The sequence below is a fragment of the Pseudomonas neustonica genome, assembly GCF_003797945.1.
GTDB lineage: Bacteria > Pseudomonadota > Gammaproteobacteria > Pseudomonadales > Pseudomonadaceae > Halopseudomonas > Halopseudomonas neustonica.
In genome coordinates, this window is record NZ_RKKU01000002.1 from 57,672 (window position 1) to 284,275 (window position 226,604).

Here is a 226,604-nt window from a genome sequence, read left to right on the forward strand (position 1 = left end):
CATCAAGGTCAAGGGGGTTGGCGGTTTCCTTGGCGAACTGACCTTGCACCCTTTCTCTTCCAGCAACATCTTCCTCAAGGTGCTGCTGATTCCGGTCAACCTGCTGCTGGAAGGCGTTAGCCTGCTGGCCAAGCCGGTCTCTCTCGCCCTGCGTCTGTTCGGTAACCTGTACGCCGGTGAGCTGATCTTCATCCTGATCGCCCTCTTGCCCTTCTGGGCGCAGTGGGCACTGTCAGTGCCATGGGCTATTTTCCACATTCTGATTATCACGTTGCAGGCGTTCATCTTCATGATGCTGACCATCGTGTATCTGAGTATGGCGCACGAAGACAGCCACTGAGTTGGCCAAACGATTTAGTTTTAACCGAAAACCCACAACTTGAAATTAACTGAAACTGGGAGCTTTAAATGGAAACTGTAGTTGGAATGACCGCGATCGCTGTAGCACTGCTGATTGGCCTGGGCGCACTGGGTACTGCAATTGGCTTTGGTATCCTCGGTGGTAAATTCCTGGAAGGCGCCGCGCGTCAGCCAGAAATGATCCCCATGCTGCAGGTCAAAATGTTTATCGTCGCTGGTCTGCTTGATGCCGTAACCATGATCGGTGTTGGTATCGCTCTGTTCTTCACCTTTGCCAACCCCTTCCTTGCCCAAGTTGCTTAAGGTGGTCGCCGGCAACGGCGACTCCGACTTGATGGTATTGAATACGATAGGCAAGAGGTGAAGACGTGAACATTAATTTGACGATACTGGGTCAAGCTATCGCGTTCTTCATCTTCGTGGTGTTCTGTATGAAGTATGTATGGCCTCCGGTCATCACTGCTTTGCAGGAACGCCAGAAGAAGATCGCGGATGGTCTTGCAGCCTCTGATCGGGCGGCCAAGGATCTGGAGCTGACGCAAGAAAAGTCGGCCCAGGAATTGCGTCAGGCCAAAGAGCAGGCAGCAGCACTGATTGAGCAGGCCAACAAGCGTGCCAACCAGATTGTTGAAGCCTCCAAAGAGGATGCTCGCAAGGAAGGTCAGAAGATTCTGGATCAGGCTCAGGCGGAAATCGAGCAACAGCGGGTCAAGGCCAGAGATGCTCTGCGCACCGAGATCGCTGCTATCGCCATCGCTGGTGCCGAGAAAATTCTGGAAACTTCTGTCGATGCTGAGAAGCACGGCGACATGCTGAACAAGCTGGTAGCCGAACTCTAAGCGAGGTCATCATGGCAGAACTGATTACGCTGGCCCGTCCCTACGCCAAAGCGGCATTTGAGCGGGCTAAAGCCCAACAAGCGCTGGCAGAGTGGGCTGAGTTGCTGACCGCCGCCGGTCAAGTGGTGGCTGATGCGGCAACTCGACAGCTGCTGACCAATCCGGGTATGGCCGAACAGAAGAAAGCGGAGTTTATCCTTGAGTGCACCGGTAAAACGGCAAGCGAGGAACAACACAACTTTCTGATGATTCTGGCGGAAAACCACAGGCTTGCCCTGTTTCCCGAGATTGCAACGCTTTTCAACAGCTTCCGAGCTGATCTTGAGCGCACCATCGACATCAATGTGAGCTCGCCGTTCGAGCTGACTGACGCACAGCAGCAGAAGCTCGCCCAGGCCCTGTCAAAGAAACTCGATCGCAATGTACAGATCGAGACGACACTGGACACATCATTGATTGGTGGATTGGTTGTTCGCACCGGCGACTTGGTTATCGACGCCTCTGTACGCGGAAAGCTGACCAAACTGGCCGAGTCATTGGGCTCCTGATTTCAGCATAAGGTTTTGAGGATAAAGGCATGCAACAACTGAATCCATCAGAGATCAGTGACATCATCAAGAAGCGTATCGAGCAGCTCGATATCTCTTCTCAGGCACGTAACGAAGGTACGATTCTTTCCGTATCTGACGGTATTGTGCGGATTCACGGTCTCGCCGATGTTATGTACGGGGAAATGCTTGAATTCCCTGAAGGCGTTTACGGTATGGCACTTAACCTGGAGCAAGACTCCGTAGGTGCCGTGATTTTGGGTGATTACCTGAATCTGGCCGAAGGTATGACCGTCAAGTGTACCGGTCGCATCCTGGAAGTTCCGGTAGGTCCGGAGCTGCTGGGCCGTGTGGTTAACACACTGGGCGCACCAATTGACGGTAAGGGCGAAATCAACGCCCAGGAAACTGACGCAGTTGAAAAGGTTGCACCTGGTGTGATCTGGCGTAAGTCAGTTGATCAGCCGATCCAGACTGGTTACAAGGCGGTTGACGCCATGGTGCCGGTTGGTCGTGGTCAGCGTGAGCTGATCATCGGTGACCGTCAGACGGGTAAAACCGCGATGGCCGTCGACGCGATCATCAACCAGAAAGGCTCTGGCGTTAAGTGTGTTTATGTTGCCGTTGGTCAGAAGCAGTCGACTATCGCCAACGTAGTACGCAAGCTGGAAGAGCACGATGCCATGGCTCACACCATCATCGTTGCCGCTTCTGCCTCCGATCCGGCTTCCCTGCAGTTCCTGGCGCCTTACGCCGGCTGCACCATGGGTGAGTATTTCCGTGATCGCGGCGAAGACGCTCTGATCATTTATGACGATCTGTCCAAGCAGGCTGTTGCCTACCGCCAGATCTCCCTGCTGCTGCGTCGTCCACCAGGCCGTGAAGCCTATCCTGGTGACGTGTTCTATCTCCACAGCCGTCTGCTGGAGCGCGCATCACGCGTTTCCGAAGAGTGGGTCGAGAAGTTCACTAACGGTGCAGTAACTGGCAAGACCGGTTCCCTGACGGCGCTGCCGATCATCGAAACGCAGGCCGGTGACGTGTCTGCATTCGTACCGACCAACGTGATCTCGATCACCGACGGTCAGATCTTCCTGGAATCCAACCTGTTCAACTCCGGCGTTCGTCCGGCGGTTAACGCGGGTGTATCGGTATCCCGGGTAGGTGGTGCAGCACAGACCAAGATCATCAAGAAGCTGTCTGGCGGTATTCGTACTGCGCTGGCTCAGTTCCGCGAGCTGGCTGCTTTCGCCCAGTTTGCCTCCGATCTGGATGAAGCGACCCGCAAACAGCTCGAGCACGGTCAACGTGTTACCGAACTGATGAAGCAGGACCAGTACGCGCCTATGTCTGTCGCAGAAATGGGCATCAGCCTGTTCGCTGCCGAGAAAGGCTTCCTGGCCGATGTAGAGCAGGCCAAGATCGGTGCTTTCGAGAAAGCCATGATCGCCTACTTCAAGTCTGAGCACGCCGAGCTGTTGGCGAAAATCAACGAGAAGGGCGATTACAACGACGATATCGAAGCCAGCATCAAGTCTGGCATCGAGAAGTTCAAGGCAACCCAAAGCTGGTAAGCCGAAGGCGGGATGTAGCGATGCTGCATCCCGCATCGTGCGATCCGGCCAAGGGCAAACCTGGAAAGGTGTGACATGGCAGGCGCAAAAGAGATTCGCGGTAAAATCGCGAGCATTAAAAGTACGCAGAAGATTACCAGCGCCATGGAAAAGGTGGCTGTCAGCAAAATGCGCAGAGCACAACAGCGCATGGCTGAAAGCCGTCCCTACGCTGAGCGTATCCAGCAGGTGATTGGTCATCTGGCCAACGCCAACCCGGAGTATCGCCATCCGTTCATGCAAGAGCGTGAAGTCAAGCGGGTGGGTTACATCGTGGTGAGCACGGATCGTGGTCTCTGCGGTGGTCTGAACACTAACCTGTTCAAGGCCCTGGTCAACAGCATGAAAGAGTGGCGTGACCGCAACGTTGAAACCGAGCTCTGTGTGATCGGTAGCAAAGGCGCTTCGTTCTTTCGCAGCTACGGCGGAAACGTTGTCGCGGCCATCAGCAACCTTGGCGAGAAGCCTGCGTTGAATGATCTGATTGGTAGCGTCAAGGTGATGCTGGATGGCTATAACGAAGGTCGCATCGACCGTCTGTACCTGGTCTCAAACGGCTTCGTCAACACGATGGTTCAGCAACCCAAGGTGGAACAAATGATTCCGCTGGTGGCCTCCGATGACGAGGGTGCACAAAAGGGGACCTGGGACTATCTTTACGAGCCCGATGCCCGGGAACTGCTGGATGGCCTGCTGGTTCGTTATATCGAATCCCAGACCTACCAGGCAGTGGTCGAAAACAACGCCTGTGAGCAAGCCGCGCGTATGATCGCAATGAAGAACGCGACCGACAACGCCGGTGAGATCATCGACAGTCTGCAGCTTATTTATAACAAAGCTCGTCAGTCAGCGATCACTCAGGAAATTTCGGAAATCGTCGGCGGCGCCGCCGCGGTTTGACGCGACCCGGTAAAACGGGAACGGTTTCAACCATTTAGAGGAACCAACAAATGAGTAGCGGACGTATCGTTCAAATCATCGGCGCCGTCATCGACGTGGAATTCCCACGCGAAGACGTGCCGAAGGTGTATGACGCGCTGCACGTGACTGACAAGGGCCTGACCCTGGAAGTCCAGCAGCAACTGGGTGATGGCATCGTACGTACCATCGCCATGGGTACTACCGAAGGTGTTAAGCGCGGTCTGACCGTCTCTAACACCGGTGCCAACATTTCCGTGCCGGTTGGGGTCAAGACCCTGGGCCGTATCATGGACGTGCTGGGTAACCCGATCGACGAAGCTGGCCCGATTGGCGAAGAAGAGCGCTGGGGTATCCACCGCCCGGCTCCTAGCTACGACGAGCAAGCTGGCTCTAACGAACTGCTGGAAACCGGTATTAAGGTTATCGACCTTATCTGCCCGTTTGCCAAAGGCGGTAAAGTAGGTCTGTTCGGCGGTGCGGGTGTTGGTAAGACCGTTAACATGATGGAGCTGATCCGTAACATCGCCATCGAGCACAGCGGTTATTCCGTATTTGCCGGTGTGGGTGAGCGTACTCGTGAAGGTAACGACTTCTATCACGAGATGAAGGACTCCAACGTACTGGACAAGGTAGCCCTGGTTTACGGTCAGATGAACGAGCCGCCGGGTAACCGTCTGCGCGTTGCATTGACTGGTCTGACCATGGCCGAGAAGTTCCGTGACGAAGGTCGTGACGTACTGTTGTTCATCGACAACATCTACCGTTACACCCTGGCCGGTACCGAAGTATCCGCACTGCTGGGCCGTATGCCTTCTGCAGTAGGTTACCAGCCTACCCTGGCTGAAGAGATGGGCGTTCTGCAGGAGCGTATTACCTCTACCAAGACTGGCTCGATCACCTCGATCCAGGCGGTATACGTACCTGCCGATGACTTGACTGACCCGTCTCCGGCTACCACCTTCGCTCACCTTGACGCGACCGTGGTACTGTCCCGTGATATCGCTTCTCTGGGTATCTACCCTGCGGTTGACCCGCTGGATTCCACTTCTCGTCAGCTGGATCCGCTGGTTATCGGTCAGGAGCACTACGACTGTGCCCGTGGTGTACAGTATGTTCTGCAGCGCTACAAAGAGCTGAAGGACATCATCGCGATTCTGGGTATGGACGAACTGTCCGAAGAAGACAAGCAACTGGTAGCCCGGGCTCGTAAGATCCAGCGCTTCCTGTCGCAGCCGTTCTTCGTTGCCGAAGTCTTCACTGGTGCACCTGGCAAGTACGTGTCTCTGAAAGACACTATCCGTGCCTTCCAGGGCATCCTCAATGGTGAGTTTGACCACATGCCGGAACAGGCGTTCTACATGGTCGGCACCATCGACGAAGCAATCGAGAAAGCGAAGAAAATGTAATGGGTGCGTCCCCGCGAGGGGACGCAAAACCGAGGCAAAACAATGGCTATGACAGTGCACTGCGATATCGTAAGCGCGGAAGAAGAGCTGTTTTCAGGCCTGGTTGAGCGCGTGATAGCACACGGTAACCTGGGTGATCTGGGCATTATGCCCGGCCACGCACCGCTGCTAACCGACCTCAAGCCAGGCCCCGTTCGGGTGATCAAACAGGATGGTAGCGAGGAGGTGTTTTACATCTCTGGCGGCTTCCTGGAAGTACAGCCCAGCGTGGTCAAAGTGCTCGCCGACACAGCGGTACGTGCCGGTGACATTGACGAAGCAGCTGCTCTGGAAGCAAAGAAAGCCGCAGAAGCGGCTCTCAACGAGAAGGGTGCCGAGTTCGATTACGGTTCGGCTTCTGCTCGTCTTGCCGAAGCGGCAGCGCAACTGCGCACCGTGCAGGAACTTCGCAAGAAATACGGTGGACCAGCGAGCAACAATCGCTGAGTTTTCCAACAATAAAAAAGGCAGCTTCGGCTGCCTTTTTTATTGCCCTCAAGCCTCAAGCCTCAAGCCTCAAGCCTCAAGCTGAAAGCTGAAAGCTGAAAGCTAGAAGCCCACCCAAAGTTCAAATAGAGCTTGACTGGTCAAACCCGGCCGCCATCCTGTTAACGCTTGCAGCTTGCAGCTTGCAGCTTGCAGCTTGCAGCTTGCAGCTTGCACTTTTGCTATCATCCACGGAAGTTTCCCGTCACTACAGGACGTTTTAATGAATCTGCACGTTGTCATCCTCGCTGCCGGTCAAGGCACACGCATGCGCTCTTCCTTACCCAAGGTCCTCCATCCGGTTGCCGGTAAGCCGATGCTGGGGCACGTGATTGATTGCGCCCGTGCGCTCTCTCCAGAGCGTATTCATGTCGTTATTGGGCATGGCGCGGAACAGGTACAGCAGCAGCTTGATGCAGCGGATCTGAACTGGGTAATGCAGCATGAACAGCTGGGTACCGGGCATGCGGTAGCCCAGGCGCTGCCGGATACTGCTGGAGCAGAGCAGATTCTTGTCCTTTACGGCGATGTACCCTTGTTACAGGTTGCGACGCTGGAGCACCTCAGCCGTCAGGCTGGTGCACAGGCGCTGGGCTTGCTTACAGTCAATATGCAGGACCCGACCGGGTATGGCCGCATCGTGCGTGACGCTGCCGAGCGTGTGATGGCGATTGTCGAACAGAAGGATGCCAGCCCGGAACAGTTGCTGATCAACGAAGGCAATACCGGCATCATGGCGCTGCCGGGTGGTCGCGCTGCAGCATGGCTCGGCAGCCTGTCGAATCAGAATGCGCAGGGTGAGTATTATCTTACCGATGTAGTGGCGCTAGCGGTGGCCGAGGCGGTTCCGGTTGAGGTCGCGCAGCCGACGAGCGAGCAGGAGGTGATGGGTGCCAACAATCGGGTTCAGCTCGCGGTGTTGGAGCGCGAATATCAGGCGCGTCAGGCGCTACGCCTGATGACAGCGGGTGTCACCTTGGCTGATCCGGCGCGGGTGGATGTGCGCGGTGAATTGGTCGTTGGGCGTGACATCAGTGTGGACATCAATGTGGTATTCGAAGGCAAGGTAAGTATTGCTGATAACGTGATCATTGAGGCGAACTGCGTTATCCGCGACTCTGTGATCGCTGCTGGAAGCCATATCAAGGCATTCAGCCACCTTGAGCAGGCACAGGTAGGGGAAGATTGTGAAGTCGGCCCATACGCGCGCCTGCGCCCAGGTACTTGCCTTGCCCGTGGGGCCAAAATCGGTAATTTTGTGGAAACCAAGAAAGCGAATATCGGCGAAGGCTCAAAGGTTAACCACTTGTCTTACATTGGCGACGCCGAGGTCGGTAGCAACGTTAACATCGGCGCTGGGACCATTACCTGCAACTATGATGGCGTAAATAAGCACAAAACCCGTATCGAAGACGCTGCATTTATTGGCACCAACAGCGCCTTGGTTGCGCCGGTAACCGTGGGTGCGAGGTCAACGACTGCGGCTGGCTCAACTATCACGATGGATGTCCCAGCTGACAGTTTGGCCGTCAGCCGTGCGCGCCAGCGCAACATCAGTGGCTGGAAGCGCCCCCAGAAAAAATGAGCGCGCCTGCTCGGCTCAACCTCGGCGTGGGTAGGGCGCGCCCGCTTTGCGGTTCAGCGTGTTCAAGCGGGCATCATGCGTAAGTAAGCACCGGCAGAGGGCCGTTCTTAACCTAGGAAAGTCTATGAAAATCAGATGCTTGATTGCAGTTATGGCATGTTCTTGGGCGGTGAGCGTAACCGCTGAACCGCTTGAGCAAACCCTGATGTTAGGTTCGGAGTCTTTCACCTTTGATGTTGCTGCTGACCCGGAGACTCGTCGACAAGGCCTGATGGGCCGTGAGCTAGCGGATAACACCGGCATGCTGTTCGACTTTCCGGTGGGTACACGTCCGGCTATCTGGATGCACAATATGCAGATCAGCCTGGATTTGCTGTTTGTCAGTGCCAGTGGCCGCATTGAGCACATCTTCCCCGAGGTTCCTCCTTGTGCACAGATGCCCTGCAGCATTTACCAGGCTGCTGAGCCGCTACGCTATGTTCTGGAGGTTCCAGCAGGAACGGTCGGGGCTATGGGCCTAAAGCAGGGCCAGACGCTGGATATGAGCGGTCTGCCAGCCTCGCCGCCGGCTAACTAACCCGGCGGCCTACTCCGGATTTTGCGCTGGTGATTGCCAGGCTCCCTTGCTGACTTTTTCGCAGTAGGCCTTTAACACGGGAGCGTCATTTGGGTCGCTGTAATAAAAAATCGACTGCTGATAACCCACGCCGTCAGTGTGCGACCCTGCACAGATACCATAAGCTTCCGCCGGGCATTCATCGACCATGGTGATCTCGAAGCTTCTGTCCGGGATTTGCGGGTGACAAAAGTTGTCAGCGAACAAATGCTGAGGAATGGTCATATTCTGCTGACACATGCGAATGGGTACTTTTTGATCAGTGGACACGATCAGGCAGGCTTGTGCCCAAGCGTGCGTAGTGCTGAGTAAACACATCAGTGGGATAAACAAAAAACGGGTCATGTTGGCCTGCGCATCAAGGCAAAGGGGCTAGATTACTGGCTCAGAGCAACCTGTCGCAAGCTATGTTCCAAGACGTTGGCGTTATCCACATCGGCGACAATCAGTTCTATGCGGTTGTCCTGCCGCCAAGGACTGTCCTGCCAGGCAGGCTTGGTATCGGGCAACAGATTAAACGCTTTCCAGCCCTGATCTGTATTTACGATGCCCTTGGCACGTTGCCACTGGCTACTGGTAAGCCAGTGCTCTAGCTGGGTTAGGCTGAAACGCTGTGTTGGTGACATACGCCAGCCCAGGGAGTAGGGCGCTCGTTGCAACTGGTGTGACCTGATCCAGTTCGTGTTCTCTAGCCAAAGTGTTGGTAACTCGGTTGCTGCTGTTGCCTCTGGTACGCGAGCGGTGGCCAGCTCTGTTTCTGCCTGTGGCAGGTGCTGCCAGTCAAGGTAGCCCTGACGGGTAAAGCGCAGCTGCTGTGTACTAAATCGTTGTTGCAAGGCTTCTGCGGCGTGGCTGCTCAGCTTATCCGCTTTATTGCATACGACCAGACTCGCCAGGGGTAAGGCTTGTTGTTGGCTGTCAGCTAAGGGGGCGCCAGATGCTAGCGCTGCCCCGTCCACTACCATCACCAGCGGCTGCAATGCCAGAACGCCGACCCAGGGCGACTGCCCTAGCTGCTCAAGCAGTTTTGCCGGATGGCCCAGGCCTGAGGCCTCTATGAACAGCCGATCAGGTTTTGCCTTGCGCAATAGCCGTCCCAGGCCGACCTGAAAGGGTAGGCCATTCACACAGCACAGGCAGCCGCCTGGTATCTCACTGAGACTAATGCCATCTGTCTGCTCGCTGGTGAGTAGGGCAAGATCCAAGCCTATTTGCCCAAACTCATTGATCAGGATCGCCCAGTGCTCGCGCTCTGGCTTTTGTCGCATCAGGCTCATCAGCAGGGAGGTTTTGCCTGCACCTAGAGGACCCGCTAGCAAGTGGGTAGGGATTTGGCTCAGCATGACAGGCGCGAATGCGCTGGAGGCAAGGGTTCCACGTGGAACAAAGGGTGTCCGATAAAATTTATAAGCATTTGATTAATATAGATTTAATGCATTCTATGCAGCGTGGCTGTAGGTTGTTCTTTGGCTTGCTGGTCTGAATCCCCACCCGGGAAAGGATGCGGCGCCATTTCGAGATGCAGCAGTTGCTGACCATGCAAATCTATATAGCCATCGTAGCGATGCTCACCTGTGACGGTGAACTCGAATGCATAGCGACGAACCAGACCGGGTCGGCCGCGTCGATTGCGCGCGATCCTCATGCCGGTAAGGGCAATACTATCGTCCAGCAGCTGTACGTCGCTGCGTTGGCAATGATTGCGCACCAAACGCATGGCCTGATCGCGTAGACCCAAATTGCGTAAAAGCCACCAGCCGATCAGCAGAAGCAGCATCAGCAAGGCAACATGACCTAGATTGAACACCGCTAGGGACCTCGTAGTAAAAAATGGCTGTTTGAGTATGCCACGTAACCAATGTTACGGGTTTGGTGACCAGAGCTTTATCCGGTTTCTTCCGCCCGCTTTTGCCGCATAGAGCGCCTGGTCGGCCCGTTTAAGCAGGCTGTCGGGGGTATCATTGGGCTCTAGTTCTGCCAGGCCACCACTGAAGCGCAGTTGATAGACTTGCTCCTGGTAGTGCTGAGGCTGGCCACATATCCCATCATGCAGGCGCTGCAGCACAGCCTGGGCTTCAGTTGCGGTGGTTTGCGGCATCAACAAGACAAACTCTTCACCACCAAAGCGGGCAAACACATCAGTAGCGCGGGCGTGTTCATGACAGTGCCAGGCAAATTGCTGTAACGCATGGTCGCCACCCAGATGACCCAAGCTATCGTTGAGCCTCTTGAAGTGGTCCAGATCAAGCATAGCCAGGCATAGCGCGGTTTTATAACGTTGGGCGCGAGCCATTTCTTGCAGTAAATGTTCATGAAAGGCACGCCGGTTAAGTACGCAGGTGAGCGAGTCTCGGGTGGCGAGTTCTTGCAGCTGATCGGCCAGTTGTTGGCTGCGCGCTAGTACGCGCTGTGTGGTCATCAAGGTGCAACCGATAAAGCCCATGACCAAGGCAGGGATCGCAAAGTTATATGGCAGCAGGTAGCTGAACGATTCATAGGGCTGGATATAGGGTTGATCGTGCCACCAGTCGTGGTAGCCAAGGTAGCCACGAAGTAGGGTTACGACAGAATAAATAGTCAGGCTGACACCGACCAATAGCCGGGCTGGCCTGGTTTGCGCGTCATGCTGGTAGCGTAGCAGCAGCCAGATAGCCTGCGCGGGTAGAAGTCCGGCAATGGTCGAGTACACCCCCATAAGGAAATCCGAGTTGCCGTCGAATAGCCAGTAATGAGTGTTAACCAGTGACATCAGACCCGCACTGACCGGGACTGTCCACCAGGGCAGCGGACGCCCCAGAAAGCGAAAAATGCCGAGTAAAAACAAGGCCTCGCCAGCCAGTTGAGCGGCATTACCAAGAACGTTGAGCACGGGGTTGTGGCTGATGATAAAGCCGATGAACAAGGCAATGCCGCCAATTAACGACCAGCTTCCTGCCATCCAGAAACCGGGGCCCCGTTCGGTTGGCACCATAACGCGCAATGCTGTTGCGCTGATGGCGATAGCCAGCAACAGACATATACCCAGCAACATTGGAGAAAAGTACAACACACCCATAATCGAGCCGCGTCCCGTTTGGCCTGTCGCCCGGAGTATATATGCTAAAGCCGGATTTGTGACGCAAGCTTAATCGGGTAGGTTTACCTGCTGGATGTCGATAACCCGAATACAGTCGGCCGCCGGGTAATGCCAGCGCACATTCAGATCCCAGAAGCGGCCGCCATATTCTCGTGAAGGCTCGGGCTGTTGGTAAGCCGGTTTTGGATCCTGCGCCAGGCATTGCTCGATCAGGCCTCTCAAGTCCGTGCGCAAACGCTCGCCGTGCTCATCGGCTTGCGTTAAGGCCAGCGCTGACCATTCCACCAAAATAGGTGCGGGCGGTGCCGGGGCCAGGTCGTTACGGGCTTCAGGTAGCGCGTCGGCATAGGGCACGTAGGGCTTGATATCCAGTACCGGCGTGCCATCCAGCAGGTCGATGCCGGACAGCAGCAGCTTGCCGTCAACGATGCCTTCGAGTTTGACCACGGACTGCCCCAGTGGGTTGGGTCTGTGCGTTGCTCGGCTGGCGAACACCCCGATGCGCTGGTTGCCGCCCAAGCGTGGTGGCCTGACGCGCAGGTGTTTTGGACCGCTGTCGGCAGCATGAAAGACAAATAACAGCCAAAGGTGACTGACGTGCTCCAGACCGACCAGCGCCTCGGGCTGATTATAGGGTGGGAACAACTCCAGGATACCGGTGGCAGCGGGCGCCAGTTGGGGCTGGCGCGGAATGGCGAATTTCTCACTGAAGCATGAATGCACCACCCCGATGGGCTCCAGGGTGTAACTCATATCAAACGGCCGGCAGCGGTGGAATGCTGTCTGGCCGGTCCGCTGTGATCAGGTGGCTACAGCCTTCTACCTCAATGATCTGTAAGTTTTCTGCCTGCTGCGCGCTCTGACGCATCGCGGCGGCGTCGAGCACCAGATCCTTGGACGGTACCAGAATGGCGCCGAATTTGACGTGCTGATAAATGTCAGTGCCGGTGTTTTCCATCCAGTCCGCCAGATCTTTCATATTGGTCACGAAGGTGTTTCCGTAGCGGGGATTGAACGGTAACGCCATGATCAGCTCACGTTTGCGCGGGTTATCCAGCGGGCCAAAAATCTTGGCATTGGCAGGGCTGATAGGTTGTTGTTGCCAGGCGAACAGATAGAAGGGGGCAAACCAGCGCGCAATAGACGGTACCGGCTTGTAGGGCTTACCTTGCGGCAGCACCGGCGCTTCGAGTATTACTTCAACGCGCTCGAATAAATCTGGACGCTGACGCGCGGCTTCCAGGGTGACCGCACCGCCACGCGAATGGCCATGTACTCGCACCTGGGTACCGGTCGCAAGGTGCTCCAGTGCCTGGTTCAGCACTGCTGCGTCGTAGGCAATGGTGCCGGGGCGCTGGCTTGGAACCTTTATCCAGTCAGCTGTGCTGAAGCGTGGCTGGTTGATCGGCAAATGATAGTCCGCGCTGGTCAGCATGATTAGCTGAATATTGGGGTCGGCATAGTGCTCGGTGAAATAGAGAAAGTTTTCTACAAACCCATGCATCACGATCACACTGCCGCCGGGGGCATCGTCACGGCTGCGGGCTATTACCGCTGAACCGACCTGAAAAAGCTCGACGGGCAAGTCGACAGCCTGCTTCTGGGGCGATTCACGGCGCAGAAGCCAGCGACGCAGGCTGGTTACAATGAGTAGCACCAGCCCTATCAGGCCAATTAGAAATTGCATTGATCCAACTCCAGTGAAAATGATGACATTTCGACAGCATAGCGGATTGGCTCCATACGCAGGGCCACCCGGCTGGGCGATTGTATACGACTGCTTTTTAAGGCGGGTTGTTCATGCCTCAAGGGCCGTCGTAGAGACCTACCTGGTCGGCATCCAGTTCATAGCTGGCATCGGCTAACTGGTTGCTGGTTTGCGATACTCGTAATACCCCCTCTATCCACAGCGGTTGGTAGATATCGCTGAGATCCATGCCGGCGGGGTAGTTCACCAGAATGATCTGGTTCGGCGGCGGCGGTGGAACGTGAATACAGGCACCGGCGTAAGGGACCAGAAAAAACTGGGTGTAGCGGCCATTGGCATCGCTTTCGATCGGCACTGGATAACCGCCGATTTTGATCTGCTGTTGATCCATCTCGGCGACTACCGTAGTGGAGTACATGACCGCGGGGAGTTTGTTGTCTTCCTGTCGCAGGCTTGTGGTGAAGTCGCCGTTGGCGTCAGGTCCGTTACCATTGCCGTGATCGAGTTCGGGCATGTCCAGCATGGCCTGGTAGTCCTCGGCGGGCAGCAGGTCGAGCCAGTCGACCTCTTTGGGTTCCGCGCAGACCAGCAGCGGGGCAGTGAGCATAGTCAGCAGCAGTAAAGCACGGCAGAGCATCATCGGGGCAGATCCAGAAAAGGAGAAAAAGGTCAGACAAGGGCGTGGGCAGAAGTGTTCCACAGGCAGGGTAACAAGGCTACTCCGCCCAGCGATTACGAATCTCGATGATAGCCGCAATGCTATTGATAAAGCAGGTTACCAGCGCTGGATCAAAGTGCTTGCCACTCTGCTCCTGGATCAGTTGCACTGCAGCTTCTACTGTCCAGGCCTTTTTATAGGGTCGCACACTGGTTAGCGCATCGAATACATCGGCGATGGCGACAATGCGGCCCTCAATAGGAATGGCCTCACCGACCAGGCCCTTGGGATAGCCTGAGCCATCCCATTTTTCATGGTGCGAGAGGGCAATCCGTTTGGCCATCTGCAGCAGCGTGGCATCGTGATCGCCAATAATCTGCGCGCCGATCTCGGGATGCTGCCGCATCACTTGCCATTCCTGCTCGTCGAGCTTGCCGGGTTTCTGCAGTATGGCGTCAGGCACGCCAATCTTGCCAACGTCGTGCATTGGTGCCGCGTGCAGGATTTCATCGGCTTCCTCTTCGCTGAAGCCTGCCGCAAGCGCGATGATGCGTGAAAAATGGCTCATGCGGATGACGTGCAGGCCGGTCTCGTTATCCTTGTACTCAGCTGCCATACCGAGACACTGGACGATGTTGAGGCGCGTCTCGCGCAGCACGTCGGCACGCACCAGCGATAGGTGAGTGCGCACCCGAGCACGCACTATCGGGCTGCTAACCGGTTTGGAAATATAGTCCACTGCGCCAAGCTCGAAGCCGCGGATTTCGTCTTCCACAGTGCTGAGAGCGGTCACAAAAATAACCGGGATACTATCGGTGAGAGGGTTTGCCTTGAGCCGGCTGCAGACTTGATATCCCGTCATACCGGGCATCATTATATCGAGCAGTATCAAGTCCGGGCTTTCTGTCCCGGCTAGTGCCAGCGCTCGTTCGCCGTCACGGGCGAACAGCAACCGGTATTCGTCTTGCAGAATATGGCGCAGCAAATGCAGGTTGGACGGCTCATCATCGACCAGCAACAGGGTACGGCGGGCATCTCTCAATGGCATGGCATCAGTCTTCGATAACGGGCGCGGCAAGCTCGAGTTCGAGCTGCTGCACTGCTAGGTGAAAATCAAAATCGTCGAGTGCTTGCTGGATCAGCGTCAGCCGCGGCTCTGATACCAGGCCGACGAGCTTTGATAGGCGACTCTCCAGCATTTCCCCCCGCTTCAGGCTGGCGATCAGATTGCTGAGTAGCTTATGACGTTGCTGTTGCTGTTGCTGCGTTATCGGCAGCTTCGCGACTGTCTGCTGATCTTCGGTTGGCGCCGGGATTGCAGCCTCGGCAGCCTGCAAGGCCTCATGTAGCTCATGCACTGCGTCGGTCAGGTCACCAAGGTTTTCCTCGGTTATACGTGACTCCATGGCCGTAGCAAGCAACTGCACCTGTTGCAGTCCCAGGTTGGCAGCGCTCCCACGCAGTCGGTGTAGTAAGGCCGCTGCGCCTTCGCTCTGTCCGCTCTCCAGCAGCTGTGCCAGCTGACCTGGCGTATCCTGGTTGCTCTGCAAAAAGAGGCGAAGAGCCTGCTCCAAGGCATAGGAGCTACCCCAGCGCTGAGCACCCTCGGACCAATTGATCGAGCCTTCGGCGGGCGCTGGTGCGGCCATAGCAGGCTCGTCGGTGAGCTGCTCGGTGAGTTGCAAAGCTCGGCACATCTCGCGCTGCAGCGCGAGGCGGTCTACCGGTTTTGAGGCAAAACCATCCATGCCGGCTGCCTTGGCTGCCTCCCTATCCTTGTCCAATACGCTTGCGGTTAGAGCGATGATTGGCGTTGGCGGCCTGCCCAGGTTTGTTTCGTAGCGGCGTATGATGCGCGTGGCTTCCAGGCCGCTCACCTCAGGCATCTGCATATCCATGAGGATCAGGTCAAAGTGCTGTTCGGTCATCCGCTCAAAGGCAGCAAGGCCGTTGGTAACGCAGGTAACACTGTGTCCGTCAGCGCTAAGGATCACCTCCATCAAGCGCAGGTTATCGGCAACATCATCGGCCACCAGAATCTTCAGCGGCGGTAGCGTTATACGCTTGCTAGAGCTGGAGGGTTGCAACGATTGCGCTTCAATCAGCGGTAGTTGGATGATGAAGCACGAGCCTACACCTTCCTCGCTTTCAACCTTTATGCTGCCACCCATCAACTCTACCAGCTGCCGGGAAATCGTCGTCCCTAGTCCGGTACCGCCGAAGCGCCGGCTCATCGAGGCGTCTGCTTGGGCAAAGGGTTCGAAGATGAGCTTGATTCGTTGCGGATCAATGCCGATGCCAGTGTCGCGCAAGCGTATGCAGATGCCGTCCTGCGCGGAACTGACTTGCAGCTCAACCTGGCCGTCGAGGGTGAACTTGATGGCATTACCCAGCAAGTTGGTGAGTACCTGGCGTAAACGCATGGCGTCGCCGTAGAAGTAGTGCTGATCCAGTTGATAGTCAAACGTTAGCTGCAGACCTTTCTGCGTCGCCTCGAGGCGGAAAACGGCAAGCAGCTGCTGACAAAGCTCGAATAGCGAAAAAGACTGGTATTCCAGCTGTACTGCGCCTTTTTCCAGTTTTGCTGTATCCAGAATATCGTTTAGCAGACCCAATAGTGATCGTGCTGCGTTATGCACGGTTTTGACGTGTTGTTGCTGAGCGGCTGGTAGCTGGTTGTCACTGAGCAACACGTCACTAAAACCAATGATAGCGTTCATCGGGGTACGAATTTCGTGGCTCATGTTGGCCAGAAAGGCACCTTTGGATTCCGCCGCCAGTTCGGCCCGCTCTTTGGCCTCAACCAGGTCGACTTCCATGCGGTGACGTTCGCTGAGATCGGTTGCCAGCATGATTACTTTGCGCGGCTTGCCGTCCGTATCAAGGATAGGATTGTAATAAGCCTGTACATAAACCACATGCCCATCAATGTGGCGCAGACTGAACTCGCCGGCCACGTAGTCGCCTTTACTCAGCCTTGGCCAGAGTTGGTTACTTTCTTCGCAGGGCTCGAACACCAGCGCGTGCGGGGCTCCCAGCAGACTTGAGCGCGCATAGCCGCTGAGGGCGAGAAAGCGCTCGTTTACCGAGAGAATAGTTGCGTCCATACCTAGCTCAAGCATGCCCTGCGCCTGGCTGATGGCATAGACAATGCCCTCGAATTCGGCGTTACGCTGCTTGCTGTGGGTAATGTCGATCATCACCCCGTCGATCCATTGTGCCGTTCCCTGCTCGTCGAAGATGGCACTGGCGCTTTCCGAAACCCAGCGCTCACTGCCATCGCGGTGGATAATACGGTACTCAATATTGTACTTCTCACGCTTGCTGATAGCGTGCATTACGCGGTCATAGCAGCGTTGCTCGTCGTTGGGATGGATCAACGCGGCAAAGCTTTTACCGCCTGCCAGAAAGTCGTCGGCTGGCCAGCCAGTGAGTTGTTCGGCAGCTTCGCTGATAAACAGCATGGGCCAATCATCGCGCGGCAAACAGCGGAATGAGGTGCCCGGGATATTGGCAATCAGCGTCCGATATTGTTCTTCCCGCTGTTGCAGTGATTGCTCAAGACGACGCTGCTCACTGATATCACTGATAAACCCGACAAAGCGCACTACGTCGCCCGTCCCGGTTTGGCCAATGGCAACACGTACCGGGAACTCACTACCGTCACGCCGACGACAGGTGCTATCCAGGCTCTTACCGAGCAACTGGGGGCGCAGGCCTGCGTTGAACTCACGCAAAAACGCGAGATGACCTTGGTAGCTCTGATCAGTGAGCAGCAGGCGCATATTCTGGCCGACCAGCTCTGCCATTGACCAGCCGAACAGGCGCTCTGCGGCGCGGTTCATTTCGTGAATGGTGCCGTGCTCGTCTGAACTGACGATCGCGTCTACTGCGGTATCAAATACGGCGCGGGTTTGCGCTTCGCTGTCATGCACCTGGCGATATAGCTGGCTGAAACGAACGATACCGTTAACCACACCCACCAGCCCGCCGAGTATCAGTGTGGTCAAGGCAATGATCAGACCTAGCGTCAGGTGTTGGCTGTACTCTGGGCTGTAGTTTGCCGGCGCGATACCGATAAAACGCGCTGCTGCCATGCCGGCGTAATGCATTGAGGCAATCGCCAAGCCCATGATCAAAGCGGCAATGAATAGAGCTCTTGGTGATTTCTGTGACAAGCCGAAGCGAATTCGAAGCGCCAGGGTAGACAGGCCGGTGGCGACAACGATGGACGCGACAAACCAGGCAGGATCAAACAGCAACTGCGCGTCGGCGCGCATGGCTAACATGCCGCTGTAGTGCATGCAGCCGATACCCAAGCCGATCAGAATGCCGCCGCGTGCGAGCTCGCTCCAGCCCAGCTCGCGGCGCGACAGTAGCGGTAGGGCGATTAGCGAAGCGGCCAGGGCAGGGAGGAACGACAGCAGGGTGATTGCCGGATCAAAGCGAACTGGCATGCCGATATCGTAGGCGAGCATGCCAATGAAGTGCATGGCCCAAATACCACCAGCAAGTGCAGCGGCGCCGCTGACGATGGCGCCTTTACGCGCCGACTCGTTAACGGCAACGCGAGCCAGCCCGGCAACCTGCAGCGCCAGCCAAGACGCGGCGATGGCGATCACGATCGACAGAAACATCAGGCTGTGATGATGCATTCCCTGCAACAGCGGGCCGGTATTTAACTCGGCGTTATAAAACCAGGAACCAATCAGCACTGCTTATCCCCGTTCTACGCGACGGCCAGCGGCCAAGCCGTCTACTGATGGAAGCATCAGCTACTTGCCGATGATTGCACAATGTAATCATAGTTCGCACACGGCTTATCTGACAGGAACGTAACCAGCTGTGTACAGCGCGTCAAAAGATATCGGCTCCTTAAGCGTCTGCTTGAGGACCGTTTAGCAGCTGCTGCCAGTGATTGCGGATCGTGGTCAGTGATTCGTCGCCGCCGAGCTGACCGCGGAACAGCAGTACGCTACCCAGCACCGTTGAATATTGGATCAGCGCCATTGCCCGCGCAGTGCCGGGGGCAACCAGGGGTTCAAGCAGCTGCGCGCTCTGTTCGACGCGCGCGTTATCCACAGTAGCAACGATGTTGCGTGCATAGTCGTCGCGCTGCGCGTAGTCGCGGATTGCGAATTCAACCTTCATGCGCTTGAACTCGACGGCCGGTCCCTCAAACATCAGCGTGAGCACCCGATCTACTTCCTGCTCAGGTGAGAGGCTGGGATCTTTACCAGGTTGCCAGTAACGCAGGCCCCGCATGCGCAGGGCCTGCCACTGATCGAGAAACAAGTGGATAAAGCTGCCAAGGTCGTCGAAATGCCAATAGAAACTGCCGCGAGTGACTTTCAAACGTTTAGCCAGGGGCAGCACGCGCAGCTGATCGAAGCCGCCTTCCAGGATGGCCTCGGTCGCGGCATTAAACCAATCCTGCTGACTGAGCACTGCCCGACCTTTGGGTCGGCCACGCGGATTGGCTTTGGCGGGGGCAGGCATGGCAGCACTCTCATGGATAAGACAGAGCTGGCATTATAAGTCAGACGAAGGCGCCGTCATATTGCTTTCCATACACAATTGACAATACACATGTGTATTGAGATCTTGGTTGGCAGGACGCCCATGCGGCGATAGCGAACCGAGTCAGGAGTTAAGCCATGTACCAGCAAACCGAACGGGGCCTGGATCTGCAAAAACGGGTATCGGCCTTTATGGACGAACATATCTTCCCTAATGAGCAGGCCTACGAAGAAGAGATCCGCGCCAACGAGAAGGCTGGCAACGCCTACACCACAGTGAAACTGATGGAAGAGCTGAAGGCCAAAGCGCGCGCTGAAGGGTTATGGAACCTGTTTCTGCCCGAGGCCGAGCACGGCCCGGGGCTGAGTAACATGGAATACGCGCCTTTGGCTGAATTGATGGGCCGGGTACCCGGTATGTGGGCCTCCGAAGTGTTCAATTGCGGTGCCCCTGATACCGGCAATATGGAAGTCCTCGCACGCTACGGCACCAAAGCGCAGCAGGAGCGCTGGCTGACGCCGCTGCTTAACGGCGAGATCCGCTCTGCCTTTGCCATGACCGAGCCGCTGGTTGCCTCATCGGATGCAACCAATATTGAGACTCGTATCGAGCGTGATGGCGACGAGTACGTGATCAACGGGCGCAAATGGTACATCTCGGGCGCTGCCAATGATCGCTGCGAAATTATGGTGGTGATGGGCAAGAGCGATCCAGAACACCCCAATCGTCACCAGCAGCAGTCGATGATTCTGGTACCGATGGACGCCCCTGGCGTTACCGTGCTGCGCGATATGGGGTGTTACGGCTACATGGATCCGCCCTATGGCCACCCGGAAATTCTGTTTGAAAACGTGCGGGTTCCAGCCAGCAATATGCTACTGGGCGAGGGCCGTGGCTTTGAAATCGCCCAGGGCCGCCTCGGGCCAGGGCGTATTCACCACTGCATGCGCGTGATCGGTCAAGCCGAGCGGGCGTTGGCGCTGATGTGTGAGCGTTTGAGTCATCGCGTTGCCTTCCACAAGCCCTTGTCGGAACAGGGCGTGTGGCGTGAGCGCATTGCCGAGTCGCGGATCATGATTGATCAGGCGCGCTTTCTGGTGATGAACGCAGCGTATTTGATGGATACGGCCGGTAACAAGGTTGCAGCCAAGCAAATCGCGATGATCAAGGTTGCGGCGCCGAACATGGCGTGCCAGGTGATCGACTGGGCTATTCAGGCGCATGGCGCCGGTGGTTTCTCATCGGACTTCCCGTTGGCGCAGCTATACGTTTATGCCCGCCACCTGCGCACGGCCGATGGCCCGGATGAGGTGCACCGCAACGCGATTGCCAAGGCGGAGCTTAAGGCTTATCAGTAAGCGTGCTGGCGCAGTAAGGCTCGGTTTGTATTCTCAGTTCTGACGTTCTGACGTTCTGACGTTCTGATGTTTTTATCGAGTCAGCTTTTCGCCTTGATGGCGAGCCAAGGGGGGCCGCTTGCCCGGCCCCCCTTAGCAATCCCCCGGGGCACCCGACTGCATGGCCCTTCGGGTCCGCTGCGTTGCTCGATCTACCGGGGACACGCGCAAACTCGCTTCGCTCAGACACCGCGCGCGCCTTTTTCCCGGTAGCTCTGCGCTACTCGCCCACGCAGACGGGGAGTTGCCCCGTGTATTTGTATTGATTTTTAAACGGCTCTAGCTTTGTTAAAAATGGTGAAGCGGGTACATGTATTTGTCCCGTTTACGCGGGCGAGTAGCGCAGGACTGGCGGGAGAAAGCCCGAGGAATGTTGGGGGCGCCTAGCCTGAGGAGCGCAGCGACGAGTTCCGCAGGGCCCCGTCAGGCCGAGCAACGCAGCGAACCCGAAGGGCCGCGTAGTCGGGTGCCCCGGGGGATCGCTAAGGGGGGCTGGGCAAGCAGCCCCCCTTGGCTCGCCAAAAAGGCGAAAGGCTGACTATCCAGTATCTGAAAAGCTATGTCTAAAAACCTGCGCGCAAGCGTCAACAAAAAAGGCGCAACACTCGCATGCTGCGCCTTTCTCACTGCCGGGATGATCAGCCCTTGATCAGCGCCTCAACCTCAGCAATCCGACCCTTCAAAGTAGTCATATCAGCACAACGCAGCGTGGCGTGGCCCACCTTGCGGCCGGCCTTGAAGGCCTTGCCGTAGTGATGCAAATGGCATTGCTCGATAGCCGTTACCTTGCTCGCTTCCGGCACTTCACCAATGAAGTTCAGCATCGCGGCTTCGCCCAGGGTAGCGGTGGAGCCCAGTGGCAATCCGGCGATGGCGCGCAGGTGGTTTTCGAACTGGCTGCATTCGCTGCCTTCAATGGTCCAGTGACCAGAGTTGTGCACGCGCGGTGCAATCTCATTGGCTTTCAGGCCGCCGTCGACTTCAAAGAACTCGAAGGCCATGACGCCAACGTAGTCCAGTTTATCGAGCACCTTGCTCACGTAGCTTTCGGCCTGCGCTTGCAGCGGGTGCGCGGTGCTGGCGATCGACAGCTTGAGGATGCCGTTCTCGTGGTTGTTGTGCACCAGCGGGTAAAAGCGGGTCTCTCCGTCGCGGGCACGCACGGCGATCAGCGACACTTCACCGGTGAATGGCACAAAGCCTTCGAGAATGCAGGGCACGCTGCCCAGCTCGGCAAAGGCGCCGGCAACATCGTCAGGCTGGCGCAAAACTTTCTGGCCCTTGCCATCGTAACCCAGGGTGCGGGTTTTCATAACGGCTGGCAGCCCTATCCGCTTTACTGCTGTGTCCAGATCCGCTTGGGACTGGATGTCGGAAAAGTCGGGGGTAGGGATGCCCAGGTCCTGGAACATCGACTTCTCGAACCAGCGGTCACGGGCGATGCGCAGTGACTCGGCATTTGGATAAACCGGCACGAACTGCGAGAGAAAGGCGACGGTTTCTGCAGGCACGCTTTCAAACTCGAAGGTAACCAGATCGACTTCTTCAGCCAGCTGGCGCAGGTGATCCTGGTCGCTGTAATCAGCGCGGATATGTTCGCCCAGCGCCTGCGCACAGGCATCTGGCGCCGGATCAAGAAAAGCAAATTGCTGGCCCAGCGGGGTGCCGGCCAAGGCCAGCATACGACCGAGTTGACCACCACCGATTACGCCGATTTTCATAGTCGATTCCTCAGGCCTGACGCGGGTCTGCGTTGCTCAGCACGTTTTCAGTTTGTTGGGCGCGAAAGTCCTGTAGCGCCTGGCTGAACTCGGGGTGCTTGCCGCCAAGAATGCTAGCCGACAACAAAGCCGCATTGACCGCACCGGCTTTACCGATAGCCAGGGTTGCGACCGGCACGCCAGCGGGCATCTGCACGATGGAGAGCAGAGAATCAACGCCGGACAGCATGGAGGATTGGACTGGCACGCCAAGCACGGGCAAGTGGGTCTTGGCCGCGCACATGCCTGGCAGGTGGGCCGCGCCGCCAGCACCAGCGATGATCACCTCAATACCCTTGCCAGCTGCTTCTTCAGCGTACTGGAACAGCAGGTCAGGGGTGCGGTGCGCAGACACTACCTTTACTTCGTAGGGAATGCCCAGTTGATCCAGCATATCGGCCGTATGGCTCAGGGTGGACCAGTCGGACTTGGAGCCCATGATCACGCCAACCAGTGCGCTCATCTGTTTTGTGCCTCGCTCAGTGTTGCCGCCTGCTGGCGGTAAAAACCAACAAGCCACGGCAGAGAACTGACGTGGCTTGGAGAACACAGACCATGCAGCGCTGAAGCCGCTCGGCCTGAAAAATAGAATCTAGTGCTGGAGTATAACCCGATTGGGGGCAATACAGAATCCAAGCCTGCGCGGGATAGTGACTGCACCACGAACCGGACGGCTTTTATCGGCGCAGTCTGGCAAGGCCGAGTGCATACAGGCACAATTCCCGGAGTGGACCAGTTGGTCAAAATACACATGAACTTAAAGGAATAGCCCCATGCGTCGTACCTGGATGTTGGTATCGGCAGGCCTACTCAGTGTGCCGGTCAGTGCGCTTGAACTCGCCAAGTATCCGTTGGCATTCAGTGGTGAGCGTGGATTACAGGTCCAGCTGGCGCCCAGTGCCGATGGTGACCAGGCGCTGTTGCAGGTAACCGGCGTCAACAGCCCGATTGATGAGGTGGTGTTTCTGACGCAAGTGCAGGATCGAGGACAGAAAACGCTGGCCTATCGCACAACCTATGACGGTGAGCAGCGAGCCCTGGTGGTCAAGCGCGAAGACTGGGGTCGTGAGCAGTACTTCCTCTACCTGCCAGGTGAAGGCGAGCAGTCGCTGGTGCCGGATAGCGATTTGGCCAAGAGCGTCAGGCCACAGGCGTTGGAGGCGCTATATGAGCAGCAATACAGTGATGGCGTGCACGCCGAACTGGCCAGGTTCAAGCGCGCAGTGCATCAGCAGGATGCAACAGCCGCGCTGGCCGCCAAGGACGCTGAGGCCCAGCAGGACTGCGGTAGCACGGTCAGCACCGAGGTGTATTGGTCGCAGATTAGTGATGAGCAGCTACAGCAGCTGAGTATTGCCGGTTACTGCGGCGAGGTGGTCAGCCAGATGGCAAGCATTTGCCGTGCGGACGCCGACTTCAAGACCAAGGCAGCGACTATTCAGACCGTCAACTGCACCTTTGGTGACGAGTTGAAGTTGCGTCATGAGGGCGGCGCAATGTTGTTCAGTACCGAGCGCAACGCGCCCAATCAGGGCGACTTCATTAACGCTTATCTACGTAACCTCTGAACCGGCTAAGCCGCAGACACCTAGCCTGCGGCTGCTATGTCAGCGCTTGGGTGATACCGGGTAGCGTGCACGTGGCGTAGCCATAGGTATGGGGCCGTCGCCGATCTCGCGAAACTCGCCGGTATCTGCATCATAGGCGCGGATCTGGGCTGTTTCGATATCGTAGACCCAGCCGTGGATAAACAGCTCGCCACGGGCGAGGCGGGAGGCGACCGAGGGATGCGTAGCCAAATGCTGTAGCTGGGCCACCACGTTTTCTTCGGTCAACATGCTGAGTTTGTCATCGCCGCAGCCGCAGTTGTCTTCTACCACGATCTTGGCGACTTCCGCGTGACGCAGCCAGGATTTCACCGTGGGCAGGGCTTCAAGCTGGGCGGGGTCGAGTACGGCTTTCATCGCGCCGCAGTCGGAGTGGCCGCAGACGATGATGTGATGCACGCCGAGGGCCGCGACCGCAAACTCGATGGCGGTAGAAACGCCGCCCATCATCTGTCCATAGGGCGGTACGACGTTGCCTACGTTACGCGAGACAAAGAGGTCACCTGGGGCGCTTTGGGTGATCAGCTCGGGAGCAACACGTGAGTCGGCACAGGTAATAAACATGGCGCGTGGAGTCTGTTCAAACGCGAGTTTCTTGAACAGTTCCTGTTGCTCGGGGTAAACCTCGTGGCGAAACCGGTTGAAGCCGTCAACAATCTGCTGCAACGCTTCTTCGGCAGTTTCGGTTTTTTTCGGGTCGTTATTCATGTCGCAGTCTCAATCATCAGGTTGGGCTGTACAGGTAGACGATCAGTGTCTGTCAAACGGCACCAGCGTTACAGCGTTGCCGGTGCCGCTCTCGGGTTGCCGGTATCATCGCCGGCCATATTGCTGACGAATCAGGCTTCGATTTCGATCAGGATCTCGCCGGGATTGACGCGATCACCTTTGGCTACATTGACCGCTTTTACGGTGCCGCCAATGGCTGCCTGGATCTCACTTTCCATTTTCATGGCTTCGCTAACCAGTACCGCCTGACCGGCTTTTACGGTATCGCCAACCGCGACCAACACATCCACCACGTTACCCGGCATGCTGGTGGTCACATGGCCCGGCTCACTGGCCTGCTTGCGCTTGCTTCCGCCGTCGCCGACGAAGGCGTTGAGCGGCTCAAAAACGGCTTCTTCCGGCATGCCATCCATGCTCAGGTAGAAGTGACGTTTGCCATCACCTTTGACGCTGACACCGGTGATATCCACGCGGTAGGACTCGCCGTGTACATCGATGATGAACTCGGTCGGTACGCCTTCGCTGCTGGCGGCGGGTGCACTTTCGCCCGGCGGTGGCAGCAGTACTTCCGGCTTGAGTGTGCCGGCTTCGCGTTCTTCAAGGAATTTGCGCCCGATATCCGGGAACATCGCGTAGGTAAGCACGTCTTCTTCGGTTTTTGCCAGCTCGCCGACTTCGCCGCGCAGACGGTCCATTTCTGGCTTGATCAGATCTGCCGGGCGCACGTCGATAACATCTTCGCCGCCGATGGCCTGACGCTGCAGTTTCTGGTTGATCTTGCCAGGTGCCTGACCGTAACGACCCTGCAGGTAGAGTTTAACTTCGTTGGTGATGGTCTTGTAACGCTCGCCGGCCAGCACGTTGAACACCGCCTGGGTGCCAACAATCTGCGACGTTGGCGTCACCAACGGGGGAAAGCCAAGGTCTTCACGCACCCGAGGGATTTCCGCGAATACGTCCTGAATGCGGTCCAGTGCGCCTTGTTCTTTCAGCTGGTTAGCCAGGTTGGACATCATGCCGCCTGGTACCTGGTTGACCTGTACGCGGGTATCGACGCCGGTGAACTCACTCTCGTACTGGTGGTACTTCTTGCGTACGGCGTGGAAGTACATGCCGATTTCCTGCAGCAGCTCCAGATCCAGACCGGTGTCGAATTCGGTGCCCTTGAGTGCGGCAACCATGGATTCGGTGCCCGGATGGCTGGTGCCCCAGGCCATGGAGGAGATAGCGGTGTCGATATGGTCGGCGCCGCTCTCGATTGCCTTGAGCTGACACATGGCAGCCAGACCAGCGGTATCGTGCGAGTGGATGAACACCGGCAGGTCGAGTTCGGCTTTTAGTGCTTTCACCAGCTCACCGGTTGCGAAGGGAGTCAGCAGGCCGGCCATGTCCTTGATGGCGATGGAGTCGACGCCCATCTCGGCCATGGCCTGGGCTTGTTTAACAAAGGCTTTGACCGTATGCACCGGGCTGGTGGTGTAGGCGATGGTGCCCTGGGCATGCTTGCCGGCGGCTTTTACTGCTTCGATAGCGACGCGCAGGTTGCGCACATCATTCATGGCATCAAAGATGCGGAAAACGTCGATGCCGTTGGCGGCCGCCTTGGCGACGAAGGCGCGAACGACGTCATCGCTGTAATGGCGATAGCCGAGCAGGTTCTGGCCACGCAGCAGCATCTGCAAACGGGTATTCGGTAAAGCCGCGCGCAGCTGGCGCAGGCGCTCCCAAGGATCTTCCTTGAGGAAGCGCACACAGGCGTCAAAGGTCGCGCCGCCCCAGACTTCCAGCGACCAGTAGCCAACCTGATCAAGATTGTCACAAATGGGCAGCATATCTTCGGTACGCAGACGGGTGGCCAACAGCGATTGGTGGGCGTCGCGCAGTACGGTATCGGTTACGGTGATTTTACGTGTGGTGCTCATTATCTGTTCCTCATCAGCTGCAAGCTTCAAGCGCCAAGCTGCAAGCGGTATCGCTTATGGCTTGCTGCTTGAAGCTTGCCGCTAGTGTCATAGTCCGGCGTGCGCAGCAATCGCGGTAGCGATGGCCAGGGCCAATTCTTCGGGTTTGCGTTTTACTGAATAGTTCAGCAGTTCCGGGTGCGCTTCAACGAAGCTGGTGTTGAACACGCCGCTACGAAATTCGTCATTGCGCAGAATTTCCTGGTAGTAGGGCGTGGTGGTCTTCACGCCCTGCAGACGCATGTCATCCAGCGCACGCAGGCCACGATCCATCGCCTCTTCCCAGGTCAGCGCCCAGACAATCAGCTTCAAACACATGGAATCGAAGTTCGGCGGAATGGTGTAGCCGGTGTAAATTGCCGTATCCACCCGCACACCGGGGCCACCAGGGGCGTAGTAGCGGGTAATCTTGCCGAAGGAGGGGAAGAAGTTGTTCTTCGGGTCCTCGGCGTTGATACGGAACTGAATGGCAAAGCCTTGGTGGTGAATATCTTCCTGCTTGATCGACAGCGGCAGGCCCGAAGCAATGCGGATCTGTTCGCGCACTACGTCGATGCCGGTGATCTGCTCGGTAATGGTGTGCTCGACCTGAACGCGGGTATTCATTTCCATGAAATACACTTCGCCTTCGGCGAGCAGAAACTCCACCGTGCCGGCGTTCTCGTAACCCACCGCCTGCGCCGCTTTCACTGCCAGATCGCCGATATAGGCGCGCTGTTCCGGCGTTAGCTGCGGGCTGGGTGCGATCTCGATCAGCTTCTGGTTGCGCCGCTGGATTGAGCAGTCACGCTCGAACAGGTGCACGGTGTTGCCGTGACTGTCGGCGAGGATCTGCGCCTCGATGTGCTTGGGATTGACGATGCACTTCTCAAGGAAGATGTCCGCCGAGCCGAAGGCCTTGGTAGCCTCGGAAATAACCCGTGGCCATGCCTGTTCGAGTTCGGCCTTGTCGTTGCAGCGACGAATACCGCGACCGCCCCCACCGGAGGTTGCCTTGAGCATCACCGGGTAACCCACACGCTCGGCTTCGCGCAGCGCTTCGGCCATATCGGCCAGGTTATCTTCGGTGCCGGGAGTAACGGGTACACCTGCAGCGATCATGCTGCGGCGGGCCTGGGTCTTGTCGCCCATGCGGGTAATGACATCACCTGAGGGGCCAATAAACTTGATGCCGCGCTCTTTGCAGATGTGCGCCAGCTCAGCATTCTCAGAGAGGAAGCCGTAACCGGGATGCAGTGCATCACAACCGGTTTCGACGGCCAGGTTGACCAGTTGGCGTGGGTTCAGATAGCCCGCCAGGGGATCACTGCCCACATTGTAGGATTCGTCGGCACGTTTGACGTGCAGGGCGTAGCGGTCTGCGTCGGTGTAAACCGCGACCGAAGTAATGCCCATCTCTGCACAGGCGCGAATGATGCGAACCGCAATCTCGCCGCGGTTGGCAATCAGAATTTTCTTGATCACGTACGCTTTCCTCGTGGTGGTGATCGAGTGGTTGCTCGAAAACGTTTGCGTATCACCGCGCCGGTGCGTGGCCGGCGGGTAATACATTGCAAAATATTTCTCCAGTTACCCTAGGCGCGTTGCCGGCGCATGTGAAATGAATAATATTTGGCTTATCTATAAGTAATTGCTTATAGATAAGCTTTGAGCCATTATTTTCGTGGGCTGCGGGCCCGTTGCGGTCTCTTTTAATCCATCAATCAGGTTAGACCATCATGCGTAAGTCCTTACTGCGAATGACGTTGCGCCAGTTGCAGGTGTTTCGTGCGGTCTGCGAAAGTCGTTCGTATAGCCGCGCGGCTGAGGCCATGTCGTTGACCCAGCCGGCAGTCAGTCTGCAGATTCGTCAGTTGGAAGAGCAGGTCGGCCTGCCGCTATTTGAGTATGTTGGACGTAAGCTCTATTTGACTGAGGCGGCCGAATCCTTGATCAGTGCCAGTGACGATATCTTTGATCGTCTCGATAGTCTGGAGATGAACCTGTCCAGCCTGCAGGGCAGCCTGCGTGGCGAGTTGCGGCTGGCCGCGGCGAGCAGCATTCAGTATGTATTACCACATGTGCTGGCCGCCTTTCGGCAACGCTTTCCGGATATCAGTTTTCGTGTCGAGGTAGCCAGTCGCGCCCAGATTATTCAGCGCTTGGCTGATAACCGTGATGATGTGGTCTTGATGGGGCTGGTGCCGGAGGATCGAGCGCTGGAATTCTTCCCGGTTCTGAATAATCCGATTGTCGCGGTCGCCGCGCCGGATCATCCGCTGGCGGGTCAGCAGCAGCTGCCGCTGTCCACGCTGGAAGCCGAGATGGTACTGCAGCGCGAGGCGGGCTCCGGTATTCGTAAAGCCTGCGATGAGTTTTTGCAGCTCAAGCGAGTGCATCTGCAGCAGGTGATGCAGCTGGGCTCGACCGAAGCGCTGGTGCAAGGGGCAATTGCCGGGCTGGGTGTGGCCATGGTGCCGGGGCACGCAGCGGCACCCTTTATCCGACACGGCGAACTGGTTTGCCTGAACATAGCCGAGCTGCCGCTGATGCGCAGCTGGTGTGCGGTGCACGCCAGGGGCAAGCGTCTGAGTCCGGTTGCCGAGGCCTTTCTTGGCTTTTTGCGCGAGGAAAGGGCGCTGATTCGGCAGCTCGCGGAGCCTTTTGAACCTTAGCACTCAACCTGAATAGTCAGAGCGCTTGCTTAGCGTGTGGCGTATACGCCGCGAGCTATTGCAGTCGTTGCGAGCGGTGGTCATCGGTATGACCCAGTAGCTCGGGAAAGTCGCAGACGCTCGCCTGCAGGCTCTGGCTTTCGCGGTAGTCTTCGATGGCTCGGCGGTATGACATGCGTCGCTTGTCTTCCTGGCGTCGCCGCTCGCGTCGCACGTTATTACTGGAGCTGCTGTCACTAAGGTAATCTGGATTCAGGGCCATGGGGCTATTTCCCGTATCAGTGAATATCTGGCAACGGGAGCTATGATGAAGCAGAGGCCATGACGTGTTTATGACAGCAAAACACCGTCTGTCGACTAATGAGGAGTAGCGGATGTTCGAACTGGACCGGCACCTGGCGCAGGACATTGTTGATCGTGCCATGGCGATCCTTCCCTATAACATTAACGTGATGGACCGCCAGGGTCTGATTATTGGCAGTGGCGACAGCAGCCGTATCGATACTCGGCATGAAGGCGCACAGCTGGTACTCGCTAACCAGCGGGTAGTGGCGCTGGATGAGCAGGCGGCAGCGTGTTTGCAAGGGGTCAAGCCGGGGATCAATCTGCCGTTGCTGCACGCCGGCAGGCTGGTCGGTGTGCTCGGTATCACGGGTGATCCGGCCCAGGTTAAACCCTTTGCCGAGCTACTGCGTATGACTGCCGAGATGCTGGTCGAGCAGCGGGTGTTGCAGGCTGAGCAACATTGGCGCGGTCAGCAGCAGGAGGCCTGGCTGGTTAATTTGCTGGATTGCAGTTATCCGGTCAGCAGTCTGCTAGAGGATGCCGAGCGCCTGCGTATGCGCTGGCGCTGGCCGCTGCAGCCCTGCGTTATATCGCTGTCACCGGAGACGGATCACCAGCACGCGCAGGGGCAACTGGTTACCCAGATGCGCGCGCGGCATCCCGCTGACATCTTGCTCCCGTTGGGCCTGCACGATGTGCTCTGGCTGCGCAGCGGCAAGTCTCACGCGCCCAAATTGAGCTGGTTGGAACAGGTCGACAAACGTGATTGGCCGGTGGGTCGCTTGTTGCTGGCTGAGGCGGTCGGCAATCTTGCGGACTTGCGCGAAGCGACCGAAGCCTTGCTCAATTTACGCGATTACGCCCAGGACCTGCGCCTATCAGAGCGCTTGATTCGGTTGAGTGACTACCGCTTGGCGGTGCTGCTGCATCACTTGCAGCCTTCCTGGACCGTGTCTCAGTTGCTGGCACCCCTTGAGCTGTTGCGGCAGGCGGACAGCAATGGCCAGTTGCTGCTGACCTTGCGGGTCTGGTTGGCGCATAACGGTCATGCCCAGAGTTGCGCCGCGGCGCTGGCAATTCACCGCAACAGCTTGCGCTATCGTCTGGAACGCATCGCCGAGATTACCGGATTAAATCTCGACTTGATGGCGCACCGCGTGCTTTTGAGCATCGGACTCTCGCTTTTGCCAGAGCGGTAGGATGATTGAGGCTGTGCAGATGCCCATATAGGGCGCATTAATTAGCCAAGTATGTTGTGCGAATGCATAGGGTAATTGTCTTGCGAGTGGGCAACAATGCTCTCTTGGCTCCGCCCAATGGCGGTTATAGCCCTCTCACCCATACCGGCACACACAATAAAAAGGAGTTCAGCCATGGGCCTCGTCCTGATTCTGGTCGCCCTGATCGCGTTTATCGTATTGGCTACCGCCCGACTTAAACTACATCCCTTTCTTGCCTTGCTCGGAGCTGCGCTGCTCGCCGGCTTCGCCTACCAGGTGCCGACCATGGAGATCGTCAAAACGATCACCGCGGGCTTTGGCGGTATCCTCGGTTATATTGGTATTGTCATTGCGCTCGGTACCATTATCGGCGTGATTCTGGAGCGAAGCGGGGCTGCCATCACCATGGCAGAAACTGTGATCAAGCTGCTGGGGGAGCGTTTCCCGACGCTAACTATGTCGATCATCGGCTATCTGGTATCGATCCCGGTGTTCTGCGATTCCGGTTACGTGATTCTCAACTCGCTGAAAAATGCGCTGGCAGCGCGTATGAAAATCTCGGTGATCGCTATGAGCGTGGCGCTGGCGACCGGGCTTTATGCTTCCCACACTTTTGTACCGCCGACCCCTGGCCCAATTGCCGCAGCCGGCAACCTGGGTTTGGAGAACAACCTGGGTCTGGTGATTCTGGTAGGTCTGGTGGTTTCCATGGTAACCGCGTTGGCGGGGATGCTCTGGGCCAACCGCTTTATCGGTAAGGACATTGAGCTGGTAGATAACGGTACCCACGTGATGGATAGCGAAGACTACGAGCAGATTCGCGCCAAATACGGTGTACTGCCCAGTGCCACCAAGGCTTTTGCCCCCATCTTCCTGCCGATTGGCCTGATCTGTCTTGGTACCCTGGCCAACCTGCCAGCGAAGCCGGTGGGTGAAGGTATTCTGTACACCGTATTGGCCTTCCTTGGTCAACCGGTGGTGGCGCTGGCTGTCGGCTTGGGTCTGGCGTGCACCCTATTGCGTTCGGATAACAAGCGTGAAGAGTTTCACGAGCGCGTGGTTGAAGGCATTCAGGCCGCTGCGCCTATCCTGCTGATCACCGGTGCTGGCGGTGCTTTCGGCGCCATGCTGAAGATTACCCCGCTGGGTGATTACCTGGGCGCTACCCTGTCGGCGCTGGGGATTGGTCTGTTCATGCCGTTCATCGTATCTGCTGCGCTCAAGTCAGCGCAGGGCTCAACTACCGTCGCGCTGGTCACCACCTCGGCATTGGTTGCGCCGCTGCTTGGCCAGCTCGGGCTCGACAGTGAAATGGGTCGGGTGCTCTGTGTCATGGCTATCGGCGCGGGTGCGATGACGGTTTCGCACGCCAACGACAGCTTCTTCTGGGTGGTTACGCAGTTCAGTCGCATGAGCGTGAGTACCGCTTATAAAGCGCAGACCATGGGTACGTTGATGCAGGGCATTGCCGGCATCATCACCGTTTGGCTGCTCAGCTTGGTGTTGCTCTGATGAAATTGGTTATTGCTCCGGATTCGTTCAAGGAAAGCCTTTCTGCCAGCGCGGTCGCGCAAGCCATTGCTAGTGGCTGGTTGCGGGTTTATCCCGATGCAGAGGTGCTGTGCTGTCCGATGGCCGACGGCGGTGAAGGTACCGTCGATGCAGTGCTGGCGGTGACCACCGGTGAGCGGCGCGAGTGCACGGTTGCGGGCCCGCTTGGCGCTCCGGTGCAGGCGCACTGGGGCTGGTTGCCGGATCAGCAGGCAATGATTGAAATGGCGGCAGCCAGCGGTCTGCACCTGGTCCCGGCAGCCGAACGTGACGTGCGTCTGGCCAGCAGTTATGGCACCGGCGAGTTGATTCGCGCGGCGCTTGATGCCGGTGCGCGGCGCATCGTGCTGGGGCTGGGCGGGAGTGCGACCAATGATGCTGGCGCGGGTTTGCTGCAGGCGCTGGGTGTGCGCTTTCTGGGCGCTGATGGTAACGAGCTGGCGCCCGGTGGTGCGGCGCTGGCGCGGCTGCAACACATTGACCTGACCGGGTTGGACACACGTCTGGCGCAGGTTGAGGTGATGGTGGCCGCGGATGTGGATAATCCCCTCTGCGGACCCAAGGGCGCCTCGGCCATCTTTGGCCCGCAAAAGGGCGCAACTCCGCTGCAGGTAGCACAACTGGACCGCGCGTTGGCGCACTTTGCTGATGTGATGGCTGCAACGCTGGGTGATGATGTGCGTTATCACCCTGGTGTCGGCGCCGCCGGCGGACTGGGCTTTGCTGCCAAAGCGGTACTCAAGGCGCAGTTTCGTCCCGGCGTTGAGCTGGTGGCCGAGCTGTGCGGACTGGCGCAGATGCTGCGCGACGCCGATCTGGTGATTACCGGTGAGGGGCGGCTGGATGGTCAGAGCCTGCATGGCAAGACGCCGGTTGGCGTTGCACGCCTGGCGCGCAGTGCCGGCGTGCCGGTGATCGCACTGGCGGGTAGTCTGGGCGAGGGCTACCAACGCTTGTACGCTGAGGGCATCGGCGCTGCCTTCAGCCTGGCTCCCGGCCCGCTGACCCTGGAGCAGGCAATGCAGGATGCCGGCGCCCAGCTTGCCGCCAGGGCAGCGGACCTGGCGCGACTTTGGCAGATAGCGGGCGCGGCGACCGCGCGCGACTAGTCGACCACAACGTCTCGGGTATACTGCCAACCTTGATCTCAGGGAAGGACAGGTATGGAGCAGCGAGGCGAGCTGATCAGCTGGAACGACGACAAGGGCTTTGGTTTTATTCAACCCGAACGCGCAGGTGAGCGCGTCTTTGTGCATATCTCGGCGATGCGCGGTGATGCGCGCCCGGTGGTGGGTATGCCGGTCTTTTTTGTTGCCGGGCAGGATGAGCGGGGCCGCCCGCGAGCCGAACACATGCGCGGCGAAGGGCTAAGCCTGGATCGCCCGGCGATTCGGCGTAAACCAGCAGCCGCAGCGACGTCTCGTACCGGGCGCAAGCCTGCATCGGTAGCCACTCCACGCAAGGCAAAAACACCAAAGCGGCGCCCAGCAAGCCATGCTGGCACGGTTCGCCAACTGCCACTCAAGTTGCTGATACTGGCGTTGCTTTGCGCGCTACCGCTGCTGGGTGCCATCAGTATGTTGAGCAAGCAGGCGATTGTCTGGCCGCTGGCGGTCTATCTGCTGGTCAGTATTGCCAGTTTCGTGCAATACGCGATCGACAAGCGCAGCGCCGAAATCGGCCGCTGGCGCACTCCGGAAAATACCTTGCATATAACCGAACTGCTCGGCGGTTGGCCCGGCGCCTTGATAGCGCAGCAGGTCTTTCGCCACAAGACACGCAAGGCCTCTTTTCAAACGGTTTTCTGGCTTATTGTGCTGGTGCACCAAGTGTTCTGGTTCGACCACCTAGTGCTTGATGGTGAGCTGCTGAGAGCGGTGCTGGCGGGCTAGCTTCGGCGCTTGGCGGGCGACCCAAGGCCGCCGCCGTGCTGAGGGAGAAAGATGGGCGGGTTAAAAAACCACGCCCTGGCTGCGCAGGTAGTCGTCGTAGGTGCCGGAGAAGTCGGTTATGCCGTCCTCCGACAACTCGATGATGCGCGTCGCCAGTGAGCTAACGAACTCACGGTCATGGCTGACGAAAACCAGGGTGCCGGGGAAGTTTTCCAGCGCCAGGTTTAGTGCCTCAATCGATTCCATATCCAAGTGGTTGGTCGGCTCGTCCATCAGCATGACGTTGGCTTTTTGCAGGATCATTTTGCCGAACAGCATGCGGCCCTGCTCACCACCTGAGATTACTTTCACTGATTTCAGGATGTCATCGTTGGAGAACAGCATGCGACCGAGTGTGCCGCGCACCAGTTGTTCGCCGCCCTGGGTCCACTGCGACATCCAGTCGAACAGGGTGTAGTCGTATTTGAAGTCGTCGGCGTGATCCTGAGCAAAGTAGCCAACATCGGCACTTTCTGCCCACTTGACCTCACCTTTCATCGGTTCCATTTCACCGACCAGAGTGCGCAGCAGGGTGGTTTTACCGATGCCGTTGGGGCCGATGATGGCGACTCGTTCACCCGCCTCAATCTGCAGGCCCAGATTCTTGAACAGGACTTCGCCATCGTAGCCCTGGCTGACATTTTCCAGCGTGACGGCCTGACGATGCAGCTTCTTGTTCTGATCAAAGCGAATGAAAGGGCTGATACGGCTGGACGGCTTGACCTCGTCGAGCTGAATCTTGTCGATCTGCTTGGCGCGGCTGGTCGCCTGTTTGGCCTTGGAGGCGTTCGCTGAGAAGCGGCTGACGAAGGTTTGCAGCTCGGCAATCTGCGCTTTTTTCTTGGCGTTGTCTGACAGCAGGCGCTCGCGCGACTGGGTCGCTGCGGTCATGTATTCGTCGTAGTTGCCGGGGAACAGGCGCAGCTCGCCGTAGTCCAGATCCGCCATGTGGGTGCATACGCTGTTGAGGAAGTGGCGGTCGTGGGAAATGATGATCATGGTGCTGCTGCGCGCCGTGAGAATGGTTTCCAGCCAGCGGATGGTGTTGATGTCCAGGTGGTTGGTTGGCTCATCCAGCAATAGCACGTCCGGATCGGAAAACAGCGCTTGGGCCAGCAGCACGCGGAGTTTCCAGCCAGGTGCGACTTCGCTCATCGGGCCGAAGTGTTGTTCCAGCGGAATACCCAGGCCCAGCAATAGTTCGCCAGCGCGGGACTCGGCGGTATAGCCGTCCATTTCGGCGAATTCACCTTCCAGTTCGCCGACCTTCATCCCGTCTTCTTCGCTCATTTCCGCTAGCGAGTAGATGCGGTCGCGTTCGGCCTTAACTTTCCACAACTCTTCGTGGCCCATGATCACGGTGTCGATCACGCTGAAGTCTTCGTAGGCAAACTGGTTCTGGCGCAGTTTACCCAGACGTACGTTCTGATCGAGCATGACCTGGCCACCGGAAGGCTCCAGTTCGCCGCCGAGAATTTTCATGAACGTCGACTTTCCGCAGCCATTGGCGCCGATAAGGCCGTAACGGTTGCCATTGTTGAATTTGACGGAAACGTTCTCGAACAGCGGCTTGGCGCCGAATTGCATGGTGATATTGGCGGTGGAGATCAAGGGACAGTCCTGCCGGAGGTAAAAGATGAATGAGCGCGCCTGATCAGGCGGGCGGCGCATTGTACTGGTTGTGCCGCGCGAGCGACAGGGCCGCACGTCTGGCTGGGTGCTGATTGCTTTGCCGGTGCCCCCCACGCTGATACTCTCAGAGCCAATTATCGCGGAGACAACGCCATGCCTGTAACCCTCGTTTCAGCCGATTTGACGGCACTGCCGGATGTGGCCGATTTGTTCAACCAGTACCGTCAGTTCTACCAGCAGGAGGACGATCTGCCACGCGCCACCGCGTTTATCCAGGCGCGGCTGGTGCAAGGCGATTCGCTGATTCTTTTAGCGCGATCCAGCGCGGGCGAAGCGCTTGGCTTTGCCCAGCTTTACCCGAGCTTCTCGTCCATTGACTGTGCCGCGAGCTATCTGCTCAGTGATCTGTTCACAGCGCCCTCGGCACGCGGCCAGGGCGTGGGTCGGGCGTTGCTGTTAGCTGCTCGTGAGCAGGCGCTGGACAGTGGTCGCACCAGCCTGACGCTGGAGACCGCGGTGGATAACCTGACTGCGCAACGATTGTATGAGTCAGTCGGTTTTGTCCGCGAGCAGGGCTTCTTAACTTACATTTGGGCGCTATGAGTTTATTGTGGGCGGTGCATTTTAAATAACGCTTCCGGTCCAATACTGAAGTAGTCCGCCGGACCACCGCCACGCAGAATAGGCTGCGCTGCGGCAGTATCGTACACGCCCTCTACCAGCAGATGCCGGGCGATATGTACGGCAACCACTTCGCCGAGGACCAGCCAACTCTCAACCTGTTGGCCTTCGCTGGTCTGGAGCTGAATGATCTGCGTCATGCGGCATTCAAAACTGACGGGGCTTTCGGCCACACGTGGCGGTTTTATCAGGCGCGAGGGTGCTGCGGTCAGACCACTCAGAGCGAATTCATCTACGTCCGGCGCGACCGCTGCGCAGCTTTGATTCATCGCCTCGGCCAGCGGCAGTGTCGCCAGATTCCAGACAAACTCGCGCGTCTGTTCGATGTTGTTCAGGCTGTCTTTTCGGCCAATGCTGGAGAATCCAATGATCGGCGGTATGTAATTGAATGCATTGAAGAAACTGTATGGGGCAAGATTCAGGTTGCCGGCGCTGTCCTGACTGGAAATCCAGCCGATCGGCCGGGGCCCGACGATAGCATTGAAGGGGTCGTGGGGCAGGCCGTGGCCCTTACTCGTCTCGTAATAATAGGGGTCAGACATGGGCTGCTCCTGGTGAATAACTGAAGTGCCCAGACTAGACTAATTGGCATGTGGGCAGTTGCTTCTTTTCGGTTGGGCTCATGTCGGCATTAAGTGCTGATATGAGCGTAGGAAAAAAGTAGATGGAGCCAGCCAGGATGTCTATAGGCCGGCTCCAGATCAGTTATCAGTAGCGCTCAAGCCAATGCGCGTAGGGCGCTGGCAAGGTCCAGGATGGCTTGTCGATCTTCAGCTCACGGGCCGCCTGATAGGTCCAGTGTGGGTTGGCCAGATGCGCCTTGCCAACCATGACCAGGTCCAGCTGGCCATCCTGCACGGCCTTCTCGGCGATGTGCGGTTCACCAAAGCCCCAGGCGGAGGATACCGGCACGCCAGCTTCATCGCGGACTCGTTTGGCGATGGGGCCCATAAAGGCGGGTGCCCAGGGGATGTTGGCCTTGGGTGTGTCGAAGCCCATGCTGACGCTCATCATGTCCATGCCGGCGGCCTTGAACTGACGTGTCAGTTCGATCGACTCGTTCAGCGTTTGCTCATCGCGCCCGTCAAACTCGATGACACCAAAGCGGATGGTCAGCGGCAGATTCTCTGGCCAGACCTCACGCACGGCTGCCAGGGTTTCCAACAAAAAGCGACAGCGGTTCTCGAAACTGCCGCCGTAGGCGTCTGTACGCTGGTTAGCGTGCTCGGAGAAAAAACTCTGTGCCAGGTAGCCGTGCGCAAAGTGCAGCTCCAGCCATTCAAAGCCGACAGCCAGCGCACGCTTGGCGGCGGCAACGAAGTCACTCTTTACCCGGGCGATATCGTCCAGCGTCATGGCTTCTGGCACTTTGGGCAGGTTGGCGCCAAAGGGCAGGGCAGAGGGAGCGATAGTCTGCCAGCTGCGCGGGTCGTCACTGGCGATGTGATCGTCGCCTTCCCAGGGACGATTGGCGCTGGCTTTACGGCCGGCGTGGGCAATCTGGATGCCGGGCACTGCGCCGTTGGCTTTGATACCGCGAACGATGGGTGCGAAAGCATCGGCCAACTGGTCGTTCCAAATGCCGGTGCAGCCGGGTGTGATGCGGCCTTCGGGTGAAACCGCTGTGGCTTCTACGATAACCAGACCCGCGCCGCCACGTGCCATGCCGGTGTAATTGGCAACATGCCACTCGTTGACCAGGCCATCAGTGGCCGAGTATTGGCACATGGGTGGCACCGCAATGCGGTTACGCAGGGTTACGTCTTTTAGCGTGAAGGGTTGGAATAGTGCAGCCATGGTGGCTCCCGAAAATGAGCAATGAATGAGTGTGTTGATTCAGTTGTTCGATAATATTGGAACTATGGATCATAAGTAAAGCCTTGTGTATGATTCCGACTATGCGACCTTTCAAACATCCCCCGGTAAGTGACTTCAGCCTCGAGCGCGTGCTTTACGCCTTGAGTGATCCAGTGCGGCTTGACGTTGTGCAGCGTCTGGCTGAGGTTGAGGAGGCCAGTTGTGGCGAGCTGGACGGCGGCCGACCCAAGTCGAGCATGTCCCATCACTTTCGGGTGCTGCGCGACGCCGGGCTGGTGTGCACCAAGGGCGTGGGTACCACCCATATGAATTCGTTGCGCCGTGGCGAGCTGGACGAACGCTTTCCGGGATTGCTTACGGCCATTTTGGCTCAGCACGCCTCACCCAAATAAGTGATGGCGAATGAGCAGTGGTTCCTTTACCGCTGCGTAAACCGGATCTATTGTGATTAGTAGATAGCTGGATGCTGTTTTCAGGAGTCACGGATGGCCCAGAGTCAACGCACTTTCCCCTATGCCGACCTGCTGATTGTCGTCGGGCGGCTGCCTTTCTGGGCCAATCTCGGCTGTGCTCTGCTCAGTTGGGTGGTGCTGCGACACTACGCCAACAGCCCGCTTCCGCTGCTCTCTGGCAGCCAGTCCGCTGGCATTCTGGCGGGTCCCTTTTTCCGCCAGCTGGCTATGGTTGTGCAGTATGTGCTGCCTTTGGCTTTTGTCGCTGCGGCCCTATTGGCAGTATTCAATTGTCTCAGGCTATTGCGCCATCGCCGCGCTGTGCTGACGCAGAATCCGGCAGCATTGCTGAATAACATGGCTTGGCCCGCATTCTTTCAACTGTTGGAGCAAGCCTGGCGTCGTAAGGGCTACCGTCTACTGGGCTCCTCTCTTACCGCAACCGATGCCAGTTGTGACCTGCTGTTGCAGCATTCGGGCGAGCGCTATCTGGCACATTGTCAGCATTGGCGCGCCAGTAAGCTGGGTGTAACTCCGTTGCGGGAATTATTCGACCGCATTGTCACCGAAGGCGCTGTGGGAGGGTTTGTGGTGACCTGCGGTGAGTTCAGCGATGAAGCGCGTGCCTTCGCCGCTGAGCGTCAGCTTGAGCTGATAGATGGCGCACGTCTGCAGCGCTGGTTGTTGGCCAGCCGGCGTTAACGCCAGCACTGCAGGCTCACCCCCTATTCAAAATAATCACCTGGTTTTCAGCGCATTGCTGATCAGCCCAGTAAGGCGACTGATTTTATCTGTGCCCATATTGGTTGCCCTGGGTACAGACCCAGTTGCTCGCTGGAGTAGCGAGTGATGCGCGCCAGCAAGGGTGTGCCCTGCAGGTCCAGTCTGACCAGCAAGTGTGCCGGGTTGTCTGCCGCAGCCAGCTCGACAACCTGAGCGGGAAGCAGATTGAGGATGCTGCTGTGCTCCGGCTGGCTCAGGCTAAGACTGACATCGCGGGCTTGCACACGCAGCCGCAGCTGTTGGCCAGGGGCAATGGGTTGATGAGCGACGCGGATGCTGAGTTGGCTGTTTGGCAGCTGCAGACTGAGCAACTGGTAGTCGGCATCATAGTGGGTGACCAGGCCGTTGATGACCACACCGGCGTTGTCGCCCTGGGCCAAAGGTAGGTCCAGGCGCGGTAGCAGTGTGTTGAGCTCCCCGCTGGCCAGCGCCTGGCCGTTTTCAAGCAGCACCATATGGTCAGCCAACTGTGCGACCTCGTCGATTGCGTGGCTGACATAGATGATGGGTATTTGTAGCTCGCCGGGCAGACGTTGCAGATAGGGCAGGACCTCCGCTTTGCGCTGGGCATCCAGCGCACTCAGGGGTTCGTCCATCAGCAGCAGGCTGGGGCTAGTCAGCAGAGCGCGAGCAATCCCGACGCGCTGCCGCTCACCCCCCGACAGCAGCGCGGGCATGCGCGCAAGCAGGTGTTCAATACCTAGTAGCTCAATCGCCTGATTCAGTCTGATGCGCCGCTCACCCGCGGCGATGCGCTTGAAGCCAAACAGCAGATTGTCTTCGACGCTCAGGTGATCAAACAGGCTGGACTCCTGAAACACATAGCCGATTGCGCGCTGGTGCGGCGCGACAAATACACCACGCTGGCTGTCTTGCCAGCATTCGCCATTGAGCGTTAGTTGTCCTTGTGGTGGGTGTTCCAGACCAGCCATACAACGCAGCAAGCTGGTCTTGCCGGAGCCGGAGGGACCGAACAGCGCAGTCACCCCGTGCGCCGGTAGCTGAAGCTCTACATCCAGCGTGAAGCTATCCAATGACAGGCTGAAGCGAGCTTCGAGCATAGGTGTTCCTTAGCTGATCGCGCGGGCGCCAACCCGACCACGGCGTTGCAGGGTGAGCAGTATGGCGAAGGAAAACACCAGCATACCGGCGGCCAACCAATGTGCCTGAGCGTATTCCATGGCTTCCACGTGATTGAATATCTGCACTGACACCACCCGCGTCTGATCCGGAATATTACCGCCAATCATTAGCACCACCCCAAACTCGCCGATGGTATGGGCGAAGCCCAGCACGCTGGCGGTTACCAGACCGGGTCGCGCCAGCGGCAGCGCGACGTGAAAGAACCGGTCAAGTGGTCCGGCGCGCAGCGTCGCCGCGACTTCCAGTGGCCGCGTGCCTATGGCTTCAAAGGCATTCTGGATAGGTTGCACCACGAAGGGTAGCGAATAGAACAGCGAGCCGATGACCAGGCCGGTAAAGGTAAAGGGCAGAGTGCCGAGCCCCAGGCTTTGCGTTAACGCACCGACCGGCCCCTGTGGGCCCATCGCGACCAGCAGATAGAATCCGATGACGGTAGGGGGCAGCACCAGTGGCAGCGCGACCAGCGCGCCAATCGGCGCCTTCAACCAGCTGCGGGTACGTGCCAGCCACCAGGCTAGCGGGGTGCCGAGGAGCAACAGTAACGCTGTAGTGATGCTGGCAAGTTGGAGCGTTAGCCAGATGGCGGCGAAGTCGGCGCTGGTTAGCGGCATGGCTGCAGGACCCTAGAGCTGGTAGCCGAAGGAGCGGATGATCTTGGCAGCGCGTTCACCGCGAAGATAGTCGACCAGTGCTGTCGCTGCAGGATTGGCTGCTGCTTTGCTGAGAATCACCGCGTCCTGGTGAATGGGATCATGCAGCTCGGCCGGGACCAGCCAGGCTGAGCCGTTACTGAGTTGGCCATCGCGGTAGACCTGCGACAGCGCGACGAAGCCCAGTTCTGCATTGCCGCTGGCGACAAACTGATAAGCCTGTCCAATGCTCTGACCCTCCACCAGCCTTGGGGTCAGCTGCTCAAGCAGGCCCTGCGCTGCCATGACCTGAGTGGCCGCCATACCGTAGGGCGCCGTTTTGGGGTTAGCGATAGCCAGGTGCTGGAAGCGGTCGCTGCGTAGCACGGCGCCGGAGTGATCCACTAGATCAGGCTGGGCGGACCATAACGCCAAGGCGCCGGTAGCATAAGTGAAGCGTGAGCCGCCCAGTGTTGCGCCCTCGCTCTCTAGTTTGGCTGGTGTGCTGTCATCGGCGGCCAGAAAGACATCGAAAGGCGCGCCATGCGTTATCTGGGCATACAACTGACCGGTCGATCCAAAGGAGGCTTTCACCTGATGGCCGGTGTCCTGCTCGAATGCTGCGGCAATGACCTGCATGGGCGCGGTGAAATTGGCTGCTACCGCCACTTGAACCTCTTCTGCCAACACTTGGGCACTGGGCAGCAACAGGCACAGCAGCAGGGTCTTAAGCGTATGGCGCATGGTAGCTCCGATAGCATAGGAAGAATGGCTTGGCGAACCGCTATATTATTGGTTATATAACGAATAACAAGCACTGATCCGTCGCAGCACGGCTGTGCTGGCGTGTCTGCGGGTATATCCTTGGCAAATCGAAACACAATACAGCGGCGATATCGATGAAACTCGAAGGACAGCTCTGGTTTGCCCATGAGGGCCAGAATCTGGCGGGGCAGGGGCGTATCGAGCTGCTGCAACAGATTGCCGACACCGGTTCCATCAGCAAGGCGGCCAAGGCTGCGGGTATGAGCTACAAGACCGCCTGGGACGCGGTGGACGCGATGAATAAGGCGACCGGCTCGCCGCTGGTCGAGCGCTCGGTGGGCGGCAAGGGCGGTGGCGGCACGCGCTTGACCGCCAAGGGCGAAGAGCTGGTGGCGGCTTTTTTGCGCTATCAGCAGGAGCATGAGCAATTTCTCGCGCGACTGGCGGAGGACACTAGCCTGGAGCCTTATCTGCAGGTAATGCAGCGCCTGCGTTTGCGCACCAGTGCACGTAACCAGCTGTATGCGCGGGTAGTGCGGGTTGAACCGCTGGCGCTGAACGACCGGATCAGCCTGCAGCTCGATGGCGGTCAGCCACTGGTTGCCCTGATTACGCGTACCAGTAGCGAGCGCTTGAACCTGAGTGCAGGCTCTGAGGTATTCGCACTGATCAAGGCGCCCTGGCTTTGCCTGGCAGCAACAGGGCCTGGCGATAACCGGCTGGACGGACAGGTAACGCAGCTAGCGCAGAGTGAGCATGGTGCAGAGCTGCAGGTACAGCTCCCAGACGGGCCGGTATTGGTCGCTTCGCTGCGGCAGGATCAAGCGTTGCCGAGCGCGGGTGAGGAGGTCAGTCTCTGGGTTGAGCCGGAACAGATTATTCTGTGTGCCGTATGAGCCTTTTCTGAAAACGTCTTTGAGGTGCCAGCATGTCATCAGATACTTCCCCTGCAGCGCAAGCCAAAGCGGCTGCCAATCACACTCTGCGTTTTCACCGCGCCAGTCTGCACTTGAGCTCCGTATTCGGCGATGGCTGGTTCGCGCAGAAGGCAGAAGCCTTTGCCCGCTTCTTTGGTACGCCGGTTTTTCTGATCGCACAAACGCTGATCGTTGCGCTGTGGATTGGTATCAACGCCAGTGGGCTGGTGCACTTTGATCTTTACCCTTTCATTCTGCTCAACCTGGCGTTCAGCCTGCAGGCAGCCTATGCCGCGCCGCTGATTCTGCTGGCGCAGACACGGCAGGCGGATCGCGACAAGGCGCTGGCGCAAGCCGATGCGCAGCATCGGGAGGCACTGGCGGAGGCGGCGGAACAGCGCGGTCAGCATGCCGCCGCGCAGTCTGATGCCTTGCTCGCGCTGATGGAGCAGAACACCCGGCTGACCGAGCTAACGCACCATCTGAGTGAGCGTATTGAAGCCTTGACGCTGGAGATACATAACGGCGTGATCAGCCAATCCAGGCAGGATTCCTGAGCTAACCGCGTCTGCGCATCAGTTGCAGTACCAGCATGCCCAGCAGCAACCCCCAGAAAGCGCTGCCGATATGGAACAGCGACAAGCCCGAGGCGGTTACCAGAAAAGTCAGAAAGGCGGCCTCGCGCTGTGACTCTTCGTGCAGGGCGCTGGCCAGGCTGTTGCCAATAGTGCCGAGCAGGGCCAGCCCGGCGATAGCCATGATCAGGGCCTGCGGAAAGGCGGCGAACAGACTGGCGACAGTGGCGCCGAATAGCCCGGTCAGCAGGTAGAAAAGCCCGCCCCAGATGGTTGCCCGGTAGCGCTGGCTAGGGTCGGGATCGGCATCCTTGCCGGCACAGATAGCCGCACTGATGGCGGCCAGATTGAAGGTGTAGCCACCGAACGGTGCCAGCAATAGCCCGGTGATGCCGGTCGTGGTCATCAGCGGAGAAGCCGGCACCTGATAGCCGTTGGCGCGCAGTACTGCCATGCCGGGGACGTTCTGTGAGGCCATGGTGACGATGAACATGGGAATACCCACGCCGATCAGCGCGGTCAACGAGAAAGCCGGTGTGGTCCATACCGGCTGCGCCATGGACCAGTCCAGCGCATCCATATGCAGCTGACTCCCCAGCGCCGCGATGACGACGCCAACCAGCAGGGCCAGTGGCACGACGTAGCGCGGTAGCAACTGGCGGCCCAGCAGGTAGGTGATCAGCATGGCGCCGACCATCAGGGTTTGCTGCTCCAGCGCCACAAACAGATTCAGGCCAAAGGGCAGCAACACGCCAGCCAGCATGGCGCCTGCCAGTGAGGCAGGAATCAAGCGCATGATGCGATCAAACCAGCCGAGCAGGCCGCAGAGTGTGATCAGCGCGGCGTTGAACAGAAATACGCCAATGGCTTCATTCAAGCTGAAGCCCGGTAAGCCGGTGGCCAGCAGCGCGCCGCCCGGTGTGCTCCAGGCAATCAGTATGGGGGAGCGATAGCGCAGCGACAGGCCGATACTGGTGAAGGCCATGCCCACACCCAGTGCCCACAGCCAGGAGCTGATTTCATCCGGTGACGCGCCTGCCGCTTCGGCGGCCTGGAAGATAATCACTGCAGAGCTGGTATAACCCACCAGCACGGCGATGAAGCCAGCGGCAATGTGAGACGGGTTGAACCAGGCCTTGAGCATGTGACTATCCTTGATAAGCGGCTGTGCGTTATAGCGCACGAATGGCCGATGCTAGCATTGTGCGCTATAACGCACAAAAGAAAATTGCTAAGCTGTTTTCCCCTTTTATAACCGGACTGTCCATGCAGGAAATCAATCAGTATCTGGCCGATACGTTGCGTCAGCTGCGCCATGATCGTAGCTGGAGTCTCGATCGCGCCGCCAGTGAGTGTGGGGTCAGCAAGGCCATGCTGGGGCAAATCGAGCGGGGTGAGTCCAGCCCGACAGTGGCGACACTGTGGAAGATTGCCAGTGGTTTCGACACCTCGCTGTCGAGTTTTCTGGAGCCTGCTCCGGCCGAACTGCGCGGCGTCACTCTGCGCAGTGCCGATGCGCTGCGTCAGCGGCCAACTGCCGATGCCATGTTAATGGCACCGCTGTTTCCCTTTGATGCGCGCTATGGTTTCGAGCTGTTCGAGTTCACCCTGCTGCCGGGCTACGAGCGGCTGTCAGAACCGCACAGCCAGAGTGTGGTCGAGCACGTGGTGGTCGTGCGTGGGGTGATGGAGTTATTGGTGCGAGGCGTTTGGCAACGCCTCGGTGAGGGGGAGGCGGTACGTTTTGCCGCCGACCAGCCACATGGCTATCGTAACCCCACCAGTGCCCCGGCGGTGTTCCACGACCTGATTCACTATCCGCCTGGTAGCGACTCTCAGTCGCGGTAAAAAACCTGCACCAGGTGATAGCCAAACTGGGTTTTTACCGGCCCATGTACCACTTTCAGTGGCTTTTTGAAGATGATCTGGTCAATCGCCTTGACCATCTGCCCCGGTCTTACTTCACCCAGATCGCCACCACGTTTCTTTGATGGGCAGGTGGAGTGCTTCTTTGCCAGCACATCAAAGGCTTCGCCGGCGGCAATACGCTGCTTGAGTGCGGCGGCTTCGGCTTCGGTTTTAACCAGAATATGGCGGGCCATGGCGACGGGCATGGGGGCATCCTCAAAGGTAACAGGCAGCGAATTATGCCTGATCAGAGCGCCGCTATGCAGGGGCCTGGCTATATGAACTTTATATGAAGTCTCTAAATATACGATTTACCGTATATATGGGAATCCGTATATTGTGTTTATTCCCTGCTGTGAGTGCGCCATGTCCACCCTTACCCCTGTTGTGCTGTTTAAAGCCCTGGCTGATGACACTCGGGCACGTATCTGCCTGTTGCTGGCGCAGCGCGGTGAGCTCTGTGTCTGTGACCTCACCGCAGCGCTTGCGGCCAGCCAGCCCAAGGTCTCGCGTCACCTGGCACTGCTGCGCAGCGCCGGTTTGCTGAGTGACCGGCGTGCAGGGCACTGGGTTTATTATCGATTGGCGGTCACGCTGCCGAGCTGGGTTACTGAGGTGCTCGATCACAGCGCCGCTGGCAACGTAGCTTGGCTGGCCGAGAGTATTGCGCGTTTGCCGCCCTCCGGCTGCTGCGACTGATTGGGTCCATACTCAAGGTAGTGCGTCGTTGCACGCGTCGCTTTCTTTGCCCGTTTCAGGAGACAGATTATGAGCATCAAGGTAGGTATCAATGGCTTTGGGCGTATCGGCAAACTGGCGCTACGCGCCGCATGGGACTGGCCGGAGCTGGAGTTTGTGCAGATCAACGATCCCGGCGGCGACGCCGCGACCCACGCACATCTGCTGAATTTCGATTCGGTGCATGGCCGCTGGCATCACGAAGCCCGGGGTGCTGAGGGCGCCCTGGTGATCGGCAACCGTCATTTGCCGCTCTCCGCCAATCGTGCAATTGCCGATACCGACTGGTCCGGTTGTGATCTGGTGATTGAGGCCAGCGGCGCAAACAAGACCAGCGCTGTGCTGCAGGGCTATCTCGATCAGGGCGTGAAGCGCGTGGTGGTCAGCGCGCCAGTAAAAGAGAGCGCGGTGCTGAACGTGGTGCTGGGGGTAAACGACCATCTGTTTGATCCCCAGGTGCATCGCATAGTGACGGCGGCCTCCTGCACCACCAATTGCCTGGCGCCGGTAGTCAAGGTGATTCACCAAGCCATGGGTATCAAGCACGGCTCTATTACCACCATCCATGATGTGACCAACACCCAGAGTATTCTCGACCAGCCGCACAAGGATCTGCGTCGTGCGCGGGCGTGCGGCATGAGCCTGATTCCGACCAGCACCGGCTCGGCGACGGCCATTGCCGAGATATTTCCCGAGTTGCGCGGCAAGCTGAATGGCCATGCCGTGCGCGTGCCATTGGCCAACGCGTCGCTGACCGATTGCGTCTTTGAGGTAGCTCGGGAAACCAGCGTCGAGGAGGTCAACCAGCTGTTCAAGGCTGCGGCGGTCGGCGCTATGCAGGGCATTCTCGGTTATGAGGAGCGGCCATTGGTTTCCATCGACTATCGTACCGATCCGCGCTCCTCGATTATTGATGCATTGAGCACCATGGTGGTCAACGGCACTCAGGTAAAAATCTATAGCTGGTATGACAATGAGTGGGGTTACAGCAATCGTTTGGTCGAGCTGGCACGCTTGGTCGGGCAGGCGGGCTAACCGATGCAGTGGCTGTCGCAGCTTTCCGCCGAGGTGCGGCAGTATCTGATCGTAACCGGCAATTATTGGGCTTTCACCCTGACCGACGGCGCTTTGCGCATGCTGGTTGTGCTGCACTTCCATCAGCTCGGCTATAGCCCGCTGCAGGTGGCCGGGTTGTTTCTGTTCTATGAAATTTTTGGGGTGGTTACCAATCTGCTGGGCGGCTGGCTGGGTGCGCGTGTTGGCTTGAATCGCACTATGAATCTGGGGCTGTTGTTGCAGGTAGTTGCTTTGCTGATGCTCACCGTACCGGCGTCTGCGCTTACTGTTGTTTGGGTAATGGCGGCGCAGGCACTCTCGGGCATCGCCAAGGACCTGAACAAGATGAGCGCAAAAAGCAGCATCAAGCTGCTGCTGCCGGATGATCAGCAGGGCGCGCTCTATCGTTGGGTGGCGCTGCTGACCGGCTCGAAGAATGCGCTCAAGGGGCTGGGTTTCTTTCTCGGCGGGGTGCTGCTTACAACCCTGGGGTTTGCTGGCGCGGTGCTTTTGCTCGCCCTGCTGCTGGCGCTGGTTTGGCTACTCAGCCGACGGTTGCTCAAGCGTGAACTGGGGCGCGCCAGTGGCAAGCCCAAGTTCCGTGAACTGCTGTCAAAAAGCCGAACCATCAACCTGCTCTCGGCGGCTAGGCTGTTTCTATTTGCGGCGCGCGATGTCTGGTTTGTGATCGCACTGCCGGTCTATCTAAGCAGTGTATTTGGCTGGGACTTCTGGCAAGTAGGCGGTTTTATGGCTTGCTGGGTGATCGGTTACGGGCTGGTGCAGACGCAGGCGCCGCGCTTCACCGAGCGCAGAGACAGGCTGCCGGACGGCCGCGTCGCGGCCTACTGGGTAGCAGGGCTCAGCGTACTGCCCGGACTGATTGCCCTGGGTTTGCTGTGGCAGGGTGCAAATGTCTGGATATTGCTGGGTGGGCTGCTGCTATTTGGTGTGGTGTTCGCGGTCAATTCATCGCTGCACAGTTACTTGATCGTGGCCGGTGCCCGGCGCGATGGCGTGTCACTGGATGTTGGGTTTTACTACATGTCGAACGCCCTGGGACGGCTACTGGGTACGCTGCTTTCAGGGTGGGTCTATCAGAGCGCCGGACTGGTGGCTTGCCTGGGGTGGTCTTGCGGGCTACTGATAACGGCAACGCTGATCTCGCTGGCGTTACCACGTGCGGCGCCTATTCGCTGACTTCACCGCGCGACTTGTTCGAGAGGCGCAGGCCACGCAGGCTGCGCTTGACACTTTTCAGGTGATTGACCAGTTCTGGACCGCGACGCATCGCCATGCCCATTGCCAATACGTCGATGACCACCAGGTGGGCGATACGCGAGGACAGCGGCGTGTAGATGTCGGTATCTTCGGGCACATCAATCGGGATATGAATGCGGCCCAGCTCAGCCAGCGGTGTGCGGCTAGGGCAGAGGCTGATCAGGGTCGCGCCGGTCTCTACCACCAGGTTGGCGGAGTGCAATAAATCCTTGGTGCGGCCGGTCTGCGAAATAGCCACGGCGACGTCTTCAGGGCCAAGGGTGACGGCGGACATGGCCTGCATGTGCGGGTCGGAATAAGCCGCAGTGGATACTTGCAGGCGGAAAAACTTGTGCTGCGCGTCACTGGCGACCGCGCCTGAGGCACCAAAGCCGTAGAATTCGACGCGGCGGGCTTGGGTCAAAGCATCAATTGCGTGCTCAATCGCCTGCGGATCAAGGCGTTCGCGCACATCCATCAGGGTAGCCAGCGTGGTATCGAAGATCTTGTGTGACAGGGTGTCGACGCTGTCATCTTCGTTAATCGAGAATTGGCCGAAGCTGGCGCCAGCAGCTAGGCTCTGCGCCAGCTTGAGTTTCAAATCCTGGAACCCGGTACAGCCGATAGCCCGACAGAAGCGTACTATGGTCGGCTCACTGACACCGACATGCTGTGACAGGTCGGCCATGGACGAGTGCATTACCTGTGCCGCCTGCGCCAACACGTAGTCAGCCACCTTGAGCTCGGACTTTCGGAGCAGGTCGCGGCTGGCGGCTATGTGTTGGAGTAGATTCACGATGGCTTCATGTTAGGCTGCGAGTGAGTGGCTGCAGTGGTGTAGTTAAACATCTGTTTCTGGTGCCCGTAGGCGATCAATCTTGTAGTTATACTACAAAAACGCTGTGGGCGCTGTTTTCCGGGAGAGTGATGTGGCGGCGCAAGACGGTATCAGCTGTGACATGGTGGTGTTTGGCGGCACCGGTGACCTGGCAATGCGCAAGTTGTTGCCGGCGCTTTACTACCTGCATCGCGATGGTCATCTGCACGAAGGTACGCGTATCTATGCACTGGCAAGAGCGCAGCACTCGGCAGAGAGCTATCGCAAGTTTGCCAAGCGCCATGTCAGCCAGTATGTGGCGCGTAGTGACTTCGAGCAAAGCAGCTGGGAAAGCTTTGCTGCGCGTATGGATTACCTGTCGCTGGATGTCAGTCAGCGTGTCGAATTCCCCAAACTGACAAAATTGCTGAAGAAAGACAGTGAGCGCGTGCGCGTGTTTTATCTCGCCACCCTGCCGAGCCTGTTTGCACCCACGGTAAAACATCTGGCCTCGGTTGGCCTTGCTGATGAGTATGCGCGCGTCGTATTGGAAAAGCCGCTGGGCGAAAGCTTGCTTACCGCTAACCAGATCAATGATCAGATTGGCGCAGTGTTCGATGAGTCGCGGGTCTTCCGGATTGACCATTACCTGGGCAAGGAAGCGGTACAGAATCTGCTGGCGCTGCGCTTTGGCAACGCCTTGTTTGAGCCGCTCTGGCGCAACGCGCATATTGATCACGTGCAGATCAGTGTGCTGGAAAGCGTTGGCGTGGAGAATCGCGGCGACTACTACGACCGTGCTGGCGCCATGCGTGACATGGTGCAGAACCATCTATTGCAGTTGTTGTGCCTAGTGGCCATGGAAGCGCCGGTGCACTTTGAGCCCGAAGCGGTGCGTAACGAAAAACTCAAGATTCTTGAGGCGCTACGGCCGATTACCGGCATGGATGTGCAGGACCGTACCGTGCGTGGTCAGTATGCGGCGGGTGAGCATGCTGGCGAGCGTTTGCCAGCCTATTACTTTGAAAAGCGCGTAGACCATGACAGCAATACAGAAACTTTCGTTGCGCTGAAAACCGAAATTGATAACTGGCGCTGGGCCGGGGTGCCCTTTTATCTGCGCACGGGCAAGTCTATGGCGCAGCGTAAATCGGAAATTGTTATCCAATTCAAACCGGTGCCCTATCGTCTGTTCCCGCGTAGCGGTGATAACCCGGAAAACAATCGGTTGGTTATCAGTCTGCAGCCGGATGAAGGTATTCGTCTGTCGTTAATGGCCAAATCGCCAGGACGCGGCATGGGTTTGCAGAACGTAGATCTGGACCTGGATTTCGCCGATGCCTTCAAGCGTCGCCGCTGGGATGCCTACGAACGGCTGCTGCTGGACGTGATTCAGGGTGACGCTACGCTATTCATGCGTCGCGACGAGATAGAAGCCGCCTGGCGCTGGGTCGATCCGATCATTGCAGGCTGGCAGGACTGCTATCGCTCACCAAAACGTTACCCGGCCGGTAGCTGGGGGCCTGATGCGGCCGACAGTCTGCTGGAACGCCAGGGGCACGCCTGGCTGGACCAGCGTAGCTAGGCGTTAAGGCGTTTTGGGCAACTCAGTAGCGGCTACTGAGCATTGGCATCTCATTGCTGCTGTTCAGCAGCATGCTGAACTCATCAGCTGGAATCGGCCGGCTGATCAGGTAGCCCTGTACCTCATCGCAACCATTGGCCTTGAGGAAGGCCATTTGGCTTTCGTGCTCTACACCTTCAGCCACTACCGTCAGTGACAAGCTATGCGCCATCGCGATGATAGCGAGGATGATGGCATCGTCACTGTGTTTTTCATCCAGCTCGGCGACAAAAGCGCGATCGATTTTCAGGGTGCTGATCGGGAAGCGCTTGAGGTAGGCCAGTGAAGAGTAGCCGGTGCCAAAATCGTCTACCGAGAGCGTGATGCCCAACGCTTTCAGGGCGGCAATATTGGCCGAGACCGTGGGGCTATGCTCCAGCAGCATGCTTTCCGTCAGCTCCAACTCCAAAAGGTGCGCGGGTAAGCTGGTAGCCTGCAGAATCTGCGCAACATCCTGAGCGAAACCCTCCTGCCGCAGTTGTTGTACCGACAGGTTGACCGAAACGGCTACCGCTGTTGGACCCTCCCGGTACCACTGGCTCGCCTGTTTGCAGGCTTGCCGCAGCACGGTATCGCCCAGCGCCACTATCATGCCGGACTCTTCTGCAATGTTGATGAATTCGCCCGGCATGACCAGGCCGCGTTCAGGGTGTTGCCAGCGCACCAGAGCTTCGGCACTGCGGATGCGATCCGTGGCCAGGTGCAGCTTGGGTTGGTAGTAGACGATCAACTGGTCGTCTTCGAGAGCCTTGCGTAACTGGTTTTCCAGCTGCAATTGGTCGAGGCTGTAGGCGCGTAGCTCGTGGGTGAAAAACTGCGCGTTATTGCCGCCGAGTTGTTTTGCATGCTGCATGGCCTGATTGGCTTGCGTAATCAGCAATAGGCTGTCGCTTGCCGTAGCCGGAAACAGGCTGATGCCAATGGACGCGGTCATGACCAGTTCCTGTTCGCCCAGCAGCATGGGTTCGCGCAACCGGTGCAGCAGGGTATTGGCCAGCATTGAGAGGGCCTGCTCGTTCTCCGGATGTTCAACAATCACCACAAATTCGTCTGCGGAAAGGCGCGCCAACAGGTTTTGCGGTTGTACCGCTGCACTCAGTCTTTTAGCTACCTGCTGCAGCAGGCTGTCGGCCAGCGCGTGCCCCAGAGTAACGTTGATCTGCTTGAAACGATCCAGGTCAATGTGCAACAGCGCAACCTGCTGTTTTTGCTGACGGGCGCGGCTGGTGGCGTCCTGCAGACGCTCGTTGAACAGTTTACGGTTGGCCAGTTGGGTCAAGGCATCGTAGTTGGTCAGGTACTGGAGCTGCTCTTCGGTTTGGCGATGTGTTGTCAGGTCTGCGAAGAAACCGACGTAATGAGTAATCTGTCCGCCGCGGTCTCTTACCACCGTCAGCTGTAGCCAAATGGGGAAGTGTTCGCCGCTGCGCCGCTTGGCCGTGAGTTCGCCCTGCCAGCGGTCTTTGCCATTGAGGAATTGCTTCAGGTTCTTGAATTGGCTTTTCAGCTTGTGTCCGGCCAGCTCTAGAATATTCTGGCCTACGGCGTCTGCGCTGGAGCGGCCGGTGATGACGCTATAGGCCTGATTAACAGCAAGTATTTTCATATCCGGGGCAAGAATGAAGATGCCCTCAGATGTCGCCTCGAACACCGTAGATGCCAGCTGCGATTGCTCGTGTTGATACTTGCGTTCGGTGATGTCGCGGCGCGTACCTATCATGCGGATGGCGCGGCCGTCGGCATCGCGCTCGACCACTTGCCCGGCATCCTCAACCCAGACCCATTGGCCATTCTGGTGCAGTACCCGGTATTCCATACGATAGGCGTCGGTATCGCCTTTCATATGACGCACCAGTGTCTTGCGTACCATGGCGGCGTCAGCTGGGTGCAGGCGCGGCTTCAGGTCGAGCAGCATGCTCATGCCTTCATCCTGCTCAATGCCAAAGATGGTATCGATTTGTGAGTGAAACACCTGATCGGTCAATAAATCCCAATCCCAGAGCCCCAGCTGACTAGCCTCCATGGCCAGACTAAGCTGCGTTTTGCTGGCTTGCAGCGCTTGGGTGGCTTGCTCCAGTTCGGCTGTCCGCTCCTTGACTCGCGCCTCCAGGTCGTCGTGACTGTCGCGCAGTGACTGCTCGGCATTGCGACGCTGGTTTATTTCCCGGGTCAGTTGCTGGTTCAATTCTTCACTGCGTTGTTGTGTGCTGCTCAGGTTGGCAACCAGGGTTTCGTTGCGCAGGTTGCTGACCAGTGCTTCCAGTACTGAACGGTGGATAAAGGCGGCGCAGAGCAGAATACAGACAAACAGAATCATGCCCATCACGGCCCAGGCTTGACTGTATTCATTGTTTTGCGCGAACAGAAACAGCACCGGCGGCAGCCAGGCGGGGATAATGAAGGAGGCGAAGGCCGGAAAGCGGCTGGCGTAAATGACCCCAACGCATAACGCAACGCCGCCAGCCAAGCTGTAAACGGGCGCCTGGAGCGAAAAGTCGCCCAGCGGCGTCAAGCCGAGATAGACCCAAGCCAGGCAAAGGCCCGACGCGATATTGCCAAGGTGGAAGTACAGGCGCCAACGAGCGCGCAGACGATCTCTGGGTTGGCATGCATGGTAGCGGTTGACCAGCCGTTGCCGTAGTAGGCCCAATAAAATGATGATCGCCAGCCAACCAAGCAGGCTGGTCGCGCTGCGGTGTGGCCACAGCAGCGGCACAATCAGCAAGGCGGCACAGAGGATTAGCCACTGCGGCAGGCGCGAGTACGCGTACAGCTGGTTCATTTGCTGTAACCGTAGGTCGGCAGCAGAAAAAGAGGCTTGGTTGGCGCGGTAGCTCGTCATGACGAGGTGGAATTCCCGGAACGCTGCGCGTTTCTTTTTATCATTGAAAACTCTGGTAGCTAACAACGGGTTTAGCTACCCAACCTTACACCAGCGTTCTGCTCCGGCACAGCCCCACGTAATTAAAAAGCTGTTACGAGCGCGTCTGGCACGGCAGATACAGCTTACGCTTTCGAGCATTGAGTGGTCGCTGGTAGAATACCGCGATGGATATCTCCCACCTGCTTAATTCTTTAAATGACGCCCAGCGCCAGGCGGTCTCCGCCAGCCTCGGTCAACAGTTGGTGCTGGCTGGTGCCGGCTCCGGCAAAACCCGCGTGCTGGTGCACCGTATTGCTTGGCTGGTCGAGGTCGAAAAGGCCTCGCCCTGGAGCATTCTTTCGGTCACCTTCACCAACAAGGCTGCCTATGAAATGCGCGGGCGTATCGAGCAAATGCTCGGTATTTCGCCGCAGGGCATGTGGGTCGGCACTTTTCATGGGCTGGCGCATAGGTTATTGCGGGCCCACTGGCGCGAGGCCGGGCTGGCCGAGCAGTTTCAGATTCTCGATAGTGATGATCAGCTGCGGCTGGTTAAGCGAGTGATTCGCGAGCTGGGCCTGGATGAGAACCAATGGGCGCCCAAACAGGCACAGTGGTGGATCAACGGACAGAAAGACGAAGGCCTGCGTCCGCAGAATATTCAGCCCGCCGGCGATCTGTATCTAACTACCATGGTGCGTATTTATACCGCCTACGAGCAGGCTTGTGCCCGCGCTGGTGCGGTGGATTTTGCTGAGCTGCTGCTGCGTTCGCTGGAGCTGTGGCGCGACAATCAGACCCTGCGTGAGCAGTATCAGGCGCGCTTCAAGCACATGCTGGTGGACGAGTTTCAGGATACCAATGCGGTGCAGTACGCCTGGTTGCGGCATTTGGCCGGCAAGAGCCCCAGTCTGATGGTCGTGGGTGACGATGACCAGTCTATCTACGGCTGGCGCGGCGCACGCATTGAAAACATCCAGCAGTTTCAGACCGATTACCCGAACGCCGAGATGATTCGCTTGGAGCAGAACTACCGCTCTACTGCGACCATCCTCAAGGCAGCCAACGCACTCATCGACAATAACGCGGGTCGATTGGGCAAGCAGCTGTGGACCGACGGTAACGACGGTGAGCCTATCTCCCTTTACGCGGGCTTCAACGAGCAGGATGAGGCCCGGTTCATCGTTGAACGCATCGAGCAGGCGGTGCGCGATGGAATGAGTCGCAGCGAGATCGCTATTCTCTACCGCTCCAACGCTCAGTCGCGTGTATTGGAAGAGGCACTACTGCGCAGTGGTGTGCCATACCGCATATATGGCGGTCAGCGGTTCTTCGAACGTGCCGAGATCAAGAATGCCATGGCGTATCTGCGGTTGATCGGTAACCGTGGTGACGATGGTGCACTGGAGCGCATCATCAATGTGCCGACTCGCGGCATCGGCGATAAAACGGTCGAGATGCTCCGTCAGCACGCTCGCGAGCAGGATGTTTCTATGTGGCAGGCTGCCTGTGATTTGCTCGATAACAAGGGCCTGCCTGGTCGCGCGGCCAATGCGGTGCAGGCATTTCAGGTGCTGATCGAGGAGCTTAGCGAGCGTGCCGAAGGCGTACCGCTCTATAGTAAAGCGCAAATCGCCATGGAAAACAGCGGCCTGCTGCGCTTTCACGAGCAGGAAAAAGGCGAAAAAGCACAGGCGCGCGTCGAAAACCTGGAAGAGCTGGTCTCAGCTGCACGAGCCTTCGAAAACGATATGGCGGATGAAGACGAGGAGGGCGATGTGCTGCTGGCGTTCCTTGCGCATGCCTCGCTCGAGGCTGGCGAAACCCAAGCCGATCGTTTTGAAGACAGTGTGCAGCTGATGACCTTGCACAGCGCCAAGGGTCTGGAATTTCCACTGGTGTTTATGGCCGGGGTAGAAGAGGGGCTCTTCCCGCACAAGATGAGCCTGGAAGATCCCGGCCGTTTGGAGGAGGAGCGTCGTCTGGCCTATGTGGGTATTACCCGGGCTATGCAGCTGTTAGTGATTACCTGGGCTGAGACACGTCGCTTGTACGGTAGTGAAACATTCAACAAGCTCTCACGCTTTGTCCGCGAAATACCGGCTGAGCTGATTCAGGAAGTGCGCTTGGGTAATCAGGTTAGTCGGCCTTTTGGGCCTGGCAAGACCGGGCTCTTTGCCGCTGACGCCAATGAGAGCACCGGCTTCTCTCTGGGCCAGCGGGTAATGCACTCTTTGTTTGGTGAGGGCGTGGTACTCAATTACGAGGGTCATGGCGCGCAGGCGCGGATTCAGGTCAATTTTGATGATGAAGGCAGCAAGTGGCTGATGGTGGCTTACGCCAAGCTCGAGCCGCTGTAGGCGACTTCAGCTTGGAGCGACAAGCTTCAAGCAGCAAGCTGGCCGTGCAGTTGTTGAACCCGCTGCCCGGATTAGGCGAATACAGGGTTGCAAGCATTGCCAAGTACAGGAACGTTGCGTGCGGCGTAGAGGCTGCCTCGCGAGAAAATTAATTAAGTGCTGCACCGACGCCTTGTCGCTGGCAGCCTGAAGCTTGGAGCCGTTTTATGGAACGTCGTAAGTTATTGACCGCCGCCGGGCTGGGTTTAGGTGCTGCAGCTCTGGCAGGTTGCAAGGATGAGGCTGCTTCCGCAGCGGGCACAGCTGGCGCTGCGCAAGCCGAGCAACGCTTTCGCTGGAAGATGGTCACCTCCTGGCCGGAGAACTTTCCCGGTCTGGGTACCACCGCGCAGCGTTTCGCCGACACGGTCGAGCGCATGTCGAATGGTCGGTTGAGTATTCAGGTGTTCGCCGCAGGTGCGCTGGTTCCTGCGCTGGAAGTCTTTGATGCGGTTTCCAGCGGCACTGCCGAGCTGGGTCATAGTGCTGCCTACTACTGGAAAGGTAAAAGTGCGACGGCGCCCTTTTTTACCGCAGTACCTTTCGGTCTGAATGCTCAGGAAATGAATGCCTGGCTATATGAAGGTGGCGGCCTCGAACTCTGGCAGCGTGCCTACGAGCCGCTGGGTGTATTGCCTTTGCCTTGCGGTAATACCGGCGTGCAGATGGCGGGTTGGTTCAATAAAGAGATCAACAGTCTGGATGATCTGCAGGGTCTGAAGATTCGCATGCCCGGATTTGGCGGCGAAGTCCTGTCCCGCGCCGGTGCTACCACCGTCAATCTGCCCGGCAGTGAAATCTTCACCTCGTTGCAGACGGGCGTGATTGATGCGACTGACTGGGTTAGCCCCTACAACGATCTGGCGTTTGGACTCTATCAGGCAGCCAAGTATTACTACTACCCCGGTTGGCAGGAGCCTTGCGCGGTGCTGGAGTTGACCATCAACCAGCAAAAACTCGCCGAGTTGCCCAGTGACCTGCAGGACATCGTCAAGCAAGCGGCGCGCTCGACCAACCAGGCCATGCTGGATGAGTACACCAAGCGCAATGCGGATGCACTGGATACCCTGGTCAATGAGCACGGCGTTGAGCTTCGTCGTTTACCTGACTCGGTCCTGGATCGCCTGCGCGATATCTCCATGGATGTGCTGGAAGAAACCGCTGCAGCAAATCCGCTTAACCGCGAAGTATGGGATTCGATGCAGGCTTTCCGCGAGAAGGTTAATGCCTGGCACGCGATTAGCGAAAAGGCGATGTATGATCTGCGCAGCCAGTAACGCTAGCGTTAATTGAATCGAAACCCGCCGAACAGGCGGGTTTTGTTTTTCTGCATGTTCACAGCTTTTGGCTTCATAAAGAAAGTGTTTTTGACTAGATCGTTACGACTTGGGTATGGTTGTTGCTTGCAGGTAATCAACCAACAGCCGGGATGGCGTTAACCACTGATAATAAGTCACTCCTACCGGTCTCGTACCGGGGCGCCGATTATGGGTGTAAAGGTGGTGGTAGAGAGGTGAATACAAGTGAGCGAATTACCTGAGGAGTATACCCATCTGTCTTTTTCCCAGTGGTGGCAGCAGCAGGGTGAGTGGGTTGAGGAACCGAACGAGCGACGTGACGGAATCAGCGGTGTGCAGTATTTGCGCACGCCAGACGGCAAAACGCTGTACAGCAAACGCCAGTGCGGGCATCTCAGCCGGTCGCTGCGTTATCCGCTAGGTCGCCCTACCGTGGTGCGCGAGCATCGTGCGCTGGAGGCTTATCGTGCCGCCGGGGTGCGTGTGCCCAAGCTGGTGTTTGCCGGTTCACGTAAAGAGGCGGGCGTTTGGCAGGGGTTGCTGATCACTGAAGAGTTGAAAGACTTTGTCAGCCTGGATCAGTGGTACGCCGAGGATGCGCCTGTTCAGCACGGTAACGCGACTCATCAGCATATGCTGCGAGAACTGGCAAAAACCCTTGGCCTGGCGCACATGGCTGGCTGGCAACATGGCTGCCTTTATTCCAAGCACGTGTTCATTCGCGTGCGCAGTCAGGGCGTAGAAATTGCGCTGCTGGATCTGGAAAAAGCGCGTCGTCGTCGGCGTAAACACGCCGCCGTACGCCATGACCTGAAGCAATTTTACCGTCATCGCGGCCCTATGCCCGAGGCTGACTGGTTCAAGCTGGTTGAGTATTACCAGCAAGTTGGCGTTGTCGAGCCCAGCCAGCGACTATTAGGCACCAAGACGCCCGTCGCTCCCCGTTAGCGTTAAGCCTGCGCTGGCCTCAGCGGTTATAACTGTTCTATGTCGGCTAACAGCGCCTCTGCTCTTTTGAGTATGGCGCTGCGTTGTTCTGCGGTTTTTTTGTGCCAGTTGGCGTAGACCATGCTATTGCGCGGGTTGCCCGAAAAATCAGCTTCATGCCTGCTCATGAAGTGCCAGTAAAGTGAGTTTAGCGGGCAGCTGGTGGGCTCGCTGGTCTGTTTTACCTGGTAAGTGCAGTCAGCGCAGTAGTCACTCATTTTGTTCACATAGTTGCCGCTGGCGGCGTAGGCCTTAGAGCCGACAATGCCGCCATCAGCGAACTGGCTCATGCCCCGGGTATTAGGTAGTTCAACCCATTCGATGGCATCGATATAGATACCCATATACCACTGGTCTACCTGATTGGGATGAATGCCGGCCAGCAGGCAAAAGTTGCCGGTAATCATCAGGCGCTGAATGTGGTGGGCGTAGGCAAAATCCAGTGATTGCGAGATAGCCTGCTGCAGACATCTCATGTTGGTTTTTGCGCTCCAGAACCAAGACGGTAGCTCGCGCTCGGCGGACAGGGCATTGAAGCCTGCATAGTCGGGCATGTTGGCCCAGTAGATACCGCGCACAAACTCGCGCCAGCCGAGTATCTGGCGCACGAAGCCTTCGATTTGGGCGATGTTGATAGCCTCAGCCTGCGGATCTCGATAATGCGCAATGGCGCTGTTTATGACGCGTTGCGGATCCAGCATTTTGCTATTGAGGGCGAATGACAGGCGCGAGTGATACAGGCTCCACTGGCTTGCCTGGTCCGAGCTCTCGAGCTTGCCGGTCATCGCGTCCTGGAAGTAACCGAAGCGCGGCAGGCCATGGCGGCAGAAATGCTCGAGCAGATCAATGGCCTGTTGCCGATTGGTTGGCCAGGGAAGCTGCGCGCTGGTTTGGCCCATGGTTTTGATCTCATGCCGCTGCAGGCGCTCAAGTATGCCGCTGACGTCATTGGCGAACAGCAGAGGTTGGGGTATGTGCTTGAGGTCGTCTTTCTTGAGCTTGTTGCGGTTGTCCTGATCATGATTCCACTGTCCGCCCTCCGGGGAAGAATCATCATCCATCAGCACCTGAAAGCGAACGCGCATCCTGCGGTAGAAGGCTTCCATCTGATGACGTTTGCCCTGAGTGAAATGCTCACGTAGCTCGTTGTCGCGCAGAAAGAAATGTTCTGACTCGAATACGCTGACGTCAATCGCGCTGTCTTCGGCAAAGCTGGCGAGTTGCTGGCGCAGGCGGTATTCGTCGGGTAGCTGATAGTCGAGGTGCTGGATCTCATATTTTGCTATCAGGAGCTCTAGCAGCGCGGGCAGGCTGGGGTAGTCCTGTGTGTCGTCCAGATCAAGATGCAACACCTCGTGGCCCGCCCCTTTCAAGGCCGTGGCAAACGCGCTCATGGCGGCAAAAAAAGCGCAGATTTTCTGCACGTGATGGGTCACGTAGGTGGCTTCCTGGTGCAGTTCAGCAAGCAGATAAAGCGTGGTTTCATCTTTCTGCCGAAACCAGGAATGACGCGCGTTGAGCTGGTCGCCCAGGATGAGTCGCAAGCGCTGATAACGTTTAGCCATGCACGGGTGCCTTATGGTTATGCCGTTGGTGGTCCGCTTACTGCTGCGTTTAGCAGCAAACGAGAGGAGTTCTTCTCAGCGGTTTATGGGTTTATCCTGCCACAGCTTTCAGGCTGACGCCGAGCCGGTCTTTGTGTGTTCTGGTGTATGCTAGCGGCATGATCAGTGAACGCGAACCCTCCGGGCTAAACTCAGCTGCGCCAGATCGCATTATCCTCTTCGATGGCGTCTGCAAGCTCTGTAATGCCTGGGCAAACTTTATTATCAGCCATGATTACCAGCGGGTTTATCGGCTGTGTAGTGTGCAGTCCGCGTCTGGTGAGCGTTTATTGCGGCAGTATGGCTATCCGACGGATCGTTTTGAGACCATGCTGGTGTTGCAGCAGGGGCGCTGCTCTGCCAAGAGTCAGGCTTTCTTGCAGGTGATGAGCGGGCTGGGTTGGCCTTGGCGCGCCTTGGTGGTGTTGCGGTTGATCCCCGAGCCGCTGCGTGATTGGCTGTATGACCGCATTGCGCTTAATCGTTACCGACTCTTCGGTAAGTATGACTATTGTCGCTTGCCCACCCCTGATCACGCGGAGCGTTTTGTCGATGGCCATTAATGCCCTGATGCACACCACCTTTATCTGTCGTCTGGGTTTGGGGTTTCTGTTTGTTTACCACGGTTTACTGCCGAAAATTCTGTTTCTCAGTCCGGTAGAAGTCAGCCTGGTGGAAGCCAGCGGGTCGGGGGTGTCGGCCAATATCGCCTCGCCTCTGGCGGGTGTGCTGGAGATCGTACTGGGACTGCTCATTGCCTTACGTTTGGGGGGTAAGGCACCAATCTATCTTGCGGGCCTGTTGCTGATCGCTTTGCTGGTCTACGTGGCAGTACTCAGTCCGGCGCTGCTGGTAGAAGCCTTCAATCCGGTGACAACTAACCTGCTCGGGCTCTTGCTGTGCTATTTGATTCTGCGGTTGGAGTCGATGCCATTGCCGTCCCGTGCGGCGGTTTGATCATTCCACAAGGAATCTAGCCGGTTGGCCGTGGTCCTAAGCGTGTGTTATTACCCACCGAGGAGTTGTTTTTGATCGCCGTCAGACCCCCAAAGTTGTGGATCGCCTTGCTGCTGGGTATCTTCCTGCAGCCCTTTGTTTTTCTCTACGTCAATCGCCCCAGGCTATTCTGGTCCTACCTTTTTGCGGCACTGCTGATCGCGGCGGTCGATTGGTATTTTGTGCTCAGCCTGCACCTGCTGTTCAGTGTCATCTGCCCGTTGCATGCCTGCTGGCTTGTGCGTCGCTGCGATACAGAGCAGCCGCGGCCCTGGTATAGCCGTATATGGGTGGTGATCGGGTTTTATCTGGGACTGCTGCTGAGTATTTTGCTGGTCCGTGCTTTCCTCTATGAGCCGTATGCCGTGCCTTCAGCATCCATGCATCCAACCCTGGTGGAGGGGGATGTGGTGGTGGTGCAGAAATGGGGTTATGCCCAGTCGGCACTCTTTGGTTACGCGCTACCGGGTTCTGCCGCAGTAGCCCCAGAGCGGCTGCAGCGTGGCAATGTCTACGTTTTTTACCCGCCGGATCGGGATAACCTGTTTGTGAAACGTCTGATGGCGCTGCCTGGTGACGTGATTGCATTGACCGAACAGGGTGTGGTGATCAATGGCGAGACCTTACCAGAGGCGCTATTAAGCGATACCGAGGAGTTAACCCGATTTTCGGAACGCCTGGATGGTCTCGAATATCAGGTTCAATACCTCAAGGGGTTGCCGAAACAGCCCATTCGTACCTTTAAGGTGCCAGCGGGCCGCTACTTTTTCCTTGGCGATAATCGAGAAAACTCTGCCGACAGTCGCCACTGGGGTAGCGTGCCGGCACAGCGGATTGTTGTCGAGGTCGTTGCAATCGTACCCAAATGAGACTGGCGGCAAGTCGTTTAACGCGCCATCAGCCCCGGTAGCCAGGTGACCAGGCCCGGCCAACAGGCCGCGATTATGAGCATCAGTATTTGAATCGCGATGAAGGGCAAAACGCCGCGGTAGATCGCGGATGTTGGCACGCTGGCTGGTGTCACGCCGCGCAAGTAGAACAGCGAGAAGCCAAACGGCGGGGTTAGAAACGAGGTCTGCAGGTTCAGCGCGATCATCACCCCAAGCCACACCGGATCCAGCCCCATGCTCAGCAGCACCGGTCCAACAATGGGCACCACCACAAAGGTAATTTCGATAAAATCGAGAATGAAGCCAAGGAAGAAGATCACCAGCATGACCACCAGGGTGGCGGTAAACACGCCGCCGGGTAATTGCGCGAACAGGTGATGGATCAGATCGTCGCCGCCGTAGCCGCGAAATACCAGCGAGAAAATTGAGGCGCCGAGCAGAATCATGAATACCATGGCACTGATCTCGGTGGTGGCCTGCGCCACCTCGCGCAGCTTGCCTATCCCCAGTTGACGCTTGCTGAGGGCCAGCAGGCTGGCGCCGAGTGCGCCAACGGCGGCAGCTTCGGTCGGTGTTGCCACGCCGGCGAGAATGGAGCCCAGCACGGACATGATCAGCAGCAACGGTGGTAGCAAGCTTATCAACACCCGCCCCCAGGATACCTCTGCCCGCTCTTCACGCGTTAATGCTGGCAGTTTGTTTGGTTGCCAGATGGCCACGCCGACCAAATACAGCAGATACAGACCCACCAGTATGAGACCGGGCAGCAATGAGCCAATAAACAGATCGCTGACGGTGACGGTTTTGGGTGAAAAGATCCCCATACGCGTCTGCGCCTGTTGGTAGGCGTTAGACAGCACATCGCCCAGCAGCACCAGAATGATCGAGGGCGGAATGATTTGGCCCAAGGTGCCGGTGGCAGCCAGGGTGCCAGTGGCGATTGAGGGGTCGTAACCACGGCGTAGCATGGTAGGTAGCGCCAGTAGACCCAGAGTTACCACGGTTGCGCCGACAATTCCGGTACTGGCGGCCAGTAATGCACCGACAATGCAGACGGAAAAGGCCAGGCCGCCGCGCAGGCCACCAAACAGCCGCGACATGGCGTCGAGTAGGTCTTCGGCGATCCGCGATTTTTCCAGCATTACCCCCATGAACACAAACAGTGGCACGGCGAGCAAGGTTTGGTTATTCATGGTGCCGAACAGGCGGCTGGGCAGCGCGCCCAGAAAGCTCGGCTCAAACAGATCGAGGGCGATACCGGCGCCAGCGAACAGCAGGGACATGCCGCCAAGCGTAAAGGCGACGGGATAACCGGCCATCAGGGCCAGACAGATACAGATGAATAGCGCTACTGCCATGTATTCCACACCCATTACAGATGCTCCTCATGGCTGATAGGTAAATGTCTGGGTAAAGCACCGAAGATGACGGCTAGGGTCTTGATCAGTTGCGATACCGCCTGCAACAACAGGCTGGCCACCAGCAATAGAATGAAGCTTTTCTGGATGTAGACCCATTGCAAGCCACCGGCGTCGGCAGAACGCTCCTGGCGCTGCCAGGCCACGCTGACGTAGTCCCAGCAATTCCAGGCTAAAAACAGACACATGGGTAGTAAGAACAGCAGCGTCCCCGAGAAGTCGATCAGCGCTTGGCCGTGTGCAGAAAAGCGGCGGAAGAAAATATCTACCCGCACATGCGCGTCGCGCTGCAGGGCCCAGGCAGCAGCGCCCATAAAGGCCAGTGAGTGACCATACATGATCAGTTCCTGGGTGGCGGTGGCGCCAATATCGAAGCCGTAGCGCAGCACCACAATCAGACAGGTCAGCAAGACCATGAATACGCTTAGCCAGGCAACACTGCGGCCTAGCCAATGGTTAATGTAATCAATGGCACGTGCCAGCGTCAGGCTGGCAGAGAATAGCGGGCTGGGCATATCAGCGGGCACTCGGTCGGGGTGGCCGCGCAGTTATTCCGGCCCCAGCAGCGGGTCAGGACGGGATAACGCGGGTCCGGCCACGGTCATCAATGGCAACGAAGACAAAGGTAGCTTCGGTTACTTTACGGCTTTCATCATGGGCCAGATCTTCGCTCCAGACTTCGACCAGCATCTTGATCGAGCTGCGGCCGATATCCAGTACGTCGCAATGAAAGGCCAGCTGGGCACCCACAGGTACCGGAACCATGAAGCCCATGCGATCGATTGCCACGGTAGCGACGCGACCACGAGCGATGCGCGCAGCGGTGCTGGTGCCCGCTACATCCATCTGGGCTACCAGCCACCCCCCATAAATGTCGCCAAAGCTGTTGCAGTCGCGGGGCAGGGTGGTGATTTTCAGAGCCAGTTCACCCTGTGGAACCGGATCCATATCTAAGTCGTGCATTGAACACTCGAGTCGTGGTCTATTTGTATTTGTTGTGCTGGCCAGCAAAGCAAGTCGAAAAAAACTGGCTAAGCCGCTTATGGTAAGGGATTGAGGCGGGTGTCTCAATCATTCTATTGTTGCGTGTGGCGGAGTTGAGTACCAGTTGGTGTGTTTCACACAATTGTCATAATTCGGGAATAGAGTTGTCACATCACGCTTTGATACTGAGTCGCGTGTTGCAAACACTACCTCACTAGGAGAATGACATGAAACTCAAGCGTATGTTCGCTGCTGTGACCTTCGCTGCTGCCGGCCTGGCTGCCAGCTCAAGCTTTGCTGCCGTTGACCAGACCCTGGAAGATTACCAGCGCGTTGGCGGTGTTTCCGGCAACCTGTCCAGCGTTGGTTCCGACACACTGGCTAACATGATGACGCTCTGGGCCGAAGAGTTTAAGCGTCTGTACCCTAACGTCAATGTCCAGATTCAGGCCGCGGGTTCCTCTACTGCGCCGCCAGCACTGACTGAAGGTACATCCAACCTGGCTCCCATGAGCCGCATGATGAAAGACAGCGAAATCCAGGCATTCGAAGAGCGTTATGGCTACAAGCCTACTGCTGTTCCTGTTGCTATCGACGCCCTGGCTGTATTTGCGCACAAGGATAACCCGATCGAAGGCCTGACTATGGCTCAAGTTGACGGTATCTTCTCTTCAACTCGCTTGTGTGGCGGCGAAGAGCTGACTACCTGGGGCCAGCTGGGTCTGACGGGCCAGTGGGCTGATCGCGACATCCAGCTATATGGTCGTAACTCGGTATCTGGTACTTACGGTTACTTCAAAGAGCACGCACTGTGCAAAGGTGACTTCCGCAGTGGCGTAAACGAGCAGCCTGGTTCGGCTTCTGTTGTTCAGTCTGTTAGCCAGTCGCTGAACGCAGTAGGTTATTCCGGTCTGGGTTACAAGACGTCCAGCGTTCGCGCTGTTCCGCTGGCCAAGGCTGAAGGCGACGAGTTCATCGAAGCCAACGAAGAAAACGCTATTGCTGGTACTTACCCGCTGTCACGTTTCCTCTACGTTTACGTGAACAAGGCACCAAACGACGAGCTGGCCCCGCTGGAGCGTGAGTTCGTCAAGATGATGCTGTCCAAGCAAGGTCAGGAAATCGTCTTCAAAGATGGTTATGTGCCTATGCCCCAGCGCGTTGTCGACAAGGTTCACGCCGAACTGGGTTTCTAAGCATCAGTAGTCGGTTGGGCAAGGACGCCTAAGTGACAAGGGGCGTGTCTATGACACGCCCCTTTTTACCGTCATAACCATGTAACCATTTTGTCACATTGACCCTGTAGGGTGTGCGCCATGACTATGCAATCATCACCCAAGACGTCCCGCGTCGATTTCAATACGCCAGCGATGCAGCGCCATCGGGCCGTGCGTCACTTCAAGGATCATCTCACCCGCTGGTATGTCGCGGTGGGTGGCCTTGGCGTGATTGCTGCCGTGTTGCTGATCTTTCTCTATTTGCTCTCTGAAGTGCTACCGCTGTTTGGCGGTGCAGACATCGAGCAGCAAGAGCGCTACTCCACACCCTGGCTAGATGTGGCTGATCCGCCGTTGATGCTGGCGATGGAAGAGCAGGGCGAGGTGGCGATTCGTGTCTCCGAATCCGGTCAGGTGACCTTCTTCAAAACCGCAGACGGCAAGCTGATTTCTGAACAGAGCCTGCCCATACCCGAAGGCGTGACGGTATCCAGCTTCAGCGTGGAAAGTCCGAACACTCGCCGGTTTGCTGTTGGTCTGAGCAATGGTCAGGTCATCATCGGCAAGCACAACTATAAGGTGACCTACCCGAACGATGTTCGGTTGATTACCCCCGAATTGAAATTCCCCTACGGTGCTGAGCCGCTCATTCTGGATAAACAGGGGCGTGCGCTGGAGCACGTAGCCATGAGTGGCAATGACAGCGGCCTGACATTGGCAGCTAACGTAGGGCGCGAGCTGCTGGTAACGTCCATCAGCCGCCAGGAAAATATGATGACCGGGGAGGTGACTACCTCCCAGAGCGAGCTGACCCTCAACCCGGCGCAAGGCGAAGTGGATAATATCCTCATCGATCCGCTGCGCCAGTGGATGTATGTGGTCAACGGCGGTCAATATGTGGACGTGCTGTCGCTGCGCGCGCGCGGCGAGCTGAATGGACACTACAAGGTGGTCGCCGCCAAAGACGCAACGGTTACTGCCAGTAACCTGATGCTTGGCGGCATCTCGCTGATTATTGGTGATAGCCAGGGCGGCTTGCAGCAGTGGTTTATGGTGCGCGGCAATGGTAAGCCTGCACTAACCCCGGTCAGAAGCTTTGACCAGCAGGCCGGTGAAGCGATACAGCTGATTCAGCCAGAGGAGCGCCGCAAGGTATTCCTGACGACAGACGCTGATGGATATCTGGGTATCTATAACTCGACTGCGCATAATAATCTGCTGGTTGAGCCACTGGACAAGCAGCCAATACGATCTTTTGCTATTGGTCCGCGTGCTGATCACCTGCTGGTTGAGCATGACAACGGTGAGTTGAGCTACTGGAACGTCGATAACGAGCACCCGGAAATCTCCTGGTCATCGCTGTGGGGCAAGGTCTGGTACGAAAGCTATCCGGAGCCTGATTACGTCTGGCAGTCGACATCGGCTACGTCCGAATCCGAGCCCAAGCTCAGCTTGGCGCCCCTGACCTTTGGTACCTTGAAAGCAGCGTTTTACGCGATGATTTTGGCCACGCCGATCGCCATCGCCGCAGCGGTCTATACCGCTTACTTCATGGCTCCGGGCATGCGTCGCAAGGTCAAGCCGATCATCGAGTTGATGGAGGCACTGCCGACCGTCATTCTGGGCTTCCTCGCGGGCTTGTGGCTGGCGCCGTTACTGGAGGACAACCTGCCGGGCATTGTTTCCTTGCTGGTTCTCCTGCCCGTGGTATTTATTAGTGTGGCGTATCTCTGGAGTCGTATGCCAGAGCGAGTGCGCCTGACGGTTCCGGATGGCTGGGAGGCGGCAATATTGATTCCTGTCACCATGCTACTGGGGTGGGCCTGCTTTGAGTCCAGCGTCTACATAGAGGCCTGGTTCTTCGGGGGCGATATGCGGGTTTACCTGACGCGTGATCTGGGCATCGATTTTGACCAGCGCAACTCGCTGGTGGTGGGCCTGGCCATGGGCTTTGCGGTTATTCCGACCATTTTCTCGATCGCCGAAGATGCTGTATTCAGCGTGCCGCGCCATTTGACGCAAGGGTCGCTGGCCCTGGGTGCCACGCCCTGGCAGACCATGAGCCGCGTCGTCATCCTGACCGCCAGTCCGGGCATCTTCTCCGCCGTCATGATTGGTATGGGGCGCGCCGTAGGTGAAACCATGATCGTACTTATGGCAACGGGTAATACGCCGATCATGGACTGGAATATCTTCGAAGGTATGCGCACGCTGTCAGCCAACATCGCGGTAGAAATGCCGGAGTCGGAAGTTGGCAGTACGCACTATCGCGTACTCTTTTTGGCCGCACTGGTGTTGCTCAGCTTCACCTTCCTGATGAACACGGCAGCAGAGCTGATTCGACAGCGCCTGCGCAAGAAATATGCCTCACTCTGACCTACAGGAATGCACACAGTGAAACAGAGTAACTTCACAACCTGGTTCAAAACAGGCAGCCCCTGGGTCTGGATGAATGCCGGCGCGGTCGCCATCGCGGTGATCATGACCCTCGGCCTGCTGTTCCTCATTGCCGTTCGTGGTCTTAGCCACTTCTGGCCGGCCGACCTTATGGAGGCCGAGTACACCATTCCGGGTCAGCCAACGATTACCTTGATCGGTGAGGTGACCACCCGCGAGCAGGTACCGACTGAGCGCCTTAAAGGTGCCGGCTTGCCGGTTGATCCGGAAAAGTCCGAGTTTATGGAGCGCGAGCTGCTGAAAGTCGGTAACCGTGATCTGTACGGCGCAGACTTCCGTTGGATCGTGGCCGATTGGCTGACCGACGAGCGCTACCCGGAAGACATCATCGCGATTGAGCGTCGTGAGTGGGGTAACTTTTACGGTTACCTGCTGAGCGTCAATCAGGATGGCAAGGTCGTCGAAGGTGAGCAGGCCCGTCAGACGTTAGAGGCCGCTGTTGAACGGGCGGAGAGTATCTACGCAGAAATCCGCGCGCTGGAAACCGGTGATATCGGCAAAATCAACTCAGAGCTGGAGCGCTTGCGTTTGCGCGAACGCGGCTATGAGCTGGATAACGCCTTGACGGCTGATCGTGAGGCACAGATCGAGGCTGAGCGTGCCGTACAGAACGCGCAGTACGCTGAACTGGAAGCCAAGCTGGTTAATTTGTATACCGCCTTCAATCGGGATAGCCTCATGGCGCGCGCCATGGACGGTCAGGAAAAGCGCATCAGCCTGTCAACGGTGGTCCGCGTATTCCGGCCCAACGCCATGGGTATTACCGATAAGGTTGGACACTATTTCGCCAAGCTATGGGAATTCGTCAGCGATGAACCCCGTGAGGCCAATACCGAGGGTGGTGTATTCCCGGCAATCTTCGGTACCGTGATGATGGTGTTGCTAATGTCGATCATCGTGACCCCTTTTGGTGTGCTGGCCGCGGTTTATCTGCGCGAATATGCCAAACAAGGCGTGGTAACCCGGATTATCCGGATCGCGGTTAATAACCTCGCCGGTGTGCCCTCTATTGTTTACGGCGTATTTGGTCTGGGCTTTTTTATCTACTTTCTCGGCGGCAACATCGACCAGTTGTTCTTCCCTGAGTCGTTGCCAGCCCCAACGCTGGGTACGGGTGGTCTGCTATGGGCCTCGCTGACCCTGGCGTTGTTGACCGTGCCGGTGGTCATTGTAGCGACTGAAGAGGGGCTGACGCGCATTCCACGTTCGCTCCGCGAAGGCTCGCTGGCGCTGGGTGCGACCAAGGCCGAGACGCTGTGGAAAGTGATTTTACCGATGTCCAGCCCAGCGATGATGACCGGCCTGATTCTGGCGGTAGCGCGTGCAGCCGGTGAGGTGGCTCCGCTGATGCTGGTCGGCGTGGTCAAGCTGGCTCCCACGCTGCCGTTAAACGGCAACTATCCCTATTTGCACTTGGACCAGAAGTTTATGCACCTGGGCTTTCATATCTACGACGTCGGCTTCCAGAGCCCGAACGTTGAAGCGGCTCGCCCTCTGGTTTATGCCACCGCTTTGTTGCTGGTTGGTGTGATTGCCTCGCTGAACTTTGCGGCGGTAGCGATTCGAAATCACCTGCGCGAAAAATACAAAGCGCTGGAAAACTAATAACCCTTTCAACGCGGACTCAAGACTATGTCTAACAGTACCAAAAACCATGCAATGGATATGAGCGCCCTGGGTCGCCCCCATGAAGAAATGAGCATGGACCAGGAAACCATCGCGCTGGAAGTGCCTGGCCTGAGCCTGTTTTATGACACCAAGCAGGCGTTGCATAACGTCAGCATCAAGATTCCTCGTAACCGCGTAACGGCCTTTATCGGTCCGTCAGGTTGCGGTAAGTCGACCCTGTTGCGCTGCTTTAATCGGATGAACGACCTGGTCGATAGCTGCCGTGTAGACGGCGAAATCCTGCTGGACGGCCAGGATATTTACGCCAAGGGCGTGAATGTCTCCGAGTTGCGTCGCCGCGTTGGCATGGTATTCCAGAAGCCGAATCCCTTCCCAAAATCGATTTACGAGAACGTTGCCTATGGCCTGCGTATTCAGGGCGTAAACAACAAGCGTACCCTGGATGAGGCCGTCGAGTGGTCGCTTAAAGGCGCCGCACTCTGGGATGAGGTGAAGGATCGTTTGAATGAGTCGGCGCTCGGTATGTCCGGTGGTCAGCAGCAGCGTCTGGTTATTGCCCGCACCATTGCGGTTGAGCCGGAAGTGCTGTTGCTGGACGAGCCTGCCTCGGCGCTGGACCCGATCTCGACGCTGAAGATTGAAGAATTGATCAATGAACTCAAGTCGAAGTTCACCATTGTCATCGTGACCCACAACATGCAGCAGGCGGCGCGGGTGTCCGACTACACTGCCTTCATGTACATGGGCGAGTTGATCGAGTTTGGTGATACCAACACCCTGTTTACCAACCCGTCGAAAAAGCAGACGGAAGACTATATCACTGGCCGTTACGGCTAACCGGGGATTGCACCATGCCAGATAAAGAACTGTTTAAGCAGCACATATCCCAGCAATTCAATTCCGAGCTGGAAGAAATTCGTACCCAGCTGCTGGAAATGGGTGGGTTGGTCGAGAAGCAGATCAACGATGCGATTGTGGCGCTGATTGAAGGCGATGCGAAGCTGGCCGAACAGGTCCGCGAGAAGGACGACGCCATCAACCAGATGGAGTTGGATATCGATCAGGAGTGCATGCGCATTCTGGCGCGCCGTCAGCCAGCTGCCAGCGATCTGCGTCTGGTGATCAGTATCAGCAAGATCATCGTCGATCTGGAGCGTATCGGTGACGAGGCCTCCAAGATCGCTCGTCGCGCCATTGACCTGGTTGAAGCTGGGCAGGCGCCCAAGGGCTATGTTGAGTGCCGGCATATTGGCCATCATGTGCGGCGTATGGTGCAGGAGGCGCTGGATGCCTTTGCGCGCATGGATACGGATCAGGCGTTTTCGGTAGCGCGCGAAGATAAATCGGTCGACCAGGAATACAAGTCGGCTATGCGCGAGATGATCACCTTCATGATGGAAGATCCGCGCTCCATATCGCGGGTGCTTAACATTCTTTGGGTGCTGCGTTCACTGGAGCGGGTGGGTGACCATGCGCGCAACGTGGCAGAGCATGTGATCTATCTGGTCAAGGGTATCGATGTACGCCATATCGGTCTCAAGCGTATGGAAGCTGAAGTGCGCCGGGAAGATAATCCGGAGTAAGCTCGATAGCCGCAGGACATAAAAAAACCGCCAGATGGCGGTTTTTTTAGTGGGTTGGTTTGACTCAGTTATGGCTGAGTACCCACTCGGCCAGTATTTTGGCCTCTTCGTCGGTTACCTGGTTTGGCGGCATGGGAATCGGGCCCCATAGTCCGGAAATGCCGTTTTTGATGTGGCCAGCGACCGTTTCCACTGCACCTTCCTGTCCGGCGTACTTCTTGGCGACCTCGGTGTAGGCTGGGCCGACCAGCTTGGTGTCGATTCTGTGGCAGGCGACACAGGCCTTGCTGTTGTACAGATCTTCACCTGCACTAGCGAATACCGTACCGGCGGTCAATAAGGCGCCGGTAGTCATTACCGATAGCAGTATGCGTTTCATAAGGAAGTCCTCACGAGCTTAACGGAATAGGCAGTTTGACCTGCTTGTAGTGAGCGCTTTGCGAGCGTCTTTCTGAGATTAAACATGGACGTTATTTAGCCAAATGGCAAGTGACGCTTTGTCACGTCTCGGCGCTAGCGCAGTGGACGGGGTGATCTCATAGCTGGTCCGATAAACCAGGCTTGCATCGTGGCAGTGGCGCGCCTGGAATGCGCAGCCGGCTGTTACTTCAGCCGATTAAAACCTTAAGTTTCCAGCAATCTTACCGAAATAGTGCGGTGTAAATGCTTTCAATAGCGGCTCTTTGCTGCAAAGCTACTGAGGTATTTATGGCGCTCTGCGCTAAGCTAGGAGCATTACTAGAGGAATCAAGAAACCATGGCAAAAGTGTCAGTCCTGATCGTCGATGATGCGCCTTTCATTCGAGATCTGGTGAAAAAGGCTCTACGTAGCTACTTCCCCGGTTTGCAGATCGAGGAGGCCATCAATGGCCGCAAGGCGCAGCAGGTGCTGGAGCGCAGCTCGTTCGATCTGATTCTGTGTGACTGGGAAATGCCGGAGATGGGCGGTCTGGAGCTACTCCAGTGGTTTCGCGCGCAGCCGGATAGAGCGAAAGTACCCTTTGTCATGGTGACCAGCCGCGGCGATAAGGAAAACGTAGTTGAAGCCATTCAGGCTGGCGTGACCGACTACATTAGCAAGCCCTTCACCAACGAACAGTTTATCACCAAGGTAAAAAAAGCGTTGCAGCGCGCAGGTAAGTTGGACTTGTTGCAGGGGCGGCAGGCACCTACACCCAGTGCCGGCATCGCGCAGGGGTCAATAGCAAGCCTGACCGGTGGTCGCAATACTGAGGCACCGGCGGCAGCCCGGCCGGCGCAGCCAGCCAAGCCAACCAATCCTGTTCCCGGCGCCCCGGCTTCGCCACCCCCTGCGGCGGCTCAGTCCGTGCGCGGCCAGGCTCAGCTGCGATTGCCTGGCCAGCAGTTTGGTTGTGTGATCAAAACCTTAAGCCTGCGCGATGCACTGGTGGTTGTGCGCCGTGGCGAGCGTATGCCGCAGGTATTTGAAAGCGGGGTGCTGGATCTGGAGCAAGACAGTGATCAGTCGGTCGCGCGTCTTAACGTCTATATCCATGCGGTTGCCGCGTTGGAACCCAATGTAGACTGCGAGTGGGTCAAGGTCACGCTCAAGTTTGTAGATCAGGATCCGCAGAAACTCGATTACCTGTCGCGATTGGTCGCCTCAGGCACGGCACAGCAGCATTACAGCCCCGGGGCCTGATGCCCTCAGCTCGAGCGACGAGCAGGGAAGTGGCAGATAAAGGTGCTGCCTTCCCCCAGGCGGCTCAGAATTTCCAGCCGGCCCTGATGGCGCAGCAGTACGTGCTTGACGATCGCCAATCCCAGCCCCGTTCCTCCAGTATTGGTACTGCGACTGGAGTCAACGCGGTAGAAACGTTCGGTTAATCGGTTGAGGTGCTGCGGCGCGACACCGACGCCATTATCCGTTACAGACAGGTGCTGCCCGGCATCGTCACTCCACCAGTGCAGTTTGATCTCGCCTTGCTCAGGCGTGTATTTCACGGCATTAAAGGCCAGGTTTGAGAAAGCACTGCGTAGCTCGCCTTCAACGCCATGCAGACGGGTGTTGCCCTCAATCTCCAATGTTACCTGGTGACCTTGCTCGCCTGACAAGGCTTGGGCATCCTTGCGGATACTTTCCAGCATCGGCTTCACGTCAATGTACTGATCGTCGCTGGTATGGTCTGAAGTCTCAAGGCGCGCTAACAGCAGCAAGTCATTGAGCAGGCTCTGCATGCGGCTGGATTGCTGCTGCATCTGCTGCAATGGTCGCTTCCAGCGCGGATTCATGTCGGCTTCGCTATCGAGCAGCGTTTCCACGTAGCCCACTACGACCGTAAGCGGCGTGCGTAGCTCATGCGAGACGTTGGCCACAAAATCCTTACGCATTTGCTCAAGGTTGTGTAGTCGGGTTACGTCGCGCACCACCATCAAGCGCTCGCCCAGGCCATAGCGAGTAACGGCATACTGCAGTTGGGTGTTCAGGTTGATGGGCGAGTGAATTTCCAGCGGCTCGCGAAAGTCGCCACTTTCGAAATACTCGATAAAGCGCGGATCACGTATCAGGTTGTTGACGTGCTGGCCGCTATCATCCGGCGTGCGCAGACCGAGCAGCCGCTCTGCGGAGTGGTTCCACCATTCCAGGTGACCCTCTTTGTCGATCATCACGACGGCATCACGCAGAGCGGCAGTTGAGGATTGAATGCGGTCGATGACAGCCTGCAGACGCGCACGCATGCGCCCGTCGCGTCGTTGCAAATGGTAGATGCTATCGAAAATTTCTCCCCAGACGCCTTTGGCTTCTGGTGGTGGCTCATTCGGGTGTGTGCTGAGCCACTCATAGAAGCGCGACATCTGACGTAGGGTCCAGGCCAGATAGAACCCCAGGCCCAGCGCCAGGGTCCAGGCTGGCTGCTCAATGATCCAGCCAACCAGCAGGCAGACCAGTACCAGCAACAGAAGCTGGCTCAATACCCGGCTGAAACTGTTTTTACCCACAGGAGCTCCTTCGCCCGCTAAATGACGCCGGCACCAGGCGGCAATTGATCCGCGAAGCAGTCACATGCTCACGCCTTGGTAGAGAATCGATAGCCAGTGCCGCGTACGGTTTGTACCAAATGCTCATAGTTACTGCCAAGTGCCTTGCGCAGTCGGCGAATATGCACATCAACAGTTCGTTCTTCCACGTACACATTGCCGCCCCATACCTGATCAAGCAATTGGCCGCGAGTATAGGCGCGTTCCTGATGGGTCATGAAAAATTGCAGGAGTCGGTATTCGGTGGGGCCCATTTCGGCAGCGCTATCGTCGATGGTTACGCGGTGGCTGACGGGGTCCAGATGCAGGCCGGATACTTCGATAGGAGCTTCGTTGTCTACCGGGCCAGCACGGCGCAATACTGCCTTCAGGCGCGCCACTAGCTCGCGGGGCGAGAAGGGTTTGGTGATGTAGTCGTCGGCGCCTACTTCCAGCCCCTGGATCTTGTTGTCCTCTTCGCCTTTGGCGGTCAGCATGATGATCGGAATATCGGTGGTCATTTCATCACGCTTGAGCCGGCGCGCCAGCTCGATACCTGTGGTGCCGGGCAGCATCCAGTCGAGCAGGATAAGGTCCGGTTTGCTATCGATGATGCTGGCATGCGCCTGCTGGGTATTCTCGGCTTCCAGGCAGTCGTAGCCTGCCATCTCCAGTGCAACCGCGATCATTTCCCGGATTGGTGCTTCGTCATCGACGATCAGAATGGTTTTGCCTGACATGATTTACCGTCTCGTTGCAGATTGCTGACATGCGTCGATTAGATAACATTTTTATTTCATTTGTGTGACCAGTCAGCGTCGAGACGATGAAGATTGAGCCTTTATTGGCGTCCTCGGCGCGGCTACAGCCAGTAATCCAGAGCCAGTCCGATGAAAACCAGCATGCCCGCCCAGTGGTTAGCCAGGAAAGCGCTCAAGCAGGCCTGAGCGTCGCGTTCGCGGATCAGCCAGTGCTGCCAGACAAAGCCGAGCGCCATGCCGCCCAGACCGAGATAATAATAAAGGCCAAGCTCGAAGCGAGAACCGACCAGAAGCAGGCAGATAAGTGTTAAGCCCTGCAACATGCCAATAATGGCACGATCGGCTTCGCCAAAGAGGATCGCGGTCGACTTGATGCCAATGCGCAGGTCGTCTTCGCGGTCACACATGGCGTACTCGGTATCGTAGGCGACGGTCCACAGCAGGTTAGCCAGGAACACCAGCCATAGCTCCGGCGGCAGGCTGTTGGCCTGGGCGGCAAAGGCCATGGGGATAGCCCAGGAGAAAGCCGCGCCCAGCACGACTTGTGGATAGAAGGTAAAGCGTTTGCAGAACGGATAGAGGGCGGCCAATGCGAGGCCGCCAAATGACAGCATGATGGTTAGCTTATTGGTGAACAGCACCAGAACGGCGCTGAGCACTACCAGAACGGCGAAGAGGATTAGCGCCTGCTTGGCGCTGATGCGCCCGGTCGCCAATGGGCGCTGTCGGGTGCGGGTGACATGGCCATCGAGATTACGATCCGCATAGTCATTAATCACACAGCCAGCGGCGCGCATCAGAATAACGCCGAGAATAAAAATCACCAGGTTGGCGGTCCCAGGCATACCTTCGGCAGCCAGCCAGAGCGCCCACAGGGTTGGCCATAGCAGTAAGTAGGTGCCAATGGGGCGATCCAGCCGCATCAGTTGAATGTAGTCGTTGGCTTTTGGATGCAGCCGCCCCAAGGGTTTAATCAGCAGGCCTAGCAAGGGATCACTCCAGATAGAAAGTGGATCAGGTGCCGGCGCACGGCCAGCCCTGCAAGAATACTTCACAGACCAGAAGCTGCAACTGGCCATCGGAAAAGTGTGAACGTCGTGCCCAAAGCCCGTTGGCCTTGTACTCCGCTGGCAGCCAGTGGGCTGGGTACTGACTGATTTCAATCGGGCCGCGGCTTATTTGCGGGTTACGAAACAGCAGATGTCCCAGACTGGTGGTGCCCAGTTTGTTCAACTCCATCGCGGCGCTGCCAAGTGCGCTCAGCGGTGCGACCGTGCGCGCAAAAACGCGCGCTGCGCCATCCGTGTGCAGTAATACTTCACGCGCCCACACCGCCTCGTTTAGCTGCACGGCTAATGCCAGCGCTTCATCTTGGCGCGCCGGCTGCTGGCACTGTTCAAGCAGTTGTACGTGAAAGTCCTGATTGCCTGCCTCGGTCAAACGCTGGGTCAGCGATCCTTCAGCGCAGAGCCAGTCGAACAAGGGGGCAGGTGGCGGAGCAGGGTGTGAATCAGGGGTAAACCAGTCGGGCAGCATTGCGACAGGATCTCTCCGGCAGGCGATTGGGCAATGCCAGCAGGGTAGCATGAAATCGCGCCGCGCCGCGCTGGCATGGGGTGATCAGCGTGGCCAGAGGCGGCGTTCCAATAGGCCTGGCCTTGGACTTGCATCGCAATTGCGGTAGTGTCTTCAGCAGCTTATTTTCAACTGATACAGGTAGCAGCAATGAAGAAGTGGCAGTGTATCGTGTGTGGTTTCATTTATGACGAAGCCGAAGGGTGGCCGGATGAGGGCATATCGGCAGGTACGCCTTGGGAGGATGTCCCCGTAGACTGGATGTGTCCCGATTGCGGAGTAGGCAAAGAAGATTTCGAAATGATCGAGATCGGTTGATAGCGCTTCAGGGAGAGACATAGGTGAGTGACGAGGCTCCGCTGGTTATTGTGGGTACGGGTTTGGCTGGTTATAACCTGGCCAAAGAGGTGCGCAAGCTGGACGCAGATCGCGAGCTGGTCTTGGTGACCGCTGATGATGGGCGCTTTTACTCCAAGCCCATGCTCTCTAACGGTTTTGCCAAGGGCAAGAAGGCTGACGAGCTGGCGATGCAAGATGCAGCTGCGATGTCCGATCAGCTCAGCGCGCAGATTTTCACTCACACGCAAGTGACAGCTATCGACGCCGAGCGCCGAGTGTTGCAATTGGGCGAGCGCCAACAGCCTTATTCCGACCTGGTACTGGCGTTGGGCGCAGCGCCCCGCCAACTCCCGTGGGCTGACGCCTTGGGTGAGCGGCTGCTATCGGTCAATGATCTGCAGGATTACAGCCGCTTTCGGTCTGCGCTTGAGGGCAAACACGACGTGCTGATTATTGGCGCAGGCCTGATTGGCTGCGAGTTTGCCAACGATTTGTTGTCCGGCGGCTACGCCGTCACGGTGGTTGCGTCCGATCCTTACCTGATGCCGCAATTGATCCCTGAGCCCGTAGCCGCAGCCGTGCAGGCCAGGCTGGAGGCGCTCGGCGCGGTCTTCCATCTGGGTTGCGCCATCGAATCGCTGGCGGTGGCTGAGCACGGCGTGAGTCTGCGCCTGGATGACGGCAGTGAAATCCGGGCTGATCAGGCCCTATCGGCCATAGGGCTGACCCCACGATTGGCGTTGGCAGAGACCGCAGGGCTGGAAATCGGCCGAGGTATTATCGTTGATCGCGCCCTGGCTACCAGCCAGCCGCATATTTATGCGCTAGGTGACTGCGCCGAGGTGCAGGGCCTGAATCTGATGTACGTAATGCCGCTGATGACGGCAGCTCGTGCACTGGCTAAAACGCTGTGCGGTACAGTTACGGAGGTGAGTTACCCGGCCATGCCGGTCATGGTGAAAACGCCTGCTTGCCCCCTGGTGGTTACGCCACCACTGACAGCGGCGTCGGGTCATTGGAGAACCACTGGCGAAGACGGCGATCTGCAGGCGCTGTTTCATGATGATCAAGGTCAGCTACATGGCTTTGCCTTAACCGGCAGCAAGGTTGCTGAAAAGCTTAAGTTGACGCGTGAATTGCCGGGCTGGTTAGTCGCGGCGCAGGCCTGAGCCAGGCGCTTTGTCCTTTGGTCGGGAAATTGCGTGTTCCAGCGCCTCTTCCAGCGCCCGATCACTGGCGTAATTCAGTCAGTCGTGCCATGCTGATTATGCGTGGCAGAGCGGCTGGGCCGGTGGTCCTGTGGCTAAATCACTTCCGCTGCGAGGATAGTGGCGGTAACAACAAAAACAACAGAAAAAATGAGGCTTCATATGCGTAAACCGGATCTCGCGGCGGCGATTGCCGACAAGGCTGACTTGAGCAAGGACCAGGCAAACCGAGTGCTTAACGCCGTACTGGATGAAATCACTCAAGCTCTGAGTCGCCAAGACTCAGTCACCTTGGTCGGTTTTGGAACCTTCCTGCAACGTCACCGTGGTGCCCGCACCGGCAAAAATCCACAAACCGGCGCGCCTGTACAGATCAAGGCGAGCAATACGGTTTCTTTCAAGCCTGGCAAGAGTCTCAAAGACGCTGTCAACTGATCGTACCGAGTGACGGAGGTCGTTACTCGACCTCCGTTGCAGCAAAACTAGCAGTTCTGCTGCTTAGTTCTCCGGCTGATACTTGCTTACCAGCACCCTCAGCGCATCGCGCGCCTGCAGTACCTTTCCTACTACCTCTTCAGCCTCGCCTTCAGTCAAGCCCAAGCGCTCGAGCAGCGTATCGGGTATCGGCATTTCCGGGCCTGAGCCAATACGATGGCGGCTGAGCAGTGCTAGTGTCAGATAGACCAGGTTGGCATAAACATGTTGCTCGCCCCGATAGTGAGGGTTGTGCTGTTGGCGCAGGGCAACGCTGACTTCCTCAGGCATATCCCAATAACGCATCAGCCAGCTACCAATCTGATCACGGGTGACGCCAATCAGGTGCTGCTCTATGAGGTGCGGCGCTACATGCGGGTTGGCCTCTACGTGACGGCAGATCATCTTGAAGTAGGGTGGGAAAATGTAGGCCAGCACCAGATAACCGAAGTTATGCAGCAGGCCTGCCAGGTAATTCAGGCCGAGTTCCGGGCGCTTCTCGCGCGGCATGGCTTTTGCCAGCCCCTCAATGACGGCGGCCGTATAGATCGACTGTTCCCAGTAGGGAGTGCTGCGATCGGGTGCATCCTTGGGTAGCTTGAACGTTTTGCCCAGTGAAAGCCCGACCGCCAGGTTGATTACCAGATCAAAGCCCAGTACCCGGCCAATGGCATCTTCTACCGATTTTATCTTGCCGGGTGCGGCGTAGTAGGGCGATGCGGCCCAGCTAACGACTTGAGCAGCCAGGCTGGGGTCGGTCTCTACTACGTCGGCCAACTCGTCGATACCGGCTTCGGGATTAACCCGCAGCTTCATGATTTTGTGTGCGGTCTCCGGTAGTGGAGGAATCTCGATGGTTTCTTCCAGGCGCTGCTTCATGCGCAGGGCGGTGAAGTTCTGCACTGCCTCGGATAGATCCTGGGTGTCCTGCTCAGGGCTTGCGGCTGGATTTTGCAGGCTGCTCAGGGGGATCGAGAAGCGCGCCATGCTCGCTTTGGCCATCAGGGTCTTGGCGTCGTCCTGGCTGATCTGCAGACACCAGCCGGGCAAGCCGCTATCGAGGGTCAGACAGGCTTGCTCCAGCAGCGCTTGCTCGCAGACACAGGGGGAGTTGAACAAGATGGGTAAGCCGGGCAGCTCGCTGAGCTGGTGTTTGCTCAAAATGCGCTGCAGTTCACTATCGCGCACTGGTTGCAGCTCCCGGCCAAGCAGACTGCTTAGCCGTTTAAGGTCAAGCAGGTGGTCCTTGGGAATCAACGAAAGCACAGTGCCCAGGCTGTCGCAAAGCAGGCTTGCCTGTACTTGCTGTGCTACCGGACCGGCATATTCCAATGGTCGCAGCTGATAGCCAATGCCTTGTTGTTGCAGTAATTTTTCGATCAGGTCAGGCAGGCTGGTGCTGTGGGTGTCGCGTGCGGCTTCATTGCTCATTGCTCTTTCCTTGATCCGTTGGTTGAGACGGGCTCATGGCTTATAAGGCTTTTTCCAGATCTTAGCATGCCCGCTGACAGGCTGAGCAGAATCGCCCTCAGACCTGGGCAAAATGCTGTCCCTGGGCGATCCAGCGGTCCAGCAGTGGCTGAACATTTGCCGGGTATTCTTTGGCTAGCTGTTGCGCTGCCTGTTGGACTGCCGGAAGCAGGTCGGCATCGCGCATCAAATCCGCGACGCGGAACTGTACTAGCCCGGTCTGGCGAGTACCTAGCACCTCACCCGGGCCACGCAAGGCGAGATCTTTTTCTGCGATCACGAAGCCATCGCTGCTCTCACGCATGATGCCCAGACGTTCGCGACCCAGCGCCGATAGGGGGGCGTGATAGAGCAAGACGCAGTGGCTGGCGGCACTGCCACGCCCGACCCGTCCGCGTAGCTGATGCAGTTGTGCCAGCCCCAGGCGTTCCGGGTTTTCAATCACCATGAGACTGGCATTGGGCACATCGACACCGACTTCGATGACGGTGGTCGCCACCAGCAGATGCAGATCGCCGCCTTTGAAAGCAGCCATGATCTCGGCTTTTTCCGCCCCTTTCATGCGACCGTGAATAAGGCCTATGGACAGCTCCGGCAGGCTGTTGCAGAGGTCTTCCCAAGCGCCTTCGGCGGCCTGTGCCTGTAGCTGCTCGGACTCTTCGATCAGGGTGCAGACCCAATAGGCCTGTCGTCCCTCGGCGCATCCAGCGCGTACCCGCTCGATCACTTCTGGCCGGCGGCTGTCAGAGACCAGCACGGTGTTTACCGGGGTGCGGCCGGGTGGCAGTTCGTCCAGGATCGAGGTATCCAGATCGGCGTAGGCGCTCATGGCCAGCGTGCGCGGAATGGGGGTAGCGGTCATGATCAGTTGATGCGGCGAAAAGCCGCCGGCGGCGCCTTTGTCACGCAAGGCCAGTCGTTGCTGCACGCCAAAGCGATGCTGCTCGTCGATGATCGCCAGGCCCAGGTTGTGGAACTGCACTTCATTCTGAAACAGCGCGTGGGTACCGACCACCATAGCGGCTTCGCCGGTGGCAATCATTTGCAGCTGGTTGGCGCGTGCTTTGCCTTTTAGTTTCCCGGCGATCCATGCGACGGACAGGCCGAGGGCAGAAAACCAGCGTTGGAAGTTATTGAAGTGCTGTTCGGCCAGAATTTCGGTCGGTGCCATCAGCGCGACCTGCCAGCCCGCTTCCAGCGCCTGCAATGCGGCCAGCGCAGCGACAACCGTCTTGCCGGCGCCAACATCACCTTGAACCAGCCGCAGCATGGGTTTGGGCTGGGCCAGGTCGCCCAGCACCTCGTCAGCCACTCTGGCCTGAGCACCGGTCAGTGGAAAGCCCAGTTGTTGCAGAAAAGCTTTGGCCAGGGAGCCTTCGGCCTGCATAACGGGAGAGCGATGCTCGCGCATTTGCGCGCGCAACCGGAGCATGGCCAACTGGTGTGTCATCAGCTCCTCAAACGCCAGCCGGTGTTGAGCCCAATGACGACCATCCTGTAGCGCTTCCAGGTCGATGTCGGGTGGCGGCCGGTGAAGTATCTGTACGGCTTGATGTAATGAGGGTAGCTGGTATTGCTCGGCCAGGGCAGCAGGCAGCCACTCGGGTAGATGATTTCCGTTGGCCAGCCAGCCGAGCGCAGACTCGCTAAGGCTACGCAGGCGCTGCTGTGACAGACCCTCAGTCGCCGGATAAATCGGTGTCAGCGTCTCGTTGACCGGCAGCGGCTCGGAGCCATCCAGGTTCTGCATCTCCGGATGATAGATTTCCAGCCCGGAAGCGCCGGGACGTACTTCACCATAACAGCGCCAGCGACTACCGCGGCTGAGGTTGGCCTTTAGCGCGGCCGAGAAATAATAGAAGCGCAGGCTAATGGTGCCGCTGCCGTCCTGGATGCGACAGAGCAGGCTGCGGCGTCGACCCATAACCACATCGGCGGCCACCACCACGCCCTCGATAACCGCATCGAGCCCTGGGTTCAAAGCGCCAATGGGAGTGACGCGCGTTCTATCCTGATAGCGCAGCGGTAGATGAAAAAGCACGTCCTGAACGCTGTTCAGGCCTAGCTTACCCAGTTTTTCTGCGAGCGCCGGGCCGATGCCCTTGAGCACCGTCAGTGACGTATGTTCGGTGACGCTACTCACTTTGGCGGCTGGCCCACCGAGCATAGGCGGATCGAGTCGCTGAGCATCTCGACGGCTTTGGGGCGAGGAAAGCTCGCACGCCAGGCGATGGCGACCGTGCGGTAGGGGGCCGGCGTAGCGAAGGCTTTGGTCACCAGCAAATCCGAGCTGTAGTAGCGGTCATCGGCCGCAGACATCGGCAGTACGGTCATGCCAATACCGGAGGCAACCATGTGGCGTATGGTTTCCAAAGAGCTGGATTCAACCGTCGTGTGCTTGTGCTGCTCGTCCCCTTTGCGCACGGTGGGGCAGGCTTCCAGGACCTGATCGCGGAAGCAGTGCCCTTCGCCGAGCAGCAACAGCTTGTTGTCGTCGAGTTCGTCCAGGCTGACGTTGGTACGCTCGGCCCAAGGGTGGCTGGCGGGAATCAGCAGGCTGAAGGGCTCATCGTAGAGCGGCATGGTCAGCACATCGGGTTCCTGAAACGGCAACGCGATGATGATGGCATCGAGCTCGCCATTGCGCAGCTTGTCGCGCAGTACGTGGGTGAAGTTCTCTTCGATATACAGCGGCATTTCCGGCGCTACCTTGTGCAATTGCGGCACCAGGTGCGGGAACAAATAAGGCCCGATAGTGTAAATAGCACCGACCTTGAGCGGGGCGGCCAACTGGTTTTTGCCAGCGCTGGCCAGCTCGCGAATCGCCAAGGCTTCTTCGAGTACCTTTTGCGCCTGCCCGACGATACGCTGGCCGATGGGTGTCACCCTCACGGCACTTTTGCTGCGCTCAAAAATCATGATGCCCAACTCGTCCTCGAGCTTTTTCACCCCAACACTGAGCGTTGGCTGGGACACATGGCAGCGCTCTGCTGCGTGGCCAAAATGCTGTTCTTGGGCGAGTGTCACTATGTAGCGTAATTCGGTCAGGGTCATCGTGTTGCGGCCTGGGCTGGTAGCGGTGAATCGTTAAACGCTAGCATAGCCCTTTGATCGATAGAGTAAAACAATCAGAAGCGTCCGGTTGTGAGCTTATATGTGTGGCACGCTTGATATTATCCGGGCCGCATCCCAGCTTGCGGTTCAGCGGTTCCAGAACCTAGAGTGTGGCAGTCAAACGTTATCAACGAGGTGGTTATGAAGCAGGTCGTTATTGCTGGCTGCGGTGATGTGGGAACGGCGTTGGCGCAGCAGTTATTGGCACGTGGCTGGCAAGTATATGGGCTGCGGCGTGACCCGACGCAGCTGCCAGAAGGCATAGTGCCCATTGCTGCCGACCTGACCCAAGCTGACAAGCCGGCAGACTGGCCAGCCAAAGTCGACTATCTGGTCTACTGCCCGGCCGCTGGCAAGCGTGATCCGGAGCTATATCAGCAGCTTTATGTCGATGGTCTGGAGCATGTATTGGCTTGGGTAAAGAGCAGTGGCCAGCGGCTTAACTACCTGTTGCAGGTATCCAGTACCGGGGTTTATGCACAATCGGAAGGGGAGTGGGTAACCGAAAACAGTCGGGCCCTGGCCGACTCGCCAACCTCCCAAAAGCTGTTAGCGGCAGAGGACGCTGCGCTGCGCAGCGGGGTGCCGGCCAGCGTGGTGCGTCTGGCAGGTATTTACGGGCCAGGCCGTAATCGCTTGATTCAGCAGGTGCGCGATGGCCTGCAGGTACCCGCAGAGCCGCCGCAATATACCAATCGTATCCACCGTGATGATGCGGTGAGTCTATTGTCTCACCTGTTGGCCCTGGCCGATCAACGCGAGCTGCTGGCGCCTTGCTACTTGGGTGTAGATGACGAGCCAGCCAGCCTGTTCGAGGTGACCAGCTGGCTGGCAGAGCAATTAGGCACCAGCCTGCAAGCGGACGGCCCGGTGTCTACTCGTACCGGCAGCAAGCGCTGCAGTAACGCGCTGGTCCGTGAGTCTGGCTGGCAACCAGCGTATCCCAGCTTCCGCGAGGGCTACGCCGAGTTGCTCAAGGGCTGATTCAGTGGGGATCAGGGCTGGTCGGCGGCGCTGACGCGCCAGATAACATTGCCGACGTCATCGGCGACCAGCAGTGCGCCCTGCCCGTCGATGGCGACACCCACCGGGCGGCCTTGCGCCTCGCCTTTCGCGTTGAGAAAGCCGTCTAGCACGGTGTAAGGCGCATCATTTGGCCGACCTTCCTTGAAGGGGACGAAGAGCACTTGGTAGCCGCTGTGGGGTTCGCGATTCCAGGAGCCATGCTGGCCGATGAACAACCCTTCTGTGAAAGGTGCGGGCAGGCGGCTGCCGACGGCATTGCTCAGCCCCAGCGATGCCGTGTGCGCGCCGAGGGCATAGTCGGGCACCAGTGCCGTGGCGACCTGGGCTGGATTGCGCGGGCTGACACGCTCATCCAGATGCTGACCGTAGTAGCTCCATGGCCAGCCATAGAAGCCGCCATCCTGGACTGATGTCATGTAATCCGGCACCAGGTCATTGCCCAGTTCGTCGCGCTCATTGACCACTGTCCACAGGGTGCTGCTATAAGACTCCCACGCCATGCCTACCGGGTTACGCAGCCCGCTGGCGTAAATCCGCTTACTGCCGGTGGTGGGATCTATCTCCCAAATTGCCGCGCGGCCCTGCTCTTGCTCCAGCCCGTTCTCCGCGACATTACTATTGGAGCCCACTGCGGCGTAGAGCTTGCTGCCATCAGGGCTGGCGATCAGGTTCTTGGTCCAGTGATGGTTCAGTGTGCCTGCGGGTAGCGCGGTAACCAGCTCGCCCGGCGTGCTGATCTGCGTTTGGTCGGCGTGATAGGGAAACCGCACCACGCCATCTGTGTTGGCGACGTAGAGATCGTTACCAACCAGCGCCATACCGAAGGGTGAGTGCAGGTTGTCGATAAAAACGGTGCGTTGGTCGGCAACGCCGTCGCCATTGCTGTCCCGTAGCAGGCTGATACGGTCGGCACTTGGGGTGGTCGCCCCGGCTTTGGTCATTACCCGGTTGGCGACCCACTCCTTCACGCCGCCGCTGCCCTCTGGTTTGGCTGGTGCATTGGTTTCAGCAACCAGTACATCACCGTTGGGCAGCACATGTAACCAGCGCGGGTGATCAAGGCCTTTGGCAAAGGCGGCGACTTGCAAGCCATTGCCAGCTTGGGGCGTTGCACCAGTCGGCCAACCCACCGCGGGAGCAATATTCACCGTCGGCAACAGGCTTGAGTTTGGCTCTGGCAGGGCGGGGTGGGGGCCCATGCCAGCTTTGATCGGCAGTGCCTGCTGAGCGCCACAACCGGTTAGCGTCAGCGCAAGGCCGAAAAGAGAAAGGTAAACGCGCGGGGAATTATTCACTGGATTTCCTTGTCGGTGTAGGGACAGCAATAAAGACACTGCAGCTTGTTAACGGTATTTGGCAATCATTTAGTAATGACCTGTCTGCGGTGATGACGTTCACCCGGCTGAACCAATTTGCATGAAATCAGATGGCTATTCGGCCGTCTGCGGCACTCGCAAAACCAGGAGTAATGTATGAATAAGTCAGCATCAGCCCATTGGCAGGGCTCTCTCAAAGAAGGTAAGGGCACCATTTCTACCGAAAGTGGGGCGCTGAAAGCCAACCCTTATGGGTTTAACACCCGGTTTGAGGATGAGCCCGGTACCAACCCGGAAGAACTGATTGGCGCGGCCCATGCCGGCTGCTTCTCCATGGCGTTTTCCATGCTGCTGGGCGAGGCGGGTTATACGCCAGACAGTATTGATACCAAGGCCGTGGTTACGCTAACCAAGCAGGATGATGGCTTTGCGGTTACCGCTGTGGCGTTGACCATGAGCGCCGCGATCCCCGGTATTGCGCAGAAAGAGTTTGATGAGATTGCCGGCAAAGCCAAGAGTGGTTGCCCTATCTCCAAGCTGCTGAAAGCGGATATCAGCCTTGAGGCGACGCTCGGCTGAGCCGGCTTCGCCAGCCGCAAGTCTTAAGCTACAAGCTACAAGCAGGCTTGAGGTGGCGGCTGGGTCGTTGAAGAGTAACGACGGCTTTTGCCACTGCTGTAGGCCAAAAAAAACCGCGCGAGTTCGGCCTGCGCGGTTTTTTTCTTTCAGCTTGCGGCTTGTAGCTTAAAGCTTGCCGCTGTGGTGGGTGTTAGCCCACCACCATGATGCCGTCCATTTCCACCGGCACACCCTTGGGCAATGCGGCGACGCCGATCGCAGCGCGAGCTGGATAAGGCTTCTCGAAATAGCGCTCCATGATCTCATTGACCTTGGCGAAGTTGCCCAAGTCGGTCAGGAAAATGTTCAATTTGACGATGTCCTGCAGCGTGCCGCCAGCAGCCTCGGCAACCGCAGTGAGGTTGTCGAATACGCGACATACCTGCGCTTCAAAACCCTCAACGACCTCCATAGTAGCCGGGTCCAGAGGTATCTGGCCTGATAGATAGACAGTGTTGCCGACCTTGATGGCCTGGGAATAGGGTCCGATTGCGGCAGGTGCCTGCTCGCTAGTGATAACTTGCTTGTTCATGAGTGCTCCAGAGAAAGTCAGTTCTTAAGGCGGGTAATACGCATCACACCATTGAGTGAGCGGATGCGCTTGATCATTTGTGACAGGTGCAGGCGATCGCGCACGCGGATAACCAGCTGAACCACGCTGATGCGACCGTCGCGCTCATCGACGCTAATTTTGTCGATACTGGCGTCAGCCACGGTAATACCGGTTGCCAGTTGAGCGATAATGCCGCGCTGATGTTCCAGCTCTACCCTCAGTTCTACAGTAAATTCGCCACTGACGTCTTTATCCCATGTCAGGTGCATGGTCTTTTCGGTGTTATGCCGACTATCGACCAGGTTTTTACAGTTCTCCTGGTGGATTACCATACCCTTGCCAGATGACAAGTAGCCGACGATGGGATCGCCAGGAATGGGATTGCAGCAGCGCGCGAAGCTGACAACCAGGCCTTCTGTGCCGCGGATCGCCAGCGGGTTTTCGCCACTGCCGGTATCGTCCTGGCTCTGGTCAATGCGCTGTTTTTCAGTGTCTTCTGCGGCGCCGTCAGCAGCTAGCAGGCGGCGCGCGACCACGTAGGCCATCCGGTTGCCCAGACCGATATCCGATAGCAGGTCTTCCAGGTGCTCCATGCCGCAATCATTCAGTACCTGGTCGATACGCGGCTGTGGAATATCTGCCAGGTGGGTATCAAAGCTGGTCAGCACCTTGTCGAGCAGCCGTTCGCCGAGGGCAATAGACTCGGAATGGCGCTGATGCTTGAGGAAGTGACGGATGTTGCTGCGTGCCTTACCGGTGATGACGAAGCTCAGCCAGGCTGGATTGGGACGGGCGCCAGGGGCGGTAATGACTTCGACGGTCTCGCCGCTTTGCAGTGGCTCAGATAGTGGCGCTAGTCGGCGATTAACGCGACAGGCGATACAGCTGTTGCCCACATCGGTATGCACAGCATAGGCAAAATCGACCGGAGTAGACCCCTTGGGTAGCTCCATAATGCGACCTTTGGGGGTGAAGATGTAGACTTCGTCCGGGAAAAGGTCGATCTTGACGTTCTCAATGAACTCCAGCGAGTTGCCGGCGTTCTGCTGCAACTCCAATACGCTTTTCAGCCATTGGCGAGTCCGCGCGTGATTGCCATTGATCACGTCATCCTTGGATTTGTAAACCCAGTGCGCGGCGATGCCACTGTTGGCCAGCTCTTCCATCTCTTCGGTGCGGATCTGAATCTCGATGGGCACGCCGTGCATACCGAACAGCGTGGTATGCAGTGATTGGTAGCCATTGGCCTTGGGGATGGCGATGTAATCCTTGAAGCGTCCGGGGAATGGCTTGTACAGGCTGTGCACTGCGCCCAGTACGCGGTAGCAGGTATCTGCCTTGTCGACGATGATCCGGAAGGCATAGACATCCATGATCTCGGTGAAGGCTTTGCGCTTGCCGCGCATCTTCTGGTAGATGCCATAGAGGTGTTTCTCGCGGCCCATCACTGTGCCTTTGAGGCCTTCACGCTCCAGGCAAGCCTGTAGTGAATCGAGAATCTTGTTCAGCAGTTCCTTGCGGTTACCGCGTGCGCTGCGTACTGCGCGGTCGATCAGTTGCGATCGCATCGGATACATCGACTTGAAGCCCAGGTCTTCAAACTCGGTGCTCAGGCTGTGCATGCCCAGGCGAGCCGCAATGGGGGCGTAGATTTCCAGGGTTTCCTTGGCGATACGCCGGCGTTTTTCCGGGATCAACGCGCCAAGCGTGCGCATGTTGTGCAGGCGGTCGGCCAGTTTGACCAGAATCACCCGAATGTCGCGGGCCATGGCCAGCGCCATTTTCTGGAAGTTCTCAGCCTGCGCTTCGGCTTTGGTCTCAAAGGTCATTTGGGTCAGCTTGCTGACGCCATCCACCAACTCGGCCACGGTTTCGCCGAATTGGCTAACCAGTACGTCCTTGGGTATGCCCGTATCCTCGATGACGTCGTGCAGCATGGCGGCCATCAGGCTCTGATGGTCCATGTGCATGTCGGCAAGAATATTGGCTACTGCAAGGGGGTGAGTGACGTAGGGCTCACCGCTGCGACGGGTTTGACCGTCGTGCGCCTGCTCGGCGTAAAAATAGGCCCGCCGGACCAGGTTGACCTGTTCCGGCTCTAGATAGCTAGCGAGGCTGTCGGCAAAAACTTCTATTGCAGACATGTAGTCCTCCTGCGCCCACCGTGGCGAGCGTTGACCTCAGGAGTCCACGGCCTGCGCAAACTGCTTACTCGGCTTCGTCTGATTCCAGCGAGTACAGCGGCTCTTGCTGGTCCTGCAGTGCTTCTTCAGCCATGATTTTGTTGGTAAACAGGCCTTCTGCAATTTCGCGCAGGGCAACGACGGTCGGTTTGTCGTTTTCCCAGGCTACCTTGGCTTCTTTGCCACCGGTGGCCAACTGACGTGAGCGCTTGGAGGCCAGCATAACCAGCTCAAAACGGTTTTCTACATTTTCCAGGCAGTCTTCAACGGTAACGCGGGCCATGGTGTTACTCCGAAACGGGTATCTATGAAATCGGGGTGCGTGCCTATTCGGGACGCAGGACCGAACAGTGTACTGAATTGCGCCTCACTCTGACAAGAGCGCTTGTAGCAGAGCAGTGTGGCGCGACTGTTGCGCGTCCAGTCGCAGGTGTCTTGCGCGCACTATGGCTCTGAGATCGTCCAGTGCGGTATGGAAGTCGTCATTGATCACCACCGAGTCGAATTCCACGTAGTGGCTCATCTCGGCCACGGCTTCCGCCATTCGCTTGTCGATCACGGTTTCATCATCCTGGCCGCGCTGGGTCAGGCGCTCGCGCAGCGCGGTCTGGGACGGCGGCAGGATAAAGATGGAATGGGCATTGGGCAGCTTGCGGCGCACCTGTTGCGCACCCTGCCAGTCAATTTCCAGGATCAGGTCATGCCCCTCGGCCAACGTACGCTCAACCGTCTGCTGCGAGGTGCCGTACAGGTTGCCAAACACCTCGGCGTGTTCAAGAAAGTCGCCTTCACCTACCTGCTTTAGGAATGCCTCGCGGGAGGTGAAATGGTAATTGACCCCGTCGTGCTCACCCGGGCGCATGGCCCGAGTGGTGTGCGAAACCGATACCCGCAGGTTGCCGGTCAGCTCGATCAGCGCCTTAACCAGGCTGGTCTTGCCCGCGCCTGAAGGGGCGGAGACGATATAGAGGGTGCCGGTAGCTTGGCTCATCAGAAACAGTATCCTGCGGGTAGATTCATCGGAAGCGCAGAATTATAGGGATATTAATTGATGCCGTCATGGTTACCCGTCGCAGTGTTGATTCCGTTAAGCTGTGGATTAACGGCGAATGTACAGGATGCTTTCTCGCATGATCTCCAAGTGGCAATGGTTGTGGGCTCAGTTCACCCGTACGCTCTGGGTGCGTACAACGATCTATGCATTGATGGCGGTAGTTGCTGCCCTGCTGGCGATGCTGGCTGAGCGCCTGCTGCCGGAACCTCTGCCGATCAATATCGGTGCCGATGCGGTGGACCGGATTCTGAATATCCTTGCCTCCAGCATGCTAGCAGTAACCACCTTTTCGCTCAGTGTCATGGTTTCGGCGTATAGCGCGGCGACCTCGCAGGTGACTCCTAGGGCTACCCGGCTGCTGATGCAGGATATCACCACGCAAAATGTGCTTGGCACCTTTCTTGGCTCGTTTCTGTTCAGTCTGGTCGGCTTGATTGCGCTGAGTACCGATGCCTATGGGGAGAATGGCCGCGTCATCTTGTTTGGTGTCACGCTGTTGGTGATTGCGCTTATTGTGGTCACCATGTTGCGCTGGATTGAACATCTTTCCAGCTTTGGTCGCGTCGGCGATACCACTGAAAGAGTGGAAGCCGTGACCGCACTCGCTCTGCAGGGCCATATAGACAACCCCTGCTTTGGCGCACACGCGCTAGATGACGATGACATTCCACCTGGTGCAAAGCCGCTGTACTCCAAGCAGATTATGTATGTGCAGCATGTTGATATGGCTGCACTGGCCGAATGTGCGGACGCGCATCAAGTCAATTTGTACATAGTCGCCTCACCGGGTTGCTTTGTGCACCCGAGGGATGCGTTGTTATGGATTGCCGGTAGTCTGGACGAGGCGGACGAGCATCATTTGCTTGCCTGTTTCATGTTGGACGAGATGCGCTCGTTTACTCAGGATCCACGCTTTGGCTTGTCGGTTCTGTCGGAAATTGCCTCAAGAGCGCTCTCTCCCGCAGTGAATGACCCCGGCACGGCAATCGATATTCTTGGCCGCGGCGTGCGCCTGCTATCGGTATGGCCAGGCTACCGAGTGCCTGCTGCTGGCGATGAAGTACTTTATCCCCGTCTGTGGTTGAGGCCTGTGCAGCTGGGCGACATGTTTGACGATCTATTTGGTCCCATTGCCCGTGATGGCGCTGCCCGTATCGATGTGCAATTAAGGCTGCACAAGGCATTACAGGCTCTCGAGCTGAGCGATCCGGTGTTTGCCGAGCCGGTAGCGCGTCTGTTGGCTGAGGCATTGCAATTGGCCGAGCAACTGATGCCGCTCTCGGTCGATCGCGAGCGCGTCCGCGCATTATCTTTGCAGCGCTGATTGGTACTACCTGCCGATGGCAGTCAGCTCGAATTCGGCCCTGTCGGCAGCGTATCGGCTGCGACCTGTATACAATGGCGTTTCTGCATCGAGCCAATGACGTGAAGAGAGATATCCTTGATGACTGACAGTCGGTCACCATCGGCGCTTTCCTGCGCTGAACCTGACCCCGCCATTACCAGCCGGTTGAAAAAGACCGCTACGGGCGCCCAGCACCAGGACGCCATATACCGAGCCATCAGCGACGCAGTTATCGAGCATCGCCTCAAGCCGGGTGCGCGTCTGCGCGAAGATGCCCTGGCCGAGGTTTTTGGTATCAGTCGCACCGGTATTCGCAAGGTGCTGCAGCGCTTGGCGATGGAGCAGTTGGTCACCTTGACGCCGGGTAAGGGCGCAAGCGTTACGCGGCCTTCAGCCGAGGAAGCGCACGAGGTATTTGAGGCGCGGCGGCTGGTTGAGGGCGGCTTGCTGGCCAAGCTGACGCGGCGGGTCAATGCCGATGAGTTGCAGGAATTGCGCGCGTTAGCCGATCAAGAACAGCAGGCTCTGCACGAGCGGGAGCAGAGTGACGCCATCAAGCTGTCGGCGGCGTTCCACAATCGCCTTGCCGCGCTGGTGGGCAACCAGACCTTGACGCGCTTTGTTGATCAGCTTTGCTCGCGCTCGTCATTGATTCTGGCGATGTATGGTCATGCGGGAAATCTGGGGTGTGAATGCGGCGACCACAGCCAGCTGATCGACCTTTTGCAGGCCGGTAAAAGTGATCAGGCAGCTGAGTTCATGGGCCGCCACCTCGATTCAATAGAGGCGTCATTATCCATAGACGACGCCCCCGAAGAGGCGCCGGATTTACGCAATATCTTTTCTGCTTACCAGTAACTCGATACTGAACACCCGAGTGCAGTGCATCGGGTGTTCGATGCGTTTAGTCTTACTGGCGAAAACGCTGACATGGCGCCCAATACCGCATCAACAGGTAGTAGCACAGCCCGGCTGGAATCAGACTGGCGTACCAGGATACGACGGCAATATTCAGAGCGACCACTGCGCCCACGGCGGTGGCGATCAACGCAGCATAGTTCACGCCACGGTAGGGTCCCTGAGCATCATAGAGGTGCTCAAGATTCAGCGTGCGCTTGCGCAGTAAATAGTAGTCGACCACCAGAATCGCAAAGATCGGGCCGAGGAAAGCCGAGTAGGTCTGTACGAAAATCTGCAGGCCGGCAGCCGAGTCATCGCTTACCAGCTTCCACGGAAAAGTTGCAAAGGCCAGCAGGCCGACGATCACAGTGGCGGGGCGGAATGACAGCTTGAACACATCCATCAGTACGTAGGTTGGCGGCACCACGTTGTTCAGCACGTTGGTGGTGACCTGCGCAAAGGCAATGAACAGCAGCGTGGTCATCAGCAGTGGTGTGTTGTCGACCGCATTGGCGAATACCTGAATCGGATCGGCCACGCCCGTGGCTTCTGACACCATGTAACCGATCAAGCCCATGAACAGCGTGCAGGGCAGGATCGACATGGAGTAGAGCGTGGTCAGCAAGCCGGGACCGCTGCCGTGCTTGTGTTCACGGGAGTAGTCGCTGACGTTGAGGATCATGGTGCTGTAGATACCGAGAAACAGCATGGTAGCGCTCCAGAAGGGCAGTCCCCAGGAGCCCTGCATGGTGAACAAGCTGGTCGACAATTCATCGCCGTAACGCTGCACCGTGCTGTAGAACATGTACACCAGCGACGCCAGAATAAAGGCGCTACCCACGTTTTCCAGCCACTTGATGCCCTGAAAGCCCATCACCGACAGTCCAATCTGCAAGAACTGGAAAGCGATAAAGAAGAACACCAGATTATCGAAGCCGAATAGGGTGGCTGACACCATATTCAATGCGCCAGCGCCAATCCAGCTCTGAAAACCGTACCAGACAATCGCCGGCACTGCCCGCACCAGGCCTGGCAGGCGGGTGCCGCCAAAACCGAAAGCGCTGCGCGCCTGTACCATAAAGGGGATGCCGTATTTGTAGCCGGCGGCGCCGTTGAGTACTAGCGCGACGCCGATCACGAAACAGCCGATGGCGATCGCTAGGGTGGCCTGAATCAGGTTGAGGCTGCCGACCACGCTAGAGCCCATGGTAAAGGTACCGATGGACACGCAGCCGCCGAACCACGCCAATAGGTATGACAGGCGGCCCATAATGCGGGTCTGCTGGGGAGCCAGGGACTCAGCTCCCGGGGCTTTGGACTCGGTCTGTGATTGCGCTTGCAGGCTGCTCTGCGCTGCGGTGGCGTCGGTTTTCATGAGACTGCCTCGTGACGTGAGTTTTTCATTGTTATCTCCGTGGATCGCGCGATCCCGATTTTATGGGTGACGCTGTAATACCGCATCCGCTGCACGGATGCGGGCTTTCAGGTCGGTTTGAGATTGGAATAGTCCGCAAAGCGGCCGGTAAAGGGTTTTGGCAGCGGGAAGGCCAGGTCACCAAACTTACTGGTACCCAGCCCCAGGCCGACTACCGCTTCTGCCAGTTTGATGGCCGCAGTAACGCCTTCGACAATCGGCAGGCCGACGGCTTCGCTGATCTGTGGTGTCAGGTCGGCCATGCCGCCGCACCCCAGTACGATGGCGCCGATGTTGTCTTCACGCTTGGCACGCAGGCATTCTTCTATGATCAGTTCCAACGCCCGATCCGGATTATCTTCCAGTTCCAGTACGGGGATGTCGGCAGCGCGTACACGGCGGCAGGTGTGGCTAAAACCGTAGTTATCCAGCAGGTGTTCGGCGATGATGGCGGTGCGTGGCAGTGTGGTAACCACCGAAAAACGGGTGCTGATCAGGCTAGCGATATGGAAAGCCGCTTCGGCAATGCCAATCACTGGTGCGCGGGTCAGCTCGCGGGCGGCGTACAGGCCGGGATCACCAAAGCAGGCGATGATGTAGGCGTCGGTTGCTTCGCGCTCGCCAGCCAGAACTTCTTCTACTACGCCCAAGGCGCTGACCGCCTCATCGAAATGGCTTTCAATGGATACTGGGCCACTGCTTGGCTGCGTGGCGGTAATGCGTGTGCTGGCCGCCGCTACGGACTTGGCGGCACTTTCGATGGTCGCCGTCATGGCTTGGGTAGTATTGGGGTTTATGACGCGAATATGCATTGAATTGGCTCGTATCTATATTTGTACACAAGGTTTAAGAATAATTGTATACAATCTATTGAGTCAAAAAGCCAAAATACTTCATGCTTATTGCATGCGATAAGCTTGCCTGACGAGCCACGCTGGCAAGCATTTTGAACAGCTTACGTAAAGGACATGCAGTTATGACATCCAGCCCTCACTATCCCCGTGACCTTATCGGCTACGGGCGCAATACGCCCGAGGCCAACTGGCCGGGGCAGGCCCGAATTGCTGTGCAGTTTGTTCTCAATTACGAAGAGGGCGGTGAAAGCTGCGTGCTGCACGGTGATACGCATTCGGAGAGGTTTTTGTCTGAAATCGTCGGCGCAGAAGCCTTTCCGGCCCGTCATTTGAGTATGGAGTCGATTTATGAATACGGCTCACGGGTGGGTGTTTGGCGCATTCTCAAAGAATTTGAACGGCGCAATCTGCCGCTAACCGTTTTCGGTGTGGCTATGGCGCTGGAGCGCAACCCGGAGGCGGCGCAGGCGTTTCGTGAGCTGGGTCATGAAGTGGCGTGCCACGGCTGGCGCTGGCTGCATTATCAGGATGTGCCCGAAGCGTTGGAGCGTGAGCACATGCAACGCGCGATGGACATTTTTCAGCGTCTTTACGGCGAAAAGCCAGCGGGTTGGTACACTGGTCGTGACAGCCCCAATACGCGCCGTCTGGTGCTCGATGAAGGCAGCTTCCTTTACGACAGTGACTACTATGGCGATGACCTGCCGTTCTGGACGCGAGAAGCCGATAGTCAGGGTGAGCTGCACAACCACCTGATCGTGCCCTACACGCTGGATACCAACGACATGCGCTTTGCCTCGCCGCAGGGTTTCAACACCGGCGATCATTTTTTCCAGTACCTGAAAGACGCTTTTGACGTGCTCTACGCCGAAGGTGAAGAACTGCCGAAAATGCTGTCTATCGGCCTGCACTGCCGTTTGATTGGCCGGCCGGGACGTTTCCGTGCGCTGCAGCGTTTTCTTGATTATATCGAATCCCATGATCGGGTCTGGGTGACACGGCGCGTCGACATCGCCCGTCACTGGGCTGATCACCACGCCATTTGAGCCAAGGAGCCAGCATGTCCAAGCAACCGACAGAACCGCGTACCTATTACGCCCCGACCGGTGGTCATCCACCGCAGACGCAATTGACCACCGATCGTGCGGTCTTTACCGACGCTTACGCGGTGATCCCCAAGGGCGTCATGCGCGACATCGTCACCAGCCATTTGCCGTTCTGGACCGGCACCCGTCTGTGGGTGCTGTCGCGCCCGCTGAGCGGCTTTGCCGAGACCTTTTCCCAGTACATCATGGAAGTGCAGCCCGGTGGCGGCAGCGACAAGCCGGAAACCGACCCCACAGCCGAAGGCGTGTTGTTCATCGTTGAGGGTGGCATGACCCTGACCCTGAACGGCCAGCAGCACGAGATGAAGGAAGGCGGTTACGCCTTTATTCCTCCGGCCAGCGATTGGCAGGTGCGCAACGATTCTGGCGCCGTGGTGCGCTTTCACTGGATACGCAAGGCTTACCAGAAAGTCGAGGGTATCGACGCACCAGAAGCCTTCGTTACCAATGAAAATGACATCGATCCACTGGTAATGCCCGGCACCGACGGCGCCTGGAGCACCACGCGGTTCGTGGATATGAGCGATATGCGCCACGATATGCACGTCAATATCGTCAACTTCCAGCCCGGCGGCGCGATTCCCTTTGCCGAGACCCACGTAATGGAGCACGGCCTCTATGTGCTGGAAGGCAAGGCCGTTTATCTGCTGAACAAGGACTGGGTCGAAGTCGAGGCCGGTGATTACATGTGGCTGCGTGCTTTCTGCCCGCAGGCCTGCTATGCCGGCGGCCCTGGTCCGTTCCGCTATCTGCTGTACAAGGATGTAAACCGCCACATGAAGCTGCCGACCTTTGCTCGCTGAGGAGTGATAGATATGGCTGCTGATATGTTGGAGTTGCGAGCCGAGCCACTGACCCCGGAGGCCTTCGCGGCCTTCGGTGATGTGATCGACTCGCGCAGCTCGGATCATTTCATGATCAACTCCGGGCGCACCCGCCGTCATCACGACCTGGCCAAGGTTGAAGTGGCAGGCGAGTCACCGCGCGTGCTGATCAGTATCTTCGTCAGTCAACCGGTTGAGGCGCCCCTGGAGTTGACCTTCCTCGAACGTCACCCGCTCGGCAGCCAGGCGTTCATGCCGCTGCATGAGGAGCAGTTTCTGGTTGTAGTGGCGCCGCCGGGTGACACTGTCGATCCGGCCGCAGTGCGCGCCTTTATTACCGATGGCCGCCAAGGTGTGAACTACGCAAAAGGCACCTGGCACGCGATTCAATCGGTACTCGAGCGCGAAGGTGAATTTTTGGTGGTCGATCGTGGTGGTGCCGGGCACAACTGCGATGAGTATCCGCTCAATATCCGGGTTACGCTGGAGTGAGCTAGTGACAGGGCTGGCCCAGATGCAGCCCTGTTTATTAGTAGAGTGCAGTTACTCTATATTCTGAATCTGTTCTCTCATCTGTTCGATAAACACTTTCAAATCCACAGCAGCCTGGGTGCTGCGGGTGTCGATAGCTTTGGAGCCGAGGGTGTTGGCTTCCCGGTTGAACTCCTGCATGAGAAAGTCCAGGCGTCGGCCAATGGCGTCCTTGCTATCGAGCACACGATGAGTCTCGGTGACGTGGGTGTCGAGTCGGTCGAGTTCTTCGGCCACGTCAATCTTCTGCGCCAGCATGACGATTTCCTGTTCGACCCGGGTGCTGTCCAGCTCCAGCTTGGCTTCGTTGAAGCGGTCGATCAGCTTCTGTCTGTGCGCGCTCAGCAGGGTAGGCATCATCTCGCGCAGTATGGCGGTGCGGTCGCTGATGCTGCTCAGGCGTTCTTCAATCAATTGTTTGAGCTCGGCACCTTCGCGGGCGCGGTGATCTTTGAGTTCGTTGAGCGCTGGCTCAAAGAGCTCACGGGCGCTTTTTACCAGCGCCGCCTGATCGCTTTCCTGACCGCTGATAACGCCAGGCCAGGCCAGTAATTCGAGCGGATTGATGGTCGAAGGGTTGGCCAGGTTGGCACTGACCTGCTCGGCAGCCTTGACCAGTTGCGCTACCAGCGGTTGGTTGAGGCTGATGTCACGTGCTTCGCTGCTGGCGGGGTTGAAGCGCAGCGTACATTCCACTTTACCGCGCGCCAGTTGCTTGCGCAGCCGCTCGCGCAGCGGTCCTTCAAGCTCACGGAAGGCCTCCGGCAGACGCAGGGTGACTTCCAGATAGCGGTGGTTAACCGAGCGCATTTCCCAGGCCAGGTTACCCTGATCGGTGCTGAGTTCGCTGCGGGCGAAGGCGGTCATGCTGTTAACCATGGGATTCCTCTATCAGTTTGAATGGCCGGCTCGGCCAGCAAAGCCGCATTGTAGCCTCTTGCCTGCCTTCAGGTAAGCAACTGGTCGCCGCGAACAGCTGAGAGGCCGATCAGCCTGCTATACTCCGCCGACTTTACATACCGCAGTACAAGGATTCTCCAATATGCAACGCCCCAGTGAACGTGCCGCCGACCAAATGCGTCAGGTAACCCTGACCCGCCATTACACTAAGCACGCTGAAGGTTCAGTGCTGGTCGAATTTGGTGATACCAAAGTGATCTGTACGGTCAGCGTGGAGGCCGGTGTACCGCGCTTTCTGCGTGGCTCTGGTCAAGGCTGGGTGACCGCCGAATACGGCATGCTGCCGCGCTCCACCGGCTCACGCATGCAGCGTGAAGCCAGCCGTGGCAAGCAGGGTGGACGTACGCTTGAGATCCAGCGCTTGATCGGCCGCTCATTGCGCGCAGCGATCGACCTTAAGGCACTGGGCGAGAACACACTGTATATCGATTGCGACGTCATTCAGGCCGACGGTGGCACTCGCACAGCCTCTATTACCGGTGCCTGCGTCGCTCTGGTTGATGCGTTGCGCGCCATGAAGCAGCGCGGTGCCATCAAGAAGGTGCCTGAAGTGCAGATGATTGCGGCGATTTCCGTGGGTATCTACCAGGGTGTACCGGTACTGGATCTGGATTACCCGGAAGACTCTGCGGCTGATACTGACCTGAACGTCGTTATGACCGACAAGGGTGGCTTTATCGAAGTGCAGGGCACCGCCGAGGCTGCTCCCTTTAGTCCTGAGGACCTGAACGCCATGCTGGTGCTGGCGCGTAAGGGCACCGAAGAGCTGTTTGCCATGCAGCTGGAAGCGCTTAAAGACTGAGTGTTCAGTGCGTGTATGAACCAGTAGAGGCAGGCTTTAGGCCTGCCTTTTCTGCGACTGGTCAGGTGGTAATACCCGTGGCCGGTGAAATTTGCTACAACGTGAGTACATTCCACTTTGCCTTGCCATGGAGGCCTGCATGACTGATGAAAGCGTCACTAACCAACCCACACCTACGCCTGAGTCTCAGCCGCCTGGTACCCCAGGGCAGCAAGCGCGTCAGTGGGCGCTCATTGCGCACGTTGCCGGGTTTCTCGGCTGCGTTATTCCTTTCGGTAATCTGATTGGCCCTTTGATTGTTTGGCAGCTAAAAAAGGATGAGGATCCCTTCATCGACGACCAGGGCAAGGAAGCGCTCAACTTTCAGATCACAGTGTCGCTGCTGATGCTGTTGAGCTTCTTACTTATTGTCGTTGTAGTGGGCTTATTGCTGGTATGGCTTGTGGCGATTGGCGCGCTCGTGCTGATGATCATTGCTGCGATCAAGTCGAACGAAGGTACGGCCTATCGTTATCCGTTCTGCTGGCGTTTGATCAAGTAAAGGGCAGGGCTATCCCGGCGAGGTTGCGCGGCTGGAACAGCATACTGCTTGCCTTTGTTGGCCGGAAAGGCCCTTGGGAATCTTGCAGCAAGGGCGCACGTGGCACCCGCAAGGGTCAGATAGTCAGCGTCCAGTCGTAATCGACGATTACCGGAGCGTGCTGCGAGAAGCGCGCATTGCGCGGTATTTTCGCCTGTTTCACAAACCGGCGTAGGCCGGGTGTGAGGAACTGGTAGTCGAAGCGCAGCCCCAGATTCAGGTTTTCGGCTTGCTCGCTATTGGGCCACCAGCTGTAGAGCTCGGATTCTCGAGTAACTTCGCGTACTGCATCGACATACCCCATATTGCCGTAAATCTCGTCCATCCAGGCGCGCTCAGGGGCCATGAAACCGGGCTCGTGCTGGCAGTCGCGCCAGTTTTTTACGTCCAGCTTCAGGTGGGCAACATAGAGCGAGCCACAGTAGATGAACTCGCGACGCTTGCGGCGCTGCTTGTTGAGGTAGCTGGCGAAGTCTTCCATGAACTTGAATTTCTGGTTCAGGTCAGCGTCACCATCGCGGCCCGAAGGCAGCAGCAGTGAGCCGATGCTGACCTTGTCGAAATCGGCCTGCATGAAGCGGCCGTAACGATCGGCGGACTCGAAGCCCAAACCCATGATAATTGCCTTGGGCGCGGTGCGAGTGTAGATGGCAACGCCACCCTGACTGGCAACTTCGGCCTCAAAGCAGTACTGCCAGTAACCGTCGATCCAGTAGGGATCCTGCTCTAGCTCGGGGGCTGTGACTCGAATGTCCTGCAAGCAGATGACGTCCGCATCCTGCGTGCGCAACCAGTCAAAAAGACCGCGTTCGGCTGCGGCCTTCACTCCGTTGACGTTAAGACTGATAATTCGCATGCATGGCCCCCCAAAAAACGTGGGTGTATGATAACCGAGCTTGATTGACTTTTGTTAACGAAGAGGGTGTAGATGCACGAATATCAGCGGGAATTCATTCGATTTGCACTGGATCGCGAGGTGTTGCGCTTTGGTGAGTTCACCCTCAAGTCTGGACGCAAGAGTCCTTATTTTTTCAACGCTGGCCTGTTTAACAGTGGTGGCTCGCTTAGCCGTCTTGGCCGTTTTTATGCTCAGGCGCTGGTTCACAGCGAACTGAAGGACGTTGATGTGATCTTCGGGCCGGCATACAAAGGCATCCCGCTGGCCGCCGTCACTGCAGTTGCGCTGGCCGATAGCTTTGACCGCGACTTGCCTTACTGCTTCAATCGTAAAGAGGCCAAGGATCACGGTGAAGGCGGGACCCTGGTTGGCGCGCCGCTGGAAGGGCGGGTGCTGATTATCGATGACGTCATTACTGCCGGTACCGCCGTGCGCGAGGTCATGCAGATTATTGAAGCGCAAGGTGCAACACCCGCAGCGGTGATGATCGCGCTGGATCGGCAGGAACGCGGCCAAGGTGAGTTGTCGGCCATTCAGGAAGTTGAGCGCGACTTTGGTATCCCAGTGATTAGTATCGTATCGCTTAATCAGGTGATGAGCTTTATTGCTGATGATGCCGAGTTGCAGCGGCACTTGCCCGCAGTAGAGGCTTATCGCGCCGAATACGGTATTTAATTTCACCGTCCCGACGCGCGTGTTGCGGGCTGCAGGTATAAATAGGCAAGAGAAGAGGTTAATCTCTGAGTTTAGATTGCCGATATACTGCCAATTGGCCATAAGACAGCTGTAAAGGCTGCGTAAACACGAAGCAGAGGACGAGGATGTGCCTGCATTTAAACGAGTGATGGGTTTTGCCTTGCTGGCGCTTGGCGCTTGCGGGTCGAGTCTGGCGCAGGCAGACCTGTATCGTTATATCGACGATAAGGGCGTTACCGTGCTGGATAGCCGAGTCCCGCCGCAGTTTATCAGTCGTGGATACGAAGTGCTGGACTCGCAGGGCAGGGTGAAGCTGGTGGTTTCAGCGGCGCCTACGCCTGCCGAGCGGGAAGCGACGCGAGCGGCGTTGGCAGCGCAGAAAGAACAGGATGTTGCCGATTCGAATTTGCTGCGTCTGTACAGCAGCGAAGCAGATTTGGAGCGCGCGCAAAATCGTCAGCTCCAGCAGATTGATAATCAGATCACCGCGTCCAAGGCGAGCATCGACGATCTGCAATTAGAGCGCGAGGAGCTGCAAAGCCGCGCTGCTCAGGCTGAGCGGGCGGGTCGCGAAGTCGATTCTGACTTGCTGGCTGAATTAAGTGCCGTGGATGCTGAGACGGCACGCCTGCAACGGCTTATCAGTCGCAAGCGGCAAGAGATCGTCGAGAATAACGCAGAGTTTGATCGTCAGCGCGAGCGGCTCAAGTTCCTGCTTAACGAAGACGATTAGCGCCCCAGCGGGGCGCTAATCCATTGCTGTTAAGCTTCGGCGGCAGAGGTTTCTTGCGGCGCCACCTGCTCAAACGCGCGCACGGCAGCTTTAAATTCCTCTGGAATCGGCAGCGGCTTGCGTGTTTGTTGGTCGGCACGCACGTAAACAATCTCTCCGGTTACCAGCAATTCCTCGTCGCGAAAAATACCCAGAGTGAAACTCATACTGCTGTTGCCAAGGCGCGATACGCGCAGCCTTACGTCGAGCAAATCATCGAAGAACGCCGATGAGCGGTATTCCAGTAGCGTCTTGACGGCAAAAAACTCGTTGCCGGACAGGTCTTCGCGGCCGGGATTGGCTGCATTGAGCGCGCGGTAGTACTCAGTCACGCCAACGTCGGCGTAATTGAGGTAATGACCGTTGAAGACGATGCCTTGCGGATCTGCCTCGGACCAGCGTACCCGCAGCGGGCAGCCAAAGTGAAAGTCGGCCAACTGCATACGGGTTAAACTACCTTTTGGTTGGTGATCAGGGTGCCTACGCCGGTGTCGGTAAAGATTTCCAGCAGCACTGCGTTGGGTACCCGGCCGTCGACGATAATGGCGCTGCTCACACCACCCTGGACGGCATCCAGGGCGCAGCGGATTTTCGGTAGCATGCCGCCGTAGATGGTGCCATCAGCAATCAATTCGTTTACCTGGCCGGTGCTAAGGCCAGTCAGGACCTTGCCTGACTTGTCCATCAGGCCAGCAATGTTGGTCAGCAGCATCAGTTTTTCAGCTTGCAGTGCCTCTGCTACCTTGCCGGCGACCAGGTCGGCGTTGATGTTGTAGGAGGCACCGTCCGCGCCGACCCCAATGGGTGCGATGACGGGGATATAGTCGTCTGACACCAGGCGGTTGATCAGTTTGGTATTGATTTCCACCACCTCGCCAACGTGTCCAATGTCGATGATTTCCGGCTTATCCATACCGGGGGTGTTGCGTGTCACCTTGAGCTGACGCGCCTTGATCAGCCCTGCATCCTTGCCGGTCAGGCCGATGGCACTGCCACCGTGTTGATTGATCAGGTTGACGATATCTTTGTTAACCTGCCCGCCCAGCACCATTTCCACCACGTCCATGGTCTGGGTGTCGGTTACGCGCATGCCTTCGATAAAGTTGCTTTCGATATTCAGGCGTTTGAGCAGGTCACCAATTTGTGGACCGCCGCCGTGCACCACTACCGGATTAATCCCCACCGTCTTCATTAGTACGATGTCGCGCGCAAAGCTGTTTTTCAGCTCTTCGCTTTCCATCGCGTTTCCGCCGTACTTGATAACGATGGTTTTACCGGTAAAGCGTTGGATGTAAGGCAGGGCCTCGGTCAGTACCTTGGATACCTGGATGGCTGCGTCGCGATTCAACATGGTGATCTGCTATCTCCTGAGTTCAGTCAGAATGTAATGTTAACCTCGGGAGCCGCTGCCTGCAGTTGCTCCCGGAATAATTGCTGTACCCGTTCCAGCTCGTCCTGCTGTTCTGCCTCAAAGCGCAATACCAGCATCGGTGTGGTGTTGGAAGCGCGTATCAGGCCCCAGCCATGGGGGAAGTCGACCCGGATGCCATCCAGTGTGGTTATCTTGCCGTCGCCCCAATCAGCCTGCTCCGCGAGTGTTTTGATAATGGCAAATTTTTGCGTTTCGCCTACGGTCAAATTGATCTCGGGGGTGCTGATGCCGGTTGGGTAGCGCGCCATCACGGCGCTCGCTGACTCAGGCTGCATGGACAGCAGTTCGAGCAGGCGGCAGGCGCTGTACAGGCCGTCATCAAAGCCAAACCAGCGCTCCTTGAAGAACACGTGACCACTCATTTCGCCGCCGAGTAGCGCGCCGGTTTCCTTCATCTTGGCTTTGACCAGCGAGTGGCCAGATTTCCACATGACAGGGCGGCCGCCAGAGCGATTGATCAGCGCGGGTAGCTGGCGGGTGCATTTAACGTCAAAGATGATGTCGGCTCCGGGGTTGCGAGTGACTATATCTTCGGCAAATAGCATCAGTAGGCGGTCAGGGTAGATCATTTCACCGGTGTCGGTAACGAAGCCGAGACGGTCGGCATCGCCGTCGAAAGCGACGCCAAGATCGGCATTTTCGCGCTTCACAGTATTGATCAGTTCGACCAGGTTCTCGGGTTTGCCCGGGTCTGGATGGTGATTCGGAAAGAGCCCGTCCACCTCGCAGTAAAGCGGTACCACCTGGCAACCAATACTTTCCAGCAAGGCTTGTGCGATCACGCCACCCACACCATTCCCGCAATCCACCACCACTTTCAGTGGACGAGCCATCACCACGTCGTCAACGATGTACTGCTGATAGTCATCGAGTATGTCGAGCTGTTCGCGTCTACCTGATCCCGACTGCAGCTTGTTGTCGCGCAGCCTTTGGTTCAGAGCGCCTATTTGGTCTCCCGAAAGCGTTTCGCCGGCGACCACGATTTTCAGCCCATTGTAGGCGGGTGGGTTGTGGCTACCGGTCAGCATCACGCCTGATGTGGCGCCTGTGGTGTGCGTGGCAAAGTACAGGACCGGTGTTGGCACCATGCCCAGGTCAGTTATCGCGCAGCCACTTTCCATCAGGCCCTTGATCAGTTGTTCGGTCAGTGCAGGGCCGGACAGTCTGCCATCACGCGCGACCATAACGCGTGGCTCACCCGCTTCGATTGAGGCGCTACCGATACTGCGACCAAGCCAGTAGACGTACTCCTCGGTCAGGCTTTTACCGACCACACCGCGAATATCGTAGGCTCTGAATATCTCGTCGGGTAGCGTCGGGATGCTGGGCGCTGCGGGCGCTGCGGGCGCTGGAGCCTCGTTCATGGCAAAGGGATCGTCGTCGAGAATATCGATATCGAGTATTTCGGTAGGCTGAAAAAGCGGGTCGGTGAAATCGTCACTGGGCTTTTTTTCCGGCTTGGCTACGGCGACCTCTGCCTCATCAGTGCGCTTGGCTGATGCACCCAGGGTTTGCCCCGAGCGCTTTACCAGCTGCATGATGTTCTGCGCCAGTGGCTCCAATGGGCTCAGTTGCACCCCCGCTGCCTTGTGGCCCAGGGTCAGTTGAGTCAGGGTGTGGGTGTCGTTACGCAGGCTCTGCACCCAGCTGCGTTGCAGCCACAGCATGCCGAACAGCCCACCCAGAAGTGCCAGCAGGGCAGCACCGACCAGTAACAGCGGGTCGGCGCTACTGTGTGACAGTTTGCTGCCAGCTTTGAACTCGATTTGCCAGGCCGGGTTGCTGGTGCTTAACCGTACCGCCTGGCCACTACCGTTACCGCGCTGAAACAGTACTTGCTCACCTGAGCCGGGGAATTGTTGGATGAGCGTTATCTGGCCGATGTCGTCGGCGAGTGCCGGCAGTCCGTTGATGACCCGGTCAAGCTGAAATACCCCGGTCAGGGTGCCGCCAACCGCTGCTTTTTCGGAGGCACGCAGTGGCTTGACGCCGTACAGGCGCCAATCGCCATCAACATTGTGCGCTTCAAGCGGGACTGGCAGTCCGCGCTCTGCTCGGCGAATCATGTCAAGCGCGGCAAAGCTCAGCGGTGCGGTATCGTTGCGCACCAGTTCCGCCTGCTCGGTGGCAGAGGTATAAATCGCCAGAGTGTTGGCCAGATGGTAGCGCAGCAGGCGGTCAATACTCTGATTGCCACCTTGCTGGAGTGCGACCTGCAACTGTGGGTTGCTGGCTAAGCGGGTGAGGTCGGCCTGCAGCTGCTGCATGCTCTGGTCGATGCCAGCCAGTTGCTGTTTTGCATAGCTTTCCACCAGCTCATCGTTGCGCTGTGCGGTGAAGCCTGTCAGCGCCAACCACAGCATGGCAGCACCCGCGGCAACACCAGCGATGGCCATGCCAAGGGGGATGACGGTGTTGGGTAGTCCTGCCTTGGCATCAGTCTTTTTCATTTTCATTATTGTCCTTGCCTCCCTGCAACAGTTGAACTGCCTGCCTGACTCAGTGACTGCCGGTGTGGCCGAAGCCACCGGCACCGCGCTGGCTATCGTCGAACTCGTCGACAATCTCAAATTTGGCCTGCAGAACCGGGACCAGTACCAACTGCGCGATACGCTCACCCGGATTGATGGTGAAAGCGCTGCTGCTGCGATTCCAGCAAGACACCATGAGCTGGCCTTGGTAGTCGGAATCGATCAGGCCGACCAGATTGCCCAGTACGATGCCGTGCTTGTGGCCCATGCCGGAGCGCGGCAGGATCATGGCTGCCAAGCCAGGATCGGCAATATGAATAGCCAGGCCGGTCGGTAGCAACTGGGTTTCGCCCGGCTCTAGTTGCAGCGGTTCCTGCAGCATGGCGCGCAGATCAAGGCCCGCTGAGCCGATGGTGGCATAGGCCGGCAACGGCCATTCAGCGCCAAGGCGAGAGTCGAGTACTTTGGCTTGCAACGCGTGCATCAGGTTTCCTTATTGCTGTGATTTGATGCCATCAGGTTGGCGATCCGGCTAATGATTTCACGTGCCAGCTTGGATTTGCTGGCGCGTGGCAATGACTCGCTTTGCAAGGCGCGGTCGATCAGCGTGACGGCGTTATCATCACTATTAAAGCCGATCCCGCTCTGGCTGACATCATTGGCGATAATCAGATCAAGTTTTTTACGCTGCAGCTTGTCGGCAGCGTAGCTCATCAGGTCGTGGGTTTCGGCAGCAAAGCCCACGGTCCATGGGCGCTGCGGGTGCTCTGCCAGAGTTGCAAGTATGTCCGGATTGCGCACCAGCGTCAGTGTCATGCCGTCTTCACTACCCGGGGGTTTCTTCAGCTTTTGCTCGGCGCAGCTGGCAGGGCGATAGTCGGCCACGGCAGCCGAGGCAATGAAGAGATCGGCTGGCATCGCTGCCTGACAGGCGGCCAGCATGTCCTCGGCGCTGATAACGTCTACTCGTTGTACGCGCGCTGGCGTCGGCAAGTTGACCGGCCCGGCTACCAGCGTGACCCGCGCACCTGCCTCTATGGCAGCTTCGGCCAAGGCAAAGCCCATTTTGCCGGAGCTGTGGTTGGATATATAGCGCACCGGATCGATAGCTTCGCGCGTCGGTCCGGCATTGATCAGCACATGCTTGCCACTAAGAATGCCACGCTGAAAGCACTCGGCTGCGCGCGCTGCTATGTCGGTTGGCTCCAGCATGCGCCCTGGCCCGACGTCGCCGCAGGCTTGTCCACCGCTACCGGGGCCAAATACGTGCACCTTGCGCGCCAGCAAGAGCTCCAGGTTGGCTTGGGTAGCGGCGTCACGCCACATTGCCTGATTCATCGCCGGAGCGAGCGCTATGGGGGCGTCGGTTGCCAGCACTAGCGTGGTCAGCAAATCATCACCACGGCCCTGGGCCAGACGTGCCATCAGGTCGGCCGTGGCAGGAGCAATCAATACCAGATCGGCCCAGCGTGCCAGCTCGATATGGCCCATGGCTGCTTCCGCTTCAGGGTCCAGCAGATCACCGTGCACCGGGTGGCCGGACAGCGCCTGCAAGGTCATCGGGGTAATGAACTCGCGCGCGGCCCTGGTCATCACTACCCGTACCTCGGCGCCCGCATCACGCAGGCGCCGGACCAGCTCTGCGCTTTTATAAGCGGCAATGCCACCACTGACACCCAGTACTACCTGCTTGTTGATCAACGGCTGCATTGTGAACTCCCCCTCATGCTGCGCCGACGCCCGTAGAGCGCCCGGTAAATGCCCGCTACGATAGCACAGCGCTGGTTCTGAGTGACCCTGAAACAGCCTGTGTCCGCTCATTATGAGTGGGCCATCGAGAGCAAAATTACGCGCCACGGATGTACGCGTACAGCAGCCAGGGAGTAAACACGTATGGCGATAACAGACTGGCCGGTAGCAGAACGGCCGCGGGAAAAGTTATTGGCGCAGGGGGCTGACGCCTTATCGGATGCCGAGTTGCTGGCTATTTTCCTGCGCACGGGTCTGCCAGGCCGCAGTGCCGTGGACCTAGCGCGCGACCTGCTCGCAGGATTCGGTAGTCTGCGCGGGCTTTTGCAGGCCGACCTGCGCGAGTTCAGTCAGCACGCGGGGCTGGGGCCTGCCAAGTATGCGCAACTGCAGGCGGTGCTGGAAATGGGGCGGCGGCATTTATTCGAGGATCTCAAGCGTGGTTGCGCACTGACCTCACCAGGCGCGGTGAGACAGTTTCTCAAGAGCCGCTTGATGGCGCTGCCGCATGAGGTCTTTGCCTGTCTTTTCCTGGATAACCAGCACCGGGTCATTGCCTTTGAAGAGCTGTTTCGCGGCACGCTGGACAGTGCCAGTGTTTATCCGCGTGAGGTAATCAAGCGGGCGTTGGCGCATAATGCAGCAGCATTGATACTGACGCACAATCATCCCTCGGGGGTGGCCGAGCCCAGTCAGTCTGATCTGCAGCTTACGCGTCGTTTAAAGGAAAGCCTGGCGCTGTTGGATATTCGCGTGCTTGATCACCTGATCGTGGGCGATGGCGATCCGGTCTCTTTTGCAGAACGCGGGCTGTTGTAAGCGAAGAGCCCGTGGTGCGCGCCCTGGAGGGCAAAACGGAAGGTTGTAGGCTAACCGCTCGTCTGCAATTTGTGTGAATAATCATTGCTTGGTGCGGACGTTTTTGGTATAAAGCTCCGCTCTTCTCGGGGCTGCGCCTGTAAATGTGTATTTGCAGGCTGGATAATTCCAGTTGCCCCGGCTGGATCACAGATTCTTTTATGGCTTCCAACCAGTTTGGGTTGGGCAATTGGTTGGAGAGGGTTAACCATGTCTCGAGTATGTCAGGTGACCGGTAAAGGTCCAGTGACTGGGAACAATGTTTCCCACGCTAACAACAGAACCAAGCGTCGTTTTCTGCCTAATCTGCAGCACCATCGCTTTTGGGTTGAGTCGGAAAAGCGTTTCGTCCGTCTGCGCACGTCTGCCAAGGGCATGCGTATTATCGACAAGCGCGGTATCGACGTCGTATTGACTGAAATCCGCGCCCGCGGCGAAAAAGTTTAAGGAGCAGTTCCATGCGTGAATTGATTCGTTTGGTTTCTACTGCCGGTACTGGTCACTTCTACACTACCGACAAAAACAAGCGCACTACTCCCGATAAGATCGAAATCAAGAAGTTCGATCCGGTTGTACGCAAGCACGTGCCTTACAAGGAAGCCAAGATCAAATAAGATCGACGCTGACTAACAAAAAACCCGCCTGGTGCGGGTTTTTTGTTGCCTGCTGAAAAGTGGGTGATTCGTTAAAGGCACTGACTATTGTGCTGCTGCAGCTCAGGGCTCGCCACCTACGGCGAAGTTGGGCAGGCTGTCGACCGGTTGGGCAAACTCGAAAGGTATTGAAACGGTCTGCAGGCCAACGTTCTTTTGCACCACAAAATGCAAGTGCGGGCCGGTACTGTTGCCGGTATTGCCTGACAGCGCGAGTAGCTGTCCGGTATTGATGCGCTGGCCTTCTCTAACCTGCACTGAGCCGCGTTTGAGGTGCAGGTAGACGCTCATGGTGCCATCGTCATGCAGCAGGCGTACAAAGTTGCCTGACGGGTTTGTACCTCGGCCTGTCTGGCTGTTCTCGGTCTTGACCACCAGGCCGCTGCGCGAGGCGACGATTGGCGTCCCTTCGGGCATGGCAATATCCATGGCAAAACGTCCCTTTACGCCGCTATGGCTATAGCGCCCGCCCGGTCCCTGGGTCAGGCGGAACGGGCCACCCCGCCAAGGCAGAGGGTAATAGGTCAGTGATTGCTCTGCTCGCGGATCGCCTAGCGCATGCTCGAGTTTGTAGTCGTAATGTACCTGGCCACTGCCGGTAGGTTGTAGCGTCAGCAGCCGGAGCTCCTGGCGTGGCTGCATCACCCAGGTTATGGGTTCGCTTGGCACGCCGGTGACGTTCTGGGCATTGCTGATGCTCAATTTGATTTCGACCGGGGCGTAGAGGTCGTTGTGGACAATCAGGGTTTCGCCGCCAGCGTGGCTGCGTTTGGTGACATACACCTGGCGGTCAACGTTCTCGACCATGGCGTCACGGAAGACAATAACCTCTGCGCCCGATACTTCCTGATCGGTATAGGTCGTTACACCATTGGCGTCGGTGTATTTATAGATGCTGCCAGCCAGAACACAGGGGCTGAGCAGCAGGGGGAGTGTGAATGCTAGTAAGGCACGCATCCGTTGCTACCTTTCAGAGAGTTATTGAGCGCGAAGTTCAGTTTAGCGCTGAACGCGGCTCGAGGCGAGCCGCGTCCAACAGCCTCAGGCTGCGCTGGGTTTCAGCGAGTAAGTTCGCAGGATGTCGGCAAACTCCTGTAGCGCCTTGATGCCGCTTTCTTCTGCCTGTTGGCACCAGTCTTTCAGCGCCTGCAGCATCTCGTGACCGTTGGCGCTGGTGCGCCCCCAGATTTGTTGCAAGGCCAGCCGCTTTTCGTAGATAACTTTGAGTGATTGGCTATGTGTCAGCATGGTATCGATACGCGCTTTATGCTGCTGGTCCAGCAGGCTGGGCTCGCGACTGAGCAGGCGCTTGGCGCGGCGGAAAAGATGACGAGCAGAGGCATCCACCCTATCGATTTCCTGCCTCACCAGAGGCTTGATTACCAGTTTGCGGTATTGCGCCATGATCTGGAAACGGTTGTTGAGGATCGCCATGGCGGTATCCATGTCCAGCGTCTGTTTGCCTTCTACCCGGTGAGCGATGGGTGCGGTGCGCCGCACCGAGGCCAGCCCCAGCAGGCTGAACAGGCGAATCCACATCCAGCCCATATCAAACTCCCATTTCTTCACCGATAGCTTGGCGGAGTTGGGGTAGGTATGGTGATTGTTATGCAGCTCTTCGCCGCCAATCAGGATGCCCCAGGGCGAAATATTGGTGGCAGCGTCACGGCATTCGAAATTGCGGTAGCCGACAGCGTGGCCAAGGCCATTGACCACGCCCGCAGCAAACACGGGGATCCACATCATTTGTACGGCCCACACGGTGATGCCCAGCGCGCCGAACAGGGCGAGGTCTATCAGTGCCATAAGGGTTACGCCACCGATCTGGAAGCGGCTGTAGACATTGCGCTCGACCCAGTCATCAGGGCAGTTCTTGCCGTAGATGCGCAGGGTGTCTTCGTTTTTGGACTCTTCCATATAAAGCTCTGCGCCCTTGCGCAGTACGGTCGACAGTCCTTTGTGAACGGGGCTGTGGGGATCTTCTGGCGTCTCGCATTTGGCATGGTGTTTACGGTGAATAGCGGTCCATTCACGGGTGTTCATGCTGGTGGTGAGCCATAACCAGAAGCGAAAAAAGTGTTTGAGCGCCGGATGCAGTTCCAGCGCCCGGTGTGCGGAGTAGCGGTGCAGGTAGACGGTGACACTGACGATAGTGATATGCGTCAGAACTAGAATTACGGCCAGAATCTGCCAGCCGGACAAGTTGAGTAAGCCGTTGTACCACATAGATCTGTATTACCTCGTTAGAATACACGGACTAAAGGGCCCTTCGTCCTGATTATGGACCAACAAATGCACAATGAACATGACCGCGGGTCGCCGAATAGAGGCTGCCGTAGTAACCAAATGTTGAGTGTTATAGATAGGCAACTGTTATGAGTTCCAGTGCGAGTGCGTGTCTAATCGCCGTTAAATACCTTCTTGTGGCGACCACATGGGTACTGTTTAGTGATTATTTGCTGACTTTGGTTGTGCTCGAGCCTGAGCTGCAGCTTCAGCTTCAGACGTACAAGGGTATGGCCTTTGTGCTTATCACCACGGCTGTGTTGTTTTTTACTGCACGCCATCAATTGCGCGGGCGTCGACAGCAGGAGCTCGCTTTGCGCAAAAATGATGAGCGCTTCAATCTGGCACTGGCCGGCGGCAACGACGGGGTCTGGGATTGGGATCTGGTCGACGATGCGTTTTACTTGTCTGCTCGTTGTCGCGAGTTATTAGGCATTACCGCCGAACGACCGGAAGGAATAGCACAGCAGTGGCTTGAGTATTTGCACCCCGACGATAAGGAGCCGTTGAGAGCCGCGTTTATCGCACACCTGCGCGGAAAGACCGAACGCTTGGAGCTAACCTATCGGGTTGTTGGCCAGCACGCGGATCTTGTGTGGGTGCAAGTCAGCGGGCAGGCGGTCCGCAACCAGCAAGGGCGCGCTGTGCGCCTGGTTGGAATACTGCGTGATATCAGCGAGCAGGTGAGGCGTGAGCAGCGTTTGTTACAGGCTGGGGTGATGTTCGACTGTACCAGCGAGGGTATGCTGATCTGTGACGCTGAGCAGAACATCATTGACGTCAATAATGCCTTTTGTCAGATAACCGGCTATCAGCCGGTGGATGTGATCGGCCGCTCCCCGAACTTGCTGGCCTCGGGACGTCACGATACCGAGTTTTACCGCCGCATGTGGCAACAGATCATGGCGACCGGGCGTTGGTCGGGAGAAATCTGGAATCGCCGCAAGGACGGTGAGATTTATCCTCAATGGCAAAATATTATTGCGGTGAAAGACCACATGGGCACGCTGACCCACTACGTCGCCGTGTTTGCCGACATCAGCATGATCAAGCGCAGTCAGCAGGAGATCGATTATCTGGCACACCACGACCCTTTGACCAAGTTGCCTAACAGGCTGTTGTTCAATGAGCGCCTGAACACCGCGATAGTGCGTGCAAGTCGGCATATTACGACCTTGGGTTTGATCTTTATCGACCTTGACCGTTTCAAGGGCATCAACGACAGCCTGGGGCACAGTTTGGGTGACGAGATGCTGCAGCGGGTCGCCGAGCGGGTTCAGCAGGTGTGTGAAGACGCTGATACGCTCTCGCGGCTCAGTGGTGACGAGTTTGCCTTGCTGGTCGAGCGACCCGTTGGTTTCGATGATCTGAGCAAGTTGGCCGAGCGCATCCAGCAGCTTTTGCTGGAGCCATTTGAGCTGAATGGTCAGCTTATTCATATGACGGCCAGTATCGGGCTGAGCCTGTTTCCGTCTGACGGAAATGATGGGGCGGAGTTGCTAAAAAATGCTGACTCAGCGGTATCGCTGGCCAAGAGCCGGGGCCGCAACAGCTATGCATTTTATACTCAGGAGTTGACTGAGCAGGCGCGGCGGCGAATGAACCTGGAGACCGAGCTGCATCTCGCGTTGCAACAACATCAGTTGCGCGTTTATTACCAGCTGCAGAAAGATCTACGCAGCGGGCAATGGATCGGCATGGAGGCTTTGGTCCGCTGGGAGCATCCGGAACATGGCGTCATCCCACCGGACGAATTTCTGCCTGTCGCCCGGCATGCCGGGTTGATGGGGGAAATCGACGAGTTTGTATTGCACCAGGCCTGCGCGCAGATGCGCCAGTGGCTGGATGCTGGTTATCCGCTGCGCACAATGGCGGTAAATATGTCCGGCTACTGGATGGAGCGCGGTGATGTGTTGAGCAGTGCGCGCAGTGCGCTGGCAAATAGCAATCTGGATGCACACTACCTTGAGTTGGAGGTCACCGAGGACGAGGTGATGCATTATGGTGACTTGAGTGTGAGTCTGCTGGACCAACTGTCAGAGCTGGGTGTACGGCTGGCGATTGACGATTTTGGTACCGGCTATTCCTCGCTGTTGCGACTCAAGCGGATGCCCGTTAACAAGCTGAAAATTGATCGCGGCTTTATCAGTGATTTGCCCGGAAGCGAGAGTGACAGTGCGATGGCCCGCACTATTATTGGCTTGGGAAAAAGCCTGCAGTTGGCCACTATTGCCGAAGGTATAGAGACGCAGGCTCAGGAAGACCTGCTACGTGAGTTTGGTTGCGACGCAGGACAAGGCTATCTTTACAACCAACCATTACCTGCTGTTGAAGTGGAGAAAATACTGATGGCGGTAGAGCTCTGATGTCTGTTTTCAAAGCGTTGAATATGGATCGCCAATTGCCGGTATGCGTGCGGCCGGGGGAGCAGTTATGGCTAACAGCTGCTCAGGCACCGGTGCGGCGCTGGCCGCTGGAGCGTGAAGCGCCGGAGAGTGGGCAGGTAACCAGCTTGGTGGAATATCTGCCTGGTGCGCATTTCCCTCAGCATCTGCATCCCCAAGGGGAGGAAATACTGGTGTTGTCGGGTGTGTTCAGCGATGAGAGCGGCGATTACCCAGCTGGCAGTTATTTACGCAGCCCGGCTGGCTCTCGGCACAGTCCATTTTCCGCGCAGGGGTGTTTGCTTTTCGTGAAGCTCAATCAGTTTGCTGCAGATGACAGGCAGTGTATTCGTTTAAGGCCGGAGCAGCAGCAATGGCAGGTGCTGCCCAGCCAGCAGCAGAGCCTGCTGCATAGCCATGGCGACGAGCTTACGCTACTGGTTGATTGTGCTGCTGGTGCTGCGCTCGAGCTTCCTGCTCAGGTGGGTGGCGAACTGCTGGTACTGCAGGGTGCCTTTGAGGCGCTTTCGCCGCTCGCCGAAGACGCCAACAGAGTGCCGTTGCCCCGTCATTCCTGGCTACGCGATACCTGCCTCGCTTCGCGCGGCCTGGTGGCTACCGAGCCAGGCCGGGTGCTACTTAAACTGAGCACCTTGCGTGGTTGAGCGCCCTGCGGCTTAAAGGAAGATCCAAAGCAGCGCGATACCCAGAACTATCCGATAGATCACAAAAGGCTGCATGCCGATACGTGTAATAAAAGCCAGAAAGTAATGGATACACAGGTAGGCGCTGATACCTGACAAGACTACACCGCCTAGCATGGCGGCGACATCGATCGGCACCTCAGCCTTGATCAGCTCCAGGGTCTCCAGGCCGCAGGCCAGCACAATGACCGGAATCGACAATAGAAAGGAGAAGCGCGCCGAGGCCTCCCGGCTCAGGCCCAGCATTAGCGCGGCGGTCATGGTAATACCCGAACGAGATGTACCGGGAAACAGCGCGACGGCCTGCGCACAGCCTATTAGCAGCACATCTTTCCAGTTCATCTGATACTCGGTTCGCTTGCCCTTGTGGCGCCAGTCCGCCCAGCTTAGTAGTAAGCCGAATACGATCAGCCCGACGGAGAGATAAATAGGCGAACGCAATACGGTCTCGATCGTATCCTTGAGCAGCAACCCCGCAAGGCCTACCGGAATGGTGCCAAGAATAACCGCCCAGGCCAGCTTGCCATCCGCATCCAGCTGGTGAGTCTTTAGCGAGCGGCCCCAGCTGACCGTCATGCTGAAGATGTCCCGCCGAAAATAAATGAGTACGGCGGAGAGGCTGCCTAAATGCAGGGCGACATCGAAGGCCAGCCCCTGATCCGGCCAGTCGGTCAAAATAGGTACCAGAATCAGGTGTGCTGAGCTGGAAACCGGAAGAAATTCGGTAATGCCCTGAACGATTGCCAGGACGAAAACTTGTAGCCAATCCATAGTAGGGCCAAAGCTCCAGAAAAGATCAGGCGCAAGTATAAAGCATGCTGCGCGCCCTAGCGCGAGTGCTGGCGGCACTGCGCTGGTTATGGTGGGCCAACACGCGAACTAATTCACGGCGCCACCTACTGCCGGGCGCCCTCGCTGCATGGCAAGGTAGTCGAACAAAATAATAACAGGAGGCATCCGATGCGTTGGAAAAATCGACCACAAGGCTCGAACTGGGGTGACTTTGGCGTAGATGACGAGCTGGGCAGGCTCAATCTGCTGACGCCCGAAAAAGTGCTGCAGGGTGTGGCGCAAGTGCAGGAAGGGCGTAGTTTCTGCCTCAGCCTGCCGCTCGATTTGCCGGGTGGCAATGCGCTCAATCGGTTTCGCTACCCACCGCGTCGTTTTACTTCCGGGCGCGAGGGTAAACTAAACTACAACTTTGAACTCAACCGCCTTAATCCTGCATTCACTGACGTGGTGAGTGATGACGCGGTGCTGTTGTTCACTCAGTACTCCACCCAGTGGGATGCACTTTCCCATGTTGGTGGCCTGTTTGATGCCGACGGCGACGGTGTGGCTGAGCCGCTTTACTACAACGGTTGGCGCGCTGGCCCCGACGTGCAGGGGCCCGCTGGTTGCGATGATGCACTGGAAGGGGTGAACGCCAGGCGTCTGGGTATTGAGAAAATGGCTGAGACGGCCGTTAGTGGGCGTGCGGTGCTGATTAACCTGGCTCGCCATTGCGGTCGTGAGCGGGTCCTGGTGGATCATGCGCGGTTGATGGCGATTTGTGCTGCTGATGAGGTCGTTATCGAGCCCGGCGACATGGTTTGTCTCTACACCGGATTCGCCGACGTTATTCTGGAAATGGACGGCAAGCCTGATGCACAGCGCCTGGCCTCAAGCTGCGCGGTGCTCGACGGGCGTGATCCAGCACTGCTGCAATGGATTACGGACTCTGGTCTGAGTGTGCTGATTGCTGATAATTATGCGGTAGAAGCTTACCCTGCGCGTGAAACCGAGGGGTGTTGTGCGGCGTTGCCGCTGCATGAGCATTGCCTGTTCAAGCTAGGCATTCATTTGGGTGAGCTCTGGTACCTTACTGAGTTGGCTGAGTACCTGCAGGCAAAAGGGCGTAGTCGTTTTTTGCTGACGGCGCCGCCATTAAGACTTCCAGGTGCCGTTGGCTCGCCAGTCACGCCGGTCGCTATGGTTTGAGCGGCCGATTTGACTCAGCAGTGGGTTATCTCAAAGCGATTTCGCCCGGCGTGTTTGGCTGCATAGAGTGCTTCATCGGCTTGTTGCAGGGCTGTATCGACGGTATCTCCGGGGCCGGCAAGGTAGCCGCCCATACTCACAGTGACCTGCAATTGCAGGTCACCGGCTCCCTGTTCGATGGTCTCACGTATGCGATCCCCAAGGCGTTGCAGGGTCATATCGGTGCACGGCGATAACATCACCAGAAATTCATCGCCACCCCAGCGCGAGGCATGGTCGTAGGGACGCAGTGCGGTAAGCAGGACCTGCGAGATGTATTTCAGCACTTGATCGCCTATTGCATGACCATTAAGGTCATTGATCTCTTTGAACTTATCAACGTCAAGCCAAATCAGACCGAAGTGCTGATGCTCTCGATCGGCTTTAGCCGCGACCTCGTTTAGCAGCTCAGTCATCCCGCGGCGGTTGATCAAGCCTGTGAGTGGATCAAGGCGAGCCAGCCGTTGCAACGCCTCGGTGCGTTCACGGATTTTCTCTTCAAGGTCTATGGTGGTATAGCGAACGGCTTCGGCCATGCTGACAAAATGCGCATTCAGTCTACCCAACTCGCCGTTGGCGGAAGGTAGTTCGGCCGGTGTCAGCTCGCCATCCTGCAGCTGCTGCATGGCGCGTTCCAGTGCGTTCAGCGGCTTCAGGACCTGCTTTTGCAAGGCCAGAGCCATAATTAACAGGCTCAGCACCACGATGGCAGCAAAAAGTAGGATCATGGGCATGAATCCACTGAGTGGCATCAGCACGTTGAGGTCCATCAGGGTTATTTCGTACCAGCCGATACTGGGCAGATAGGCGATTCCGGCAAGGTTTGATTTGCCGTCTACAGTGACAAAGTCACTGATTACCTGCGCGCCTTCCTGCTTGCTGCCCTTTAGTTGCTGCATCAGATAGCGTACGTGTGCGCTGTCTTCCTCGCTGTCGAACAATTGATCAACCAGAATTTTTTGCCCTTCCGGCTTAACGATGTTGGCGTAATTTATTTTAGCTGGGTCGCGGTGCAGCTGAATTGCGCCATTCTGGTCGACAAATAGAGTGGTTATTCCGGGCTGGTTCAGGTCGACGATTTCCTGCAGAAAATCGTCCAGAGCAAGGCCGGTGCCGACGATGCCGAGCACCTCGCTACCGTCGCGGATGAGTACGTCTATCCAGAGTTTGGTTACCCCTAGCTCGGCATCGGGGTTGATATTCAGATGAAAGTCGTGGTTTTGTTCGATTAAACGATAGAACCAGGCGTCATCAGGATTGTCAGGCTTTAGTTGATAACGCAGCCAACGACCGTCGAATTCGTTTTTAGCATTGTTGTGATAGTAGTTGCCGGTCCCCAGCAGGCCAACGAAATAGCTGTGGTCACGAAAGTTGCCGCGAAAGCTCTCAAGCTCGGCGATAGCCTGTGTGTGCAGCTCGGGCTGATTTGGGTTGCGGGCCCAGCGCTGTATTACCTTGGAGTCAGCCATCTGCCGCGCTAAGGCAATCTCACGCTCCAATGGCTGTAGCAGGCGTGCGCTGTCGTAGCGCACTTGTACTTCCGCGAGATGCCGGCCCCACTGCTCGATGATACCTGAGGTTATTTGTTGGAATACCAACCAGGCGCCAAGCGAAGCACACATAATCAGTACGGAGGTGAGCAACAGAAATCGGGTTTTAAGGCTCACGCGTGTCTTCCCTGTCAGTCGGCTTGATGTGCACTTTCTATTCCCTTTGGTTAAGTGCCTCCGTGTGAGTATAGTTTTTATCGTGTTGCGAAGACATCACTGGTGCGCAGCCGCGACACTCATGACCCATTTTGGGTTGGTCGACCTGAAAAAGTGCAATTAGCATGCATAAAATGAAGACCGTCAGCTGTTCGCTGCCGGTTAACATTCAGGCATAAAAAACCCCGGCTCTTGCGAGACCGGGGTTTTTCTTGCAGCTTGCCGCTTGAAGCTTGCGGCTGCTCTAAGCCTGCGGCTTAGAGCTTAGCTTCCAACTCAGGTACTGCTTCAAACAGATCTGCAACCAGACCGTAATCCGCTACCTGGAAGATCGGCGCTTCTTCATCCTTGTTGATCGCAACGATCACCTTGGAGTCTTTCATACCAGCCAAATGCTGGATGGCGCCGGAGATGCCGACCGCGACGTACAGCTGCGGCGCAACGATCTTACCGGTCTGACCAACCTGCATGTCGTTCGGTACAAAGCCGGCGTCAACCGCGGCACGTGATGCACCTACTGCAGCGCCCAGCTTGTCGGCAACCTTGTACAGCATTTCAAAGTTATCGCCATTCTGCATACCGCGACCGCCAGAGATGACGATCTTGGCACCGGCCAGCTCAGGACGGTCAGACTTGGCCAGCTCTTCACCTACAAAGCTGGAAACACCGGCGTCCTGGGCAGAAGCAACCGCTTCCACACTGGCGCTGCCGCCTTCGGCTGCAACGGCGTCAAAGCCTGTCGGACGCACAGTAATCACCTTGATTGCGGCGCTGGACTGCACGGTGGCAATGGCGTTACCGGCATAGATCGGACGCTTGAAGGTGTCAGCACTTTCAACCGCGATGATCTCGGAGATCTGATCAACGTCCAGCAGCGCAGCAACGCGCGGCAGGTAGTTTTTACCGTTGGTGCTGGCGGCAGCCAGGATGTGGCTGTAGTTCTTGCCCAGTTCGGCAACCAGCAGCGCGATGTTTTCCGGCAGCTGGTGCGCGTAAGCGGCGTTATCAGCCAGCAGCACCTTGCTTACACCAGCAGCCTTGGCAGCGGCGTCAGCAACAGCGGAGCAACCTTCGCCAGCAACCAGTACATCGATGTCACCACCGATCTCCGCGGCCGCAGCCAGGGTGTTCAGGGTAGCTGCGTTCAGCTCGGCATTGTTGTGTTCAGCAATAACCAAAATCGTCATTTAGATCACCTTGGCTTCGTTCTTGAGTTTATCGACCAGTTCGTCGACGCTCTTGACCTTGATGCCGGCGCTGCGAGCGGCCGGAGCTTCAACCTTCAGGGTGGTCACGGTAGAGCTGGTGTTAACGCCCAGGTCTTCCGGCTTGAGGGTTTCCAGCGGCTTCTTCTTGGCCTTCATGATGTTGGGCAGCGACGCATAGCGTGGCTCGTTCAGGCGCAGGTCGGTGGTAACAATGGCCGGCAGCTTGAGATCAACGGTCTGCAGACCGCCGTCGATTTCACGGATGACCTTGACGTGCTCGCCATCAACGGTGACTTCAGAAGCGAAGGTGCCCTGCGCGTAACCGCTCAGTGCAGCCAGCATCTGGCCGGTCTGGTTATTGTCGGAATCGATAGCCTGCTTGCCGAGGATGACCAGCTGGGGCTGTTCTTTATCGACAACACCCTTGAGCAGCTTGGCGATCGCCAGCGAGCTCAGGTCGTCGGCAGACTCGACCAGCACAGCGCGATCAGCGCCCAATGCCAGTGCGGTGCGCAGCTGCTCTTGGGCCGCAGTCGGGCCGACGGTGACAGCGATGACTTCAGTCGCGATGCCTTTTTCTTTCAGGCGAACGGCCTCTTCTACAGCGATTTCGCAGAAGGGGTTCATCGACATTTTGACGTTGGCGAGATCGACGCCGGAGTTATCCGCTTTGACGCGAACCTTGACGTTGTAATCGACCACGCGCTTAACGGCAACGAGGATTTTCATGGACGTTAGTCCTCCACAAGTCTTGAGACGCCCGTAGGCGCATGACATTAAAAGGGGTGCCTAGGATACCGGGCAGACAAGGCGCCCGGAAGTATAAATTGTCGCTTTGACAGACAAAAATGCCGGGTTGGTGACCTATTTGGCCAGCCGACCCGGCAGTCTGCAATTGACTTAAGCGCCAGTCAGTTGAGCAGCGTAGGCTTCCAGATGATGATCGTCATCGCCAAACTGATGACTGATCATAACCAGGCGCTTGGCGTAATGCGCGCCGTTGTATTCCCAAGTCATGGCGATACCACCATGCAGCTGGATAGACTCTTCGGCAACAGAGCGCGCAGCGCGGTTGACGATAAACTTGGCCGCGGCCAGTTTGGCACTGCGCTCGGCACTGTCTTCATCGTCCGCCAGACAAGCGGCCAGGGTCGCCATGGATGTGGCGCGCTCCAGCTCGCTGATCATGTCGACCATGCGGTGTTGCAGCACCTGGAATTTACCGATCGGCACGCCGAACTGCTTACGCGTCTTCAGGTATTCCAGTGTCAGGTCGCAGGCAGTGCGCATGGCGCCAACGGCTTCGGCACACAGGGCAGCGATAGCGCGGCCACTCTGATAGCGGATTGCGTCATAGGCTTTGCCGGCTTCGCCGAGCAGCTCGCCCTTGGCGTTATCCAGGAACAGTTCGCAGGCTTTGCGGCCATCCATGGTGGCGTAGACACGACGGCTTACACCGGCGTCGGTTGGATCGACCAGGAACAGGCTGATGCCTTGCTGATCACGGCTATCACCACTGGTGCGGGCAGATACCAGGATCTTGCCAGCCGTTTGGCCACCGATGACGACGCCCTTGCGGCCGCTCAGGCTCCACTCGCTGCCGTCTTGCTTGGCAGTGGTAGTGACGTTGGCCAGGTCGTAGTGACTGTTCAATTCGTCCAACGCGACGGCAGCTTGCAGCTGGCCAGATGCAATTTCACCCATCAGGGCTTCTTGCTGAGCGTCGCTGCCCAGCTGAGCGATCAAGCCGCCAGCCAGAATCACGGACTCCATGTAGGGTTCCAGGCAAATACCGCGGCCCAGTTGCTCCATGATCAGCATGGTTTCGATGCCGCTACCGCCAAAGCCGCCGAGTTCTTCGGCAAAGGGAATGGCTGTCAGGCCCAGTTCACCCATTTGCTGCCAGAAAGCAGTGCTGAAGCCGGCTTCGCTTTCGCTGAATTTGTTGCGGCTGTCGAAGTCGTACACGTCGCGAACCAAACGCTCGGCAGTTTCCTGCAGCATCTGTTGTTCTTCGGTCAATTTGAAATCCACGGTCGGCCTCCTCAGAGCTCAAGAATCATTTTTGAGACGATGTTCTTCTGGATCTCGTTGGATCCGCCGAAGATCGACAGTTTACGCATGTTGAAATACTGCGGGGCCGGTGAGGCCGCGTAGTCGCCGACGAGCAGTTCGCCGTCGTAGTCCAGTTCCATTTCTTCCGGCAGGTATGGCAGGGCGTATGGTCCCAGCGCCTTGCGCATCAGGTGCGTGATGGCCTGACGGATTTCGGTGCCCTGTACTTTCAGAATGGAGCTTTCCGCACCCGGTACACCGCCCTCGGAGGCTGCGGCAACAATACGCAGGGTGCTCATCTCGGCTGCCATCAGGGACATTTCCACTTCCGCGATCTGGCTGCGGAACATGGCGTCTTCGATCAGCGGCTTGCCGTTCTTCTGCTGCTTGGAAGCAATACGCTTAAGGTTGCTCAAGGCAGCCTTGGAAGCGCCGATGCCGGCCAGGCCAGTACGCTCGTGGGTCAGCAGGTACTTGGCGCAAGTCCAGCCCTTGTTCTCTTCACCAACCAGGTTTTCTACCGGAACTTTCACGTCGTCGAAGAAGACTTCGTTGACTTCGTGATCGCCGTCCAGGGTGATGATCGGACGCACGGTGATGCCGGGAGTTGCCATGTCGATCAGCAGGAAGGAAATGCCGCGCTGCTGCTGGGCTTCTGGATCGGTGCGGACCAGACAGAAGATCCAGTTGGCGTGTTGGCCCAGGGTGGTCCAGGTTTTCTGACCGTTGACGATGTAGTGATCGCCATCGCGCACTGCGCGGGTTTTCAGCGAAGCAAGGTCGGAACCTGCGCCTGGCTCGGAATAACCCTGGCACCACCAGTCGGTGCCATCGAGGATGCGCGGCAGGTAGGTAGCTTTCTGCTCTTCACTACCAAACTTGATGATGACCGGAGCAACCATGTTGACGCCGAAAGGCACCAGACGTGGTGCGCCATAGGCAGCGGACTCTTCATCAAAGATGTGTTTTTCGATCGGGCCCCAGGTGGTGCCGCCGTGCTCAACGGGCCAGCCTGGCGCGTACCAACCGCGCTTGGACAGGATTTTCTGCCAGCGTTCGTGATCTTCTTTACTGAGTTCTTTGGCCAGTTTGACCTTCTCAGCGATATCGGCCGGCAGCTCCTGTTTCAGGAATTCACGCACTTCATCGCGGAAGGCGAGCTGTTCGGGAGAAAAATGGATTTCCATTGTAAGTCCTCGTTGTAATACAGGTATCCGGTGGCCGGTATCAGCGCCGGCCACCCTGATTTATCAAAGGTCAGCGAACTTGCGGCCTTCTTTGGCCAGTTTTTCCAGCAGTGCGGCTGGCTTCCACCAGGCGCCATGCTGCTCGTGAAACTCGCAAATTTTTGCGTAAACTACGTCCAGCCCAACCGCGTCAGCGTAGAACATCGGGCCGCCCTGGAAAGCCGGGAAACCGTAGCCGTTGAGGTAGATGACGTCGATGTCGCTGGCCCGCTGAGCAATGCCTTCTTCGAGGATTTTGGCACCCTCGTTGATCAGCGCATAGATAGTGCGTTCGATGATGTACTCATCAGACAATTCACGGCGTTCGATACCCTGCTCTTTTGAAGCAGCGGCAAGAATCGCCGGCAGTTCCGGGTTCTCCAACGGGGTACGGGAGCCCGCTTCGTAAACATAGAAGCCTTTACCGGTTTTCTGGCCCAGCATACCGGCTTCCGCCATCTTGTCCAAAACCAGCGGCAGTTTGAATTCTGCTGGCAGGGTCTGACGTTGGCGAGTGCGGATGCTCAAACCGATATCCAGGCCCGACAGGTCGCGCATGGCAAACGGCCCCATGGCCATGCCGAATTTACGCAATGCACCGTCTACCTGTGCAGGTGTGGCGCCTTCTTCCACCAGGAATTCAGCTTCGCGGCCGTACTGGAAGACCATGCGGTTGCCGACAAAGCCATCGCAGACGCCAACGGGCACCGCAACCTTCTTCAGTTTCTTGCCGATCGCCATGGCCGTAGCCAGCACGTCGTCAGCGGTTTTCTCGCCACGCACCACTTCCAGCAGACGCATCACGTTGGCCGGGCTGAAGAAGTGCAGGCCCACAACGTCTTCGGGGCGCTTGGTGAAGTTAGCAATCTCGTTCAGATCCAGCGAAGAGGTATTGCTGGCCAGAATCGCGCCGGGCTTGCAGTTGGCGTCCAGAGCGCTAAAGACTTTCTGCTTGACGCTCATTTCTTCAAATACAGCTTCGATAACCAGATCAACGTCGGCCAGGTCAGCATAATCGGTTACGCCGCTGATCAGCGCCATGCGCTTTTCCAGCGCGGCTTCGTTCAGGCTGCCGCGCTTGACGCTCATGCCATAGGTATCACGGGCGCGCTGCATGGCCTTGTCGCGGGCCTCTGCAGTGATTTCCAGTACCTTGACCGGGATGCCGGCGTTGGCAAAGCACATGGCAATGCCCACGCCCATGGTGCCGCCACCGATCACGGCAGCTGACTTGACGTCACGTACCGGTGTGTCTTTTGCCAGGCCGTCGACCTTGGAAGCCAGGCGCTCGGTAAAGAAGGCATGTACCAAGGCAGCGCGCTGCGGCGAAACCAGGCACTCGGCAAATAGCTCACGCTCGCGCTTCAGGCCTTCGGCCAGGGGCAGGGTGAAGGCAGCCTCGACCGCAGAAATGCAGCGCTGTGGTGAGAACAGGCCGGGCATCTTCTTTTCGATCTCGGCGCGTTTGGCTGCAACGGCAGCCGCGTTATCAACGCCTTCAAGCTTGTCGGTGCGCTCGCCAGTGCGGCGTGGACCCTTGCCTTCGGCAATCAACTGATCGGCGTACGCTAAACCAGCTGACAGCAGGTCGCCTTCGATCAGTTGGTCGACTACGCCCAGCTCCAGCGCTTCGGTGGCGCTGATGGGCGCACCGCTGACGATCATGTCCAGGGCCTTGGCGACGCCAGTCAGGCGTGGCAGACGCTGTGTGCCGCCGGCACCGGGCAGCAGGCCCAGCTTGACTTCCGGCAGGCCGACCTTGGCGTCTTTACGGGCAATGCGGTAATGGCAGCTAACAGCGACTTCCAGGCCACCGCCCAGAGCGGTACCGTGAATAACCGCGACACTCGGCTTGCTGCCGGCTTCGATACCATTGACTACGTCCGGCAGGCTTGGTGCTTGCGGCGGCTTGCCGAATTCCTTGATATCAGCCCCGGCGATGAAGGTTGATCCTTCACATACCAGCACAATAGCCTTTACTTCAGGGTCGGCTTCGGCTGCCTTGAAGCTGTTCTGCAGGCCTTCGCGTACGGCAATACCCAGTGCATTGACCGGTGGGTTATTGACGGTGACAACCGCAATGGCGCCTTTGCGTTCCAGCGTGACTACGTCCGACATGCTTGACCTCCGTATGAGTGGCTAGATGCGTTTCACTATGCGAAATAATGAAATCATATTCCGCTAGGCAAAATACAAAAAAAAGAATGCTTTGTCGATGCCCCCTTTGTGCGAAATAGGGGTTTATCAGTAAAGGTGATGAATCAAACCAGCGCCAGCGCGGGTTTGATTCATCAGAGCGGCAAGCTTTCAGCGCAAGTTAAACCCAAGATTGGCGCGGAGCAGGTGGGTTAGCTGGCGACTGCACGGCCAGCTTGTCGCTTACCGCTTAAAGCTTGCCGCCGAGCTTCAAACGCCTAACCGCTCTATGTCACGCGCCAGCATCGCCAGCTGATGCGCCAGTTGAGTCTGCACCCGTTCTTCTGAGACAAGGTAGGAGGGCGCGCCGCAGGTTAGTACCATCAGGCTGCCGTCCTGCAGGTGCAGTGGCACGCCAGCAGCGTTGACGTTGCGATCCCAGTCACCCAGTGACAGGCAGAAGCCATGCTGTTCATATTCAGCAAAGGTCTTTTGCAGCGAGGCTTCCAGCTCGGGCCAGGCCTCAGGGTTGCGCGCCTTGATGGCATCCATCACATGGCTGCGTTCATCCGGTTTCATTGCTGCCAGGTAAGCGCGGCCGGCAGCCGTGGTGGCCAGTGGCAGGCGTACGCCAACATCCATGCGCAGGGAGGTGGTTTCCGATGGCCGGCAGTTCTCGACGTAGATCATAGAGAGTCGATCACGGCAGGTCAGGCCGACGGAAGTATTGGTCGTGCGGGCGAATTCATCCAGATAGGGTTTGGCTAGCTGGCGCACCCGCAGATTGGATACATAGGCGTAGCCTAACGCCAGAACGCCTGAATCGAGCTGATATTTTTCCAGCTGGGTTGAGTAGCTGAGATAACCCAGCTTGGTCAGGGTATAGGTCATGCGAGAGACAGTAGGCTTAGGCAAGCCGGTGATACGCGCGATGTCCTGATTACCCATCACCACGGAGCCTTGGCTGAAGGCACGTAAAACGTCCAAGCCACGAGACAGGGCCTCTACGAACTTACGGTCCTTGGCTATAACCGGGGCGTTGCTGTTTTCCTGCTCATCTTTCATCGCGTTTTATACCTTGCTGGCGCATCCTGATTTGCTGGCCGACCTGCGGCGCTATAACGGTTCGATGCTGGACTATTATTGTTGTTGATTAGCCGCGAAACATATCACGTACGGGCATTCTGCACAGCGATACCAAGGGTAGACTGTCTCGATCGTTGCACAGTAAGGTCTAATAGAATAGCATCTTTTTGGTATTTCATTCCGCTCTGCAAAATAATAGTCCAAAAACGAGGTCAAGATGTCGACATCTGCACAGTATGCCGTCGGCGCCCAGCTGGATGAGCTGGGGCACACCACCCTTTTCGATATTCTGGACAGCGCCTGCGATCGCTACGCTGACCGTCCTGCTTTCTCCTGCGGTGCAGATACTCTGACGTTTAATCAATTGCGCGGCCGTGCTGATGCTTTCGCCCGTTACCTGCGCCAGCACGCATTGCTGGAGCCGGGTGACCGTTTGGCTATCCAGTTGCCTAACCTGCTGCAATACACGATTGCGATCTTCGGTGCGCTGCGTGCCGGGCTGATCATCGTTAATACCAACCCCCAGTACACCCCTTACGAGACGCGTCATCAGTTTGCTGATTCGGGTGCCAAGGCGGTTGTCGTACTCGACAAGCTGGTGCCTTTGGTACGCAAGATTCAGAGCTCTACCGACATAGAGACGTTGATTGTTACCAGCATGGATGACTATGCCAGCCCTCAGTACGATAGTAGCGAAGCAGACGAGGTGCGCTTCATGCAGGCGCTGCGTCTGGGTGACGAGCTACCCGCGATAGAGACTCAGCGCGGCCTCGACGATCTGGCCGTGCTGCAGTATACCGGCGGGACCACCGGCGTATCCAAGGGCGCCATGCTGACCCACCGCAATATCCTGTGTAACGTCCTGCAGGCGGTCAGCATCCTCAAGGAAGGCGATGTGGATTACGGCAACGAAGTGCGTATTTCACCGTTGCCGCTTTACCATATCTTCGCTTTTACGGCGAACTGCATCGCTTCGGTGTTTACCGGCTTCCATAGTGTGTTGATTACCAACCCGCGCGATCTTGACGGTTTGATCAATGAACTCAAGCGACGTCCTTTCACGTTGCTATCGGGTATTAATTCGCTATTTATCTCGCTGATGGCGCATCCGCAGTTCGATACTGTCGACTTCAGTCGCTTGAAGTGGGTCAACTCGGGCGGTGCGCCGCTGAACATTGAGCTCGCCAAGCGATGGACCGAGCGCACCGGCAGCATTATTCGTGAAGGCTATGGCCTGACCGAAACCTCACCGGTTGTAGTTGCCTCGACAGCCTTTACGCCTCACAGGGAGGGTTATATTGGTAAACCGGTAATCGATACCCTGCTCAAGACCGTTGACGATGATGGTGCGGAAACGCCGCGGGGTGAGCCCGGAGAGGTGCTGATCCGCGGGCCGCAGGTAATGCAGGGCTACTGGCACCGCCCGGATGAAACCGCCGCTGCTTTCACCGAAGATGGTTGGCTGAAAACCGGCGACGTCGGGGTGATCGATAATCAGGGTTTCCTCAAGCTGGTCGATCGCAAGAAGGACATGATCCTGGTGTCCGGCTTCAATGTTTACCCCAATGATATTGAAGATGCCGTCATGCGCCACCCCGGCGTGCGCGAGTGTGTCGCCGTTGGGGTGTTGGACGATCGTACCGGCGAGGCGATAAAAATCTATGTCAGTCTGAATGACGCCGAACTGACTGAAGACGCGATCATTGCTCACTGTCGTGAGCATCTGACCGGCTACAAGATTCCCAAGCATGTTGAGATCCGCGATGACCTGCCAAAGTCGACGGTTGGCAAGTTGCTGCGCCGGGTATTGCGCGATGAAGCCCGTGGTGAGACCAAGGCATGACGGGTCTGACGCTGAGCATAGAAGGCGGTATTGCCGAGATTCAGCTGGACGACGGCAAGGTCAACGCCCTGTCTGAAACGATGCTGGAGCAACTGCTGGCCGCCATCGAGGAGGCAGCGCAGGCCGATGCGGCACTGCTGATCTGTGGGCGACCGGGTTGTTTCAGCGGCGGTTATGATCGCAAGTTGATCGATGCGGGTGGCCCCGCCTGTGATGCGATGCGCGCCGCAGGCGATCGCCTGACGCTGGCGCTGCTGGATTATCCGGCGCCGCTGGTTATTGCCAGTACCGGTCACGCGATGGCCAAGGCAGCATTTGTACTGCTGTTGGGGGATTACCGGGTTGGCGCTGAGGGTGACTTCCGTATCGGCTTGAACGAGGTCGCTATTGGTATGACCATGCCCGACGGCGCCATGCTGCAGGCGCAGGCGCGCCTGGCGCCAAACTGGCTTAACCGGTGTGCGCTGCAGGCTGAGTATCTGACCCCTCGGCAAGCGCTGGAAGCCGGTTTTTTCGACGAGCTGCAGAGCGCCGAGCAACTGCTTGAGCGTGCTCGCGAAAAAGTCCGGCAACTGGCAAAGCTGGATCGACGCGCCTACCGTGAAACCCGCACGCTGCTGCATGCTCGACTGCGCATGCAGCTAGGCAAGCTGTTCGGCTGAACCTTCGCTAACAGGTGGCTTGCCCGCGCCAGCCGGGCAGCGCCTGCCTCTCGATCACTCCTTGTAATAAGCCACTTGCGTTGAGGTCAGCAGCAGGGTGCCATCGTCGCTCCATACATGGGCAATCTGGTCCGAATAATTGTTGTGCATGCGCGCGGCACGCGCGTGGCCGAGCACATGACGGTCGCCGGCTTCAATCAGTTGCGCGGCGTCGGCATGGTAGTAGTGGGTCATTGAGACTGTCCCTGCCGGGGTGAAGCGCTGACGGCGATGGAAGATTCGCGGGGCAAAGACATCGCCCATGGCGGTTAGTGAGGCAAAGTCCAATGGCCTTGCTGGATTGTCACGGGCCCAGAGCACAGTGTCGGTATCGCCGGTGTCATGCTCGGATGGGCTGGCGGGATTGAATAGCCCGGAGACATAGCGAAAATCATAGTTTTCAAACCAGCTGCGTTCCGTGCGCGAGACCAGCGGCAAACTGTCGGCGGCAACCGCCGCTGGCATGGACAGTTGTTGTTCCGACCAGGTTTCGCGGCGGGTAGCAAAAAAGGCGGTACCGCTGGTGACCACTTCACCCGCCTGGCGCTGCAGCAATAGCCAGTGCTGGGTGGAGCGGTTGGTGCGGATGGGAGTGGCTTCGATTGCAAAGGCACCCGGTTGCACTGGTCCGGCAAAGTTAATGGTGAGCGAGATAGGCTCGCCGATACGCTCGGGGTGCTGGAGCACTGCGTTGAGTAGTGTCGCAGCGGTGACGCCACCAAAGGGCCCCACCATATTCTGATAGGTATCGCTGGTTGCGCCGGCAAACAGATTATTGTCTTGCGGTTGCAAGGCGATTGCCTGGTCAAAGGCGTGGCTGGTGGGCGTTGATGTACTCATTCAGGGAATTCCAACTGACAAAGGGCTCGAATAGGAGGGACATAATAAGGAGCGCTGTGGTTCGCTCACAATCAAGCTTATTGGCGCGAATTGGCCATCATGCGCAGGGGCAATTGCCCATCCTCAGGCGAGGTTAGTAATACGCGCAGACGTTGCTGTATAGGGGGGCTAACAGGGCGGCGCGTGTATAACTCAGGCCGCCCTGTCCTGTTAATCAGCCGCGTTGGTAGCAGCCGATCAGGCGGTTCATTGCCGTTGCGTTGGGCTCGATCTTTTCAAGCAACTGCCACAGGTTCAGCCCTTCTGGCAGATTCAGCTCAGCATCCAGGGCTATTACCCAGAAGTAATATTTGTGCTGGCCGTGGCCTTCCGGCGGCATGGGGCCGTTGTAACCTGCCTTGCCGAAGTTATTTTTACCCTGGGTAAAATCGCTGCAGTCTTCGCTCAACTCGCTCACGTTACCGGGAATGTTGTACAACACCCAGTGCACGAAGCCATAGGTGCCGTTGGCGGAGATCAAGGGGGCATCAGGATCGTGGCAGATGATCGCGTAGCTTTTGGTGCCCTCAGGCGCGTTACTCCAGCTTAGTGCAGGAGAAGCGTCGACGCCTTCGCCAGTATGTTTGCTGGGGATGACGCCCTCTTGGGCGAAGGCCGGACTTTCAAGTTTCAGGTCGTTGGAAAAGGCAAATCCCATGATGCTCTCCTTGAGTTTGGCACGAAAGAGTTTTCAATATGACGCCGGGTAAAGCGCTAGGCAAGGCGCTGCTGCTCAATGCATGAGTGCGCTGAGTAGCCACAGGCCAAGCAAAATCCAGATGATGCCAACGAGGATTCTTCTGCGTAGGAAGGCGCGCACACCGACGTAGATCAGGCACAGCCCCAGTATTACGGCGGCGATACTGAGCAGGCTGCTGTCGACACCGAGCGCGCGGGCAAAGCCGTTAACGAAGTCTGAGCTGGCATTGCTCAACAGGGTAAACAGCCAGACCAGGCTGTCGATAATAAAGCGGATGACGGTACCGAAAACCTGGCCCAGCCATTCAAATACGTTATTGGCCTGCATTCAATTATCTCTGTTCGCTAAGGTTGGCTTACTCGCTGGCGCTACCTTAGCAGAAGGCGGGAGCCGGCTGAACTGTTGCGCCTGCCCCCGCCAAGTCGGCCTGCCTTAGACGCGCTCGATAACCGCCGCTACGCCCTGGCCCAGGCCGATGCACAGGCTGACCAGTGCATAGCGCTTGCCGGTGCGCTCCAGCTGGCGCAAGGCGGTCAGTGTCAGGCGTGCGCCGGACGCTCCCAGCGGGTGACCTACGGCAATAGCGCCACCATTGGGGTTCAAGCGCGGATCATCGAATGCGATGCCCAGCTGCTTGGCGCAGCCCAACACCTGTGAGGCAAACGCCTCGTTGATTTCGATCACATCCATATCGTCCAGGGTCAGGCCTGCTCGGCTCAGCGCCTTTTTGCAGGCTTCAACTGGTCCCAGACCCATGACGCGTGGCGCAACGCCGGACACCGCGCCAGCCAGCACCTTGGCGCGGGGCTTGATGCCGTACTTCTCGCCGATAGCGGCATCGCCAATCAGTAGCGCTGCCGCGCCATCATTGACGCCCGAAGCGTTACCAGCGGTGACTACGCCATCCTTGAACAGTGGGCGCAGGCCGCTGAGGGCAGCCATATCGCTGCTGGGGCGGGGGTGTTCATCCTGGTCGACTACCTTCGCAGGCTTCTTGCGGCCCTGGGATACTTCGATCGGCAGAATCTCATCGGTGAAGAAACCGTCGGCGCGAGCCGCTTCGTACAAGGCCTGGCTGCGCGCAGCGTAGGTATCCGCCTCTTCGCGGCTGATACCGACTTCGGCGGCTACGTTGTCAGCGGTCTGCGGCATGGTGTCATCGCCAAAGGCGTCTTCCACGCGCGGGTTGGGGAAGCGCGCGCCAATGGTACTGTCGAAGGCGCGGAAGTCGCGCGAGTAGGCGCTCTCGCTTTTAGCAATAACGAAAGGCGCACGGCTCATGCTTTCGGCACCGCCGGCGACAAACAGCTGACCTTCACCTGCCTTGACCGCGCGTGAAGCATCGAGCACTGCTGCCAGGCCTGAACCGCACAGACGGTTGACGGTAGCGCCGGCCACTTCCTGCGGCAGGCCGCTCATCAAGCCAGCATGGCGGGCAATATTGCGCGCGTCTTCACCGGCCTGGTTGGTGCAGCCCATGATCACGTCTTCGTAATCCTTGCCTTCGAAGGGATTACGCTTGATCAGCGCGCTCATGACGCTGGCGAGCAGATCGTCGGGGCGAACACTGGCCAGAGCTCCGGCGTGGCGACCGAAAGGTGAACGCAGGCCATCATAGATATAGGCAGTCATGTCTTACTCCTGAAAATCGGGTGTGGTCAAAGGCAGATCAAGCTGGACGCGGCGGCGCAGCCAAGGGCTGGGACGGTAGCGCGGCTCGCCGTAAACGGCCTGCAGATTATTGAGTACGGCAAGTATGTTGGCTTCGCCATAATGCTCACCGAACGCCAGCGGGCCTTTGGGATAGCCCAGAGCCAGTTGAATGGCGCGGTCCAGCGTTTGCGGAGTAGCAATGCCTTTCTGCACGATTTCGCAGCCTAGATTGACGACGCTGGCAATCAGGCGCTGAACCACAAAGCCGGCTGAATCGTTGATCACTTCGACGGGCACGCCATCTGCGCTGAGCGCCTGGCGAGCCTGGGCTACTACCTCTGCGTTGGCGGCGGGTTGGCGCATCAGTGTGCGGCGTTTGTCCCATTGAACGAAGCTGTCGAGTGCCAGTGTGCGTTCGGCTGGCAGTCCCAGTTGGGTCAGGGCGGTGCTGCAGTCGTCTCCCAGAGGGGTGATCAGGCAAATGGCATCGTCCGAAGGTTTTGTCCCGGTTTCCAGTATAGCGCCGGCGCTGGTCAACACGTCGCTGACCTGATTGCGTAGCGCGTCGTCATCGGTCTCTAGCCAAAACGGGCGGTTGATCAGCACGGTCTCGGGCTGCGCTTCGGCAGGTTCAATTTTCTGGCCGTCTTCGTAACGGTAGAAGCCCTGGCCGGTCTTGCGGCCCAGCAGGCCAGCGGCCACGCGCTGTGCGGCGATGAAGGATGGGGTGTAGCGCGGGTCATGATAGAACTGCTCGTACACCGATTCCATTACCGCGTGAGAGACGTCGAGCCCGGTCAGGTCAAACAGCTCGAACGGGCCCATACGGAAGCCCGGGCCGTCGCGCAGGATGCGGTCGATCTGTGAGGGGGTCGCCACGCCTTCGCTAAGTATGCGCAGCGCCTCGGTACCAAAAGCGCGGCCCGCATGATTCACCAGGAAGCCGGGGGTGTCAGGGGTAATGGCGGGGAAGTGACCGGCGGTGTTGGCCAGCTCGACCAGGCCTTCGATGACGCGCTCGTCGGTGCGCTCACCGCGCACCACCTCAACAATCTTCATCAGAGGCACGGGATTGAAGAAGTGGAAGCCTGCGACGCGGCCCGGATGCTTGGCGCTGCTGGCAATACGGGTGACCGAGAGCGAAGAGGTATTGGTAGCCAGTACGCAATCTTCGCGGACGATGGCTTCCAGATCGGCGAACAACTTCTGTTTTACCTCCAGCAACTCGACGATAGCTTCGATCACCAGGTCGCAGTCTTTCAGGTCTTCCAGCTTTTGCGCGGGCTGCATGCGGGCAATTGTTGCCTCCAGCTCCGCCTCGGTCATTTTGCCTTTGGCCTGGGCACGCTGTAGCAGGTTGCGGTTGAACTGCAGCGCGTCGTCAATGGCTTCGGCGCGGGTATCGAACAGTTGAACCTGCTGACCGCTGCTGGCGAATAGTTGGGCAATACCCCGGCCCATGGCGCCGGCGCCGATAACGCCAATCCGATTGAACATGCGTGGTTCCTCTGGTATTCGTTAAGTCAGTTTGTTTCGCATGGCGAAACAGTATTTCGTTTAATGTGCTGGGAGATTAAATCCTGTACCGTGCGAGTGCAAGTTCGGCGACAGTCTGGCCTTGTCACCCTGTGCAATAATTGTTGGCTGTCGAGACAGTCAAGCACGCGACCCATAGCTGTTGCGTCCAGACTGTCATAATCCCATCGAGTGTAGTGAATAAAAGGTGTTGCACCCGTGAATCAAGATGAACGTCAAGCCATTGCCCGTACGGTCACCGGTTTCTTTCAGGAGTTGGGCGCTGAGCTGGAGGAGTACAGCCAGGGGCGAGCGGTGGTCGCGCTGACACTGACTCAGAAACATATGAACAATGCCAGCAATCTGCACGGCGGCGTCACGGCGAGCCTGTTGGATATTGCCATGGGTTTGTGCGGGACTTGGGCAGAATCGCCAGACGAGCGCCGGGTAGCAATTACGCTGTCACTCAACACCAATTTTTCCGCCACTGCCCAGGCTGGCAGCCGGGTGCGCGCCGTCGCGACCTGCCGCAGTGGTGGCCACAAGGTCTTTATGGCCAGCTGCGACCTGCTGGATCAGGACGATAAGTTGCTCGGCTTCGGCGACGGCGTATTCAAGAAAGGTGCTTATCGCAAGGACCTGCCGTGAAGGCCACAGTGCTGCTGCCCCTTGGGGTGGCGCTTGAGCTCTTAGGGCTGCTGACTCAGCAGCACTGGTTCAGCTGGTGCGCCGCTGGGTCCTTTGCGCTGTATTTTCTGCTGCATTTCAACCGGCTGAATCCTTATCCGCGTTGGCTAGGTGTCGCTACCCTGGCCATTCTGCTGGCATCAATCTTTCTTGCTCAGCCGGAAGCTGCGTTATGGCCCAAATTGGCGAGCTCGGTGGCTTACTACACCAGCTTTCTGGGGGCGCTGGGTCTGATGCAGTTGCTGGCGCAGCGTCTGCCGCAGTTGCGCGAGCTGCACAAGGCGTTATTGTCCGGCTCCAAGGTCGTCCTGTATCCGCGTTACGTGCTGACCGCGGGCAGCATCGGCTCGATTCTCAACTTCGGCATGATGAATCTGCTGTGTGGCACCCTAACCGAGCATCTGAAGCGTTATTCGCTGACCGATGAGCAGCGGCGAAGCGGGCTGCGCAGTGTGATGGTAACGACCTTGCGCGGCTTCGCGCTGGTGCCCTTGCTGGCGCCTACCAGCGTCACCATTGCGATTATTTCGCGGGAAATGCCCGAGCAATCCTGGAGTACCATGGTGCCTTACGGCGCCGTTGCTGCGCTGATGATGATCGTGGTCGGTTGGCGACGGGAAACCACCGGGCTGTTGGAGCTGCGTGACAATATAGGCGATTCGAGCAAGGCTGACGGCATGCTAGAGTTGTTGCTGGGCAGTCTGGTCGGGCTGGGCGCAATCGGCGTGCTGGCCTCATTGTCCAGCCTGACCGCTTCGCAGTCGGCCATGGTACTGGTGCCTTTTGGGGTGATTGGCTATCTGCTGTGGCGTGAGCGCTCACCGCGTGCTGTGTTGCAGGAGGTCACTGACAACATGGCCAGCATGCATAACGAGATGTTCATCTTCGGCTGCGCCGCGTTGCTCGGTGGCGTGCTTGGCGCGGTAGCCCCGCTGGAAGAGATCGCCGCTTGGCTGGCGCAAGATCCCAAATACAATATTCTGCTGGCGGTCGGCAGCCTCTTCAGCACTATAACTCTGGCCGTATTGGGGCTGGCGCCCATTGTCTCGTTGTCGTTGATTGCCGGGCTTCTGGCGCAGTTGTCATTGCTGGGGGTGCCCATCATGACGCCTGCTGTCGGCTTGATGTGCGGCTTCTCGCTGGCGATGATCTTCTCGCCCTTCGGTCCGTCTACACTGATTTTGTCGCGTTACAGCGGCGAGACACCGTTTCGCGTGGCCTTTGGCTGGAACGGACGCTTTGTCCTCAGCGTCATGCCACTGTTATTGTTGTTGATCTTCTTTACCTATTGGCAGCAATCCTGAATGCCCGAACTACCTGAAGTAGAAACGACACGCCGCGGTATCGCACCGCACCTTGAAGGCAAAACCGTGACGCGCCTGATCGTGCGTGAGCGCCGCCTGCGTTGGCCCATTCCCGAAGACCTGGCGATTCAGATTGAAGGACAGCGTTTTGAGCAAATCGACCGTCGGGCCAAATACCTGCTGATGCAGATTGGCGGCGGTACGCTGATTAGCCACTTGGGCATGTCGGGTAACCTGCGTTTGGTCGAGGCTGGCACGCCAGCGGCCAAGCACGAGCATGTGGATATCGAACTGGATTCCGGTATGGCGCTACGCTATACGGATCCGCGTCGATTCGGGGCGATGCTGTGGGCGCGCAAGGGCGAGCCCCATGCACTGCTGGCAAAGCTCGGGCCCGAGCCGCTATCGGTCGACTTTGATGGTGAGCGTCTGTACCAGCGCTCGCGTGGCAAGAGTAGCGCGGTAAAGCCTTTCATCATGGATAACGCGGTGGTTGTCGGGGTGGGTAACATTTACGCTAGTGAGGCGCTATTTGCTGCTGGAATTGATCCGCGCCGTGAAGCCGGGCGTATCAGCCGGGCGCGCTATCTCAAGCTGGCAGACGAGATCAAACGCATCCTCGCCCATGCGATTGAGCGCGGCGGTACTACGCTACGTGATTTTGTCGGTGGTGACGGTCAACCGGGTTATTTCAAGCAGGAGCTATTTGTGTATGGCCGGCCAGGCCAGATGTGCAAGGTCTGTGGGACGACGCTGAGTGAGGTCAAGTTGGGCCAGCGCAGCTCGGTTTTTTGCCGTCAATGTCAGGGTTAAGGACGGGTTATGAGTCGCGAAAAGCCAGTAAGAATAGAGGTCTTGGCCTAATTTCAGTCAGCTACGTTCCGAAACCTGCGGAATGTGCCTACAATGGAGTGTGATACCAGCGGCCCATAGGAAAAGGGGTCGTGTAACAAGACCAACGCCTTTCGGGCCACAACCAGGGATTCAATATGCGCCTGTTACGTCAAACTACTGCTTTAGCTGCCGGCCTGCTGATGAGTGTCAGCGTTATGGCTGCTGAAAACTACAATTCCTACCAGCAAGAGGAGCCCGGTTACTTTGCCATGATAGGCGACCTGGTCATTGCTCGTCCGCTGTTATTGGCTGTTACTGCCGTTGGTGCGGCTGCTTTCGTGGTTAGCCTGCCGTTCTCTGCTGCTGGCGGTAATGTCGCCGAAGCAGGCCGTGAGCTGGTAGTCCGTCCCGGTGCCGAGACCTTTGTTCGTTGCCTCGGCTGCACGCGCAGCGGCTACGGCCGCAAGCAGCAAGACGAGAACCTCTGAGGCCGCTATTTGCGCCGGGGTCTGCTGTAAAAGCTGCCCGCTCGTGCGCAGCGTGTTGCGCCTGCCGCCGATCTGATCCGGCGTGCTAGAAACATGAAGGCAAGACGCGCATGGCAGCAACGACTTCTCTTTCTCCAGCCAGCGTGGCTAGTCGCCGCGCTGGTGGGGTTTGTGCTGCTGTTTTTCGGTAATACTGCGCTATCTCTGCTTTTTGCCGGCATTGCTCTGTTTATTTTGGGCATGCGTTATCTGGAAGACGGTTTTCGTGCGTTCACCGGCGGCGCTCTTGAACGTTGGCTTACCCGTTGCACCAACAAGCTCTGGAAAAGCCTTCTTTTTGGTGGCGTTACGACTGCCCTGGTGCAATCCAGTTCGCTTATTACCCTGCTCAGTATCGCCTTCCTCAGCGCCGGGCTGATTACGCTGACGGCGGGTATTGGCATTGTTTTTGGTGCAAACCTGGGCACCACGACCGGTGCCTGGTTGATCGCGTTGGTCGGCCTCAAAGTCGATTTGTCCCAGCTTGCTATGCCTTTACTTTTGTTGGGTGTGATATTCGAGCGCAATAAAGCGGCCAGTTGGCGCGGCGGTGGCCAGGTTTTACTGGGCGTTGGCTTGCTGTTTCTCGGTATCGATCAGATGAAGCTGGGCTTCTCTGGTATGGATGGCGTGTTGGATCTCTCCGCTTATGCTGCAAGCGGTTGGCAAAGTGTCTTGCTGTTTGCGTTGCTGGGGACAGTGGCAACCGTGCTGATGCAGTCGAGTCACGCTACCCTGATGATTACCTTGAGTGCGCTCGCTAGCGGTCAGCTGGGTTACGAGAATGCACTTGCCATGGCGGTTGGGGCGAATCTAGGCACCACAGTGACGGCACTGATTGCCGCGATAAATGCCAATAATGCCGGTAGGCAACTGGCCGCCGCACATATTCTGTTTAACCTGACCACCTCTGTGGTTGCCTTGTCTATTTTGCCTCTGCTGATGGAGTTGGTTGGTTCTCTGAGCGGTTGGCTGGGTATCGCTGCGCAATCCTATACGCTCAAGTTGGCTCTATTTCACACGCTCTTCAACCTGCTGGGACTGCTGCTGATGGTGCCGCTGGTGCCGTTGATGGTTCGCCTGCTACAGCGTTGGCTGCCCATGGCCAGTGAGCAGGCCGTTGACCTGGCTCTGCAGCCGAGATCGGAGGCGATGTACCTCAATGATGCTGCCCTGGTGCACGCTGATACGGCGCTCAAGGTGCTGGAGCAGGAGTTGGCGCACATGGCCAACCTGAGTCGGCAGGTGATCGCTGCGGCGCTTTATCTGCCTTCTACGTTCACTCGTAACATGGCAGCCAACCAGGATCTGCAGGGTAGGCTGCCGGTTCCGCCCCTGGCCGAGCGGGAGGATGCTGATGCGCTCTATCATCAGCATATCAAAGGGGTTTATGCGGACATCATAGCCTTCCGTAGCCGCCTTACCTGCGATCTGTTGCCTGAGCAACAACAGGAGCTGATGGATGACACCCTGTCAGCTCAGGATCTTGTTGAGGCGGTGAAGGCGGCCAAGCACCTGCAAGTTAATCTGCGCAAGCATATAGATAGCAAGCGACCGGCTGTGCGCGACGGTTATCGCCAGTTACGTGAGCAGGGTCGCGCAATACTCAATGATCTTGCCAGTCGTGAAGATGAGGCGCGAAATGCGGCTGGGCAGCGGCAGTCTGCCGATTTGCTAGCGCAGGACGCGTTGTTTCGTAGTCACTTTGAGCAGCAATTACACGAGCAGCTGCGCAATCAGGAGTTGGATGGGTGGCAAGCCACCTCGCTACTCAATGACTTGAACTACCTGCTAGACATAAGTCAGCACCTGCGTGCCGCGCACGACATGATTTATATCAGAGCTGCCTTGGTTGCCGGGGCCTGATCCTGCGGTCGGTCGCATTACCGGCATCAGCGCTGCCCCGCTTTACATATATCCGCGCATAAAAAAACGCCCGATGCTGAGCATCGGGCGTTTTTGCTGAGACAGGCCGGAGCCTGTCTCGACGGCAGCAGTTAAGCCTAAGCTTATTTCGCTGCGCGCTTTTCCTTCTCTTTCGCGATCACGGTTTCTGCAACGTTCGCCGGGCAAGGCGAGTAGTGCGAGAACTCCATGGAGAACTGACCGCGACCGGAGGTCATGGTACGCAGGGTGCTGATGTAGCCGAACATTTCTGCCAGCGGAACATCGGCCTTGATGCGTACACCGGTAACACCGGCTTCCTGACCCGCAATCATGCCGCGACGACGGTTCAAGTCACCAATCACGTCACCGACGTGATCTTCAGGCGTGAACACGTCTACTTTCATGACGGGCTCAAGCAACTGAGGACCGGCTTTCGGCATGGACTGGCGGAAAGCGCCCTTGGCTGCGATCTCGAACGCGATGGCCGAGGAGTCAACAGCGTGGAAGCCACCGTCAGTCAGTTCGAAGTCAACGTCCAGAACCGGGAAGCCTGCCAGCGGGCCAGTGCCCATAAGGGATGCGAAACCCTTCTCGATCGCTGGGAAGTATTCCTTCGGAACGTTACCGCCCACAACCTTGGAGCGGAAGGTAAAGCCTGAGTTCGGCTCGCCGGGCTTGATGACATAGTCGATCTTACCGTACTGACCGGAACCACCCGACTGCTTCTTGTGGGTGTAGCTGTCTTCGATCTGCTTGGTGATGGTCTCGCGGTAGGCAACCTGTGGCTGACCTACTATCAACTCAACACCGTAGGTGCGCTTCAGAATGTCGACCTTGATGTCCAGGTGCAGTTCGCCCATGCCCTTAAGGATGGTTTCGCCGGAATCGATATCGGTTTCAACGCGGAAGGTTGGGTCTTCTGCAACCATCTTGCCGATCGCCACACCCATTTTCTCGGTAGAACCCTTGTCTTTCGGCTCAACGGAGATGGAGATAACGGGCTCTGGGAACACCATGGCTTCCAGTGTGCAAGGGTGCTTCGGATCACACAGGGTGTGACCAGTCTGCACGTTCTTCATACCAACGATAGCGATAATGTCGCCAGCGGTAGCGAAGCTCAGCTCGTTACGCTCGTCGGCCTGCATCTCAACCATGCGGCCTACGCGCTCGGTCTTGCCGGTGAAGGAGTTGAGGATGGTGTCACCCTTGTTCAACTTACCGGAGTAGATACGGCAGAAAGTCAGGGCGCCGAAACGGTCGTCCATGATCTTGAACGCCAGGGCGCGGAAAGGCTCGTCTTCGCTCACGATGGCGTGTTTGCCAGTCGGGTTGCCTTCTTCGTCAGTCAGCGGCTGAGGATTAACTTCAGTCGGTGTTGGCAGGTAGTCGACAACTGCGTCCAGTAGCAGCTGCATGCCCTTGTTCTTGAACGCAGAACCGCAGTAAGTTGGGAAGAACGCCAGTTCCAGCGTACCCTTGCGAATGCAGCGCTGAATGTCTTCGATGGATGGCTCTTCGCCTTCCATGTAGGCCATCATGATGTCGTCGTCCATTTCCACGGCAGTTTCAATCATCTGCTCGCGGTAAATTTCTACGTCATCGACCATGTCAGCCGGTACGTCTTCGACTGTGTAGTTTTCAGGCTGTCCGGTTTCGTCCCACACATAAGCTTTGCGGGTCAGCAGGTCGACAACACCTTTGAAGGTGTCTTCAGCGCCGATGGGCAGAGTCATGATCAGCGGCTTGGCGCCCAGTACTTTCTCGACCTGAGCGGCTACGCGCAGGAAGTTGGCACCGATACGGTCAAGCTTGTTGACGAAAATCAGACGGGAAACCTTGGAGTCGTTCGCGTAACGCCAGTTGGTCTCGGACTGAGGCTCAACGCCGCCCGAACCACAGAATACGCCGATACCGCCGTCCAGTACTTTCAGTGAACGATACACTTCCACGGTGAAGTCAACGTGGCCGGGGGTGTCGATGACGTTGAAACGATAGCCTTTCCAGAAACAGCTGACGGCTGCGGACTGAATGGTAATGCCGCGCTCGGCTTCCTGATCCATGAAGTCGGTGGTGGATTCGCCCTCGTGAACCTCACCCAGCTTGTGAATTTTGCCGGTGAGTTTCAGGATACGTTCTGTAGTGGTGGTTTTGCCGGCATCAACGTGGGCGAAGATACCAATATTTCGGTAAAGGGATAGGTCGGTCATGGCACTCTCAGATAGCCGGGTGGAAAAACAGGCGGCCAATATACAGGATTAATAAAAGAATCTCTCGGCTTTTACGATGAAATGACTTTAAAAAGTCAGCGCCCTGTGCTTCGAAGCCGGATGCAGCCGCTATAACGCTGTTGTTATTACGATTGACGGCCTACCTGATAGATTTACTGATTTCGCCGCTTACCTATTATTGCCCCTTGGCGCTCGGCGTGGCGGATGATGGGGTTATTTATCAGCGAGACGAGCACAAAGCTTAGCAGCATCAGCAAATACCAGGAGCTCAACTTGGCCAGCGAAACCATGTGCCATTGCGCTTTCTGATTGGGGTACACCCAGACGTTGGCGTAGGTGGCGATGTTTTCGGCAAACCAGATGAACAGGGCGACCAGAAACCACCCCAGCAGCAGTGGCATCCAACGGTGGGTCTTGATGATCATGAAATGGACCTGCGTCCGCCAGAACAGGAAGACCGTGACGGCCAGTAATACCCAGCGCAGATCCCAGATAAAGTGATGGGTAAAAAAGTTCAGGTAGATCAGGCTGACCAGTACCACGGTTTGCCAGCGTGCGGGATAGTGGGTGTATTGAAAGTCAAAAAGGCGCCAGACGCGTGCGATATAACTACCCACAGCGCTGTACATAAAGCCGGTAAACAAGGGCACATTGCCGATGCCAAACAGATACTCTTCGGGATACTGCCAGGAGCCGATGGCGTCGGAGGTTTTGAACAGCTCCATAGCGGTCGCAGTAAGGTGAAAAACCACGATGACCATGGATTCGCGCAGTGTTTCCAGCCGAGCCGCGAGCATGAATAACTGAAAGGCAATGGCGGCGAGAAAGATGAAGTCGTAGCGGTGCAGTCCCTCAATCGGGTACCAGTAGCGGGTGACGACCATCACCAGCAGTAGGAAGCCGCCAAACAGGCAGGCGTAGGCCTGTTTCAGGCCGAAGAGCCAGAATTCTTTGATAAAGGTTTTTATGCGGACACCCCTGAATAGTGGATTAGGCAGGCTATTGTCGGGTTACTCGCTCGGTGTCAGGACGGCTTGTTCTTGCACGCTAGCCGCGCCTATACCGCGGGGGTCGCTGGCGGCGCTAAGCTGATTGCTATCTTTATTCCAGGACACCGCCTGCATATTGCCGTAGTCGCGGCCGACGGGTTCAATACGATGGCCCATGGCCTGGAGTGCGCGTTCTTGCTCTTCGCTAAAGGCGGCAGCTTCAACCTGAATGTGGTCCGGCAGGTATTGGTGGTGGAAGCGTGGGCGACTGACCCAGCGCTCAACCGGTTCGCCCTGCATGGCTTCCAGCGAGCCAAGTAGCACCATGGTAATGATACGGCTGCCGCCGGGCGTGCCAAGGATCGCCAGTTGCTGATCATTTTCCAGCATAGTCGGGGTCATGCTGGAGAGCGGGCGTTTGCCGGGCGCGATGGCGTTGGCTTCGCTACCGGCCAGGCCGTAGGCGTTGACGCCAGCGGGGTCAGCCGCAAAGTCGTCCATTTCGTTATTGAGCAGCACGCCGGTGCCGGGCACGGTGAACGCAGAGCCGAATGGCAAATTGACGCTGAGGGTAGCTGCGACAGCGTTACCTTGGGCATCAATCAGGGAGAAGTGGGTCGTGTGGTTACCCTCGACAAAGTCAATCAGCGGGCCGAGTTCACTGCTGCGGGTGGCGTGCTGCGGGTCGATGCTGGTGGCCAGTTTGTTGGCGTAGTCAGCCGATATCAGTTGCTTGACCGGCACCTCGACAAAGTCATTGTCGCCGAGCAGCGCGGCGCGGTCGCGATAGGTGCGGCGCATCAGCTCGACCAACTGGTGAGTCTGAGTGACCGAGCCGAGCTCGACCTTGGGCAAGCTAGCCAGGCCTTGCAGTATGCCCGCCAGGGCGATGCCGCCGGCGGATGGCAGTGGTGCGCTAATTACCTCATAGCCGCTGGTACTAAAGCGGATAGGGCTGCGCTCGATCACCTTGTAACCGTTCAGGTCGGCGGCTTGCCAGATACCACCGGCGGCTTTTACGCCGTTGATCAGTTGCGTTGCCACATCGCCTTTATAGAAGCCATCGCGGCCATGGCTAGCCATGGCGCGCAGCGTGTTGGCCAGCTCGGGCTGCTGAACAAGGGTCCCTGCCTCAGGAAGCTGGCCGCCGCGCAGGAAAATTCGCGCCGTGTCCGGGTAGCGATTCATGACCTCAAGGCGGTAGCCCGCCAGCGTGCGGTAATGTTCGCTGATGGCAAAACCATTTTCGGCGGCAGCAATGGCCGGCGCCAGCGACTGGCTCAGAGGCAGCTTGCCATAGTGCTCGGCCAGGTGTGCCAGCGCGGCGGGAACGCCGGGAATACCTGCTGCCATAGGGCCATTGATGGCAGGGTCGCGCTGCACCACGCCATCGCTGTCGCGGTACAGGTCGCGGCCGGCGCTGAGCGGCGCGGTTTCGCGAGCGTCAATAAAACGGTAGGGCTGGTCGCTGTTACCGGGTTGACGCAGCAGAAAGAAACCACCACCGCCGAGCCCGGAACTGTAGGGCTCAACCACCGCCAGCGTTGATGCAACGGCGACCGCTGCATCAAAGGCGTTGCCGCCCTGGTCGAGTATGGCGTGGCCGGCTGCAGTGGCGACTGGATGCGCGCTGGCGACGGCCTGCTGACCTGGCCCTGAGGCGGCATGCAGTGGTGCGGCAGACAACAGGCCCACTAGGCTGACGGTGATCAGGGGTAGCCAGCTCTGCCGCATGCGCATCGTTATGCCTCGCCGGTGAGAATCTTGTATTTATCCATCAGCTCGTCCTTGCTTTCGACGTGCTCCGGATCGAGCGGAATGCAGTCTACAGGGCAGACCTGTTGGCACTGCGGCTCATCAAAATGACCTACGCACTCGGTGCACAGGTTGGGGTCGATCACATAGATCTCTTCGCCCTGGGAAATGGCCCCGTTGGGACACTCCGGTTCGCAGACATCGCAGTTGATGCAGTCGTCGGTAATGATCAGTGACATGGTTCAGTGGCTCCGCAGGGCAACAGGCTCAGCTATGGTAGCGTTTGAGCAGGGCTGCATTGACGTCAGGATGCACGAACTTGGTCACGTCGCCACCCAGTGCCGCAATCTCGCGTACCAGCGTGGAAGATATATAGGAATAGTGTTCCGATGGCGTCAGGAACAGGCTTTCCACGTCGGGAGCCAGCACCCGGTTCATATTGGCCAGCTGGAACTCATACTCAAAGTCGGATACCGCGCGCAGGCCGCGCAGCAGCACGTTCGCATTCACTTCTTTGACAAAATGCGCGAGCAGTGAGGAGAAGCCGACTACTTCGACATTGGGCAGGTGCGCCAACACGTTCTTGGCCATATCTACCCGCTGTTCCAGCGTAAAGGCTGGATTCTTCTTGGTACTGGCGGCAACGGCCACCACCACGCGATCAAACAGGCGCGAAGCGCGCTCAACGAGATCGGTATGCCCCTTGGTGATAGGGTCGAAGGTGCCAGGGTAGAGTACGGTGTTCATGTTGGCGAGGTCCTGCGGCTGTCCGAGTGAGAGGCAGATGGTAGCCCAATGACAGCCGAAAACCCAGCAACAGAGGCGCTTGCCTGTCATTTTTAGACGTCCAGTTAGCCCCGATTGTGGCTCGGGGCTAACGGCACTCAGCTCAGGTCTGCCACCAGAGCGGTAGTCAGTTTGGCAACAATGCCATAGATGGATAGCTGCGGGTTGGCGCCGATACTGGTGGGGAAGATCGATCCATCGAGTACCGATAGGTTGTCCAGTTGGTGGTGACGGCCGCGGCTATCGACTACCGCCTGTGTCGGGTCTTCGCCCATAGCGCAACCACCCATGATATGGGCCGTGGCCAAGCGTACATCATGTATCCGGTAACTCAGCTGGTCGATCTGTTGCTTGAAGTCATCCCAGCTGCGGCTCTCGCGGGCATGCGCGTGGGTCGGCATGACGCTTTTGGCACCAGCGGCAAACTGGATTTCGCCCATGCTCAGGTAGGCGCGACGTGTGCCGTCCCACAGGTAGTCGTTGAGCGGGTAATCCAGCACGGGGTCACCGTTGTCGCGCAGTGCCACACTGCCGCCCTGACTTTGCTCATGAAAGCCGTCGCGTAGCAGCGCCAGTAGCAGGTTGCTCTGCGCCAGCCCGTTCATGCGCTGCAGATTCTCCTGCCCCATACCCCCCATGAGGGCCGAGGTAATACTTGGCTGCATCGGCGGCACTTCCAGCTTATACCCCATGGGGCCGGTCGTGCCCTGCTGCCACTGGAAGTGGTCGGAATAGATTGACTGGGGCGCGCCGTAAAAGCCGTTGATGTCGCGGTCGAAACGCGCGAGGGTCATGTTGACCGGATGCAGGAAGGTGCGCTTACCCAGTCTGCCGTGCGGATCAGGTGCTTTCGAGCGCAGCAGCAGCGCGGGGCTGTTGATGGCGCCGCCGGCCAGCACTATGTGCTTACCGCGCAGCCGCAGGCGTTGCCCGGTGGCGGCGGTCAAGGTGCTATTCATCCCCCGGCAAAGTACTTCAGTCACGCGGTCGCCTGTAACTACCAGGCTTTCGGCACGCGCGCTGTGCACCAGGGTGGCGCCTTTTTCCAGGGCCGCAGGAATAGTCGTGACCAGCATGGATTGCTTGGCGTTGGTCGGGCAGCCGGTCCCACAATAGCCCAGGTTCCAGCAGCCACGGACGTTGCGCGGAATGACCTTCCAGTGATAACCGAGCTTTTCGCAGCCCAGACGGATGATGTCGTTATTGGCGTTGGCTGGCACGGCCCAGGGTGCGACACCCAGGCGCTCCTCCATACGCGCGTACCAGGGCGCCATGCTTTGGCTATCGAGCCCCTTTACGTTGTGCTCTTTGGCCCAGTGCGCCAGCGTTGGTTCTGGCGTGCGGAAGCTGCTGGTCCAGTTGACCGTAGTGGTGCCGCCCACTGTACGGCCCTGCAGAATGCCGATACCACCGTCGGCCGTGGCTCTGGCCAGGCCTTCCTGATAGAGGTCGGCGTAGGCTTTGGCCTCATCGTTTTTGAAGTCGCTGGAGGTTTTTAACGAACCTTCTTCGACCAGCAACACCTTGAACCCGTTCTGGGCCAGGATCTCAGCGCTGGTGCCACCGCCCGCGCCGGTGCCGATGATAATCACATCAGCTTCAAGTGTGGTTTCGTTCTCAAGCGTGGCGGCATCGATTACCTGCCAGCCGCGTGCAACACCTTGCAGAAATAAATCAGGTACAGGCATGTGTTTCCCCTGGAATCGGTTCTGAATCAGATGACGGGTGGGCCGGGATAGCCGGTCGTTGCCCATGATTGCGGCAGGGCGTACCAGGACATCTGCAATAGCTGCGTCAGGGTCTTTTGCCCCTGACGCAGCATGTCAAAACGGCTATCGCGCCAGCGCAGTAGAAATGCCTCAATCTGGTCGGGGCTGGCCTTGGCCATGTCACCCCATACACCGGTCAGGGGGCCGCGTGTGACGGGCATGCTCAGTAGGCCGAGCAGGTCCAGTATGCTTTTCTGGACAAAGGGAGAAGTTCGCTCCAGCGTCCAGTCCAGCTGTGCGCTTGCCTTGGCAATGGCGTCAGACGATTCAGCGAAGGCCGGGTGGGGGCCAATGATGGCTGGGTACAAAGCCGCCAGCAGTGGCAGGTCGGATTCGCGTAGTACCTTGAATTGCGGCGCAGCATGCTCGGAGGTGCAGCCGGTAAGGCTGGCAGTCAGGCCGACGGTGCTCAGGGCCAGGCTGGCGCCCAGCCCCAGTTTCAAGAGGCTGCGTCGGCCTAGCTGTGGATTCAGATTAGGGTCCATATAGTCCTGCTCTTTGTTTTTATTCTGGCCGAGCGCATTGAGCACGCCGGCTGTTTCTATCGTGCGTCCGGCTCAACGCAGGAACAGTTTGTACACCATATTCAGTAGTTTGCCGCCGTAGGGCGGATAAATCGGCCGAGAGCCATTGAAGCGCTGTTTGATATAAACGCTCTTGGCTTTGCTCATGGTCAGAAAGCCCTCGTGGCCGTGGTAATGGCCCATGCCGGAGGCGCCAATGCCGCCGAAGGGCATGTCGTCCTGCGCGACATGAAAGATGGTGTCGTTGATGCACATACCGCCAGCGTGGGTCTGCTCCATCATGCGCTGCTGCTCGGCCTTGTCGTAGCCGAAGTAGTAGAGCGCGAGTGGGCGCGGTCGATCGGCGATATAGTCGAGTGCTTCTTGCAGGCTGTCGTAGGGCACGATCGGCAACAAGGGACCAAAAATCTCGTCCTGCATCAATGTCATGTCGTCGCTGACGTTGAGGATCAGCGTGGGTGGCAGGATACGACTGTCACTCAAATCCTCGTTGGCAGGGTTGATAGGCAAGAGGCGCGCGCCTTTGGCTTCGGCATCCTGCAGGTAGCCTTGCAGACGCAGATATTGGCGCGGGTTGATGACCTGGGTGTAATCCGGATTGTTAAGTAGCTTGGGATACATTTTTGCCAGTTGGGTGCTCAGGGCCTCTACCAGGCCTTCGACGCGCGCGCGCGGGCATAGAATATAGTCTGGCGCCACGCAGGTCTGACCAGCATTCATCCCCTTGCCGAAGGCGATACGCTCGGCGGCATCCGTCAGCGGCACATCGGCGGAAATGATGGCCGGGGATTTACCGCCCAATTCCAGGGTGACGGGGGTAAGGTTGGCCGCGGCGGCGCGCATGACATGCCGGCCGATGCTGGTAGCGCCGGTAAACAGCAGATGATCAAAGGCCATCTGCGAGAAGGCCATACCGACTTCAGCTTCGCCGGTAACGACCGCGACCTGATCCTCCTTGAATACCTCAGCGAGTACCTTGCCCAGCAACTCGGCGGTAGCCGGGGTCGACTCGCTCATCTTGATCAGCGCGCGATTCCCGGCGGCAACGGCGGTCACCAACGGACCTATGGCGAGAAAGAGAGGGTAGTTCCACGGCACTATGATGCCGATCACCCCCAGCGGCTGATATACCACCTGCGCTTTGCCCGGTTGAAAGGCCATACCAACCTTGCGCTTGGAGGGCTTCATCCAGCCGCGAATGTGTTTGCAGGCGTACTTGATACCTTCTACTGCTGGCAGAATTTCAGCGAGTTTGGTTTCGTCGGCAGAGCGTCGACCGAAGTCGGCGTTGATCGCGCTAATCAGCGCGTCCTGGTGCTTTAGCAGGGCGGATTTTAATGCGTTGAGTTGCTGTATGCGGCTATCGGCATCCGGCATGGGAGCCGCTCGATAAGCTGCGCGTTGCTGCGCAAATAGCTCATGCATGCGGTCAATGGAGTGCTGCTGGTCCTGCATGTAAGCAATATCGGCTACCATGGGTGCCTCCGCAAAAGGGCTGGCTCTCGATCGTCAGCTCTTGTTGTTTGTGGGTTGCTTGGATGAGTGCGCTTTCTATATTGCGCTGGTCCATTAAAGCGTCTTGCTGTAACGCGTCAGGTATTTTTAGAGTATTTGCTCTAAACTGTCAAATTCATCTACCAAACGGTATTCAGGCATGAAAACCCGCGACCGCATCCTTCAGGCTAGCCTGCATCTCTTCAACGAGCAGGGTGAGCGCGCTGTTACCACCAATCACATCGCTGCGCATCTGGGCATGTCGCCGGGCAATCTGTATTACCACTTCCGTAACAAGCAGCAGATTATCGCCGAGCTGGTGGCTGCATATGAGGCGAATGTGGAGGGTTATCTGCAGGTGCCGCAGGGGCGGCCGCTCGATTTGCAGGACAAGGCAAATTACCTGGAGTCGATCAGTCAGGGACTATGGCAGTACCGTTTTCTGCTGCGTGATCTAGAGCATTTGGTCTCCGCCGATCCTGACATGGCTGAGCGCTATCGGCAGTTCTCCCGGCGTTGCCTGCACAGTGGGCAGGCGATCTATCAGGGGCTGATTGATGCAGGCGTTCTCTGTGCCCGGCGTGCCAACCCGGAAGTGTTGGCACTGAACTCCTGGTTGCTGATGAACAGCTGGGTGAGCTTCCTGTGCACTACGGTGCTGGAGGCCGATCAGACCGAGCTGACGCCCGCTATGTTGCGCCGCGGGGTGTATCAGGTGCTGGCGCAGGAAATGGGCCTACTGACCGAGCAGGCAAGGCCGGCGGTTGAGGCGTTGTTGGCTGAGTATTATCTGCCGCTGGAAGGCGTGACTGCGAGCTGAGCCGCCAGCCACTGTGGAATCCGGCGTTCGAGATAATAGCTCGGCTGCCATGGCAGGCCTTCGATAAAGCCCACGTGACCGCCACTCTGATGTAATTCGAATTCAGTGCTGGCGGACAGTTCGCTGGTTTGCGGCAGGCTGTGCGGGTAAACAAAAGGATCGTTCTGCGCCTGAATGATCAGTGTCGGGGTGGCAATGGTACCGAGGAAGTAGCGGCTGCTGCACTGGCGATAATAGTCCTGAGCGCTGTCATAGCCATGCAGAGGCGCGGTAACCCGCCCATCAAAATCCCAGAAACTGTCCATGCCCTCAAGCGAGCCCAACGCATCAAGTCGTGCGTATTCGGCGTCTTTGCCCTGATGCTGAAATAGGCGTTTTTTGTTGGCAACGTAGGCCAGCATGTCGCGCATGAAGCGGCTTTGATAGACGCGCGAGAAGCCAACCTGCAGGCGATCGGCGCATTGATCCAGCCGGAAGGGAACCGAGACGGCGACCGCCGCTGTCAGTCGCGACTCGGCGCCGGATTCGCCCAGATACTTAAGCAAGACGTTGCCGCCCAGCGAGTAACCCGCAGCGACCAATGGCTGATCAGGGTTGAGCTCGCGAACGTAGCCGATGACCTCGGCCAGATCGTCGCTGGCACCAGAGTGGTAGGCGCGCGCGCTGTGGTTGGGCTCGCCGGAGCAGCCGCGCCAGTTGACCGCCACGCTGCGCCAGCCGATGGCAGCCAGTGCCCGCTGCTGGCCGAGAATATACAGCGATGCAGAGCTGCCGGTGAGGCCATGCAAGAGAATGGCGATAGGTGCTGGCGGCTGTGCGCTGCCGTACCAGTCGAGGTCCAGATAGTCGCCGTCGCTCAGCGTCATGCGCACCCGCTGGCGTTCCAGGCTGGGCGGCCTGCGCAGCAGGGGGCCGAACAGCGTCTGCAGATGACCGCCCGGCAGCCAGTGAGCGGGGCGATACAGGCTCACGCCTGGCGGCGCCAGAGGCTATACCAGACTTGCCCGGCGCGCTTGTCGCGATGCAGTTGCCAGTTGCTCGGCAGGCTCAGGCGGCTGGGCGAGTTTTCGCTTTCGACGTAGATAAGCGCGTCGTCGGTCAGCCAGGCGTTGGCCTCCAGCGCCGTGCAGGCGGGCTCGAGTAAATCCTGATGAAAGGGAGGGTCGAGAAAAACGATGTTGTAGGCTTCAGCGGGCGGCGTACTGAGCAGCGCCAACACATTTTCCTGTCGGACCTCTGCCTTGGTGCATTGCAGCGTGGCTAGATGCTCACGCAGTGAGGTGACTGCGTCGCGACTCAGGTCGACCGCCAGGGCCCAGCCGGCGCCGCGTGATAGCGCCTCTAGCGTCAGTGCGCCGCTACCGGTAAAGGGATCAAAACAGCGGGCGCCCTGAATATCGCCGCTAAGCCAGTTGAACAGCGTTTCGCGGACCCGGTCTGCGGTTGGCCGCAGGCCGGGTTGCTCGGTAAAACTGAAGCGCCGGCTGCCCCACTCGCCGCCAATGATGCGCAGTTGTCCAATCTTGGCTTTAGGCTGCTTCATGGTTTGGTCTCCGCTGGCTTGGTTGCGTCGTTTTCGCTTGCTGTCTCGGTTGCTTCAGGCGCACTTTCGCCGCTGGTTGCGTCCTCTTCTGGCTGTGGTGGGCCGACGGTGATGGTAACGCGATGGGCCGGGTCCAGATGCGCTGCAAAGGCAGCCTGAATTTGCTCGACCGTTAGCGCCTGAACCTGATCGAGGAACAACTGCATATTGTTCAGCGGCAGATTATAGAAGCCGATTGCGGCCAATTGGCTGACGATCGCGCTGTTGCTGGCGGTACTCAACGGAAACTCGCCCAGAATCTGCTGCTTGGCGCGTACCAGTTCAGCTTGGGTTGGTCCCTTGGCGATAAAGTCATCCAGGGTGCTATTGACCACTTCCAGCGCCAGTTCAGTCTGGTCGCTACGTGTCTGTAAGCTGATGCTGAAAGGACCGGGCGCCTGCATGGGGGTAAAGCCACTACTGACGGAGTAGGCCAGGCCGCGCTTTTCGCGCACCTGTTCCATCAGGCGCGAGCCAAAGCCTGAACCACCGAGGATCTGGTTGCCCAGATAAAGCGCGGCGTAGTCAGGGTCGCCGCGTTTGATGCCTTGCTGACCGACAATGACCTGTGTCTGCTCGCTGTTGAAGTCGATCTGCTTTTGGGTTGCAGCCACGGGCTCGGGATCGGGCGTGGTCGGCGCTGCCTGGCCTTCCGGTAGCGCGTCGGCCAAATGCTGCGCCAACTGCTCTGCCTGGTCGCGATCAATGTCACCTACCAGCGCGATCACCGCATTACCGGCGGCGTAGTAGGTTTGGTGGAAGCGTTGCAGATCGGCGCGGCTTATGACTTTCAGGCTGTCAGCTTCGCCATCCGGCAAGTTGCCGTAGGGGTGATTCGGGTAAAGCGTTGACCAAAAGGCTTCGCTGGCCAGTGAGCCCGGGCGCTGCATGCGGTACTGCAGGCCGGCCAGCATCTGCTCGCGCACGCGGGTCACGGCCTTCGCCGGGAACGCAGGCTGCGCCAATACCTGAGCGAACAGCGCTAATGCCGGTTCCAGCTTATCGCTGTCGGTCAGGCTGCGCAGTCTGACCAGGCCCATGTCGCGGTACGCACCGTTACTGAATTCGGCGCCGAGTCGTTCGAAGCCGCTGGCGATATCGTCCGCACTCAGGTTGTTGGTGCCTTCGTTAAGCAGCGCATTGGTCAGCATGGCCAGGCCGGGCTGGTCGCCGTCGCGGCTTGCGCCAGCAGCAAACAGCAGCTGTACGTCGAGCATCGGAAGCTCTTCGGCGCGCATGTAATAGACCTTGGTTCCCTGTGCAGTGGTCCAGTGCTGCAGGTCCAGCCCGCGTCGTGCCGGTGGCGTATCGAGGTCCAATTGCTCCAGCGACTGCAGCGCTGGTAACGGCGAGCCAAAGACTTCTTCGGCCGTATCCGGTTCGGGGTTGTTGGCCGGTTTTGCGGTATCAGGCGTGGGTTTGGGTTGCGCCTCTGGTGCGGGTGACTGCTTGAGCAATACCGCCAACATGACGCCAAGCGCGACGATTGCGAGCAGCCAGCGGAGCAGGGCAAAGGGCTTTATTGACTTCATTGTTGAGCCTCCTTGGCCAGTGGCAGCACTGTTGTACGGGTCATCCGGTCACGCACCAGATAGCGGCGTGCGACGTCGCTGATTTGCTCGGGGGTGATGGCCTTGAGTGCGTCAACATCCTGATCTATCAGCTCCCAGGACAGTCCTGCGCTCTCCAGCGCACCAATACGGTTGGCTTGAGTGTTGATGTCATCCTGCGAGTACACCAGTTCAGCGACGAGTTGCGCCTGAACGCGTGCCAGTTCTTCAGCGCTGGGCGGCGTTTTCTTGATGGCGTCAATTTGCTCCCACACGCCTTGCTCAAGCTGAGCCAGATCAACGTTGCGGGACAGGTTGGGAATGCCGCTGAGGATGAACAGGCTGTCACCTCGGCTGAAGGGGTCGTAGTGGGTGCCCACGCTGGTGGCAATGTTGCTGCCGCGCTCCAGGTTGCTGGCGAGGCGGGCACTGTGACCGCCGTCGAGCACCGCATCGAGCAGGCGCAATGCATGCACCTCCCAGGGCTGTGCACTGGTAGTCAGGCTGGGAACGTTGAAGCCAAGCATCAGCGTAGGCAGCTGCACATCCAGGTGTTGCACCAGGCTGCGCTCACCGCCAGCGGGCAGCTCAAGTGGCGTGCGAATAGGTACCGGAGTACGCGCTGGTACGGCACCAAAGTAGCGCTCGACCAAGGGTTTGACGGTCTCGGGATAGACATCGCCAACAATAACCAGGGTGGCGTTGGCTGGCACATAGTGAGCGCGGTACCAGGCCCGCAGGTCTTCAATCTGCATGCGGTCAAGATCGTGCATCCAGCCGATCACCGGCTGACCGTAAGGGCTGGCCATGTAGGCCTGGGTCAGGAAGCGCTCGTAGGCCAAGCCATTGGGGTTGTCGTCGACGCGCATCCGACGCTCCTCCTTGATGACTTCTATTTCCTTGAGAAACTCGTCTTCCGGCAAGCTCAGTTGATGCATGCGTTCGGCTTCCAGCTCCAGCGCAACCGGCAATTGATCACGGCTGAGGATCTGGTAATAGGCGGTATAGTCACGCGTGGTCATGGCGTTCTCGCTGGCGCCCAGGCTGCCGAGCAGACGAGATGCCTGGCCGGGCTCGAGGTTTTTGCTGCCCTTGAACATCATGTGCTCCAGCGCGTGCGAGAGACCGGTCTGCCCCGGCGGCTCATCGCTGCTGCCGACCTTGTACCAGACCTGCGATACGACGACAGGCGCACGATGATCTTCACGGATGATCACCTTGAGACCGTTGTCCAGTGTGTAGCTATGCGTTGGTTGTCGTGATTCGTTGGCTACCGCGGTAAACGAGAGCAGGGGAAGCGTTAGCAGTACAAAGATCAGCCGCAACATTCGTTGGATCCTGTGGGGCAGTGGTGGTCGGTAGTAGCCAAGGTTTTATCTGATCGGCAGATTACGTCTCGGCAGCGTCCGGGGGTCATACCGCCAATGGCGGAAGTGGGGTAGGATAACCCAACCTTCAATATGGCGAAGCATTCGCCGTCAGACTCAGATAGTGACCCTTCATGTTTGGTTCCAAAGACAAGCCAGAAAGCCCCGAAAACAAAGCCGCCGACTCGGCCGCCAAGCCGGAAAAAAAAGGTCTGTTTGGCTGGGCGCGACGTAAAGAAGCGCCCGCCCCCGAGCCCGAGCAGGATGCGCCAGCACCGCTCAGCCAGCAACTCGATAGCGTAGAGGCCCGCGAGCAGGCGGCCCGTGAGGCAGCTGCTTCATTGTTCTCCGAGCTGGGGCAAAGTGCCGCTGAGCCGGTTGCCGAGCCGCAGCCGGTTGCCGAGGAGGAGTCCAAGGGCTTTTTCTCGCGGATGAAAAAGGGACTGTCCAAGACCAGTGCCAATCTTGGCGAGGGCATGGCCAACATGTTCCTCGGCGAGAAAGAAATCGACGATGAGCTGCTGGAGGAGATGGAAACCCGGCTGCTGATGGCCGATGTGGGTATTGAGGCGACCACGCTAATTATGGAAAGCCTGCAAGAGCGCGTAACGCGGCGCCAGGTATCTAGCCGCAAGGCCCTCTATCGCGCGCTGCAGGGTGAGCTGGAGGCGCTGCTGGTTCATGTTGCCAAACCGATGGAAGTCGACAGCAGCAAAAAGCCCTATGTGATTCTGGTGGTGGGCGTGAATGGGGTGGGTAAAACCACGACCATCGGCAAGTTGGCTAAGCGCCTGCAGAGCGAAGGCAAGCAGGTGATGCTGGCTGCTGGTGATACCTTTCGCGCAGCTGCCGTTGAACAGTTGCAGGTCTGGGGTGAGCGCAACCAGATTAGTGTTGTTGCACAGCACACGGGCGCTGATTCCGCGTCAGTCATTTTCGATGCGCTGCAGGCGGCCAAGTCGCGCGGTGCTGATGTGTTGATTGCCGATACCGCCGGACGTCTGCACAACAAAGATCACTTGATGGACGAGCTGGCCAAGGTCAAGCGCGTAATGGCCAAGCTCGACGTAGAGGCGCCGCACGAAGTGCTCTTGGTGCTGGACGCCGGTACCGGACAGAACGCGATATCGCAGACCAAGTTGTTCGATCAGGCAGTCGGCCTGACCGGTTTGGCCTTGACCAAGCTGGATGGCACCGCCAAGGGCGGTGTGATCTTTGCGCTGGCCAAACAGTTTGGCTTGCCGATCCGTTACATTGGTGTGGGTGAGCAGATTGATGATCTGCGGCCCTTTACTGCGCCCGAGTTCGTTGAAGCCCTCTTTGGTAGCAAATAGGGTGTTTGGCAGCGAAGAGTCTGGAATCCAAACGCAATGATTCGCTTTGAACGTGTCAGCAAACGCTACCCGAACGGCCATCAGGGGTTGGATAACCTCGATCTGCACATCCGTAGCGGTGAGATGGTCTTCATCACCGGGCACTCCGGCGCGGGGAAAAGCACCTTGCTCAAGCTGATCATGTGCATGGAGCGGCCGAGTTCTGGCGCCGTGCACGTCGGCGGTCAGAATCTGCAAGAGCTGAGCAGTGATGACATTCCCTACCTGCGTCGTCAGGTGGGCGTGGTGTTTCAGAATCATCAGTTACTGTTTGACCGCACTGTGTTCGATAACGTTGCCCTGCCGCTCGTTATCAATGGCACGCCGCCAGATGAAGTGGGCCGCCGCGTGCGTGCTGCGTTGGACAAGGTTGGGCTGCTGAGTAAAGAGGGCAGCTTACCGATTGCGCTCTCTGGCGGTGAGCAGCAGCGAGTGGGTATCGCCCGCGCTGTGGTGCACAAACCCGCATTGCTGCTGGCCGACGAGCCGACGGGTAACCTTGATCCCGCACTATCTGCCGAGATCATGGCGTTGTTTGAGGATTTTAATCGGGTGGGTGTCACCGTGTTGATAGCCAGTCACGATTTACCGCTGATTGCCAAGCTCGATCATCGCATGCTGACCCTGGATCAGGGTCGGCTGATTACGGATGGGGAGTAGTCATGTCTGTAGCCAAGCGACCGGCTGATCCCAAACGCAAGGCGCCCAAGGGCGCTGCGCGCTCTGAGCGTAATTGGCGCCATCCGCTACGCAGTTGGCTTGGTAGCCATCGTGCCAGCGCGCGACAGGCGCTGCATCAGGTGCGTAGCTATCCCTTTAGCAGTGTACTGACCGTGCTGGTGATGACCATTGCGCTAGCGCTGCCCATGGGGCTGTCCGTGCTGATCAACCAGGTCGAGCAACTGGGCGTTAACTGGCAGAAAGCAGCGCAGATCTCGGTCTATATTGAGGACGGTGTCAGCAAGGAGCGACAGCAAGAGCAACTGGCGGCAATCAAGACGCTCTCCGGCGTGGCTAACGCACAACTGCTTGATAAAGAGCTGGCGCTGGCCGAATTCCAGCAGCACTCGGGGATGGGTGACGCACTGCTGCAGTTGAGCTATAACCCGTTGCCGAGTGTGATTGTGGTGACGCCTAGCAGTATCGAGGGCGGCGCAGCAGCTTTGGAACCACTGCGTGACAGGCTTGCAGCTATTGATGGCGTTGAGCAGGTGCAGATTGATCTGCTTTGGGTCGAGCGGCTGGCTGCCATTTTAGGCATGCTGGAGCGCTTTACCGGTGGGCTTGGCCTGTTGCTGATCATCGCCTTGCTGCTGGTCATGACCAATACCATTCGTCTGGCCATCGAAAGCCGACGTGAAGAGATACTCGTAGTCAAGCTGGTGGGCGGCACTGACGCTTTTGTTCGCCGTCCGTTTCTGTATATCGGTGTGCTCTACGGGTTGCTGGCCGGGGTGATGGCCTGGCTGTTATTGGCGGCGGGCCTGGCCTGGTTGAATGTGACCGTGCAGCAGGTGGCCAGCCTCTATCAGAGCGACTTTGCTCTGATCGGCATGCCGTGGCCGGATGGTCTGACATTGGTAATGGGTGCTATGTTGCTGGGGCTGGTCGGTGCCTGGCTGGCGGTGGGGCAGCATGTGCGGGCGATAGAGCCTAGCTAGCCCGCAAGCCGCAAGCCGCAAGCTACAATCAGCTCGGCGTGGGTTTAGGGTTTAGGGTTTAGGGTTTAGCTTGCCGCTTGAAGCTTGAAGCTTGTAGCTTGTAGCTTGTAGCTTGCAGCTGATAGCTGGGCCCCGCAGGGGCCTGAACTTTAGTCTGCGTTCACAGTCTTATTTTGCAGTGATACACTAGGTCGTCAATTTTTGGGAGTTCAAACATGAGCACTGCCTTGCTACCCGTTAACAGCTTGGTACCGGGTGCGAATCTTGAAGCCTATGTTCAGAATGTAAGCAGCATCCCGGTTCTTAGCGCTGAAGAAGAGCGTGAGCTGGCTGATCGTCTGTATTATCAGGAAGACCTTGAGGCTGCTCGCCAGCTGGTTATGTCTCACCTGCGTTTTGTTGTGCATATCGCGCGCAGCTACTCTGGCTATGGTCTGGCGCAGTCTGACCTGGTGCAGGAAGGTAACGTAGGTTTGATGAAAGCGGTCAAGCGCTTTAATCCGGAAATGGGCGTCCGCCTGGTGTCGTTCGCGGTGCATTGGATTCGTGCCGAGATTCATGAGTTCATTTTGCGCAACTGGCGTATCGTCAAGGTAGCTACTACCAAGGCGCAGCGTAAGCTGTTCTTCAACCTGCGTAGCGCCAAGAAAAAACTGTCTTGGCTGTCACATGATGAAGTGAACGCAGTGGCTGAAGACCTGGGTGTGGCGACGCGTGAAGTGCGCGAAATGGAAAGTCGACTTTATGGTCAGGATTTGGGCTTTGATGGTGCTCAAGACGAAGACGACGATGCTGCCTACGCGCCGGTTCATTACCTTGAAGACAAGCGCTATGATCCAGCAACCCAGCTCGAATCGGCTGATTGGTCTGATAGCTCCAGCACCAGCCTGCTGACGGGCCTGGAAGCCCTCGACGAGCGCAGCCGTGACATTCTTTACCAACGCTGGTTGGCGGAAGAGAAGGCTACGTTGCACGAGTTGGCCGCCAAGTATCAGGTCTCAGCCGAGCGTATTCGTCAGCTGGAAAAGAATGCGATGAACAAGCTGAAGAAGAATCTGGAAACCGAGGTTGAGCTCTGAAGCACCGCCTCCGGTTGTGACTACTGAAAGGGTATCCTGCGTGGATACCCTTTTTTGTTTGTAGAAAACCTAATTCAAAACAATAAAAGGAGTTGTGCATGACTCGTCGTCAGGGCGCTCGACTGGCCACCTTGTTGAGTGTGGTTATATTGGCTTTCTTTGCCTTTGGTTTCTGGCTGTCCAAGCCGCAGCAGGGTGAGCCCATGCAGTGGCGCACGGCCTATGAAGACAGCCTGTGGGGGCCGTTACAGCGCCAACAGCTGACTCTGGGTGATGCAAGCGATGCCCTGGGTCACGGTACTCTGTGGATGATCAGCTCTGAAGGCAAGCCGCTATTGGTCAGCCGCTATACGCTGGAAAGTGATGATGTCAGCTGGCGGGTGCAGGCAGTGCTGAAATTGACACCGCAGCAGCGTGACAGCCTGGTGCAGGCTCAGGCCTGGGAGCCCGAGTTGCCGGATCAGCCGATCAACTCGTCGGTGGCCGATGCGCTGAAAGATCAGCCGGTGCTGCGATTAAGTCTGATACCTTCTGAGCCCTTGGCGTTAAGTGATGTGCAAAGCACCATGGGTAACCCGGATCTGCGCCTGCCGGTGAGTGAAGGTGAAGAGGCTTGGGTTTATCCGAAGATAGGCGCAGTGGTAGCTGTGGGCGAGGAAAAAGCCTATTCGATCATGTTTGGTTTGCGTGATGATCTAAGCGGCCAGTAGGTGCCGGGACTGGGTGGCGGTGATCTGTTATTCAGGTATCAGGGTCAGTAGCGCAGTCGAAACCAGGCTAGCCAGTCGCTTCTCGCTTCCACTTTGTCCAGATACTCTCTGCCGCCTAGCTGCCGCATTTGCTGCTGTATCCATATCGCCCGGCGTTGCGCATACTGGGGTGGATTTACCGGATCCCAGTTCAGCGGACTCGGCAATACGGCAGCCAACTGGCTGGCCTGACGGTCCGACAGATAGCTAGCGCCAATGTTGAAGTGAGTGCGCGCAGCGGCATCTACGCCGAATACGCCGCGATCCCATTCAGCAATATTCAGGTACATTTCCAGAATGCGCTGCTTGGGCCAGAGTATCTCTATCCACAGGGTGAACCACACCTCCACGCCCTTTCTTAGATAGCTGCGGTCCGACCAAAGAAAAAGGTTCTTGGCGACTTGCTGGCTTATGGTACTACCACCGCGCAGGGTCCCGCCCTGCATATTGTGTTGTATGGCCTCGCGAATTCCTCGAAGGTCAAAGCCGCAGTGTTTGGCAAAGCGCTGATCTTCAGATGCGATGACCGCCATTTTCATATTGTCAGGAATTTGCTCATATGGGCGCCACTGATACTGAATCGTCAGTGGTTGTCCGCTTTGTTTTGCCGCGTACCAGCGCTCTACCATCAGCATTGAGCCGGGCGCGGGGGCCCAGCGAAAGATGATGATCGGCAGCAGGCTCAGGAACGCGAGTATAAGCAACCACTTGGCGGTCTTGCGTAGTATCTTCTTGATCATGTGAAGTCGAATAAGTCTGTGTTCGAAATATAAACAGGAAAGGGAATATATCATGGCCAAATGGCTGCTGTTGTTCGCGTCGTTCACTGGTTTCAGCGGTGTTGCTTTGGGGGCCTTCGCCGCACATGGTTTGCGTAACAAGTTGGCGGACAATTTGCTCAATGCGTTTCAAACCGGGGTGCACTATCAGCTGTGGCATACCATGGCGCTGATTGGTGTGGCGCTATTGCTGTTGCGCTTTCCCGAGTCGGGGTTGTTCAAGGCGACAGGCGTCCTTTTTGCGCTCGGTATACTGCTGTTTTCCGGCAGCCTCTATCTGCTGGCGCTGACCGGTATAAGCAAACTGGGCATGGTGACCCCCATGGGCGGACTGACCTGGCTGATAGCCTGGGGCTGTTTTGCTGCGGGGATATGGCGCAGTCTCTAAGGCGCTATGGCGTGGTCAGCTGGCGGCAAAGCGCGGTATCATAGCGCCCTTGCTGTCGCCATGAGCGACAGGCACGTGCCCACTTACTTTCTACACCCGGATATAACCGAGCCGCTTATGCAGATCTATCTCAATGGCGAAGCCTATTCCCTTGATCGGGTCATCAGTCTGGCTGAGCTGATCGAACTGACTGGCCTGACTGGCAAGCGCCTGGCGATTGAGCTGAACCTCGATATTGTGCCGCGCAGTCAGCACGCCGAGACGCTGTTAAGCGACGGCGACCGGGTAGAGATTGTTCACGCCATCGGCGGCGGCTAAGCCCTTTCTGGAGAACCTGATGACCGATTTGAGCCAAGATGCGTTGGAAATTGCCGGCGTCCGTTACCGTTCCCGTTTGCTGGTAGGGACCGGCAAATACAAGGATATGGCCGAAACAGGCCGTGCCATTGAAGCGTCCGGCGCCGAGATCGTGACGGTGGCTATCCGCCGAACCAATATTGGCCAGAATCCGGATGAGCCCAACTTGCTCGACGTTGTGCCGCCGGATCGTTATACCATTTTGCCCAATACCGCCGGCTGTTTTACCGCAGAAGACGCTGTGCGTACCTGCCGTTTGGCGCGCGAGCTGTTGGATGGTCACAAACTGGTCAAACTGGAAGTACTGGCTGACCAGAAAACCCTGTTCCCCAACGTAGTAGAAACGCTGAAAGCCGCCGAAGTTCTGGTTAAAGATGGGTTTGACGTCATGGTCTACACCAGCGATGACCCGATTATCGCGCGTGAGCTTTCTGCTATGGGTTGTGTGGCTGTCATGCCGCTGGCTGGTCTGATTGGCTCCGGCATGGGCATCTGCAATCCCTGGAACCTGCGCATTATTCTGGAGGAGGCGACGGTGCCTGTGCTGGTTGATGCGGGCGTGGGTACCGCGTCTGACGCGACCATCGCCATGGAGCTGGGCTGCGCCGGTGTGCTGATGAACAGTGCCATTGCTCACGCCGACCAGCCGGTGCTTATGGCTCAGGCCATGCACCACGCGGTATTGGCTGGCCGTGGCGCCTACCTGGCTGGCCGTATGCCGCGCAAGCTGTATGCCACAGCATCCTCACCGCTGGATGGCACTATCCGCTGATCTCCCGATGCCATGAAGGGTCATCGCCGTTGGCGGTGACTTTTAGAAAATAATCACGAGCCTCCCATGTCCGATACCCCTGAGTTACCTGAAAACGCCGATACCGAATCGACCTCGCCAAAGCGCCGCGCTATCCGCAGTTTTGTCATGCGCGCTGGGCGCATGACCGAGGGGCAGCAGCGCGGTATTGATCATGGCTGGCCGAAGTTTGGCCTGACCCTGGACCAGGGCTTGTTGGATCTGGACGCCGTATTTGGGCGGCAGGCACCGCGCACGCTGGAAATTGGTTTTGGTATGGGTCAATCGCTGCTGGAGATGGCGCAGGTAGCACCCGAGCAGGATTTTATCGGTATTGAAGTGCATCGCCCCGGTGTAGGCTCGCTTCTGAACGGCCTGGTCAATAGCGAGACCAGCAATGTGCGGGTATTCGACTGCGATGCCATTGAAGTGCTGAATCAAAGTATTCCGGACGCCAGTCTTGACCGTCTGCTGCTGTTCTTTCCCGACCCCTGGCATAAAAAGAAGCACAACAAGCGCCGTATTGTGCAGCTCAGCTTTGCCGAACTAGTGCGTACCAAACTCAAGCCGGGTGGCGTGCTGCATATGGCGACCGACTGGGAGCATTATGCCGAGCAAATGCTGGAGATCATGAGTGCAGCGCCGGGGTACCGTAATCAGGCCGCGGATGGCACCTACGTTCCGCGTCCGGAAGAACGTCCTGTCACCAAGTTTGAACGCCGTGGCGAGCGGCTCGGGCATGGTGTCTGGGATCTCAAGTTTGAGCGGGTAGACTGATTAACGCGATACGGCGCGGATCCGCGCGCCGTTCTCTCTGATAGCGCCGATATCCGCATGATGCTCTGCCCGCTCCCCGGGGGTCGACTGTAAGCAGCGGATACTTTTCATGGGGTTTGCCAGCGTGGCTATGGGCTTATATCCAGGGCGGCGATCCATCAAGCAGCGCTCTATCCACACGTTCGTGTGGATTCTGAATGAAAGAAAAATTCTGCAAGATAATCCTCGCGATCGCGAGGATCCATGTGTTCCTTCGGTGTAATTTGTAATTATCCTCCCGATCATGAGGTTTTCTGCTATTTTGGTAGTGTAGTCGCACTATTCCGCATGATCGCGAGGATTTAATTCAGCTCTAGATCATCTAGAACGAGGAACACAATGAAATTCGACATCAGCTCCCCAGAGCAGATCGGGCCGCTTGTGAGGGCAAGCCGCAAGGCCATGCAGCTGCGCCAGGATGATGCTGCGGGTAGCATTGGCGTATCCGAGAACTTCCTGGGCAAGGTCGAAAGGGGGGGCGAAACCGTGCAGTGGGGCAAGTTGTTCCAAGTCATGCAGGAGCTGGGGCTGTCCCTCTCGGTTGAGGTGCCGGAGCCGTTTGCTGAGGAGGTAAACGCGATTCTGGAGGTGGCCAAGGCGAAGCGAGCTCGCACAGTGCGGCCTCGCCCCCGCGTTGCCGACAGCGAGGCTGATTGATGGGGCGATCCCTCGACGCCTGGATCAACCAGGTCCGCATTGGCACCCTCCGGGAGAACAAAGGGCTTTGGGCTTTCGTTTACAGTGCGCAGTGGCTGGCCGACCCTGCGGCCTATCCGCTTTGCCCCATGCTGCCGTTGCAGGCTGAGGAACACCGTGATGGCGCCAGCCATCGCCCGGTACAGTGGTATTTCGACAACCTTTTGCCGGAGGAGGGCCAGCGCACATTAATTGCCGATGCCGCAGGGGTAACCATTGCCGACGCCTTTGCCTTGCTGCAGCACTTTGGCGCCGAGTCAGCCGGCTCTATTACCCTGTTGCCGCCGGGTGAGCTGCCGCAACCGGGTAGCACCCAGCCGCTGTCTACGGTCACCCTGTCTCAGCGTATTCAATCCATGCCCGAGGTGCCGCTGGCCCAGCGGGCAGCCAAGCGCATGTCGCTTGCTGGCGCGCAGCATAAGATGGCGGTGATCTGGCGAGAGGGTGAATTGCTTGAGCCCCTTGGCAACGAACCTTCAACGCATATTCTCAAGCCGAATCACCCCGGCGCGGATTGGCGGCATTCGGTAATTAACGAATGGTTTGTAATGACCCTGGCCGCGCGGGTCGGTCTGCCGGTGCCGAAGGTCGAACGTCTCTATGCGCTCGAGCCCGTCTTTCTAATCGAGCGCTTTGACCGGACTTTGACCCCGGATGGATGTGCGCGCCTGCACTGCATCGACGCCTGTCAGATGGATGGGCTGTCACGCGAGTTCAAATACAGCGCGGGCAACATTGAGCGCGTGGCTGATCTGGCGAGCCGTTGCAAACCAGCTGCGCTGGCGAGGTTGCGCCTGTTCGAGTGGCTGGTGTTCAACGTGCTGATGGGCAACGAAGATGCGCACCTGAAAAACATCAGTTTTTTGCTAACGGCCAAAGGCATGCATTTGGCTCCCTTCTACGACCTGCTATGTACCGCCGTGTACGGCACCAAAGCCTGCGACAAGGACCGTTGGCCCGAAGGGGCCGAGCTGGCCTGGCCAATCCTGGATCGCCAGAAGTTGCCGCAGATAGATGCCGACCTGCTGATCCAGGCCGGTCAAACCATGGGTATCAAGCCCGCCACGGCAAAGAATGCCGTGCGCAAGATGGTTGAAGCACTGAGCTCCGCCGCACCGCAGTTGCTGGAAGAGGTGCTGGCAGAAAACGCCCAGCTTGGGCATGCCCGGCCTGAGTTGAAAGCAACCTTTGCAGGGGAAGTTCGCCTGCTAAGAAGCATCAATGCGATCGTTATTCGCGAAATGGTTGGGCAGCTAGGTCGGGGGCTTTAGGGGAAGCGGCCGGCACCGGAAACAGGGAAGTAGCAGCTACGCCGAATGGGGCAACCAGATAAGCGGGGGCTTGCCCTGCAGTGGTTAACTATTTCCGGACACCGCGATAGGTGATTTCAACTCCATCTCACGCTCATAGGCGGCCCCCCACAGTTTCGAGTGCGGTTGTTCGTTGTTGTAAAATCCAACGACGCATTCAGTAATGTCGCGTACCGCCTCTGCGTGGTTGGCATAATCGCGACGCCAGACTCGCTCCATTTTCAAGCAAGGCGGTAGCTTTTTTAATAGCTCGTTGTCCACTTTGAGTTGGCGATTTTCTTTTTCCAGCTGTCGAATGCGCTGCTGCTCAGGCGTGAACGGTTTACCTATTCCGGATTACTCCAACTGCTCGGCAGTCATACTGCTGTAACCAGCGCCTAACAGCCGTGTCGCCGATATTAAGATCATGATAGACCTGCTAAACACTCAGGCCCTGGTCCTTGACCAGCTTCACGTGAAGCTGTCGTCGGGTTTTCTACGTTGGTCAGACATGCGAGGCTCTTTGATAAATGCATTTTCCACCTATCGAGGTGTCCGGGGAAATTAAGCTGCTACAAAGGCGCATGCGCGTAAGTCTTAACTAAAGGGCGGGGGGGGCGTTTATTTTTCGGTTGTGCATGCACGTATGTTACTTGACGCATACTGGATAATTACGCTTCCATCCACCCCACCAATACCCCCACATACGCCACGGTAACTCAGCTGGTTACTGTGACTGGCGGGTTCTACACTGGGCGCTATTGACCAAATAGAGAGCGCCCACATGTCTTACGAAACACTGGATTATCAGGTTGAGGATGGCATCCTCACCTTGACGCTGAACCGACCTGATCGTATGAACGCCTTCAACGGCGCAATGCGCCGCGAGCTGATTGCGGCGTTCGATGCTGCCGATGCCGATGATGCGGTGCGCGTGATCATCATGACCGGGGCCGGCAAGGCGTTCTGTGCTGGGGCTGATCTGGAGAAGGGCGGCGATACCTTCAACCGCCACAAGCGTCAGAGCGAGCCGGAAGGCGACGAGTTGCGTGATGGCGGCGGCACCGTTTCACTGCGTATCTACGAATCCACCAAGCCGGTTATTGGCGCTTTTAACGGCGCAGCCGTTGGCGTTGGCGCCACCATGAGTTTGCCGATGGACATTCGCATGGCATCCACCAAGGCGCGTTTCGGTTTTGTTTTTGCTCGTCGCGGTATCACCATGGAAGCCTGTTCCAGCTGGTTCCTGCCGCGTTTGGTCGGCCCGCAGCAGGCCGCCGAGTGGGTCTATACCGGCCGCGTATTTGGCGCTGAAGAAGCATTGAAAGGCGGCTTGGTGCGCAGCCTGCACGAGCCGGATGAACTGCTGCCAGCAGCGCGTGAGCTGGCTCGCGAAATCGCGGATAACACCTCGCCGATGTCGACCCTGCTCAACCGTCAGCTTATGTGGCGCATGCTGGGTGCCGACCATCCGATGGAAGCACATAAAATCGACTCACGGGCGATTGCCTTTATGGGCGAGTCGGTGGATGCGCAGGAGGGCGTGCAATCCTTCCTGGAAAAACGTCCCGCCAAGTTCACCCTGCGCCCAAGTCAGGATCGTCCGAGCTTCTACCCCTGGTGGCAGGACCGCCCCTTCTCCTGAGCGCTCGCAGATAGATAGGGTTGCGCTGCTGCTGGCGCGGCCCTATCAGTGTTATTCTGGGCTTTTAACCCGCTCGGGAGTAATGCAATGAGTCGCCATTTTGAACAGGCCGATGGCCTCTGCGAAAACCGCGATCCAGCCACCGAAGGCTTCGTCTTCAACCAGACCATGCTGCGTATCAAGTCGCCGGAAAAGACGCTGGATTTCTATACTCGTGTCATGGGTATGACGTTGGTCAAGAAGCTGGATTTCCCGGAAATGAAGTTCAGTCTTTATTTTCTGGCTGCCATCGACAGCCACGCCCTGGGCGATTGGTCGACCGATTCAAAGGAACGCACGATGCAGACCTTTGGCCGTCCGGCGATGCTCGAGCTGACGCACAACTGGGGCACCGAGGACGATGCCGATTTCAGCTATCACAATGGTAATGACGAGCCCAAGGGGTTTGGTCATATTGGTTTTGCTGTGCCAGATCTGACCTCAGCCTGTGAGCGTTTTGAATCCTTGGGCGTCTCTTTTGTAAAACGGCCGCAGGACGGCAAGATGCACAACATTGCCTTTATCCGCGACCCAGACGGTTACTGGATCGAGTTGTTTACGCCTGGCGGTATGGCTTGAGGCAAGCCGGGCTGGCTTGAAGTGAAGTGCGCCTGGCAGGCGCTTTCAGGGAAAGCTCGCCCCTTCAAGCGCGCCCTGCTGGGTGCGCTTGTCGTATTCCCGATTGGCTTCACTCAATACATTGAGCAGGCGCTGACCGGTAGCATTGGCCGCTTGCTGGAGCTGATCGCAGCTGCCCATTGGCGGCAGCGTAGCAATGCTTTGCTCAATCTGTCTGGCATGCTCCAGCGCCAACTCAATATGTTTTTCCTGATGTGCTTGCAGTGCAAGCAGATAGCCGTCCCATTGTTGCTGAACCGCGTTTGGACGCTGCGGATCAGGCTGCAGGTGCGGCGTATGCGCCGTAACCGTTACCTCGGTACTGACATCGGTGATACGGCACTGTCCGGGTGTTGATTGCCAGTTGAAGTGCCATTGCACCTGGCTGCTGCTGTGCTGGCGATTACGATTGAGGCTGGCACGAATGGCGTCTGTGGTGCTGCCAGCTACGTCGAACTGCTGGGTTTGTGCATGCAGAGCGGGCTCTGCATGCAGTTGCGTGCTGCAAACGACGAGCGTCGGCAGCAAGGCCAGCCTGAGCAGCGCGATCGCTCGCATCAGATCGGATCCATCAGCCGTTCCAGCGCCGCGCGGCACTGGTTGGGAATCGGGAAGGCGGTGTTGCTCAGACGATCAACAAACACGTGTACGAAACGTCCCGCTGCACAGGCTTCTTCGCGGCCCTGCTTGAATACGGCGAGCTCGTAATGCACTGAGCTACTGCCCAGACGCGCTACTTTTACGCCAATTTCAATCGCATCCGGGAAGGCGATGGGTGCGAAGTAGTCGCAGTTGGAGCTAACGACAAAGGCGACCTGATCGCCCTCATGGATATCCAGACCGCCCTCAGCGATCAGCCAGCTGTTCACCGCACTGTCAAAGTAGCTGTAGTAGGTCACGTTGTTTACGTGGCCGTAGATATCGTTGTCGTGCCAGCGGGTGGTGATCGGGTGCAGGTAATGATAATCCTGACGGGTTGGCTTGCTTGTGCTCATGCTGGGTCTCTTGTCGGGTGGATCAATAGGCCAGTTTATAGATGGCCAACGCGTCGGCCTCGCTGACGTCACGCGGATTGTTGACCAGTAGACGCTGCTGCAGCATCGCGTCCTTGGCCAGCATTTCCAGCTTGTCTTCGGGCACGCCGGCGTCCCTCAGGCGGCTAGGCAGGCCGCAGCGCGGGCTCAGATCGGATAGCGCGCTGACCAATTGCGCGGTCAGGCTGTCGTTGTCGCCGGGACGCAGGCTTGGTCCGACAATCAAGGGGGCGAGCTCGGCATACAGTGGCGCTGCCGCGGAGGCGTTGAACTCGATAACCGTCGGCAATACCAAGGCGTTGGACAGCCCGTGGGGGATATGAAAGTGGCCGCCGAGGGGATAGGCCAACGCGTGCACCGCAGCGACGGGTGCGTTAGCGAAGGCTTGCCCGGCGAGCAGGGCGCCGAGCAGCATGGCCTGACGCGCCTCACGATTCTGTCCGTCCTGGACGACGTGATCCAGGTTGGCAGCCAGTAGCCGCAGTGCTTCGCGCGCGAGCATGTCAGACAGCGGGTTTTTCTTCAGTTTACTGGTATAGGCCTCGATGGCATGCACCATGGCATCAATACCGGTAGCCGCAGTGACATGGGCTGGTAAGCCCAGGGTCAGGTCGGCATCGAGCAGCGCCAGATCGGGTAGCAGGATCGGCGAGACCACGCCCATCTTGCTAGTGGCGCCCGTGGTGATGATGGCAATCTGCGTCACCTCCGAGCCGGTACCGGCGGTGGTCGGTACCTGAAACAGCGGCAGACGTTGGCCGCGAGCATTGCCGACCCCATAGATGTCTGCCATTTGCTGTTTGCACTCTGGATGCGCCAGCAGCGCGACCAGCTTGGCGACGTCCATTGAGCTGCCACCACCAAAACCAATGATCAGCTCGGCCTGCATGTTCCTGGCTTGAGCGACCGCTTCCAGCACCACGTGCTCCGGCGGATCGGCCTCAACCTGATCGAAGACTTCAACACTCACCTGTGCCTTGGCCATGGCGGGCAGGATGCTATCGAGCAAGCCGATTTTGGTAATCCCGGGATCGGTGACTATCAGTACACGCTGGGCGTCACGCTCGCGGCACAGCTCGCCGAGGCGGGCGGCGGAGCCGGATTCGCAGAGAATCTGGGCGGTGGTGGCAAAGCTGAACGGATTCATTGGGCCTCCAGGGCAGGTATTAGTGTCGATTGAGACAATTCTGCTGACTGCACGTTCATGCGGCAAGAGCTATTGATGACGCAGATGTTACCGCATTGGCCTGTTGGGATACGATAGGCGGCGCCAGTCTGAGCGCCTTTTACCATTAAAGATTGCGTTAGAGAAACAGCTCCAGCAGGTCATTGAGGAAGAGTTTGCCGCGCTCGGTCGGGCGCAGCTGATGTGCCCACGGCTCGAGCAGTCCCTTGGCAGCAGCCTGTTGCAGTAGCGGCTCAATATCGGTCAGCGATTGCCCGGTGCGTGCCGAGTAGTAGCTCGCAGGTACACCATCAACCAGGCGCAGAGCATTCATCAGAAAATCAAAAGGTAGCTCATCAGCTGCCAAAGTTTTGCGCCCGGCACGCACGTCTTTGCCGGCGGCCAGGTAGTCCTTGGGCAGACGGGTCTTCCAGTGACGCTCAATCGCGCCATCACTATGGGTAATCTTGCCGTGAGCGCCTGCACCTATGCCGAGAAAATCGCCGTACTGCCAGTAGTTCAGGTTGTGTCTGGCCTGCCTACCGGGCTGCGCGTAAGCGGATACTTCGTACTGGGCGTAGCCGCCAGCTGCCATGCGTTGCTGTCCGGCTTCCTGGATCGACCAAAGAATGTCTTCTTCCGGCAGCGTGGGCGGCTTGGAGTAAAACACGGTGTTGGGCTCCAGCGTCAGTTGGTACCAGGACAGATGCTCCGGTGCCAGCGCCATGGCCTGGTCAATGTCGGCGATGGCCTGCTCGTGGCTCTGGTTGGGTAGGCCGTGCATGAGGTCGAGGTTCAGGTTATCGAAGCCTGCCCGGCGCGCCATATCGACCGCACTCAAGGCTTCACGGTCGTCGTGGATGCGCCCTAGCGCCTTGAGGTGGCCGGCATTGAAGCTCTGGATGCCGATCGACAGACGATTGATCCCGGCCGCGCGATAATCAGAGAATTTGGCCTGCTCAAAGGTGCCGGGGTTGGCCTCCAGCGTGATCTCGATGTCGGCAGCAAAGGGTAGACGTGCGTTTAGCGCCTGCAAAAACCGATCAAGGCTGGCCGCCGAAAACAGGCTAGGCGTGCCACCGCCAAAGAAGATCGACGTCAGCTCGCGCCCGGCTGCCAGCGGCAGGTCTTGCTCCAGGTCGGCGATCATGGCGTCGATATAAGCGTCTTCCGGCAACGCCGTCTGACTGGTATGCGAATTGAAGTCGCAATACGGGCACTTCTTTACGCACCAGGGGATGTGGATGTAGGCCGCCAGCGGCGGCAGCTGCAAGCTGTCCGGTGGGATTGCTTGTTGCTTGTTGCTTGCCGCTTGCGGCTGGGTCATAGCCCCAACCGCTGCCGCAGGTGCGCCATGGCGCGGGCGCGGTGGCTGAGTTGATTCTTGTCGGCGGGGCTGAGCTCGGCGCTGGAGCATTTGCGCTCGGGTACCCAGAACAGCGGGTCGTAACCGAAGCCGTGGGCGCCGCGCGCCTCATTCAGAATGCGGCCTTCCCAGATACCTTCGCAGATGATCGGCATAGGGTCGTCGGCGTGGCGTAACAGTGCCAGCGCACAGATGAACTGCGCCCCGCGTGCTTCGGTGGGTACGTCTTCCAGTGCCTGTAGCAGCTTGGCGTTATTGGCGGTATCGCCCTCACCGCCGGCGTAGCGCGCGGAGTAGATGCCGGGCGCGCCGCCGAGTGCGTCGACCGCCAGACCGGAATCGTCGGCCAGCGCTGGCAGACCCGAAGCGCGCGCTGCATGGCGGGCCTTGAGCAGTGCATTCTCAACGAAGGTCAGGCCTGTTTCTTCAACGTCTTCGTCGATGAAGTCGCTCTGCGGCAGTATCTTGACCTGATCACCCAGCATGGCCTGCAGTTCAGCCAACTTGCCCTTGTTGCTGCTGGCCAGCACCAGGGTATCGAATGGCAGGGTGTTACTGGTCATCGGGGAAAAACTCCTGCTGGAAGCTGAGGCTGTGCACCATGGCGCCGGGCGCGGCCTGAATGTCGATCTTGAACAGCAGTATGCCGCGTTGTGCGGCGCTGTAGTTGGCGACGAAGTAGATGGCGTCGCCCTCCTTGATGCGCTTGAAATCGAGCTCGACAGGTTGGCCGATCAGGCTGCGTACTTCGCCTTTGAGGATGGCGTCCACCGCTTCTGGGCTACCGTTATTCTGGCGTTGCACAGCAATATTGATGACGCCCTTGCTGGGGCCGCGTTGCAGGCCAGCCTTGGCTGCGATATCCGGCTGCAGAAAGCTGCTGTTAAAGACATTGTGATAGACGATCAGGTCACCAAAACGGGTGGGTTCGGGGCCCGCGCTGGCCCAGGGTGCGAGCAGCAGCAAGGCGAACATGGCGAATGTGCGTAGCATGAAGGTCTCCTCGAAAATTAGTGTTCTTTGGTTCAGCGGCTGATGCGATAGATGGCTACTTCGCCCATCAGGTTGGGCCACAAGCCGCTCAACCAGCTGCGCTGATGCGTTTGGTCTACCACCAGACGATCCAGCACCTTGATATTGCGCTCGCGGCACAATTGCTCAAAATCCTTGAAGGTGCAGAAGTGGATATTGGGTGTGTTATACCAAGTGTAGGGCATGAACTCGGACACCGGCATGCGACCCTTGGTACCCAGATGCCAGCGGCAGCGCCAGTGGGCAAAGTTGGGGAAGGTGAGAATGCCCTCGTGACCGATACGCAGCATGTCTTCGAGTACCCGATCCGGGTAGTGCATGGCCTGCAGGGATTGCGTCATGACCACGGTATCGAAGCTGTCGTCTTCAAAGTTGTTCAGTTCTTTGTCGAGGTTCTGCTCCAGTACATTGACGCCATGCTGGATGCAGGTCTTGATCTTCTCCGGATCGATTTCCAGGCCATAGCCCTGCACCTGCTTGTGGTCACGCAGGTGGCGTAATAGCTCACCTTCACCGCAACCCAAATCCAGTACGTGGCTGCCGGGCTTGATCCATTGCTGAATGATCTCCAGATCGGCGCGCAGGCTCATGAGGTCACCTCTATACGGTTCATGTAGCCACTCAGGGCCTCGATGTAGCGGGGGATGGGCAGCAGAAAGGCATCGTGCCCCTGCGCAGCCTCAATCTCCAGATAGCTGACCTGTTTCTTGGCTGATAAGAGCGCGTTGACCAGCTCGTGCGAGCGCTCCGGCGAGAAACGCCAGTCGGTGGTAAAGGACATGACCAGGCAATGCGCCTGAATACCGGACAGGGTTTTCGCCAAATCATCGCCATGTGCCGCCGCTGGGTCAAAGTAATCCAGCGCTTTGGTCATCAGCAGATAGGTGTTGGCGTCAAAGCGGCCGGAAAACTCCTGCCCTTGGTAGCGCAGGTAGCTTTCAACCTCGAACTCCACGCTGGTGAGGTCGTAGTTGAGCTGTTCGCTGCGTAACTCACGGCCGAATTTGCGGCCCATGGAGTCGTCTGACAAGTAGGTGATGTGGCCCACCATACGTGCCAGCATCAGGCCACGCTTGGGTATCACGCCGAAGGCGGCGTAATCGCCATGGTGAAAGTCGGGGTCGGTGGTGATTGCCTGACGTGCTACCTCGTTAAAGGCGATGTTCTGCGCCGACAGTTTGGGCGCGGTGGCGATGGCAACACAGTGGCGAATACGCTCTGGATAACTGATCGCCCATTGCAGCGCCTGCATGCCGCCGAGGCTGCCGCCAACCACGGCAGCCCATTGCTTTATCCCAAGTACGTCGGCCAGCCGCGCCTGGCTGTGCACCCAGTCTTCGACCGTCAGCACCGGGAAGCTGGCACCGTAAGCTTTGCCGGTCTCGGGATCGATACTGGATGGCCCGGTGGAGCCGTGACAGCCACCAAGATTATTCAAGCTGACGACAAAAAAACGGTTGGTGTCGATGGCTTTGCCCGGCCCGATGCAGGAGTCCCACCAGCCAGGCTTGCGCTCATCAATACTGTGGTAACCGGCGGCATGATGATGGCCGGACAGTGCATGGCAGATCAGCACCGCATTGTCAGCCCCTGCGTTGAGCTGACCATAGGTCTCGTAGACCAGTTCGTAGGATGCCAACGCCTTGCCACACGCTAGTGGCAACGGATCGCTGAAGGTATGCCGCTGGGGGGTAACCAGGCCGACAGAGTCAGCAGGTAGTGTGGACATTTATAACCTTTTCCAGTGTGAGGTGGCCGGCTTCACAATGGCCTACCGAGATGAACGGAAGGCTGCGCATCGCGGGCAGGCGAAGGGCCAACAATCGAGGCGCCAGTCTAACGGCGCCGGTGCAATATTCAAGGACGCTGGATTGCCAGCTCTTCCGGTAATTGTCGCGGGGCGCTGATGGCAACGCGTTTTTGTCGACTGGTCTGGCCGCTGACCAATACTACCTCGCGTTTGGAAACGCCAAAAGACTTGGCCAGAAAGGCCAGCAACATGCTGTTGGCTTTGCCATCGACTGGCGGCGCGCTGATACGAATCTTTAGCCGTTCGCCGTGCAACCCGGCAAAGCCAATACGGCTCGCTCCGGGTTGCAGATGGCAGTCGAGCAGCAGGTCTTCGCCACGCCAGCTATAAAAAGGCGTCACAGCGCGAGCGTCAGCCCCTTGGGCATGCCGGTGGCGATCGCCATATTGGTGATCACCAGCATCTGCAGCAGGTTCAGCGCGATAAAAGCAAAGATAGGCGAAAGATCCAGGCCGCCCAGTGAGGGCAGTATCTTGCGGATCGGAGCCAGCACTGGCTCGCACAGCTGGTTAACCAGCATTGCTGCCGGGTTTGCGCTGCCGGGTGCCACCCAGGACAGAATCACGCTGATGATCAGCGCAAAAAAGAACACCTTGAGAAAGAGCGCCGTGATCGCAACCAGGGACCAGGCCAGCAGCTGCAGTATGCCTGGCAACGCGTAGCCCATGAGTTTGATGATGATTGCCATGAGCACCAGCTGAAGGATCAGTGCCAACACCAGCGAGGCGAAGTCAATGCCGCCCCAGCCTGGGATGATGCGACGCAGTGGCATCAGTAACGGCTTGGTGGCGCGCACGATGAACTGCGACAGCGGATTGTAAAAATCCGCGCGCACCAGTTGCAGGATAAAGCGCAGCAGAACGATCAGCAGATACAAGCTGCCGAGGGTCTGTACGATGTAAATAGCTGCCATGTTCAGGCCGGTCATGGTGTTTCCTCAGGCAAGTTCTTTGGACATTTCAGCGGCGCGTTTGGCAGCAGCCTGCATCGCGTTATCAACCATCTGCGGCAGACCTTCTTCGCGGAAGGTCTTGATTGCCTGCTCGGTAGTGCCCCCGGGTGAGCAGACGCGGCGGCGCAGTTCAGCTACATCGACATCACTGTTGACTGCCATGTCGGCTGCGCCGAGTGCGGTAAACAAGGCCAGACGTTCTGCGGTATCGCGTGGTAATCCCAGTTTCTCTCCGGCATCGATCATGGATTCGATCATGTAGAAGAAATAGGCTGGCCCGCTGCCGGAGACAGCGATGACCGCGTCGATCAGGCTTTCTTCTTCCAGCCATACGCTAATACCGACGGCATTGAGGATGGTTTCGGTCAGTTCTCTCTGTTCGTCGCTGACGGCTGCGGTAGCATATAGGCCGCTGACGCCTTGGCCACGCAGCGATGGCGTATTGGGCATGCAGCGGACAATGGGGGTTGCGTCACCGAGCCAGGCGGCCAGGCTGTCGCAGCTGATACCGGCAGCAATGGAAATCACCAGTTGGCCTGGTTTACGCTCAGCCGGCAGGGCGCGGCAAACAGCCTGCATCACCTGCGGCTTGACCGCGAGCAGCAGCACGTCGCATTCAGCGGCTAATACGGCGTTGTCGGTAACCGTGCGAATCTGAAACTGTTTGTGCAGTGCAGCGCCCTGTTCTGGCTTGGGGTCGCTGGCAATGATGCGCTCGGGCTTCATGTTCTTCTGCAGCATGCCGCCAATCAGGCTGGTGGCCATGTTGCCGGCGCCGATGAAACCGATAGTAGGAGCAGTCATTTAATTGGAACCTCGCTCAGAATGCGTGGGTGGAGTTGAATAGTCGCGTGCACCAAACAGGGCGCTGCCGATGCGCACTATGCTGGCACCTTCCTGAATCGCCTCGGCCAGGTCGTCGCTCATCCCCATCGATAGCGTATCCAGCGGCAGCGCTAGCGCTGCCTGAGCCTCACGCAGAGCGGCCAGGGGCGCGCGACGGGCCGCGCTGTCTGCAGCCGGAGCAGGAATGGCCATTAACCCGCGCAGCTTGATGCGCGGCAGCGCAGCAATGGTATTGGCCAGTTCCGGTAGCTCCGCCAGGGAAACGCCGGACTTGCTTTCCTCGCCACTGATATTGACCTGCAAGCAGATATTCAGTGGCGGCATGCTTTCGGGTCGCTGGTCGGACAGGCGCCGGGCAATCTTGAGGCGATCGACACTGTGTACCCAGTCGAAGTGCTCGGCGATGGTTTTCGTCTTGTTTGATTGAATGGGGCCAATGAAGTGCCAGATCAAGGGAAGGTCGGAGAGCGCAGTCATCTTTTCCAGCGCTTCCTGCAGGTAGTTTTCCCCTATATTCTGTACGCCTGCTGCCCAGGCATCGCGGACAGCACTGGCGGGACGGGTTTTGGTCACCGCCATCAGGGTAATGGTATCGGGGTCGCGGTCGGCAACAGCGGCGGCGCGCTGTATGCGTTCACGAACGTTTGCAATATTCTCTGCTATCGTGGACATTACTGACGTTAATACCTTGCCAATCGAATAGACTCTGACAGCATTCTACATGCTTGCAGGTTGTAATGGGGAACCCTATGGATATTACTGAGCTGTTAGCCTTCAGCGCGAAGCAGGGCGCGTCGGACTTGCACTTGTCGGCAGGATTGCCGCCCATGATTCGTGTGGATGGCGACGTGCGCCGGATCAACGTTCCGGCCATGGAACACAAGCAAGTGCACGCGCTGATCTACGACATCATGAATGATAAGCAGCGCAAGGACTTTGAAGAGTTCCTCGAAACCGATTTCTCCTTCGAAGTACCTGGCGTAGCTCGCTTTCGGGTTAACGCCTTCAATCAGAATCGCGGTGCTGGCGCCGTGTTCCGAACCATTCCCTCCAAGGTCCTCAGTATGGATGACCTCGGGATGGGCGATGTGTTCAAAAAGATTGCCGGCAACCCGCGCGGACTGGTACTGGTAACCGGACCAACCGGTTCGGGCAAATCCACCAGTCTGGCTGCCATGGTGGACTACGTTAACAGCACCAAGTACGAGCACATCCTGACCATCGAAGACCCCATCGAATTTGTTCACGAGTCGAAAAAGTGTCTGGTCAACCAGCGTGAGGTTCACCGCGATACCCTGGGCTTTGCCGAAGCGCTTCGCTCGGCACTACGGGAAGATCCCGATATCATTCTGGTCGGCGAGATGCGTGACCTTGAAACCATCCGCCTGGCACTGACAGCGGCCGAAACCGGTCACCTGGTCTTCGGTACTCTGCACACCACCTCTGCGGCCAAGACTATTGACCGTATTGTCGATGTGTTCCCCGGCGAAGAAAAATCCATGGTGCGCTCGATGTTGTCCGAGTCGCTGCAAGCCGTTATATCGCAAACGCTGCTGAAGAAAATAGGCGGCGGGCGCGTAGCTGCACACGAAATCATGATTGGCACGCCGGCGATTCGTAACCTGATTCGCGAAGACAAGATCGCGCAGATGTACTCGGCGATTCAGACCGGCGGCAACATCGGCATGCAGACCCTCGATATGTGTTTGAAGACCCTGGTTTCCAAGGGTTTGATTACCAAGGACAGCGCGCGCGAGAAAGCCAAGGCCGTGGACAGCTTCTAAACAGACTGGCATTTTTGGGTGGGCGCCGAGTGGCCTGCCGTGAAGGATAAAAGAGGCATAGCATGGAGTTTGAAAAGCTGTTGCGGCTGATGGTTGATAAGGGTGCGTCTGACCTTTTCATCACGGCCGGTGTTGCACCCAGCATGAAGGTGAATGGCAAAATTCTGCCGGTGACGAAAACCCCCTTGTCGCCAGAACAGACCCGCGAAACGGTCCTTGGTGTGATGACCGAGTCACAGCGCCGCGAATTTGCCGAGAAGCGTGAGTGTAATTTCGCCATCAGCGCGCGTGGTATTGGTCGCTTCCGGGTCAGCGCGTTTTATCAGCGCAACCTGGTGGGCATGGTGCTGCGTCGCATCGAGATCAATATCCCGACGATGGAAGATCTGCGCCTGCCTGAGGTGCTCAAGCAGCTGGCGATGACCAAGCGTGGGTTGGTTATGTTTGTCGGGGCGACCGGTACGGGTAAGTCGACCTCACTGGCGTCCATGATTGGTTATCGCAACAAAAATTCCAGCGGTCACATCATTTCGATCGAAGACCCTATCGAATTTATTCACCAGCACCAAAACTGCATTGTTACCCAGCGTGAAGTGGGTATCGATACCGACTCTTTTGAAATTGCCCTGAAGAATACCTTGCGGCAGGCGCCGGACGTGATTCTGATTGGCGAGGTGCGCTCCAAGGAAACCATGGAGCATGCCGTGGCCTTTGCCGAAACCGGTCACCTGTGTTTGGCGACACTGCATGCCAACAACGCTAACCAGGCGCTGGATCGCATCATTCACTTCTTCCCTACCGAGTTGCATCAGCAGGTATGGATGGACTTATCGCTTAACCTCAAGGCTATTGTTGCCCAGCAGCTGATTCCGACTCCGGACGGCAAGGGGCGCCGAGCGGCTATTGAAGTGCTGTTGAATACGCCGCTGGCAGCGGATCTGATTCGCAAGGGCGAAGTACATGAGCTCAAGCCGCTCATGGCGCGTTCCACCGAGGCGGGTATGCAAACCTTCGATCAGGCGCTTTACAAGCTCTATAGCCAGGGCGAGATCACCTATGAAGATGCATTGCTGCACGCCGACTCGGCTAACGATCTGCGTTTGATGATCAAGCTCGGCTCTGAAACCGATGGCAAGCATCTCATGGGCGATGATAGCGGCGGTTTCGCGTTAGAAGACGAAGACGAGAACGCGCCCCACATGCCGACACGGCGTTAGTCGGTAAGCGATGTGCGGGCGGTGCTCAGTTGGTTCCGTCCGCCGCGCTTGGCGACAAGCAAGGCGTGATCTGCCTGGTTGATCGTTTCGGAATAGCTTTCACCTGGCTGATGCTCGGCAATGCCCGCGCTGATGGTGATGCTGACTGAGTCAGTTTGCGCGCGGATGGCCAGGCGCTGTATCGCACCGCGTACCCGTTCCAGAACCTGCGCTGCTGCATCGGCCCTGGTTTCCGGCATTAAAATCAAAAACTCCTCACCGCCCCAACGGCCGCATAGGTCCTGTTCGCGTATTTCGGCGTCAAGCACCCGGGCGATTTCGGTCAGTGCACTGTCGCCGAGTTCATGGCCGTATTGGTCATTGATGCTCTTGAAGTGGTCGACATCCAGCATGGCGATACTGAAGGGGCGCTGATAGCGAATAAATCGTTCGGTCTCTTTTTTCAGGCGCTCAACCAGCAGGCGACGATTGGCCAGTCCGGTCAGGGAGTCATGGGTCGACGCTTCGCGCAATGCTTCATTCAGATCGCGCATCATGTTCTGGTAGCGATCGGATATACGCGCCACTTTTTCCAGCTGGCGTAGTTGCTTGTTCAAGCGTTCGGTCAGCGACTGCTCCTGCAGTTTAGCCATGCTCTGATAGGCATCGGATATGTGGCTGATCCGGTCAATGCGCCGCGCCAGGTCCTGATGGTTGGCCCACAGTGAGCCGAGTGGCTCGCGCAATGGATTGTCCTGTTGCGTCGGGTCATCCAGCAACTCGGTGATACGCGCTTCAAGGCTCTGGTTGAGCTGTTTCATTTTGGACTCTAGGCTTGACTGACAATATCGAATGGGAAGGTACAGTCTTCCTTGAACTCTTCGGCTAGCTCGGCAACCCGCTCATTCTGTGGGTCGTAGTACCAGGATACCTGAACCGGCTTGGCATCCTGATGGGCCGCCTCCAGCAAATCAAAAATATCCATCATGGCTTTCACGCTGCTGGTATTGAGGTACAGCAAGCGCAGTTCCAGTGTCAGTTCTGACTGGTTCTGCTCCAGATAGCTCTCGATCCAGTTAAAGACTTGCTGGAACATATCGAAAGAGTTTTCCGGGTAGGAATCACCCGCCATGTAAAGCTTGCCGTTGGCCCAGTCACTGCGGATTTCAGGTGTTGACTGAGAGCTTGGGATAGAAAAATCGGTCATATTCTTAAACTCGTTACTTGATCAGATAACAGCGCGCAGGCTGAAAAAGCCGCGTCCACTGGCCAGTGGTTGCAAGGAGGCCTGCAGTGGCTCGCTGGACTTTCTCGCTATATCGATAAGGCCAAGGCCGGCACCTGAGGGGCGCACTTCATCACGCGGGCGGCGCAGTTGTTCCTTGTAAGCGGCCTTCAGCTCAACCTTGTCGAGCTCTGCCAGGCCTGCAACGGCTTGCTGCAGCCGTTCACCATCGGTCATTTCAATCAGATTTCCGGCAGAAACCACATAGCGGCCGTCCTGGTTGCGTGAAACCACAACGGTAGCGCCAGCTTCCTGCTCACTCCACTGCCGTTCGCGAGCGTAGTGACTGATGTTCTGGGTCATTTCAATGTAGACCGCAAACACGTCCATTGCCGCACTGGGATGGGCGTGATCCGCGGAAAGATAATTGCGCAGCGCGTTACCGATTTCTTCGATCAGGCTGCGTGAAATGGGACCGTTGAAGCACAGCATGATCTGCTGACTATTGAAGCGCTCACGCATGGCAAAAAGATCAATATCTTCCATTACAGCTCCTTTGCGTTTGTGTATTTGTATTTCGCTCGGCTCAGTCAAATCGGAAGCAGAGCATGGTTATGTCGTCACGCTGCGGATAGTCGCCCTGATAGGCCGCCAGTGTATCGCTGAAAGCCGCGCTTTGCTGCTGCAGCGGCAATTTGGCATGTTGGCATAGCATCTCGGCAAAACGGCTGTTGCCAAACCCAAACCCCTGCTCGCCACCAGCCTGATCCAGAAAGCCGTCAGTGCAGAGATAGAAAGTACGCTCGGCGTCCAGTGCTACCTCGGTATTGCGGTAGTCGCCAATGCGTTTGTCGACCAGTGCGCGTTTAGCGCCAGCAACGTGTTCTACGCTACGACCATCGCTATAATAAAGTGCCATTTTGGCACCGGAAAATACCACTCGACGCTGGCTCAAGTCGACAAAGGCGAGCCCCACATCCATGTTGGTAGCAATCGATTTGTATTCAGCCGAATCGCTCAGCATATTGCGCACTATCTGATCGGTACGCTCCAGTATCGCGGCCGGATTAGCCATGCCGCAGTCGTTGATGGCTTGATCCAGTGCAGCATGCGCGAGCATGGTCATCAGTGCGCCGGGGACGCCATGGCCGGCGCAGTCAACCACGCCAAACAGGCACTGCTGATTGTCGCTGCGGAATACATAGAAGTCGCCACCCACGACATCCCTCGGCCGCCATAGCACTGTGTGATGTTGACCGAGCTCATTCACCAGATCGCGGCTGGGTAGAATCGAACGTTGAATAAGACTGGCGTAGTCGATCGAGTCTTCAATTTTCTTGCGCGCAGCATGCATGCTCTGGTTGAGCTCCTCCAGGTCGCGGGTGCGTTCCTGAACGCGCTCTTCCAGCTCATGCGTATGGCTACGTACTTTCTTGGCCATGGTGTCAAAGGCGTCGCTTAGTTCGCCAATTTCATCATTGCGTGTGCGTGGCATGGCCACATCGTAGCGTCCAGCCGCGATCGCCTGCGCGCTTAAACGGAGTTGGCGTAGCGGGCTCAGCAATAGTCGCTCAATTGCAAAGGCAAACAGCAGAATCAGCATGATCAGTAGGGCACCCAGGCCGATCAGAACAGGGGTAAGCCAAGTGCGGTCAATGACCTGGGCGCTGTTAAGATCGACGGCGTTGGCGACAAACCAATTGAGCTCAGGGATATAGCTTAGCGCGAGGAGCTGGGCGTTGCCGTCGAGTGTAATCGGCTGAATACGCACATCATCCGGGTTGGCCTTCACGGCTTGCATGGCCTGGATGACCATCTGTTTTTCGCTTTCGCTACCAAGCATGTCGAGCAGGTTGCTACCCGCTCTGGCATCCGCATTGGCGCCTGAGTTGAGGGCAATCAGGTTGCTATTCTGATGCGCCTGGATGGCACCATCTGCGTCGAGGATCATGGGTGTGACACCCTGCTCGTCACTAGCGATGAAGTCGCGAATAAAGCTGGAAAGATCCAGTCCGGAACCCGCCAGGGCGAGCACCTCGCCGCTATCGTCCTTGACCACCATGTTGAGCCATACCTTGGTGGTATTCAGTTCTGGATTAGAGTCGACATTGATATTGAAATTATCGGTGTCGCGCAGGGTGGAAAAGAACCAGCTGTCTGCTGCTGTCTCTCGGTTCAGCGTGTAGTGCGGCTGCATGCTGACGGGTTCTTCGTTGCCGTTGAAGTAATACTCAAGGCTACTGAGCATGACGATGAAGTAGGCATGATCACGAAAATCCTGGCGATAGCGCTCGGCTTCGCGGAAAAACAGATCCTTCTTGGCGGCGTCTTGCGGGTCTTTCAGCCACTGCAGCGTGACTTCAGAATTGGCTAGCCGAAGTGACAGCGCTAGTTCACGGCTGATGGGGGTACGAATTTTTTCTCGGCTGAGCAGCGTTGCGTTGCGCGCATAAGCTTCACCGAAGTGCTCGTGAATACTGCTCAGCAATGACCAGCCGATCAGGCCAGCGGGCAGTAACGCCAGCATTCCAGCCAGCAGCAGGGCAAGCAGGGATTTACCGCGTAAGCCAAAGGCAGCCATACCTACATCCTTTTCATGGTCAAGTGACGTCGGGCATAAGCCCGACTAAGGGGGCGTGATCAGTTGGCTTGGTACACCAATTTTCCGTTGCACAGGGTATGGGTGACAGCGGCTGGCGCGCCTTGGCCGATGAAGGGGCAATTGGCGCCGCGTGACAGCCAGTTGCGGCCGATTTCGCAAGCCTTCGCTGGATCAAATAGCGTCAGATCAGCAGCGCCGCCCAGCGTTAGCTGTCCAGCCTGCAGATTGAGTGCTGCAGCTGGGCCAGTGGTCAGGCGGGACAGCAAGGCCGGCAGCTCCAGCAGGCCATCGGCAACCAGCGTCAGTGCCAGCGGCAGGAGAATCTCGACGCTACTGATGCCGGGCGCCGAGGCCGCGAATGGCACGCGCTTAACCTCTGGCTCGTGTGGTCGGTGATGGGACGCGATAGCTTGTACTACGCCGCTCTGCACTGCTTCACGCAGCGCTCTGCGGTCTGCAGCGGAGCGCAGTGGTGGCATAACGTGCAGCAGGCTGGAGAATCCGTTGAGGTCCTCATCACAGAGCAGCAGTTGGTAGGCGGCGACATCGGCAGTGACAGGCAAGCCTCGCGCCTGGGCGGTTGCCAGCATGTCTACTGCGCGGGCGCTGGTGAGCCCGCTGAAATGCGCGCGTACGCCGGTTTGCTCGATCAGCAAAAGGTCACGGGCGAGCGCTACAGTTTCCGCGCTTTCCGGAATGCCGATCAGCCCTAGTCTGGACGCGGTCGGCCCTTCGTGAGCCATGCCGCCCTCGGCTAGCGAAGGGTCGAGCGGGGTAAAGATGATGGGTACATCAAAGGTCGCGGCATACTCCAGCGCACGACGCAGAATACGATTACTGCCCATTGGATTCAGGCCTTGAGTAAAGGCCACGCAGCCAGCATCACGCAGGGCTACCAGCTCGCTCAGGTGTTCACCCTCAAGGTTTCGGGTCAACGCCCCTATCGGCAGTACGCGGGCATGGCCGGATGCCTGGCTGCGGTCGAGGATCAGCTCGGCCACGGCTGAAGTGTCCAGTACCGGGCGGCTGTCGGGCGGGCAGCACAGACTGGTAACGCCGCCAGCTGCCGCTGCGCGGGTTTCACTGTCGATGCTGCCCTTGCGGCTATAACCCGGCTCGCGCAGGCTGACGTTGAGGTCAACCAGTCCGGGGCTGGCGATCAGCCCACGCGCGTCGATTACCTGATTGGCGGTAAACCCTTCGGGTGCAGCGCCAATGGCTTGGATGTGGCCAGCGGCGATATGCAGATCGGTAATTTGGTCAAAATGGCTCGCAGGGTCGATTACCCGCGCGCCTTCAATGGTCAGTCGCATGATTCAGTTCGCTTCCTGGGTGTGCTGGCGCTGGGAGGTTTGTCCGGTCATGGCCATCGACATCACGGCCATGCGCACAGCGATGCCATAGGTAACCTGCTTGAGGATCACGGACTGCGGGCCATCGGCGACCTCCGACTCGATTTCGACACCGCGATTAATCGGGCCAGGGTGCATGACAAGTGCATCGGGCTTGGCCAGTGCCAGTGTTTCGCGGGTCAGACCGTAGAGACGATAAAACTCGCCTTCGCTGGGCAGCAGGCCGCTTTGCATGCGCTCGCGTTGTAGTCGCAGCATGATAACGACGTCTACGTCACGCAGGCCGACGCGCAGATCGTTGAAAACGCGCACGCCGTATTGCTCGATACCGTCAGGCAGCAGGGTGCGCGGGGCAATGACGCGAATGTCCGGGCAGCCGAGGGTTTTCAGCGCCTGCATATTGGAGCGGGCGACTCGCGAATGCAGGATATCGCCGACGATGGCAACCGATAGCTTTTCGAAGTCGCCGCGATGACGGCGGATCGTCAGCATGTCGAGCATCGCCTGGGTGGGATGGGCATGGTTGCCATCGCCCGCATTGATGACGGCAACATCCGGACAAACGTGTTCGGCAATGAAGTGCGCCGCACCGGAATCACCATGGCGCACAACAAACATGTCGGCGGCCATGGCCTCCAGATTCTGCAGCGTGTCGTACAGTGTTTCGCCCTTGCTGGTGGACGAGGTCGAGATGTTCAGGTTGAGCACGTCCGCCGATAGGCGCTTGGCGGCAAGTTCAAAGGTGGTACGAGTGCGGGTAGAGTTCTCGAAAAAGACGTTGCACACGGTCTTGCCGCGCAGCAATGGGACCTTTTTTACTGCGCGCTCGCCCACTTCAAGGAAGGAGTCGGCAGTATCCAGGAGCTCTGTCAGCAGCTCGCGGGAGAGACCTTCAATAGTAAGAAAGTGGCGCAGTTGGCCCTGGTGGTTCAGTTGCAGGTGTTGCGGCATCTGGGTCATGGCTGTCTCAGTGGGTAGCGGCGTTCAGGGTGAGCTGCAGTGGGCTGGGGCCGGTCAGCTTTACCCGCTGGCCAGCGGGTAGGGCGAGGCTGGCGCCGAGGATGTCGGCACGCACCGGCAATTGTCGCGCTTCGATATCCAGCAGGGTGACCAGGGTCACGGAAGCAGGGCGGCCGTAGTCGAATAGTTCGTTCAGCGCGGCGCGAATGGTGCGCCCGGTCATGAGCACGTCGTCTACCAGAATCAGGTGGCGACCATCTACGGTGAAAGGCAGCTCTGAAGGGCGCACCCGCTGTGGCAGGCCATGTTGTTCAAAGTCATCACGATAAAAGGCGATATCGAGAGTACCCATGGGTGCATTGGGGGCGACTTGCTGATGCAGAGCCTCGGCGATCCAGACGCCGCCGGTGTGTATACCTACGAAGGCCGGGTCATCAATCTGCCGTTCTTGCAGATAGCGGCTCAACTGGTCTGCCATCTGCTGCAGTAACGGGCCGACCTCGGGTAGTGCGCTCATGACATCTCCTTGGGCTGGCTGGCGAGCCAGGTTTCGAGCAGCAGAGCGGCAGCCAGGCTATCTACCGGATTTTCTCGGTAACTGCCGGGCGTGCGTTGCTGGTCGCGTAACTGTTGTTTGGCTTCAAAAGTGGATAGGCGCTCATCGACGCACTGGGCGGGCAGATTGAATCGGCCCTCCAGTCGGCGGGCGAACTTGCTGGCGCGGGTGCTCATCTCACTCTCGCTGCCATCCATGTTCAGGGGCAAGCCGACAATAAGAATATCCGGCTTCCATTCCTTGATCAGTTTGCCGATGTGATCCCAGTCTGGAATGCCGTCGCGAGCGCGCAGGTTGATGAGTGGCTCGGCGCTGCCGGTCAACGTCTGGCCTACGGCAACCCCTATCTGTCGGGTGCCATAATCGAAAGCAAGGGCGCGCTGGTGCTTGACCATCAGGCGTGGCCCGCCTGGCTGGTCAGTAGCGTCCAGTCCACCCCCAGCGAGCGTGCCGCTGCCGCCAAGCGGTCTGCGCTGGGTAGCGCAAACAATATCTGGTGGTCGGCCGGGCAGCTTAGCCAGACGTTATCAGCCAGTTCCTGCTCCAGTTGCCCTGCGTCCCAGCCGGCGTAGCCGAGCGCAATCAGAGCCTCGCTCGGCCCAAGGCCGCGAGCCATGTCCGAGAGGATGTCGCGGGAGGTGGTTAGCTGTAGCGGGCCGAGATCCAGGCTGGATTCCCACTGATGCGGACCAGGGTGCAATACAAAGCCGCGTTCCTGCTCGACCGGCCCGCCATTGAACACCTGGCACTGTTGTTCCGCGCAAACGTCCAGCTCTGGGTCAAGCTGGTCAAGCAGGTCGGCCAGGTCCAGGTCGCTGGGTTGGTTGACCACCAGGCCCATTGCGCCTTGCTCCGAGTGTTCACAGAGATAAATCAGGCTGTGATTAAAACGCGGATCGGCCATGTGTGGCATGGCAATCAGAAAGTGATGGGTAAGGTTGCTCGGTATGCTCTGTTTCATGCGCATAGTATTGGGCGGAAGTGCTTGCAGAGCAAGGCTGGTTTGGTCCGGGCGGGCGTTGATGCGCCCGCTCCTAGTTTATGAACTGGATACCCGATCGCCCGGTTCAAAGCGCCAGGTGCGGATAATCTCCAGTACGTCGACATCCATCAAATCACCCGTGAAAGGCGTAAACGGGGCTGAAAGCCGCACGATCCGCAACGCTGCGTTATCCAGTACCGTATTACCGGAGGATTCGAGAATGCTCACTTCACGCAAGGTGCCATCGCGATTGATCGCTACCAGTAATCGCAGGCTGCCGTATATCTTGTTGCTGCGTGCTTCAGCCGGGTAATTCAGGTTGCCGACTTTCTCGACTTTGCGGCGCCAGGCATCTTTATAGTAGGCGCCCTTGTCCTGCATGGTTGAAGCCGCATTGAGCCGCAATACCCTTGGGCGGCGTGCGTACTGTTGACGCTCTTCGGCAAGCTGGGCCTCCAGGCTGGCGATCTCGCTGGACAGGGTGCTCATATTAAAGTGCAGGCTGGCCGGTGGCGCTTCGGTCGGTTTGGGCTTGGTGGATGCAGTGGTGATCTGGTCGATTTTCGGCGCGCTGGTAGTAACGACCTTTTGTTCCTGTGGCATGGGTGGTGGCGCGCTGACCTGTTGCTGCGGAGTGACCTTGTTGATTTCGCTATCTTGAAAGTCAGCCTCTTCTGTCGTGCTCGGAGCGGCTTTCTCTTCCAGGGTTCCGCTACCTTGCTGATTATGCTGCGCCAAATAATCAGCTTGCTCTGGCTGCTCCTCGCTCTGCTGGGTGGCGAGAGTGATTTCCAGGCTCTTGGACAGTTCACTTGGCGTAGGCAGGTCGAAGGTGATGCCAAGAATTACCAGGGCGTGTAGCACCGCAGCAATAAACAAGGTAAAGCCAAGACGGTCACGGGCGGTGACAGTCGGCGGCTGCGGTGTAGGAGGTGTTACGGCTGTATTCATGCTTTCCGTAGGCTTCGACGTGATTCAGATATGCGGTGAAGTCTGCCCCGCGTGCCGGGAAAAGTCCATGCACTGCGTCACCTGCGCGACAGGCCGCGCGCAAGGTGACACAGGTTCCGGCATTAACGGGCAGCGAGTTGCTCGGCGATGGCGTCCATTAACTGTCCGCCGATATCAGTTTGGTAAGCGGCGTCAATCTCACGAATACAGGTGGGGCTGGTGACATTGATTTCGGTCAGGTAGTCGCCGATCACGTCCAGGCCAACGAACAGCAAGCCGCGCTCGCGCAGGGTCGGCCCTACTTGAGCGGCTATCCAGCGGTCGCGTTCGGTTAGTGGTCTCGCTTCGCCGCGGCCGCCAGCGGCCAGGTTGCCCCGTGTCTCGCCTTGCTGCGGGATACGCGCCAAACAGTAGGGTACTGGTTCGCCCTTGATCATCAGGATGCGTTTGTCGCCATCTTTGATCTCCGGCAAATAGCGCTGGGCCATAATCTGTTCTTGGCCGTGGCGGGTCAGTGTTTCGATGATGACGCTGAGATTGGGATCGTTTTCCTTGATGCGGAAAATCATTGAACCGCCCATGCCATCTAGCGGTTTGAGAATGACGTCACGGTGCCGCTTGGCAAATTCGCGCAGAATGTCGGCCCGCCGTGTAACGATATGTTCGGGCGCGCACTGCGGGAATTGAGTAGCGAACAGCTTTTCGTTGCAGTCGCGCAGACTGGCTGGGCGATTGACCACCAAGACGCCAGCGCGTTCAGCGGCTTCCAGAATGTGGGTTGCGTAAAGAAACTCATTGTCGAAGGGCGGGTCCTTGCGCATTAGTACGACGTCCAATGTGCTAAGGCTGAGCTGCTGCTGTTCGCCCAGGTCGTACCAGTGATCAGGGTCTGCATGTACCTGCAGGGAACGCATGCAGCCCATAGCCTGTCCGTCGGCAAGGTAGAGATCCTGAGGCTCCAGATAGAATAACTCCCACTGGCGCTCACTGGCGGCCAGTAGCATGGCCAGGGTGCTATCTTTCTTATAATGGATCGCGCTGATGGGATCCATGACGACGCCGAGACGAATAGGCATATTAGAGGTATTCCGCGCTGTTTCGAGGTAAGCATGCAGTGTAACGCTTGATGCTGTGTGCAATAAAGGTCGGCTAGTCTGGATGGATGCGCTGGACATGAGTAAGCTTTATAGATTGGCCGAGTAATCTATGCTAAAAGTACGCGAAAAGGATTTGGCTGGTCAGCGGCTGGCAAGACGCAGCCATAAAGAATTGAACCACCATTTATAACAAAGGCTGGTCTTATGGAAGAAAATTTCGAGAGCCTGAAGGTCATGGTGATTGATGACAGCAAGACGATTCGACGCACGGCGGAAACCTTGCTGAAAAAAGTCGGATGCACCGTGATTACTGCCGTTGATGGCTTTGATGCGCTAGCCAAGATTGCGGATAATCATCCCGATATCATCTTTGTTGACATCATGATGCCGCGCCTCGACGGCTATCAGACTTGTGCGCTGATCAAGAACAACAGCGCTTTCCGCTCCACCCCCGTGATCATGCTGTCCAGCAAGGATGGTCTGTTCGATAAGGCCAAGGGTCGGATAGTAGGCTCAGATCAGTATTTGACCAAGCCATTCAGCAAAGAAGAGCTGCTTGGCGCTATTCGCGCGCATGTGCCGCAGGCTGGCAACATGGCTGGTGCGGCGGGCGCATAAGCGCCGCTGCATAATTTTGAATTAACCGGGGGACTCCGATGGCCCGTATTCTGGTAGTAGATGATTCGCCAACCGAGCTTTATAAGCTCACCGGCATGCTTGAAAAGCACGGTTATGAAGTATTAAAGGCAGAGAACGGGGCAGATGGCGTTGCGCTTGCACGTCAGGAAAAGCCGGATGCTGTATTAATGGATATTGTCATGCCTGGCCTCAACGGTTTTCAGGCAACTCGTCAATTAACCAAAGATCCGGAAACTGCCAATATTCCGGTGATTATAGTCACCACCAAAGACCAGGAAACCGATAAGGTCTGGGGTAAACGCCAGGGTGCAAAAGACTACCTGACCAAGCCGGTCGAGGAATCTACTCTGGTCCAGACACTGAAATCGGTACTCGGCAGCTAGGAAATCCTGCTTGTTCGATGCCGCATAACAACGAGAATAGACTCGGCATGTCAGATATACAGCATCCCTTCGATCTATTGCAGACGCTGGCCAAAAGTTATCGCACACAGGCTAGCGGCTTGCCGTCTCAAGATGTGGTGAGCGAAGTCTGGAGTGGTGTCGGCTTTCGGCTGGCAGGACACTTTATGCTCGCTGCCATGGGCGAGGTCAGTGAAATTCTGCATGAGCCACGTTACACCGCGTTGCCCCGGGTTAAGGCTTGGGTACGAGGTGTAGCCAATGTGCGTGGCCGTCTATTACCGATCGTTGATATGAGCGGTTTTTTTGGTGTCACCAGCACAGCGCCGCGCAAGCAGCGCCGAGTCCTGGTGCTGGATCGTGACGACCTGTTTGTTGGCTTGCTGATCGATGAGTTACTGGGTATGCAGCACATGCCCGTCAGCTCCTTCAGTGAACGCCTACCAGAGCTCGATGACGCGGTGCGTCCCTATGTCATAGGTGCCTATGACGGCGAGCAACAGGCGCTGGTATTTAATTTTCGCGCATTAGCGCACGATCAGGCGTTTCTCGACGTAGCGCTTTGATCAGTATTTGGGGTGCGGCCGGTGATGAGCTGCTGCATCGGAGCATGTTAGCTAGAACAACAAGGCTGTCGGCCAGGTAGGGGCCATAAAATGAAAAAGTTCGATAGACAGATGCTGTCCACGATGCGAAGCAACCGCACGCTCACCGGCCTGTTCGCCGTACTGATCCTGTCGTTGTTGTTGCTGTTCGTCAACTTCCTGTATTTGAATATTCAGAGTAAGTACGACACCGAATATATCGGCCACGCAGGTGAGTTGCGCGTACTGTCGCAGGAAATTTCCAAGTCGGCGACTGAGGCAGCTACGGGTACGCCGGAAGCCTTTGGTCTGCTGTTGACGGCGCGTAACGACTTCCAGCAGCGCTGGGATTATCTGATAGAAGGTCGTGAACAAACCGGCCTTCCTCCGACTCCCGCTTCGCTGCAGGAGCAGCTGGCGCCTGCGCAAGATGACTGGGATAAAGTACGCCGCAATGCGGACGCCATTTTGGCCAGTCAGGCGACGGTATTGTCCCTACACGAAGTTGCCAACAACTTGTCTGATACCGTGCCTCAGCTTCAGGTCGAGTATGAAGACGTGGTTGATTTGTTGATTACCAGCGGCGCATCGGCCGACCAGGTGGCCATCGCTCAGCGGCAATCATTGCTGGCCGAGCGTATTCTTGGCTCGGTAAACCGCGTACTCGCTGGTGACCAGGACTCGGTGATGGCAGCGGACAGTTTTGGTCGTGATGCCAGCCTCTTTGGTCGCGTACTGCAGGGTATGTTGCAGGGCAACGATGCTATTGGCATTACGCAGGTAACCAACCCGGAAGCAGCCGCCCGACTCGAGGAAATTCAAGAGCTGTTCCGCTACGTATCGGATTCTGTTGACCAGATTCTGCTGACGTCTCCGGAGCTCTATCAGGTACGTTCCGCTGCCAACGAAATCTTTACCGATTCGCAGTCGCTGCTGGAAAACGTATCAGAATTGGCCCGTGGCTTTGAGAGTCGCGCTGATGCCCGTGTTATCAACAGTATTTTAGGCTACGCGCTGGGCGTCATTGCCTTGGGCTGCATTTTGCTGATCGGTGTGCAGATGACCCGCGAAACCCGCGAGCGTCTGGTTGAAACCGCTGAGAAAAATGAGCGCAACCAGGCAGCGATTTTGCGACTGCTGGATGAGATCGGTGACTTGGCCGACGGTGACCTCACCGCCCAGGCTACGGTAACCGAGGACTTCACGGGTGCGATCGCAGACTCTATCAATGAATCTATTGACCAACTCCGCGCACTGGTACTGACCATTAACGAAACGGCCTTGCAGGTAGAAGGCGCTGCCCAGGAAACACAGGGTACAGCGATGCACTTGGCCGAGGCCTCCGAGCACCAGGCACAGGAAATTGCTGGCGCCTCTGCCGCGGTAAACGAGATGGCGGTTTCCATTGACCAGGTATCCGCCAACGCTTCCGAATCGGCGGCGGTAGCAGAACGTTCGGTAGCCATCGCCAACAAGGGTAACGAGGTAGTACAGAATACCATCGTTGGCATGGATACCATTCGCGAGCAGATTCAGGACACATCCAAGCGGATCAAGCGCCTGGGTGAGTCATCGCAGGAAATTGGTGACATCGTAAGTCTGATTAACGACATTGCTGACCAGACCAACATTCTGGCCTTGAACGCCGCGATTCAGGCCTCCATGGCCGGTGACGCCGGTCGAGGCTTCGCGGTGGTAGCCGACGAAGTACAGCGTCTGGCTGAACGTTCTTCTGGTGCCACCAAGCAGATTGAAGCGCTGGTAAAAACCATTCAGACCGATACCAATGAAGCAGTTATCTCGATGGAACAGACGACGTCCGAGGTGGTTCGTGGTGCCCGTTTGGCACAGGACGCCGGTGTCGCTCTGGAAGAGATCGAGAAGGTATCAACCAGTCTGGCAGCCTTGATTCAGAACATTTCCAACGCCGCACGGCAGCAGGCTTCTTCTGCCGGTCACATTTCCAATACCATGAACGTGATCCAGGAGATCACCTCGCAAACCTCGGCAGGTACCACCACCACCGCACGCAGCATTGGTGAGTTGGCGAAACTGGCTGAGGCCATGCGTCAGTCGGTTGACGGCTTCACGCTACCGCAGCAGGACGACTAAGCTGAGTCGGAAGGCTGCAAGCGCGGCCCTCCGGTTTCGCCTGGAGCGAGGGGCATAAAGTGCAGACAACGCAGAATTGGTCGTTGCAACAGCTGCCGGAAATGGACGCGCATCAGTTTCGGCAGTGGCAAACACTGCTGGAGGCTCGTACCGGCGTGTGCGTTAGTGATCAGCGCAGAACGTTTTTGCAGACCAGCGTTGGCACGCGCATGCGTGAGCTGAACATCACCGACTATCAGCAATACTATGATCAGGTGACGCAGGGTGCGGCGGGCGCGGTGGAATGGTCTGCGCTGATTGACCGACTGACGGTGCGGGAAACCAGCTTTATGCGGCACCGGCCCTCGTTCGATGCCATTGGTCGGCATTTGAGCACACTGCTTGCTGATCGGGGCGCAGAGCGGCCATTGCAGCTATGGAGTGTGGGTTGCGCCAGCGGCGAGGAGGCTTACTCGTTGGCCATTGTCAGCGAGCAAAGTATTGCTGCAGCGGGCGGCCATGCCAGCGGATATGGCGTCTGGGCGACCGATATAAGCCTAAAGGCGCTAGAGCAGGGGCGTGCCGCCACTTACTCTGGCAATCGTCTGGGCGGACTGGACGACCGTGAGCGCCGCGAATGGCTGCAAACCCTGCCGAATGACCGTTACGAAGTTGCCTATGCCCTGCGTGACCGGGTGTGTTTTTCTCGCTTGAACATTCTGGAATTGGCCCAGGCCCCTATCAGGGACCTGGATATTATTTTCTGCCAGAACCTGCTCATCTATTTCCGTCGCTGGCGTCGCCGCGATCTGCTCAACCTGCTGGCGACGCGGCTCGCGCCCGGCGGCATGTTGATCATTGGATTGGGTGAAATCATGGACTGGAATAATCCCTTGCTCGAGCGGCTACCTGATGACCAGGTACAGGCCTATGTGCGCCGGGATAGCACTGGACGTCTGGAGTAAATATGAGTGATCGGCATGACTACGTCGCTCTCGATTGGGTCAAGGGCGAGATTTCTGAAACGCTGAATCAGGCGCGTCAAGCGCTTGAGGCCTTTGTTGAAACCCCCGAGGATTCAACGCGTCTGCGTTTCTGTCTGACCTATATACATCAGGTCCATGGCACGCTGCAGATGGTCGAGTTTTATGGTGCAGCACTGCTCGCCGAAGAAATGGAGCAGCTTGCTCAAGCGCTTATGAACGGTGCAGTGAAGCGCGAAAGCGAAGCGCTCGAAGTGCTCATGCAGGCCATCCTGCAGATGCCTGCTTATCTTGATCGGGTACAAAGTGGCAGGCGTGATTTGCCGCTGGTGCTTTTGCCGCTGCTGAACGATATGCGCACCGCACGCGGAGACAAGCTGCTATCGGAAAACGCGCTTTTCAGCCCCGGACTCGATACCGCCGTTGCTGAATCGTCATCGGAGCTAGCGGATCTATCTCAAGCTGACAACGTCAAGCAGTTGCGTAAATTGCGTCAGGCGTTGCAGATGTCGCAGGCCGGGGTTATCCGCGGCCAGGATATCAAGGTTAACAGCCGTCACCTGCGCAACGTATTTGCGCGGCTACAACAGCTTTGTCAGGGTGCGCCTTATGCGGATCTTTGGGCCATTTTTGCCGGTGTTGCAGAAGGCCTTGAAGAGGGCAGTATCGAAAATGGCGCAGCTGTCAGACAGTTGCTCCGGCAGGCTGACCAGGAGCTCCGTCAATTAATGACCCGGGGCGCTGACGCACTACAAAGTGCTCCGCCACCCGAGTTACTGCGTAATCTGCTGTTCTACGTCGCCAAAAGCGCCGATGGTAGCCCGCGATTGGACGCGTTGAAGCAGCGTTATCAACTGCAGGACTCCTGGGCTGGTGGTCAGGATGATCTGTCAGCTGAGGACGCGCGACTGGTTGGTCCTGATCGGGGCGCCATGCAGTCGGTGGTGATGGCGTTGGGCGAAGAGCTGATGCAGGTCAAGGATCAACTCGATCTCTTTGTACGCAGCGATCGCAGCCAGCTGGACCGCTTGTCAGCCTTATTGCCCATCATGAAACAGGTTAGCGATACGTTGGCGATGTTGGGCCTGGGGCAGCCGCGACGGGTTTTGAGTGAGCAGATTGAGCAGGTAGAGCGCCTTGCCAGTGGTGAGTCCAGTGTGACCGATGCGGCGCTGATGGATGTTGCCGGTGGCATGCTCTATGTTGAAGCCAGCCTGCAGGGCATTCTCGGTCTTGAGCGAGGCGAGAAAGAGGGCGCAGTCGATAATGACATGCAGCGTCTTGCTGCTGCTCAGGACATTGTGCAAGTCCAGCACATGGTCGTGCACGAAGCCCGCAATGCGCTGGAAGAAACCCGCGAAGCGATCAATGCTTTTATCGCTAATCAATGGGATCACAGTCAGCTTGAGCCCGTAGATGAGTTGCTGAACAGCGTGCGTGGTGGTCTGGCAATGGTGCCGCTGGCACGTGCGGCGGCTGATGTCGGTGCCTGCCGACGCTATATTCTGGAGCAGTTGGTGGATTCCAAGGCGATCCCTGACTGGGTAGCGCTGGATGCGCTGGCTGATGTCATCACCAGCATCGACTATTATCTTGAGCGTCTCGCCGAAGATGATAGTAACCGCGGTGACAGCATTCTGGACGTCGCTGAAGAGCGGCTTAGCAGCCTGGGTTACCACCCTGATTCATTGCCGGATGGCGCCCCCTCTGCAGACGATAGCTCGCAGATGGCTGACGAACTCGCCAATGCGGAAGCAACTGGCGCAGACGCAAATGCTGCTCCTGCAGCGCCAGCGGTTATTGAAGACGACGAGCTGGACCCCGAGCTGGTCGAGATTTTCGTCGAGGAAGCCGGCGAAGTGCTGGAGACGCTAGCCGAGTTCACCCCTGCCTGGCAGCAAGATCACGCCGATAAAAAAGCACTGGCGGAAGTTCGCCGCGGCTTTCACACCCTCAAGGGTAGCGGCCGCATGGTTAAGGCCGGCGTGCTCGCGGAGTTGGCCTGGTCAGTTGAGAATATGCTGAACCGGGTGATGGATAACAGTGTTGCGCTGGGCGTCGACGTCTTCACGGTAGTGAACGCGGTACGAGCGCTGATGCCGCGTCTGGTTGAAGACTTTGCCAGTAATCAGCAGCGTATGTGGCCTGAAGTCGAGCAGTTGACTGCCCAGGCGGATGCCTTGGCACGTGGCGAGGTGATGCCCGATGCTGCCCCGGCCCAGGTTATCGACGAAGACGCTGATTTGGCTGAGGCGCCTGACGTATCAGGCGAGCTGCCTGAGTTACTCAGCGAAGAGTCAGCGGCTGATTTGCCAGACCTGGTTGAAAGTAGTGAATCCGATCCAGCGGATATGGATGTCACACTCGAGCCGCTCGATAGTCTGCCGGAGTTGGAGGCAGACGAGATCGATCTCGATCAGTTGCCCGAGCCTGTGCAGGAGCCTGAAGCAGACCTGACGCTGCAAGATGAAACGCTGCCGCTTATTGTGACGGATAGTCTGGACAGCTGGTCAGAGCCTGACACACTTCCCGCAGAGCCAGAGCCAGAGCCAGAGCCAGAGCCAGAGCCAGAGCCAGAGCCAGAGCCAGAGCCAGCTGAAGCTGAAGCGACTATGGATCCGGTATTGCTGGACATCTTCCGCAATGAAACCCGTAGTCATATTGATCAAATCAACGCCTATCTGCACGAATGCGAATTGCACGGCCTGCCACGCAGTATTAGTGATGCCCTGCAGCGCGCACTGCATACGCTGAAAGGCAGTGCCCATATGGCGGGCATCCAGTCGATTGCTGTGCTGGCTACCCCGCTGGAGAAGCTGGCTAAAGAGTTCAAGGCTAACCTGATTCCTACCGACCAGGCTTTGGTCAATTTGTTGGGTGATGCGGTCACGCTGTTTGAAACTGGCTTGGATCAGTTGGCGGCTGGTCCAGACAGGCCCATTGCCGGTACCGAGGGTTTCCTGCAGCGTTTGCATGAGCTTCAGCAGCAGGCCCTGGCAACCCGCGAAGCAAGCCGTGCAGACCTTGAGGACGGAGATGCTGGCAGTAGCGGCCTCATGTCTATTTTCCTCACCGAGGGTATCGACGATCTCCTGGATGCTGCCGACCTGCTGTACGCCAAGCAGGCGGATGCCACGGTCGCGCTCAATAGTCGCGACTTGATTGGCGCTCTGCGTGGTTTGGCAGATGTGGCTGGCGATGTAGAACTGCCTGCGCTGGAAGAGCTCTGTGAAGCACTTGAGCGGGTGCATGAACGCGTGCTGGAGGGTCTTGAGCTCGATTCGCCTGCACTGGGTGTTCTTGCAGTAGGGCACGAGCGCTTGATCAGCATGATGGATCAGGTGGCAGCTCATCAGCACCTGGTCGCAGCGGCAGAAGAAATCCAGGCGCTTCAGGCGCTGCTACCGGCCGATATCCAGGCTGTTAAGGCGCCGCCTGTTGCCGCTCAGAGTAAATCGGCGGGGCTGTGGAGTCCGAGTGAAGCTGGGACAGACGCAGAACTGGTCGATATTTTTCTCGAAGAAGCACAGGAAATTATCGAAAGCTCCGCCACCAGTCTGCAGCAGTGGAAGGACGATACCGGTAATACTATTGCCGTCGAATCATTACAGCGCGACCTGCACACCCTCAAGGGTGGCGCGCGGATGGCCGAGATTCGCCCGGTTGGTGATCTCTCGCACGAGATGGAATTTGTGTACGAGGCACTTTGCGAGCATCGCTATGAGGTCACTCCGCCGCTGTTTGAGCTGCTAGATGCTTGCCACGACGCCTTGGCCGATATGGTCGACGGCGTGGTCGCGGGGCGCCCTATCAGCGATGGCGCCGCGCTGATTGCAGCAATTAATAGTTTCCGTAAGAACCCGTCCGAGCCGCCACGCCTGCCCAGCAAAACTGGTGATGATCTCGATACGGGTGGTGCGTTGGTGTCAGCACCTGCTGCAGAGCCGCAACCCATGGGCGGCATGCTGGCCATTTTTGTTGAAGAAGCGGACGAGCTATTGTCGCCATGCGCCGAGCTACTACAACGGCGTGAAGCAGATGCTGCGGCCGCAGCTGAGTTGCTGCATCGCATTCAGACACTCAAGGGAAGTGCTCGCCTGGCTGGCCAAAGGCAGCTCGCGGACCATGCGAAACAGCTCGAAATTGAGCTGCAAAGTGGCTCAAGTGAGAATGAAGAACTGGCACAGAATCTGGCTGCGTTGCAGGCAAGAATCGCTGAGCTGTCCGCTGGTCAGTTGCCGGGTTCGGATGAGATTACGGCAGAGCCGCAGCCGCTAGCGACAATTGACGCGCCGGTTACAGTCGCGCCAGCAGCGACAGGTATGTCATTGGCGGGTGTGCAGGACATTCTGCAGCGAGCCATGAACGCCAGCCAGCCATCGGCAGAAGGCGCCAAACGGACCAGTGGCCAGGAGAGCGTCAAAGTGTCTTCGGCGCTGCTGGAAGAGCTGGTCAACCTGGCCGGTGAGACCTCCATTTTCCGCGGCCGCATCGAACAGCAAGTGACAGATGTCGGCAGTATCCTGGAAGACGTAGAAAGCACCATTGATCGGGTTCGTGACCAGCTGCGTCGCCTTGATATGGAAACCCAGGCACAGATTCTGTCCCGTCACCAGGAAGAGCTTGAGCAGAGCTACGAAGATTTCGATCCGCTGGAAATGGATCAGTATTCGCAGCTGCAGCAGTTGTCGCGCTCGTTGTTTGAGTCAGCGTCGGACTTGCTGGATCTGAAAGAATCGATCGCTACCAAGAGCCGCGACGCGGAAACCCTGCTGGTGCAGCAGGCGCGGGTTAATACCGAGCTGCAGGAAGGTCTGATGCGCACGCGCATGGTGCCTTTCGAACGCTTGCTGCCACGCATGCGTCGCGTCGTACGTCAGGTCGCCGGTGAACTGGGCAAGCAGGTCGAACTCATTGTCGGCAATGCCGAGGGCGAGATGGACCGCAGTGTGCTGGAGCGCATGATCGGCCCGCTGGAGCATATGCTGCGTAACTCGGTCGACCACGGTGTCGAGATGCCTTTGGTGCGACAGGAGCAGGGCAAGAGTGGCGAAGGCAACATCTGGCTCGACCTGGCTCGCGAGGGTAGCGAGATAGTCTTGACGCTGAAGGATGATGGCGCCGGTATTAACCTCAGTGCCGTTCGCAACAAAGCGATTGAACGCGGGCTGATGGATGCGGATGCTGAACTGACAGATCAGGAAGTACTGCAGTTTATCCTGGAAGCGGGCTTCTCAACCGCGACCCAGGTGACGCAGATATCCGGTCGTGGTGTTGGTATGGATGTGGTCAACGCTGAAGTGAAGCAGCTTGGCGGCAGCATGACGCTGACGACCGAGCCCGGTAAGGGAACGACCTTTACTATTCGTCTGCCCTTTACGGTTTCGGTAAACCGGGCGCTTATGGTGTATTCCGGGGAAGACCTGTACGCGATTCCATTGAATACCATCGAGGGTATCGTGCGGGTTTCCGGCTATGAGCTTGAAGCCTATTACGCGCCAGACGCACCGCCTTTTGAATATGCGGGTAAAGAATACGATCTGCGCTATCTGGGCGATCTGCTGGTTACTGGCCAGCAGCCGCGGCTGACTGGGCATTCGCTACCGTTGCCCGTCATTCTGGTGCGTGGTGCCGAGCACAGCGTGGCTGTGCAGGTCGACTCCTTGGCAGGCTCGCGCGAGATTGTAGTAAAGGGTCTTGGGCGTCAGTTTGCGGTCGTGCCCGGGATTTCCGGTGCCACTATCCTGGGTGATGGGCGCGTGGTGGTGATCCTCGATCTGCTGGCTGTTATCCGCGCACAACAAGCGCTGCAGGCGCAGCAGTACCTGGCGGCTGAACGGGCGCAGGCGAGAAGTAAACCGGAAGCACGCGCGACGCTGGTCATGGTTGTGGATGACTCCATTACGGTGCGTAAAGTGACTACGCGCCTACTGGAACGTAACGGCATGGAAGTGGTAACGGCGAAGGACGGTGTGGACGCCATTGCCCGGCTCCAGGATATTAAGCCGGACATCATGTTGCTGGATATCGAGATGCCGCGCATGGACGGCTTTGAGGTGGCGACGCGGGTGCGTCATGACGAGCGCCTGAGCGAGCTACCCATTGTCATGATCACATCGCGGACCGGCGAGAAGCACCGCGAGCGTGCGCTTAGCATTGGGGTAAATGTCTACCTGGGTAAGCCTTACCAGGAAGCGCAGTTGCTGGACGTTATCAGCAAACTGGTAGATGTCCGTGAGTGATAGCGGTGTGCCGGCGATTGCTCTGCTCGCCGGCAACGAAAGTAAGCGTAATCGGCTGGCGGACGTACTCACTGGGTTCGGCTACCGTTTGGTTTTTGCCAGTGATCCCGCCGAGCTTGATGCGGGGCGACTGGCGCAGATCGAGACCGATGCCTGGTTGCTTGAGCTGGCTGAAGAATCACCGTTGGCAGACTGGTTGCTTGAACATAGTCCAGTGCCTGTTCTGTTGGGCGTCGGCGATATTCCTGATGTGAGCGATGAGGAGTATCCGCGCTGGCAACGGCGCTTGCTCGGTAAGCTGCAGCCCCTGCTTGGTGCGCCACCTGCGACTGACTGCCTGGCCCCGGCGATAGTGCCTCAACTACCCCATGATGTGCCGTCTTGTGTTTGGGTGCTGGGCGCGTCTCTGGGTGGTCCAGCAGCAGTTAAGCGCTTCCTGGATATACTGCCGGCAGCGTTGCCGGTCGCTTTCATCTATGCCCAGCATATTGACGCTGGCTTTGAACAGCAGTTACCGCAGATTCTGGGTCGCCAGAATGACTGGCGTATTATCAACTGTCAGCCTGGTGCTCATCTGCGCAGGGGGGATGTGTTGGTTGCGCCAGTATCGCGCTCGTTGCGCTTCGGCTCCGGCGGTGCAGTGCAATTAAGTGATGAAGCCTGGCCGGGCTTGTATCGTCCGTCGATTGAGGCGGTGCTTGATGAGACGGTGCGTGCTTTTGGGTCTGCCAGCGGCGTTATTGTTTTCAGCGGTATGGGTGAAGACGGCGTAGGCGCTTGTGGCCGATTGCGTCAGCAGGGGATTGAGGTTTGGACCCAGGATGAGCAGAGCTCAGCCTGCGCGACCATGCCCAAAGCGGTAAAGGATGCCGGCTTCAGTAGCCGAGAAGGCTCGCCAGAAGAGTTGGCAGCGGCGCTGCAGCATTGGCTGCTGCAAGAATGGCCACTGGCCCTGTAGGCGCGACAGCGTCCCACGAATAGCAATGAGGATCGGTAGACATGTCGGATGTGCTGGAAAGCCTTAATGGTCTCATCATTCCGCTGGCGGGTAAGCCGCTATTGTTACCTAACGTCGCGGTAGCCGAACTAGTGGCTTACCGCCTTAGCCAGTCGGCATCGAGCGGGCCCGAATGGTTTCTCGGCTGGACTCTTTGGCGTGACCAGCAAGTACCCATGGTAGACCTCGACAACTTGCTGGCTGAAGGCGCGGAACCTGCTGCTGGAGCAGAGCCGCGCACGCTGATTCTGAACGCGCTGGATGGCGTGACTAACCTGCGCTTTATCGGTGTGCGGGTGTGGGGCATACCGCGCGCGCGCCGGTTGACGCGCGAAGAGGTAGAGAAGGTTGGGGAAGGCAGCAGCTATGTATTACAGCGCGTGCAGGTAGCGGAGGAGGCTGGCGAACTGCTGATTCCCGACTTGTCCGCCGTCGAGCAGGCGCTGGACCAGTCCGGTCTCTTGCGCCGCGCCGGTTGATCAGCCCTCGTATCAGAGTATGAAGCTCAGCCGTGCCTCGGTCCCACCACCGATACGGTTGAGCAACTGAACACTAGCGCCATGGCTATCGGTAATGCGTTTGACGATGGCCAGCCCCAAACCAGTGCCGCGCGTCGAACGCGCCTGATCGCCCCGAATGAAGGGGCTGAATAACGCGTCCCCTTCTAGCACTTCCACCCCTGGTCCACGATCGAGCACGCTGACAATCAGCCGTGACTCGGGACCTGCTTGCTGCAGATAGGTGCAGACCTCGACGCCGGTGCCGCCGTGTATCAGCGCATTTTCAATCAGGTTGGTCAGCACGCGCTTGATCGACAGCCGGCGAAACTCGAACTCCGGCACCGGCTGCAAGCACAGCCGAACTGCTTCGCCATTGCTATTGAGCGGGGCGACGACTTCGCTGATCAGCTCGTTGATATCACCGCTCTCGCTCGCCTCTGCACTGCCGTCGCGAATATAGGCCATGAACTGATCAAGAATCGCGTCCATGTCTTCGATGTCGCGGATCATGCCATCGGTAAGCTCGGGTTCAGCGTCCGACAGTAACTCGGTGGATAGGCGCATGCGTGTCAGCGGCGTGCGCAAATCATGAGAAACCCCCGCCAGCAGCATGGAGCGATCACGACTGGCCTGCTCGACATCCTGCGCCATCTGATTGAACGCACGGTACACCTCGGCAATTTCGGAGGGTCCGCTGTTATCCAGGAGCCTGACTCTTTTACCTCGCCCAATACTGCGCGCAGCGCGCTCCAGGGTTTTCAGTGGCTGGCTGAGCTGGCGCACCAGCAGCCAGGCCGCAGCCGTTGAGAGCATGCCGATCAATACCAGCCAGGTCACTACCATCCACACTCGTTGGCCGCGCAGCGGGTGGGCGTAAAGTGGCACTTTTAGCCAGTAGTCACCGTAAGCTGGCTGATGAATCCAGACCGCTGGATGGCTTTGGGTTTGTACCCGTACTTGAGTCTGGTCGCCTAGTTCATCGCGCAACTGGTGGGTAAAGATGCCGGAGTAGGGCCAATGAACCTCGCCCTGCGGTACCTGTTCGGGGACGGTTACCTGCACCCCGGTCATCTCTTCGATATCGCGACGTGTATCCGGGCTGCTGGCCCAATAGGCGCGAACCAGCATGGCCGTGCCGTGACTGTACTGGCGGTCAACGAGCAGATCCTCGTTACTGAGCAGGTAAATCAGCGTCAGCATCTTGGAAAACAGGGTAACCAGCAACACCAGCAAAATGGTGCGGGCAAAAAAGCTACGCGGGAGTAGCGGGTGCCAGCCAGGACCACCCTTCACGCGGACTGGCCGTCCGGTACGAAGACATAACCTACGCCCCAGACCGTCTGGATATAACGGGGCTTGGAGGGATCGGGTTCCAGCATACGGCGCAGGCGCGATATCTGTACGTCGATGGAACGCTCCAGCGCATCCCATTCACGGCCGCGGGCCAGTTGCATCAGCTTGTCACGGGTTAGGGGTTCGCGTGGGTGGCGGACCAGTGCTTTGAGTACCGCAAATTCACCGGTCGTCAGCATGTTCACTTCCGTACCGCGCTTGAGCTCGCGGGTGGCCAGGTTGAGGACGAATTCACCAAAGGTTACCTGGTCGTCATCGGTGCTGGGTGCGCCTGGGACCTGCGGTAGCTGGCGCCGCAATACCGCTTTCATCCTGGCGACCAGCTCACGTGGATTAAAGGGCTTGGGCAGATAGTCATCGGCTCCAATCTCCAGCCCCTGAATACGGCTGGTCTCATCACCTTTGGCGGTCAACATGATGATAGGTGTGGTATTGCCCTCGGCACGCAGACGCGCGCAGGCGGTCATACCATCTTCGCCGGGGAGCATCAGGTCGAGCACGATCAGCGAGTAGATCTCACGTGCCAGCAGACGATCCATCTGCTCGGTATCTTCAACCGCGCGAACGCGATAGCCTTGTTCACCCAAAAAGCGTTCCAGCAAGCGCCGCAAACGCACGTCATCATCGACAATCAGGATTTTCTCGCCTTCGCTCGTCATGCTGCACCTGCCTGAGATATTAAGCCCGCATTGTGACCCAAGCCCGCGCTTTTTGCGGGCTGACCATTGTTACAAGAGGTTTCTTTTTACCTTGTTATAGTACTGGTATCCAGCGTGCTTTTGGGGGCCGACCTGAAGCTGTGTCTCGGTTATACTGCCCGACCTGTTACCGCAAATCGTGGAATTGATTACCCATGCAGAGTATTGCCGCACGCATTGCCGCTGAATTGTCGGTGCGCCCTGAACAAGTAGATGCCACCGTGGGCCTGCTGGACGAGGGTGCAAGCGTTCCCTTTATTGCTCGCTACCGCAAGGAAGTCACCGGCAGTCTGGATGATACCCAGCTGCGTTACCTGGAAGAGCGTCTGCGTTATTTACGCGAGCTCGAGGACCGCCGTGCGGCGGTGTTGTCGAGTATTGCTGAACAAGACAAGCTTACCCCCGAGCTGGAACGTGATATCCGTCAGGCCGAGACCAAGACCCGGCTGGAAGACCTCTATCTACCCTACAAGCCCAAGCGTCGCACTAAAGGCCAGATCGCCATTGAGGCTGGCCTTGAGCCCCTGGCTGATGCGCTTTATGCCGACGCAACATTGGAGCCTGAAGCGCAGGCTGCAGCCTTTATAGACGCCGACAAGGGCGTCGCAGATACCAAGGCTGCGCTCGATGGCGCCAAATATATTCTGATGGAGCGCTTCAGTGAGAATGCGGCGCTGCTCGACAAGCTGCGTCGTACGTTGCGCGAAGAAGGCCGGGTAGTCTCACGCCTGGTTGCTGGCAAGGAGCAGGAAGGCGCCAAGTTCAGCGATTACTTTGAATATGATGAGCCGCTGGCCAAGGTGCCGTCGCACCGTGCGCTGGCGATTCTGCGTGGCCGTAACGAAGGCGTGCTGAGCATCGCTCTGGAGTTGGGCGATGAGGCGCCAGCGGTGGGTGCCATGCACCCATGCGAAGGGCTCATTGCCGAGGCCGTTGGTATTGAAAACCAGGGCCGCGCAGCAGACAAGTGGCTATTGGAAGTCGTGCGCTGGACCTGGCGAGTAAAGCTGCTGGGTCATCTGGAAACCGAGTTGTTGGGCGAACTGCGCGAAGGTGCCGAAGACGAAGCTATCCGCGTCTTTGCCAGTAATCTCAAGGATCTGTTGTTGTCTGCGCCCGCCGGGCCGCGCATTACCCTGGGGCTGGACCCGGGGTTGCGTACCGGCGTCAAGGTTGTAGTAGTTGATGCCACCGGTAAGTTACTGGATACCGCTACCGTATTCCCACATGCGCCACGCAACGACTGGGATCGCTCATTGGCTACGCTGGCAGCGCTTTGCCAGAAGCATCAGGTCAGCCTGATTGCCGTCGGCAACGGCACTGCCTCGCGTGAGACCGATAAGCTGTCGGCCGATCTGATCAAGCTGTGCAGCGGCCAGACCATGCAGAAAGTCATGGTGTCAGAGGCAGGCGCTTCGGTGTATTCGGCCTCGGAGCTGGCATCGCGCGAGTTTCCCGATCTGGATGTTACCTATCGCGGCGCGGTATCCATCGCCCGGCGTCTGCAGGATCCCCTGGCCGAGCTGGTAAAAATCGAGCCCAAGGCCATTGGTGTGGGTCAGTACCAGCACGATGTGTCGCAAATAAAGTTGGCGCGCGGGCTGGATGCCGTAGTGGAAGATTGCGTAAACGCGGTGGGCGTAGACCTCAATACCGCTTCCGCTGCACTGCTGACGCGGGTCTCCGGCCTGAACCCGAATATCGCACAGAACATTGTCGACTTTCGTGACCAGCACGGTGCGTTCAAAAACCGCAAGCAGTTACTCAAGGTGAGCCGTCTGGGCGAAAAGACCTTCGAACAGGCCGCAGGCTTTTTGCGGGTCATGGATGGCGACAATCCATTGGACGCTTCTGCGGTGCATCCCGAGGCCTATCCTCTGGTAACCCGTATCGCCGAAGAAACCGGGCGCGACGTACGTGGCCTGATTGGCGACTCGGCGTTTCTGCGCAAGTTGGAGCCAGCACGTTATACCGATGAGCATTTTGGTGTGCCTACCATTACCGATATCCTAAAAGAGCTGGATAAGCCGGGTCGCGACCCGCGCCCCGAGTTCAAGGCAGCAGAGTTTCAGGAGGGTGTGGAAAGTCTCAAGGATCTCAAACCGGGTATGACCCTTGAAGGCGTTGTCACCAACGTTGCCAATTTCGGGGCATTTGTCGATATTGGTGTGCATCAGGACGGCCTGGTGCATATTTCCATGCTGTCGCAGCAGTTCATCAAGGACCCGCGTGATGTGGTCAAGGCCGGTGACATCGTCAAGGTCAAGGTAATGGAAGTCGACATTCCCCGTCAGCGCATCAGCCTCACCATGCGTCTTGAAGATACGCCGCCGGCGGCGGGCGACAAGTCAGAATCACCTGCCGAGCGCAGCCGGGCACGTAATCAGGGTAACAAGCACAACGCCAAAACCAACGCACAGGCCAAGCCATCCGCAGAAGGTACTTTTGCCAGTCTGTTTGCCAATGCCAAAAAGAAAAGGTGATGCCATGAGCGATTTACACCCGGCCCTGGCGGCCTTCGCAGCCCAACGCACCAGCGAGTTTACCGCGCTGGTTGGTATAGAATTCGCCGCCATAGAGCGGGGCAGCTGCACATTGCGCCTGCCAATCACCGATAAGCACTTCAATTCCACCCATCGCGTTCATGGTGGCGTGGTCTTTACCCTGCTGGACTCGGCCATGGGTGCCGCTGCGTTCAGTGTGCTGGAAGCGCATGAAAGCACGGCGACCATCGAGTGCAAGATCAACTACACTCGCGCGGTCATTGGTGGTGAGCTGGAGTGCACCGGCAAGGTCGTGCATGCCGGCACCCGTACCATAGTGGTGGATGGCGAGGTTTGGCAGGACGGCGCTCTGGTCGCCAAGTGCCTTGGTACCTTTGCCCGACTTTAACGAGCGCAAGGGCCTGCGCCTTTCTATACTGATTGAGATGCCAGCGGGTGGAAGCCAGCTGGTGCTATAACCCCCAAGGAGTGACACCTTGTCACCAACGCTTAGTAAACGTCTCGGCCTGCTGCGTGATCCTGCGGTGCAGCCACTACTGACCGATTGCCGTCACGGCATCGAAAAGGAAAGCTTGCGGATTACCGCAGATGGCATGCTGGTGCATAGTGAACACCCCGCCAAGCTGGGGTCGGCACTGACGCATCCGACTATTACCACCGATTACTCTGAAGCGCTGATTGAGCTGATTACTCCAGTCAGTCGCAGTATTGACGAGCTGTTCGGTAATCTCGATCAGGTACACCGCTTTACCTACAGCCACTTGGGTGACGAGCGCCTGTGGAATCAGTCGATGCCATGCCGTTTACCGACCAACGATAGCGATATTCCGATTGCCTGGTACGGTACATCGAACGTCGGCACGCTAAAAAACGTCTACCGCCGGGGCTTGGCGATTCGCTATGGCAAGGCCATGCAGTGTATTGCGGGCGTGCATTACAACTTTTCCCTGTCGCCGGCGCTCTGGGCCCAGCTCAAGCAGCAGGATCAGGACACGCGCAGCGACCAGCAATACCAGTCTGAGCGCTACTTCGCGCTGATTCGTAACTTCCGCCGCTATGCCTGGCTATTAATGTATCTGTTCGGTGCCTCACCAGCGGTCTGCGCCAGTTTTCTGCAGGGCCGCGATCATCGTTTGCAACCCCTGGGCGAGAAGAGTCTGTACTTGCCGTATGCGACCAGCTTGCGCATGAGTGACCTGGGTTACAACAACAACGCACAATCCGGTTTGAACATCTGCTACAACAGCCTGGAAAACTACATTGCCAGCATGCTGGACGCGATCAGCCTGCCCTATGAGCCCTACGCCAAACTGGGTACGCACGACGCGAACGGCGACTGGCAGCAGCTGAATACCAATCTGTTGCAGATTGAAAACGAGTTCTATAGTCCAATTCGGCCCAAGCGGGTTGCGCAGAGTGGTGAAAAGCCGGTGCATGCACTGGCTCAGCGTGGCGTTGAGTACATTGAGGTGCGCTGCCTGGATATCGATCCGTTTGCACCGCTTGGGGTTGATCCATCGACGGCGCACTTTATGGACAGCTTTCTGCTGTATTGCGCATTGCAGGAGAGCCCGGAGCTGGATGATGCCGAGTGTCAGGCGGCATCTGATAATTTCAATCTGGCGGTCAAGCGTGGACGTGAGCCAGGTTTGCAGCTGCAGGACAACAGCGGTGAACGCTCGCTGGTGGATTGGGGCAACAAGCTGCTGGATGGCATGGCAGCTTGTGCCGAGCTGCTCGACAGCGCTAATGATACCCAGAGTTATACCCTGGGCCTTGACCAACAGCGCGCCAAGTTGGCTGATTCTGCTCTTACCCCATCAGCGCGTGTGTTGGCGGCTATCAAAGAGCAGGGCGATAGCTTCTTCCGTTTTGCCTTGGCCCAGTCTGAAGAGCATAACCGCTATTTCCGCGCGCGGCCGCTGGATGCAAAAGTGCAGGCTGAGTGCGAGGCTGCGGCTGAAAAGTCGCTGGCAGAGCAGGAGGCTATTGAGGCAGCAGACACGCTGGACTTCGACAGTTATGTTGATCAGTACCTGAGCCAGCGAGTCTGATCTGCCCGCTGGTGCTACCCCGCGCGGGGCAGGTGCCAGCGAGACCTACTGCACTATCAGGTTGGTAAACAGCAGATCATCAACCAGCGGTGCACCTTCCTCTTCGGTCAATACAGCCTGGACGGTCTCCAGCGCTGTTGCGCGCAGCGCCTCTTTGCCATCCATAGAGGACAGATCGTCGGTGGTCTGGCGCGCAAACAGCGTGACCAGGGCATTACGAATCAGCGGGTCGTGATACTCGATACGGCTAACGGCCGCGGGATCTTCAGTTCGCAGCGCGACATCCGCCTTGAGATACTGGATGCGCGGCCCCGTGCCTATGGTGCCGACAAAGGACGGCTTCATCTCGACGTAGGCAGTTTGGTTGGCAGGTGCTTCATCTTCTTCCGCGCTGACCGTGAAGGGCAGCAGCAGAGCGGCGATGAGTAACAGAGAAAGGCGTCTGCGTTGCATATTGTGGGGCTCCAATGATGTCGTCACAGGATAGCTGAGCAAGTGGCCCTCGCCAAATGCTTATCCGTCCATCCATCCAGGCTGGTGCTGATGTTATGCATACCCATCACTTCAGGGCATGGTCATTGACCCTGATGCGGGGTAGACGACTAGACTGTAGGCATCGTAGGCCAAGCCGTTGTTGGCACAACGAGCGGTAGTGCCAATACGGACTTAAAACCGCCGACGCGACGCTATTTACGACACGTAAAAAAGCGCTTGTTCGGTTTTTTTTCCTGTTTTGGCTGCCTCTATCACCTTATTCAAATCCTGCTAGAGCCAAGGAGACAACAATGAAAGCTGTTCTATGCAAAGCCTATGGACCCGCCAGCAGCCTGGTCTTGGAAGAGACCGCTGATCCGGTTGCCAAAGCCAATGAAGTGGTTATCGATATTCATGCAGCGGGCGTTAACTTCCCTGACACCTTGATCATTGAAGGCAAATACCAGGTCAAGCCGCCGTTCCCGTTTTCGCCAGGTGGCGAGGCTGCTGGTGTGGTTTCCAGCGTGGGTGAGAAGGTCAAGCACCTGAAAGTGGGTGACCGGGTTATGGGTCTGACCGGCTATGGCAGCTTCGCAGAAAAGATTGCGGCCGATGCCATGCGTGTCTTGCCGATGCCCGATGATATGGATTACATCACTGCCTCTGGCTTTAGCATGACCTACGGCACCTCCATGCACGCACTCAAGCAGCGCGGTGATCTGCAACCCGGCGAAACCCTGTTGGTGCTGGGCGCATCTGGTGGCGTTGGCTTGGCTGCCGTCGAGATTGGCAAGGCAATGGGCGCACGTGTTATTGCCGCTGCCTCCAGTGCTGAGAAGCTGGAAGTGGCGAAAAAAGCCGGCGCTGATGATCTGATCAATTACAGTGAAGTCAGTCTGAAAGACGCAGTAAAAGAGCTGACTAACGGCAAAGGCGCCGACGTCATCTATGATCCGGTCGGTGGCGACCTGTTTGACCAGGCGGTACGCAGCATCAACTGGAAAGGTCGTCTGTTGGTAGTCGGTTTTGCCAGTGGCCGTATTCCCGAATTTCCGGTCAATTTGGCGTTGCTGAAAGGCTCGTCTATCGTCGGTGTGTTCTGGGGCTCGTTTGCCGCCCGCGAACCGCAGGCTAACCTGGATAACTTCAAGCAACTCTTTGCCTGGCACACCGAGGGCAAGCTCAAGCCGCTGGTTTCCAAGACCTATGAGCTGAACGAATATGAAGATGCACTCAACATCCTCAGCTCGCGTCAGGCGGTCGGCAAAGTTGTGGTGAAAACGCGCTAAGGCCGGCGCTAAGCCGCAAGCTGCAAGCGACAAGTAACCCAAAAGTTAGCAAGTTGTGGGCGTAAACTGCGCTGAAAGGTGGTTGACACCGAGTAGGCGCAAAGCATCCTGATTACGCTTGCAGCTTGCAGCTTGCAGCTTGCAGCTTGCAGCTTGCAGCTTGCAGCTTGCAGCTTGCAGCTTGCAGCTTGCAGCTTGCAGCTGCGCTTAAAGCGCTCCCTCATATCCCAGTTGGCGCCAAGCCTCGTAAATCAGCACGGCAGCGCTGTTGGACAGGTTCAGACTGCGGCTGTCGGGTAGCATGGGAATACGCAGTACTTGATCCGCCGGTAGCGCCTCGCGCACCTCAGCCGGTATCCCGCGGCTTTCCGGTCCGAACAGAAACAGGTCGCCCGCAGCGAACTGCACCTCGCTAAACCCCTTTTCCCCTTTGGTGCTCAACGCAAACACCCGCCCCGGATTTACTGCCTGCAGGCAGGCCTCAAGATTGGGGTAGGTTTTAACCGCAGCAAACTCATGATAATCCAGGCCCGCACGTCGTAGGCGCTTGTCATCCAGCTCAAAACCCAGGGGTTCAATCAGATGCAGCTGGCAGCCAGTATTGGCACACAGACGAATGATATTGCCGGTGTTAGGCGGGATCTCGGGCTCGAGCAGGGCTATGTGGAACATGGTCTAGGCGTCAGGGTGATGTTGGGAGGGCAGTGTAGGCGTGCGCCATGGGGGCTGCAAGCACCCGTGAATGGGGTACTTGGAAACGAGGTGTCTTGGTGCATTCTGCAGCGGACGAATAGACTGAAAGAAGAGTTGACTGCTATTACGCCGCAATCACCCTATTGAGGCTTGAGGCTTGAGGCTTGAGGCTTGAGGCTTGAGGCTTGAGGCTTGAGGCTTGAGCATAAAAAAAGGTGACTCTAGCCTGCCTGAACCAGAGTCACCCCAAATACACCCACTAGTTATAAAGCATCAAGCGTGCCAGTTTTGCGCTGACTGTGGATTGCGCGACTTTATTCGCTATCCTCTTCATCAGCGCCATCCACATTCATGCCCAGTTCCTTGATCTTCCGAGTCAGGGTGTTTCGCCCCCAGCCCAGTAACTGCGCGGCATCACGGCGTCTTCCTGCCGTATGCTTAAGGGCGGTCTCAATCATGATCCGCTCGAATGCCGGCACCGCGATATCCAGCAGGTTGGTTAGCCCGCGGGCCAGCTCCTGGTCTGCCCAGGTGCGCAAACCGTGCTCCCAATTGCCATCAGGCGCACTGTCGTGGTGCTGCGTGAGCATTTCGGGGGGCAGGTCTTCGATCAGCACTTCGCGGCTGGAAGCCATAACGGTGATCCAGCGGCAGGTATTTTCTAGCTGACGGACGTTGCCGGGCCAGGGCAGGTTGCGCAGATAATCCTGGGTCTGAGGCTTGAGTAGCTTTGGCTCGACCGCGAGTTCCTGTGCGGCTTTGGCCAGAAAGTGCTGAGCCAGCGCTGGGATATCTTCACGGCGCTCGGCCAGCTTGGGAATGTGGATACGAATGACATTCAGGCGGTGGAACAAGTCTTCGCGAAACTTGCCTGCCTGAACCAGGCCTTCCAGGTTTTGATGCGTGGCGGCGATGATGCGCACGTCAACCTTGATCGGCGTATGTCCGCCCACCCGATAGAACTCGCCATCGGCAAGCACACGTAATAGCCGCGTCTGGGTTTCTGCCGGCATGTCACCGATCTCGTCGAGAAACAGGGTGCCGCCATCAGCCTGCTCAAAACGACCACGGCGTTGCACGCTGGCGCCGGTAAAGGCGCCTTTTTCATGGCCAAACAGCTCTGACTCCATCAGATCTTTAGGTATGGCGGCCATGTTCAGCGCGATGAACGGATTGCGCGCCCTCGGGCTATGGCGGTGCAGGGCATGGGCTACCAGTTCTTTACCCGTTCCGGACTCGCCGTTGATCAGTACCGTGATGTTGGAGTGAGACAGGCGGCCAATGGCGCGAAAGACTTCTTGCATGGCCGGCGCTTCACCGATGATTTCCGGTGTGCGTGCTTCGTCTGGCTCTTCATCCTCCGCTTCCTGTTCATGAGTGTGAGCTAGCGCACGGCGTACCAACGCGACCGCTTCATCAACGTCAAAGGGCTTGGGCAAATACTCAAAGGCGCCGCCTTGGTATGAGGCTACCGCGCTGTCCAGGTCGGAGTGCGCGGTCATAATGATGACGGGCAGTTTGGGGTAGCGCTCGCGAATATTGGCAAGCAGGTCCAGCCCGCTGGTCCCGGGCATGCGAATGTCGCTGATGAGTACATCCGGGCTTTGGCGCTGCAGGCGCGCCAGCGCGGCATCGGCGCTGTCAAAGCTAACGGGCTCCATACCTTCCTGTTGCAGCGCTTTCTCCAGAACCCAGCGGATGGATCTGTCATCGTCGACAATCCAGACATTTTCAGCACGATTGGGTGAGCGGGTCATAAATCAGTTCTCCAGTTCCGGTCTAGCCGGCAGGCAGTTGAGACAAGGCTCGTTAATCAGTGACGTGAACGCGCGCAAGTAGATAACGGCGGGGTTCGTTGTCAGGCTAAGGCGGCGGGGCGGGGGCCCAAATCGTCGCGCTGGGTAATTCCAGGTGCATGACATGTCAGTCGCCCCCTTCCTTTTCCAGCGGCAGGAACAGGGTGAAGGTCGTACAGCCGGGCTCGCTGTCACACTCGATCAAGCCCTGGTGCTGGCCAATTATGTTCTGGGTGATCGACAGTCCCAGTCCAGTGCCTTCAGCCCGGCCGCTGACCATGGGGTAAAAAATACTTTCGACGATGTCAGACGGAATGCCGGGGCCGTTATCGATCACTTCCAGTCTGCACACCAGGCGGTAGCGTGTTTGGCCAATGGTAAATTGGCGCAGCGCGCGAGTGCGCAGGGTAATGCAGCCCTGTTCCAGCGGGCGGTGTTCGGCTATCGCCTGCATGGCGTTGCGCACAATATTCAGCAGTGCCTGAATCAGTTGTTCGCGATCGGCAAGGATGTCTGGAATGCTGGGATCATAATCACGCTTTAGTTGCAGGACGCCCTGGGTTTCAGCTTCGATCAGGCTGCAGACGCGCTCGGTAATTTCGTGGATGTTGATCGGGTGCAGAGCTGGCGGGCGATAAGGGCCGAGCATGCTGTCAACCAGGTTACGCAGTCGATCAGCCTCCTCAATGATAACGTCGGTGTAATCCTTGAGTGATTCTTCCGGCAGTTCCCGGGCCAGCAGTTGCGCCGCGCCGCGAATGCCGCCCAGCGGATTTTTGATCTCATGCGCCAGTCCACGCACCAGTACTTTGGTGACCTCCTGCTTGGATAGCTGAGCTTCTTCCTTGGTGATACGTAGCAAACGGTCGCGCGGATAAAGCTCAATCAGCAGCCAGCTGCGATTGGCTGCCATGATGGGCGTGACTGAATAGTCGACCATCATGCTTCTGCCGTTGCTCAGGTTCAGCTGCGCTTCACGTTTGGTAAAGGGGTGAGCGTTCTCAACAGCGTTGCGCAGGGACTCCAGTGCCGCAGCAGTATCGGTAAAAAGCTCGCTTACGGGCTGCTGGAATACTCGCTGACCACTAACGGCCAATAACATCTCTGCTGCTGGGTTCATGAAACTCAGGCGCAAGTCTGCATTGAGCAGCAGCACGGCTGTGGTCAGGTTGTCCAAAATTTGGCGTAGAAATCGATCAGGCAGCATAACTATATCCATGGTTTGGGCAGAGAAATGCAAGAAGCGAACCAATTCAGGGCGTAGACCTAATGCTATGCATATTCTTTTGCTCGTTTCTGTTGCGCCGCGGTCCAGCAAGCAGCAGTAGGGGCTGCATGCCTTGTAAATAGGGCACTGGATGCTGGCGATGCTAGCGTTATACGGTGAAGAAAGTAGGCTTTATAGTGGCACACCGACAGCGGGCAGTAATCCGCACGCCAAGCGATGGCGCACGAATGGGAGCGCTTGGTGGGAGTATGCACCAAAACGGTGCTTTGTGCTGGCGCGGCTCTGGACGTTGACCGCGCCGTTGCAGGTAGGTCAGTTTCCGGTGGCAGGGCCTGGTACGTTTGGTGCGCGCGGTGCGGCTGGCGCAGTAGGGGCCTGGTTTGGATTGCCGACGCGGCCAGGCTGGTTCAGCGAAGTGCGCTGAACATGCAGAGTAACCGGGTCGCTGCTGAGGATAACCTGGCCTTTGGTATCCATGATGACAGCACTGATTTCGTGGGTGCCTCGGTCCAGGTTGGGCAAGGTTAATGTCGCATTGGGTTGGCCGCTACCGGCAATCGCTTGCTCGTTCAGGTTGCCATCAACCTGCGCTCGAAGAAGGTTTCCACTACGCAGCGGCGGGTCGATGGTGACCGACAGTTCGATATTGCCGTCGTTGGCGCGAACTGCACTATCGTTGGCTGGACTGGTGACCTTAAGGCTGCGATAGCCGCCGGTAATATTGGCGTTACTTTGGTTGTTGGCGCCATTGCTTGCTTCGTTAAATGCGGGAATAGGCTTGGGCGGCTCAATACTATTGGTCGGACCAACTTCAATCTTGGTGGAGTTGGGATTGGGTTGGTCTGAGTAGATGCGATTGCCTTGTGCATCTGTCCAGGTGTAAATCTCGCTCGCACCAGCGCCGGCGCTCATGCCGCCTAGTAAGAGTACGGACAGTGCCATAACTGATTTCTTGGACATCACTTTCTCTCCTGGGGCGCTCTAGCCCATCCATGCAGTCTTCTTTATAGCCTGATGGCGTCGAGATCGCCACGTGTCGCCGTATGCTGCTCCGGTTTTTCACTCATGGGAGCAGTATGGCAAGCATAAAAAAGGGCGCCCATAGGGGCACCCTTCTTTGACTGCCAGGCTTGCGCCAGGTTCAGCAGCTGTAATACAGATCGTATTCCAGCGGGTGAACGAAGGTGCGTACCTTGATTTCTTCGGCGTGCTTGAGCTCCATGTAAGCATCGATGAAGTCATTGGTGAAGACATCGCCCTTGGTCAGGAACTCGCGATCTGCGTCCAGAGACTCCAGGGCCTCTTTCAGGCTGCCGCAAACTTGTGGGATCTGGTCGGCTTCTTCCGGCGGCAGATCATACAAGTTCTTGTCGGCAGCATCGCCAGGGTGGATCTTGTTCTGGATACCGTCCAGGCCAGCCATCAACAGTGCCGCGAAGCACAGGTAAGGGTTAGCAGCTGGATCAGGGAAGCGTGCTTCAATGCGGCGCGCTTTCGGGCTGGAAACGTAAGGAATACGGATGGAAGCAGAACGGTTGCGAGCGGAGTACGCCAGCATTACCGGAGCTTCAAAGCCTGGGACCAGACGCTTGTAGCTGTTGGTGGACGGGTTGGTGAACGCGTTCAGCGCTTTACCGTGCTTGATGATACCGCCGATGAAAAACAGGGCAGTGTCGGACAGGCCGGAATAGCCTTCGCCAGCAAAGGTGTTCTTGCCGTCTTTGGAGATGGACATGTGTACATGCATACCGGAGCCGTTGTCGCCATACAGAGGCTTGGGCATGAAGGTAGCGGTTTTGCCGAAGGCATCGGCAACGTTGTGTACACAGTACTTCAGCGTTTGTACTTCATCGCCCTTGGCTACCAGGGTGTTGAACAGTACGCCGATTTCGTTCTGACCGGCAGTCGCCACTTCGTGGTGGTGAACTTCGATGGTCAGGCCCATTTCTTCCATGGCATTACACATGGCAGTACGGACTTCGTGATCGTGATCGACCGGAGGAACCGGGAAGTAACCACCTTTGACGCCAGGGCGGTGGCCCTTGTTGCCAGTTTCGAAGTCGCCGTCGGTATTCCAGGAAGCCTGCTCAGAGAAGATTTTGAACATGGAGCCGGAGATGTCGGACTTGAACTTCACTTCGTCAAAAACGAAGAACTCAGGCTCGGGGCCAACAAATACAGTGTCACCAATGCCGGTGGACTTCAGATACTCTTCGCAACGCTTGGCGATGCCGCGTGGGTCGCGCTCATAGCCCTGCATGGTAGACGGCTCGATGATGTCGCAAACCAGGATCAGGGTGGGCTCTTCGGTGAAGGGGTCCATGACTGCAGTGCTGTCATCGGGCATGAGGATCATGTCGGAAGCTTCGATACCTTTCCAGCCGGCAATCGAGGAGCCGTCGAACATCTTGCCTTCTTCGAAGAAGTCATCGTTGACATCACGAGCAGGCATAGTGACGTGCTGCTGCTTGCCTTTAGTATCGGTGAAGCGCAGGTCTACCCACTTCACGTCATACTCTTTGATCAGATTCATCGCTTTCGACATGGTTTCCTCCAAAAGGAATCATTTGCCAGGCATCTGGCCTGGCGCCTCTTTAATTCGAGCGGATCGGGTCCGCACGTCGGTTGCATTACAAGTGAGCAAAAGGTGTGCCATTTCGGAGCATCGCTCGAAAGGCCCTGTTTCAGTGGGCTTTGCTCAAAAAAACGTCAGCGCGCACCATAATAGCGCACCTAATAAGTGCAACCTAACGGGATTATGCACGCTTATAGTGCGCGTCGCTTGTTGATCGTTCGCGCGCCGCGCAACCACTCTAAGGTATAATGCGCGGCTTTGCGCACCTTACACCACTCCTATGAAACTCATCATTAAATTCTTCCCCGAAATTACCATTAAGACCCGCCAGGTCCGCAAGCGCTTTGTGGCGCAACTCAAGGGCAACCTGAAGCTTCTGCTGGCCGACATTGATCCTGAAGCGCGGGTCACTGGCAGCTGGGATAGCCTTGAGATAAACCTTGGCAGTGATCGACAGCTGCAGCAGTTGTGTATTGCTCGGCTGAAAAATACACCGGGTATCGCGCATTTTCTGGAAGTGCACGAGTACCCGCTGGGCACGCTGGATGAGCTGGCAGATCTGTGCGTAACTGCCGTCGGTGAGCAGCTGCAAGGCAAGGTGTTTTCCGTGCGCTGCAAGCGGGTCGGCCAACATGATTTCAGCTCACAGGATGTGGCGATCAAAGTGGGTGGCGAGTTGCAGCGGCGTTGCGGCGCAGCTGGCGTGTCGATGAAGCAGCCCGAGGTTGTTGTCCAAATTGAGATTCGCAGTCAGCGGGTATTCCTGATTCAGGCTCGTCACCCGGGCATGGGTGGCTTCCCGCTGGGCACCATGGAGCCGGTTTTGAGCCTGCTGTCGGGCGGATTTGATTCCACCGTAGCCAGCTACCAGATGCTGCAGCGCGGGTTATTGCCGCACTTTGTATTTTTCAATCTGGGTGGTCGTGCGCACGAATTGGGCGTTCGCCAGGTCGCGCACTATTTATGGCAGCGCTACGCGGCGAGCCATCGACTGCGTTTTGTCAGTGTGCCCTTCGAGGGTGTGGTGGCAGAAATTCTGCAGAATGTAGAGAACAGCCAAATGGGGGTGGTACTCAAACGCATGATGTTGCGTGCCGCCGACCGCGTGGCTGCTCGGCTGGATATCGATGCGCTGGTGACAGGGGAGGCCATCGCGCAAGTCGCAAGCCAGACGCTACCCAATCTCAGCGTAATTGATAAGGCGGCTGAGCGTTTCGTGATTCGCCCCCTGATTACCACCAGTAAGAGTGACATCATTGATACGGCGCGTCAGATCGGTACCCTGGATTTCTCCAGCAGCATGCCGGAGTACTGCGGTGTTATTTCGGTGGGCCCGGCGATTCGTACCACCGTGGCTAAAGTAGAAGAGGTCGAGGCGTGTTTTGACTTTGAGGTGCTGAATCAAGCGTTAGCTGGCGCAACCTATACCGATTGTAGTGAGCTGGATCAGGTGATGGCGGGCGGTGCCGAGGTCGAGGTGGTCAGCAGCGCACTGGCCGGGCAAGTGGTGCTGGACATCCGCCACCCGGACGAGCAGGAGTTAAGGCCCTTGCAGTTGCCAGGGGTAGAAGTACAGCAGATACCTTTTTATCGTCTCAACAGTGCATTTACGACACTGGACGCATCTCGTGCCTTCCTGCTGTATTGTGAGAAGGGTGTAATGAGTCAGCTCCATGCGCAGTATCTGCTCGATGCCGGTTACGGTAATGTGCGGGTTCTGCGTTTGCCCAAAAGTTAGGCCCGTCAGGACGGCAATAACGAGCCGTCTGGCGGTTTTTATGCCTGTTAATGCAGTGCAATTGGGCTTGGGCGTGCAAAAAACATACACTGTCATGCTTGGGTCTGTATAATGCCCACCTCTTTTTTCCAGTTAGCCGGCTCAAGTGCCGCGCCATCCAGGACGTTCAAAGTGATCGAGAATCTTCGTAATATCGCCATTATCGCCCACGTTGACCACGGTAAAACTACCCTGGTTGACGCCCTTCTCCGCCAGTCCGGTACGCTGGACCGCAAGGAGTTGGAGTCTGAGCGCATCATGGACTCCAACGACCAGGAAAAGGAACGCGGCATTACCATCCTGGCGAAAAACACCGCCATTAATTGGAACGGTTACCACATCAACATCGTTGACACCCCCGGCCACGCCGATTTCGGTGGCGAGGTTGAGCGTGTCATGTCCATGGTTGACTCAGTACTGCTGCTGGTCGATGCGGTTGACGGCCCCATGCCGCAAACCCGCTTTGTAACCCAGAAAGCCTTCCAGGCTGGCCTGCGTCCCATCGTTGTAGTCAACAAGATTGACCGCCCAGGCGCGCGTCCTGATTGGGTTATCGACCAGGTTTTTGACCTGTTTGACAGCCTGGGTGCCACCGACGAGCAGTTGGATTTTCCTTTTGTTTATGCCTCCGCCCTAAACGGTATTGCTGGTATGGATCCAGAGGAAATGTCGGAAGATTTGACCCCGCTGTTCCAGACCGTAGTTGATCGCGTGCCACCTCCAGACGTTGATCTGGACGGGCCTTTCCAAATGCAAATTTCGGCATTGGATTACAACAGCTTCTTGGGTGTTATCGGCATTGGCCGCATTCGTCGCGGCAAGATCAAGGCAAACAGCCCGGTTACCTCCATCGACGCCAGCGGCAAAAAGCGCAACGGCCGTATCCTGAAGATCATGGGTCACCACGGTCTGCAGCGTGTCGAGGTTGACGATGCCCAGGCGGGTGACATCATCTGCATCAGCGGTTTTGATCCGTTGTTCATCTCCGACACCCTGTGCGATCAGCAAAACGTTGAAGCCATGACGCCCCTGAGCGTTGATGAGCCGACTGTGAGCATGACCTTCCAGGTCAATGATTCACCTTTCGCGGGTAAGGAAGGCAAGTTCGTAACCAGCCGCAACATCAAGGAGCGTCTGGAAAAGGAACTGCTGCACAACGTGGCACTGCGCGTTGAAGAAGGCGATAGCGCTGACAAGTTCAAGGTGTCAGGTCGTGGTGAGTTGCACCTGTCGGTACTGATCGAAACCATGCGTCGCGAAGGCTTTGAGCTGGGTATTTCTCGTCCAGAAGTTGTGGTCAAGGAAGTAGACGGCGAAAAGCATGAGCCCTATGAAAATGTCATCATCGACATCGAAGACCAGCATCAGGGTCCGATCATGGAACAGATGGGTCTGCGCAAGGGTGATCTGTCCAACATGGTTCCGGATGGCAAGGGTCGTATCCGTCTGGAGTACAACATTCCAGCACGTGGTTTGATCGGTTTCCGTAACACCTTCCTGACCATGACCTCTGGTTCCGGCATCATGACCAGTACTTTCAGTCACTATGGTCCGGTCAAGCTGGGTGACGTGGGTCAGCGCCAGAACGGCGTTCTGGTCTCCATGGCAACAGGTAAGGCACTGACTTACTCGCTGGAAACACTGCAAAGCCGCGGTAAGTTGTTCCTTGAGCCAGGCCAGGAAATTTATGAAGGTCAGTTGGCCGGTATCAACAGCCGTGACAACGATCTGGTGATCAACCCCACCAAGGGCAAGAAGCTCGACAACATGCGTGCCTCCGGCAAGGATGAAGTCATCGCCCTGGTTCCGCCGGTCAAGTTCACTCTTGAGCAGGCGCTGGAGTTCATCGACGACGACGAGCTGGTAGAAGTAACGCCCAAGTCGATCCGTCTGCGTAAAAAGTTCTTGAACGAGAACGAGCGCAAGCGCGCCAGCAAAGGCTGATAGCCTGGTCTGAAAACAGACCAAAGAAAAACCCCGCACCGGTCTTCCGGGCGGGGTTTTTTTGTATCTGCGATTCTATGGCTGTCGATGCGCGACTACTAACCGAGGTCAATCGCGCCATCATAACCTTGGACACTCCCCTGTTCTTCCTATCACCCGGTCAAGTGAACCATCATCCCTGACATGTTGTTTTTCACCCGCATGGGCGAATTGAATCGACTTGAGTCATCTGTAGTATTTGTCCCGAGGCAGCTTTATCCCTTGCGATGGCCCCTGTTTTAAGGCGAGCCAGCATCCGTAGTTAAAACAATAATGCTTCACGGAGACTCAATAAATGATGAAGAAAAAGTGCAACACCCTGTTTGCTCTCTTGGCCACTGGCGCGCTGATGATGTCCTCGGCCGCGATGGCAACCAATCCACCGCCAGGGGAGCCGACTGACCCTGGTAACGGCTCTGGCTATCAGCGTGGCCCTGATCCGACTGTGAGCTTTTTGGAGGCCGCACGCGGCCAGTACAGCGTTGATACCGAGCGGGTCTCCGGTCTGGTAGGCGGCTTTGGTGGCGGTACCATTCATTACCCCGAGGACGTTAGCGGGACCATGGCGGCCATCGTGGTCATACCAGGTTATGTCTCTGCAGAATCTTCCATTGAATGGTGGGGGCCGAAGCTGGCGTCCTACGGCTTTGTCGTGATGACGATCGACACTAACACCGGCTTTGATCAGCCGCCGAGCCGTGCCACACAGATTAATGCCGCGTTGGACTATCTGGTTGATCAGAACAGCGATAACGGCAGTCCGGTTCAGGGCATGATCGATACCAATCGTCTGGGTGTGATCGGTTGGTCGATGGGTGGCGGCGGTACTATTCGCGTAGCCAGCCAGGGCCGCATCAAAGCAGCCATTCCGCTCGCACCATGGGATACCAGCAGCTACTATGCGCGCCGTGCTGAAGCGCCAACCATGATCTTTGCTTGTGAGTCCGACGTCGTTGCGCCGGTCGGACTGCACGCTTCGCCGTTCTACAATGCACTGCCTTCGAGCATCGATAAGGCGTTCGTCGAGATTAATAACGGTAGCCACTTCTGCGCTAACGGTGGCGGCTTTAATGACGACGTGTTGGGGCGCTTGGGCGTATCCTGGATGAAGCTGCATCTGGATGAAGACGGTCGCTACAATCAGTTCCTGTGCGGACCAAACCATGAGTCGGACTTCAGCATTTCCGAATACCGTGGTAACTGTCCTTACTGATTGATCGCTGCTGTATAAGGGCGCTGCTCTGCAAGGGGCAGCGCCTTTTTTGTTGACGCTCCCCTGGCAGTACCCTTTGTCGTTTGTTTCTCTATCAGGAACTAAAGGCAGTTTGGTTTTTCACATTAGCGTTAGGGACGCGACGAGGACGGACATGATCATTCATCCACACAAGCCTGAGCCACCGCAGTCTGACCCGGCGCTGCAAATGCTCACGACGCCCAAGGAGCGCCTGGATTTTTACCGGCGCGAGATATTTAATGAGACGGGTAACCTGGCCAACCGCACCAATGCGTATCTAACGGCGCAGTCCTTTCTGGTTATTGCCTACGCTTCCTGCATGGCCAACAGCAACCCCCATTGGGGTGAGCTGTTTACTCTGGTGGTGCCTACCACGCTCGCGGTTTTCGGTATTCTCAGCTCGTTCAGTGCCTGGCCCGGGATAAAGGCTGCCTGCGACATTATTGATCATTGGTATGCCAAGCAGAGTGGTTTGCTGCAGCACGAATCCGCTTTTGGACAGGCTTATGATGAATTTCCGTTATTTTCGGATTGGGAGTCGACCTTCAGTGGGCAGCGCAAATCCTTGGCGTTTTCCAAGCGTTCCCCCTGGTTGTTCTGCGGCTTTTGGATTTTTCTGGGCTTTTTTGCCCTGTGGATACAAATACCCACATTAGGCTGACAGTAGCTGTTGTTTGCAGGACAGGCACGCCATGTTGCGGTAGTGCGCCGTTGCAGCTCTGGGCTTGTTTGGCTAAGTCCAGATGGCATGGGTAGTCGTCCTTGATCGCTCAACAGTGCCAAGGTACCAACCTGAGCTTCACGCAAATCTCCGCTAAAGTCATATGTGCCCTCGCCGATAGTCATATCTGTGTCTATCTTAAAAACAGTGGCTAAAAAACTTGGAGCTGACCCAGGCCCCGAAGGGAAGGAAGCTGCCCGGTGCCCAGTGGAGGGGAAATGAACTTTCTGCACAACATGAAGATTGGTCCCAAGATTTCTGCTGGCTATGGGTTGATTCTGGCACTTATGTGCATTGTTTCCATAGCCGTTTATTTTAGCGTCTCTTCTATTATTGATGCCTCCAAGTGGGTGAATCATACCCACCTGGTGATTCGTAATGCTGAAGCGGTCAGTGCAGCAATGCTGGACATGGAAACCGGTCAGCGTGGATTCATGATTACCGGGCAGGATGAATACCTGGAGCCGTACAACGATGGTAAGGAACGCTTCGCTGCTTTGATTGAGAGTGGTCAAAAACTCACCAGCGATAATCCGGCTCAGGTGGCGCGCTGGAAAGAGGTGGATAGACTGCAAGCAAGCTGGCTGACCGAGGTCGCAGAGCCTGAGATCAGTGCTCGTAGAGAGGTAACCCGCGGTGCGGAGGCCGTTCAGCACTTCAAGGATATCTCCTCACGGACTGTGGGTAAGGATATTTTCGATGGCATTAGGGCCACTCTGGCCGGCCTGCAGTCGAAGTTTGAGAGTGAAAACAATGCGCGTGGTACCGAGCTGATTACCTTGATCACGTTGGATCTGGTCAATATGGAGACCGGGCAGCGTGGTTTTCTGTTAACCGGTCAGGATGTTTCGCTGGAGCCCTTTGTACAAGGGCAGGCCAGTCTTCAGGGTCATATAGCCGACCTTGAGCGCCTGGCCAGCATCTCTGTTGTATCCAATGCCGAGGTTCAGGCGCTCGAGAGCAGTGTGGCCGCTTGGATCCGCGAGGCCGCGCAACCCGAAATCGACGCCCGTAGAGAGATGAATCTTTACCCTATGACTATTGAGGGTGTAACGACTCTGATGCGTGAAGGTAAGGGCAAGTTCTATATGGACAAGCTTCGAGGCGTGGTTAAAGAACTTGTTGAGGCAGAGGAGACCTTGATAGCGGTGCGCGCCGAACAACAGCAAAACGCTTCATTATTTGCGAAAAGCTTCAGTATTTTTGGCACCTTGACTGCGATCGCACTAGGCGTAGTCATTGCGCTCTTTGTTATTCGCGGCATTACGCAGCCGGTTAGGGCATCCAATGCGATATTGCGTGACATCTCTGAGGGTAATGGGGATTTGACCAAGCGCGTGGAGGTGAGGAGTCGAGACGAGATCGGCGAAATGGGTGAGTATTTCAATGCATTCATCGCCAAGCTGCAGACCATCATTATCGAAGCGGTGGGTTCTGCAAACCAGCTGGCGACCGCTGCCGCGCAGATGAAGCAGGTTAGTTTGAGCTCCAGTGAGAATATGTCGAAACAGAACAGTGAGACCGCTATGGTGGCCGCTGCGATCAACCAGATGACGGCCGCTGTGGAGGAGGTTGCGCGCAATACAGCGTCCGCGACCGACGCGGCGAATGATGCTGACGTAGAAGCGAGTGAAGGCAACAAACTGGTCAATGAGACGCTGTTGGCACTCAGAGCGCTCGCAGCCGATATGACCAATTCGGCGGAGACGCTGGATAAGCTTAAATCGCACAGCGTTAATTGAATCGCCCCTAGTTTCGTAGACACCTCCAGGCCTTATAATCGAGGCACCCAGGAGGTCCAATGAGCAACTCACGCTACACCGAAGAATTTAAAATTGAAGCCGTCAAACAGGTGGCTGACCGAGGCCACTCTGTTGCCGAGGTCGCCGCCCGATTGGGCGTGTCAGGCCACAGTCTTTATCAGTGGATCAAGCGCTACTCCAAGCCCACCGCCCAGCGACAGCAGGATGATGATCTTCAGGCTGAGAACCGGCGATTGAAGGCCGAGCTCAAGCGCGTATCAGAAGAGCGAGATATATTAAAAAAGGCCACCGCGTACTTCGCCAGAGAGTCCGACTGAGGTACGCGTTTATTCAGAGCCAAGTGGACAAATATCCCGTGCGCCGCCTGTGCAAAATGATGACTGTGCACCCCAGCGGTTACTATGCATGGTGTCGCAACAAGCTGTCTGATCGCGCTCGGGAAGATCAGCGTCTGTTGGGCCAGATAAAACACTCTTGGCTGGAAAGCGGCGGCGTGTATGGCTATCGCAAAATTCATCTGGATCTTCGTGAAGCGGGTGAGGCTTGCGGTAAGCACAGGGTAGCCCGCCTCATGCGCTGCGAGGGATTGCGCTCACAGACGGGTTATCGCCGCCGCCCTGGTCATTACGGTGGGAAGCCTGCGGTAGTTTCACCCAATCACTTGGATCGCCAGTTCGATGTAGCGGCGCCCAATGTTGCCTGGGTGACAGACATTACTTACATCCGCACCTACGAAGGCTGGTTGTATTTGTCCGTGGTTATCGACCTGTTCTCGCGTCAGGTTGTCGGCTGGTCGATGAAGCCGCGCATGACATCTGACTTGGCGCTAGACGCGCTGTTAGCAGCAGTGTGGCGTCGCAAGCCGCAAGGATGTGTGATGGTTCATTCGGACCAAGGCAGTCAGTTTAGTAGCGGGGACTGGCAGAGTTTCCTGAAAGCGAATCACCTGGTGGGCAGCATGAGCCGCAGGGGAAACTGCCATGACAACGCGGTAGCTGAAAGCTTCTTTCAATTACTCAAACGGGAGCGAATCAAGCGACAAATCTATCCAACACGCGAGGCTGCAAGACAAGACGTGTTCAATTACATTGAGATGTTTTATAACCCAAGGCGCCGGCACGGCACGAGTGGTGACCTGTCACCGGTCGAGTACGAAAAGCGTCATTACCAGAGTCTGGCGAGTGTCTAGGATACTGGGGGCGATTCAAATATTGGTACCGTGCTCGACGTAATAAGAAACATCGCCGAGCAGACCAACTTGCTCGCGCTTAATGCTGCTATTGAGGCGGCGAGAGCTGGCGAGCAAGGACGAGGGTTCGCCGTTGTTGCCGATGAAGTAAGAACCCTGGCCCAGCGCACTCAGGAGTCGACAGCCGAAATCGAAGTGATTATTTCGCAGCTGCAGGAAGGGGCTGGAAACGCCGTGAGCATCATGGATGCGAGCAGGAATAAGTCAGGCGCGACACTTGCAAAAGCCGAGCAAACAGGAGAGTTCCTGGCGTCGGTGACAAAGTCGGTTAATACCATTCTTGAAATGAGTATGCAGATCTCTGCCTCTGCGCAGGAGCAGTCTTCGACGACTCACGAGATCAACAGGAATATCACCAACATTCAGATGGTGTCTGAAGAGACTACGGAAGGGGTAGAGCAGACTGCGCGTGCCAGCCAAGAGGTCGCAACGCTGAGTGCTGACCTGCAGAAGCTCATGAGTAACTTCAAGGTGTCTTAGTCGCCACTGGCGGGTACTCTCAGTCGACAGGCAACACGTATTTTGGTTGCTTCTGTATGCGTTCTCTTGTGCCTTATTCAGCTAGTGGCCTGGTTCCAGGGGCGTGCTTTCAGTGCCATAAAAACCCCGCCTATCGGCGGGGTTTTTTATCAGTCCTCGAAGAAAAACTTCTCCTCACCAAAGGCTGGCTCAAGATGATTCAACCAGGTTGCCTCAGGGTTGTATTTGGCAAAGAACGGCCGCTGTACCCAGTCAGGATCACGGCCCTGGATCATGCGCAGGGCAATCACTTTCTCGCCATGGATCTCGGTAACACCCTGGATCTCGACCTTGCCCGGATGTGAACTCATGGAAGGGCCGCGAGCGGTGCGGGCAATGCCCGAGACATTCTGCATAGCGTCACGGTAGATCTGCCAGGCTTTGATCAATGGCACTTCAAAGTAGTGGCGGGCACCGGTATCACGCTCGACAAACATGTAGTACGGAATGATGCCCAGCTCGACCTGGGTCTGCCATAGCCGCGCCCAGACCTCGGCGCTGTCGTTGATGTGCGCCAGCAGCGGACCCTGGGCGCGAATCTGCGCGCCGGTTGCGCGTACGCGGCGAATGGCTTCGCGCGCGATCTCGGGCTCCAGTTCCTGCCAATGGTTGTAGTGAGCCATTAGCGCCAGGTGCTTGCCGGCGGCCTGGATCTCGCGGAATAACGCCAACAGGTCCTCAGCGTCATCATCGGTCACCACCCGTTGTGGCCAGAATGTCAGTGCTTTGGAGCCAATGCGGATGGTACGCACGTGGGCGAACTCGTCGCTCAGCAGCGGTTCGAGATAGGCGCGCAGGTTACGCGTCTTCATAACCAACGGGTCGCCGCCGGTGACCAGTATGTCAGTTACTTCTGGATGTTCGCGCAGATAGTCCTGCAGCTGCGTCGACTCGCGCGCAGCTATCTTCAGGTCCTTGTCACCGACGAATTGCGCCCAGCGAAAGCAGAAGGTGCAATAGCTGTGGCACACCTGACCAGAGCTGGGGAAGAACAGGACTGTTTCCCGGTACTTGTGTTGCAGGCCCTCAACCACTTCGCCGTCAATCTTGGGGATATTGTGTTCAAGTTGGCCTGCGGGATGGGGATTCAGCTCGCCACGCACCTCGCTGATGATGTGCTTTAGCGTTGGCTGGTCCGCGCCGCTGGTCAGGGCATCGGCCACGCGGTCGTAGTGCTCAGGCTTGAGCATGCCGCGCTGCGGAAAGGTCAGCTGAAAAATAGGATCATTGGGTACATTCTGCCAGTTGATCAGTTCATCGATCACGTACTGGTTAACGCGGAATGGCAGCACGCTGGCGACTACCTGCATCTCAAAACGCTGGTCTGGGCTGAGCTTTTGTAGCTGGGATATCTGATTCAGCTGCTTGGCGGTGAACACCTTAAAGCGCTGGTGGCTGAAGTCGTTGGCGTCGAAAGACGCGCTCTCAGGGGTGGCGATAGCCAGGATATTGGAATTGGACATAGTTTGTATTCAACGTATTTTTAGAGCGAAGTATTTTGTCACGCCAGTGTTACAAATCGCGCGTGCGCATGAAACTGACTAAATTAAGCGGATAATACCTAGATTTAACGCTTAAAAGCGCCGATAAACAGGCGGCTGTCTATTGGGCGTAGTGATGGGCTGATTGCTCAGCGGCGCGCAATGATAGCGAAGTAATGCATTGATGTCTAAATAATGCCTTCCGATTGCCGGGCGGTTATGCTGACTCTTTATTGCTTCAGGCGCGAGAGTGGCGGCATGTTTTCTTATATGACTTTGGGTACCAGTGACTTGCAACGCAGTATCCGATTTTACGATCCTGTCATGGGTGCGTTGGGCATTCAGCGCTGCGCCACCCCCGGAGAGGAAGACGACTGGCAGGGCTGGGCTGGCTGGGGGTTTTATGAGAACCAGGGTGAGAAGGAATTGGCGCTTTGGCTCTGTGAGCCGTTCAATGCTAAGCCGCCGACTGTGGGCAACGGGACTATGGTTGCGTTCAAAGCAAATAGCTGGGAGCAGGTAAGAGACTTTCACGCGGCCGCACTCGCAAATGGCGGTAGTGATGAAGGCGAGCCGGCATTGCGTCCCCAGTACAATCCGGACTTTTTCAGTGCTTATGTGCGCGACCCGGACGGGAATAAGCTCGCGGCGGTGTGTCGCGGCTTTACGGCTGAGCCTGATTGATAGGGCTCGTCAAGTCATGGGCGCAATGCACTGGCGAGGTCCCTGCGTCGGCTAAGTGCGGCGACCACGCGTGGAACCGATCCGGATTTGATCGATCTGACCCCTATATGTCGGGCGCGACTTCGACAATCGCATACTAGGCAAGAGGAGCTTTGGGTGTCGGCAGTTGATGAGGTGCTGGAGTTCTGGTTTACCGAACTCAGACCAATACAGTGGTGGCGTAAGGATCCCGGGCTGGATCGCTTTATCAAAGAGCGTTTTGGCTCGCTGCATGAGCGAGCGGAACGAGCAGAGTTGGTTAACTGGCGCGGTACGCCGCTCGGCCGACTGGCGGAAATTATCGTGCTCGATCAGTTCTCGCGCAACATCTGGCGCGATACCCCGCGTGCCTTTGCCAGTGACGGGATGGCATTGGTGCTGGCGCAGGAGGCCATTGCTGGCGGTTCCGACCAGCAGCTGCCCGTCACCTTGCGTGCCTTTATGTACATGCCCTTTATGCATAGCGAGTCACTGCGAATGCATGAGCAGGCGGTCAAGCTGTTTAGCGCGCCGGGTATGCAGGACAACCTGCGCTCAGAGCTCAAGCATAAGCGTATTATCGAGCGCTTTGGCCGTTATCCACACCGCAACAGTATCCTCGTGCGCCCGACTACGGCCGATGAGGCAGCCTTTCTGCAAACGGAGGGGTCTCGGTTCTGAGCCTGTGGGCTGTTGTGTTTAGTGGGTTGCAAACTGTATCGCATAGCGTCAAAGCGATTGCGTTAGGCTAGCGTTTTTTATTCAAGGAGCTGGTCATGCAGCTGCCGATCTACCAGGTAGACGCTTTCACCGACACCCTGTTCAAGGGTAACTACGCTGCTGTGGTACCTCTGCAGTATTGGCTTTCGGCGGAGTTGATGCAGTCCATTGCCGAGGAAAATAACCTGTCCGAGACCGCTTTCATTGTCGCGGGTGATCACGGGCGGCATGCCATTCGCTGGTTTTCGCCGTTGTGCGAAGTCGACTTCTGCGGTCATGCCACCTTGGCCAGTGCCTTTGTACTGTTCCGCCAGCAGCCTGAACTGGATACTGTCATTTTCAGCGCTCCCGCCGTGGGTGATTTAAAAGTCAGTCGTGAGGCCGATGGGCGTATTAGCATGCGCTTCCCGCGGCTTGAGCCAGAGCCTGTAACCGAGGTGCCCGCGGCGCTGTTGGCCGGGCTCTCCCTGCCGCCGGTGCAGGTGTTGGTCAATCGACAAGCCTGGTTTGCCGTCTATGACGATGAGCGCAGCGTTTTAGAGGTGCAACCTGACCCTGAGCAACTCAAGTTGCTGGGGCCGCGCGATGTGGTGGTTACGGCGCCGGGTGATCGGTCTGATTGTGTCTCGCGTTACTTTTGGCCTAGCAATGGCGGACTGGAGGACATGGTCACCGGCTCCATCCATGCCGGGTTGGCGCCATACTGGGCCGAGCGCTTGGGTAAAACCGAGTTGCTGGCCATCCAGGCTTCAAGCCGTGGTGGGAGGCTGGACTGTGTTGTGCAGGAGGACCATGTGCAGGTCAGTGGTTTGGCCGTACTTTACCTGGAAGGGCAGATTTATTTGCCCTGAAT

Annotated in this window: 215 protein-coding genes and 2 pseudogenes (1 of these 217 only partly in view); 104 read left to right on the forward strand and 113 right to left on the reverse strand. The window is 57.5% G+C overall.

The window, feature by feature from the left end; all coding sequences use genetic code 11:
• The 10 genes from atpB to EF096_RS02580 form a co-directional block, all read left to right on the forward strand.
• Positions 1–340, forward strand: partial view of a F0F1 ATP synthase subunit A gene (gene atpB, locus EF096_RS02535; RefSeq protein ID WP_123888047.1) — the 3' end only. Its footprint begins 533 nt before the window's first position; 340 of the gene's 873 nt are visible here — the last part of the coding sequence; its start codon lies beyond the left edge, outside the window; its stop codon occupies positions 338–340.
• A gap of 68 nt (positions 341–408) precedes the next feature.
• A complete protein-coding gene (gene atpE, locus EF096_RS02540) occupies positions 409–663 on the forward strand; it encodes a F0F1 ATP synthase subunit C (RefSeq protein WP_123888048.1) in 255 nt (84 codons plus the stop codon).
• Positions 664–728: 65 nt separating this feature from the next.
• On the forward strand, positions 729–1,199 hold the full coding sequence (locus EF096_RS02545; RefSeq protein ID WP_123888049.1) for a F0F1 ATP synthase subunit B: 471 nt from the start codon (positions 729–731) through the stop codon (positions 1,197–1,199).
• 11 nt (positions 1,200–1,210) lie between these two features.
• A complete protein-coding gene (locus EF096_RS02550; RefSeq protein ID WP_123888050.1) occupies positions 1,211–1,747 on the forward strand; it encodes a F0F1 ATP synthase subunit delta in 537 nt (178 codons plus the stop codon).
• A 29-nt stretch (positions 1,748–1,776) separates the two neighbouring features.
• Positions 1,777–3,321, forward strand: a complete 1,545-nt coding sequence (gene atpA, locus EF096_RS02555; protein ID WP_123888051.1) for a F0F1 ATP synthase subunit alpha — start codon at positions 1,777–1,779, stop codon at positions 3,319–3,321.
• A gap of 75 nt (positions 3,322–3,396) precedes the next feature.
• The gene (gene atpG / locus EF096_RS02560; protein ID WP_123888052.1) at positions 3,397–4,260 is read left to right on the forward strand and encodes a F0F1 ATP synthase subunit gamma; all 864 of its coding nucleotides are present in this window, start codon (positions 3,397–3,399) and stop codon (positions 4,258–4,260) included.
• A gap of 50 nt (positions 4,261–4,310) precedes the next feature.
• The gene (gene atpD / locus EF096_RS02565) at positions 4,311–5,687 is read left to right on the forward strand and encodes a F0F1 ATP synthase subunit beta (RefSeq protein ID WP_123888053.1); all 1,377 of its coding nucleotides are present in this window, start codon (positions 4,311–4,313) and stop codon (positions 5,685–5,687) included.
• A gap of 42 nt (positions 5,688–5,729) precedes the next feature.
• Positions 5,730–6,173: a F0F1 ATP synthase subunit epsilon gene (locus EF096_RS02570; protein ID WP_123888054.1), complete on the forward strand. Its 444-nt coding sequence runs from the start codon at positions 5,730–5,732 to the stop codon at positions 6,171–6,173.
• A 262-nt stretch (positions 6,174–6,435) separates the two neighbouring features.
• Positions 6,436–7,797 (forward strand): bifunctional UDP-N-acetylglucosamine diphosphorylase/glucosamine-1-phosphate N-acetyltransferase GlmU, encoded by a 1,362-nt coding sequence (glmU, locus tag EF096_RS02575; RefSeq protein ID WP_123888055.1) that lies wholly within the window; start codon positions 6,436–6,438, stop codon positions 7,795–7,797.
• Positions 7,798–7,948: 151 nt separating this feature from the next.
• Positions 7,949–8,374, forward strand: coding sequence for a DUF192 domain-containing protein (locus EF096_RS02580; RefSeq protein ID WP_158611228.1), 426 nt, complete (start codon positions 7,949–7,951; stop codon positions 8,372–8,374).
• A 9-nt stretch (positions 8,375–8,383) separates the two neighbouring features.
• Here EF096_RS02580 and EF096_RS02585 read toward each other — a convergent pair whose 3' ends face one another.
• From EF096_RS02585 to EF096_RS02630, 10 genes are all read right to left on the reverse strand, one after another.
• Positions 8,384–8,758: an NADH:ubiquinone oxidoreductase gene (locus EF096_RS02585; RefSeq protein ID WP_123888057.1), complete on the reverse strand. Its 375-nt coding sequence runs from the start codon at positions 8,756–8,758 to the stop codon at positions 8,384–8,386.
• A gap of 32 nt (positions 8,759–8,790) precedes the next feature.
• Positions 8,791–9,756, reverse strand: a complete 966-nt coding sequence (locus EF096_RS02590) for a CobW family GTP-binding protein (RefSeq protein ID WP_123888058.1) — start codon at positions 9,754–9,756, stop codon at positions 8,791–8,793.
• An 86-nt stretch (positions 9,757–9,842) separates the two neighbouring features.
• A complete protein-coding gene (locus EF096_RS02595; protein WP_123888059.1) occupies positions 9,843–10,220 on the reverse strand; it encodes a DUF3301 domain-containing protein in 378 nt (125 codons plus the stop codon).
• 54 nt (positions 10,221–10,274) lie between these two features.
• A complete protein-coding gene (locus tag EF096_RS02600; RefSeq protein ID WP_218567533.1) occupies positions 10,275–11,462 on the reverse strand; it encodes a GGDEF domain-containing protein in 1,188 nt (395 codons plus the stop codon).
• Positions 11,463–11,537: 75 nt separating this feature from the next.
• The gene (tsaA, locus tag EF096_RS02605) at positions 11,538–12,242 is read right to left on the reverse strand and encodes a tRNA (N6-threonylcarbamoyladenosine(37)-N6)-methyltransferase TrmO (RefSeq protein WP_123888061.1); all 705 of its coding nucleotides are present in this window, start codon (positions 12,240–12,242) and stop codon (positions 11,538–11,540) included.
• A 1-nt stretch (position 12,243) separates the two neighbouring features.
• The gene (locus EF096_RS02610) at positions 12,244–13,176 is read right to left on the reverse strand and encodes an alpha/beta fold hydrolase (protein ID WP_123888062.1); all 933 of its coding nucleotides are present in this window, start codon (positions 13,174–13,176) and stop codon (positions 12,244–12,246) included.
• A gap of 118 nt (positions 13,177–13,294) precedes the next feature.
• Positions 13,295–13,837 (reverse strand): DUF3299 domain-containing protein, encoded by a 543-nt coding sequence (locus EF096_RS02615; protein WP_456239102.1) that lies wholly within the window; start codon positions 13,835–13,837, stop codon positions 13,295–13,297.
• Between the two features lie 76 nt (positions 13,838–13,913).
• Positions 13,914–14,903, reverse strand: coding sequence for a response regulator (locus EF096_RS02620; protein WP_123888063.1), 990 nt, complete (start codon positions 14,901–14,903; stop codon positions 13,914–13,916).
• 4 nt (positions 14,904–14,907) lie between these two features.
• Positions 14,908–18,570 (reverse strand): PAS domain S-box protein, encoded by a 3,663-nt coding sequence (locus EF096_RS02625; protein ID WP_123888064.1) that lies wholly within the window; start codon positions 18,568–18,570, stop codon positions 14,908–14,910.
• Between the two features lie 160 nt (positions 18,571–18,730).
• A complete protein-coding gene (locus tag EF096_RS02630; RefSeq protein ID WP_123888065.1) occupies positions 18,731–19,354 on the reverse strand; it encodes a TetR/AcrR family transcriptional regulator in 624 nt (207 codons plus the stop codon).
• A gap of 158 nt (positions 19,355–19,512) precedes the next feature.
• Here EF096_RS02630 and EF096_RS02635 point away from each other — a divergent pair, with 158 nt between their 5' ends.
• The gene (locus EF096_RS02635; RefSeq protein WP_123888066.1) at positions 19,513–20,733 is read left to right on the forward strand and encodes an acyl-CoA dehydrogenase family protein; all 1,221 of its coding nucleotides are present in this window, start codon (positions 19,513–19,515) and stop codon (positions 20,731–20,733) included.
• 677 nt (positions 20,734–21,410) lie between these two features.
• On the opposite strand, the gene EF096_RS02640 is transcribed toward EF096_RS02635, so the two are convergent.
• Positions 21,411–22,493 (reverse strand): 5-(carboxyamino)imidazole ribonucleotide synthase, encoded by a 1,083-nt coding sequence (locus tag EF096_RS02640; protein ID WP_123888067.1) that lies wholly within the window; start codon positions 22,491–22,493, stop codon positions 21,411–21,413.
• A 10-nt stretch (positions 22,494–22,503) separates the two neighbouring features.
• Positions 22,504–22,995 (reverse strand): 5-(carboxyamino)imidazole ribonucleotide mutase, encoded by a 492-nt coding sequence (gene purE, locus EF096_RS02645; RefSeq protein ID WP_123888068.1) that lies wholly within the window; start codon positions 22,993–22,995, stop codon positions 22,504–22,506.
• Between the two features lie 310 nt (positions 22,996–23,305).
• Here purE and EF096_RS02650 point away from each other — a divergent pair, with 310 nt between their 5' ends.
• Positions 23,306–24,100 (forward strand): hypothetical protein, encoded by a 795-nt coding sequence (locus EF096_RS02650; protein WP_123888069.1) that lies wholly within the window; start codon positions 23,306–23,308, stop codon positions 24,098–24,100.
• A 39-nt stretch (positions 24,101–24,139) separates the two neighbouring features.
• On the opposite strand, the gene EF096_RS02655 is transcribed toward EF096_RS02650, so the two are convergent.
• The 3 genes from EF096_RS02655 to EF096_RS02665 all read right to left on the reverse strand — a co-directional run bounded on the left by EF096_RS02655 (position 24,140) and on the right by EF096_RS02665 (position 28,293).
• Positions 24,140–24,847, reverse strand: a complete 708-nt coding sequence (locus EF096_RS02655; RefSeq protein WP_123888070.1) for a carbonic anhydrase — start codon at positions 24,845–24,847, stop codon at positions 24,140–24,142.
• Between the two features lie 131 nt (positions 24,848–24,978).
• Positions 24,979–26,790, reverse strand: a complete 1,812-nt coding sequence (gene oadA / locus EF096_RS02660; RefSeq protein ID WP_123888071.1) for a sodium-extruding oxaloacetate decarboxylase subunit alpha — start codon at positions 26,788–26,790, stop codon at positions 24,979–24,981.
• 87 nt (positions 26,791–26,877) lie between these two features.
• A complete protein-coding gene (locus EF096_RS02665) occupies positions 26,878–28,293 on the reverse strand; it encodes an acetyl-CoA carboxylase biotin carboxylase subunit (protein ID WP_123888072.1) in 1,416 nt (471 codons plus the stop codon).
• A 254-nt stretch (positions 28,294–28,547) separates the two neighbouring features.
• Here EF096_RS02665 and EF096_RS02670 point away from each other — a divergent pair, with 254 nt between their 5' ends.
• Entirely contained in the window at positions 28,548–29,483 is a 936-nt protein-coding gene (locus EF096_RS02670; protein WP_123888073.1) for a LysR family transcriptional regulator, read from the forward strand.
• Between the two features lie 55 nt (positions 29,484–29,538).
• Here the strand turns inward: EF096_RS02670 and EF096_RS02675 are convergent, their stop codons facing one another.
• The gene (locus tag EF096_RS02675; protein WP_123888074.1) at positions 29,539–29,745 is read right to left on the reverse strand and encodes a PA3496 family putative envelope integrity protein; all 207 of its coding nucleotides are present in this window, start codon (positions 29,743–29,745) and stop codon (positions 29,539–29,541) included.
• A gap of 112 nt (positions 29,746–29,857) precedes the next feature.
• On the opposite strand from EF096_RS02675, the gene EF096_RS02680 reads away from it, so the two are divergent.
• From EF096_RS02680 to EF096_RS02695, 4 genes are all read left to right on the forward strand, one after another.
• A complete protein-coding gene (locus EF096_RS02680) occupies positions 29,858–30,967 on the forward strand; it encodes a sugar diacid recognition domain-containing protein (RefSeq protein ID WP_123888075.1) in 1,110 nt (369 codons plus the stop codon).
• Positions 30,968–31,141: 174 nt separating this feature from the next.
• Positions 31,142–32,500: a GntP family permease gene (locus EF096_RS02685; protein ID WP_123888076.1), complete on the forward strand. Its 1,359-nt coding sequence runs from the start codon at positions 31,142–31,144 to the stop codon at positions 32,498–32,500.
• Complete coding sequence (locus EF096_RS02690; protein ID WP_123888077.1) at positions 32,500–33,648, forward strand: glycerate kinase; 1,149 nt, start codon at positions 32,500–32,502, stop codon at positions 33,646–33,648. Before EF096_RS02685 ends, EF096_RS02690 begins: the two co-directional genes overlap by 1 nt.
• A gap of 54 nt (positions 33,649–33,702) precedes the next feature.
• Positions 33,703–34,431 carry a DUF1294 domain-containing protein gene (locus EF096_RS02695; RefSeq protein ID WP_123888078.1) on the forward strand — a complete coding sequence of 243 codons (729 nt, stop codon included), beginning with the start codon at positions 33,703–33,705 and terminating at the stop codon, positions 34,429–34,431.
• A gap of 60 nt (positions 34,432–34,491) precedes the next feature.
• On the opposite strand, the gene EF096_RS02700 is transcribed toward EF096_RS02695, so the two are convergent.
• Positions 34,492–36,081, reverse strand: a complete 1,590-nt coding sequence (locus EF096_RS02700) for an ABC-F family ATPase (RefSeq protein ID WP_123888079.1) — start codon at positions 36,079–36,081, stop codon at positions 34,492–34,494.
• A gap of 174 nt (positions 36,082–36,255) precedes the next feature.
• Between EF096_RS02700 and EF096_RS02705 the strand changes: the two genes are divergently transcribed.
• Positions 36,256–36,705 carry a GNAT family N-acetyltransferase gene (locus EF096_RS02705; protein WP_123888080.1) on the forward strand — a complete coding sequence of 150 codons (450 nt, stop codon included), beginning with the start codon at positions 36,256–36,258 and terminating at the stop codon, positions 36,703–36,705.
• 2 nt (positions 36,706–36,707) lie between these two features.
• On the opposite strand, the gene EF096_RS02710 is transcribed toward EF096_RS02705, so the two are convergent.
• A complete protein-coding gene (locus EF096_RS02710) occupies positions 36,708–37,325 on the reverse strand; it encodes a flavin reductase family protein (protein ID WP_123888081.1) in 618 nt (205 codons plus the stop codon).
• A 166-nt stretch (positions 37,326–37,491) separates the two neighbouring features.
• Positions 37,492–38,580, reverse strand: coding sequence for an NADH:flavin oxidoreductase/NADH oxidase (locus tag EF096_RS02715; RefSeq protein ID WP_123888082.1), 1,089 nt, complete (start codon positions 38,578–38,580; stop codon positions 37,492–37,494).
• Between the two features lie 101 nt (positions 38,581–38,681).
• Between EF096_RS02715 and EF096_RS02720 the strand changes: the two genes are divergently transcribed.
• Positions 38,682–38,993 carry an ArsR/SmtB family transcription factor gene (locus EF096_RS02720; RefSeq protein WP_123888083.1) on the forward strand — a complete coding sequence of 104 codons (312 nt, stop codon included), beginning with the start codon at positions 38,682–38,684 and terminating at the stop codon, positions 38,991–38,993.
• A 93-nt stretch (positions 38,994–39,086) separates the two neighbouring features.
• Positions 39,087–39,755: a restriction endonuclease gene (locus EF096_RS02725; RefSeq protein ID WP_123888084.1), complete on the forward strand. Its 669-nt coding sequence runs from the start codon at positions 39,087–39,089 to the stop codon at positions 39,753–39,755.
• A 62-nt stretch (positions 39,756–39,817) separates the two neighbouring features.
• On the opposite strand, the gene modC is transcribed toward EF096_RS02725, so the two are convergent.
• From modC to modA, 3 genes are read right to left on the reverse strand one after another with little or no spacing between them, the layout of a single operon-like run.
• Positions 39,818–40,897: a molybdenum ABC transporter ATP-binding protein gene (gene modC / locus EF096_RS02730; RefSeq protein ID WP_123888085.1), complete on the reverse strand. Its 1,080-nt coding sequence runs from the start codon at positions 40,895–40,897 to the stop codon at positions 39,818–39,820.
• Between the two features lie 9 nt (positions 40,898–40,906).
• A complete protein-coding gene (modB, locus tag EF096_RS02735; protein WP_123888086.1) occupies positions 40,907–41,590 on the reverse strand; it encodes a molybdate ABC transporter permease subunit in 684 nt (227 codons plus the stop codon).
• Between the two features lie 12 nt (positions 41,591–41,602).
• Complete coding sequence (gene modA, locus EF096_RS02740) at positions 41,603–42,352, reverse strand: molybdate ABC transporter substrate-binding protein (protein WP_123888087.1); 750 nt, start codon at positions 42,350–42,352, stop codon at positions 41,603–41,605.
• Positions 42,353–42,507: 155 nt separating this feature from the next.
• Between modA and EF096_RS02745 the strand changes: the two genes are divergently transcribed.
• Together EF096_RS02745 and EF096_RS02750 are read left to right on the forward strand one after the other, a co-directional pair.
• Complete coding sequence (locus EF096_RS02745) at positions 42,508–43,269, forward strand: TOBE domain-containing protein (protein WP_123888088.1); 762 nt, start codon at positions 42,508–42,510, stop codon at positions 43,267–43,269.
• Positions 43,270–43,301: 32 nt separating this feature from the next.
• The gene (locus tag EF096_RS02750) at positions 43,302–43,847 is read left to right on the forward strand and encodes a DUF1003 domain-containing protein (RefSeq protein WP_123888089.1); all 546 of its coding nucleotides are present in this window, start codon (positions 43,302–43,304) and stop codon (positions 43,845–43,847) included.
• Position 43,848: 1 nt separating this feature from the next.
• Here the strand turns inward: EF096_RS02750 and EF096_RS02755 are convergent, their stop codons facing one another.
• On the reverse strand, positions 43,849–45,009 hold the full coding sequence (locus EF096_RS02755; protein WP_123888090.1) for a benzoate/H(+) symporter BenE family transporter: 1,161 nt from the start codon (positions 45,007–45,009) through the stop codon (positions 43,849–43,851).
• A 122-nt stretch (positions 45,010–45,131) separates the two neighbouring features.
• Here EF096_RS02755 and EF096_RS02760 point away from each other — a divergent pair, with 122 nt between their 5' ends.
• Positions 45,132–45,713 carry a helix-turn-helix domain-containing protein gene (locus EF096_RS02760; protein ID WP_123888091.1) on the forward strand — a complete coding sequence of 194 codons (582 nt, stop codon included), beginning with the start codon at positions 45,132–45,134 and terminating at the stop codon, positions 45,711–45,713.
• Here EF096_RS02760 and EF096_RS02765 read toward each other — a convergent pair.
• The gene (locus tag EF096_RS02765; protein ID WP_123888092.1) at positions 45,701–45,979 is read right to left on the reverse strand and encodes a peptidylprolyl isomerase; all 279 of its coding nucleotides are present in this window, start codon (positions 45,977–45,979) and stop codon (positions 45,701–45,703) included. The genes EF096_RS02760 and EF096_RS02765 overlap by 13 nt on opposite strands.
• 160 nt (positions 45,980–46,139) lie before the next feature.
• On the opposite strand from EF096_RS02765, the gene EF096_RS02770 reads away from it, so the two are divergent.
• The 3 genes from EF096_RS02770 (at position 46,140) to arsJ (ending at position 48,767) form a co-directional block, all read left to right on the forward strand.
• Complete coding sequence (locus EF096_RS02770) at positions 46,140–46,472, forward strand: metalloregulator ArsR/SmtB family transcription factor (protein ID WP_123888093.1); 333 nt, start codon at positions 46,140–46,142, stop codon at positions 46,470–46,472.
• 69 nt (positions 46,473–46,541) lie between these two features.
• Positions 46,542–47,546: an ArsJ-associated glyceraldehyde-3-phosphate dehydrogenase gene (locus tag EF096_RS02775; RefSeq protein WP_123888094.1), complete on the forward strand. Its 1,005-nt coding sequence runs from the start codon at positions 46,542–46,544 to the stop codon at positions 47,544–47,546.
• Positions 47,547–47,549: 3 nt separating this feature from the next.
• Complete coding sequence (gene arsJ / locus EF096_RS02780; RefSeq protein WP_123888095.1) at positions 47,550–48,767, forward strand: organoarsenical effux MFS transporter ArsJ; 1,218 nt, start codon at positions 47,550–47,552, stop codon at positions 48,765–48,767.
• Here the strand turns inward: arsJ and hexR are convergent.
• Positions 48,757–49,623, reverse strand: a complete 867-nt coding sequence (gene hexR / locus EF096_RS02785; protein WP_123888096.1) for a transcriptional regulator HexR — start codon at positions 49,621–49,623, stop codon at positions 48,757–48,759. The two genes, arsJ and hexR, sit on opposite strands and share 11 nt — an antisense overlap.
• A 163-nt stretch (positions 49,624–49,786) precedes the next feature.
• Between hexR and zwf the strand changes: the two genes are divergently transcribed.
• The gene (zwf, locus tag EF096_RS02790; protein WP_123888264.1) at positions 49,787–51,229 is read left to right on the forward strand and encodes a glucose-6-phosphate dehydrogenase; all 1,443 of its coding nucleotides are present in this window, start codon (positions 49,787–49,789) and stop codon (positions 51,227–51,229) included.
• Positions 51,230–51,251: 22 nt separating this feature from the next.
• On the opposite strand, the gene EF096_RS02795 is transcribed toward zwf, so the two are convergent.
• The gene (locus EF096_RS02795; protein ID WP_235869617.1) at positions 51,252–54,050 is read right to left on the reverse strand and encodes a putative bifunctional diguanylate cyclase/phosphodiesterase; all 2,799 of its coding nucleotides are present in this window, start codon (positions 54,048–54,050) and stop codon (positions 51,252–51,254) included.
• 266 nt (positions 54,051–54,316) lie between these two features.
• Here EF096_RS02795 and uvrD point away from each other — a divergent pair, with 266 nt between their 5' ends.
• The 3 genes from uvrD (at position 54,317) to EF096_RS02810 (ending at position 58,776) form a co-directional block, all read left to right on the forward strand.
• The gene (uvrD, locus tag EF096_RS02800; protein WP_123888098.1) at positions 54,317–56,491 is read left to right on the forward strand and encodes a DNA helicase II; all 2,175 of its coding nucleotides are present in this window, start codon (positions 54,317–54,319) and stop codon (positions 56,489–56,491) included.
• Positions 56,492–56,697: 206 nt separating this feature from the next.
• A complete protein-coding gene (locus EF096_RS02805) occupies positions 56,698–57,807 on the forward strand; it encodes a TRAP transporter substrate-binding protein (RefSeq protein ID WP_123888099.1) in 1,110 nt (369 codons plus the stop codon).
• 246 nt (positions 57,808–58,053) lie between these two features.
• A complete protein-coding gene (locus EF096_RS02810) occupies positions 58,054–58,776 on the forward strand; it encodes a lipopolysaccharide kinase InaA family protein (protein ID WP_235869618.1) in 723 nt (240 codons plus the stop codon).
• Positions 58,777–58,802: 26 nt separating this feature from the next.
• On the opposite strand, the gene EF096_RS02815 is transcribed toward EF096_RS02810, so the two are convergent.
• On the reverse strand, positions 58,803–60,380 hold the full coding sequence (locus tag EF096_RS02815; RefSeq protein WP_123888101.1) for a cryptochrome/photolyase family protein: 1,578 nt from the start codon (positions 60,378–60,380) through the stop codon (positions 58,803–58,805).
• Between the two features lie 158 nt (positions 60,381–60,538).
• On the opposite strand from EF096_RS02815, the gene EF096_RS02820 reads away from it, so the two are divergent.
• From EF096_RS02820 to lepB, 3 genes are all read left to right on the forward strand, one after another.
• The gene (locus tag EF096_RS02820; protein ID WP_123888102.1) at positions 60,539–60,982 is read left to right on the forward strand and encodes a thiol-disulfide oxidoreductase DCC family protein; all 444 of its coding nucleotides are present in this window, start codon (positions 60,539–60,541) and stop codon (positions 60,980–60,982) included.
• Positions 60,972–61,376, forward strand: coding sequence for a DoxX-like family protein (locus EF096_RS02825; RefSeq protein ID WP_218565690.1), 405 nt, complete (start codon positions 60,972–60,974; stop codon positions 61,374–61,376). The genes EF096_RS02820 and EF096_RS02825 overlap by 11 nt, the downstream gene beginning before the upstream one ends.
• Before the next feature lie 71 nt (positions 61,377–61,447).
• Positions 61,448–62,284: a signal peptidase I gene (lepB, locus tag EF096_RS02830; RefSeq protein ID WP_158611229.1), complete on the forward strand. Its 837-nt coding sequence runs from the start codon at positions 61,448–61,450 to the stop codon at positions 62,282–62,284.
• A gap of 17 nt (positions 62,285–62,301) precedes the next feature.
• Here lepB and EF096_RS02835 read toward each other — a convergent pair whose 3' ends face one another.
• Genes EF096_RS02835 through EF096_RS02845 form a run of 3 tightly spaced genes read right to left on the reverse strand, consistent with a single transcriptional unit; the run spans position 62,302 to position 64,686 of the window.
• Positions 62,302–63,678 (reverse strand): TRAP transporter large permease, encoded by a 1,377-nt coding sequence (locus tag EF096_RS02835; protein WP_123888104.1) that lies wholly within the window; start codon positions 63,676–63,678, stop codon positions 62,302–62,304.
• Entirely contained in the window at positions 63,678–64,238 is a 561-nt protein-coding gene (locus EF096_RS02840) for a TRAP transporter small permease subunit (RefSeq protein WP_123888105.1), read from the reverse strand. Before EF096_RS02840 ends, EF096_RS02835 begins: the two co-directional genes overlap by 1 nt.
• A 55-nt stretch (positions 64,239–64,293) precedes the next feature.
• A complete protein-coding gene (locus EF096_RS02845) occupies positions 64,294–64,686 on the reverse strand; it encodes an acyl-CoA thioesterase (protein ID WP_092287122.1) in 393 nt (130 codons plus the stop codon).
• A gap of 248 nt (positions 64,687–64,934) precedes the next feature.
• Here EF096_RS02845 and EF096_RS02850 point away from each other — a divergent pair, with 248 nt between their 5' ends.
• From EF096_RS02850 to phoU, 5 genes are all read left to right on the forward strand, one after another.
• On the forward strand, positions 64,935–65,903 hold the full coding sequence (locus EF096_RS02850; protein ID WP_123888106.1) for a PstS family phosphate ABC transporter substrate-binding protein: 969 nt from the start codon (positions 64,935–64,937) through the stop codon (positions 65,901–65,903).
• A 120-nt stretch (positions 65,904–66,023) separates the two neighbouring features.
• On the forward strand, positions 66,024–68,300 hold the full coding sequence (locus tag EF096_RS02855) for an ABC transporter permease subunit (RefSeq protein WP_123888107.1): 2,277 nt from the start codon (positions 66,024–66,026) through the stop codon (positions 68,298–68,300).
• A gap of 18 nt (positions 68,301–68,318) precedes the next feature.
• Positions 68,319–69,986, forward strand: coding sequence for a phosphate ABC transporter permease PstA (gene pstA / locus EF096_RS02860; protein ID WP_123888108.1), 1,668 nt, complete (start codon positions 68,319–68,321; stop codon positions 69,984–69,986).
• Positions 69,987–70,013: 27 nt separating this feature from the next.
• Positions 70,014–70,847 (forward strand): phosphate ABC transporter ATP-binding protein PstB, encoded by an 834-nt coding sequence (gene pstB / locus EF096_RS02865; RefSeq protein ID WP_123888109.1) that lies wholly within the window; start codon positions 70,014–70,016, stop codon positions 70,845–70,847.
• Positions 70,848–70,861: 14 nt separating this feature from the next.
• A complete protein-coding gene (gene phoU / locus EF096_RS02870) occupies positions 70,862–71,593 on the forward strand; it encodes a phosphate signaling complex protein PhoU (protein ID WP_123888110.1) in 732 nt (243 codons plus the stop codon).
• 64 nt (positions 71,594–71,657) lie between these two features.
• Here phoU and EF096_RS02875 read toward each other — a convergent pair whose 3' ends face one another.
• Positions 71,658–71,972, reverse strand: a complete 315-nt coding sequence (locus tag EF096_RS02875) for a c-type cytochrome (protein WP_123888111.1) — start codon at positions 71,970–71,972, stop codon at positions 71,658–71,660.
• A 378-nt stretch (positions 71,973–72,350) separates the two neighbouring features.
• Between EF096_RS02875 and EF096_RS02880 the strand changes: the two genes are divergently transcribed.
• On the forward strand, positions 72,351–73,256 hold the full coding sequence (locus EF096_RS02880) for a response regulator (RefSeq protein WP_123888112.1): 906 nt from the start codon (positions 72,351–72,353) through the stop codon (positions 73,254–73,256).
• Positions 73,257–73,261: 5 nt separating this feature from the next.
• Here EF096_RS02880 and phoR read toward each other — a convergent pair whose 3' ends face one another.
• The 4 genes from phoR to EF096_RS02900 form a co-directional block, all read right to left on the reverse strand.
• Positions 73,262–74,554 carry a phosphate regulon sensor histidine kinase PhoR gene (gene phoR, locus EF096_RS02885; RefSeq protein ID WP_123888113.1) on the reverse strand — a complete coding sequence of 431 codons (1,293 nt, stop codon included), beginning with the start codon at positions 74,552–74,554 and terminating at the stop codon, positions 73,262–73,264.
• A 68-nt stretch (positions 74,555–74,622) separates the two neighbouring features.
• Complete coding sequence (gene phoB / locus EF096_RS02890) at positions 74,623–75,312, reverse strand: phosphate regulon transcriptional regulator PhoB (protein ID WP_123888114.1); 690 nt, start codon at positions 75,310–75,312, stop codon at positions 74,623–74,625.
• Between the two features lie 122 nt (positions 75,313–75,434).
• Entirely contained in the window at positions 75,435–76,322 is an 888-nt protein-coding gene (ubiA, locus tag EF096_RS02895; RefSeq protein ID WP_123888115.1) for a 4-hydroxybenzoate octaprenyltransferase, read from the reverse strand.
• A 25-nt stretch (positions 76,323–76,347) separates the two neighbouring features.
• Positions 76,348–76,869: a chorismate--pyruvate lyase family protein gene (locus EF096_RS02900; RefSeq protein ID WP_158611230.1), complete on the reverse strand. Its 522-nt coding sequence runs from the start codon at positions 76,867–76,869 to the stop codon at positions 76,348–76,350.
• Between the two features lie 189 nt (positions 76,870–77,058).
• On the opposite strand from EF096_RS02900, the gene EF096_RS02905 reads away from it, so the two are divergent.
• The 3 genes from EF096_RS02905 to EF096_RS02915 all read left to right on the forward strand — a co-directional run bounded on the left by EF096_RS02905 (position 77,059) and on the right by EF096_RS02915 (position 78,890).
• Positions 77,059–77,226, forward strand: a complete 168-nt coding sequence (locus EF096_RS02905; RefSeq protein ID WP_123888117.1) for a rubredoxin — start codon at positions 77,059–77,061, stop codon at positions 77,224–77,226.
• Between the two features lie 23 nt (positions 77,227–77,249).
• The gene (locus EF096_RS02910; RefSeq protein WP_123888118.1) at positions 77,250–78,416 is read left to right on the forward strand and encodes an NAD(P)/FAD-dependent oxidoreductase; all 1,167 of its coding nucleotides are present in this window, start codon (positions 77,250–77,252) and stop codon (positions 78,414–78,416) included.
• A 201-nt stretch (positions 78,417–78,617) separates the two neighbouring features.
• Positions 78,618–78,890, forward strand: a complete 273-nt coding sequence (locus EF096_RS02915; RefSeq protein ID WP_092287169.1) for an HU family DNA-binding protein — start codon at positions 78,618–78,620, stop codon at positions 78,888–78,890.
• A 63-nt stretch (positions 78,891–78,953) separates the two neighbouring features.
• Here EF096_RS02915 and EF096_RS02920 read toward each other — a convergent pair whose 3' ends face one another.
• The 3 genes from EF096_RS02920 to EF096_RS02930 form a co-directional block, all read right to left on the reverse strand.
• A complete protein-coding gene (locus EF096_RS02920; protein WP_123888119.1) occupies positions 78,954–80,360 on the reverse strand; it encodes an aminoacyl-tRNA deacylase and HDOD domain-containing protein in 1,407 nt (468 codons plus the stop codon).
• 97 nt (positions 80,361–80,457) lie between these two features.
• Positions 80,458–82,542 carry an ATP-dependent DNA helicase RecG gene (gene recG, locus EF096_RS02925; RefSeq protein WP_372237836.1) on the reverse strand — a complete coding sequence of 695 codons (2,085 nt, stop codon included), beginning with the start codon at positions 82,540–82,542 and terminating at the stop codon, positions 80,458–80,460.
• A complete protein-coding gene (locus EF096_RS02930; RefSeq protein WP_123888121.1) occupies positions 82,539–83,453 on the reverse strand; it encodes a hydrogen peroxide-inducible genes activator in 915 nt (304 codons plus the stop codon). Before EF096_RS02930 ends, recG begins: the two co-directional genes overlap by 4 nt.
• Positions 83,454–83,654: 201 nt before the next feature.
• Here EF096_RS02930 and EF096_RS02935 point away from each other — a divergent pair, with 201 nt between their 5' ends.
• Complete coding sequence (locus EF096_RS02935; RefSeq protein ID WP_123888122.1) at positions 83,655–84,497, forward strand: SDR family oxidoreductase; 843 nt, start codon at positions 83,655–83,657, stop codon at positions 84,495–84,497.
• A gap of 11 nt (positions 84,498–84,508) precedes the next feature.
• Here EF096_RS02935 and EF096_RS02940 read toward each other — a convergent pair whose 3' ends face one another.
• Positions 84,509–85,834, reverse strand: a complete 1,326-nt coding sequence (locus EF096_RS02940; RefSeq protein WP_372237837.1) for a PQQ-dependent sugar dehydrogenase — start codon at positions 85,832–85,834, stop codon at positions 84,509–84,511.
• Positions 85,835–86,011: 177 nt separating this feature from the next.
• On the opposite strand from EF096_RS02940, the gene EF096_RS02945 reads away from it, so the two are divergent.
• Positions 86,012–86,434, forward strand: coding sequence for an OsmC family protein (locus tag EF096_RS02945; RefSeq protein WP_123888123.1), 423 nt, complete (start codon positions 86,012–86,014; stop codon positions 86,432–86,434).
• 190 nt (positions 86,435–86,624) lie between these two features.
• On the opposite strand, the gene EF096_RS02950 is transcribed toward EF096_RS02945, so the two are convergent.
• The 4 genes from EF096_RS02950 to gmk all read right to left on the reverse strand — a co-directional run bounded on the left by EF096_RS02950 (position 86,625) and on the right by gmk (position 90,200).
• Positions 86,625–87,005, reverse strand: a complete 381-nt coding sequence (locus EF096_RS02950; protein WP_123888124.1) for a RidA family protein — start codon at positions 87,003–87,005, stop codon at positions 86,625–86,627.
• A 17-nt stretch (positions 87,006–87,022) separates the two neighbouring features.
• Positions 87,023–89,170: a bifunctional GTP diphosphokinase/guanosine-3',5'-bis pyrophosphate 3'-pyrophosphohydrolase gene (gene spoT / locus EF096_RS02955; RefSeq protein WP_123888125.1), complete on the reverse strand. Its 2,148-nt coding sequence runs from the start codon at positions 89,168–89,170 to the stop codon at positions 87,023–87,025.
• Between the two features lie 64 nt (positions 89,171–89,234).
• Positions 89,235–89,492 carry a DNA-directed RNA polymerase subunit omega gene (gene rpoZ / locus EF096_RS02960; protein WP_123888126.1) on the reverse strand — a complete coding sequence of 86 codons (258 nt, stop codon included), beginning with the start codon at positions 89,490–89,492 and terminating at the stop codon, positions 89,235–89,237.
• Between the two features lie 84 nt (positions 89,493–89,576).
• On the reverse strand, positions 89,577–90,200 hold the full coding sequence (gene gmk, locus EF096_RS02965; RefSeq protein WP_123888127.1) for a guanylate kinase: 624 nt from the start codon (positions 90,198–90,200) through the stop codon (positions 89,577–89,579).
• A gap of 139 nt (positions 90,201–90,339) precedes the next feature.
• On the opposite strand from gmk, the gene EF096_RS02970 reads away from it, so the two are divergent.
• Together EF096_RS02970 and EF096_RS02975 are read left to right on the forward strand one after the other, a co-directional pair.
• A complete protein-coding gene (locus EF096_RS02970; RefSeq protein WP_123888128.1) occupies positions 90,340–91,587 on the forward strand; it encodes a DUF2254 domain-containing protein in 1,248 nt (415 codons plus the stop codon).
• A 120-nt stretch (positions 91,588–91,707) separates the two neighbouring features.
• On the forward strand, positions 91,708–92,466 hold the full coding sequence (locus EF096_RS02975) for a GntR family transcriptional regulator (RefSeq protein WP_123888129.1): 759 nt from the start codon (positions 91,708–91,710) through the stop codon (positions 92,464–92,466).
• 52 nt (positions 92,467–92,518) lie between these two features.
• Here the strand turns inward: EF096_RS02975 and EF096_RS02980 are convergent, their stop codons facing one another.
• Positions 92,519–93,883, reverse strand: a complete 1,365-nt coding sequence (locus EF096_RS02980) for an NCS1 family transporter (RefSeq protein WP_123888130.1) — start codon at positions 93,881–93,883, stop codon at positions 92,519–92,521.
• 107 nt (positions 93,884–93,990) lie between these two features.
• Positions 93,991–94,734: an aspartate/glutamate racemase family protein gene (locus EF096_RS02985; RefSeq protein WP_123888131.1), complete on the reverse strand. Its 744-nt coding sequence runs from the start codon at positions 94,732–94,734 to the stop codon at positions 93,991–93,993.
• A 164-nt stretch (positions 94,735–94,898) separates the two neighbouring features.
• On the opposite strand from EF096_RS02985, the gene puuE reads away from it, so the two are divergent.
• The 3 genes from puuE to EF096_RS03000 are packed head-to-tail and all read left to right on the forward strand — an operon-like array spanning position 94,899 to position 97,198.
• Complete coding sequence (gene puuE / locus EF096_RS02990) at positions 94,899–95,822, forward strand: allantoinase PuuE (protein ID WP_123888132.1); 924 nt, start codon at positions 94,899–94,901, stop codon at positions 95,820–95,822.
• A 14-nt stretch (positions 95,823–95,836) separates the two neighbouring features.
• On the forward strand, positions 95,837–96,685 hold the full coding sequence (locus tag EF096_RS02995; protein ID WP_123888133.1) for a bifunctional allantoicase/(S)-ureidoglycine aminohydrolase: 849 nt from the start codon (positions 95,837–95,839) through the stop codon (positions 96,683–96,685).
• A 24-nt stretch (positions 96,686–96,709) separates the two neighbouring features.
• Positions 96,710–97,198 (forward strand): ureidoglycolate lyase, encoded by a 489-nt coding sequence (locus tag EF096_RS03000; RefSeq protein ID WP_123888267.1) that lies wholly within the window; start codon positions 96,710–96,712, stop codon positions 97,196–97,198.
• Between the two features lie 51 nt (positions 97,199–97,249).
• On the opposite strand, the gene EF096_RS03005 is transcribed toward EF096_RS03000, so the two are convergent.
• Entirely contained in the window at positions 97,250–98,116 is an 867-nt protein-coding gene (locus tag EF096_RS03005) for a YicC/YloC family endoribonuclease (protein ID WP_123888134.1), read from the reverse strand.
• 163 nt (positions 98,117–98,279) lie between these two features.
• On the opposite strand from EF096_RS03005, the gene rph reads away from it, so the two are divergent.
• Positions 98,280–98,999, forward strand: a complete 720-nt coding sequence (rph, locus tag EF096_RS03010) for a ribonuclease PH (RefSeq protein ID WP_123888135.1) — start codon at positions 98,280–98,282, stop codon at positions 98,997–98,999.
• A 139-nt stretch (positions 99,000–99,138) separates the two neighbouring features.
• The gene (locus tag EF096_RS03015; RefSeq protein ID WP_123888136.1) at positions 99,139–99,540 is read left to right on the forward strand and encodes a DUF4870 domain-containing protein; all 402 of its coding nucleotides are present in this window, start codon (positions 99,139–99,141) and stop codon (positions 99,538–99,540) included.
• 115 nt (positions 99,541–99,655) lie between these two features.
• Here EF096_RS03015 and EF096_RS03020 read toward each other — a convergent pair whose 3' ends face one another.
• A complete protein-coding gene (locus EF096_RS03020) occupies positions 99,656–100,435 on the reverse strand; it encodes an exodeoxyribonuclease III (RefSeq protein WP_123888137.1) in 780 nt (259 codons plus the stop codon).
• A 72-nt stretch (positions 100,436–100,507) separates the two neighbouring features.
• On the opposite strand from EF096_RS03020, the gene pyrE reads away from it, so the two are divergent.
• Together pyrE and EF096_RS03030 are read left to right on the forward strand one after the other, a co-directional pair.
• A complete protein-coding gene (pyrE, locus tag EF096_RS03025; protein ID WP_123888138.1) occupies positions 100,508–101,152 on the forward strand; it encodes an orotate phosphoribosyltransferase in 645 nt (214 codons plus the stop codon).
• 148 nt (positions 101,153–101,300) lie between these two features.
• Positions 101,301–101,906 carry a DUF4124 domain-containing protein gene (locus EF096_RS03030; protein WP_123888139.1) on the forward strand — a complete coding sequence of 202 codons (606 nt, stop codon included), beginning with the start codon at positions 101,301–101,303 and terminating at the stop codon, positions 101,904–101,906.
• A 29-nt stretch (positions 101,907–101,935) separates the two neighbouring features.
• Here EF096_RS03030 and EF096_RS03035 read toward each other — a convergent pair whose 3' ends face one another.
• The 5 genes from EF096_RS03035 to coaBC are packed head-to-tail and all read right to left on the reverse strand — an operon-like array spanning position 101,936 to position 107,558.
• On the reverse strand, positions 101,936–102,388 hold the full coding sequence (locus EF096_RS03035) for an acyl-CoA thioesterase (protein WP_123888140.1): 453 nt from the start codon (positions 102,386–102,388) through the stop codon (positions 101,936–101,938).
• 5 nt (positions 102,389–102,393) lie between these two features.
• Positions 102,394–103,296, reverse strand: a complete 903-nt coding sequence (argB, locus tag EF096_RS03040; RefSeq protein ID WP_123888141.1) for an acetylglutamate kinase — start codon at positions 103,294–103,296, stop codon at positions 102,394–102,396.
• Between the two features lie 26 nt (positions 103,297–103,322).
• Complete coding sequence (locus tag EF096_RS20790) at positions 103,323–105,827, reverse strand: phosphomannomutase/phosphoglucomutase (RefSeq protein WP_305955050.1); 2,505 nt, start codon at positions 105,825–105,827, stop codon at positions 103,323–103,325.
• A 49-nt stretch (positions 105,828–105,876) separates the two neighbouring features.
• A complete protein-coding gene (dut, locus tag EF096_RS03050; protein ID WP_123888143.1) occupies positions 105,877–106,332 on the reverse strand; it encodes a dUTP diphosphatase in 456 nt (151 codons plus the stop codon).
• Positions 106,332–107,558 carry a bifunctional phosphopantothenoylcysteine decarboxylase/phosphopantothenate--cysteine ligase CoaBC gene (gene coaBC / locus EF096_RS03055; RefSeq protein WP_123888144.1) on the reverse strand — a complete coding sequence of 409 codons (1,227 nt, stop codon included), beginning with the start codon at positions 107,556–107,558 and terminating at the stop codon, positions 106,332–106,334. The genes dut and coaBC overlap by 1 nt, the downstream gene beginning before the upstream one ends.
• 183 nt (positions 107,559–107,741) lie before the next feature.
• Here coaBC and radC point away from each other — a divergent pair, with 183 nt between their 5' ends.
• From radC to rpmG, 3 genes are all read left to right on the forward strand, one after another.
• Positions 107,742–108,416 (forward strand): RadC family protein, encoded by a 675-nt coding sequence (gene radC, locus EF096_RS03060; RefSeq protein ID WP_123888145.1) that lies wholly within the window; start codon positions 107,742–107,744, stop codon positions 108,414–108,416.
• A gap of 249 nt (positions 108,417–108,665) precedes the next feature.
• On the forward strand, positions 108,666–108,902 hold the full coding sequence (rpmB, locus tag EF096_RS03065) for a 50S ribosomal protein L28 (RefSeq protein ID WP_123888146.1): 237 nt from the start codon (positions 108,666–108,668) through the stop codon (positions 108,900–108,902).
• An 11-nt stretch (positions 108,903–108,913) separates the two neighbouring features.
• The gene (gene rpmG, locus EF096_RS03070; protein WP_092287248.1) at positions 108,914–109,069 is read left to right on the forward strand and encodes a 50S ribosomal protein L33; all 156 of its coding nucleotides are present in this window, start codon (positions 108,914–108,916) and stop codon (positions 109,067–109,069) included.
• Positions 109,070–109,171: 102 nt separating this feature from the next.
• Here rpmG and EF096_RS03075 read toward each other — a convergent pair whose 3' ends face one another.
• Positions 109,172–110,065 carry a peptidoglycan DD-metalloendopeptidase family protein gene (locus tag EF096_RS03075; RefSeq protein ID WP_123888147.1) on the reverse strand — a complete coding sequence of 298 codons (894 nt, stop codon included), beginning with the start codon at positions 110,063–110,065 and terminating at the stop codon, positions 109,172–109,174.
• A gap of 84 nt (positions 110,066–110,149) precedes the next feature.
• Positions 110,150–111,334, reverse strand: a complete 1,185-nt coding sequence (gene desA / locus EF096_RS03080) for a delta-9 fatty acid desaturase DesA (RefSeq protein WP_123888148.1) — start codon at positions 111,332–111,334, stop codon at positions 110,150–110,152.
• A 149-nt stretch (positions 111,335–111,483) separates the two neighbouring features.
• Between desA and EF096_RS03085 the strand changes: the two genes are divergently transcribed.
• Together EF096_RS03085 and EF096_RS03090 are read left to right on the forward strand one after the other, a co-directional pair.
• Complete coding sequence (locus tag EF096_RS03085) at positions 111,484–113,760, forward strand: putative bifunctional diguanylate cyclase/phosphodiesterase (RefSeq protein ID WP_123888149.1); 2,277 nt, start codon at positions 111,484–111,486, stop codon at positions 113,758–113,760.
• Positions 113,760–114,443: a cupin domain-containing protein gene (locus EF096_RS03090; protein ID WP_235869619.1), complete on the forward strand. Its 684-nt coding sequence runs from the start codon at positions 113,760–113,762 to the stop codon at positions 114,441–114,443. Before EF096_RS03085 ends, EF096_RS03090 begins: the two co-directional genes overlap by 1 nt.
• A 12-nt stretch (positions 114,444–114,455) precedes the next feature.
• Here EF096_RS03090 and EF096_RS03095 read toward each other — a convergent pair whose 3' ends face one another.
• On the reverse strand, positions 114,456–115,253 hold the full coding sequence (locus EF096_RS03095) for an undecaprenyl-diphosphate phosphatase (RefSeq protein ID WP_123888150.1): 798 nt from the start codon (positions 115,251–115,253) through the stop codon (positions 114,456–114,458).
• A 189-nt stretch (positions 115,254–115,442) separates the two neighbouring features.
• On the opposite strand from EF096_RS03095, the gene EF096_RS03100 reads away from it, so the two are divergent.
• Positions 115,443–116,462 carry a cyclase family protein gene (locus tag EF096_RS03100; protein ID WP_123888151.1) on the forward strand — a complete coding sequence of 340 codons (1,020 nt, stop codon included), beginning with the start codon at positions 115,443–115,445 and terminating at the stop codon, positions 116,460–116,462.
• A 14-nt stretch (positions 116,463–116,476) separates the two neighbouring features.
• Here EF096_RS03100 and EF096_RS03105 read toward each other — a convergent pair whose 3' ends face one another.
• From EF096_RS03105 to EF096_RS03135, 7 genes are all read right to left on the reverse strand, one after another.
• Positions 116,477–118,168, reverse strand: a complete 1,692-nt coding sequence (locus EF096_RS03105; RefSeq protein ID WP_123888152.1) for a diguanylate cyclase domain-containing protein — start codon at positions 118,166–118,168, stop codon at positions 116,477–116,479.
• Between the two features lie 296 nt (positions 118,169–118,464).
• Positions 118,465–119,394, reverse strand: a complete 930-nt coding sequence (locus tag EF096_RS03110; RefSeq protein WP_123888153.1) for an electron transfer flavoprotein subunit alpha/FixB family protein — start codon at positions 119,392–119,394, stop codon at positions 118,465–118,467.
• On the reverse strand, positions 119,395–120,144 hold the full coding sequence (locus EF096_RS03115; protein ID WP_123888154.1) for an electron transfer flavoprotein subunit beta/FixA family protein: 750 nt from the start codon (positions 120,142–120,144) through the stop codon (positions 119,395–119,397).
• 171 nt (positions 120,145–120,315) lie between these two features.
• Positions 120,316–121,449: an acyl-CoA dehydrogenase family protein gene (locus tag EF096_RS03120; protein WP_123888155.1), complete on the reverse strand. Its 1,134-nt coding sequence runs from the start codon at positions 121,447–121,449 to the stop codon at positions 120,316–120,318.
• An 11-nt stretch (positions 121,450–121,460) separates the two neighbouring features.
• Complete coding sequence (locus tag EF096_RS03125; protein WP_123888156.1) at positions 121,461–122,657, reverse strand: acyl-CoA dehydrogenase family protein; 1,197 nt, start codon at positions 122,655–122,657, stop codon at positions 121,461–121,463.
• 63 nt (positions 122,658–122,720) lie between these two features.
• The gene (locus EF096_RS03130) at positions 122,721–124,814 is read right to left on the reverse strand and encodes a 3-hydroxyacyl-CoA dehydrogenase NAD-binding domain-containing protein (RefSeq protein WP_123888157.1); all 2,094 of its coding nucleotides are present in this window, start codon (positions 124,812–124,814) and stop codon (positions 122,721–122,723) included.
• Between the two features lie 288 nt (positions 124,815–125,102).
• On the reverse strand, positions 125,103–125,897 hold the full coding sequence (locus EF096_RS03135; RefSeq protein WP_123888158.1) for an IclR family transcriptional regulator: 795 nt from the start codon (positions 125,895–125,897) through the stop codon (positions 125,103–125,105).
• A 238-nt stretch (positions 125,898–126,135) separates the two neighbouring features.
• Between EF096_RS03135 and EF096_RS03140 the strand changes: the two genes are divergently transcribed.
• Entirely contained in the window at positions 126,136–127,761 is a 1,626-nt protein-coding gene (locus EF096_RS03140) for an AMP-binding protein (protein WP_123888159.1), read from the forward strand.
• Entirely contained in the window at positions 127,758–128,423 is a 666-nt protein-coding gene (locus EF096_RS03145) for a crotonase/enoyl-CoA hydratase family protein (RefSeq protein WP_123888160.1), read from the forward strand. The genes EF096_RS03140 and EF096_RS03145 overlap by 4 nt, the downstream gene beginning before the upstream one ends.
• 54 nt (positions 128,424–128,477) lie before the next feature.
• Here EF096_RS03145 and EF096_RS03150 read toward each other — a convergent pair whose 3' ends face one another.
• From EF096_RS03150 to EF096_RS03170, 5 genes are all read right to left on the reverse strand, one after another.
• A complete protein-coding gene (locus EF096_RS03150; RefSeq protein WP_123888161.1) occupies positions 128,478–129,302 on the reverse strand; it encodes an acyl-CoA thioesterase in 825 nt (274 codons plus the stop codon).
• Between the two features lie 214 nt (positions 129,303–129,516).
• Positions 129,517–129,999 (reverse strand): YbhB/YbcL family Raf kinase inhibitor-like protein, encoded by a 483-nt coding sequence (locus EF096_RS03155; RefSeq protein WP_123888162.1) that lies wholly within the window; start codon positions 129,997–129,999, stop codon positions 129,517–129,519.
• A 75-nt stretch (positions 130,000–130,074) separates the two neighbouring features.
• Positions 130,075–130,368 carry a hypothetical protein gene (locus EF096_RS03160; protein ID WP_123888163.1) on the reverse strand — a complete coding sequence of 98 codons (294 nt, stop codon included), beginning with the start codon at positions 130,366–130,368 and terminating at the stop codon, positions 130,075–130,077.
• 105 nt (positions 130,369–130,473) lie between these two features.
• A complete protein-coding gene (locus tag EF096_RS03165) occupies positions 130,474–131,673 on the reverse strand; it encodes a 3-oxoadipyl-CoA thiolase (RefSeq protein WP_123888164.1) in 1,200 nt (399 codons plus the stop codon).
• 3 nt (positions 131,674–131,676) lie between these two features.
• A complete protein-coding gene (locus tag EF096_RS03170) occupies positions 131,677–133,191 on the reverse strand; it encodes a 3-hydroxyacyl-CoA dehydrogenase (protein ID WP_123888165.1) in 1,515 nt (504 codons plus the stop codon).
• Positions 133,192–133,428: 237 nt separating this feature from the next.
• Here EF096_RS03170 and EF096_RS03175 point away from each other — a divergent pair, with 237 nt between their 5' ends.
• From EF096_RS03175 to EF096_RS03195, 5 genes are all read left to right on the forward strand, one after another.
• Positions 133,429–133,857 (forward strand): PaaI family thioesterase, encoded by a 429-nt coding sequence (locus EF096_RS03175; protein ID WP_123888166.1) that lies wholly within the window; start codon positions 133,429–133,431, stop codon positions 133,855–133,857.
• Complete coding sequence (locus tag EF096_RS03180) at positions 133,854–135,200, forward strand: hypothetical protein (RefSeq protein WP_123888167.1); 1,347 nt, start codon at positions 133,854–133,856, stop codon at positions 135,198–135,200. The genes EF096_RS03175 and EF096_RS03180 overlap by 4 nt, the downstream gene beginning before the upstream one ends.
• Positions 135,201–136,013 carry a bifunctional DNA-formamidopyrimidine glycosylase/DNA-(apurinic or apyrimidinic site) lyase gene (gene mutM / locus EF096_RS03185; RefSeq protein WP_123888168.1) on the forward strand — a complete coding sequence of 271 codons (813 nt, stop codon included), beginning with the start codon at positions 135,201–135,203 and terminating at the stop codon, positions 136,011–136,013.
• 176 nt (positions 136,014–136,189) lie between these two features.
• Entirely contained in the window at positions 136,190–136,522 is a 333-nt protein-coding gene (locus EF096_RS03190; RefSeq protein WP_123888169.1) for a multidrug transporter, read from the forward strand.
• A 93-nt stretch (positions 136,523–136,615) separates the two neighbouring features.
• Positions 136,616–138,427: a Na/Pi cotransporter family protein gene (locus EF096_RS03195; RefSeq protein ID WP_123888170.1), complete on the forward strand. Its 1,812-nt coding sequence runs from the start codon at positions 136,616–136,618 to the stop codon at positions 138,425–138,427.
• A 143-nt stretch (positions 138,428–138,570) separates the two neighbouring features.
• On the opposite strand, the gene fusA is transcribed toward EF096_RS03195, so the two are convergent.
• From fusA to EF096_RS03235, 8 genes are all read right to left on the reverse strand, one after another.
• Positions 138,571–140,655, reverse strand: a complete 2,085-nt coding sequence (gene fusA / locus EF096_RS03200) for an elongation factor G (protein ID WP_123888171.1) — start codon at positions 140,653–140,655, stop codon at positions 138,571–138,573.
• A 173-nt stretch (positions 140,656–140,828) separates the two neighbouring features.
• Positions 140,829–141,674 (reverse strand): DUF817 domain-containing protein, encoded by an 846-nt coding sequence (locus tag EF096_RS03205; RefSeq protein ID WP_218565695.1) that lies wholly within the window; start codon positions 141,672–141,674, stop codon positions 140,829–140,831.
• Positions 141,675–141,686: 12 nt separating this feature from the next.
• Positions 141,687–143,405 (reverse strand): gamma-glutamyltransferase, encoded by a 1,719-nt coding sequence (ggt, locus tag EF096_RS03210; protein WP_123888173.1) that lies wholly within the window; start codon positions 143,403–143,405, stop codon positions 141,687–141,689.
• Between the two features lie 2 nt (positions 143,406–143,407).
• Positions 143,408–143,659: a YfhL family 4Fe-4S dicluster ferredoxin gene (locus EF096_RS03215; protein WP_123888174.1), complete on the reverse strand. Its 252-nt coding sequence runs from the start codon at positions 143,657–143,659 to the stop codon at positions 143,408–143,410.
• A gap of 28 nt (positions 143,660–143,687) precedes the next feature.
• Positions 143,688–144,167 carry a pantetheine-phosphate adenylyltransferase gene (gene coaD / locus EF096_RS03220; protein ID WP_123888175.1) on the reverse strand — a complete coding sequence of 160 codons (480 nt, stop codon included), beginning with the start codon at positions 144,165–144,167 and terminating at the stop codon, positions 143,688–143,690.
• A gap of 137 nt (positions 144,168–144,304) precedes the next feature.
• Positions 144,305–145,894: a GMC family oxidoreductase gene (locus EF096_RS03225; protein ID WP_123888176.1), complete on the reverse strand. Its 1,590-nt coding sequence runs from the start codon at positions 145,892–145,894 to the stop codon at positions 144,305–144,307.
• Positions 145,895–145,920: 26 nt separating this feature from the next.
• Complete coding sequence (locus EF096_RS03230) at positions 145,921–146,460, reverse strand: twin-arginine translocation pathway signal protein (RefSeq protein WP_123888177.1); 540 nt, start codon at positions 146,458–146,460, stop codon at positions 145,921–145,923.
• Positions 146,461–146,532: 72 nt separating this feature from the next.
• Positions 146,533–147,975, reverse strand: a complete 1,443-nt coding sequence (locus EF096_RS03235; RefSeq protein ID WP_123888178.1) for a coniferyl aldehyde dehydrogenase — start codon at positions 147,973–147,975, stop codon at positions 146,533–146,535.
• Positions 147,976–148,153: 178 nt separating this feature from the next.
• Here EF096_RS03235 and EF096_RS03240 point away from each other — a divergent pair, with 178 nt between their 5' ends.
• Entirely contained in the window at positions 148,154–148,813 is a 660-nt protein-coding gene (locus tag EF096_RS03240) for a TetR/AcrR family transcriptional regulator (RefSeq protein ID WP_123888179.1), read from the forward strand.
• Here the strand turns inward: EF096_RS03240 and EF096_RS03245 are convergent.
• Genes EF096_RS03245 through EF096_RS03260 form a run of 4 tightly spaced genes read right to left on the reverse strand, consistent with a single transcriptional unit; the run spans position 148,780 to position 153,273 of the window.
• Complete coding sequence (locus EF096_RS03245; RefSeq protein WP_123888180.1) at positions 148,780–149,784, reverse strand: hydrolase; 1,005 nt, start codon at positions 149,782–149,784, stop codon at positions 148,780–148,782. The genes EF096_RS03240 and EF096_RS03245 overlap by 34 nt on opposite strands.
• On the reverse strand, positions 149,781–150,356 hold the full coding sequence (gene rsmD, locus EF096_RS03250; protein ID WP_123888181.1) for a 16S rRNA (guanine(966)-N(2))-methyltransferase RsmD: 576 nt from the start codon (positions 150,354–150,356) through the stop codon (positions 149,781–149,783). The genes EF096_RS03245 and rsmD overlap by 4 nt, the downstream gene beginning before the upstream one ends.
• Entirely contained in the window at positions 150,353–151,927 is a 1,575-nt protein-coding gene (locus tag EF096_RS03255; RefSeq protein ID WP_123888182.1) for a M16 family metallopeptidase, read from the reverse strand. Before EF096_RS03255 ends, rsmD begins: the two co-directional genes overlap by 4 nt.
• Positions 151,924–153,273: a M16 family metallopeptidase gene (locus tag EF096_RS03260; RefSeq protein WP_123888183.1), complete on the reverse strand. Its 1,350-nt coding sequence runs from the start codon at positions 153,271–153,273 to the stop codon at positions 151,924–151,926. Before EF096_RS03260 ends, EF096_RS03255 begins: the two co-directional genes overlap by 4 nt.
• Before the next feature lie 173 nt (positions 153,274–153,446).
• On the opposite strand from EF096_RS03260, the gene ftsY reads away from it, so the two are divergent.
• From ftsY to EF096_RS03285, 5 genes are all read left to right on the forward strand, one after another.
• Positions 153,447–154,646 carry a signal recognition particle-docking protein FtsY gene (ftsY, locus tag EF096_RS03265; protein WP_123888184.1) on the forward strand — a complete coding sequence of 400 codons (1,200 nt, stop codon included), beginning with the start codon at positions 153,447–153,449 and terminating at the stop codon, positions 154,644–154,646.
• Between the two features lie 36 nt (positions 154,647–154,682).
• Entirely contained in the window at positions 154,683–155,345 is a 663-nt protein-coding gene (gene ftsE / locus EF096_RS03270; RefSeq protein ID WP_123888185.1) for a cell division ATP-binding protein FtsE, read from the forward strand.
• A gap of 2 nt (positions 155,346–155,347) precedes the next feature.
• Positions 155,348–156,346: a permease-like cell division protein FtsX gene (gene ftsX / locus EF096_RS03275; RefSeq protein ID WP_123888186.1), complete on the forward strand. Its 999-nt coding sequence runs from the start codon at positions 155,348–155,350 to the stop codon at positions 156,344–156,346.
• Positions 156,347–156,561: 215 nt separating this feature from the next.
• Positions 156,562–157,425 carry an RNA polymerase sigma factor RpoH gene (rpoH, locus tag EF096_RS03280; RefSeq protein ID WP_123888187.1) on the forward strand — a complete coding sequence of 288 codons (864 nt, stop codon included), beginning with the start codon at positions 156,562–156,564 and terminating at the stop codon, positions 157,423–157,425.
• A gap of 98 nt (positions 157,426–157,523) precedes the next feature.
• Positions 157,524–158,135 carry a hypothetical protein gene (locus EF096_RS03285; RefSeq protein WP_123888188.1) on the forward strand — a complete coding sequence of 204 codons (612 nt, stop codon included), beginning with the start codon at positions 157,524–157,526 and terminating at the stop codon, positions 158,133–158,135.
• Between the two features lie 44 nt (positions 158,136–158,179).
• Here EF096_RS03285 and mtgA read toward each other — a convergent pair whose 3' ends face one another.
• Complete coding sequence (gene mtgA / locus EF096_RS03290) at positions 158,180–158,914, reverse strand: monofunctional biosynthetic peptidoglycan transglycosylase (protein ID WP_123888189.1); 735 nt, start codon at positions 158,912–158,914, stop codon at positions 158,180–158,182.
• Between the two features lie 52 nt (positions 158,915–158,966).
• On the opposite strand from mtgA, the gene EF096_RS03295 reads away from it, so the two are divergent.
• The 6 genes from EF096_RS03295 (at position 158,967) to EF096_RS03320 (ending at position 163,271) form a co-directional block, all read left to right on the forward strand.
• On the forward strand, positions 158,967–159,341 hold the full coding sequence (locus EF096_RS03295) for a DUF423 domain-containing protein (RefSeq protein ID WP_123888190.1): 375 nt from the start codon (positions 158,967–158,969) through the stop codon (positions 159,339–159,341).
• Positions 159,342–159,458: 117 nt separating this feature from the next.
• On the forward strand, positions 159,459–159,659 hold the full coding sequence (gene thiS, locus EF096_RS03300) for a sulfur carrier protein ThiS (protein WP_123888269.1): 201 nt from the start codon (positions 159,459–159,461) through the stop codon (positions 159,657–159,659).
• Positions 159,660–159,678: 19 nt separating this feature from the next.
• On the forward strand, positions 159,679–160,470 hold the full coding sequence (locus EF096_RS03305) for a thiazole synthase (protein ID WP_123888191.1): 792 nt from the start codon (positions 159,679–159,681) through the stop codon (positions 160,468–160,470).
• A gap of 66 nt (positions 160,471–160,536) precedes the next feature.
• Entirely contained in the window at positions 160,537–161,265 is a 729-nt protein-coding gene (gene trmB, locus EF096_RS03310; protein ID WP_123888192.1) for a tRNA (guanosine(46)-N7)-methyltransferase TrmB, read from the forward strand.
• Positions 161,266–161,643: 378 nt separating this feature from the next.
• Positions 161,644–161,961 carry a helix-turn-helix domain-containing protein gene (locus tag EF096_RS03315; protein WP_123888193.1) on the forward strand — a complete coding sequence of 106 codons (318 nt, stop codon included), beginning with the start codon at positions 161,644–161,646 and terminating at the stop codon, positions 161,959–161,961.
• Positions 161,961–163,271, forward strand: coding sequence for a HipA domain-containing protein (locus EF096_RS03320; protein ID WP_123888194.1), 1,311 nt, complete (start codon positions 161,961–161,963; stop codon positions 163,269–163,271). The genes EF096_RS03315 and EF096_RS03320 overlap by 1 nt, the downstream gene beginning before the upstream one ends.
• 276 nt (positions 163,272–163,547) lie before the next feature.
• Here EF096_RS03320 and EF096_RS20530 read toward each other — a convergent pair.
• A pseudogene (locus EF096_RS20530) lies at positions 163,548–163,764 on the reverse strand (transposase); the annotation flags it as partial.
• Positions 163,765–164,073: 309 nt separating this feature from the next.
• Here EF096_RS20530 and EF096_RS03325 point away from each other — a divergent pair.
• Complete coding sequence (locus EF096_RS03325) at positions 164,074–164,934, forward strand: crotonase/enoyl-CoA hydratase family protein (protein WP_123888195.1); 861 nt, start codon at positions 164,074–164,076, stop codon at positions 164,932–164,934.
• An 87-nt stretch (positions 164,935–165,021) separates the two neighbouring features.
• Entirely contained in the window at positions 165,022–165,552 is a 531-nt protein-coding gene (gene gloA / locus EF096_RS03330; protein WP_123888196.1) for a lactoylglutathione lyase, read from the forward strand.
• A gap of 45 nt (positions 165,553–165,597) precedes the next feature.
• Here gloA and EF096_RS03335 read toward each other — a convergent pair whose 3' ends face one another.
• From EF096_RS03335 to EF096_RS03390, 12 genes are all read right to left on the reverse strand, one after another.
• Entirely contained in the window at positions 165,598–166,149 is a 552-nt protein-coding gene (locus tag EF096_RS03335) for a DUF922 domain-containing protein (protein ID WP_123888197.1), read from the reverse strand.
• A complete protein-coding gene (locus EF096_RS03340) occupies positions 166,149–166,586 on the reverse strand; it encodes an acyl-CoA thioesterase (protein ID WP_123888198.1) in 438 nt (145 codons plus the stop codon). Before EF096_RS03340 ends, EF096_RS03335 begins: the two co-directional genes overlap by 1 nt.
• 22 nt (positions 166,587–166,608) lie before the next feature.
• The gene (locus EF096_RS03345; protein WP_123888199.1) at positions 166,609–167,772 is read right to left on the reverse strand and encodes an iron-containing alcohol dehydrogenase; all 1,164 of its coding nucleotides are present in this window, start codon (positions 167,770–167,772) and stop codon (positions 166,609–166,611) included.
• A 157-nt stretch (positions 167,773–167,929) separates the two neighbouring features.
• Positions 167,930–169,117, reverse strand: a complete 1,188-nt coding sequence (gene hemW / locus EF096_RS03350) for a radical SAM family heme chaperone HemW (RefSeq protein WP_123888200.1) — start codon at positions 169,115–169,117, stop codon at positions 167,930–167,932.
• Positions 169,114–169,719, reverse strand: a complete 606-nt coding sequence (rdgB, locus tag EF096_RS03355) for an RdgB/HAM1 family non-canonical purine NTP pyrophosphatase (RefSeq protein ID WP_123888201.1) — start codon at positions 169,717–169,719, stop codon at positions 169,114–169,116. The genes hemW and rdgB overlap by 4 nt, the downstream gene beginning before the upstream one ends.
• Complete coding sequence (locus EF096_RS03360; protein WP_123888202.1) at positions 169,709–170,149, reverse strand: DUF4426 domain-containing protein; 441 nt, start codon at positions 170,147–170,149, stop codon at positions 169,709–169,711. Before EF096_RS03360 ends, rdgB begins: the two co-directional genes overlap by 11 nt.
• Before the next feature lie 32 nt (positions 170,150–170,181).
• Positions 170,182–170,772, reverse strand: a complete 591-nt coding sequence (gene metW / locus EF096_RS03365) for a methionine biosynthesis protein MetW (RefSeq protein WP_123888270.1) — start codon at positions 170,770–170,772, stop codon at positions 170,182–170,184.
• Between the two features lie 2 nt (positions 170,773–170,774).
• Entirely contained in the window at positions 170,775–171,917 is a 1,143-nt protein-coding gene (metX, locus tag EF096_RS03370) for a homoserine O-succinyltransferase MetX (RefSeq protein WP_123888203.1), read from the reverse strand.
• 128 nt (positions 171,918–172,045) lie between these two features.
• Positions 172,046–172,339, reverse strand: coding sequence for a DUF167 family protein (locus EF096_RS03375; RefSeq protein ID WP_123888204.1), 294 nt, complete (start codon positions 172,337–172,339; stop codon positions 172,046–172,048).
• Positions 172,336–172,926, reverse strand: coding sequence for a YggT family protein (locus EF096_RS03380; RefSeq protein WP_123888205.1), 591 nt, complete (start codon positions 172,924–172,926; stop codon positions 172,336–172,338). Before EF096_RS03380 ends, EF096_RS03375 begins: the two co-directional genes overlap by 4 nt.
• A 9-nt stretch (positions 172,927–172,935) precedes the next feature.
• Positions 172,936–173,754, reverse strand: a complete 819-nt coding sequence (proC, locus tag EF096_RS03385) for a pyrroline-5-carboxylate reductase (protein WP_123888206.1) — start codon at positions 173,752–173,754, stop codon at positions 172,936–172,938.
• A complete protein-coding gene (locus tag EF096_RS03390) occupies positions 173,755–174,468 on the reverse strand; it encodes a YggS family pyridoxal phosphate-dependent enzyme (protein WP_123888207.1) in 714 nt (237 codons plus the stop codon).
• 77 nt (positions 174,469–174,545) lie between these two features.
• Between EF096_RS03390 and EF096_RS03395 the strand changes: the two genes are divergently transcribed.
• Entirely contained in the window at positions 174,546–175,580 is a 1,035-nt protein-coding gene (locus tag EF096_RS03395; protein ID WP_123888208.1) for a type IV pilus twitching motility protein PilT, read from the forward strand.
• Between the two features lie 62 nt (positions 175,581–175,642).
• On the forward strand, positions 175,643–176,797 hold the full coding sequence (locus EF096_RS03400; protein WP_123888209.1) for a PilT/PilU family type 4a pilus ATPase: 1,155 nt from the start codon (positions 175,643–175,645) through the stop codon (positions 176,795–176,797).
• Here the strand turns inward: EF096_RS03400 and siaD are convergent.
• The 11 genes from siaD to gshB form a co-directional block, all read right to left on the reverse strand.
• Positions 176,794–177,597 (reverse strand): biofilm regulation diguanylate cyclase SiaD, encoded by an 804-nt coding sequence (siaD, locus tag EF096_RS03405; RefSeq protein WP_123888210.1) that lies wholly within the window; start codon positions 177,595–177,597, stop codon positions 176,794–176,796. The two genes, EF096_RS03400 and siaD, sit on opposite strands and share 4 nt — an antisense overlap.
• Before the next feature lie 8 nt (positions 177,598–177,605).
• A complete protein-coding gene (siaC, locus tag EF096_RS03410) occupies positions 177,606–177,983 on the reverse strand; it encodes a biofilm regulation phosphoprotein SiaC (RefSeq protein ID WP_123888211.1) in 378 nt (125 codons plus the stop codon).
• Positions 177,984–178,004: 21 nt separating this feature from the next.
• Positions 178,005–178,547 carry a biofilm regulation protein kinase SiaB gene (siaB, locus tag EF096_RS03415; protein ID WP_123888212.1) on the reverse strand — a complete coding sequence of 181 codons (543 nt, stop codon included), beginning with the start codon at positions 178,545–178,547 and terminating at the stop codon, positions 178,005–178,007.
• A 40-nt stretch (positions 178,548–178,587) separates the two neighbouring features.
• Positions 178,588–180,582 carry a biofilm regulation protein phosphatase SiaA gene (siaA, locus tag EF096_RS03420; RefSeq protein ID WP_123888213.1) on the reverse strand — a complete coding sequence of 665 codons (1,995 nt, stop codon included), beginning with the start codon at positions 180,580–180,582 and terminating at the stop codon, positions 178,588–178,590.
• A 59-nt stretch (positions 180,583–180,641) separates the two neighbouring features.
• The gene (locus EF096_RS03425; protein ID WP_123888214.1) at positions 180,642–181,916 is read right to left on the reverse strand and encodes a dihydroorotase; all 1,275 of its coding nucleotides are present in this window, start codon (positions 181,914–181,916) and stop codon (positions 180,642–180,644) included.
• 3 nt (positions 181,917–181,919) lie between these two features.
• Entirely contained in the window at positions 181,920–182,915 is a 996-nt protein-coding gene (locus EF096_RS03430; protein ID WP_123888215.1) for an aspartate carbamoyltransferase catalytic subunit, read from the reverse strand.
• A gap of 7 nt (positions 182,916–182,922) precedes the next feature.
• Positions 182,923–183,432: a bifunctional pyr operon transcriptional regulator/uracil phosphoribosyltransferase PyrR gene (gene pyrR, locus EF096_RS03435; protein ID WP_123888216.1), complete on the reverse strand. Its 510-nt coding sequence runs from the start codon at positions 183,430–183,432 to the stop codon at positions 182,923–182,925.
• On the reverse strand, positions 183,429–183,866 hold the full coding sequence (ruvX, locus tag EF096_RS03440) for a Holliday junction resolvase RuvX (protein WP_123888217.1): 438 nt from the start codon (positions 183,864–183,866) through the stop codon (positions 183,429–183,431). Before ruvX ends, pyrR begins: the two co-directional genes overlap by 4 nt.
• A complete protein-coding gene (locus EF096_RS03445; protein ID WP_123888218.1) occupies positions 183,866–184,432 on the reverse strand; it encodes a YqgE/AlgH family protein in 567 nt (188 codons plus the stop codon). The genes ruvX and EF096_RS03445 overlap by 1 nt, the downstream gene beginning before the upstream one ends.
• A gap of 78 nt (positions 184,433–184,510) precedes the next feature.
• A complete protein-coding gene (locus EF096_RS03450; RefSeq protein WP_123888219.1) occupies positions 184,511–185,404 on the reverse strand; it encodes an energy transducer TonB in 894 nt (297 codons plus the stop codon).
• Positions 185,405–185,526: 122 nt separating this feature from the next.
• Positions 185,527–186,480, reverse strand: a complete 954-nt coding sequence (gene gshB / locus EF096_RS03455) for a glutathione synthase (RefSeq protein ID WP_123888220.1) — start codon at positions 186,478–186,480, stop codon at positions 185,527–185,529.
• 225 nt (positions 186,481–186,705) lie between these two features.
• On the opposite strand from gshB, the gene EF096_RS03460 reads away from it, so the two are divergent.
• The 8 genes from EF096_RS03460 (at position 186,706) to EF096_RS03495 (ending at position 198,917) form a co-directional block, all read left to right on the forward strand.
• Positions 186,706–187,119 carry a response regulator gene (locus tag EF096_RS03460; RefSeq protein ID WP_123888221.1) on the forward strand — a complete coding sequence of 138 codons (414 nt, stop codon included), beginning with the start codon at positions 186,706–186,708 and terminating at the stop codon, positions 187,117–187,119.
• Between the two features lie 38 nt (positions 187,120–187,157).
• The gene (gene pilH, locus EF096_RS03465) at positions 187,158–187,523 is read left to right on the forward strand and encodes a twitching motility response regulator PilH (RefSeq protein WP_123888222.1); all 366 of its coding nucleotides are present in this window, start codon (positions 187,158–187,160) and stop codon (positions 187,521–187,523) included.
• Positions 187,524–187,570: 47 nt separating this feature from the next.
• Positions 187,571–188,107, forward strand: coding sequence for a chemotaxis protein CheW (locus EF096_RS03470; RefSeq protein WP_123888223.1), 537 nt, complete (start codon positions 187,571–187,573; stop codon positions 188,105–188,107).
• Positions 188,108–188,197: 90 nt separating this feature from the next.
• Positions 188,198–190,237: a methyl-accepting chemotaxis protein gene (locus tag EF096_RS03475; protein ID WP_123888224.1), complete on the forward strand. Its 2,040-nt coding sequence runs from the start codon at positions 188,198–188,200 to the stop codon at positions 190,235–190,237.
• A gap of 59 nt (positions 190,238–190,296) precedes the next feature.
• A complete protein-coding gene (locus EF096_RS03480; RefSeq protein WP_123888225.1) occupies positions 190,297–191,181 on the forward strand; it encodes a CheR family methyltransferase in 885 nt (294 codons plus the stop codon).
• Between the two features lie 2 nt (positions 191,182–191,183).
• Positions 191,184–197,441: a hybrid sensor histidine kinase/response regulator gene (locus EF096_RS03485; protein WP_123888226.1), complete on the forward strand. Its 6,258-nt coding sequence runs from the start codon at positions 191,184–191,186 to the stop codon at positions 197,439–197,441.
• Positions 197,434–198,399, forward strand: coding sequence for a chemotaxis protein CheB (locus EF096_RS03490; protein ID WP_158611724.1), 966 nt, complete (start codon positions 197,434–197,436; stop codon positions 198,397–198,399). Before EF096_RS03485 ends, EF096_RS03490 begins: the two co-directional genes overlap by 8 nt.
• Positions 198,400–198,440: 41 nt before the next feature.
• Positions 198,441–198,917 carry a chemotaxis protein CheW gene (locus EF096_RS03495; RefSeq protein WP_123888228.1) on the forward strand — a complete coding sequence of 159 codons (477 nt, stop codon included), beginning with the start codon at positions 198,441–198,443 and terminating at the stop codon, positions 198,915–198,917.
• A gap of 12 nt (positions 198,918–198,929) precedes the next feature.
• Here the strand turns inward: EF096_RS03495 and EF096_RS03500 are convergent, their stop codons facing one another.
• Together EF096_RS03500 and ompR are read right to left on the reverse strand one after the other, a co-directional pair.
• Positions 198,930–200,231, reverse strand: coding sequence for an ATP-binding protein (locus EF096_RS03500; RefSeq protein ID WP_235869620.1), 1,302 nt, complete (start codon positions 200,229–200,231; stop codon positions 198,930–198,932).
• The gene (gene ompR, locus EF096_RS03505; RefSeq protein ID WP_123888229.1) at positions 200,228–200,950 is read right to left on the reverse strand and encodes an osmolarity response regulator transcription factor OmpR; all 723 of its coding nucleotides are present in this window, start codon (positions 200,948–200,950) and stop codon (positions 200,228–200,230) included. Before ompR ends, EF096_RS03500 begins: the two co-directional genes overlap by 4 nt.
• 194 nt (positions 200,951–201,144) lie before the next feature.
• Here ompR and EF096_RS03510 point away from each other — a divergent pair, with 194 nt between their 5' ends.
• The 3 genes from EF096_RS03510 (at position 201,145) to gshA (ending at position 205,547) form a co-directional block, all read left to right on the forward strand.
• Positions 201,145–203,472: a Tex family protein gene (locus EF096_RS03510; RefSeq protein ID WP_123888230.1), complete on the forward strand. Its 2,328-nt coding sequence runs from the start codon at positions 201,145–201,147 to the stop codon at positions 203,470–203,472.
• 4 nt (positions 203,473–203,476) lie between these two features.
• Entirely contained in the window at positions 203,477–203,881 is a 405-nt protein-coding gene (locus EF096_RS03515; RefSeq protein ID WP_158611231.1) for a PaaI family thioesterase, read from the forward strand.
• An 88-nt stretch (positions 203,882–203,969) separates the two neighbouring features.
• A complete protein-coding gene (gene gshA, locus EF096_RS03520; protein ID WP_123888232.1) occupies positions 203,970–205,547 on the forward strand; it encodes a glutamate--cysteine ligase in 1,578 nt (525 codons plus the stop codon).
• 45 nt (positions 205,548–205,592) lie between these two features.
• On the opposite strand, the gene EF096_RS03525 is transcribed toward gshA, so the two are convergent.
• On the reverse strand, positions 205,593–206,000 hold the full coding sequence (locus EF096_RS03525; RefSeq protein WP_123888233.1) for a flagellar basal body-associated FliL family protein: 408 nt from the start codon (positions 205,998–206,000) through the stop codon (positions 205,593–205,595).
• Positions 206,001–206,332: 332 nt separating this feature from the next.
• Between EF096_RS03525 and EF096_RS03530 the strand changes: the two genes are divergently transcribed.
• Positions 206,333–207,310 (forward strand): NADPH:quinone oxidoreductase family protein, encoded by a 978-nt coding sequence (locus tag EF096_RS03530; RefSeq protein ID WP_123888234.1) that lies wholly within the window; start codon positions 206,333–206,335, stop codon positions 207,308–207,310.
• Between the two features lie 207 nt (positions 207,311–207,517).
• On the opposite strand, the gene trmL is transcribed toward EF096_RS03530, so the two are convergent.
• The 5 genes from trmL to glnA all read right to left on the reverse strand — a co-directional run bounded on the left by trmL (position 207,518) and on the right by glnA (position 213,572).
• Positions 207,518–207,982 carry a tRNA (uridine(34)/cytosine(34)/5-carboxymethylaminomethyluridine(34)-2'-O)-methyltransferase TrmL gene (gene trmL / locus EF096_RS03535; protein ID WP_123888235.1) on the reverse strand — a complete coding sequence of 155 codons (465 nt, stop codon included), beginning with the start codon at positions 207,980–207,982 and terminating at the stop codon, positions 207,518–207,520.
• Positions 207,983–208,317: 335 nt separating this feature from the next.
• Entirely contained in the window at positions 208,318–209,760 is a 1,443-nt protein-coding gene (gene ntrC, locus EF096_RS03540; protein ID WP_123888236.1) for a nitrogen regulation protein NR(I), read from the reverse strand.
• A gap of 166 nt (positions 209,761–209,926) precedes the next feature.
• Entirely contained in the window at positions 209,927–211,006 is a 1,080-nt protein-coding gene (glnL, locus tag EF096_RS03545; protein WP_123888237.1) for a nitrogen regulation protein NR(II), read from the reverse strand.
• Between the two features lie 333 nt (positions 211,007–211,339).
• Entirely contained in the window at positions 211,340–211,987 is a 648-nt protein-coding gene (locus tag EF096_RS03550) for a DUF4124 domain-containing protein (RefSeq protein WP_123888238.1), read from the reverse strand.
• 181 nt (positions 211,988–212,168) lie between these two features.
• Positions 212,169–213,572 carry a glutamate--ammonia ligase gene (glnA, locus tag EF096_RS03555; protein ID WP_123888239.1) on the reverse strand — a complete coding sequence of 468 codons (1,404 nt, stop codon included), beginning with the start codon at positions 213,570–213,572 and terminating at the stop codon, positions 212,169–212,171.
• A gap of 310 nt (positions 213,573–213,882) precedes the next feature.
• Here glnA and thiI point away from each other — a divergent pair, with 310 nt between their 5' ends.
• The 7 genes and pseudogenes from thiI to EF096_RS03590 form a co-directional block, all read left to right on the forward strand.
• Positions 213,883–215,340, forward strand: a complete 1,458-nt coding sequence (thiI, locus tag EF096_RS03560; protein ID WP_123888240.1) for a tRNA uracil 4-sulfurtransferase ThiI — start codon at positions 213,883–213,885, stop codon at positions 215,338–215,340.
• A 171-nt stretch (positions 215,341–215,511) separates the two neighbouring features.
• Entirely contained in the window at positions 215,512–217,323 is a 1,812-nt protein-coding gene (gene typA / locus EF096_RS03565) for a translational GTPase TypA (protein WP_123888241.1), read from the forward strand.
• 334 nt (positions 217,324–217,657) lie between these two features.
• Complete coding sequence (locus EF096_RS03570) at positions 217,658–218,575, forward strand: alpha/beta hydrolase family protein (RefSeq protein ID WP_123888242.1); 918 nt, start codon at positions 217,658–217,660, stop codon at positions 218,573–218,575.
• Positions 218,576–218,783: 208 nt separating this feature from the next.
• Positions 218,784–219,257 (forward strand): RipA family octameric membrane protein, encoded by a 474-nt coding sequence (locus EF096_RS03575; RefSeq protein WP_372237840.1) that lies wholly within the window; start codon positions 218,784–218,786, stop codon positions 219,255–219,257.
• Positions 219,258–219,535: 278 nt separating this feature from the next.
• Complete coding sequence (locus tag EF096_RS03580; protein ID WP_123888244.1) at positions 219,536–221,059, forward strand: CHASE3 domain-containing protein; 1,524 nt, start codon at positions 219,536–219,538, stop codon at positions 221,057–221,059.
• Positions 221,060–221,118: 59 nt separating this feature from the next.
• A protein-coding gene (locus EF096_RS03585) for an IS3 family transposase (RefSeq protein WP_123888245.1) occupies positions 221,119–222,269 on the forward strand; the annotation gives its coding sequence in 2 pieces (ribosomal slippage) (positions 221,119–221,356 and positions 221,356–222,269; 1,152 coding nt in all).
• A gap of 39 nt (positions 222,270–222,308) precedes the next feature.
• Positions 222,309–222,809 (forward strand): annotated as a pseudogene (locus EF096_RS03590) (methyl-accepting chemotaxis protein); the annotation flags it as partial.
• A 149-nt stretch (positions 222,810–222,958) separates the two neighbouring features.
• Here the strand turns inward: EF096_RS03590 and EF096_RS03595 are convergent.
• Positions 222,959–224,311 (reverse strand): KamA family radical SAM protein, encoded by a 1,353-nt coding sequence (locus EF096_RS03595; protein ID WP_123888247.1) that lies wholly within the window; start codon positions 224,309–224,311, stop codon positions 222,959–222,961.
• A 276-nt stretch (positions 224,312–224,587) separates the two neighbouring features.
• On the opposite strand from EF096_RS03595, the gene EF096_RS03600 reads away from it, so the two are divergent.
• The 3 genes from EF096_RS03600 to EF096_RS03610 all read left to right on the forward strand — a co-directional run bounded on the left by EF096_RS03600 (position 224,588) and on the right by EF096_RS03610 (position 226,602).
• Positions 224,588–225,013 carry a VOC family protein gene (locus EF096_RS03600; RefSeq protein ID WP_123888248.1) on the forward strand — a complete coding sequence of 142 codons (426 nt, stop codon included), beginning with the start codon at positions 224,588–224,590 and terminating at the stop codon, positions 225,011–225,013.
• A 156-nt stretch (positions 225,014–225,169) separates the two neighbouring features.
• Positions 225,170–225,712, forward strand: coding sequence for a DUF924 family protein (locus EF096_RS03605; RefSeq protein ID WP_123888249.1), 543 nt, complete (start codon positions 225,170–225,172; stop codon positions 225,710–225,712).
• 107 nt (positions 225,713–225,819) lie between these two features.
• Positions 225,820–226,602, forward strand: a complete 783-nt coding sequence (locus EF096_RS03610) for a PhzF family phenazine biosynthesis protein (RefSeq protein ID WP_235869624.1) — start codon at positions 225,820–225,822, stop codon at positions 226,600–226,602.
• Positions 226,603–226,604: the final 2 nt, after the last annotated feature.

Excerpts from the sequence above, each read along its gene's own strand:
- ftsX (WP_123888186.1), top strand. The coding sequence starts at position 155,348 with ATGTCTGTAGCCAAGCGACCGGCTGATCCCAAACGCAAGGCGCCCAAG.
- EF096_RS03260 (WP_123888183.1), bottom strand. The coding sequence starts at position 153,273 with ATGTTGCGGCTGATCTTTGTACTGCTAACGCTTCCCCTGCTCTCGTTT.
- EF096_RS02610 (WP_123888062.1), bottom strand. The coding sequence starts at position 13,176 with ATGCAATTTCTAATTGGCCTGATAGGGCTGGTGCTACTCATTGTAACC.
- EF096_RS02765 (WP_123888092.1), bottom strand. The coding sequence starts at position 45,979 with ATGCCCGTCGCCATGGCCCGCCATATTCTGGTTAAAACCGAAGCCGAA.
- argB (WP_123888141.1), bottom strand. The coding sequence starts at position 103,296 with ATGTTGAATCGCGACGCAGCCATCCAGGTATCCAAGGTACTGACCGAG.
- uvrD (WP_123888098.1), top strand. The coding sequence starts at position 54,317 with ATGGATATCTCCCACCTGCTTAATTCTTTAAATGACGCCCAGCGCCAG.
- EF096_RS02945 (WP_123888123.1), top strand. The coding sequence starts at position 86,012 with ATGAATAAGTCAGCATCAGCCCATTGGCAGGGCTCTCTCAAAGAAGGT.
- EF096_RS02620 (WP_123888063.1), bottom strand. The coding sequence starts at position 14,903 with ATGCCATTGAGAGATGCCCGCCGTACCCTGTTGCTGGTCGATGATGAG.
- glmU (WP_123888055.1), top strand. The coding sequence starts at position 6,436 with ATGAATCTGCACGTTGTCATCCTCGCTGCCGGTCAAGGCACACGCATG.
- EF096_RS03475 (WP_123888224.1), top strand. The coding sequence starts at position 188,198 with ATGAAAAAGTTCGATAGACAGATGCTGTCCACGATGCGAAGCAACCGC.
- EF096_RS03325 (WP_123888195.1), top strand. The coding sequence starts at position 164,074 with ATGTCTTACGAAACACTGGATTATCAGGTTGAGGATGGCATCCTCACC.
- siaD (WP_123888210.1), bottom strand. The coding sequence starts at position 177,597 with ATGAAACAGCTCAACCAGAGCCTTGAAGCGCGTATCACCGAGTTGCTG.
- EF096_RS02905 (WP_123888117.1), top strand. The coding sequence starts at position 77,059 with ATGAAGAAGTGGCAGTGTATCGTGTGTGGTTTCATTTATGACGAAGCC.
- EF096_RS03240 (WP_123888179.1), top strand. The coding sequence starts at position 148,154 with ATGAAAACCCGCGACCGCATCCTTCAGGCTAGCCTGCATCTCTTCAAC.
- EF096_RS03320 (WP_123888194.1), top strand. The coding sequence starts at position 161,961 with ATGGGGCGATCCCTCGACGCCTGGATCAACCAGGTCCGCATTGGCACC.
- EF096_RS02690 (WP_123888077.1), top strand. The coding sequence starts at position 32,500 with ATGAAATTGGTTATTGCTCCGGATTCGTTCAAGGAAAGCCTTTCTGCC.
- EF096_RS02980 (WP_123888130.1), bottom strand. The coding sequence starts at position 93,883 with ATGAAAACCGACGCCACCGCAGCGCAGAGCAGCCTGCAAGCGCAATCA.
- EF096_RS03445 (WP_123888218.1), bottom strand. The coding sequence starts at position 184,432 with ATGAAACAGAGCATACCGAGCAACCTTACCCATCACTTTCTGATTGCC.
- EF096_RS03495 (WP_123888228.1), top strand. The coding sequence starts at position 198,441 with ATGTCGGATGTGCTGGAAAGCCTTAATGGTCTCATCATTCCGCTGGCG.
- EF096_RS02835 (WP_123888104.1), bottom strand. The coding sequence starts at position 63,678 with ATGGGTGTGGAATACATGGCAGTAGCGCTATTCATCTGTATCTGTCTG.
- EF096_RS03340 (WP_123888198.1), bottom strand. The coding sequence starts at position 166,586 with ATGAGCACAAGCAAGCCAACCCGTCAGGATTATCATTACCTGCACCCG.
- EF096_RS03140 (WP_123888159.1), top strand. The coding sequence starts at position 126,136 with ATGTCGACATCTGCACAGTATGCCGTCGGCGCCCAGCTGGATGAGCTG.
- EF096_RS02975 (WP_123888129.1), top strand. The coding sequence starts at position 91,708 with ATGACTGACAGTCGGTCACCATCGGCGCTTTCCTGCGCTGAACCTGAC.
- oadA (WP_123888071.1), bottom strand. The coding sequence starts at position 26,790 with ATGAGCACCACACGTAAAATCACCGTAACCGATACCGTACTGCGCGAC.
- EF096_RS03470 (WP_123888223.1), top strand. The coding sequence starts at position 187,571 with ATGTCAGATATACAGCATCCCTTCGATCTATTGCAGACGCTGGCCAAA.
- EF096_RS02585 (WP_123888057.1), bottom strand. The coding sequence starts at position 8,758 with ATGACCCGTTTTTTGTTTATCCCACTGATGTGTTTACTCAGCACTACG.
- radC (WP_123888145.1), top strand. The coding sequence starts at position 107,742 with ATGGCGATAACAGACTGGCCGGTAGCAGAACGGCCGCGGGAAAAGTTA.
- rpoZ (WP_123888126.1), bottom strand. The coding sequence starts at position 89,492 with ATGGCCCGCGTTACCGTTGAAGACTGCCTGGAAAATGTAGAAAACCGT.
- EF096_RS03570 (WP_123888242.1), top strand. The coding sequence starts at position 217,658 with ATGATGAAGAAAAAGTGCAACACCCTGTTTGCTCTCTTGGCCACTGGC.
- EF096_RS03380 (WP_123888205.1), bottom strand. The coding sequence starts at position 172,926 with ATGACCGGCCTGAACATGGCAGCTATTTACATCGTACAGACCCTCGGC.
- EF096_RS03135 (WP_123888158.1), bottom strand. The coding sequence starts at position 125,897 with ATGAAAGATGAGCAGGAAAACAGCAACGCCCCGGTTATAGCCAAGGAC.
- EF096_RS03315 (WP_123888193.1), top strand. The coding sequence starts at position 161,644 with ATGAAATTCGACATCAGCTCCCCAGAGCAGATCGGGCCGCTTGTGAGG.
- gloA (WP_123888196.1), top strand. The coding sequence starts at position 165,022 with ATGAGTCGCCATTTTGAACAGGCCGATGGCCTCTGCGAAAACCGCGAT.
- EF096_RS02795 (WP_235869617.1), bottom strand. The coding sequence starts at position 54,050 with ATGAACCAGCTGTACGCGTACTCGCGCCTGCCGCAGTGGCTAATCCTC.
- ftsY (WP_123888184.1), top strand. The coding sequence starts at position 153,447 with ATGTTTGGTTCCAAAGACAAGCCAGAAAGCCCCGAAAACAAAGCCGCC.
- EF096_RS03095 (WP_123888150.1), bottom strand. The coding sequence starts at position 115,253 with ATGGATTGGCTACAAGTTTTCGTCCTGGCAATCGTTCAGGGCATTACC.
- EF096_RS02900 (WP_158611230.1), bottom strand. The coding sequence starts at position 76,869 with ATGCTGCCCGACTGGTTTACCCCTGATTCACACCCTGCTCCGCCACCT.
- pstB (WP_123888109.1), top strand. The coding sequence starts at position 70,014 with ATGTCTAACAGTACCAAAAACCATGCAATGGATATGAGCGCCCTGGGT.
- EF096_RS03525 (WP_123888233.1), bottom strand. The coding sequence starts at position 206,000 with ATGCAACGCAGACGCCTTTCTCTGTTACTCATCGCCGCTCTGCTGCTG.
- EF096_RS03145 (WP_123888160.1), top strand. The coding sequence starts at position 127,758 with ATGACGGGTCTGACGCTGAGCATAGAAGGCGGTATTGCCGAGATTCAG.
- EF096_RS03160 (WP_123888163.1), bottom strand. The coding sequence starts at position 130,368 with ATGCAGGCCAATAACGTATTTGAATGGCTGGGCCAGGTTTTCGGTACC.
- atpE (WP_123888048.1), top strand. The coding sequence starts at position 409 with ATGGAAACTGTAGTTGGAATGACCGCGATCGCTGTAGCACTGCTGATT.
- EF096_RS03510 (WP_123888230.1), top strand. The coding sequence starts at position 201,145 with ATGCAGAGTATTGCCGCACGCATTGCCGCTGAATTGTCGGTGCGCCCT.
- EF096_RS02995 (WP_123888133.1), top strand. The coding sequence starts at position 95,837 with ATGTCCAAGCAACCGACAGAACCGCGTACCTATTACGCCCCGACCGGT.
- ggt (WP_123888173.1), bottom strand. The coding sequence starts at position 143,405 with ATGCGCATGCGGCAGAGCTGGCTACCCCTGATCACCGTCAGCCTAGTG.
- EF096_RS03530 (WP_123888234.1), top strand. The coding sequence starts at position 206,333 with ATGAAAGCTGTTCTATGCAAAGCCTATGGACCCGCCAGCAGCCTGGTC.
- glnA (WP_123888239.1), bottom strand. The coding sequence starts at position 213,572 with ATGTCGAAAGCGATGAATCTGATCAAAGAGTATGACGTGAAGTGGGTA.
- EF096_RS03580 (WP_123888244.1), top strand. The coding sequence starts at position 219,536 with ATGAACTTTCTGCACAACATGAAGATTGGTCCCAAGATTTCTGCTGGC.
- EF096_RS02745 (WP_123888088.1), top strand. The coding sequence starts at position 42,508 with ATGAAACTCGAAGGACAGCTCTGGTTTGCCCATGAGGGCCAGAATCTG.
- EF096_RS03170 (WP_123888165.1), bottom strand. The coding sequence starts at position 133,191 with ATGTTCAATCGGATTGGCGTTATCGGCGCCGGCGCCATGGGCCGGGGT.
- rpmB (WP_123888146.1), top strand. The coding sequence starts at position 108,666 with ATGTCTCGAGTATGTCAGGTGACCGGTAAAGGTCCAGTGACTGGGAAC.
- mtgA (WP_123888189.1), bottom strand. The coding sequence starts at position 158,914 with ATGATCAAGAAGATACTACGCAAGACCGCCAAGTGGTTGCTTATACTC.
- EF096_RS03255 (WP_123888182.1), bottom strand. The coding sequence starts at position 151,927 with ATGAAGTCAATAAAGCCCTTTGCCCTGCTCCGCTGGCTGCTCGCAATC.
- rph (WP_123888135.1), top strand. The coding sequence starts at position 98,280 with ATGCAACGCCCCAGTGAACGTGCCGCCGACCAAATGCGTCAGGTAACC.
- EF096_RS02670 (WP_123888073.1), top strand. The coding sequence starts at position 28,548 with ATGCGTAAGTCCTTACTGCGAATGACGTTGCGCCAGTTGCAGGTGTTT.
- EF096_RS02695 (WP_123888078.1), top strand. The coding sequence starts at position 33,703 with ATGGAGCAGCGAGGCGAGCTGATCAGCTGGAACGACGACAAGGGCTTT.
- EF096_RS03155 (WP_123888162.1), bottom strand. The coding sequence starts at position 129,999 with ATGGGATTTGCCTTTTCCAACGACCTGAAACTTGAAAGTCCGGCCTTC.
- EF096_RS03345 (WP_123888199.1), bottom strand. The coding sequence starts at position 167,772 with ATGAATCCGTTCAGCTTTGCCACCACCGCCCAGATTCTCTGCGAATCC.
- EF096_RS02805 (WP_123888099.1), top strand. The coding sequence starts at position 56,698 with ATGGAACGTCGTAAGTTATTGACCGCCGCCGGGCTGGGTTTAGGTGCT.
- puuE (WP_123888132.1), top strand. The coding sequence starts at position 94,899 with ATGACATCCAGCCCTCACTATCCCCGTGACCTTATCGGCTACGGGCGC.
- EF096_RS02770 (WP_123888093.1), top strand. The coding sequence starts at position 46,140 with ATGTCCACCCTTACCCCTGTTGTGCTGTTTAAAGCCCTGGCTGATGAC.
- ntrC (WP_123888236.1), bottom strand. The coding sequence starts at position 209,760 with ATGACCCGCTCACCCAATCGTGCTGAAAATGTCTGGATTGTCGACGAT.
- EF096_RS03005 (WP_123888134.1), bottom strand. The coding sequence starts at position 98,116 with ATGGTTAACAGCATGACCGCCTTCGCCCGCAGCGAACTCAGCACCGAT.
- siaA (WP_123888213.1), bottom strand. The coding sequence starts at position 180,582 with ATGGCTGCCTTTGGCTTACGCGGTAAATCCCTGCTTGCCCTGCTGCTG.
- EF096_RS02630 (WP_123888065.1), bottom strand. The coding sequence starts at position 19,354 with ATGCCTGCCCCCGCCAAAGCCAATCCGCGTGGCCGACCCAAAGGTCGG.
- modA (WP_123888087.1), bottom strand. The coding sequence starts at position 42,352 with ATGCGCCATACGCTTAAGACCCTGCTGCTGTGCCTGTTGCTGCCCAGT.
- EF096_RS03100 (WP_123888151.1), top strand. The coding sequence starts at position 115,443 with ATGCGTTGGAAAAATCGACCACAAGGCTCGAACTGGGGTGACTTTGGC.
- EF096_RS03015 (WP_123888136.1), top strand. The coding sequence starts at position 99,139 with ATGACTGATGAAAGCGTCACTAACCAACCCACACCTACGCCTGAGTCT.
- EF096_RS02935 (WP_123888122.1), top strand. The coding sequence starts at position 83,655 with ATGAAGCAGGTCGTTATTGCTGGCTGCGGTGATGTGGGAACGGCGTTG.
- EF096_RS02715 (WP_123888082.1), bottom strand. The coding sequence starts at position 38,580 with ATGGCTGCACTATTCCAACCCTTCACGCTAAAAGACGTAACCCTGCGT.
- EF096_RS03195 (WP_123888170.1), top strand. The coding sequence starts at position 136,616 with ATGAAGGCAAGACGCGCATGGCAGCAACGACTTCTCTTTCTCCAGCCA.
- EF096_RS02840 (WP_123888105.1), bottom strand. The coding sequence starts at position 64,238 with ATGCCCAGCCCGCTATTCTCTGCCAGCCTGACGCTGGCACGTGCCATT.
- proC (WP_123888206.1), bottom strand. The coding sequence starts at position 173,754 with ATGACTGCTCCTACTATCGGTTTCATCGGCGCCGGCAACATGGCCACC.
- tsaA (WP_123888061.1), bottom strand. The coding sequence starts at position 12,242 with ATGAGTTACACCCTGGAGCCCATCGGGGTGGTGCATTCATGCTTCAGT.
- atpG (WP_123888052.1), top strand. The coding sequence starts at position 3,397 with ATGGCAGGCGCAAAAGAGATTCGCGGTAAAATCGCGAGCATTAAAAGT.
- EF096_RS02845 (WP_092287122.1), bottom strand. The coding sequence starts at position 64,686 with ATGCACGACTTAGATATGGATCCGGTTCCACAGGGTGAACTGGCTCTG.
- rpoH (WP_123888187.1), top strand. The coding sequence starts at position 156,562 with ATGAGCACTGCCTTGCTACCCGTTAACAGCTTGGTACCGGGTGCGAAT.
- pilH (WP_123888222.1), top strand. The coding sequence starts at position 187,158 with ATGGCCCGTATTCTGGTAGTAGATGATTCGCCAACCGAGCTTTATAAG.
- mutM (WP_123888168.1), top strand. The coding sequence starts at position 135,201 with ATGCCCGAACTACCTGAAGTAGAAACGACACGCCGCGGTATCGCACCG.
- EF096_RS03335 (WP_123888197.1), bottom strand. The coding sequence starts at position 166,149 with ATGCGAGCGATCGCGCTGCTCAGGCTGGCCTTGCTGCCGACGCTCGTC.
- EF096_RS03215 (WP_123888174.1), bottom strand. The coding sequence starts at position 143,659 with ATGTCACTGATCATTACCGACGACTGCATCAACTGCGATGTCTGCGAA.
- EF096_RS02675 (WP_123888074.1), bottom strand. The coding sequence starts at position 29,745 with ATGGCCCTGAATCCAGATTACCTTAGTGACAGCAGCTCCAGTAATAAC.
- arsJ (WP_123888095.1), top strand. The coding sequence starts at position 47,550 with ATGCAGTGGCTGTCGCAGCTTTCCGCCGAGGTGCGGCAGTATCTGATC.
- EF096_RS03360 (WP_123888202.1), bottom strand. The coding sequence starts at position 170,149 with ATGCTACGCACATTCGCCATGTTCGCCTTGCTGCTGCTCGCACCCTGG.
- siaC (WP_123888211.1), bottom strand. The coding sequence starts at position 177,983 with ATGACCGATTTTTCTATCCCAAGCTCTCAGTCAACACCTGAAATCCGC.
- EF096_RS02680 (WP_123888075.1), top strand. The coding sequence starts at position 29,858 with ATGTTCGAACTGGACCGGCACCTGGCGCAGGACATTGTTGATCGTGCC.
- EF096_RS02775 (WP_123888094.1), top strand. The coding sequence starts at position 46,542 with ATGAGCATCAAGGTAGGTATCAATGGCTTTGGGCGTATCGGCAAACTG.
- EF096_RS03085 (WP_123888149.1), top strand. The coding sequence starts at position 111,484 with ATGAGTTCCAGTGCGAGTGCGTGTCTAATCGCCGTTAAATACCTTCTT.
- phoB (WP_123888114.1), bottom strand. The coding sequence starts at position 75,312 with ATGTCAGGCAAAACCATTCTGATCGTCGATGACGAAGCACCAATCCGG.
- EF096_RS02580 (WP_158611228.1), top strand. The coding sequence starts at position 7,949 with ATGGCATGTTCTTGGGCGGTGAGCGTAACCGCTGAACCGCTTGAGCAA.
- EF096_RS02815 (WP_123888101.1), bottom strand. The coding sequence starts at position 60,380 with ATGGCTAAACGTTATCAGCGCTTGCGACTCATCCTGGGCGACCAGCTC.
- rdgB (WP_123888201.1), bottom strand. The coding sequence starts at position 169,719 with ATGACCAGTAACACCCTGCCATTCGATACCCTGGTGCTGGCCAGCAGC.
- desA (WP_123888148.1), bottom strand. The coding sequence starts at position 111,334 with ATGTGGTACAACGGCTTACTCAACTTGTCCGGCTGGCAGATTCTGGCC.
- EF096_RS20790 (WP_305955050.1), bottom strand. The coding sequence starts at position 105,827 with ATGAAAAAGACTGATGCCAAGGCAGGACTACCCAACACCGTCATCCCC.
- EF096_RS03600 (WP_123888248.1), top strand. The coding sequence starts at position 224,588 with ATGTTTTCTTATATGACTTTGGGTACCAGTGACTTGCAACGCAGTATC.
- atpA (WP_123888051.1), top strand. The coding sequence starts at position 1,777 with ATGCAACAACTGAATCCATCAGAGATCAGTGACATCATCAAGAAGCGT.
- EF096_RS03550 (WP_123888238.1), bottom strand. The coding sequence starts at position 211,987 with ATGTCCAAGAAATCAGTTATGGCACTGTCCGTACTCTTACTAGGCGGC.
- EF096_RS03020 (WP_123888137.1), bottom strand. The coding sequence starts at position 100,435 with ATGCGAATTATCAGTCTTAACGTCAACGGAGTGAAGGCCGCAGCCGAA.
- ompR (WP_123888229.1), bottom strand. The coding sequence starts at position 200,950 with ATGACGAGCGAAGGCGAGAAAATCCTGATTGTCGATGATGACGTGCGT.
- EF096_RS03150 (WP_123888161.1), bottom strand. The coding sequence starts at position 129,302 with ATGAGTACATCAACGCCCACCAGCCACGCCTTTGACCAGGCAATCGCC.
- EF096_RS03515 (WP_158611231.1), top strand. The coding sequence starts at position 203,477 with ATGAGCGATTTACACCCGGCCCTGGCGGCCTTCGCAGCCCAACGCACC.
- EF096_RS02710 (WP_123888081.1), bottom strand. The coding sequence starts at position 37,325 with ATGTCTGACCCCTATTATTACGAGACGAGTAAGGGCCACGGCCTGCCC.
- coaBC (WP_123888144.1), bottom strand. The coding sequence starts at position 107,558 with ATGCAGCCGTTGATCAACAAGCAGGTAGTACTGGGTGTCAGTGGTGGC.
- EF096_RS03090 (WP_235869619.1), top strand. The coding sequence starts at position 113,760 with ATGTCTGTTTTCAAAGCGTTGAATATGGATCGCCAATTGCCGGTATGC.
- pyrR (WP_123888216.1), bottom strand. The coding sequence starts at position 183,432 with ATGAGCGCACTACCCGAGGTCGGCCCGTTACTGCAGCAGATGGCAGAC.
- hemW (WP_123888200.1), bottom strand. The coding sequence starts at position 169,117 with ATGACCCAGCCGCAAGCGGCAAGCAACAAGCAACAAGCAATCCCACCG.
- thiI (WP_123888240.1), top strand. The coding sequence starts at position 213,883 with ATGAAACTCATCATTAAATTCTTCCCCGAAATTACCATTAAGACCCGC.
- EF096_RS02570 (WP_123888054.1), top strand. The coding sequence starts at position 5,730 with ATGGCTATGACAGTGCACTGCGATATCGTAAGCGCGGAAGAAGAGCTG.
- EF096_RS02550 (WP_123888050.1), top strand. The coding sequence starts at position 1,211 with ATGGCAGAACTGATTACGCTGGCCCGTCCCTACGCCAAAGCGGCATTT.
- modB (WP_123888086.1), bottom strand. The coding sequence starts at position 41,590 with ATGCCGCTAACCAGCGCCGACTTCGCCGCCATCTGGCTAACGCTCCAA.
- phoU (WP_123888110.1), top strand. The coding sequence starts at position 70,862 with ATGCCAGATAAAGAACTGTTTAAGCAGCACATATCCCAGCAATTCAAT.
- EF096_RS03000 (WP_123888267.1), top strand. The coding sequence starts at position 96,710 with ATGTTGGAGTTGCGAGCCGAGCCACTGACCCCGGAGGCCTTCGCGGCC.
- EF096_RS03075 (WP_123888147.1), bottom strand. The coding sequence starts at position 110,065 with ATGCGTGCCTTACTAGCATTCACACTCCCCCTGCTGCTCAGCCCCTGT.
- EF096_RS02640 (WP_123888067.1), bottom strand. The coding sequence starts at position 22,493 with ATGAAAATCGGCGTAATCGGTGGTGGTCAACTCGGTCGTATGCTGGCC.
- fusA (WP_123888171.1), bottom strand. The coding sequence starts at position 140,655 with ATGACCGACCTATCCCTTTACCGAAATATTGGTATCTTCGCCCACGTT.
- EF096_RS03305 (WP_123888191.1), top strand. The coding sequence starts at position 159,679 with ATGACCGATTTGAGCCAAGATGCGTTGGAAATTGCCGGCGTCCGTTAC.
- EF096_RS02720 (WP_123888083.1), top strand. The coding sequence starts at position 38,682 with ATGCGACCTTTCAAACATCCCCCGGTAAGTGACTTCAGCCTCGAGCGC.
- EF096_RS02755 (WP_123888090.1), bottom strand. The coding sequence starts at position 45,009 with ATGCTCAAGGCCTGGTTCAACCCGTCTCACATTGCCGCTGGCTTCATC.
- EF096_RS03390 (WP_123888207.1), bottom strand. The coding sequence starts at position 174,468 with ATGTCCACGATAGCAGAGAATATTGCAAACGTTCGTGAACGCATACAG.
- EF096_RS03285 (WP_123888188.1), top strand. The coding sequence starts at position 157,524 with ATGACTCGTCGTCAGGGCGCTCGACTGGCCACCTTGTTGAGTGTGGTT.
- EF096_RS02825 (WP_218565690.1), top strand. The coding sequence starts at position 60,972 with ATGGCCATTAATGCCCTGATGCACACCACCTTTATCTGTCGTCTGGGT.
- EF096_RS02650 (WP_123888069.1), top strand. The coding sequence starts at position 23,306 with ATGCGTCGTACCTGGATGTTGGTATCGGCAGGCCTACTCAGTGTGCCG.
- EF096_RS02950 (WP_123888124.1), bottom strand. The coding sequence starts at position 87,005 with ATGAACAAGCAAGTTATCACTAGCGAGCAGGCACCTGCCGCAATCGGA.
- EF096_RS03460 (WP_123888221.1), top strand. The coding sequence starts at position 186,706 with ATGGAAGAAAATTTCGAGAGCCTGAAGGTCATGGTGATTGATGACAGC.
- EF096_RS02850 (WP_123888106.1), top strand. The coding sequence starts at position 64,935 with ATGAAACTCAAGCGTATGTTCGCTGCTGTGACCTTCGCTGCTGCCGGC.
- EF096_RS03295 (WP_123888190.1), top strand. The coding sequence starts at position 158,967 with ATGGCCAAATGGCTGCTGTTGTTCGCGTCGTTCACTGGTTTCAGCGGT.
- EF096_RS03400 (WP_123888209.1), top strand. The coding sequence starts at position 175,643 with ATGGAGTTTGAAAAGCTGTTGCGGCTGATGGTTGATAAGGGTGCGTCT.
- gshB (WP_123888220.1), bottom strand. The coding sequence starts at position 186,480 with ATGCCTATTCGTCTCGGCGTCGTCATGGATCCCATCAGCGCGATCCAT.
- purE (WP_123888068.1), bottom strand. The coding sequence starts at position 22,995 with ATGAGCGCACTGGTTGGCGTGATCATGGGCTCCAAGTCCGACTGGTCC.
- EF096_RS02655 (WP_123888070.1), bottom strand. The coding sequence starts at position 24,847 with ATGAATAACGACCCGAAAAAAACCGAAACTGCCGAAGAAGCGTTGCAG.
- dut (WP_123888143.1), bottom strand. The coding sequence starts at position 106,332 with ATGCACGCGTTGCAAGCCAAAGTACTCGACTCTCGCCTTGGCGCTGAA.
- EF096_RS03130 (WP_123888157.1), bottom strand. The coding sequence starts at position 124,814 with ATGTCGGACGTAGTCACGCTGGAACGCAAAGGCGCCATTGCGGTTGTC.
- EF096_RS02985 (WP_123888131.1), bottom strand. The coding sequence starts at position 94,734 with ATGCATATTCGCGTCATAAACCCCAATACTACCCAAGCCATGACGGCG.
- EF096_RS03190 (WP_123888169.1), top strand. The coding sequence starts at position 136,190 with ATGCGCCTGTTACGTCAAACTACTGCTTTAGCTGCCGGCCTGCTGATG.
- rpmG (WP_092287248.1), top strand. The coding sequence starts at position 108,914 with ATGCGTGAATTGATTCGTTTGGTTTCTACTGCCGGTACTGGTCACTTC.
- EF096_RS03430 (WP_123888215.1), bottom strand. The coding sequence starts at position 182,915 with ATGACCCAGATGCCGCAACACCTGCAACTGAACCACCAGGGCCAACTG.
- EF096_RS02920 (WP_123888119.1), bottom strand. The coding sequence starts at position 80,360 with ATGAGCAATGAAGCCGCACGCGACACCCACAGCACCAGCCTGCCTGAC.
- siaB (WP_123888212.1), bottom strand. The coding sequence starts at position 178,547 with ATGGAAGATATTGATCTTTTTGCCATGCGTGAGCGCTTCAATAGTCAG.
- pyrE (WP_123888138.1), top strand. The coding sequence starts at position 100,508 with ATGCACGAATATCAGCGGGAATTCATTCGATTTGCACTGGATCGCGAG.
- gmk (WP_123888127.1), bottom strand. The coding sequence starts at position 90,200 with ATGAGCCAAGCTACCGGCACCCTCTATATCGTCTCCGCCCCTTCAGGC.
- EF096_RS03485 (WP_123888226.1), top strand. The coding sequence starts at position 191,184 with ATGAGTGATCGGCATGACTACGTCGCTCTCGATTGGGTCAAGGGCGAG.
- EF096_RS03225 (WP_123888176.1), bottom strand. The coding sequence starts at position 145,894 with ATGCCTGTACCTGATTTATTTCTGCAAGGTGTTGCACGCGGCTGGCAG.
- ruvX (WP_123888217.1), bottom strand. The coding sequence starts at position 183,866 with ATGGTCAAGCACCAGCGCGCCCTTGCTTTCGATTATGGCACCCGACAG.
- EF096_RS03595 (WP_123888247.1), bottom strand. The coding sequence starts at position 224,311 with ATGTCCAATTCCAATATCCTGGCTATCGCCACCCCTGAGAGCGCGTCT.
- EF096_RS03425 (WP_123888214.1), bottom strand. The coding sequence starts at position 181,916 with ATGCGACTGACCATTGAAGGCGCGCGGGTAATCGACCCTGCGAGCCAT.
- EF096_RS03230 (WP_123888177.1), bottom strand. The coding sequence starts at position 146,460 with ATGGACCCTAATCTGAATCCACAGCTAGGCCGACGCAGCCTCTTGAAA.
- thiS (WP_123888269.1), top strand. The coding sequence starts at position 159,459 with ATGCAGATCTATCTCAATGGCGAAGCCTATTCCCTTGATCGGGTCATC.
- EF096_RS03235 (WP_123888178.1), bottom strand. The coding sequence starts at position 147,975 with ATGGTAGCCGATATTGCTTACATGCAGGACCAGCAGCACTCCATTGAC.
- EF096_RS03395 (WP_123888208.1), top strand. The coding sequence starts at position 174,546 with ATGGATATTACTGAGCTGTTAGCCTTCAGCGCGAAGCAGGGCGCGTCG.
- glnL (WP_123888237.1), bottom strand. The coding sequence starts at position 211,006 with ATGCTGCCTGATCGATTTCTACGCCAAATTTTGGACAACCTGACCACA.
- EF096_RS02760 (WP_123888091.1), top strand. The coding sequence starts at position 45,132 with ATGCAGGAAATCAATCAGTATCTGGCCGATACGTTGCGTCAGCTGCGC.
- spoT (WP_123888125.1), bottom strand. The coding sequence starts at position 89,170 with ATGTCTGCAATAGAAGTTTTTGCCGACAGCCTCGCTAGCTATCTAGAG.
- zwf (WP_123888264.1), top strand. The coding sequence starts at position 49,787 with ATGGTGGTGTTTGGCGGCACCGGTGACCTGGCAATGCGCAAGTTGTTG.
- EF096_RS03125 (WP_123888156.1), bottom strand. The coding sequence starts at position 122,657 with ATGGAAATCCATTTTTCTCCCGAACAGCTCGCCTTCCGCGATGAAGTG.
- atpD (WP_123888053.1), top strand. The coding sequence starts at position 4,311 with ATGAGTAGCGGACGTATCGTTCAAATCATCGGCGCCGTCATCGACGTG.
- EF096_RS03165 (WP_123888164.1), bottom strand. The coding sequence starts at position 131,673 with ATGACTGCCTATATCTATGATGGCCTGCGTTCACCTTTCGGTCGCCAC.
- EF096_RS02725 (WP_123888084.1), top strand. The coding sequence starts at position 39,087 with ATGGCCCAGAGTCAACGCACTTTCCCCTATGCCGACCTGCTGATTGTC.
- coaD (WP_123888175.1), bottom strand. The coding sequence starts at position 144,167 with ATGAACACCGTACTCTACCCTGGCACCTTCGACCCTATCACCAAGGGG.
- EF096_RS02685 (WP_123888076.1), top strand. The coding sequence starts at position 31,142 with ATGGGCCTCGTCCTGATTCTGGTCGCCCTGATCGCGTTTATCGTATTG.
- metX (WP_123888203.1), bottom strand. The coding sequence starts at position 171,917 with ATGTCCACACTACCTGCTGACTCTGTCGGCCTGGTTACCCCCCAGCGG.
- EF096_RS02880 (WP_123888112.1), top strand. The coding sequence starts at position 72,351 with ATGGCAAAAGTGTCAGTCCTGATCGTCGATGATGCGCCTTTCATTCGA.
- EF096_RS02635 (WP_123888066.1), top strand. The coding sequence starts at position 19,513 with ATGTACCAGCAAACCGAACGGGGCCTGGATCTGCAAAAACGGGTATCG.
- trmL (WP_123888235.1), bottom strand. The coding sequence starts at position 207,982 with ATGTTCCACATAGCCCTGCTCGAGCCCGAGATCCCGCCTAACACCGGC.
- EF096_RS03035 (WP_123888140.1), bottom strand. The coding sequence starts at position 102,388 with ATGCAGTTGGCCGACTTTCACTTTGGCTGCCCGCTGCGGGTACGCTGG.
- EF096_RS02875 (WP_123888111.1), bottom strand. The coding sequence starts at position 71,972 with ATGAAACGCATACTGCTATCGGTAATGACTACCGGCGCCTTATTGACC.
- rsmD (WP_123888181.1), bottom strand. The coding sequence starts at position 150,356 with ATGAAGCAGCCTAAAGCCAAGATTGGACAACTGCGCATCATTGGCGGC.
- EF096_RS02750 (WP_123888089.1), top strand. The coding sequence starts at position 43,302 with ATGTCATCAGATACTTCCCCTGCAGCGCAAGCCAAAGCGGCTGCCAAT.
- modC (WP_123888085.1), bottom strand. The coding sequence starts at position 40,897 with ATGCTCGAAGCTCGCTTCAGCCTGTCATTGGATAGCTTCACGCTGGAT.
- EF096_RS02915 (WP_092287169.1), top strand. The coding sequence starts at position 78,618 with ATGCGTAAACCGGATCTCGCGGCGGCGATTGCCGACAAGGCTGACTTG.
- ftsE (WP_123888185.1), top strand. The coding sequence starts at position 154,683 with ATGATTCGCTTTGAACGTGTCAGCAAACGCTACCCGAACGGCCATCAG.
- EF096_RS03450 (WP_123888219.1), bottom strand. The coding sequence starts at position 185,404 with ATGAATACAGCCGTAACACCTCCTACACCGCAGCCGCCGACTGTCACC.
- EF096_RS02970 (WP_123888128.1), top strand. The coding sequence starts at position 90,340 with ATGATCTCCAAGTGGCAATGGTTGTGGGCTCAGTTCACCCGTACGCTC.
- EF096_RS03115 (WP_123888154.1), bottom strand. The coding sequence starts at position 120,144 with ATGAAAATCCTCGTTGCCGTTAAGCGCGTGGTCGATTACAACGTCAAG.
- EF096_RS03575 (WP_372237840.1), top strand. The coding sequence starts at position 218,784 with ATGCTCACGACGCCCAAGGAGCGCCTGGATTTTTACCGGCGCGAGATA.
- EF096_RS02590 (WP_123888058.1), bottom strand. The coding sequence starts at position 9,756 with ATGCTGAGCCAAATCCCTACCCACTTGCTAGCGGGTCCTCTAGGTGCA.
- EF096_RS02615 (WP_456239102.1), bottom strand. The coding sequence starts at position 13,837 with ATGATGCTCTGCCGTGCTTTACTGCTGCTGACTATGCTCACTGCCCCG.
- EF096_RS02855 (WP_123888107.1), top strand. The coding sequence starts at position 66,024 with ATGACTATGCAATCATCACCCAAGACGTCCCGCGTCGATTTCAATACG.
- EF096_RS03110 (WP_123888153.1), bottom strand. The coding sequence starts at position 119,394 with ATGACGATTTTGGTTATTGCTGAACACAACAATGCCGAGCTGAACGCA.
- EF096_RS02930 (WP_123888121.1), bottom strand. The coding sequence starts at position 83,453 with ATGACCCTGACCGAATTACGCTACATAGTGACACTCGCCCAAGAACAG.
- trmB (WP_123888192.1), top strand. The coding sequence starts at position 160,537 with ATGTCCGATACCCCTGAGTTACCTGAAAACGCCGATACCGAATCGACC.
- EF096_RS02820 (WP_123888102.1), top strand. The coding sequence starts at position 60,539 with ATGATCAGTGAACGCGAACCCTCCGGGCTAAACTCAGCTGCGCCAGAT.
- EF096_RS02705 (WP_123888080.1), top strand. The coding sequence starts at position 36,256 with ATGCCTGTAACCCTCGTTTCAGCCGATTTGACGGCACTGCCGGATGTG.